Origin of the sequence: Streptomyces sp. NPDC051364, from assembly GCF_040682115.1 — a bacterium.
Taxonomy (GTDB): Bacteria; Actinomycetota; Actinomycetes; order Streptomycetales; family Streptomycetaceae; genus Streptomyces.
Window position 1 is genome coordinate 1 of the sequence record NZ_JBFBAH010000009.1, and the last position, 226,471, is coordinate 226,471.

Consider the following 226,471-nt stretch of genomic DNA (forward strand, 5'->3'; position numbering starts at 1 on the left):
GGTGCGTGCTCTCGGCGTGCCGGCCGCAAGCGCTCGTACTGGACGTACGTGAGCTTTCGGCCGGTGCGGCGAGAGTACGCACCGGGCGCCGCGACGGGGCGAACGTTGCCTGACGCGGTACTAGGAACCCCGTCCGTCAGGCACCTCGTCCCTCGGCCCGTGTTCCGGAGGGCCGGACGCACCGTCCCGTCCGGTCCTCCCCTCCCCGGAGGAGACCCACCATGTCCACCCATGCACCGACCCGCACCGTCCAGGTCCACGGAACGCCGGGAGAGCGCCACGAGGAGATCCTCACCCCCGCGGCACTGGACTTCATCGGCCGCCTCGACGCCGCCTTCGCCCCGCGACGGCTCGAGCTCTTCAAGGAGCGGCAGCGCCGGTACACCAACCTGGCCGCGGGCTCGCCGCTGGACTTCTCCCGCGCCACCTCGGCCGTCCGCGCCGACCCCGGCTGGCGGGTGGCCCCGCCCGCGCCCGGCCTGACCGACCGCCGCGTCGAGATCACCGGCCCGCCGGACCGCAGGATGACCGTCAACGCCCTCAACTCCGGTGCCCGGGTGTGGATGGCGGACTTCGAGGACGCCACCGCGCCCACCTGGGACAACGTCATCGGCGGTCAGCTCAACCTGCTGGATGCTTGTCAGCGGCGCATCGACTTCACCACCCCCGAGGGCAAGGAGTACCGCCTCGGCACGGACCTCGCGACCATGGTGGTCCGCCCCCGCGGCTGGCACCTCACCGAGGAGCACCTCACGGTCGACGGCCGACCCGTCCCGGCCTCGCTGGTCGACTTCGGCCTGTACTTCTTCCACTGCGCGCAGCGGCAGATCGATGCCGGGTACGGCCCGTACTTCTACCTCCCCAAGCTGGAGAACCGGTACGAGGCCCGCCTCTGGAACGACATCTTCCTGCTCGCCCAGGAACTCCTCGGCATCCCCCGCGGCACCGTCCGGGCCACCGTCCTCATCGAGACGATCACAGCCGCGTTCGAGATGGAGGAGATCCTCTACGAGCTGCGCGAGCACAGCTCCGGTCTCAACGCAGGCCGCTGGGACTACCTGTTCAGCCTCATCAAGAACTTCGGGCACCGCACCGATTTCCTGCTGCCCGACCGGGCCAAGGTCACCATGACCGCCCCGTTCATGCGGGCGTACGCCGAACTGCTCGTCCGTACGTGCCACAAGCGCGGCGCCCACGCCATCGGCGGCATGGCCGCGCACGTACCGGGCAAGGACGCGGCCGCGAACGAAGCGGCCCTGGCCAAGGTGCGGCTCGACAAGGAGCGCGAGGCCGAGGACGGCTTCGACGGCTCCTGGGTCGCCCACCCGGCTCTGGTCCCCGTCTGCCGGGAGGTCTTCGACGGCGTCCTGAGCGAGCGCCCGCACCAGATCGACCGCACCCGCGAGGACGTGAGCGTCCACGCCTCGGACCTGCTGTCGGTCCGCCGCATCAGCGGAGCGCCCACGACGGAGGGGGTGCGCGCCAATGTGGCCGTGTCCCTGCGGTACTTCGACGCCTGGCTGCGCGGCAGCGGGGCCGTGGCCCTCTACGGGTTGATGGAGGACGCGGCCACCGCCGAGATCGCCCGTGTCCAGCTCTGGCAGTGGCTGCGCCACCGCCTCATCACGCGGGACGAGGTGCTGCGGCTGGTCGACACCGAATGCGCGGCGCTCGCCGCGGAGCGGCCCGACGCCCTGGTCGGCGAAGCGCGCGGCATCCTGGAACGGGCCGCCCTCGGCCGCGAGCTGCCCGCCTTCTTCACCCCCGACGCCTACACCCGCCACCTCGTCCGCCGTACGGAGGCCCGCTCATGAGCACGCTCAGCTCCGAGGTCCGCCGCATCGGCATCGTCGGCGGCGGCCAGATGGGCGCAGGCATCGCCGAAGTCTGCGCCCGAGCCGGCCTCGACACGGTCGTCTGCGAGGCCGACGCCACGGCGGCCCGCGCTGCCCGGGCGCGGGTCACCGTATCGCTGGAACGCGCCGTGCAGCGCGGCCGGCTCGACCGGATCTCCGCCGAGGACGCGCTGGCCCGCCTGCTGTTCACGGGGGACCTCGAGGATCTCGCGGACCGGCAGCTGGTCATCGAAGCCGCCGTCGAGAACGCCGACGTGAAGGCGGAGATCTTCACCGCTCTCGACAAGATCGTGGAGGACCCGGAGGCGATCCTCGCCTCCAACACCTCCGCCATCCCGATCATGACCCTGGGCATGGCCACCCGCCGTGCCGACCGTGTGCTGGGCCTGCACTTCTTCAACCCCGTGCCGGTCCTGCCCCTGGTGGAGATCGTCTCCTCCCTGCACACCACGGCGGACACCGCCGAGACGATGGAGTCCTTCGTACGCGAGACGCTCGGCAAGACCGCGATCCGCTCGCAGGACCGGTCCGGGTTCGTGGTCAACGCGCTCCTGGTCCCCTACCTGCTGTCGGCGATCCGGATGTCCGAGTCCGGCTTCGCGACGGCCGCCGACATCGACACCGGCATGGTGCTCGGCTGCGCCCATCCCATGGGACCGCTGAAGCTCGCCGACCTCATCGGCCTCGACACCGTCGCCGCGATCGCGGAGTCTCTCTACGACGAGTTCAAGGAACCCCTCTACGCCCCGCCGCCGCTCCTCCAGCGGATGGTCCAGGCAGGGCTGCTGGGCCGCAAGACGGGCCGCGGGTTCCACACGTACGACCGGGGCTGAGGGCCCCGGTTCGCGGCCCGGGCCGAGGGTGCCCCGGGTGCTGAGGGAACGGCGGGGCGTGACGAGTGGTGTCGTCCCGCCCCGCCTTGCCCGGCCCCCACGGCCTGTGTCAGCCGGCGGGCACGGCTCGGGACGCGAACGGCAGGAACATGGGCGCCAGAGTGACATACGGGGCAACAGGTTGATAAGGGTCCACGTCTGTGACCTCCCGCGACTCGAGGACCACGTGAGGGCCGGCGCGCTCACACGCCCGGAGGGCCGGCCGGGGCGGCGGCTTCCAGGTCGTCGATGCTGCCGGACATGACGGTGCGTACGTGCCGGGTCAGGTGCTCGGCCGGCCAGTCCCACCAGGCCAGGGCGAGAAGGCGGGCGACGTCCGCCTCGCTGTACCGGGTTCGGATCAGCTCGGCCGGGTTGCCGCCGACGATGCCGTAGTCGGGGACGTCGTCGACGACGACGGCTCCGGAGGCGATGATCGCGCCGTGGCCGATGCGAACTCCGGGCATGACCGTGGCACCGTGGCCGAACCAGACGTCGTTTCCGACGACGGTGTCCCCGCGGCCGGGGAGGCCGGTGATGAGATCGAAGTGCTCGGCCCAGCCTCCGCCCATGATGGGGAACGGGAAGGTGGAAGGGCCGTCCATGCGGTGGTTGGCACCGTTCATGATGAACCGGACGCCGGTGCCCAGCGCGCAGAACCTCCCGATGATCAGCTTCTCGGGCCCGTAGTGGTAGAGCACGTTGCGGGTCTCGAAGGCGGTGGGCTCGTCCGGATCGTCGTAGTAGGAGTACTCGCCGACCTCGATCAACGGAGACGTCACCAGCGGCTTCAGGAGCACGACGCGCGGCTGTCCGGGCATCGGATGGAGAACCGAGGAGTCGGGCGGAACAGGATTCACGGTGGAACCACTCCAGACGGTCTATGCATGCGTGGACAGTACGTCCATGATCCCGGACGTCGCGTCCGGCACGTCGGCGACGGGGACTCCGGGGCCGTGGCAGGGGCGATGGTCAGCGGCGGCAGCCGGGTCGGGTTCCGGCCGCGAGGCGGTGGACCGCCTCGGGTAGCCCGCCTTCATCATCTGGCCCCTGGGCCGAGTTGACTTGAACCCCGATCATTCCTGCTGGTCAGCGGAGCCTGATTGGACTATCCGCTGAGGGAATTCAGCATCCATGGTCCGGAAAGCACATTGCTCGCGGCCAGAGGAAAGACCAAGAGTGATCAGCAGCTCGGGAGTCGCGAACGGAGGCGGGGGCCGCGGTCGTCGCGATCACCGCCGCCACACCCCCGCGCGGCGAAACACGATCCGCAGGGCTTCCGGGTTCGGAAACCGGCACAGAAGGAAACGAATGGCATCCATGCTCGCCGGCTGCACGCCCTGGCCCCAGGAGTTCGTCGACCGCTACTGGGCGGCCGGACACTGGCGTGGCAACACGCTGGACAACCTGCTGCGCGGCATGGCCCTGCAGTACGGACCCCGGACCGCGCTCGTGCAGGGCGGCACCCGCATCACGTACGCGAACCTGAACCGGCGCGTGGACCGCATGGCCGCCGGATTCAGGCTGCGCGGCCTCCGGCCCGGACAACGGGTCGTCGTCCAGCTGCCGAACGTTCCCGAGTTCGTCATCACCGTGTTCGCGCTGATGCGCGTCGGCGTGATCCCCGTGTTCTGCCCGCTCTCGCACCGCGCGTCCGAGGTGCCCGAGCTCGTGCGGGTCACCCAGGCCGTAGGCTACGTGGCTCCCTCGACGTACCAGGGCTTCGACCACACGGCGATGGCCGCGGACATCGCGGCCCGATGGCCTTTCCTGCGGCGGGTGTTCACCCTTGAGGCGCCGGGCGAGTCATCCCCGTACGGCGGCCTCACGACCGACCCGTCGGGCTGCCAGTACTCCCCGCTGGGCTCCATCGACGCCGCGCCCGAGCCGGCGCCTGCGCAGAGCGCCGCCCAGGTGGCGTTCTTCCTGCTCTCCGGCGGTACCGCTGCGGCGCCCAGGCTCGTTCCGCGTACCCACAACGACTACGCCTACCAGGTGCGGGCCGCCGCCGAGCTGGCTTCGCTCACCGAGAACGACGTGTATCTCGCCGCGCAGCCCGCCGAGTCCAACTTCACCTTCGGCTGCCCCGGCATCGTCGGCACCCTCTCCGTCGGAGGCACCGTCGTCCTGGCCGAGAACCCGGAACCCGCCGAATGCCTTGCGGTCATCGAACGGGAGCGGGTCACCATCACGTCGCTGGCGCCCGCCGCCGCGCAGCTCTGGCTCGACGTACTCCCCACGGTCCGGGCCGACTTGAGCAGTCTGCGTCTCCTGCAGATCGGCGGCGCGCCCTTGCACCGGTCGACCGCCGAGCGGATAGGCCCCGAACTGGGTGGTCGCCTTCAGCAGGTCTTCGGCATGCCTGAGGGTCTGCTCATGCTCACCCAGCCCGCCGACCGGGACAAGACCGTGCTCACCACGCAGGGCCGGCCGCTCTCGCCCGACGATGAGATCCGCATCGTCGACGTCGACGGCCAGGACGTGCCCGACGGGGAGCCCGGCGAACTCCTCGCACGCGGTCCGTACACCCTGCGCGGCTACTACCGGGCGCCCGACCACAACGCACGCTCCTTCACCCCCGACGGGTACTTCCGCACCGGCGAACTCGCGCGGCGCACTCCGGACGGCAACCTGGTGGTGACCGGTCGCCTCGAGGTCTGATCCGGCCCACAGGGACCGACCCCCTACGGGAACAGGCGTCCGAGTCCCCGCACACGACGGACCAGTGGACGGCGGTGGCGTAGTCACTGGGGGCCGCCGCCGGTCCCGCCGCCGCGGCGTTCGGCTCGGAGGCGTTCGGCTCGGAGGTGGGGGCGCCTCCTTGGGCATCCTCGCGTTCAGGTCCATGGGCCGCGCAGCGACCGGCCTCACCCTACGGAGTGCTTGCGCGCGGGCGGGCCGCGTCGACTGGTCTTGCGGGTGGCCGGAAGACGCCGGCCGATGAGCCTACTCGCCCACTCTCCACGGCAACTATCCATGTTTTCAACGCAGTTGTTAACTCAGGATTAGCGGAACCGTGCATGAATGGTCAGCCGGGCGGTACATACTGCCGCTCGACCGTGACGCGAGCGTGCTGGGGGGCATGGGTGGCCGTCGGGGAGAGAGCTTCAGGGGAGAGACCGTTCATCGAGGAGCCCCGCCTGGCCATCCGGCGCCGGTCGTCCGGCTCGTGGTCGCGGCGGGGCCTGCTGCTGTTCTTCCTGCCCGCGCTGGCCACCGTCCTGACGGGGCTCGCCGCGCTGGCCGTGTCGGGCAACCTGCTGCTGCCCTTCGAGAACGCCGTCGTCCTCGAGGGCAAGATGGCCTCCAAGCGTGACTCCCCGACGGGCAGCTGTCGTGGGTTGCTGGTCGCCGCCGTCGTGGTGAGCGTACGGAGACGGCGGGGTGGGCGGGACCCGCTGGCTGGTGGCTAGGTCGTGTCGTCGAAGTCCCGTCTGGCCGACGGCTGAATGCCTTCGGGCGGGGAACCCGGTCAGCCTTCCTCGCACAGATCGCAGAGCGTGGCGACCAGGGTGTCGCACACCAGCGGAATCCTGTACGCGTTGGCGCGGACGGTGCGGGCGGTGGCGAGTTCCTCGAGCGCGGCTGCCGCGAACCGGTCCGCGGTGGCCGGTGCGCCCCGCAGGACGGCCTCCGCCCGACGCGCGCGCCACGGCGTGGTCGCAAGGCCGCCGAACGCGATGCGCGCGTCCCTGGCCCTGTCGCCGTCGAGATCCACCGCCACGGCGACCGACACCAGCGCGAAGGTGAAAGAGGCCCGGTCCCCGACCTTGCGGTAGCGGGAGCGGGCCGCCATCGGCAGCGCGGGCAGCTCCACCGCCGTGATGAGTTCACCGTGTTCGAGGACGGTATCGAGCTCAGGTCGGTGCCCGGGCAGTCGGTACAGGGAAGTGACGGGAATGCGGCGGGTGCCCGTGCCGTCCTGTACGCAGACCGTCGCATCCACGGCGCACAGGGCGACCGCCAGGTCGGAGGGGTGCACGGCCGCGCAGCTCTCCGACGCACCGAGTACGGCGGTGTGCTCGCTGTGTTCCTCCACGGCCGCACAGCCGGATCCGGGTCGCCTCTTGTTGCACCGGGTGTCCGGGTTCAGGAAGTAGGGGCACCGCGTGCGCTGCAGCAGATTCCCCGCCAGGGTGGCCATGTTGCGCAACTGAGGTGACGCACCGGCCAGCAGCGCCTGCGACACGACCGGATAGCGCTCGCGCACCTCGGGATGGGCGGCGAGATCGGCATTGCGGACGGTGGCCCCGATGCGGATACCGCCGTCGGGGAGCACTTCGACCCCGCTCAGGGGCAGGCCGGTGACGTCCACCAGCAGACACGGACGGACGATTCCCAGCTTGAGGTGGTCGAACAGGTTCGTGCCGCCGGCCACGAACACGGCCCCGGGATCCCCCGCGACCAGCGCGACGGCCTCCCGCACGGTGGCGGGGCGCTCATAGCGGAAGGGTTTCATGTCCCGATTCCCGGTGCCGCCGCATCCCTCACACGGCGCACGCTGAGCGGCAGGCTGCGGATGCGGCGACCGGTCGCGTGATGGACGGCATTGGCGATGGCCGCCGCCGTCCCGACGATGCCGATCTCGCCGACGCCCTTGGCCCCCATGGGGCTCGTGTGGAAGTCCTCCTCGTCGATGCAGACGGCCTCGATCTCGGGAGCGTCGGCGAAGGTCGCCACGTGGTAGGCGGACAGGTCGCGGGTGTGGAAATGCCCGTACGTCCGGTCGATGAACCCCTCCTCGCACAGGGCCATGGAAAGACCCATGACCATACCCCCGACCAACTGCGATCGCACGGTGACCGGATTGATCACACGGCCCACGGCGAAGACGCCGAGCATGCGCGGCACCCGGATCTCCCCGGTCGACGTATCCACGGTCACCCGGGCGAACTGCGCGCCGAACGCGTGCTGGGAGTGGGCGCGCGGCACGGCGAGCTCCTCGAGGGTGTCGACGCCGGCTTCGAGGCCACTGGCCGGCACCAGGCCGCCGCGTCGCCCGATGTCGGTCCGCAATGCCTCGCAGGCGCGCACCACCGCCGTCCCCCACGAGGTCGTTCCGCTGGACCGGCCGGCCCAACTGGCCGACGGGTAGGCACTGTCGCCGATCTCCACCATGACGTGATCCACGCCGACGTGCAGGGCGTCGGCAGCGATCTGGGCCAGTGCCGTGCGCGCCCCGGTGCCGATGTCCACGGCCGCGATGCGCACGGTGTAGCGGCCGTGGCCATCGGTGTGCACGCTCGCCCGGGAGGGGAACCGGTACTGCGGAATGGTCGACGCGGCGACGCCCATGCCCACGAGCCGGCGCCCGTCGCTGTGCTCCGCGCGGAGGCGGTCGCGTTCGGCCCAGCCGAACCGCTCCGCGCCCAGCCGCAGGCAGGTGGCGAGGTTCCGTGTGCTGAAGGGCCGGCCGCTGTGCGGATCGTTCGCGGTGTCGTTGCGCAGGCGCAGCTCGACCGGGTCGAGCGAACACGCGACGGCGAGCTCGTCCATGGCCGATTCGAGCGCGAACATCCCCGGGCATTCACCAGGTGCGCGCATCCAGGTCGGCGACGGAACGTGCAGCCTCACCCTCCAGTGCCTCGTCTCGCGGTTCGGCGCCGCGTACATGGTGCGCGTGGGCGCGGCCGAGTACTCGCAGTGGTCACCCGTCAGGGACGCCTGCTCGAACGACACATGGGACACGGCCAGCAGGTGGCCGTCGGTCTCGGCCCCCAGCCGGATCCGCTGAATGGTCGGCGTCCGGTATCCGGCGACGACGCTGAGCTGCTCCCGGGTGAGAGCGGTCCTGACCGGCCGGCCGACGGCGAGTGCAGCCACGGCGGCGACGACCAGCTGGGCTCTTGGCGCGGCCTTGGAACCGAACCCTCCCCCCACGTGCCGGGCGATGACGCGCACCCGGTCGGGGCCGATGCCGAAGAGGTGCCCGAGGATGTCGCGCGTCCCCGACGGGCCTTGCGTGGTGTCGTAGACGGTCAGCGCACCGTCGTGCCAGTACGCAACCGTCCCGTGCGGTTCGAGGGCATGGTGGTGGTACGGAGGAGTGGTGTATGTGGCCTCGATCCGTACCGGAGCGTGCGACAGGGCCGACTCCACATCGCCGTGCGAGCAGTCGGTCGGAAAGAAGGGCCCGTGGTCCGGCGGCTGGTGGAATCCGTCGCACGCGATGTCGAGGCTGACCCTGTGCGGGGCTGCGGCGTACTCGATGCCCACCATCCGCGCTGCCTCGTGGGCGATCTGCGGGGACTCGGCGACGACCGCGGCGACGAACTGGCCTCGATAGGAGACCGAAGGGGACTGGAAGACGGCGAGGTCGGCATCGCCGGTCCGGTTCAGGCGGGGGCAGTTGCCGCCGTGAATCACGGCCAGCACTCCGGAACGGGCGAGGGCCTCCTCGGGATGGACCGCCGTGACCCGCCCGTGCGCGACCGCCGCTGGAACCACTGCCGCGTACGCGAGGTGCGGCAGGGTCACGTCGCCGGTGTAGCGAGCGCTGCCCGTGACCTTCTCCCGGGCCTCCCGCCGGGGAATGGCGGAGCCGACGGACGGGTGTGTCACGGCGCCACATCCATGATCGCAGCCACGATGTTCTGGTACGCACCGCAACGGCACAGGTTCCCGCTCATGCGCTCACGGATTTCCGCCTGCGTCAGAACCGGAACGACCGGGGGCCGTCCGGTCGCGGAACCGGGCCATCCGCGGGCGAACTCGTCGAGCATTCCGATCGCGGAGCACAATTGCCCGGGGGTGCAGAATCCGCATTGGAAGGCGTCACGCGCGACGAACGCCGCCTGCAGCGGATGGAGATCCGCCCCGCCCAGGCCCTCCACCGTCATGACGCGCGCGTTGCCGCACGCCACGGCGAGTGTCAGACAGCTGTAGACACGCCTGCCGTCGACGAGCACGGTGCAGCAACCACAATGGCCCCGATCGCAGCCGGCCTTCGCTCCGGTCAGACCGAGGGAGTCACGCAGTACGTCGAGGAGAGACATCCTGGTATCGATGGTCAGACGGCATTCCTGGCCGTTGACGTTCAGTGCGATATCAGCACGGACGGCTGGGCTGTCCTCGACGACCTCGGATGGCTGTGAACTGCGCATGGGGCATGACCCCCGTTCTGGCGAGCTGCGGGGCCCGGCCCGCACCCGAGCGCAGACTCCGCACGTCTCCGCTTCACTCTACGCCTCTACTGGATCTTGCGCCTGAGGGGGATCGGTACGACCAGCGGTCCCGTACCACCATGCGTTTCGACAGCGTCACCACGGCCGTCTCACATCTCGCACCGCAGGCCGAAGGGCCCTAGACGAGCGGGCCGCCTATGGGCTGTTCCGTCCAGATCGTCTTCCCGGTCCGTGTGAACCGGCTGCCCCAGCGGTCGGTGAGCTGGGCGACGAGGAAGAGGCCACGCCCTCCTTCGTCCGTCTCCCGTGCGCGCCGCAGGCGCGGCTGGGTACTGCTGGGGTCGGACACCTCACAGACGAGCACTCCCCGGTCGCGGATCAGTCGGAGCCCGACCGGGCCGCCTGCGTAGCGGATCGCGTTCGTGACGAGCTCGCTGGCGACGAGTTCGGTCACGAAGCCCAGTTCCTCCAACTGCCAGTCGGACAGCCGGCCCACCACCAGCTCACGGGCGTGCGCGACGAGCGACAGGTCGGGTTCGAGTTCCCACTCGGCGACCTGATCGGGCGACAGCGGGCGGATGCGGGCGAGTAGCAAGGCGGCGTCATCGAGGGGCGCTTGAGGTCGCACCTCGTCGAAAACGCTCTGGCTGATCCCGCCCAGGGGCCGGCTCGGGCCGGCGCCGGCGCCGGCCTCGGCGAGCGAGACCTTCAATCTCTCCATCCCCTCCTCGATGTCGCCGCCGCGGCTCTCCACGAGTCCGTCGGTGAAGAACGCGAGCATGCTGCCGGGCCGTACACCGAACTCCGTTACCTCGAAAGGCACTCCGCCCACCCCCAGCGGCGGTCCCGGCACCATGCCGAGAGAGACCGGTTCCTCACCCGGAGGCAGCAGGATCGGGGGCGGATGTCCCGCAGTGGCGGCGGCGCACCGCCTCGTCACCGGGTCGTAGACGGCATACAGGCACGTCGCTCCGAGCACCGCGGGCTCTGACCGCTCGGAGGGCTCGGAGCGCTCGGAACCGGACTCGCCGGCCGTCTGCTCGTCGGAGAAGCCGAGCACCAGATCGTCGAGATGCGTGAGGAGCTCACCTGGATCCAGGTCGAGGTCGGCGAGGGTCTGCACCGCGGTCCGCAGCCGTGCCATGGCCGCGGTCGCCTCGAGTCCGTGTCCGACGACATCCCCCACAACGAAGGCCACGCGCAACGACGACAAGGCGATCACGTCGAACCAGTCCCCGCCGACCCCCACACCGCCGCCCGCCGGCTGATACACCCCCGCGGTGTCCGCGGCCGCCACGTTCAGGGCGGAGTGCGGCAGCAGGCTGCGCTGCAGGGCCACCGCCGACCGGTGTTCCCTGGTGTAGCGGCGTGCGTTGTCCACGCCGAGCGCGGCTCTGGAAGCGAGGTCGTGCAGGAGCGCAGCGTCCTCCTCGCTGAATACGGAAGGCAACTGACTGCGCCAGACCGTGACGCAGCCGAGGATCAGGCCCCGCGCGTAGAGCGGCACCGCCACGGAGGAGTGCGCCCCGCTCGGGACGAACAGGCGCAGGCTCTCGGGATCCACCCCGAGCGACGCACGGAGTACGGCGACGTCGGACACCAGGACGGGCCGTCCCTCCATGAGCGGACGCATCACCTCGCTGTCCGGTACGGGAGGAAGCGCCTCTCCCACCGGCAGGAGCTCCTCCGCGGATATCCCCGGGCTCTGTGCGGCAGCGGTCCGGCGCAAGCGGACATCGCCGCTGGCTTCGAGGTGGGGCGGTTCGTCGCCCACCAGTACCGGCTCCGCGAGGTCCACGGTCGCCAGGTCGGCGAAATCGGGGACCAGGAGGTTCACGAGGGCCTGGGCCGTCTCCGTCACGTCCAGAGAGGCCCCGATGCTTTCGGCGGCGGCGCGGGACAGCCCCCTTCGGCGTCGCTCCGAGTCACGCTCGGCCACTTCCACCAGGGCTTCGGCCGGACTGACCAGGACAAGCCACTGAGCACGGGCATCACGGTCGCCTGAAGTCCGAGCCGCAAGCCGGACAACCTTGCAAACGAGAGAGGCCGTCCGGCCCCCATGACCGCTTCCGGGAACCGTCACGAGTCGCCCGGTCGATCCCGCCTCCGTTCCACCGCGCGGCAGTAGCCCCGACAAGGGGGCACACGGCTCCCCCGGCGAGCATTCCAGGAGCGTCGCGGCCCACTCCGAACGGGCGATGACCACGCCTTCGCCGTCCAGGACGACCGCTGCCGTGTCGCCGAAGGGCGCCGAGGCCGGCCTCGGACCGCGCTGCTCCGGTTCACGCATGTCGCCTCCACGCACCGTGACCTTCAGTATCTTCCCCGAAGGACCACCCGGCGACCTGCTGCTATCGCGACAGCCACCGACAGGCCGCACCACCGGCGCGAGGAGCCCGTTCATTGCAGAAACCGCCCTGCACCCCTCGGCCCGACCGCCCCTGCCCCCGCCGCAGGCGTACTGGGCCGGCCCCGGAAGTGGGCGTGCCGGCCGGAGGTCGAAGACGGCATCCCCTGGCCCGCGCCTCCCGCGGCGTCCCCGCGCGTCGGCCGGGGCGAACTCGTCCGACGCGGCCACGGCGCTCCGGGCCGGCGGCCGAGCTCACCCCCGTGAAGCTCGACCTCGACCCGGCCGGCACCGCCGCCCCCTCGACACTTCAGTGGCGACGAAGCATTGGTAACGTACACCAGAGTGACTGTCCGGCGTCAACCAAAGTGTTGCCGGGGCCGGCCCGAGGGGCTTCGAGAAACACTGTGGTGGGCAAGGACTCGGCATCACACCAAGGAGGTCGTGTACGTGGAGGATGACCAGTCGCCCACCTTCGCCCAACTCCTGGACCACCTCTTCCGTGAGGTGCACCCCCCTTCCCGGGGGCCCTACACCTACGCGGAGGTCGCCGAGGGAATCCGCAGGGCTGCGACCGGAGAGGGGCGCGGTGTGACGGCAAGTGCCATCCAGCAACTGCGCACCGGCGCCAAGCGGAACCCGACGCGGCACACCATCAAGGCCCTGGCCGACTTCTTCGGCGTACCGGCGGGCTACTTCGTCGACAGCGCGGCGGCCGAACGCACCAAGGCCGAGATCGGCCTCCTCGCCGCCATGCGCGATCAGGACGTCCGCAAGGTGGCCCTGCGCGCCAACGGCCTGAGCGTCGACAGCCTGAAGATGCTGTCCACCGTGATCGAACAGGCCCGGAAGCTCGAAGGGCTCACCACCGACGACCCCGCGCAGGACCTCGACCTGGATGACTGAACCGCGCACCGGGCGGCGACAACGCGGTCCCCGCGCCCCGACACGGCACCCCCTTGTGGTCGCTCAACGACAGGGGGGCATCGGGCGTTTCCCGGCACAAGCCCGGCATCCCGGGCCGCACGGCCCGACCGCGGCGGCACCCCGCCCTCGAAGCGGAGTCGCGAACATGCCAACATTGGGGCGCGCGTACCGGGCTTCCAGGGAGAGTTGCACCCCGGCCGGCCGCCCCCGACCGGCGTCACCAGAGTGAGGACATGGACCTTGAGCAGCTTCGCGCCACGTGTGAGGCGCGCATCGAGGCGCTTCGACTCCCGCACCGCTTCAGCACCCGCGACCTCCGTGACGCCGTGGCCGAACAACGCGGACGCCCCATCATCCTGCGCCCCCTGAGCACCCTGGGCGCCATGGACGCTCCGTGCGGCATCCGCCTGGAGACCCCGGACGCCGACCTGTTGTTCTACGAGGAGGCCACCTCCCCTCTCCACCAGAACCACATCCTCGCCCACGAGATCAGCCACATCATCTGCGACCACCCCGGCAGCCTGGAACTGGACCAGGACGCCCTGCGCGCGATCGGGTTCAACCCCACCCTCGTGCAGCGCATGTCCGGCCGGACCAGCTACGCCGGCGAGGACGAACGCGAGGCCGAGGTGATGGCCAGCGTGATCCGGCAACTCATGTACCGGGGACGCGAGAGCCCGTCGAGCCGGCCCGCCAGCGGCGCCGAGAGCTGGGACGCGCTGTTCGCCAAGCCACACAGGAAGAAACGCCACCGGAAATGATCGACATCCTGTTCACGGGCACGGCCGTCGTGCTGCTGTGCTTCGCCGCCTACTGGGTGCGAGGACGCGGCGGGCACCGCCCCACGGGCACCTGGGCGATGGCGGCACTGCTGACCTCGTTCGCTCTCGCCTTCGCCTCCTACGCCCCCGCCGTGGAGCGCGCGGTCGAATCGGTGGTCCCCGACGTCGCCCGACTCCTGAGCAACACCTTCACCCTGACGGCGGCCACCTCGGTCCTCGCCTTCCTCTTCCAGCTCAATCTGGACCGCGAACGGGCCCGCCGGCAGATCCGACTGCGCGTCATCGCCCTCGTGATCTCCGTCGCCGGCATGACCGCCTTCTTCGCCGCCGAACAACTCACCGGACGCAACCCGGCGTTGTACGCGTGCTACGTGCTCATCTACATCTCCTACCTGGGGTACACGGCCAAGGACTTCCTGCTGCAGACCTGGGCCCAGTCCAAGCGCTCGACCCGACGCAGTCAGCGCTGGGGCCTGCGCACGACCTCGGTGGGCTGTGGTTTCGCCCTCGCCTACGCCGCGTACAAGCTGTTCGCGCTGGTCTCCATCGGCCTCGGTCTGGGGCTCGTGCCCGACCACGCCCGGTGCTCGACGCCGCTGACCCCCTTGCGCTGCACGTTCAGCGTGACCGCGCCCGCCGTCGCCGTCCTCCTCATCACCGTCGGACTCACCCTCCCCGCCCTGCTGTGGCCGCTCAGCCAACTGCGCCGCCGTCGCTGGGAACGGAACTCGTTCACCGCGCTGGAACCCCTGTGGCGGGAGGTCACCTCGGCGGTCCCCGAGGTCGTGCTCGACCCGGGCAACACCGAGGCCGGCACCCACGACCTCGACTTCCACCTCCACCGCCGGGTCATCGAGATCAACGACTGCGTGCTGGCCCTGCGCCGGTACCGTCAAGCATCGGTACGGGACGCCGCGGCAGCCGAGGTCGCCCGCCGGGGCACGGCCGACACCCCCGAGGGCGACGCCGAGGTGGAGGCGGCGGTCATCGCCGCGGCCGTCGACGCGAAGCGCGCCGGACTCCCCCTCGACGGCGACGAGGCCCCGCCCGCCGCCGGCACCCGCTCCCGCAAGGGCGACCTCCCGGCGGAGACCGCGTGGCTGCTGCTCGTGGCGGACGCCCATGCACGCCGCCCGGCACCCGAGAACGCGGGCGCGGCCTCGTGACCGCCCCGCGGCAGGACCCGCTGCGCGACCCGCGCTTCTTCGCCGACCCCTACCCCACCTACGACCGGCTGCGCGAAGGCTGCCCGGTGCAACGGATCCCCACCGGCTCCGGCGGACACCATGCGTACCTGATCACCGGCCACCCCGAGGCCCGCGAGGCGTTCACCGACCCGCGCCTGTCCAAGGACACGGCCCGCTTCTTCGCGGACCGGCCCTCGAACCGCGACCTGCACCCGGCGATCTCCCGCAACATGCTGGCGAGCGACCCGCCCGCGCACACCCGCCACCGGCGGGTGGCGACGCCCCTGTTCACCACCGGACGCGTCCGGGAACTGCGCCCGTACATCACCCGGGTCGTCGACGACCTCATGACCGCGTGGCGGCCGGGCACGGAGGTCGACCTGGTGTCGGACCTGGCGGTACCCCTGCCCGTCACCGTCGTCTGTGAGCTGCTGGGGGTGCCGGAATCCGACCGCGCCACGCTCGCCGGCTGGTCCCACGACCTCTTCGACGCGACCGACACCGACCGCGTCGACGCCGCGTCGCACCGGATCGGCGACTACCTGACCCACCTCGTCGACACGGCTCGCGCCACCCCCGGCGACGGCCCGCTCCACTCCCTCCTGCGCGACTGCGACGAGGGCGGCCTCGACCGGGACGAGACCGTCTCCCTGGCCGCCCTCCTCCTGGTCGCCGGGCACGAGACCACCACCCACTTCATCGGCAACGCCGTCCTGGCCCTGCTCCGGCACTCTGAGGCGTTCGACCGGCTGCGCCGGGACCCGGACCTGATCCCCGGCGCCCTGGACGAACTGCTCCGCTTCGACTCCCCGGTGAGCGTGGCCACCTTCCGTCACAGCACCGAGGACCTGCGCGTCGGCGGGGTCGACATCCCGGCGGGCTTCCCGGTGCTCATCGCCCCCGGGGCCGCGAACCGCGACCCGGCGGCGTTCCCCGACCCACAGCGCCTCGACCTCGACCGCGACGCCGGCGGCCACCTCTCCTTCGGCCACGGCATCCACCGCTGCCCGGGCGCCCCCCTCGCCCGAGCCGAGGCGGAAATCGCCCTCCGCACCCTGGTGACCCGCTTCCCGAACACCCGCCTGGCCATCCCCGCAGAATCCCTGACCTGGCGCCGAACCCGCCTCACCCGCGGCTTGACCACCCTCCCCCTGGCGCTCTGACCCACACCTGAACGATCTCGCTGACACACTCGGCGGTCCCGCTGCCGCACCACCAACCGCCGAGACGGGCCAAGCCATCACGACGCACGGCCTCCGACTCACCGGGCCCGGGCGTGTGGGGCTCGCCGAGCGTGGAGGAGTGGGCGTAGCGCCTCCTCCATCAGGCCGCACACAGCGGACGACCCTCTGCCGACGTGCACCGGCGCGGCGATACTGAACCTAAGCAGACCGCTCAACCCTGGGTGTCTCAGCACCCTGGGTAGTCGCTGCGGGAATACCCGCTGAGCGTTCCGTTCGGCAGGTCGAAGGGTGGTAGCGATGGACGCACCAGCGCCGGGGTTGGGCGAGGGGCCCGAGGACCCGTTCGCGCTGCACCATTCGGCCTCGGCGGTACTGGACGACCACGGCAGGGTCGTCGGCTGGAGCGAGCGCGCACAGGAGCACCTCGGCTACCCGCCCGACGAGGTGCTGGGCCGGGCGGCGATCGAGTTCCTGTCTGACGCCCGCGACCGTGAGGCGGTCTTGGACGCAGTGGCCGCGTGCCGGCGCGACCGGGGCTGGTCCGGTGTCCTGCCCGTCCGGCACCGCAGCGGGCGACGGGTGGAGCTGGGCTTCCGCGCCCGCGCTGTCATCCGCGCCGGCTCGGCCCGCGAATGGTTCCTCGTCGTCGCCCCGGCGGAGGAGGTGCTCCGGTGGGAGACGGATCGGTCGGTCTTGGACGGTCTGTTCCGGCGCTCCCCGATCGGTCTGTCCGTCCACGCCCCCGACCTGGGCATCCTGCGGGTCAACCGGGCGCTGGCCCGCTTCGCGCAACTTCCCACGGCGGAGATGCGGGGCCGACGCATCGGCGACTTCCTTTTCGGTCCGGACGTGGAGCCCATCGAGACTCGGCTGCGACGGGTGCTGGAGACGGGCGAACCCCTGATCTTCACCGAGCAGTCCTGTCGCACGAGGAGTGACCCCGGCCGCGAGCGGGTGGTGTCGGTGTCGGCGTTCCGGATCGAGGACCCCGCCGGCGGGATCCTCGGAGTCACCCAATTGGTCGAGGACGTCACCGACCGCTACCGGGCCCGGCGACGGCTTGCCCTGCTCAACCGGACGAGTGCCCGCATCGGGACCACACTGGACCTCGGCCAGACCACCTGGGAGCTGGCCGACGTCGCAGTCCCCGACCTCGCCGACGCCGTCTCGGTGGATCTGCTGGAGCCGGTGGCCCGCGGCGAGGAGACCGCCGAGGAGGATAGCGGACTGGTCCGCAGGATGGCCGTCCATTCGGTCATGGCAGAGGCACTGCAGGTGATGTACTCCGCCGGAGAGGTCTTCCGCTTCGACCCTCGTACCCCGCAGGCCAGGTGCCTCGCCGAACAGCAGCCCATCCTCGAACCAGTGCTCCAGAGCAGTCCCGGCTGGTACTTCCAGGATCCAGAGCGCACACAGCGCGCCCTCGGCCTGGGCGCTCACTCACTGATCGTCGTACCGCTGACGGCCCGAGGTCTGCTCCTCGGCCTGCTCACCCTGTGGCGAGCCGAGCGGCCCGAACCGTTCGAGGAGGACGACCTCACTCTCGCAGAGGAATTCGCCTCGCGCGCCGCCCTGTGCATCGACAACGCCCGCCGCTACACCCAGCAGCATCAAGCTGCGCTGACATTGCAGCGCAGCCTGCTGCCGCGGGAGTTGCCCGAACACAGCGCGGTCGAGGTCGCGCACCGCTATCTGCCGGCCGATCCCGCCACCGGCGTCGGCGGCGACTGGTTCGATGTCATCCCCCTCTCCGGAGCCCGCGTCGCCCTCGTCGTCGGCGATGTTGTCGGCCATGGTCTGCACGCTGCGGCCACCATGGGCCGCCTGCGCACAGCCGTGCACACCCTGGCCAGCCTCGACTACGCTCCGGACGAGGTCCTCTCCCACCTGGATGACCTGGTCAACCGCCTGGCAGATGAGCAGGAACCTGCTGACGGACGCTCGCAGGGCCAGCAGATCGTCGGCGCGACGTGCCTCTACGCGGTCTACGATCCCACCTCCCAACGCTGCACCCTGGCCCGAGCGGGCCACCTGCCCCCCGCCGTGGTGACCTCCGACGGCACGGTGAGCCTGCCCGACCTTCCCCAGGGGCCGCCGCTGGGCCTTGGCGGACTCCCGTTCGAGTCCGCCGAACTGGAACTCGCTGAGGGAAGCCTGCTGGCGCTGTACACAAACGGCCTGGTCGAGGCCCGTGGCCACGACCTCGAAGAGGGACTTGAGCGGCTGCGAGAGGCCTTGTCCCGGCCGAGCCGCTCGCTGGAGGAGACCTGCACGGCGGTGCAGAACGCCCTGCTGCCAGATCACCCACGGGATGACGTCGCACTGCTCCTCGCCCGCACCCGCGTGTTGGCGCCGGAGCAGGTCGCCTCCTGGGAACTGCCCGCAGAGCCGACCGCCGCCGCCCAGGCACGGGACCTGACGGAGGCCACACTGACCAGGTGGGGCCTGGAAGAGATGGCCTTCACCGCCGAACTGGTCGTCAGCGAACTGGTCACCAACGCCTACCGATATGGCGGCGGTACGCCGGTGATCCTGCGGCTCATCCGCGACCGCAGCCTGATCTGCGAGGTCTCCGACAGCAGCAGCACCGCTCCGCACCTACGGCGTGCGCGCACCACCGATGAGGGCGGGCGCGGTCTCTTCCTGGTGGCCCAGCTCACCGAACGGTGGGGCACCCGCTACACCCGGGACGGCAAGACCGTCTGGACGGAGTTCCCCCTCGCCACAGCAACGGAGGGGCACTCCGCGGCTGCTGCGATCTTTGCGCTCAATCGGTGACACCAGGGTAGTTCGGGGACCATGGAGGCGGCGGCCAAGGCCGTGGAAACGAGGGGACTGACAGCTTGTCCACCGGCCGGTGGACAAGAGGCGGACTCCCCACGAGGCGCCCCCGGGTCTGGTGGGCCGACGCCGCCTCTACCGCGGTGGGCCGCCGGCGGTCCGTGAGCGGTCGATCGGGCCGTGCCCCTGGTGGAGAAGGGAGTCGGCGAGCTTGTCGGCGGGGATCGGGGGCGGGGTCTTGCCGCAGAACTCCGCTTCGATCACGTTGACGTAGAGCGAGCCGTCTTGGAGCCAGTCACCGTTGACGTTGAACGTCAGCTGGTGGTCCCCGTCCCGCGTTCCGACCATCGCGGACAGCGAGCCGTTGGTCCGTCCGCTCTTGCCCACCACCTTCACTCCGCAGGACAGTGTCGCGAACTCGACCCCGAGTCCGTAGCCGAACCCCTCCTCCGCCGGCACCTCGTCGAGCATCTGCTTCATCTGTGCCGGGGGGAGAAGTTCGCCCCGCATGAGGGCGCGGTGGAAGCGGTTGAGGTCACCGCTGGTGGAGATGACGTCGCCGGCGGCGCCCAGCCAGGTCATGTTCTGTTCCGTGGCATCGTGGATCTCGGCGTCGGGCTCACTCCGGTGGAGTCGGGAGTAGCCGACGGGGTGCGGGTTCGGCATCTGCGGCGCGGTGCCGGGGAACGAGGTTCCGCGCAGCTTCAACGGGCGGATGACACGGCGCGTGACCTCGTCGGCGTACGAACGGCCGGTCGCCCTCTCGATGACCATGCCGGCGATCACGAAGTTGGTGTTCGAGTACGACGGCGCCCTCTGCGGGTCGGGCCGCGGCGGGTACTTGAGGGCGATCGCGACGAGTTCCCCGGGCGTGTGGGAGTCGTATCGGTGCTGGGGGAATCCGGGCCCGGCGGCGCCGCGCACGAACGCGAGGTCGTCCGTGTAGTTCGCGATGCCGCTGGTGTGGTTCAGCAGTTGGCGCAGGGTGATCGTGGTGCCGTCGTAGCCGTTGCCCCGTAGCAGGCCGGGCAGCCACCTCTCGACCGTGTCGTCCATGCGCAGTCTTCCCTCGGCCTCCAGTTGGAGGAGGACGGTCGCGATGAACGTCTTGGTGATACTGGCCCCGCGGAAGTGGTCACCGGCCGAGCGCTCACGGCCCGTCGCCGTGTTGGCGTAGCCCGCCGCGTCGAACCACCTGGCCCCGCCGTCCTGGGCGTGTGCGGCCACTCCGGGCAATCTGCCCGCCTCGACGAGGGCCCGTAGGGCTGCTCGAGTCGCGTCGTGCCCGCGTCCCCCTTGCCCGGCGTTCGCGGCATTCGCGGCATTCGCGGCATTCGCGGTCGGAGTGAGCACGGCCGCGCTGACGACAGCGGCCAGCGTCAGCGCGAGCGAGGCGGTGCGTAAGGACCGCTGCTTCATGGGTGGAACCTCCGGAGCGCAGTGGGAGCGCCGGTGGTGCCCCCTGTGCTCGAAGAGACTCCCGACGGGCGCCCGGGGTTGAGCGTCCGGTCACCGCGGGACGCCGGACCGGCGTTTCGCGGGGTCCCGGACCGGAGGTGGCAGGTCGGGACCAAGCCCGTCTCAGAGGCGCGTCGCAGCACCCATGGCGCAGCGGAGCGAAGGGGTGACCGGCAGCTGGGGTGGCTCAGGAATCCGGTGACAACCATCCGGTGATCTCGTGTGCGGGATCGGCCGCGTGGGAGATCCTTCAGGAGGGCCCCGACCGCGACCGCCGGTCGACGATCGCGTCGCGCGTGGCACGCGTATGGGGATGACCGGGGCCCAGGATTCTCGTCCGGTCGGCCAGCAGCTCGGTGAGCAGGACCACGGCCCGGCCAGGTTCGCCGGCTTCCCCCCGCCAGTGGGCGAGGGCGTGGCGTGTCGCAAGCCTTTGGGGATCGTAGGGGTCGGGTAGCCACGCCTGATCGGCCGGCAGTTTTTCGAAGCCGTACCGATTCGCGCATGCTCCGCCCCGGTGTTGCAGTTGGCGAAGACGACGAGGACCGCCGGCCGGCCCGCTCCGGGAGGGCCTGCCTCTGATTGCCGCGGACGCGGAGCGGCCCCCTGTCCCGGGCGGGGCAGGGGGCCGGTGTCATACGCGGGCAGTTGCTCAGCGTTCCTGGACGAACGCGCTGCCCTTGCGGGATCCCTCGGAGCAGGAACGCTTCTCCGCGGCGGTCATCTTCCGGCTCTTCACCACGACCGCATTGCTCTTGCCATCGGTGCCGTTCTTGACCGGGCCGGTGATGACGTCCTGGAAGTACCAGTAGTAGTGACCCCACTTGGGGCTGTCGTAGTGGGTCTGCCAGGTGCCGGAAACCTTCTGCATCACCTGGGCGCGCGAGATCCAGCCCACCTCGCCGGGCTTCACCGTCATGTTGAGCGAGCTGCCCTCCGAGTGAGAGCTCGACCAACTATGACTGTAACTGGCCGTTATGCTCAGGTCCACGATGCCCGCGATCTTGCCACCGGCGGTGACGGAGACGCCCAAGGAGTCGGTGGATCCCACCGTGTCGTCCCACGTCATCGCCTGAGCGGCATCAGACGTGCTGCAGTTGAAGAGGGAGTTCGACACCTGCCGGAACTCGCCCAGGTACGCCTCTTCGAGCTTGGGCGAGTTGAACGTGCACTTGCCTTCGCCCGAAGCGCAGTCCGCCATGAGCTGCTGCCGTGACGGCTGGTCGGCGGCGGACGCCGGAAGGGTGGCCGCCGCTGCGACTGCGCAGGTCGCGATCGTCATGGTCAGCGCGCGGGCTGCGTAGCGCCTGACGCGGTTCGTTGTCATCGTGGTGCCTCTCACCGTGCTGGGGGGTCGGTGAAGCGCCGTACGACGGGGGTGAATTCAACCACCGCCGACCGAACGTTCCATCACCGCCTGTTGCTTCTGAGATTCTCCGGGCTGGTCTGAGGAGTACGGCGTTAATGAGTCAGCTTGCGGTATGCCCTTCCCGCGTGCGGCTGGCGGCTCCGGTGCCGCCGTCCCCGGCCGTTGCCAGTCCCCCGCGAGAGGCAGTCTCATGAAGACTCCTTCCGCCGATGAGGCTGTCCAGACGGTGCGACCCCGGACGGCGACGTCGCGCACACCACCCGCCCACTGAGCCTGGGCAACGTCTTCGACGCCGAGGGCCTGCCGGCCCGGGGTGCCTCCGTCCGGCGCGTCTCACGACCTCCTCGTCGGGCCGTTCGCCGCAAGGAGCATCCGCCCTGCGGTGGAGGGCCCCGCAAAGGGAAGTTCGGTGCGGAGTGCTGCTGGACAGCGCCACATCTGCATGCATCAGCCAGGGTTCCGAAGCGCCTCACGGGACGGAACAGTCCCGGTGCGAGGCCGTGGCGGTGCCTCGCCCACTGCGGTGCCGTTGCACAGGCGGGGCCACACGTTGCCCGACGGCTCCGACACCGGGCGACATGAGGTGCCCACCCCAGAGCGCATCGCCACGCTCGAACATGTCACGCCGAACCGACACGTTGGCGGATCCCAGCCTGCGCCTGACTCTGCGTAGTCAGCACCAAGTCAGCACGGGAGGGGTGGCGAGGTGCACCACTGCGGATGCCTTCCCCGGTCGGTCCGCCGACGTCATTCCCGGGTAAGCGCGCCCCGGGCGACGACCTGCCTCGCGCGGGCGTGCGGCCATCTCGGCCGCCTGGTCCGGTGGCAGCGACAGGACACCGTTCTCCGTCATCAGAGCGTGGAACTGCTGCCGAGGGTAGGGGGTGCCGGACGGCAGGGCGGCGACGTGTCGGCGTCGGCCACGCCCGGCGGCCAGGCGGACTTGGCGTGCCGCAGGACGATCAGACGCCGGGCGGCGCGCGACGTCATGGCGTCACCGGCTGGTGGTGGCCGACCTCACGCGCGAGGTCCAGCCCGAGGACGCGGTCGAGAAAGGCGAACGTCTCGAACTTGGCACCGGCCGGAACGTCGGCGCTCGTCGCCACTCCGGCCAGCATGTCCAGGACGGAGGGGACCCCGAGATCATCGGCCAGCGCGGCATGAGCCCGTCGCAACACATCGGCGGGGATCGGCCTGGACGGCTCCTGCGCCCATGCGGACACCTGCTGCCGCCACTGCCCCAGTGACCGTCGGGCCTCGGCGAGCGCGGCACTGGTGACCGTGACGGGTGTGCGGTGGGCGTGGTGGAGCAACAACATCCTCACAGCCAGCGGATCGGTCCCCTCCGGGGCGAGGAGTGGGCCTGGGTCGGGGGCGCCCTCGTCGAGGAGTGCCGGGCTGACCTGGCCCACGTCGAGCCAGACCCCGCCTACGGCGTCCTGTCCGGGGGTGCCGTACTCGGCGAGGTGCACATCGGCAACGGCGCACAGTGCACCGGTCAGCCCGTGAACACCGACGGTGGCAGGCGGGTGGATGCCGAGTGCGGACATGGCCCGATCGAGCGCTCGGGCTTGCTCGGGAGGCAGGTCCGGCGTGGTGAGGACGGTGAGGGACTCCAGGCCATGCAGCTCCGCGGTGCGCGCCAGTACGTCACCGACCAGCGGCGCCCTCAGGTGCACCGTGCCGACTCCGGCGCCGATAACCGGCAGGTGGACGCAGATGCGCAGCAGGTGGCGGTGGGGGGTAGGAACGTCCACGAGGTGTCCGGTGCGGGTGTCGGTGATACGCAGCATGATGCGGAGGCTAGTCCGGGAAACGTCCGGAACGGCGGAGAACCCGACCATGAGGCCGACGTTGCGCAATACCCAGGGCCGCGCGGTCGCGTCGTCCACAGCTCGCCGCGCCGCGACAGTAGCGGCGTAGCCACCCACCGACGGGCGGGGGCCCACCCCGTTGAGTCTCCCGCGGGGGGAGACACCAGGGCATGGGCCCAGCAGACGGCGCCGGGCGCTCCCGTACGGAGCGGCCCCCTCGGCCTCCAGCCGGTCTTCAACTCCGGGGTGGCGTTCTCCATCGGCGACGACGCCCCCGCCTGGATGGTCATCGCCGCCACTGGGCTGGTTACCGTCGCGGTGGCGGTCGCATTGTGGCGCACCGCACCGACGGCCTCCCGCCTGCGGGGCACGGCCCTGTCCCTCGTCCTCGGGGGTGCGGCCGCCAATCTGATCGACCGGGCGGCGGACGGGTACGTCACCGACTACCTGCACACCGGCTGGTGGCCCACCTTCAACCTCGCCGACGTCTTCGTCATGGGCGGCGGCCTGCTGCTCCTCGCCACCTCCTGGCGCGCCGACACGGCCACCGAGAACGCGGGGACGCGGCACCGCAGCCGCCCGCACGGCGGCAGGTCGTTCAGCGGCGCCCGCGGACCGCGATCACGGCCAGGGGGAACGAGATGCGAGCCGGGTCGCGCAGTTCCGCGATTCCGGCTTCGACCTCCTCCTCACTGAGCAGGCCGCGTTCGACCAACGCGGGGGTGAGGGTGGTCAGGGACAGCCGCGAGACCTCCGCGACCGGGGCGCCCGGGTGGGAAGCCGGCGTCGGCCAGGACGGCGGTCTGAGGTCCCCCGATGCGGTCCGGGTCGCGGTGGTAGTCACTGTGCGCCAGGGCCGGCAGCCGGCGGTCGCCGTGCGCGCCGAGGAGGGTGGCGTCCCAGGAGGCCAGGGACACCTCGTCGTCGGGGGTCCAGGTACGTTCCACACCTTCACAGCGTCGGCCTCACCGAAGCCGAACTTCCAGGCGCAGCCGATGCACGTGGCATGCGGGTGGGCGGGTACGACGAGGCCGCCCGCCTGCCGGACGGCGCGGGCGAAGCGACCGAAGCGGCCGTCACGGGCCCGGTAGCGCCAGTTGATGAAGGTGCCCGGGTCGGTGCCCACGGCCAGGACGTGGCCGGTGCGCGTGGTGACCTCCTCGCCGGTGAGGACGAGCAGACGGTCGGCGGCGGCGCCCGCGGAAGCCGCGGCCGCCGAGCGCGGTGCCGCGCTGGTCGAACAGGCCGATGTCGAGGGCGTTGCCCGGGGTGCCCGGCGGGGTCGGCGGCCTGTCGTAGCGGTAGGAGACGCGTAACTCGCCCACGCCCGGCGGGACGTCGAGCGGGACGTACCCGAAGTCCGGTGCGCCGGGCGGGATCGTGCCGCGCAAGGTCGTGGTGGTGGTGGTGGTCGGCTCGGCTTCCGCGGCCGCGGCCGTGACGGAGGAGGAATTGGCTGCGACGGCGGTGGACGAAGCGGCTGCCTGTGCCAGCAGTGCTCGTCCACTGAGGGCCATGGCACCCAGGATCGCGGGGAAAGGTGAATCCGGCGTGAACGCGCCTCCGCCGAAGGCGACCTCTCAGGTCCTCCCGTACTCGTCGTGGCGGCGCAGCCAGAAGGCCTCCTCGCCCTCCTCGTGGCGACCCATCGGCGTGCGGTCGAGGAGGCCGTAGTAGGCCATGGCAGGCTCAAGGCCGCGCGCGGTGGTGACGTAGGTCCGGTAGACGGTGCCGTCCCACAGCGCATAGGAACTCAGCCCCGGCCCCTCGGTGACGTACTGGAGCACGTCAGTGCCGGTCGCCTGCGCCATCCGACTCACGATCGGCGGAATCTCTCCCCCGAGGAACGGCCCCAGCTCCTCCTCGGTGTACAGGAAGCCGAGGTCGCGGTGGAAGTCGCCGCCGACGGTGGAGACCCAGTCGAAGCTCCAGCCCATCCGCTCCCTGTAGGCAAGGAGCTTGTCGCGGGGCGCCCGCGAGGAGCAGATCAGCGTGACGTCGCGGGCCTTGAGGTGGACCACGTTGGGGTCGAGGGTGTCCGCGATCGAGGAGCAGACCGGGCATCCTGCCGCGTAGGGCGGGCCGAACATGAAGTGGTAGACGAGCAGCTGCGAACGCCCGTCGAAGAGGTCCGCGAGCGACTTGGTTCCGTCTTCGGTCTCGAAGCGGTAGTCCTTCTCGACCGGCACCCAGGGAAGCTCCCGCCGCTTCCGCGCGAGCTCGTCGCTGCGTCGGGTGAGCTGCTTCTCCTCCACGAGCAGCTCCTGTCGGGCTGCCTGGAATTCCTCTTGTGTGCCGACCCTGTGCTCGGGCATTGCCTTTCCCTCCTGTGTGGGAGCAGAAGACCGCATCGCGGCGGGTCGTCACCCGCAGCGGCTGTCAGCATTGCCTGCACCGGCGTGCCCGTCCCGGCCTGTCTCCACCGTACGCGCGCGGGGGCGGCAGGACCCAGCCGAGGTCCCTCGGCGCCCAGACCGAGCTCAGTCCTCAGTCCTACCGGGGCGCTCGCCGGGGAGCCAGTGGAGGGCGAACCAGAGTTCCATCCGGACGTCAGGGTCGTGGAGGTCGGTGCCGAGCAACTCGGCTACGCGGCCGATGCGGTGGCGCACGGTGTTGCGGTGGACCTGGAGTGCGGTGGCCGTCTGGTCCCAGCTGCAGTGCAGGGCGAGCCAGCTGCGCAGCGTTTCCAGCAGGGCGGCGGGTCCGGGCGGGGCGGCGGTGTCCAATGGGGCGAAGCGGGTGCGGGCCAGCGCGGTGGCGTCGGCGGGGTTGACGATGCTGTGGACGCTCTGCTCTTCGGCGCGGTGGTGTGCGACGGGCTCACTGGTGGCGAGGGCGCGCCGCAGGGCCCGTTCGGCCTGCGTGTGGGCGACGGGCAGGTCGGTGGTGGCCACTGGCGCGCTGAAGCCCAGTGTCCAGCCGAGCCGTGAGGCGGCCTCGGCCTCGTTGGCGTGTCCGCCGGGGATCAGGGCGCGCAGGGCGTCGCCGTCGAGGTCGACCCTGCGGGCGTGTGCGGCACCATCGTGCCGCGCGGAGGGGCACAGGGGTGTGAAGCGCGCACGCGGGCCGACGGCTACGGGCTGTCCTCCCGCAGGCGGAATCCGGTGACCAGGTCGGGCCGGATCCGGATGGTTCCCGATGCGGTACCCGCGGCCCACGGCCGGAGCAGGTGTGCGTAACGCTCGATCTCGGCGGGGTCGCTGACGGCAGTGGCGTAGCCGGTCACGACCACGCTCCATCCCAGGTGTGACCGCGGATCGATAGCGTCCGCTTCGTACGCGACGACGATACCTGCGCCTTCCTGGGTCGCGAGAAGGGCTGCCAGCGTCGAGCCGTCCTGAACGCGGACGATGATGTCCCCCGCGTCGAGAAGGTGGTTGACAGGACGGACGGCGGGCAGCGCATGCCTGCTGAAGACGATGCGCCCCAGCTCAACGGAACCCAGCAGCTTCAGCGCCTCGTCGGTAGGCAGATCCTCCACGCGTCGCTGCGCCGTCCGGAGGGCAGCCGGAGTGGGGGCCGTACCGACTCGATGGCTCTTCATCGTGGGCACCTCGGTCGAGCAGGAGGACGTCGGTCGCGCATCCGTTGTGAGCTCGGCGGCAGCGGCCGCAGAGGGATGTCTCCTGCCAGGGTCTCCGGGATGCACTCGTTCGGACATGGGCCGGTCGGACCCCAGAGGGGGCCACAGGGCCCATGCCCGGGATGGGCCGTACCCCCAAGACTGGAGGCACACTCGAACCAAGGAGGCTGTTCATGAGCACCACCTCCTCCACCCGCTTCGCCACGGCGCTGCCCACCGATCGCCGTTCCCAACTGATGGAACTGGCCCACGAGGTCAATTTCGACGAGGGGACGCATCTCTTCCGCGAGGGCGGTCACGCCGACCGGTTCTGGATCGTCCGGTCCGGCACCGTGACCCTGGACGTCCACGTGCCCGGGCGGCGCGCCGCCGTCATCGAGAGCCTCGGCGCCGGCCAGCTGGTCGGCTGCTCGTGGCTCTTCAAGCCCTACTCCTGGCGTCTGGGCGCCGAGGCGATGACGCCAGTCCGCGCATACGAATTCGACGCGGCACGCGTACGGATGCTGATGGAGGCCGACGCCGCATTCGGCTCGGCCCTGGGCCACTGGGTCGGGGAGGTTCTCGCCCACCGGCTGCAGGCGGCCCGAGTCCGGCTCCTCGATCTGTACGCGCCCTACGGCAGCGGCAGCTTCCTCTGACCATCCGTACGGCGAAGGAGCCGGCCATGCCCGCATCCCGCTACACCGTCAGTGACGTCATGACGCACACCGCGATCGCCATCGGCCGTGAGGCGTCCTACAAGGAGATCGTCGAGCTGATGCATCAGTGGAAGGTCAGCGCGGTTCCCGTCCTGGAAGGGGAGGGCCGGGTCGTCGGTGTCGTCTCCGAGGCGGACCTCCTGCCGAAGGAGGAGTTCCGGTGGACGGATCCCTCTCTGCCCGATCAGCTGGAGCAGGCGTCGAAGGCCGCCGGGGTGCTGGCCGAGGAGCTCATGTCGAGCCCGGCGATCACCGTGCATCCCGACGCTCCCGTCGCCGAGGCCGCGCGGATCATGGCCCGCAAGGGCGTCATGCGCCTGCCGGTCGTCAACGCGCTGGACATGCTGGAGGGCGTCGTGAGTCGCAGCGACCTCCTGAAGGTGTTCCTACGGCCCGACGAGGAGCTTGAAGAGGAGATCCGCCAAGCCGTGCTTGCCGAATTGGCGCCCGGTACGACCTTGAATTTCGTCGTGCAGGAAGGCGTCGTCACCTTGTACGGCCCGCTGCGGGACCGCGCCCTGGTGTCGCTTCTCGCACGAGCAATCCGTACGGTCGAAGGTGTTGTGGACGTCAGGATGGACCTGGACAGCACGCTCGGTGCGGCCGCCTAGTCCTCGCCTAGTCCCCACCGTCGGCAAGTAGCTGGCCGCGCCATGGGGTGCACTGCATTCCCTACTGAGACAATCCGACTGAAGACGCGCATTTCGGACCAAACCTGGGGCGATCATGGCCGACGATTCGAACGCCTCCGCCGAGGCTCCGATCAAGGTATTCCTCCTCGACGACCACGAGGTGGTCCGGCGAGGACTGCATGACCTCCTGGACGCCGAACCGGACATCACTGTCGTGGGTGAGGCGGGCACGGCTGAGCAGGCGCTGGCCCGCGGACCGGCACTGCGCCCGGACGTCGCCGTGCTCGATGTGCGTCTCCCCGACAGCGACGGGATCACCGTGTGCCGCGAGCTGCGCTCGAGGATGCCGGACCTGGCCTGTCTGATGCTGACCTCGTTCGACGACGAGGACGCCCTGCTGGACGCCATCATGGCGGGTGCCGCCGGATACGTGCTGAAGCAGATCAAGGGCTCGGACCTCGTCTCAGCGGTGCGGACGGTCGCAACCGGCCAGTCCATGCTGGACCCGGCCACCACCGCCCGCCTGATGCACTCGCTCCGCGATCCGGACGTGGCCAAGGAGCCCGAGGACGCCCGGCTTGCCGGCCTGTCCGAGCGGGAGCGGGCCGTGCTGGAACTCATCGGCGAGGGCCTGACCAACCGGCAGATCGCCAAACAGCTCTACCTGTCGGAGAAGACGGTCAAGAACCACATCTCGCGGCTCCTGGGTAAGCTGGGCGTCGAACGGCGGGTCCAAGCGGCCGTGATCGCGGCCCAGGTCCACGAGCACGAGCACGACATCGGCGATCCGAAGCACTAGGCAGCCGACAGGCACAGGTCACGGCGATGGTGGTGTCAGCGGTACCCACCACTCCAGATGGGTCCCCCGTTCCCCTGCACCCCGCGCAGCGACCGCCATGCTCCCACCGAGCTTCTCGGCACGCTCGGCGAGGTTGCGCAGTCCGCTGCGCCGGCCGCCGCCGGGCAGGCCGATGCCGTCATCGGTCACCGTGACCGTCAGCGTGCCGTTTGCCGCGACGACGGAGACCTCCGCACGGGTGGCCCGCGCATGCCGGGCGACGTTGGTCAAGGCCTCTCCGATGACGGCGAGGACCTCTTCGGCCACGGCCGCGGGAACGTCGGTGTCGATCAGCCCTTCCATGCGCAGTGCCGGGGTGAACCCGAGGATGGCGGCAGCCCCGTCGATGGCCTGGACGGTTCGGGAGCGCAGTTTCGGAGGCATCCCGGGCGCTTCGTGTTCGCGAAGCCCGAAGATGGTGGATCTGATGATCTTGATGGTGGCGTCGAGGTCGTCGACGGCCCGCGCGAGCCGTTCGGAGGCTTCGGGGTGGTCGACGAAGCGCTGGGCGCTCTGGAGGGTCATGCCGGTGGCGAAGAGTCGCTGGATGGCGAGGTCGTGGAGGTCACGGGCGATGCGGTCGTGGTCTTCGAGCAGGCTCATCTGCTCGGCGTCGTGGCGCCGGTCAGCCAGCTCCAGGGCGAGGGCTGCCTGGCCGGCGAAGCCGGGCAGGGGGGCGACCTCCGCGGGAGCGAACACGGGGCGGCCGTGGTGCCTGGCCAGCATCATGACGCCGCTGAGTTTCTCCTTGGTGCCGACGGTGACGGCGACGGCCGGGCCGAAGCCCCTCCAGCGTTCGGGCTGCGCGGTGACCCGTTCGTCGGTCGCCACGTCCGCGACCGTGATCAGGCCGTCGTTGGCGAGGGCGGCTTCGGCGAGGGTGCTCTCGGTGCTGGGCAGGATGATGTCGCGGTGTGCCTCGGCGCCTTCTCCGAGGGCGAGGGAGCCGTGTAGCTCTCCCGTGGGGCCGAGGAGGTAGAAGACGCCCATGTCCGCGCCGGCGATGTCCTTGGCGCGCTCCATCATTCCCTCGAGGACCTCGTCCCGGGGCGTGCCGGAGAGCAGGGCGCTGGTGATGTCGGAGCTGGCCGCCAGCCAGCGCTCGCGCAGCCGGACCTCCTCGAAGAGGCGGGCGTTCTCGATGGCGATGCCGGCCGCGCCGGCGAGGGTGGACAGGACCGCTTCGTCCTCCTCGTCGAAGTCGGTGCCGCCGCGCTTCTCGGTGAGGTAGAGGTTGCCGAACACCTCCTCACGGACCCGGATGGGGACGCCGAGAAAGGAGTGCATCGGCGGGTGGTGGGCCGGGAAGCCGTACGAGGCGGGGTGCTCGGAGAGCTCGGAGAGCCTCAGCACTTCCGGGTGACGGATCAGCTCGCCGAGGATGCCGTGGCCGGAGGGCAGGTCGCCGATCTGCGCGCGGAGCTCGTCGCTGATGCCGACGGGGAGGAACTGGGCGAGCTTCTGCTCGTCGCCGATGACGCCGAGGGCCCCGTATTCCGCGTCGACGAGGACGACCGCGGCCTCGACGATGCCGCGCAGTACCTGGGGCAGGTCCAGTTCACGCCCGACCGACATGACGGCTTCGAGCAGACCGTTCAGCCGATCCCGGGTGCCCCTGACCTCGTCCATCCGCACCTGGAGCTCGTCGAGCAGTTCGTCCAGCCGCAGCCGTGGCACGCCGCTTCCCTGGGCGGACCGACCGCCTGCGCTCATGTCGCACCTCCGGGCGGCAGCAGCCGTGGCACGCCGCTTCCTTCACGGTAGTCCCGGCCGGGTGGGCGTGCCGTTCAGCCGGTGCGGCCAGCTTCGTGCCGGCGGATGGCTCGGGTGGCGGCGTGGGAGCCTCGTGCAGGTGCCGGACGTGCGCGTCGGGGCCGGGGAAGAACACCGTGGTTCGGCCTGTGTCGGACCAGCACACGTCGTAGGGCGGGGTGCCGTCCGCGTGGTGCAGGGATACGACCTCGCCGTCGCGTCCCGGCGTTCCGACGGCGGGGCCGCCGACGACGATCTGGTCGCCCACTTCGGCGTGGATCCCGTTCCCGGGGGTGTACACGTTCATGATCATGACCTTCTTCGGAATGCGGCCCGCAGGAGCCGGGCGGCGAGGAACGCGGAGATGGCGGCTGCTGCCGCGAGCCAGATGCCGGACCAGCCCACGGGCCGGGTCTCCAGCAGCGACTGGAGCGCAGGAACGTACAGGGCGGCCATCGCCAGCAGGGCGGAAGCGGCCACAGCGGCCGGGAGGAAGAGGTTTTCCCTGGTCAGCAGCCGGGTCCGTAGTCCCAGGGCCACACCCAGCTGGGCCCCGAGGAGGGCGAGGAAGAGCACGCTCTGCCAGGGGAGGTCCATGGATCGTGCGGCGACGCCGGCCAGCAGGCTGGCAGCCGTCACGGCCGCGGCCAGGACGAGGAGGCGTTGCCACACGCCCGCGGCGAGGATGTGCTGGCCCGGGGGCCGGGGCGGGCGTCGCATGGCTTCCGGGGCGACGGGTTCGGCGCCCATGGCCACGCCCGTCAGACCGTGGGTGAGGAGGTTGATCCACAGGATCTGGCCGGCCCGCAGGGGCAAGGGCAGGCCGAGCAGCGGTCCACTGAGCATCACCAGGATCTCGGCGGTCCCGCCCGCCATGGCGTAGACGAGGAAGCGCCGGATGTTGTCGTAGACGCGGCGGCCTTCCTCCACGGCCACGACCACGGTGGCGAGCTCGTCGTCGGTGAGGACGAGGTCGGCGGCCTGGCGGGCCACCTCGGTGCCGCGGGCACCCATGGCGACGCCGATGTCGGCCTGGTGGAGGGCAGGGCCGTCGTTGACTCCGTCGCCGGTCATCGCGGTCACGGCGCCTCGGGCCCGCCAGGCGTGGACGATGTCCAGTTTCTGCTGCGGGTCGGTACGGGCGAAGACGCGGATCGCGGTGAGGTCGGTGTCCGGGGCTGCGGCCAGCTCCGGACCCGTGAGGACCTCGCTGCCCGGGCCGTCCTTGACGAGGCCGGTGCGTACGGCGATGGCGTGGGCTGTCGCCGGGTGGTCGCCGGTGATCAGGATCGGGGTGATGCCTGCCGCACGGCAGGCCGCCAGGGTGGCGGCGGCTGCTGCTTTCGGCGGGTCGCTGATCGCGAGCAGGCCGAGCAGGCGCAGTCCGTGCTCCGCCTCGGCAGCAGACGGGGACCGGGTCCGTTCGGCGGTGGCGACGGCCAGGACGCGAAAGCCTTCGGTGGCCATCTCGGCGGCCTGACGGCGGGTGGTGGCAAGAACCTCGGACGGATCGTCGAGCAGCTCCGGGGTGAGGACGGCTTCTGGGGCCCCTTTGAGGCAGATGAGGGTAGTCCCGTCAGGGGTCCGGTGCACGGTGGTCATGCGCTTGCGCCCGCTGTCGAAGGGCACTTCCCCGGTACGGGGGTGGGTCTGGCGCAGCTCGGCCGGGCCCGGGCAGCCGGCTTTGGCAGCGGCTGCCAGCAGTGCGGCCTCCATGGGGTCTCCGACGGCTGTCCAGACGTCCGACCTCTCCGCCGGCGGCCTCAGGCCTGCGTCATTGCACAGGGACACCGTAGTGAGCAGTTCCCGCACCGGTCGCAGCTGCTCGGCCGTGAGAAAGTGCCCTTCGATGTCCAGGTCCCCGTAGGGCTCGTATCCGGTGCCGGACAGGGCGATCGCGCCGGAGGGAAGCCATACCTGCTGGACGACCATGCGGCCCTCGGTGAGGGTGCCGGTCTTGTCCGTGGCCAGCACGCTCACCGAGCCCAGCGTCTCGACGGCGGGCAGGCGCCGGACCAGCGCCCCGCGGGCCGCCATGCGGCGGGCGCCCAATGCGAGGGCGAGGGTGACCACGGCGGGTAGGGACTCGGGCACGGCAGCGACGGCGAGGCTGATCGCTGTGACGGCCATCGTGCCCAGCGCGAACCCGCGCACGAGGCCCAGGGCGAAGAACAGCACGCACAGGGCCAGGGTCACGGCGGCCAGGATGCGGCCGAGGGAGGCGAGGCGGCGCTGGAGCGGTGTCGGCTCGTGGCCGCCGTCGACGAGCGCCGCGATCCGGCCGAGCGCGCTGGCTTCACCGGTGGCCGTGGCGGTGGCGATACCCCGGCCGCGGACGACGACGGTGCCGGCGCTCACCGTCTCGCCCGAGGTCTTGTCGACGGGTTCGGATTCGCCGGTGAGCATGGATTCGTCCATCAGGAGCGAGGACGCCTCGGTGATGTCCGCATCCGCCGCGACGATGTCACCCTCGCCCAGCAGCAGGCTGTCGCCGGGCACCACGAGGGCTGCGGGCACCTCGCGACCGGCTCCGTCGCGCAGCACCCGGGCATGTGGGGCCGAGAGTGCCGAGAGTGCGGCGACCGCGTGGTCCGCCCGGACCTCTTGGGCAACCCCGACGGTGGTGTTGAAGACGACCACCAGGCCGATGATGACGGCGTCCGGGTGGTCACCGATCGCGATGGTCAGCAGGGCGGCACCGAGCAGCACCATGATCAGTGGATCGCGGAGCTGTGCCAGCGCCCGCTGGTGGATCGGTGTCGGTGGGGGCGGTGCCACCTCGTTGCGGCCGTACCGGACCAGTCGGCGTTCGGCCTCGGCCTGTGTCAGTCCCGTCGGGGCGGAGGAGCCGACAGAGGCCGTGTCGATCGCTCGGCTGGTCATCGCGGGCTCAACCGGTGGGGACGGTGATCACCGGGCAGTGCGCACGGTGCAGGAGGCCATGGACGACGGATCCGATCCGCATGCCCGTGTATCCGCCGCGTCCGCGGCGGCCCACGATAACGGCCAGGGCGTGCTTGGCGGCCTGGGCCAGCTCCTCGACCGGGTGGCCTGTGAGGACCTCGTGGGTGACGTGCACGTCCGGATACTTCTCGGACAGTCCGGCGGTGGCCTCGGAGAGCAGGGTGCGCTGTGCCCTCAGCGCCACCTCCTCTTCGTCCAGCATGATCAGCGGGCGCTGCCAGACGAAGACGACCCGCAGCGCCGCGCCCCGGAGGTCGGCCTCGTCGAAGGCGAAGGCCAGTGCGGCCGTGGCGGACGCGCTGCCGTCGATACCGGCGACGACGTAGGGCGGCTGCTGGCTGATGTGCTCCGCGTCGCCCACCACGACGACCGGGCATTCGGCCTGGGCGGTGATGGGGACCACGAGTGAGCCGGCGCTGAAGAACTCCGCGGTGCGGCTCAGATGGCGGGAGCCGAGTACGACCATGCGGGCGTCCCGCGCCACGCCACCGAGGACGGGTGCGGGGAAACCGCCCAGCAGATCCGCGGTGACGGCCACCTCGGGGTGGCGGTTGTGCACCCAGTCCTCGGCCTGTGCCAGTCTTTCGGCCCCTGCCTGCCGCATGGACATCTGGCCGGGGGCGTCGTCTACGTGATGGATGTCGTGCTGCGGCGGCACCGCGAGCACCAGGCGCAGCGGCAGCCTGCGCCGCTGTGCCTCGTCGGCGGCCCAGGCCAGGGACAGGTGCCAGTCCCTGACCGGGTCGATGCCCACGACGATGTCCCGGGTTCCTGCCTGGTGGCTGGTCATGACGGGCTCCCGAAGTCGCTGCCTGTCCGGGGGATGAGGAGGACCGGGCAGTGGGCGTGGTGGACCAGGCTGTGCGTGGTCTTGCCCAGGTTCGGGGCGAGTCCGAGGGGTCCGGGGACCCGGCGGCCGCCCATGACGAGCAGGTCGGCATGGCGGGACGCCTCGACGAGGACGCCGGCCACGGAGATGCTCTTCTCCGCACCGGCATCCACATCCACTTCGGGGAACTCCTCACGGATCACGTCCGTGACGGCCCGCAGGGTCTCTGCGTGCCCGCCCGCGATCTCGTCGATGCCGTCGAGCATGCTGACCACCTCGCCGACGGACTGGAGCACGTTCCACACGTGCAGCAGCCGCAGCGAAGCCTTGTGCAGTTCGGCTTCCCGGGCGGCGTACCGGGCGATCAGGAGATCGTGCTCGTCGCGCACGGCCGCGAGGACGCTGCCGGTCTCCTCGGCCCCGTCGATGCCTCGGACGACGATGACGGGCGTCGAGGCGACGGCTGCTGTATCCAAGCCTACAGAGCCGAGCATGAGGGAGTTGAAACCGCCCAGGCCGCGGTTGCCCACCACGATCGTGCCGTGCAGCCCGCCGGCCCGGTGCAGGCTGTCGACGGCGTCCGCGCGGCTGAATTCCGTGGTCACGGGCAGGCCGGGGTACTCGGCCGACACGGCCTTCGCCGTGTCGTCGAGGAGCTCCCGACCGTTGACGCGGACCCGTTCGATGGTCTCCGCCGACAGGTACAGGGCCCGGCCGTCGGTGTCGGCGCCGAAGACGATGTGCAGGGGGCGGTCGCGCCGTACGGCCTCCTTGGCCGCCCAGAGAGCGGCAGTGCGTGCCGACTGCGAGCCGTCCACGCCGACGACGACCGAGCTGGTGTCCGGGGTACGGAATGCGCTTTCCACGATTCCTCCCAACCGAGAAGCCGATGAGGGACACCACTCACGCTGGCACCGTCGGTGCTCCTGGGCGAGGGCCGCCCGGGACCACCGCTGGGGCCAAAGGTCCCCATCAACCGGCCGGGGCCCTTACGGGCCCCAGGACGGGACCGTTCGGCCCTCGATCACCGGAAGGCCCCGACGGATGGTGGGGGCAGACCCCACACCGGACATCGGTCTCGCGTGACACGGCGGAGCAGGAGGACCTCATGAAGCACCTGAAAGTGGCGGACCTGATGACCGACGAGGTCGCCTCCGTAACACCAGGCACCCCATTCAAGGACGTCGCGAAGCTCCTCGCCCAGTACGACATCACGGGAGTCCCGGTCCTGGACGACCAGGACCGTGTGGTGGGTGTCGTTTCGCAGACGGACCTGCTGGCGCACACGGCCCGGCACAACAGCGCAGTGGCCGTGCCGCCCAGCGCGGGCGACGTCATGTCCGCGCCCGCGGTCACGGTCCACCCCGAAGAAACAGTGGCCGACGCCGCCCGGCTGATGACCCGCCGGAGCATCGAACGCCTCCCCGTCGTGGACGTGGAGGACCGGCTCGTCGGCATCGTCACCCGCAGGGACCTGCTGCGCACGTTCCTGCGCCCGGACTCCGAGATCCGTCGGCGAGTGACCGACGAGGTCCTCGCGGAGGTACTCGGTGTGCCGACCGGTGACGTAGACGTGCACGTGGTGGACGGCATCGTCACTCTCGGCGGCGAGGTCGAGCTCCGAAGTCAGCTCCCCGTACTGCGCAACCTCGTCGAGCACCTCGACGGGGTCGTCGCCGTGGCATCGCGTGTCACCGCCCGCACCGACGACACGGCAACCGCTCAAGCCGACCGCGCTCGCCATGCGATGCCGTGGTGACGGGGCGCCGACCGCGCGAAGGAAGTAACTGCCATGAAGGACCATGTGAGTGTCGGAGTCGATGGCTCCAAGGAGAGCCGGGCAGCAGCACACTGGGCCGCGCAGGAGGCCGTCGTGCGGCAGGTGCCTCTGCGACTGGTGCACGCGGTCGACTGGCTCTTGGACCCCGTTGTCCCCGGTCTGGACCGGCAGGACGCAGAGCAGTGGGCGGACAAGGCCCTGACAGAGACCTCAGAGGAACTGCACCGGCGCCATCCGCAGCTGGAGATCACCACGCGCAGCCTCAAAGGCCGACCGGCGGCCGCCCTCGCCGCGGAGGCCGCCGACGCAGGGCTGCTGGTACTGGGCTCCCGAGGCCTGGGCGGGCTGGTGGGCTTCATCATCGGCTCGGTGGCGATGTCCACCCTGGTCGCAACCGACACTCCGGTCGTTCTCGTGCGCGTCGCCGACGACCCGGACGGCCCGGGCACCGGTTCGAACGCCGAGGTCGTCGTGGGTGTCGACATCCACGAAACCTTCGACCACGTACTCGACTTCGCCTTCGAAGAAGCCGCCCGGCGCAACTGTCCGCTGCGGGCCGTGCACGGGTGGAAGATGCCCTCTGCCTACAACTACGTCCCCTTCTTCGACCCGGACAACGAACAGGACATCGGCAGGAGCGTCACACACTTGGTGGACGACATGCTGCTGCCCTGGCAGCACAAGTTCCCCGACGTGGAAGTCAGCCAGAGTGTGTTCATGGGATCCGCGGGCGAGCACCTCGTCCGGGCTTCGCAGGGCGCCGGACTCGTCGTCGTAGGACGCCATGTGCGCCGCTCTCCCCTTGGCGCGCACCTGGGTTCGGTCGCCCACGCGGTCCTGCACCACGCAGCGGCACCGGTGGCCGTCATCGCCCACCGGTGAAGGGGCGATCTGCCTCGGCCCCGAACGGTGCACCCTCCTCACCATCTCAAGTCCAGAAAGCGGCTGCCGGTCGTCGACTCGGAAGGCCGTGTGGTCGGCGTACTCAGCCGCAGCGATCTGATCCAGCTGTTCCTCCGCCGCGACCACTCGATACAGGAAGAGATCCTCGAGGACGTCCTCACCCGGACGCTCCACCTCGCTCCTTCGGCCATCACCGTCGATGTCGAAGACGGCATGGTGACCCTCAGTGGCACCCTGCCGCAGCCCGGACTGCTGCCCGTGGTGGTGCGCCTCTGCCAGAGCGTCGACGGGGTCGTCGACGTCGACAGCAGACTCACCTGGACCGAGACCAAACAGAGCTGACCGGGGAGGAGGGCCGATCGGTCCCCGGTTGGACCGCTCGGACCTTCCCAGGGGCAGGGCAAGCGGAACAGCCTGGAAGTAGCCGTCCATCCGACTCCAGGAGGAACACACCATGTCGAACTGCATCAGCGTAGGGCTGGACGGATCGAGCGCCGGCCTCGCCGCCGCCGACCGGGCCGCGGCGCGGCACTCACCGTGGTCGGCCGGCGTATCCGCCGCTCGGCACTCGGCACCCGCATCGGGCCCATCACCCACGCGGTGATGCACCACGCCCCTCACCGGTCGCCGTCGTGGCGCACGGCTGAGGCCGCACAGACAGGACCAATCCCGTGACCGCAACACACTTCGACCTCGACCCCGACACCGCGGCCCGGCTCGTCGGCGACGCCGTCACCGCCCCGTCCATGCACAACGCCCAGCCATGGAAGTTCGTGTTCCGCCCGGGCAGCAGCGTCCTCGCCCTGTACGGCGATCCGGAACGTGCCATGACGCGAACCGACCCGAATCACCGCGCTCTCCACCTCGGTTGCGCCGCGGCGCTGTTCAACTTGCGCGTGTCCGCGGCCTGGAACGGTCGCCCGGTCAGCGTACGACTCCTGCCCGACGACTCCGATCCATGGCTCCTCGCCACGGTGACCCACGACGAAGCTGCGGGTGGGGATCACGATCTGGCCGCCCTGCACGACGCCGTCCGACGTCGGCACACCAGCCGGTACCCCTTCAGCGACGAGCCGGTACCGACCGCACTGCTGGACGGTCTGGGGGCCGCAGCCCGCTTGGAGGGCTGTCGGCTGACCGTCCCGAGCACGTGGCACATCGAAACCGTGCTCGGGCTGGTGCGGGATGCGGAGCACCACGAGGAGATGGATCCGCTCGCCCAGGCGGAGACCGCCGCCTGGACCTCCCAGGCGCAGGGCGCAGGGGGCACGCGCAGCGACGGCATTCCCGCCGCCGCATTCGGCCCGAAGAGTTCCGGCGGCCCGGCCCCCGTACGCGACTTCGGCCGGGCCCAGCCGGTACCGGACCGCGGCTGGGCCGTGTTCGAGAAGCGGCCGCAGCTGGCCCTGCTCAGCACCACGGGAGACACGAAAGGCGACTGGCTGCGGGCCGGCCAGGCGTTGCAGCGCATCCTGCTCCAGGCCACTACCGACGGCCTTGCCACCTCGATGACGTCCCAGCCCCTGGAATGGCCGGAGCTGCGGTGGACGGTCCGCGACCCGGTCGCGGCCATGGGCCACGTGCAGATGGTCCTCCGTCTCGGCTACGGCCCCGCAGGCCCCGCCACGCCCCGCCGCCCCGTCTCCGAGGTTCTGGAAATCCGAGAGTAGACGCCACCGGCGTCTGCCGCGGTTCAGTCCTTCCCGAGCGTGGCCGCGTGGTCGGGTACGGCGGTCTGCAGGTCCTTGGACGGACGCTCGTAGCCCGTGGACCGGGGCCTCGGCGGCAAGGTCAGCGAGGGTACGGCCACGTCCGCGTAGGGAACCGAGGACAGCAGATGGGCCATCATGTTGATCCGCGCGCTGCGCTTGTCGTCGCTCTCGACCACGTACCATCGGGCATCCGCCGTGTCCGTGTGGACGAGCATCTCGTCCTTGGCCCTCGAGTACGCCTCCCAGCGCGTGAGGGACTCCAGATCCATCGGGGAGAGCTTCCACCGGCGCAACGGGTCCTCCGCACGGGCGCGGAACCGCTCCTCCTGCACTGCATCGCTGACGGAGAACCAGTACTTGCGGAGCAGGATCCCGTCCTCCACCAGCATCCGCTCGAAGACCGGACACTGCCGCAGGAAGAGCTGGTGTTCCGCAGGCGTGCAGAAGCCCATGACGTGCTCGACCCCGGCCCGGTTGTACCAGCTGCGGTCGAACAGGACGATCTCGCCGGCGGCGGGCAGATGCTCGACGTAACGCTGGAAGTACCACTGGGTACGCTCCCGCTCCGTCGGCGTGGGCAGCGCCGCGATGCGTGCGACACGGGGGTTGAGGTGTTCGGCGACGCGCTTGATCGTGCCCCCCTTGCCCGCGGCGTCACGCCCCTCGAAGACGACGACCAGGCGGGCGCCCTCCGCGCGCGTCCACTCCTGGAGCTTGACCAGCTCCGTCTGGAGCCGCAGCAGTTCTCTCTCGTAGACCGCCTTCTTGAGGCCCATCGCCGTCTCCGCCCCTCTGCCGTCCGGTTCTGCGATCAAGTCAGTCACGGCCAACGGCCGTACGCAACGACGCCCCTCACGCCTCGGCGTGTCGCGACACCCTCGTCCTGCCGGCGTTCCCGCTCGCCGCATCCGGCCCGGCAGCGGCGACCCCTGGCCTGCCGTTCCCCGCCCCTGCAATGCCGGGCTGTCGATACGCTGAACCCGCACGGGGCGGGCAGTGAAGGGGAATCACGTGGGTGTGGGGGATCCGTTGACGCAGGTGCCTCGGATGCGGCTGGACGAGCTGCTCGACGAGCTCCAAGTGCGTATCGATGCCGTACGCGGGACCCGCGACCGGGTGCACAGCCTGCTGGAGGCCGTCGTCTCGGTGGGCCGCGAGCTGGATCTGGCCCAGGTGCTGCGGCGGATCGTCCAGGCAGCGGCTGTGCTCGTGGACGCCGACTACGGGGCGCTCGGGGTCATCGGCCCCGACGGCCGCACCCTGTCGCAGTTCCTGACCGTGGGACTCACCGAGGAGGCGATCGCCGAAATCGGTCCCCTGCCTGCTGGTCACGGTCTGCTCGGGGAGGTCATCCGCCACCCGGAGCCCTTGCGCCTGCAAGATCTCGGCGCCCACTCCTCGTCCTACGGTTTCCCGCCGCACCACCCGCCGATGCGCACGTTCCTCGGTGTGCCGATCCGGGTGCGGGACGAGGTGTTCGGGAATCTCTATCTGACCGACAAGCGGGGCGGGGTCGATTTCGACACCGAGGACGAGACGGTGATCTCCACCCTCTCGGTAGCGGCGGGCGTGGCGATCGACAACGCGCGGCTGTACGAGGGGTCGCAGCGCCAGCAGCGGTGGCTCAAGGCCAATGCGGAGATCACCGAGAGCCTGCTGTCGGGCAGTTCCCGTCCGGCGGTGCTGGAGCTCATCGCCCTCCGGGCCCAGGAGATCACGGGCACCCGGATCTCGGACATCTCCATGCCGGTTCCCGGCGCAGAGGGGTTGTTCGTGGAGTTCGCGGCCGGTGCGGACAGCAAGGCCCGGCAGGGACTCGTCGTCCCCTTCGCGGGATCCCTCTCGGGAACCGCTCACCGGACCGGGCAACCCGTCACGGTCGTTCACGCCTCGGACGACGACCGCTATCCGGCCGATGTCCAGAGACAGGGCGGGCTGGGTCCCGCCGTCGCGGTCCCGCTGGGCACCGCCGGCGGAGAGAGCAGGGGCGTACTCCTGCTCGCGCGCGCAGCCGGCGAGCCCGTCTTCGGCGAGAACGAGTTGGAGCCGCTCGTCGCCTTCGCGGGTCAGGCGGCAATCGCCTTGGAGCTGGCGGAGCGGCGGCGCGACGCCGAGCAGATAGCACTGCTGGAGGAGCGCGACCGGAGCGCGAGGGACCTGCACGACCTGTCCATCCAGCGGCTCTTCGCCACGGGCATGACCCTCCAGAGCGCAGCACGGCTCGTCGAGCACGAAAGGGCCGCCGAGCGCGTCAGCCGTGCGGTCGACGACCTGGACGAGACCATCAAGATCATCCGATCGACGATCTTCGGTCTGCGCACCAAGGACCGCGAGAGCGGACCGGGTCTGCGGGCCCGCGCTGCCCGGGCCGTGGGCGACACGGCCACCACCCTCGGCCATCCTCTCGATCACCACGAGAACCAGGGCCCAACGGTCCCGAACCGGGCACCGGTTTCGGACACCGCCATGGTCAGGCCACCACGAGCCGCAGCATTCGGTCGGCGCCGAGCACCCGCATCGACTTGGCCACCAGAGGCGGCACGTCAATCAGCCGGAGCCGGGTTCCGGCCGAGTGGCAGCGGTGGTGCACGCGCAGGAAGAGGTCGATGCCCGCGCTGTCGCAGAAGGAGATCCCGGACAGGTCGAGGACGAGGCTGCGGTGACCGGATGCGGCAAGGGCGGTGAGTCGGGGTTCCACCTGCCCGGCCGTGTGGAAGTCGAGTTCTCCTGCCAAGGTGACGCGCACCTCGCCGTCGTTCCTCACCGCAGCCCTCAGTTCGATCAAGGTGGTCGTCATGGAACCTCCACGCTGCGTGCGGCTCTGCGGTCGAGCCGCCCCTTTCCCCGTGCGGCACCAGCTCACCGCACACAGACCGACCCCGGGAAGGTCCACATGCCCCCCGCGCAGGGCCGAAGGTCCCTTTTCCCCGGGTGCCCCATCGCGCGGAAAAGGGGCCGGATGAGGGCCGATCGGCCCTGTCCGTTCGGCTCCTTCGGCAGGCAGGATGCGGGAGTTCGTGCTCCCAGGACGAACCCAGGCGAAGGAGTTGCGTCATGACCGACAGCGGTGGCCCCTCCCCCACCAGGACGCCGATCACGGTCTTCCTCCTCGACGACCACGAAGTCGTGCGCCGAGGGGTGCACGACCTGCTGGACGCAGAGCCCGACCTGAACGTGGTCGGTGAGGCGGGCACGGCGGAACAGGCGCTGATCCGCATCCCCGCGCTGCGCCCCCAGGTGGCGATCCTCGACGTACGGCTCCAGGACGGCGACGGCGTGAGCGTCTGCCGTGAGCTGCGCTCGCGGATGCCCGAGCTGGGCTGCCTGATGCTCACCTCGTTCGACGACAAAGAGGCCCTGCTGGACGCCGTGATGGCGGGCGCCTCCGGATACGTGCTGAAGCAGATCACCGGAACCGACCTGGTCACCGCCGTCCGCACGGTCGCGGCCGGCCAGTCCATGCTCGATCCCGGGGCCACGACCCGGCTGATGGCCCGCATGCGCGGCGACGTGCCCAAGGAGGAGCAGGTCCCCGGTCTCCCCGGCTTGACCGACCGGGAGAAGGAGATCCTCGTCCTGGTCAGCGAGGGGCTCACCAACCGGGAGATCGGCAAACGGATGTACCTCGCAGAGAAGACCGTCAAGAACATCATCTCGCGCCTGTTCACCAAGCTGGGTGTGGAGCGCCGCGTCCAAGCCGCCGTGATCGCCAGTCATACGCTGATCCCGCCGAGTCAGCACCCCGTCCCGACCACGGCATAGCCGACGGCCGGGCACGCCGTACCGTCACGTGCCCGGCCCTCCCGCCTGGCCCGGGCCGGGTCAGGAGTGCAGAACCACCGCGACAGGACAGCAGGTCACGTCGCACGGCTTCCCGTGCGGCCCAGTCCGCCGCGGCCCGGCTCTGAGGGGATCCGTCCACTCCGGCAACCAGGGTGCGCTTCACGAGTCTGTCCTCCGTACCGATGCCGGGGCATCGAGGTCGGTCGCGGCGCCGGCCGGGGGGACCCGCACCGCTGACCCCACCCTCGCGGCTGGGCGTCATGGCACACAGGGGCCAACGGTCCCTCCCCGGGGCCGGTCCTCCCCTCGCGGCAGCGGCTCGGGGAGGGCAGTGTGGAGGCATCGGCTCAGTCGACGAACGTCCCGGACCGTCGCACGCAGGAGCGGGCATGACCGCGTACCCCATCCCGGAGCTCGACGCGCACTGGCGCGCCGCCAACTACCTGGCAGCCGGCCAGATCTACCTCATGGACAACCCCCTGCTCACCGAGCCGCTGCGGCCGGAGCACATCAAGCCGCGGCTGCTCGGCCACTGGGGCACCTCTCCCGGTCTGAACCTCGTGCACACCCATCTCAACCGCGTGATCAAGGACCGCTCGCTGGACGCCCTGTGCGTCTGGGGCCCGGGCCACGGCGGTCCCGCCGTCCTCGCCAACTCCTGGCTGGAGGGCACGTACACCGAGACCTACCCGGACGTCACGCGGGACGCGACCGGGATGGCGAAGCTGTTCCGGCAGTTCTCCTTCCCCGGCGGCGTGCCGAGCCACGTGGCCCCCGAGACGCCCGGCTCCATCCATGAAGGCGGCGAGCTCGGCTACTCCCTCACCCACGCCTACGGAGCCGCCTTTGACCACCCCGGCCTGCTGGTCGCCTGCGTCATCGGAGACGGCGAGGCCGAGACGGGGCCGCTGGCGGCGTCCTGGCACTCGAACAAGTTCCTCGACCCGGTCCACGACGGCGCGGTCCTGCCGATCCTGCACCTGAACGGGTACAAGATCGCCAACCCGACGGTGCTGTCCCGTATCCCTGAGGACGAGCTCGATGCCCTGCTGCGCGGTTACGGGCACGACCCGTTGTACGTGACCGGCAGCGACCCGGTCCTGGTGCACCAGGCCATGGCCCGCGCCATGGACCACGCCGTGGACCGCATCGCGCTCATCCAGCAGGAAGCCCGGACAGCGGGCACCGGCCCGCAGCGCGAGCGCGCATGCTGGCCGGTGATCGTTCTGCGCACCCCCAAGGGCTGGACCGGCCCCGCGACCGTCGACGGCGACCCGGTCGAGGGCACGTGGCGGGCGCACCAGGTCCCGCTCGCCGAGGTGCGCGAGAACCCCGCGCACCTCCAGCAGTTGGAGGACTGGCTGCGCTCGTACCGGCCGCAGGAGCTCTTCGACGCCGACGGGCGACCCTCCGAGCAGGTCCTCGCTTGCGTCCCGCAGGGCGAGCGCCGCCTGGGCGCCATCCCGTACGCGAACGGTGGCCGGCTGCTGCGACCGCTCCCGCTGCCCCCGCTCAACGCGCACGCCGTCCCCGTCGACAAGCCGGGCAGCACCCTCCACGAACCGACGCGCGTCCTGGGGCGCTTCCTCACCCGGATCATGCACGACACCGCCGGGCGGCGGGACTTCAGGGTCGTCGGTCCGGACGAGACCGCCTCGAACCGGCTGGACGACCTGTACGAGGCCACGGGCAAGGCCTGGCAGGGCAGCACGGAGGCCACGGACCGGAACCTGTCCCGCGACGGCCGGGTCATGGAGATCCTGTCCGAACACGTCTGCCAGGGCTGGCTGGAGGGCTACCTCCTCACCGGCCGCCACGGACTCTTCTCCACCTACGAAGCCTTCGCGCACATCGTCGACTCCATGGTCGGCCAGCACATCAAGTGGCTGAAGACCTCGCGCGAGCTGTCCTGGCGGGCGCCGATCGCCTCCCTCAACTATCTCCTCACCTCGCACGTCTGGCGCCAGGACAACAACGGCTTCTCCCACCAGGACCCCGGCTTCGTCGACCACGTCCTCAACAAGAGCCCCGAGGTCGTACGGGTCTACCTGCCGCCGGACGCCAACACCCTGCTCGCCGTGGCCGATCACGCCCTGCGCAGCCGCGATCAGGTCAACGTGATCGTCGCCGGCAAACAGCCCTGCTTCGACTGGCTGCCCATCGACGAGGCCCGCACCCACGTGACGCGCGGCGCCGGCGTCTGGGACTGGGCCGGCACCGACCACGGCTCCCGCGAACCGGACGTCGTACTCGCCTGCGCCGGTGACGTACCCACCATGGAAGTGCTGGCCGCGGCGGCCCTGCTCCGCGAGCACCTCCCCTCACTGGCCGTCCGCGTCGTCAACGTCGTCGACATCGCCCGGCTCATGCCCCACGAGGAACACCCCCACGGCATGACGGACACCGAGTACGACGCCCTCTTCACCACCGACAGGCCCGTGATCTTCGCCTACCACGGCTACCCGTGGCTCATCCACCGCCTCGCCTACCGCCGCACCGGCCACCCCCAGCTGCACGTCCGCGGCTACAAGGAGTCCGGCACCACGACCACCCCCTTCGACATGGTCGTGCGCAACGACATGGACCGCTACCGGCTCGTCATGGACGTCATCGACCGCGTCCCGGGCCTCGCCGGCCGCACCGAGGGGCTGCGCCAGGCGATGGTCGATCAGCGCATCCGCCACCACAGCTGGATCCGCGAGCACGGCACCGACCTCCCGGAGGTCGCGGACTGGTCCTGGCCGTACTGAGCCCCACACCGGACCGCGACGCCCCGTGGCCTCGCCCGGAAATCGACCGATGCTGCGGCCGACGGCGCGAACACGTACGCCCGTCGGCCCCGCACCCAGTACCGCCTGAACTCTCAGTGCCGCGGTGCGGTCCCCGCTGCCGCCATGTCGTGGTAGGCGGTGCGCTTCAGCTGTTCCGCCAGGTTCTCCAGTGCTCGGGCGGTCGCGAGTTCGTCGCCGATCTCGGGCACGTCCTTGTCCGTCGGGTTGCAGCGCGCGGTTCCGTGGCCGGTGAGGCGGGTGGTTCCGGTGTCGAGGTCGACGCGGACCTTGGTCGTGTGCTCTTCCTCGAAGAGGTAGACGTGGGTCTTCCATTCGGCCGTGTGCGACATGGTGTTCCTCCGGTGGATTCAGGAGCGGTGGTGTCGGCGCCGGGCCCAGCGTCGGATCTCGTCGCTTCCCCAGACGAGCGGCGGGAAGGCAGCGATGAGGAGGACGGCGTCGAGCGGGAGGGCGGCGGTACCGAAGAGGTGCGCGCCTCGACAGGGGCTGAAGCGGCGGCGCGTACACGAGCGCCGCGGTGAAGACGAGTTCGAAAGCGATGCCGGCCAGCAGCAACGGGTTGCTGAAGAAGCCGATGTCGCGCAGGGCGGCGTGGTCGGTTCGGGCGGCGATGGCCGTACCGACCTGGCAGGTGACGATGCCCGCGAACGTGGCGGTGGTCGCGGTCAGGTAGGCGTGGTGGAGCGGGGTACCGGGTCCAGTGGGATCACCGGGGTGCCAGCCCGCCCGCCACAGGACGTAGAAGAAGGCGGTCATGACGAGGGCGGCGGAAATGGTGCCGAGCCAGCCCCAGCTGCGAATGAGCATGTCTTTGTTGATCACGCTTTGGGAACTGGGCCGGGGCGGTCGGGACATGATTCCCGGCTCGGCGCGCTCGCGGCCGAGGGCAAGGGCCGGAAGGGTCTCGGTTCCCAGGTCGATGGCGAGGATCTGCAGGACGGTCAGCGGCAGCGGTACGGCTCCGCCGGAGAGGGCGAATACGAGGAAGGGCACGACCTCGGGGGTGAGGTGGGCGAAGATGTAGACGATGAACTTCCGGACGTTGTCGTAGACGCGGCGGCCGGACTCGATGGCCGTGACGATGGTGGCGAAGTTGTCGTCGGTCAGGACCATGGTCGACGCCTCACGGGCGACGTCGGTGCCCGAGAGTCCCATGGCCACGCCGATGTGGGCACGGTGCAGGGCCGGAGCGTCGTTCACGCCGTCGCCGGTCATGGCCACGATCTGCCCGTGGGCCCGGAGGGCATCGGCCACCTTCAGCTTGGTCTCGGGCGAGGAGCGGGCGAAGACGATCTCCGTGCCGTCCAGGCGGAGGAGATGGTCGAGCTCGTGGTCGTCGATCGCCTCGGACTGGGCGACCACGTGCAGGTTCGGCGTACCGATACCGACAGCACGGGCCACGGCGGCGGCGGTGGCGCCGTTGTCGCCGGTGACGATGTGGACGGTGAGGCCCGCCTCGTGGCAGCGCCCGACCGCTTCGGCGACCTCGGGGCGCGGCGGGTCGTACAGGCCGACCAGCCCGAGTAGGTGCAGGTCCCGCTCGACGTCCTGCCGCTGCGGCGGTGCCGCCGTGCCGGGCGGCAGTTCGCGCACCGCGACGGCCAGCACGCGCATGCCGTCCGCAGCCAGGGTGTCGGCGGCAGCCTGAGCCTCCGCACTCGGCTCTCCTTCGGCCAGTAGCTCCAGGACGCTCTCCGGGGCGCCCTTGACGATCACGCAGAGGCTGTCGTGGTCGTCAGTGCGGACCACCACCGACATGCGGCGCAGGCGCGGGTCGAAGCGGAAGCAGGCGCGGCGGTGGGTGTCCCGGTCGGCCGGGACGAGAGGCGCAGCCTGCTGTGCGGCTCGCTCCACCAGTGCGATCTCGGTCGGGTCACCGTGCAGCTGCCCGTCGCTCTCGCGGGTGACGGTAGTGCACCGGGCGGCGGCGCGGACCAGTTCGGCGGTCTCCGAACCGCTTGGCGTCTCGTGCGGCGGGGTCCAGGTGGAGTGCAGGCGCATCTGGTTGCGGGTGAGGGTGCCGGTCTTGTCGGTACAGATGACATTGGTGGAGCCGAGGGTCTCCACGGCGCTCAGCCGCTTGATCACCGCGCCTTGGCGGGCGAGGACACGTACGCCGACGGCGAGGGCGAGGGTGATGGTGGGCAGCAGCCCTTCCGGCACGTTGGCCACGAGCAGGCCGATCGCGAACATCAGCGAGTCGGTGAGAGGCAGCCCCACCGCGACGCCCAGCACGAGGAAGACGGCTCCCATGGCGACCGCGACTGCGGCGATCAGCCAGGCGACCTTCTTGACCTGCGTTTCCAGTGGGCTCGGTTCGCGGCGGGTGCGCTGGCTGAGGGCGGCTATCCGGCCGAGTTCGGTGTGGTCTCCGGTGGCGAACACGACCGCCCGCGCCTGCCCCTCGGTGGCGGTGGTGCCGCTGAAGACGAGGTTGGGCTCCTGCAACAGCGAGAGACCTTCCAGACCCGGGCCGGCAACACGCTCAACGGGGGTGGACTCGCCCGTCAGCATGGAAAGGTCGGCCTCGATTCCGCCCTCGGTCAGGCGCGCGTCCGCAGGTACCCGGTCGCCCTCGTCCAGGGCGATGAGGTCGCCCGGGACCAGGTCCCGGGCGGGGACGTGCTGTGGCTGTCCGTCGCGGATCACCTGGGCCTGGGCGGGAAGGTAACTGGCCAGGGTCTCGACGGCCCTCTCGGCCTGCCGCTCCTGGACGAGGGCGAATCCGGCGTTGACGAGGACGACGGCGACGATCGCCCAGCCGAGCACCTCGATGGCGGCGATGAAGGCGAGGGCCGCCGCAGCCCACAGCAGCAGAGCCAGCGGGTGGACCAGCTGCCTCAGGAGTTCCCGCAGGACGCTTGTGCGCGCGGTGCGGCGGACCTCGTTCGGCCCGTAGACGGCCAGCCTGCGCTCCGCCTCGCGGCTCGACAGGCCCAGGAGGCCGGTGTGCAGTTCACGGCGGAGCAGGGGAAGGGGTTCCAGGGGGTTCGGCTCGGTGTCTGGTGAGGGGTCCGGGCCGGCGGCGGTCTCAGTCATCGCCGGCTCCCTGGCCGGGTCGCAGGCGCCCGGACCAGACGGGTTCGAGGCTCGCCCACTCGGTTTCCCAGGCCCGGGCGCTTCGCGCGTCCACGATTCGGAGGCGCACGACGACGAGGGCGCCGCCGACGAGCACGATCCCGGCCAGCGCTCCGGCCCCGACCCCCACCGCGTTCAGAGCGATGTAGGTCTGGTCGGGCGGCGCAGTGGCCACGTTGCCGTTGCCGTCGACCCACACTCGGACGGGGTCGCCCTTCCGAGTCCCTGCCGGGACGGGGATGGTTTGCGTGTGCGGACGTTGGGAGGGGTAGTGCCAGGTGGCCGTTGCCACGGTGACCGGCGCAGTGCTCGGCCGTTCGCCCGATCGGTAGGTGGTTTCGCTGACCGCGGTGGCCGTCACAGTGTGCCGATGACGTCCCATGTCCTCGGCAGCGCGGTTTCCATCCGTCCAAGCGACTCGCCCGAGGACGAAACCGGCGATCACGGCCAGCAAGCAGGTCAGCGCGAAGGCGGCATGCATGCGGGTCCGGGTGCGGTCGGATCCGCGCTTGAGCGGGTTGGCCCCCGTCGTCCGGTGGTCCATGGTGCGCCTCCGTGCCGCTCTGTACCGAGCCGGGCCGTCCTTTCAGGCGGCGACGAGCTCGGCGCTGATGTGGTGGGCCCAGTTCTGGATCCGCTCGGGGTTGCGGAAGTCGCCGCCCTTGCCTTGGCGGACCAGTGCCTTGGCGAGGAACCCCGGGGTCCTGGCCGTGATGCTGCCGCCGAAGGTCATGTGCTCGCGCGCCCCGACGAGCTGCATCTGCCGGGCGACAGCGGCGACCGGAGGGACGTCCTGCTCCTCTGCGGAACGGTCGAGGGGGCCACTGCTGAACATCCACACCGGTCGGTGCCTGAGGGAGTCCGCGTTGCGCTCGGCGCAGTGCTTGGCCTTGCTGCTCCAGTGCCCGGCGTACAGGGATCCGCCGAGGACGACGGCGTCATAGGCACGGACGTCCCGGACATCGTCGGCCGGCAGCACGACGGCGTCCAAGCCGTCCTCGCGGAGGGTCTTGCAGATCTGTTCGGCGATGCCTGCGGTGGCACCGTGCTTGGTGCCGTAGGCAACCAGGACTCGCTTGGTGCTCATGACGAGTGCTCCTTGATTCCATGGTGCGGGGCTGATGCCACTGTCACGCGACCGAATGCTCGTCCGCTTGGGCCGGACGGATCCCGAGAAGGGCCATTCGGTCCTCCCCGTAGCGCTCCTCCTCGGCAGCGGCGACGTACTGCTGGACAGCGGCGAAGCCGTCAAGGGCAACGGAGATCGAGTCGATGCCGGCCCGGACGAGGAAGGCGGCGTATGCCGGGTCGTCGCTGGGACGCTGTCCGCACAGGCCCACGGGACGCCCCAGGGCCTGGACCCGCGGCAGGAGGATCCGGGTGAGGGCGGGTCTCCTGCCGGTCGGCGAAACTGACCTCCGGGAGGTCCTCAGCGGTGGCGCTGTTGCGCACCGCGATTTCCGGTTCGGAGCGCCCGAGCGCCTGGCCGAGGGCCTCGTACGCTGCGATGATCTCGGTCTTCAGGGGTTCGGGCAGGGCTCGCCCGTGATCATCGAGCGGATGCCCGCCCCGACGTCTTCGAGAGACACCGTCGTGCAGCCGGTACAGCTCTCCGAGGGAGGCGTTCTTCCCGCCGACCCGGCCGACGTCTCCTCGGCCGAGTTCGGTGAACGGTACGACGCGTCGCATGGGTCCCATGAGATCCTCCGGTGCTGCGTGTCGGCGGGGCTCAGTACGGCAGGGGACGGCCGGAGGGCGTGCGCAGATCCAGCGGGGCGGGCTTGTGAGGCTGCTTGAGCCGGGACTGGACTCGAATGCGCTGCATCGTGGTCACCCTCCTCGGAAGGTGGCGCCGGGATGGCGTCCGGCTTCCACGATCACTCCGTGGGCCAGGGTGGCCGCAGTGCCGAGGGGACTATTCACGCAGGGCCGAGTGGGCCTCTGCGGTGCGGGGCCGATTGGGCCAGGGTCCGGTCCTGAGTGACCGCCCGGACCGAGGCATGCCCGGTCGCCCGCGCGGCTCGGGCTCAGGAGCCCGCTGTTCACTCACGCACACCGGCCCCCGCGCGCACGGTCGGCAAGGCGCGTGCCGGGGCGAGGGGGGCCCGAGACGGGGTTACCCGACGGGCACGTCCGGACGGACGATGGTGACCGGGCACGGGGCATGAAGCGCCACCTGCTGGCTCACGGAACCGAGCAGGGCCCGGCTGAAGCCGCCGCGCCCACGACTGCCCACGACCAGCATGTCCGCGCCCTCTGCCGACTCCACCAGGACATCGGCCGGATTGCCGCGCACCAGGCGCTCGTGCACCGAGGAGGCACCGCCCTCACCCAGGACCGTGCGGACTTCTTCGACCAGACGCCGCTCGGCGTCCTCCTCGTCGAACGTGGCGTCCACGGCCGGAGCTGACCATGATCCGGCACCGGGCAGGTCCCACGCGGTGACCGCTTCTACTCGCCCGCCCACGAGGCCTGCGTACCGGACCGCCCAGCGCAGCGCGGCCTGGGACGAGGGCGATCCGTCGGCGCCCACCACGATCCGAGGAGCCTCTTGCTGCCTGTCCATCCCGCTCACCTTCCAATGGCCGATACATCCACAGTGTGCGCATCACGAACGCGCCGCCACGCGAGGCGGTCTCAGCCTCTACTCCCCCTTGGGTAGCCGGAACCACCGCTCCTGACCTGCGGCAACACGTTCGTGTCGGTCGCCGGGCAGAACCAACGGCACCGAGCCCAGAGGCGACGACGGGACGCTGATGCCGAGCCGGCCGGGCCGGAACCGGATACGGATGTTCGGGTGCCCGAGGTAGGAGATCGAGAACGACGATCCGGGCACTTCGGAGAGGGGCACCGGGTCGACGTGCAGGCCGTCGATCTTGGGGTCGAGTCCGACGAAGCCGCGCTGGACGAGGTCGATGGTCCCGCCCATGGCACCGAGGTGGACCCCTTCGCCCGTCGTGCCGCCCTGGACATCGGTGATGTCGCTGAGCAGGGCTTCCTGACAGTAGCGCCAGGCGTCCGGGCCCTGCTCCCGGGCGAGGACCCAGCCGTGGACGAGACTGCTGAGCGTGGAGCCGTGGCATGTGCGTCGCAGGTAGTAGGTCACCGTCCTGCGCCAAAGGTCGTCGTCTAGGTGGTGTCCGAGCCGGGTGAACAGTTCTTCAAGTTCCGCGGGGCGGAAGAGATAGCCGAGCATCAGTGTGTCGGCCTGCTTGGACGCCTGGTAGCGGTTGGGTGTGTCGCCTTCCGCTTCCAGGATGCGGTCCAGGCGGCGGATGTCGTGGTAGCGGGCCCGGTAGCCGTCCCAGTCGAGCTCGGCGAGATCTCCGTACCCGTGGAACTGGCTGATCACGTCCTTGTGGAACGGCACGTACAGGCGGCGCGAGACGTCCTCCCAAGCACCGAGGTCTTCGGGCTCGATGCCGAGTTGCGTGAGGAGCTCGGCGCGTCGGCTTGCCGGCAGTTCTCCGTACAGGTCGAGTGCGCGGGCGAGCACCCAGGCGGCGGTGACGTTGGTGTAGGCGTTGTCGTCGATGCCGGGGGCGGCCCCGTCCGGGTAGGCGTCGTGGTATTCGTCCGGACCGACGACGCCGCGTATCCGGTAGCGGCCGAGGCTGGTGTCCCAGGTAGCGGCGTCGACCCAGAACCGGGCGATGTGTAGGAGGAGTTCGGCGCCGGGGCCGTGCATGAAACCGGCGTCGCCGGTGGCCTGACCGTACTGCCACACGTTCCAGGCGATGGCCGAACCCACATGGTGCTGGAGGTGGGAATGGTCCGGCAGCCAGCGGCCGGAGTGCGGGTTGAGGTGCAGCCGCTGCGTCTCCTCTGCTCCGGAACCACCGCTCTGCCAGGGGAACATCGCGCCACGCTTCCTGGCACGGCGGGCTGCCTCCCGGGCCTCGGGGAGTCGGCGGTGCCGGTACATCAGCAGGGCGCGAGCGGTCTCCGGGAAGTGGAGGGCGAGGTACGGCAGGACGAACAGTTCATCCCAGAAGACGTGGCCCCGGTACGCCTCGCCGTGGAGGCCACGGGCCGGGACGCCAGCGTCGGTCTCCGCGGTGTGTGGCGACAGGGTCTGCAGGACATGAAAGGCGTGCAGACGCAGAACCCTGCCCGTCTCACCGGGCACCTTCAACTCTCCTTCGCTCCAGAGGCGTTGCCAGGACGCCCGGTGGGAGGCCAGCAGGGAGGGAAAGTCCGGGGCGTGTACGGCGCACTCGATACTCCGCCGCACGGGATCGGCCAAGGGACGGTCGAGTGAGCTGCACAGGGCAGCGGTCTTCACGACGACGACCTGGGCGGCCCGCTCGATGGGCAGGACGGACGTCTGCGTGGTGGTGGCAGCTGTGCATGCGCTGCCGACCGGTACCAGAGGGCGTGCCGATGTCCGGACCGCGAGCCCGATCCCTACTCGGGAGGTTGTGGTGGTGCAGCCCAGCCAAGCGATGCCCTCCGCCTCCACACCCGCCCGGTGCTCGACGAGATGCCGCCCTGCCAGGGCGCGGTAGCGGTCGACGCCCGAGTTGGTGATGTCGCCGTCGAGCACGGATTCGATCTCGATCTCGCCGTTCCAGCCGTACGCCCGGAAGACGGTCCGCTGGGCGGCCAGGTTCGGGTCTCCCATGTGGACGAGGCGGGTGTGGGTGACGCCCAGGCGGCGGCCTTCGGCGTCGTGGAACAGCATCCGGCGGGTGAGTGTGCCGGCTCGCCGGTCCAGGGAGACGTGGCAGTGCCGCAGGCTGGGGTGGTCCGGGGTGAGCCAGTCGCCGTGCTCGGCATCGTCCGGCAGGCAGCGGTACCGCAGGGCGGCCCAGTCCGGAAGCCGGACCATGTCCTCGTTGGCGACCGTGCGTCCGGCGACCTGAGAGGTGAGCCGGTCGTAGCAGCCGGCGAGGTAGGTGCCCGGGTAGTGGATGTCATCGGCAACGCATTCGGGGGCAGACCCGCGCGTGGCGAAACGGCCGTTGCCCAGGGTGCACAGGGACTCGACCAGCCGCTCGGTCTTGGGGTCGTAGCGGTGGTACTCCCAGCGCCAGGGCGTGGTCACGGCCGAGGACCTTCGAGTGCGGCGGGCAGTCCGCCGAGGTCGGGGAGAACGAGGTGGGCGCCGTGCGCGCGCAGCGCGTCCGTCATCTGCGGGTCGTCGTCACGGTTGAGGCCCACGACCAGGTGGAAGCGGCCTCGGCGACCTGCGTCGACCCCGGCGAGCGCGTCCTCCACCACGGCCGCTCGGGCGGGGACGGTGCCGAGCCGGTCGGCGGCTTCGAGGAAGAGGGCCGGATCGGGTTTGCCCGGCAAGGCCAATGCCGCCGGGTCCTGGCCGTCCACGACGGCATCGAACAAGCCGATCAGGTCTGCTGAGTCCAAGAGAGAGCGGGCGTGCCGTGACGCCGAGACGTCCGCGCACCGGATCGCCTGTTCCCGCATTCGCATGAGCACGGGCCGGACCTCGTCGAACACCCTCACGCCATCGGCCCGCAGCATCTCGGAGAAGACTTCCTCCTTGCGGGCGGCGACGGCGTGGACGGTGGCGCACCCAGGTGGATCCTCGGGCGTCCCAGGCAGAAGGTCGATGTCGCGGGCCGTGAGGAAGGCCCGTACGCCGTCGAGGCGGGATCTGCCGTCCACCAGCTCCCGGTACTCACGGACGGCGTCGAACGGGTGCGGACGTTCACGGGCGTGCGGCTCCCACTCGGCGAGGCATCCGTCGAAGGTCTCCTTCCAGGCGGCCGCGTGGCGGGCCGCCGTGGCGAGGAGCACCCCGTCCGTGTCGAAGACGACCGCGCCCACCTCGTCCATCACTCGTGCACCACACGGCGGCCGGTGAGTCGGACCGGGGTGAGCTTCATCCAGTGGGCCCGGGCGCCGCCGGCCCACGGGTGGGATCGGGCCGTGGCATTCAGGCGGTGGAGGTCTTCCGCGTCGGTCACAGGCGCCAGTTCGCCCACGGCCAGGACGCTCCACCCGCTTGCGGTCACGTCGTCGATGTTGTCGATCTCGAAGGCGGCCTCGGTCCCCGCTGCTCTGGCAGCCGTCGCTCCCTCAGCAGTGCGGAAGGCGATGTCGGATCCTGCGACCAGATAGTTGACCGGGAGCACAGCCGGGCCATCCGGGAGGAAGACCGCGATGCGGCCCACACCGTGAGTGGCAAGAAGCCGTCGGCATTCGGTCTCGTCCAGCGGTACGAGCGAGCTGTCGCGCCGGGCGGTGGACCGGCCGGGTGCGCGCTCGGCGCTCGCGCCGGTCAGGTCTTCGACGGTGACGCCGAGCGCGTCGGCGACGCGGAGGAGGGTGCTGATGGCCGGGGATGCGGCGTGGTCCTCCAGATAAGCGATGTAGTTCGCGTCGGCTCCGCACTTCTGGCCGAGTTGCTCGCGGCTCAGGCCGAGTGCGTTCCGGCGGGCTGCAAGGCGGCGGCCGAGGTCGGTGCGTCCGGCCGTCTCGCCGGACGGTTGCGGCTGGGTGCTCGGAATGCTCTTCATGGCACTCACGCTTCCTGGGGCGGCACGGTGACCGCGTTGTGCTGCGGTCCGCCGAGCACGACCTTGAGGGCACCGGTTTCGCCGGCGCGGGAGAAGACGTCGTACGCCTCTTCCATCTGGTCCAGCTCGAAGCGGTGGGTGACCATCGCGGCCCCGGGGAGGCGGCCTGCGGCCATCATGCGCAGCAGCATGGGGGTGGAGTGGGTGTCGACGAGGCCCGTGGTGATGGTGACGTCCTTGATCCACAGGTCTTCGAGGTGGAGGACGGCCGGCTTGCCGTGCACGCCGATGTTGGCGACGCGTCCGCCGGGGCGGACCATGCGGGTGCACATCTCGAACGACTCCGGGACGCCGACCGCCTCGATGACCACGTCGGCGCCCAGCCCCTCGGTCAGGTCCTCGACCAGCCGCTCGGGCTCCTCCTGCGCGCTTGCAGTTGCGTCGGCACCGAGGTCACGCGCTGCGGCGAGCCGGGAGGCGGCGAGGTCGACGGCGACGATCCGCCCGGGGCTGTAGAGCTGGGCAGTGGCGATGGCGGCCAGGCCGATGGGGCCTGCTCCGACCACGACGACGGTGTCTCCGGGGCGCACGTTGCCGTTGAGGACGCCCACCTCGTAGGAGGTCGGGAAGATGTCGGCGAGCAGGACCGCGTCGTGGCTGGCCAGGGCACTGGGCAGCGGGTATACGGAGAGGTCGGCGAAGGGGACGCGTACGTATTGGGCCTGGGTGCCGTCGATGGTGTGGCCCAGGACCCAGCCGCCGCCTCCGCGGCACTGGCCGTAGTGGCCTTCGCGGCAGAAGCGGCAGCGGCCGCAGGCGGAGATGCAGGAGATCAGCACACGGTCGCCGGGACGTACGGTGCGGACGTCGCCGCCGGTCTCGACCACGGTGCCGACGGCCTCGTGGCCCAGGATGCGGCCGGGGGTCACTTCGGGGACGTCGCCCTTGATGATGTGCAGGTCGGTGCCGCAGATGGCGACGGCGTCGACCCTGATGATCGCGTCGGCGGCGTCTTTGATCGCGGGGTCCGGGACGTCCTGCCAGGAGGTCTGCCCGGGGCCTTGGAAGACGAGTGCCTTCATGACTGCGGCCTCTCTGTGCGGCGCGGGAAGGGGTCACCGCCAGGCTGTGCCCACAGGCCTCCGTCCCGCATGGGCCGGTCGGCCCCTCCAAGGGGCCCAGTGGGGTCTCTCTGCCGCGGCGTGGTGGGTGCGACGGTGGTATCCGGCACCCGTCCCGAAAGGAGGGCCGCCGCCATGTCCCAGTCGGCCCCGCCTCCCGCCTCCCGTCCGGCGCTGCTGAGATTCCTCGGCGGTGTCCGGACGGTCACCGGCAGCAAGTTCCTCATCGAGAGCGACCACGCCCGGATCCTCGTCGACTGCGGGCTCTTCCAGGGTGTCGCTGACCTGCGCCGCCGCAACTGGGACAAGCTCGCCTGCGATGCCCGCGACATCCACGCGGTCGTCGTCACACATGCCCATCTGGACCACTGCGGCTACCTGCCCCGGCTGGTCCGGCACGGCTTCCGCGGTCCGATCCTGGCCACCACCGCCACGGCCCGACTCGCCGAGATCGTCCTCCGTGACAGCGCCCGCCTTCAGATGGAGGCTGCCGAGCACGCCAACCAGCACGGCTGGTCCAAGCACCGGCCCGCCAAGGCCGGACGGCCCTGCGGAATGCACCGCGCGGCCCTCCCGGCCCCCATGGCCCGCGGAGCACGGTGAGGACGAAGGGTTGGAGGCGCTCCATGAGCACCATGCACAGCATCCTCGAAGCGATGGCACCGGAAGCCCGCGAGGCCCTGCTCGCCCACTCCCACCAGCTGACGTTCCCGGCCGGCACCCGCATCTTCAAGGAACACCAACGGGCCGAGAAGTTCTGGCGTGGCCTGGGATTCGACGCGCCGGCCGTACGGGAGTCGTGCAAGGAGGACTCGGACGTGGGCCGCTCCGTCGCCGTCGCCGTCGCCGCTGTCATCGCCGACCGGCTCGACTCCGCCCGGCCCCGGCTCCTCGACCTGTTCGCCCCCTACGGCAGCGGCCAGCCGCTCGCCTACGCCCGCTGAGGAGCGTGCCATGACCTCCACCCCGTACACCGTCCACGACGTGATGACGACGCCCGTCGTCACGGTCACCCCCGCCACCGAGTTCAAGGAAATCGTGGCTGCCATGGAACGGTGGAAGGTCAGCGCCGTCGCAGTCATCGAGGGCGAAGCCCGTGTCGTCGGCGTGGTCTCCGAAGCCGACCTGCTCCCCAAGGAGGAATTCCACGAGCACCGGCCCGGCATGATCGAGCAGTTGCGACGCCTCGCCGACACCGCCAAGGCCGGCTCGGTCCGCGCGGAGCAACTGATGACCACCCCCGCCGTCACCGTCCACCCCGACGCCACGCTCCCCCAGGCCGCCCGCCTCATGGCCGACCGGCACATCAAGCGGCTCCCGGTGGTCGACGCCAACGGAACCCTCAAGGGCATCGTCAGCCGCTCCGACCTCCTGAAGGTCTTCCTCCGATCCGACGACGAGCTGACCGCCGAGATCCGCCAGAGCGTCGTCAAGCGCCTCTTCCCGCTCTCCCACAAGGCCGTCAAGGTCACCGTGTCCCGAGGGATTGCCACCCTGACCGGGGAGGTCAGGGACGGCACCCTGATCCCTCTGGCCGAACGCCTCACCCACTCCGTCGAAGGCATCGTCGACGTCCACTGCCGACTCGTAGGCCCCGCATCAAGCTGAGCGTCGCAGGCCCGGCATGTTCCGGCACTGTGCCGTCTGTCTCACGTCCATGAACCGAGCTGTCACCGACACTCCTTGGACCGTCCCTCGACTACGCCGTCAACGACCTGGCACCGGACACCGCGTCCGCTCCAGAGCGCACAAGTTGACGCACACGACGAAGGCGGAAAGAGCCCGCCCGCTTCTCGCGGATCCCGATTGCGCGGTGCACGGCCGTTAGCCGCTTCTCCGCATCCTCGAGGACTCTTTCCGTCGATTCCATGGAAGCACCGGATTCCGCCTCGGCGACAGGGCCGGTCAGTCCCCACCGGCCCCCTGATGGTCCTATCCCCGGCAGACGTCGGTGCCGACGCTCGGACGTGGGGGGACGCCGCTCTGGAGGAATCATGAAGCACCTGCGCACCGTCAACGACGTGATGACCCACGCCGTGATCTCCGTCGACCGCGGAGCACCGATCAAGGAGATCGTGGAGGCCATGCGGCAATGGCGGATCAGTGCCCTGCCCGTCCTGTCGGACGAGGGACGCGTCGTCGGTGTGGTGTCCGAAGCCGATCTGCTGCTGAAGGCCCAAGGCGCGGACGAATCCCGCGCCGTGACCGCCGGCCAGCTGATGACCTTCCCGGCCGTCACCGTGACCGAGGAGACCGGCATCGCGGGCGCCGCCCGCCTGATGGCCCACAGGCACCTGAAGCGACTCCCCGTCGTCGACAGCGACGGCCGCCTCGTGGGCGTGGTCAGCCGAGGCGACCTGCTCAAGATCTACCTCCGCCCCGACGCGGACATCGCGGAAGAGCTCCGCGAACTGATCATGGCCGAACTCATCCCCGCCGGCTCAGCCGTGGTGCAGGTCCACGTCACCGATGGCCTCGTCCACCTGGACGGCACCATCCCCGACCCGGCCCTGAGGAACGTGCTGATCCGCGTCGCACGCACCGTGCCGGGGGTCGTTGACGTCACGGCCGCGCGCCTCGGCACCGAAGTACACAGGTAGAAGGGGGCGGCCATGAGTCACCGCATCGGCATCCCGGCACCGTGAGTCGGCGCAGCCTGGTTCCCGTCCCGCTGCACCTGTGCCAGAACGTCGACGGTCCCGTGAGCGTGGTCAACCGGCTCGACTACGAACAGGACGGGGTGTCGGTCGGCGCTCGCACCGCTGCCGAAAGGTAGGAGAAGAGCATGAGGCATCGAGAAATCCGCGAGTTGATGACCCGCGAGGTCGTCACTGTCCCCGACGACGCCCCGTTCAAGACGATTGCCCGAACCCTGACGGACCACCAGGTGTCGGCAGTCCCGGTCGTCGACCGGGCCGGCCATCCGCTCGGCGTGATCTCGGAACGGGATCTGCTGCCGAAGTCCGCAGGCCAAGGAGACTACTTCCAGTCACTGCCCGAACGAGAAGCGTGGCAGGAGGACAAGGCCGCGGGGACACGCGCCGACGAGCTGATGTCCTCGCCCCCCGTGTGCGCCAGACCCGACTGGACCGTCGCCGAAGCAGCGAGACTGATGGAAGCACAAGGGGTCAAGCGGCTCCTGGTCGTAGACGACTCGGACATGCTGATCGGCATCGTCAGCAGAAGGGACCTGCTGCGGATCTTCCTGCGGGACGACGAGGACATCCGTCACGAGATCATGGGTGACGTACTCGACCTCAGTCTGCGTCAGAGCCCCGAGGCCGTCACCGTGGAAGTGGTCCAAGGCCGGGTCGAACTGCACGGAACCGTCGACTTCAAGAGCCTCGTCCCGCTGATCGAACGGCTCTGCCGCACTGTGGACGGCGTGGTCTCCGTCACCCAGCATCTCGGGTACGCCATCGACGACACGAACCCGGCCTGAAGGGTCTGATGAGCGTGACCATCGCGAGGGAAGCCTCATGAACGATCCCATCATCGTCGGCCTCGACGGATCCGCCGAAAGCGTCGCGGCAGCCCACTGGGCGGCTCGTGAGGCCCTGCTGCGCGGAGTGCGGCTCCACCTCGTCCACGCCGAGGAGTGGTCGTCCCCCCGCGCCGTCCCCGTCCCGACAGCCGATGTGCGCCGTCAATGGTCCCAGGCACTGCTGACCGAGGCCGCCGAAGTGCTGCGCACGACGCACCCCCAACTGGACGTCGACATCCGGTCACTCGACGGCCGCACGGCCGCCATGCTGGCCCACGTCGCGGCAAACGCGGGCATGATCGTCATCGGGTCTCGGGGACTGGGCACGCTCATGGGCTTCGTACTCGGTGAAAGCTGCTCTGGAGGACGTCGTGGGGCCCTGGCAGGCGAGGTACCCGGCCGTTGAGGTCACTTCGCGGGCGAGCGTCGGGCATGCCGCCACGGAGCTACGCCGATGTCCGTCGGAGGCGGCGAGCATCGGCCCTGCACACGTCCTCCTGACACGATTCGGCGAGACCGGCCGCTTCGAACAGGGGCCACTCGGTCCCTTTCCGCCGGCCGTTCGGCCCCTTGCCGGGCGGGGTGACCGCAGACGCGGGCCCGTGTCATCGACGTCGGGAGGGCGTCGAGCGTCGCAGGGGTCTGATCGGGCCATCTGTGGGACCGGTCGGCCCATGCCCGCCGAGGGAGCGCGGGGCGAGACTGGACACGGAATCGAACGGAGGCCGCCATGAGCACCCCTTCCCCCCTGCGGATCTCGGCCGCACTCTCGGCGGAGTACCGGGCACGGCTGATGAGCGTCGCCCACGAGGTGAACTTCGAGGAGGGAGCACGGATCTTCACCGAAGGAGGCCGTGCCGACCGCTTCTGGATCGTGCGGACCGGCACCGTCACCCTCGACGTCCACGTGCCCGGCAGCAAGCCGGCGCTGATCGAGAGTCTCGGTCCCGGTGAGCTGGTCGGCTGGTCCTGGCTGTTCCGCCCGTACACCTGGCAATTCGGCGCCGAGGCGACGACCCCGGTACGCACCGACGAGTTCGACGCCGTGGCCGTGCGGATGATGACGGACGCCGACCCGGCCTTCGGGTCCGCGATCGGCCACTGGGTGGGCCAGGTACTCGCCCACCGACTTCTCGCCGCCCGGATCCGTCTGCTCGACCGCTACGCCCCCCACGGGAGCGGCAGCAGGCTGTGAGCCGCCCTGGACCCAGAGCATCCAAGGAACCGGTCCTGCCCGCAATCCGCTACACCGTCGCCGACGTGATGGCGCATACGGCCGTCGCAGTCGGCCGTGAGGCCTCGTACAACGAGATCGTCGAGCTGATGAACCAGTGGCAGGTCAGCGCCCTGCCAGTCCTGGAGGGCGAAGGACGCGTCGTGGGCGTGGTCTCCGAGGCCGATCTGCTGCCCAAGGAGGAATTCCGGCAGGACGACCCGCGGCTGCCCGAGCAGCTCGACGAGGCGTCGAAGGCCGGCGGCGTACTCGCCGAGGAGCTCATGTCCAGCCCTGCGGTCACCGTCCACCCGGATGCCACGATCGCCGAGGCCGCCCGCATCATGGCCACCAAGAACGTCAAACGGCTGCCCGTGGTGAACGGCATCGGCCTGTTGGAAGGCGTCGTCAGTCGCAGCGACCTGCTGAAGGTGTTCCTGCGGCCCGACGAGGAGATCGAGGAAGAGGTTCGCGGCGACGTGCTGGCGGAACTGGCGCCACCGGTACACATCGACTGCTCGGTCGAGGAGGGTGCGGGGCGGGCATCGTCATCGTTGGCCGACGCATACGCCGCTCCGTTTTCGGCGCCCACATCGGCCCCGTGGCCCATGCCCTGATCCACCACGCCCTCGCCCCGGTCGCCGTCATCGCGCACGACTGACGCGTCGCGACCCGGCGTCAGCGAGCCGCGCAGATGGATTCGACGAAGTGACCCACCTGGTCGTCGGAAAGGTGCCGGGCCAGGTCGGCTTCGCTGATCATGCCGACCAGCCGGTGTTCCTCGATGACGGGCAGTCGCCTGATCCGGTGGTCCTGCATCATCTGCAACACCTGCTCGGTGTCCGCGTCCGCCCCGATGGTGATGGGCTTGCCCTGGGCCAGCTGCCCCGCCGTCATACGGTGCGGGTCCTTGCCCTTGGCAAGGCACTTCAACACGATGTCGCGATCGGTGATGATGCCGTGAAGACGGTCGTCCGGGCCGCAGATAGGCAAAGGCGAGGGTGAAGATCACACCCGCGCCCGCGAGATCCGAGCGGACCATCACCTGGATGGGGCGGCGGAGGTCCTCGACGAGCGGGCGGCCGAGCCGCAGTTGGGTGTGGGCGGTGATGACCAGCCATGTCCAGCGGTCTGCCGCCTCGGGGGTACGGATCTTCGGGCGAGTCCAGCCCAGCGTCTGCTTCGCCATCCGGAAGGTGTGTTCCAGGTCGAACCTGCGCAGGAACGCCTGCCATCGCAGATCGACGTCCTCGCCGGTTATCCCGGTATTCGAGGACCACAGCCAGACCGGCAGCGGGTCCCGGTCGCCGGGCAGGCGGTCGACCTCCAGCCGGATCAACGTGCCCTCGATGACGGGGAGTTCACCGTCGTGGCCGATCCAGGCCGAGCGAGTGGTGAGCCGGGGATGGATACGGTCCCAGGCCATCGTCTGCGCGGTGCCGTAGCGGTCGGTGGCCTGCGCGGTCGCAGTGTCCGGCTCGCCCCAGGTGTCCGGCTTGGCGAAGCGGAACTCCTTGCCGTGCTTCGGGGGCCGTCCGCCCTGCGGGGGCGAGATCCAGGGGCGGGGCACGGGCTTGCGCATCACCCGGTCCGAACGCATCCGCCCCAGCACCTCCACCGGCAGACCGTGAAGGAGGTGTGCCATGCGCGGGGCGTCGTAGCCGGCGTCGAAGACGACGAGGATGTCCGCGTCGCCCTCGCGCCACTGCCCGCCCGCGATCAGATCCTCCACCACACGGCGGACCTGGGCGGCGGTGACCTCGGCGGCGTCGTCGGCGGGCCCGAGACGGACCGCGTCCAGCAGCTGGCACCACGAAGTGCGGCCCGATTCGAGAGCGGCGACGAACGAGTACGGCCAGCCGGGGATCATCAGGTGCTGGTCGCGGCTGCGGCCGTAGGTGTGGCAGAACAGCCTGTCCGCGCTGCACGGCGCGTCCGGCCGCAGCCAGTTGCTCACGTCCACGGCCAGGACGAGCCGGCCGTCGGCGGCCTTGGGCTGCGGCAGTGCGGCCAAGGTCCGCCGCAGGCGCCCGGCGTCGATCCGGCCACGATTGAGGGCGTCGTAGAGCGCGCCGTGCCCACGGCGGTGCTCGGCCAGCAGCGTCAGGTCCACTGGCGTCGTCACCGGCCCGTCGGCGCAGAGCAAGGCATCGGTCAGCTCGAACAGTTCGTCACGGCGGGCGGTCAGACACGCGTAGAAGTCGTCCCGGAAGCGTGACGCCACAGCGAACGGCTCCCGCTGGTCATCGTGATGCAGCAGACTCATTCCCCCACGGCCTTCGAGCTGGTCAGGTGCCTCTTTGGTCGGAGCACAGGATCAGACGAAGGCCGTGTTCACGTCCCCGGAATCACCGTACGGGTAATCATGTTCGGGGCATCGTTCGAGGCCGGACCACAAGAACAAGCTCAGCTCACACCTCATTCGTGACACTCCCGGAGCCCTTTCTTAGTCCATTTACCCTATTCACCCTTTTGCAGTGCTTTTGCGTCTGTTAAGTGTTCGCAGCGAAACAGTTCGTCAGTCGGCAAGAGGCAGTGAGGAGTTCTGGAGTGGTGTGGCGAGAGTGGGTCAAGAGAGGGCCGCGGAGACTGGCTACCGTCTCCGCGCTGGTGGCCGCGGCGCTGGTCGGGCTTCCGTCCGCAGCGCCGTCCGCGGCCGTGCCCGTGCAGGAGGCTGCTGCGATGGGCGCGTATGTCGTGGTGCTTCATGACTCGGCGCGGGGACAGGTCGACGCGATCGTGAAAGAACACCGCACGCGCTACGGGGAGGAGCCGGGGTTCGTTTACCGGCATGCCCTGGTCGGCTATTCGGCCCGGATCCCGAACTCGCAGGTGTCGCGCCTGCGGAACGACCCCAGCGTGGAGATGGTGGCGCCTGACAGGCCGGTCCACGCCACCGAGCAGATTCTGTCGCACGGTGTGGACCGCGTGGACGGCGACAGAAGCAGCACGCGGTCCGGGAACGGGTCCGGGTCGGTGCATGCCGGTGCGGCGATCCTCGACAGTGGGATTGACCTCAACCACCCCGATCTGAACGTGGCCGGCGGGGTCAACTGCGTGAATCGTGGCCGGCCCCCTCAGGACGACGAGGGACATGGCACCTACGTCGCCGGCATCGTCGGGGCCAAGGACAACGACGCGGATACCGTGGGTGTCGCGCCTGGCGCCCGGCTGTATGCGGTCAAGGTGCTCGACGCCGCCTTGAACGGGGAGGACTCCACCATTGTGTGCGGGCTCGACTGGGTGGCCCAGCACGCCAAGAAGAGCAAGATCAAGGTGGTGAACATGAGCCTCGCTGGAGAAGGTCCCGACGACGGAAACTGCGGGCGCAGCAACAACGATGTGCTGCACCTGGCGGTCTGCAGGGTGGTCAACAAAGCTGGTGTGACGGTCGTGGTCTCGGCCGGCAACGACAGCACCGACTTCGCCAACACCTCGCCGGCCAACTACGACGAGGTCCTCACCGTTACCGCCATGCAGGATGCCGACGGCCAGCCCGGCGGCCTCGGCACGATCCCGCCCGGATGCCAGGTGACCGGTCAGATCGGTCCGGACGACGACGCGGCGGCGGACTTCTCCAACTTCACCACCATCGGCTCCCCGGATGCCGCCCACACCATCGCTGCTCCGGGGGTGTGCCTGCGGTCCACCGCCCTCACCAACGGCCCCGGCGGGGGCACCGTGATTATGCTTGGCGGGACCTCGTTCTCCTCCCCCCACGTAGCCGGCACCGCCGCCCTGTGCATCACCACGCGCTGCGCCGGAATGACCCCCGCCCAGGTCATCGCCAAGCTCCGCGCCGACGCCGCAGCCCGGCCCGCCAGCTACGGCTTCACCGGCGACCCCCACACCCCGATCGACAACCGCTACTACGGCTACCTCGACTACGCAGGAAAGTACTGACCTGGGCAACCGCCAGCGCGAAGAAGGGGCTAGTGCCGCATCAGGCAACGTTCGCCCTGTTGTGAAGCATCGCTCGATTTGCTGCGCCGGAGGGCACTGGACGGTCAGAATGATCACGTGGCTGAGCGTGTGCGGGTCCGGGAAGTTGACGATGACGAGGGCAGACGGTTGCTGCGAATTGTCCGCAGAGGAACTGGGTCAGTTGTGACCTGGCGACGGGCCCAGATGGTGCTGTTATCAGCGCAGAACATGTCCGTGGCAAAGATCGCCGACGTGACCTTCACCAGTGCGGACCGGGTTCGGGACGTGATCCACAACTTCAACGCGGACGGCTTCGCCTCGCTCTACCCGAAGTACAAAGGTGGCCGACCGAGAACCTTCACCCTCCCGGAACGCCGGGAGATCAAGAAGATCGCCAAGTCCAAGCCGGCCGAGCACGGCCTGCCGTTCTCGACGTGGAGCCTGGCCAAGCTGGCCGACTTCCTGGTCGCCGAGGGGGTGATCGACGACATCAGCCACGAAGGTCTTCGCCTCCTGCTCCGCGAGGAGGGCGTCTCCTTTCAACGCATAAAGACGTGGAAGACCTCCCGCGACCCCGACTACGCGGCCAAGAAGGCCCGCGTCGAGCACCTCTACGCGATCGCCGACGGCGAGGTCATACCCGAGGACGGCGAGCCTGACGTCGTCTTCTGCATGGATGAGTTCGGCCCGCTCAACCTCCAGCCACATCCCGGCCGGCAGTGGGCCGAACGCGGCGGGAGACACAAGGCCCCCGGCCGGGATCCCCGGCCCCGCCGACGGGCGACCTACACCCGACCACACGGGGTCCGGCACCTGTTCGCCGCCTACGACCTCGGCAAGGACCAGCTCTACGGGCACGTCAGGAACACCAAGAACCGGTCCAAGTTCCTGGAGTTCTGCCGCTACCTGCGCTCACTGCACCCGACCGGTGTCCGTATCGCGATCGTCTGCGACAACTACTCCCCACACCTGACGACGAAGCGGTGCCAGCGGGTCGGGACATGGGCGGCGGCGAACAACGTGGAGATCGCCTACACCCCGACCAACAGCTCCTGGCTCAACCGCATCGAGGCCCAGTTCACCGCCCTGCGCTACTTCGCCCTCGACGGCACCGACCACCCTTCCCACAAAGTCCAGGGCAGCATGATCCGCCGCTACATCATCTGGCGGAACAAGCACGCCGCCGACGAACGTCTCCGTGAGGTCGTGAAGAGGGCAAACGTTGCCTGACGCGGCACTAGGTCGGCTGTGTGGCCGACCTAGCCCCTGCCGACGCTTATGGGCCCGCTGGTGCGACCTGCGCCTCTCGCAGACCAAGACCGGATCACTACGCTCCCGGCAGTACCGCCGACCCACCCCGCCAGACGCCACAACCTAGATCGCCCAGCCGAACAGACCTCACGACCAGGAAGCAAACGACCACTCAGCTTGAGTTCTGACCCTTAAAACTCAAGCTCAGACGGCGCGTGGTGCAGGCAGCCGCCTGATCGAAGGGGCCACGTGATCAAATTGCGGCGAAGTTCGAGTCACTCGGCATCCTGCACGCACACCAGATTGTCGCTCCGGGTGTAAAGCGGTCGCGAGGGGTGCTGACGTGGGGTTTCGGGTCAGCACCGAACCAGCACGGGAGTCAGCACCGGCCCTCCAAAACGGGCGCAACTCTGCTATTCCGGCAGGGGCCGTCGCCATCGCGTCCGGGGCCGCGGGAGGCACCCCGCGCCGGTGGTGTGGCGGTCGGATACATAGGAACGCGTCTGATTGTGATGGCCCACCACATATGCCGCTGACCTGGGGACTTCTACGTTGTGGCGACACCGATCGTCCCCGCAGACCCCCTGGAAGTGGTGTTCATGGCCTCCCCCGAGACCGCTCCCCCGACCGCCGGATCCATCAAGAGAATCGTCGCCGCCAGTCTGATCGGGACCACCATCGAGTGGTACGACTTCTTTCTCTACGGCACCGCTGCCGCGCTGGTGTTCAACAAGCTGTTCTTTCCCACCAGCGATCCGCTGACCGGGACTCTGATCGCCTTCATCACCTACGCCATCGGGTTCCTGGCCCGGCCGCTCGGCGGGGTGGTCTTCGGGCACTTCGGGGACAAGGTCGGACGCAAGAAACTGCTGGTGCTGAGCCTGCTCATGATGGGCGGGGCCACCTTCGCGATGGGGCTGCTGCCCACCTACGCGAGCATCGGCGTCGGGGCACCCGTGCTGCTCACCGTCCTGCGGCTGGTGCAGGGCTTCGCCCTCGGTGGTGAGTGGGGCGGGGCGGTGCTGATCGTGTCCGAGCACGGCGGGGCCGAGCACCGCGGGTTCTGGGCCTCGTGGCCGCAGTCCGGTGCGCCGGGCGGGAACCTGCTGGCCACCGGGGTGCTCGCGCTGCTCGCCGGTGTGCAGTCCGATGCCGCGTTCCTGGCGTGGGGCTGGCGCGTCCCCTTCCTGCTCTCCGGTGTCCTGGTGATGGTCGGACTGTGGATCCGGCTGTCCGTCTCCGAGTCGCCCGTGTTCCTCGCCGCGCAGGCCGCCCGGCAGGGGCGCAAGGACGAGGCGCCCGTCGTCCAGGTGTTCCGCCGCAGCCTGCGCCAGGTGCTGACCGCCATCGGCACCCGGTTCGGCGAGAACATTTCCTACTACGTGCTGACCTCCTTCCTGCTTGTGTACGTCACCGTGCACTTGGGGCTGGCCAAGAGCACCGCGCTGAACGCCGTACTGATCGGCTCGGCCGTCCACTTCGTCACCATCCCGGCCTGGGGCGCGCTCTCGGACCGGATCGGCCGGCGCCCGGTGACCCTGATCGGCTCGGTCGGCATGGCCCTGTGGGCCTTCGCGTTCTTCGCGCTCGTCGACTCGAAGTCCTTCGCCGTCATCACCCTGGCCGTCACCGCCGGGCTGCTCCTGCACGGCGCCATGTACGGGCCCCAAGCGGCCTTCATCTCCGAGATGTTCGACACCGATGTGCGTTACTCCGGTGCCTCGATGGGCTCTCAGCTCGCCTCGATCGTCGCCGGAGCGCTGGCCCCGCTCATCGCCGTCGAACTCCTCAAGGACTACGGCTCCTCCGTTCCCGTCTCCCTCTATCTCTGTGGGGCCGCCGTGGTGACCACCCTCACCGTCGCCTTCGCCCGGGAGACCCGCGGCCGTGATCTGGCCCAGACAGGTGCCGGGCCCGCCGCTGCCTCCGGCGGGCGGGCTGCTCCGCTTCCGGCCGCCGTCGACCCCGCCTGATACGGTCCGGCCGGCCACGGAAGAATGCCCCCATGACCTCCGGACACGAATCCGCCCTGCTCGAGCTGCTCGGTCTGCTGCGCCGCGGCGCGCCGGCCGAGCAGTTCGACCGCCCCGCGGCGGACGCACGTACCGCCGGGGCGGGCCCTGACGAGCAGGCCCTCGTGGACGAGGCCACGCGGGTGGCGCTGGACATCCGGCGTACGCTCGACCAGCACCGGCGGCGTGAGGCCGAGCTCACGGCCCTGTTCGACACGGCTGGCGACCTCGCCGCCCTGCGCGATCTCGACGCGGTGCTCCGGGCCATCGTCCACCGCGCCCGCATGCTGCTGGGCACCGACATCGCGTACATGACCCTCAACGACCCGTTCCTCGGCGACACGTTCATGCGCGTCACCGACGGCTCGGTGTCGGCCGCCTTCCAGCAGCTGCGGCTCGGCATGGGCGAGGGGCTCGGCGGTCTGGTCGCCCAGACCGCCCGCCCGTACGCCAGCGCCGACTACCGCGCCGACGACCGCTTCCGGCACACGGACACCATCGACAACGGGGTCCGCGAGGAGGGCCTGCGCGGCATCCTCGGCGTCCCGCTGCGCGTCGGCACCCGCGTGATCGGGGTGCTGTACGCGGCCGACCGGGCGGTCCGCGACTTCGCGCCCGACGCGGTCGCGCTGCTCTCCTCCCTCGCCGACCATGCCGCCGTGGCCATCGACAGCGCCCGGCTGCTCGAAGAGACCCGCGCCGCCCTCGTCGAACTCGGGGTCGCCACCGAGACCGCCCGCGCCCAGAGCGAGGCGATGCGGCTCGCCGCCGAGACCCATGACCGCCTCACCCGCCTCGTCCTGCGCGGCGGCGACGTGGCCGACGTCGCCCAGGAGGTCGCCGCCCTGCTGGGCGGGAGCCTGGTCGTGCACGATGCCGATGGCGCCGAGCTCGCGCGGGTCGGCACGGACCCGGTCGGCCCGCCGGCCCGCGGCCTGGCCGCGTCGCGCTCCGGCGGCCGGGCCGTCGCGGTGGACGGGATATGGGTCTGCGCGGTCCTGGCCGGGCCGGAGCTGCTGGGCAGCATCACCCTCGGCGGACGCGGCGACCTGCCCGACACCGAGCGGCGGCTGTTCGAGCGGGCCGGCCTGGTGACGGCGCTCCTGCTCCTGCTGCGCCGTACCGTCGCCCACGCCGAGGACCGGGTCCGCGGCGAACTGCTCGGCGACCTGCTGGCTCCGGCGGCGCCCGGCCGTGTCCGCGACACCGCCAGCCAGACCCTGCGAGCCCGCAAGCTCGGGGTCGACCTCGCCCGCCCGCACGCCCTCGTGGTGCTGCACTGCGACGCCGCGCTGCGGCCCCGGCTGGCGGCGGAGGCCGCGCGCCGCGCACGCGCCCGCGACGGCCTGGCCGGGCTGCACCAGGGCCGCGTCGTCCTCCTCGCCCCGACCGAGAGCCCGGGCCCGCTCGCCCGCTCGCTCGCCGCCGAGCTGGGCCAGGCCCTGGGCACCCCGGTCACCGCGGGCTCCGCCGGGCCCGCCGCCGGACCGGAGGGGCTGCCCGGCGTGTACGCCGAGGCGCTGCGCTGCCTCGAGGCCCTGCACGCCCTCGGCCACACCGGCGACGGAGCCGGCCTGCCCGACCTCGGGTTCCTCGGGGTGCTCCTGGGCGACCGGGCGGACGTGGGCGCGTACGTCGAGCAGGTACTGGGGCCGGTCATCGCGTACGACACGCAGCGCGGGACGGAACTGGTCCGCACGCTGGAGGCGTACTTCGCCCACGGGGCCAGCCTCGCCCGGACCAAGGACGCGCTCCACGTGCACGTCAACACCGTGGTGCAGCGCCTCGACCGGGTCCGGCAGATCCTGGGCGAGGACTGGAACACCCCGGCCGGGGCGCTGGAGATCCAGCTCGCCCTGCGGATCCTGCGGGTGACGGCGGCCCGGCCCCGCCCGGTCCCGAAGTCGCCGCTTCCCCCCTCTCCTTACCCGACCTCGACGTAACCCGCCCACTCGCCGAGGGCGAAGTTCTGCCCCTGGCGGCGGACTTCGACCGCTCCCGTCCCGCCGAAGTGGGCGGGTACGAGCAACTCACCCTCATCCGCGGCGCGTTCGAGGATCCGGCGACGGCTGGCGGCGGCCTGCCCGGCATCCAGGCAGAAGCAGCTGTTGCAGGCGGGCTCCAGGATCTGCACGGGGCTGTGCAGCAGGTCGCCGACGAAGACGGCCCGGTCGGTCCCGGAGGTGAGCCGCAGGACGGCGGATCCGGGGGTGTGTCCGGGCGCGGACTCGAGGGTGAGGTGCTCGTCGATACGGTGGGCGCCGTCCCAGAGCACGGCCTGCCCGGCATGGTGGACGGGCGCGATGCTGTCCTCGTATATCAGCCGGTCGTCCTCCCGGAGGCCGCCGCCGTACGCGTTGCCGGGCCCGAAGTGGTGGTCGTCGGCCGCCGGGACGAGGTACTGGGCGTCGGGGAAGGTCGGCACCCAACCACCGTCCGCGGCCACGGTGTTCCAGCCGACGTGGTCGCCGTGCACGTGGGTGTTGACGACGATGTCGACATCCTCCGGCCGGACTCCGGCCCGTGCCAGCTCCCCGAGGAAATCGCCTTGCCGGTGGTGGAAATGCGGCGACCCGGGCCGCTCCCGCCCGTTGCCCACGCCCGTGTCGACCAGGACGGTCTTCCCGGCGCTGCGCAGCACCCAGGTCTGCAGGGCGACCACGGCACGGTCGCTGTCCGCCTCCCAGTGGTCCGGCGACAGCCAGTCCTCGTTCTCCTTCCACACCTCTGCCCCGACCCCCGGCACGAGGTTGCGCGCCGGTCCGAGCGGACCTGCCCATTCGATGACACGGGTGATCTCGACGTCGCCCAGCATGATGCTCTGCCTGCTCTCGTTCTTCATACCGTCGAGTCTAGAAAGCGCAGTTGAGCCTCTCAATGCCTGAACTGCTCATGTGAATACGTGGTCGTCTCATACCTGAGGCCTACCGCTACCCTTGCCCCATGGATGTGGTGAGCGACGCCATCGCGGCCGTACGGATCGGACGGCCCTCCTCCAACCGGGTCCGGGTGAGCGGGAGTTGGTGCACGCGCTTCGCCCCGTACGAGGGCGCGGGCTTCCACGTGGTGCTGGAGGGCAGCTGCTGGCTGCTGCCCGACGGCGGCGGCCCGCCGGTCTCCCTCGGCCCCGGCGACGCGGTACTGCTGCCGCACGGCACGGGGCACGTGATCGCCGACTCTCCCGCCGATGCCGCGGCTGTGGCGCGGGCGGCGCCGTTCGAGCTGCGGCCCGACGGGACGCTGCCGGGCTGCGACCCGTCGGCCGCCTCAGGCGCGGTGGAGATGCTGTGCGGCAAGTACCGGCTCGACCGCAGCCGCGTCCACCCGCTCATGCTGGAGTTGCCGAAGGTGGTCCACCTGCCGAACCGGGTCGGAGTGCACCCCGAACTGCGGGCGGCGATCTCCCTGCTGGGCGGCGAGCTCGGCGGCGAGCAGCGGCCGGGGGCCTGCATGGCGGTGCCCAGCCTGCTCGACCTCCTGCTCGTCTACATGATCCGCTCCTGGATGGCCGAAGGCCCGGGCGGAGCCTGGTCGGCCGTACTCGGCGACCCGGTCGCGGCCGCCGCCCTGCGGGCGCTGCACTCGGATCCGGCCGCGCCCTGGACCAACGACCGGCTGGCGGCCGAGGCGGGCGTCTCCCGCCCCACGCTGGCGCGCCGGTTCACCGCGCTGGTCGGCCGCCCGCCGATGGCGTACCTGACGTGGTGGCGGCTGACCTACGCCGCCACCCTGCTCCGGGACACCCCGGACCCGCTGGCCGCGATCGCGCGCCGGGTCGGGTACGGCACGCCGTACGCCTTCTCGCACGCCTTCTGCAGGGAATTCGGGACCACACCGGGCCGCTATCGGGACGCGGCGGCGAAGGCTTCGTAGGCGACCGGGCAGCCGGACACCCGTGAGCGGCGGGGACGGATCGCCGCCGCCGCTCGGGGTTTGCGGAGAACCGGCCGGCTCAGCGCCGGACCGGACACTGCTTCCAGGAGAAGTGGTACACGCTGTTGATGCTGCCGTCCGTGGAGTCGACGGTCATGTAGCTGGTCTTGTTCTTGTCGGAGGTCCCGACGTCCGCTCGCAGCTCGGTGTTGATGTTGAAGTTGCGCTGCTCGCCGCAGGGGGCGAAAACGAGGGCCTCGATGCCGGTGGTGTCGGTCACCTGCCAGTTGTCGTCGAGCTCGCCATGGAACTGGTGGGTCCGGTTGGCGGTCTGACTCATGCCCTGGAAGTAGTAGCTGGCCTTCTGGGTACCGGTCGCGCCCGGCTCCAGCTTGCCGTAGCCCCGGTAGTCGACGTGGGACACCGCGTACGTGTAGCCCTGCGGGACGTGCACGAGGAGGGAGAGGAGGCAGTTCTTGCGGCCTTCGGTGGCGGCGACGCCGCCACCGGCCGAGGCCAGGTACTCGCTGTAGGTGACGGTGAAGGCCGAGTTGTCGGGGGCCACGGCGACGGTGGCACTGCCGGGGCGGCAGCCCGAGCCGTTGACCGAGGCGACGTCGACGGCCACCCGGCCGGGGGGTGCGGCGGCGGTGGCGTTCGCCCCGGCCGGAAGGGTGAGCGTGACGAGGCATCCGGTCACGGCGGCGGCGGTCAGTGCGGTGCGAGCGATGCGAAGTGACTTGATCACGTCGCCATGGATAGCCGCCGCACGTGGTCGCCGAGCCCGACCGGGTACGCAGCATCACCCGGTCGGACGGCCCGGTTCACCGGAGAAACGATTCAGCAATCCGGATCGTGCGGCCGGATGGCCCATGTGGCACACCTTCACCCGCCTCACCCGCGCCGCTCCATGCCAAAGCCGACATTTTTCATATGCTGGACATCCCGTCGACGGAGGAGAGTCCATGCCCGGTCCGCTCGTACGGCGGTCCGCCGCGCTGTCCGCATGCGTGGCCGTGGCCGCCGCTCTCGCGTCCCTGACCGCGCCCGCACCGCCCGCCTCCGCCGCGGCAGTCGGGCATGAATCCCCTCCGGGGCAGCACCGGGCCGACGACGGCGCCGCCCGGGGCGAGGCGGACACCGACGAGGCCGCCGTACTCGGCGAGGAGCACGCCCGGGCGCACGCGCAGCGGCGGAGCGACGCCAAGGGCCCCAAGGAGTACCCGCAGGCGAAGCGAACCAAGAGCCTCGCCTCCCTCAAGGCCTCCCAGCAGAAGGCCAACGCCGTCTTCTCCGCCGCGCAGTTCGGCCGGTTCACGGAGTTCTTCCCCTCCCCCGACTTCGGTGTGCACACCGCTCTGCTGCCCACCGGGAAGGTGCTGCTCTTCTCCTTCGAGCGCGTGGAGGTCAACCCCACCAAGGAGACGGGGCCCACCGACCGCATCGGCCGGACCAACGCGGGCCGCGCCTTCCTGTGGGACCCGGCCCGGGGCACCGGGGCCCGGGCGTTCAAGAAGGTGGAGCCCCCGACCGTCCTGATGCCCGACGGTACGCACACACCGCGCCCGGCACCGTTCTTCTGCGCGGGGCACGCGTTCCTGCCCAACGGCATGGTCGGGGTCTTCGGCGGCAACACCGGCGGCAAGGGCGGCAGCGGCGCCAAGCTGTCGTTCGTGTTCGACCCGTGGACCGAGAAGTGGTTCCGCAACCAGGACATGTCCGTCGGCCGCTGGTACCCCTCGGTCGTGACGGGGGCGGACGGGCGCCAGATCATCATGTCCGGCCAGTCCGAACGGGGTACGGGCACGCCCACCCCGGTCGTGGAGCGCTTCCCCGCGCTGCGCCATCCCGTGCCCTGGGGGCCGTACGACATCCCCATCGACCTGGCCTCCGAGCGGCTGCGGGCGGACGCCCCGTTCCGCAACGACTATCCGCACCTGTTCTCGCTGCGCGACGGCATGATCTACGGCCTCGGCCGGGACGCCGACCAGCAGTGGCTGTTCGACCCGGTGAAGGAGACCCGGACCGATCTGCCGCGGCGGCCCGCCGACTTCCGCGGCTACGGCTCGGCGGTGCCGCTGCCGGCCGGATTCCGCGGCCCCGACTCCGTACTGGTGCTCGGCGGCGATCCGCACGACCCGAACACGTACCGGCTGTCCGGCGGCCGGTGGACCACCGAGGAGCCGCGGGCCTTCGGCCGAACCCAGGACGACACGCTGATCCTGCCGGACGGGACGCTGCTCACGGTCAACGGCGCGCTGGACACCCGGAATTACGGGCACGGGCCGTTCAATCCGCAGGCCGACCTCTCGTACCGGCAGATCGAACTGCGCGATACGCAGGGCCGTTGGCGGCTCGGACCGGCGCAGCGGCTGCCCCGCGGCTACCACTCCAACGCCCTCGTGCTGCCGGACGGCCGGATGATGGTCACCGGCGACGAGCTCCAGCAGATCGCCAACGACCCCGATATCAAAGACAAGATGGACGGCAGTATCGAGCTCTACGAGCCCGCGTACCTGCACCGGGGCAGCCGGCCGGCCCTCGACCGGGCGCCCGCCGGCGAGCTGGGCTACGGGGCGGGCTTCGAGGTACGCAGTTCCACCGCCGCCCAGGCCACCCGGGCCGTGCTCCTGGCGCCGACCACCGTCACCCATGCGGTGAACACCAGCCAGCGCCATCTGGAACTCCCGATCACCGGCAAACACGGCACCGCGATCGGGCTGCGGACACCGCCGAGTGCGGCCGACGCCCCGCCGGGGTACTACATGCTGTTCCTGCTCGACGCGAAAGGGGTGCCGAGCACGGCGAAGTGGGTCAAGCTCGGCAGCCGCCGATAACGAGGGCGAACCCCGGCCTCAGCGCCCGGGCGGCGGCTCGACCCGGGCCAGCCAGGCAGTGAGGAGCGACTCGAGCTGTGCGGCCTGCTGCGGGGTGAGGCCCTCGAGCAGGGTCCGTTCGTTCTCCATGTGCTCGGTAAACGCCCGGTCGATCAGCTCGCGCCCCCCGGGCTGCTGCTCCTGGCCGCCTGCCGGAAGCTGCCCGCCGGATCCTGGTGGTGGAAGTCCCTGCTGCTCGGCTTCCTGAACACGGGCGGGTTCTTCGCGCTGGTCTACATCGCCGCGCAGCGGCTGCCGACGAGCGCGGCCTCGACCGTCATGGCGACCGCGCCGCTGGTGATGATGCTCTTCGCCTGGGCGCTGATCTCCGAACGGCCGGGGCTGCGCCAGCTGGCGGGCGCCGGCCTCGGCGTGGCCGGGGTGTCGCTGATGCTGCTGACCGGGTCCGTACCCATGGACGCCCTCGGCGTGGTGGCCTCCGTGGCCGCCATGACGATGTCCTCGTTCGGCTACATCCTCGCCAAGCGGTGGAGCACAGAGATCGGGGTGCTCGCGTCGACGGCGTGGCAGCTGTTGGGCGGCGGGCTCCTGTTGCTGCCGTTCGCCGCCGCGGTGGAGGGATCCCCGCCGACCCTCGACGGTTCCGAGCTGCTCGGATTCGGGTATGTCACGGTCGTCGCGACGGCGCTGGCGTTCGCGGCCTGGTTCGCCGGCCTGCGACGGCTGCCGGCCGCGACGGTCGGTCTGCTGGGACTGCTGAACCCGGTCACGGGCGTCCTGTTGGGCACGGCGATCGCCGGGGAAACGCTCACCTTCCGACAGATCTGTGGGCTCCTGCTGACCCTGGCGGGCATCCTGCTCGGGCGGAGGGGAGGATTCCTCACCGCTCGTAACGGGAGGAATTCAGTAGGTAGCGATAACATAAATTCGCAGCTGAATTACCGTCAATAAGGATTTGAGTCATATCTCGATTTGGTAACGAGATCCTTAAAATGGCCTGGACCATTAACGGCCTACGCGCGTAACTCCCCTAATTTTTAAGCGAACTGACTGTTCATCAAATCAGGCGAGCAGGTAACAGTCTGATATCTCGGACCCCATTCCCGTTTGTCCGAATTCTCCACCGCGCCCATCTGGCAGGCTTCCGCGCACCCACTCCTCCGACCAAGGATTTGAGGTGCGCATGACTAGACATCGCAGGAAGCAGCGCGAACACCGGCGCAAACCGCGCCGGTTGATACTCCTCACCGCCGCCATGGCCACGGCGGCGGTGATAGCGGGCGGTCTCGCCTACTCCGGGCTCGGGGACAACGCCCAGGCAGGGACGTCCGCAGAGGCCGAAGCGGCCGCGGACACCTTCGTGCAGGCCGCCGCACCGGCCCATGACGCGGAGCCGGCGCCCATCGTGGGCGAGCCCGCCAACGAGACCACCAAGGGCATGGTCTTCGACGGCCTCAAGGCTGCGCCGAAGGGCGACCGTTGCGTCGGCGTCTACCGCACGGAGGCCGGGCTCTGCACGCACGGCCCCGACGCCCCGCCGAAGGACGTCGACATCAAGGCCGACGTCGCCCCCGTCGTGAAGACGAAGGCCCCGGCCGCCGACCCGGCGAAGCCGGAGGCCGGCGAAGCGGCCGCCGCGGAAGGCAGCGGGCGTCCTCAGGACGCGCCCGCCGCCGACGCCGGCTCCGCCAAGGGGGCTCCCTCCGCCGCGCCCGCGCCCGCCGCGTCCGGCGGCAGCCAGGCCGTCGCCGCCGGTCCCGCCGGCCAGACCGTCCAGTGCGACGGTGACGGCAGCACCGGCAACCGCGTCCAGGTCGTGTACGTCCACGGCTCCGACCGCGACCGCTACTCCGAGTACCTCGCCTCGTTCCGCAAGTGGGCGGCCGACGCCGACCTCATCTACTCGACGAGCGCACAGGAGACCGGCGGCGTCCGCCACATCCGCTTCGTCACGGCCGCGGACTGCACGCCGACGGTGCTCAACATCGAGCTCCCGGCGAACGCCCTCTCCGAGTTCAGCGCGACCAACAACGCGCTCGCCGGCAAGGGCCTCGACCGCCGCGACCGCAAGTACATGATCTTCTCGGACACCCAGGTCTACTGCGGCATCGGCACCTTCGCGGGCGACGAGCGGCCCGGCCAGGACAACCAGAGCAACTTCGGCCCCTCCTACGGCCGTACGGACTCCGGCTGCTGGGGCGGCCACACCGCGGCGCACGAACTCGGCCACAACCTCGGCGCGGTGAACAACAGCGCCCCCAACACCAGCCGCGGCGCCCACTGCACGGACGAGTGGGACGTCATGTGCTACTCGGACACCCCGTACTACCCGCAGATGCGCAACGTGTGCACCAACCAGGCCGCCGAGAACATCCTGGACTGCAACCACGACGACTACTTCCACACCAACCCCAAGGCCGGAAGCTACCTGGCCACGCACTGGAACATCGCCGACAACCAGTTCCTGATGAAGGGCAAGGGCGGCAACCCGAACCCCGACCCGAACCCGAAGCCCACGCCGAGCCCCACGAAGAAGCCGACCCCGACGCCGACCAAGAAGCCCACGGGCGGCCCGAAGGTGACGGCGGCGCAGATCCAGTCGAACTCCGTCGTGGTGAGCTGGCCGAAGGTCGACGGTGCCGCCTGGTACCAGGTCCTGCTGAACGGCAAGCACCTGACCTGGGTCCAGTCGCAGGCCCTGCGCATCTACAACCTCCAGCCCGGTACGGAGTACAAGGTCGCCGTCTCGGTCCGCGACGGCTCCGGCCGTGACAGCGGAGCCGGCCCGACCACGGCCTTCCGTACCACCGGCGCGGGCGGCGGCACCACCACCCCCGGTGCCCGCTACACGCTCGGCAACGGCAGCACCGGCATGGCCGCCGAGCTGTGGGGCGGCCGCAGCGCCGACGGCACGGTACTCGTCGGAGGCCGCTCCAACGGCTACGCCCAGCAGCAGTGGCTCTTCGAGGACGCGGGCGGCGGGCTCGTCCGCATCAAGTCCGCCGTCTCCGGCAAGTGCCTGCAGACGGGCGGCGCTCCGGCCGCCGGCATGTGGATCGCGCAGCAGCCCTGCGGCGGCAACTCCGCGCAGCAGTGGAAGCTGGCGTCCCGCGGCGGCGGTGTGACCGTCACCGACGCGAGCGGCGGCTACGCCCTGACCGTGAGCAGCCGCCCGTACTACGGCGCCTGGCTGCTCGACCTCCAGCGCGCGGACGGCCGCGCGTCCCAGGTGTGGACGGTCCAGAAGGTCGGCTGACCTGCCGGATCGAACGCCTTCCGCCGGTGGACGGCCGCCCTGCGCGGCCGTCCACCGGCCCCCTCATCTCCGCACCACAGCTCATCGCATCCCACCGCACCAGGAGCACCCAACGATGCGTACACGCCCCGCCTTCCCGGTCCGTACCGGACTCGGCTTCCTGTTCCTGTTCCTCGCCCAGGCCCTGGCCGTGCCCACCGCCGCCCACGCCCACGGCGACACCGTCAAGGTCGTGGTCACCGGGCAGCGGGAGGGCCATGTCACCACCGAGATCACCTGGGAGAACGACGGGGACGCCATCGAGGAGGCGGTCGCCGCCACGGTGAACTCGGCCAGCCCCGACGGCTCCCGCACGATGGGCCCCTGGCGGCTGGTCCGCGACCCCGGCACGCGCACCGGCTGGAGCACGGCCGAGGTACTGCCGCCCGGCAACTGGAAGGTCACCGTCGACGTGGGGTTCCCGTCCCTCGGCCACGGGGAGAAGGAGATCGCCGTACCGGTGGTCGACCCGGCGCCGTCCGCGGGCACGCCGAGCGCAGCCGCGCCGTCCGCGCCCTCCACTGCGTCGGTCCCGCCCGTGTCGTCCGCGTCGCCGGCCACCGGGCAGGCGCAGAGCCCGTCGCCTGCGAGCGACGTGTCCGCGGCCCCGGCCGGCGAAGGCGAGGACAGCACCGTCTGGTGGACCACGGCGGGTGTGGCCGTGATCGCCCTGGCCGGCGCCGCCGCCGGTGTGCTGCTGCGGCGCGCCCGGGCCCGCAGGCGCTGAGGTCCACGGAAAAGGGGCGACGAGCGAGGGGGACGGGAGACGGGTGGCCGAAGCCGTCGGTGCGACCTGACAACCAAACAGGTCCGCGTTGACAGTGGAATTCGCCGTGCCGTTCATTCGGTACATGGACATCACCACCGCCGCCGTGCGCTCCACCACCCGCGTCGTCCGCCCCTTCCACACCTTCGAGGGCGAGGGCTTCCCGGTCCGCCGCCCGTTCCCGCAGCCGGAACTGCCGCTGGTCGACCCCTTCCTGATGGTCGACCAGGTCGGCCCGCACGTGCTCGGCCCGGGCGAGGCCAAGGGCGCGCCGCCGCACCCGCACCGCGGCTTCGAGACGATCCAGTACGTCATTGAAGGCGCGATGGAGGACATCGACTCCGAGGGGCACAAGCGCGTCATGAACCCCGGCGAGGTGCAGTGGCTCACCGCCGGGTCGGGGCTCGTCCACCTCGCCCGCCCCACCCCCGAACTGCTCGCCGAGGGCGGCCCGCAGCACCTGCTGCAGATCTGGGTGAACCTGCCGGCCCGGCTCAAGGCGACGCCCCCGCGGGTCCAGTACGGCTCCGCCCCCGGCGACATCCCCACGGTCGCCACCGAGGACGGCGGCGCCGAGCTCACCGTGATCACCGGCACCACGCACGGAGTCAGCGGTCCGTTCGAGACCCACACCCCGGTGCTCGTCGTACACGCCCGCCTCAGGGCCGGCGGCCGCGCCGAGTTCACCGTCCCGGCCGGGCACAACGCCATGCTGTACGTGCTGTCCGGGACCGCCGCGACCCCCGACGCCCGGCTCCCCGACGGCCATCTCGCGATCCTCGGCCGGGACGCGGAGCGCTTCACGGTCGAGGCTCCCGGCGATGCGGCCGAGGTGCTGGTCCTGGCCGGCGAGCCGATCGGCGAGCCCGTCGCCCGCAGCGGCCCTTTCGTCATGAACACCGCCGCCGAGATCCGCCAGGCGCAGCTGGACTACCAGCACGGCCTGATGGGGCACATCGACATCTGAGACGGGACAGGGCCGCCCCGACCGGGGCGGCCCTGTCCTGCCGTGGTCAGCGGCTCACGGCTGTCGGCACTGGCCGGAGCGCGGGCCCTCCACCGTGTTGTCGCCCTGCTGCGGGGCCGGGACGTTGGCGTCGCAGCGCAGCGGGCCGACGACCGTGTTGGCAGAGAATTCGACACCTCCGGTGTTGCCGTTCAGGCTCACCGGGCCCCGGACCGTGTTGCCCGCGCAGCCTGCGGCGGCATCGTCCGAGCCGATCAGCACGGAGCCGGTGGTCCGGCCGACGGTGACGGGGCCGGTGAGCTTCGACCCGCAGAACGCTACGGCCAGGGCGCCGTCGGCGGAGACGGGCCCGGTGAGCTCGGCGTCCGTCACGGCCAGCGCCCCGCCGGAGCGGATCGTGACCGGGCCGGTCTGGCTGCCGCCGGGCGCGATGCAGAGCGACTCGCCGGTGGCCACGGTCAGCGGGCCGCCGTGGGCCGCCGTGATGCACGGCCGGCTGAATCCGACCGTGCCGTCCGTGGCTCCCGCCGTGGCGCTCGCTGCGTTCGCCTGGTCACCGCTGTAGGTGGCGGTGACCGGTTGGGCGCCGGGGCGCAGGGCGCTGGTCCGGAACTCGGCCCGGCCGCCCGTCAGCGGCACCGTCGCCAGCTGCTTCGTCCCTTCGGAGAAGGTGACCGTCCCGCCCGGGGTTCCCGCGGTGGGGTTCGCCGGGTCGACGGCCGCAGTGAGCGTGACCGCATGCCCGAACAACGGGGTGTTCGTGTCCGCGGTGAGTGAGAGCGTCGTCCCGTACCGGAAGGAGACGACCGCCTTGCCGTTGCCGCGGTTCACGCCCTGGAGGAGGGAGACGTCGGTCGCGGACGGCGCCGCGAAGCTGCTGCCCCCGCCGCCGCCGGCGCCGTAGAGGTCGCCGATGTTGCCGCCGCCGGAGCCGCCCGAGCCGGCGAAGTAGCCGCCGCCCCCGCCGCCGCCGCCGTTGCCGCCCTGCCCGCCGTTGCCGCCGGGGCCGCCGCTTCCGGGGTTGGGCTGCCCGGTGTTGGGGTCGATGTCGCCGCCGGCCACTCCCGGGCCGCCCTGGGCGGAGTTCGGGTTGCGGGCGCCGTGGGCGGTCTGTGTGCCGCCACGGCCGGCGGCACCGGAGCCGGCCGGGCCGCCGCCCTCGCCGCCGTCCTGCGCTTCGGGGCCGCCGCCGTTGCCGCCGTGCAGCAGCGGGCCGCCGTTGCCCGCGCCCCCGCCACCGCCCGCGACCAGGATCCGGTCGGTGGGGCCGAAGGAGCCGGCCCGTACGTCGGAACCGCCGCCGCCGGAGCCTCCGCCGCCGTGCGCGCCACCGCCGCCGGCTCCGTGGCCGGTGCCACCGGGCCGGGCGTACTCGCCGTGCCGGGAGGTGCCGGAGCTGCCGAGCGAGCCGACGGTGATCTGGAGGCTCTGCCCGGCGCTCACGGCCAGGGTCGCGCGGGTCTCGCCGCCGAGTCCGCCCGGAGCTCCGGTGTTCGGCGGGTTCGGGGAGACGAAGCCGGCCGCGCTGCCGCCCTCGGCGCCGAACAGGTCGACGCTGATCGCGCCGACCCCGTCCGGCACCGTGAAGGTGTCCGTCCCCGCGGTGGCGTACGTACAGGTGGGCGGCGAGGCGGTGAAGACCCCGCCGGAGCCGCAGGGCGAGGGCGCGGCCGCCGGGTCTGCGGCGGCGAAGGGTACGAGGACGGCGGCGAGCAGGCCGGTCGCGCTGAGCACGATCGCCGTCTTCGATGTGGATATGCGCGTACGAGGGGTCGCGCGCGGGGTGGAGCCTGGGGTCAAACGGCGGTTCATGGGAAGTGACGCTGCCTCTCCGGGCCTGCTGACGGGTGACCGAGGTGGGATGGGGTGACCGGCGGGCGGGCAGGGTGCATGCCGTGCCCAGCCCGCCGATCGGGGTCGATGCCGTACCGGACGCCGTATCGGACGCGCCGTATCGGACGCGCCGTATCGGACGCGCCGTATCGGACGCCGTGTCAGGCGATCTGTCAGACGCCGTCGTTGGCGCAGAGGGCCCAGACGTCGGAGTACGTGCTCGGCGAGCTGCCGCCCCCGGTGTGGGTGAACGCCGTCCAGTACGAGGCGGTGGTGGTCCCGTCACCGACGGGGGTGCCGCCGGAGTCGCTGGGGTAGCTGCCGTTGAGGTGGTCGCCGACGGAGCCCGGGCCCGTGAAGTTGGTGGTCGTCACGCTGCCGCCGCTGATGGCGGCGCCCCCGCTGACCAGCTTCCCGTCGTTCTGGCCGCAGCCGACCGTCAGGGTCTGGCCGGTGGTCGCCGAGGTCGGGCCGCTCGCCTCGCTGAAGCGGACCTTCACGGTGGTGCCGCTGATGTCGATGTTGTTGCCGCTGCAGATGGCGTAGGCGTACGTCGTGTTGCTGCTGTCGCCTCCGCCGCCGTTCCAGCCGACCGCGGCCCAGGAGTCGGGGTTGGTCTCACCGTCGGCCGCGGCCTTCTGGCCGAAGGCGTGTCCGGAGTCGTTGAAGGTGGGGTGGCTGGCGATCGGCTTCAGGCTGCCGACGCCGGCCGGGGTGATCCGGGCGCCGCCGCCGATCAGGCGCGTGTTGGCCGGACAGGTCGCGACGACCAGGCCCACCGTTCCGCTGGTGGTGGGTCCGGCGATCTTGTTCATGACACCGCCGACCAGCACGCCGAGCTGCTCGCTGCCGCGCCGGAGCACGAGGTCCTGCACGCGGCCTACACCGCCGAGGGCCACCTCGGGTACGACCTGGCCTTCGGCCCGTTCTTCACCTTCCGCTTCCTCGACTCGGGGGAGGCCGAGGAGGACATCCTCGACGCGACGGCCCGCGCCGAGCCGGCGGCCGAGAGCCGGCTCAGCGAGCGCGGCTACGCCTTCAAGCGCCTCCCTCCCGGGCCCAGGACCTCTCGCTGGCCCCGCTGAGCAAGCGCCGGCGCCAGGCGGCCGCCCGCGGCAACGCCTGAACCGTCAGGGGATGTTCTTCTCCAGCGCGCCGACGTAGCGAAGGATCGAGTGGTCCTTCACCCCGTCGCTCGCGGGGGCGAGCAGATCGGCGGTCATCCCCTTGGCCCGGTCGCCCAGCGACTGCAGCATCGGCATTGCCTCGCGCAGCCTGCCGTCCGCATCGATGTAGCGCAGGGCGTCGACGTGGTGGAAGACCGGCTCCGGCGGGAGCTGCGGCACGATGTCGTTGTTGTTGACGAAGCGGTACATGCGCTTGCTGAACGCGGTGTTGTACGCCTTGACCAGCAGCCGGTCGCAGGTGCGGGGCTGGCCGTACGTGTAGACGCCGTCGGCGCGCAGCCTCGGGTCCTCGAGGTGGAGGCGGGCTCCGGTGAGCATCGCCAGCGCGCCGCCGAGGCTGTGGCCGCAGAGGAGGACGGTCTGTCCGCGGTCCCGGAGCTCGGTGATCCCCTTCGCGACCTCGGGGAAGACGGACTGAAGGGCCTGGGCGAAGCCGTAGTGGACGTATCCCGTCCCGGCCGGGCCCGGCCACGGCGGCGTGGTGACGTCGGAGAGCCAGTCCTTCAGCTGCGCGGGTTCGGTGCCGCGGAACGCGACGACGATCATGTGGTCGCCGGCCATCGTGAAGGCCTGGGTGTCCTCCAGCGGGAACGGCGGGGTGAACCGGGTGTGGTGGTGGCGTACCTGGTCGAAGCCCCACGCGCGAGCCTCGACCTCGATCCGGGCCTCGTCCTGGTAGGCCAGCGCGGCCGACCGCGCCATCCAGTACGCGAGCTGCGGGCTGTAGTCGCGGGCTTGGTGATCGAACGCCTTCGGAGCCGGCACCGTTCTCCCCTTCGCGCAGCGGCCGACGGCCCTGCGCCGATCAACCGGGACTCCGTCGTACCGCCTACGCCCCGGCCCGGCCTCCTGACGCGCGCGGGGTTCACCCGTACGGCGGCCTTGGGCATGGCCCCGGAGGCGTCCGACCCGCCCGGGACACCGCTGCAGCCTGCGATAATCGCGTTTTCTACATGACCTCGGGGGACGGCAGCACATGTACAGGGTGGGGAACAAGCAGCGGTTCCGGCGCGCGGCAGGGGCCGTCATCGGCGCCGCCGCACTGCTGGCGGGTACGGCCGGATGCAGCGGCCCCACGACCGGACAAGCCGCGGCCGGTGCGCCGGCCGGCAGCGCCGCCGCGAGCCCGAGCGGTACGCCGGGGCCGGGCGTGGAGCGGCTCAAGGAGCTCGTCGTCGCGGAGGGCGAGAAGTTCGGCCCGTACGAGGTCAGGGAGCCGCTGCTCGACGAGCCGATGAGCGAGCTCTACGAGGCCCGGCCGGCGGCCTGCCAGCCGCTGACCAGTCTTGGCAAGGCGGGCCACACGGCCCAGGCCTACGCCAAGGTGAGCGTCCCGGGGCAGTTCCAGGCGGTGGGCACCGAGATCCTGCTGCGCTCGTACCGCGACGCCGGCGCCGCGGCCGCCGCCGTGAAGTCGCTGGCGGACGCGGGCGGCCGGTGCGCCGGCGGCTATACGGAGGACCGTGCGCTCGCCGAGGCGAAGGTGCTCAAGGTGGAGCCGGTCCAGGCTCCGGCGCTGGGCGACGAGGCGCGCGCTTACCGCATCGTGACGCAGGACGTGAAGGACCCGGGCATCTCGCTGTACAAGTACCTCACGCTGGTCCGCTCCGGGTCGGTCACGCTCGCGTTCCGGTCCGACGTCATCGACACCAAGGACTTCGGCGGGGTGCCGCAGGAGATCGTCGCCGGGCAGTGGGAGAAGTTCGCCAAGGGGAACGCCGCTTCGGCTTCCTAGTGCGGCGTCAGGCCCCTCCCCGCCGCCCGGTGGCGGCCCCTGTCCACGGGGACAGGACAGCACGCAGACGAGGGGACGGCATCCGCAAGCGGCGCCGTCCCCTCGAGGGGTGCCGGGTCAGACGGTTTCGGCCGGCTCCGGCTGGGACTCCTTCTCCGTCGCCTTCGCGGCGGCGGGCGTGCTCACCTCGACGGTGCGCGGTCCGTGCGCTCCGCGCAGGCCGGTCCAGCTGATGACCGCGACCAGGGCGAAGGCGACGGCCCCGATCCAGAAGGTGAGGGTGAAGCCGGACTCGGCGGGCAGGGCCGGGACCCCGGCGGGCAGGTGCTCGATGGTCTTCGACGCCAGGATCGTGGTGACGATGGCGCTGCCGATCGCGCTGCCGGTGGAGCGGGAGATCGAGTTGATGCCGTTGGCGATGCCGCTCTGGTGGTGCGGGACGCTCGCCATGATGACGGCGGGCATGGCCGCGTAGCCGAAGCTGACGGCAGCGCCGACGACCAGGCCTGCACCGATCACCGAGAAGCTGTGCTGGTGGTCGAGCGCGAGCCAGCCGAAGCCCACGGCGCCGAGTGCGGCGGCCAGGCCGAGGGCCACGCGCGGACCGCGGTGGCGGACCAGCTGGCCGCCGACGGGCGAGGCGAGCAGCGAGACGATCGCGCCGGGCAGCAGGAACTGCACGGAGGCACGCAGGATGGACGCGTCGAACCCGTAGCCGGTGAGCTTCTCCGGCATCTGGACGAGGTAGGAGACGCCCAGGAAGTTCGCGAACATGCCGAAGCCGACGAGGATGCCGGCCAGGTTGGCCATGAGCACCGGGCGGTGGACGAACATCCGCATGTCCACGAGCGGCTCGCTGACCTTGAGCTCCGTGAAGACCCAGACGGCGGTCATGACGACGGCGCCGGCGAAGCTGCCCAGCGTACGGCCGGAGGTCCAGCCCCACTCGTGGCCCTGCGAGATGGGCAGCAGGAGCAGCAGGAGGGTGATGCCGAGGGTCAGCGCGCCGAGGAAGTCGGTGCGGCCGCCGGTCTTGTGCCGGGTCGCGGGGACCAGGAAGGCGACGGCGAGCAGGGCGAGGGTCGCGAAGCCCGTCGCCATCCAGAAGGCGTTGCGGTAGTCGGCGTCGGAGCCGGACGTGAGCAGGCCGGTGGCGACGAGCGCCAGGCCGCTGCCGAAGGCGAGGGTGCCGCTGACCAGGGCCATCGCGCCGGGGAGCTTCTGCGGGCGGACTTCCTCGCGCAGTACCGACAGGGCGAGCGGGAAGATCGCGGTGGCGGCGCCCTGGAGGACGCGGCCCAGGATCAGCAGCGGGAGCGAGGTCGCGACGGCGGCGACGACGGAGCCGACGACCATGACGCCGAGCACGGCCACCAGCGTGGGCTTCTTGCCGTGCTGGTCGCCGAAGCGGCCGAGCAGCGGGGTGAAGACGGCGGCGGACAGCAGCGTGGCGGTGGTCACCCAGCTCACGTTGGCGGTCGAGGTGCCCAGGTCGGTGCGGATGAGGCCCAGGATCGGGACCGGCAGGGTCTGCATCATCGACACGACCATGGCGGCAAGGCTCAGGGCGAAGACGATGACCGTCTCGTTCCTGGTCTTGGCCTCGGCGGGGATGGGGGCGGCGGTGCTCATGTCTGGCAGGACCTTCTTAGTGCTTCAGATCGCAGATGTTTGATGTCATCAAGTAACTCTGCAGACGGTAAACGTCGATAGTTAAGGAGGTCAAGTAAACAATTGACAATGTCAACCACCCGGGTACGCTCGACGGCATGAGCGCCACCACCCCCCGCACCCCCACCAAGCTCCAGCTCCTGGAACTGCTCGCCGCCATCGGAACCGCCCAGTGGCGCGATTTCGCGGCCGCGGCGGCCCACTACGGCCTGACCTCCACGCAGGCCCGCGTCCTCGCCCAGCTCGACGGCCCGCTGCCGATGCGCGGCCTCGCCACCCTCCTCGTCTGTGACGCATCGAACGTCACCGGGATCGTGGACCGGCTGGAGGCCCGTGAGCTCGTGCGCCGCGAACCCGACCCCGCCGACCGCCGCGTCAAGAACGTCGTGGCGACGGACGCGGGCCGCGAGATCATCCGGCGCGTCCGCGAGGAGATGCAGGCCACGCACGGCGCGCTCGACACCCTCGACGCGACCGAGAGCGCGACGCTCTACGCCCTGCTGGAACGCCTGCGCCCGACCATGGAGAAGGACGCCTGACACATAGGGTGCATGCTCCGCCGGCGTCAGGCCTCGCGCAGTGTCGCGGCCGCGCGTTCGGGGGCGATGTCGTTGATGAACTGGCCCATCCCGGACTCGGTCCCGGCCAGGTGCTTGAGCTTGTCGGCGGCCCGCCGGGTGGTGAACAGCTCCAGGTGGAGTGCGTACAGGTCCCGGCCGGTGCGTACGGGGGCCTGGTGCCAGGCCGAGATGTACGGGGCCGGCGTGGGGAAGAGCCGGTCGAAACGGCCCAGCAGATCCAGCTGGAGGCCGACGAGCTCGGCCTGCTCGGCCTCGGTCAGGGCGGGCAGGTCGGGGACGCGCCGGTGCGGGTAGAGGTGCACCTCGTACGGCCAGCGCGCGGCCTCCGGTACGAACGCGCTCCAGTGCTCCCCCGCGACCACCACCCGGCGGCCGTCGGCCAGCGCCTCGTCGCGGACCTCGTCGAAGAGGTTGCGCCCGGTGGCCGCGCGGTGGCGGGAGACGGCGTCCAGCATGCGCCGGGTGCGCGGGGTGAGGACGGGCAGTGCGTAGACCTGGCCGTGCGGGTGGGCGAGGGTGACACCGATCTCGGGGCCCCGGTTCTCGAAGCAGTACACCTGTTCCACGCCGGGGAGTCCGGCGAGCTCGGCGGTGCGGTCGGACAGCGCCGCGAGGACCGTACGGACCTGGGCCGGCCCGAGGTCGGCGTACGAGGCCTCGTGGTCGGGGCTGAAGCAGACGACCTCGCAGCGGCCGCCGCCCGGTCCGGACAGGGCGGGGAAACGGTTCTCGAAGACCGCGACCTGGTAGTCGGGAGCCGGTATCTCGGTGGGCCGGCCGGGGGCCGACGGGCAGAGCGGGCACTGGTCCGCGGGCGGCAGGTGGATACGGCCCTGGCGGTGTGAGGCGATCACCACCCACTCGTCGAGGAGCCGGTCGTGGCGCCGCTCGGAGAGCGTCGCGGTGGGCGGCAGGCCGCGGGCGTCGGCGTGGTCGCGTACAGGTCCCCCGGCAGCAGTCTCGGCAGCGGCCTCGGCAGCATCCTCGGCGTCGTAGTAGATCAGCTCGCGCCCGTCGGACAGGGTCGTACGGGTCTTCCTCACCACGGGCGCTCCTGCGCGGGACCGGCGGCCGGCAGCACTTCGCCGACCCGCTCGGTGACCGCCGCGGCCTCCTCCTGCGGAAGGGAGTCGGTGACCAGTACGTCGACCTCCTCCAGGGCGGCGAAGGTGGTGAGCCCCACGGTCGACCACTTGGTGTGGTCGGCGAGGAGCACGGTGCGCCGCGCGGAGCGGAGGAAGGCCCGGTTGGTCTCCGCCTCGGCGAGGTTGGGCGTGGTCAGCCCGGTGTCGGTGCCCAGGCCGTGGCAGCCGAGGAAGAGCAGGTCGACGTGCAGCGACCGGATGGCCTGGTCGGCGATGGGCCCGACGAGGGCGTCCGACGGGGTGCGGATGCCGCCGGTGAGGATCACGGTGGTGGTGCTCGCGGCGCTGCCGGTCCGGCGGGCGGCCTCGAAGACCTCGGCCGTGCGGACCGAGTTGGTGACCACCGTCAGGTCGGTGACCTCGGTGAGCTCCCGGGCCAGCGCGTGGGTCGTGGTCCCGGCGGACAGGGCGATGGCCGACCCCGGTGCCACGAGGGCGGCCGCCGCCTTGGCGATGGCGTGCTTCGCCGCCGTCTCCCATTCCGACTTGGCCTCGAACCCGGGCTCGTGGCTGCTGGCTTCGTCGCCGAGCACCGCTCCGCCGTGCACCTTGCGCAGCAGGCCCTCGCGCTCGAGGACGTCCAGGTCGCGGCGGACGGTCATGTCGGAGACGTTCAGGGAGCGGGTCAGCTCGTTCACGCGCACCCCGCCGCGCCGGCGGACCTCGTCGAGGATGAGGGCGCGGCGCTGATGGGCCAGCAGACTGCCGGGATCGGCCATGCGGCGGTTCCTCTCCTGGGGCACTGGGGCACTGGGGTACCCGTGTCCCCGGACGACAGAAGCATCCTGACCGATCCAACAGAAGTCAACAGACCCCGACAAACGTGCAGTTGGGGCCCGATGGCCGCTGATACGGCGGCGGATCGGCGCAGTCCGCCATCTTGACATGTCCCTGCGGCGGCAGTGTGATGTGGGCCTTCCCGTTGGAGTCCGTTCGTTCCTGAGGACTTCTGCGGGGCCGACGCACCGTCAGGGCGCATTTCCGCACACGCTCTCCCGGATTCCCCGGGCCCCACTCCCCCCAGGAGCCGTCTGTGCACACGTTACGAAGCGCCGTCGCCCGCCGCCTGACCGCGGCGCTCGCGGCCCTGCCCTTACTGGCCCCGGCGGCGGGGGCCGCCGCGCTGGCCGGTACCGCCGTGGTCGCGGCCGCCTCCCCCGCCGCCGCCGTCCCCGACGGCCAGGCGCTGACCCCGCCCATGGGCTTCAACAACTGGAACTCCACCCACTGCAGGGCCGAGTTCAACGAGGCGATGGTCAAGGGCATCGCCGACCTCTTCGTCGCCACGGGCCTCAAGGCCGCCGGCTACCAGTACGTCAACCTCGACGACTGCTGGGCCCTGCCGAACCGCGACGCCTCGGGCAACCTCGTCGCCGACCCGGTCCGTTTCCCCGACGGGATCAAGGCCCTCGCGGACTACGTGCACTCCAAGGGCCTGAAGTTCGGCATCTACACCAGCGCTGGCACCAAGACCTGCGACACCGCGGGCTTCCCCGGCGGCCTCGGCCACGAGCAGCAGGACGCCAACCTGTTCGCCGCGTTCGGCGTCGACTACCTCAAGTACGACAACTGCAACAACCAGGGCGTGGACGCGAAGAAGCGGTACACGGACATGGCCGACGCGCTGAAGAGGACGGGCCGTCCGATCGTCTTCTCGCTGTGCGAGTGGGGCGAGAACCAGCCGTGGACCTGGGCGTCGAGTCTCGGCCATCTGTGGCGCACCACCGGGGACATCGGCGACAGCTGGTCCTCGATGATCGGGATCGCGCACAAGAACCAGCCGCTCGCCCCGTACGCGGGCCCCGGCCGGTGGAACGACCCGGACATGCTCGAGGTCGGCAACGGCGGGATGACCGCCACCGAGTACCGCACGCACTTCACCCTCTGGTCGATGATGTCGGCGCCGCTGCTGATCGGCAGCGACCTGCGCAAGGCGACGGCCGAGACCTTCGACATCCTCTCCAACCCCGATGTCATCGCCCTGGACCAGGACGCCCTGGGCAAGCAGGGCACGGTGGTCTCCAGCTCGGGCGGCCTGGTGGTGATGGCCAAGGAGCTGGCGAACGGCGACCGGGCGCTCTCCCTGACGAACGAGACCGGTTCCACCGCCACGATCTCCGCCAGGACCGACGCCCTCGGCATCGGCAACCGCGCCCCCTACACCCTCAAGGAGCTGTGGACCAAAGCCGCCTCGACCAACACCAGCGGCACCATCAGCGCGTCGGTCGCCCCGCACGCCACCGTCGTCTACCGGATCACCCCGGGACCGGCGCCGCTCCCGCCGGCCGGCACCTCCCACCTGTCCGACCTGCCCTGGACGGGTGCGAGCAGCGGCTGGGGCCCGGTGGAGAAGGACCGGAGCAACGGCGAGCAGGCCGGCGGCGACGGCAGGACACTGACCGTGGGCGGCGCCACGTACGCCAAGGGCCTGGGCGTCCATGCAGCCGGCACCGTGACCTACCACCTCGGCGGCAGGTGCACCGCTCTGACAGTGGACGTCGGCGTCGACGACGAGAGTTCTCGTACCGGTGCAGTCGCCTTCCACATCTACCGGGACACCACCAAGGTCGCGGACAGCGGTGTCGTCACCACGGCGGACGCGGCCAGGAAACTCACCGCCGACCTGACCGGCGGCCAGACGCTGAGGCTCGTCGTCACCGACGGCGGCAACGGCATCGACTACGACCACGCGGACTGGGCAGCGCCCCGGCTCACCTGCAACTGACCTGTCGGCCTGCCGACTTGCCGTTCCGCCGATCCGCCGACCCGGCCCGATGAGGGAGCACACGTACATGTCCAAGATCCGGTATCGCCGCGGAGCCGCCCTGACCGGCGCCCTCGCGCTGGCGCTCACCCTGGGGGCCTGCTCCTCCGGCAAGCCCGCCCCCGCCCAGGGAGCAGGAACGGGAACGGGAACGGGCAAGAAGACGGACGGCCCGATATCCATCGCCTACCTCCAGAAGCAGGGCGACCAGGAGTACTTCGTCTCCGAGGCCGCGGGCGCCAAGAAGAAGGCCGACGAGCTGGGCATCAAGCTCACCGTGGTCAACCTCGGCAACGACGCTTCGAAGACCATCACCGAGGTCAAGTCGGCGATCGCACAGAAGAACTCGGGCATCATCATCGTCGTGCCGGAGTCGGCGGTCGGCCCACAGGTCGCCGCCGAGGCCAAGAAGGCGGGCATCCCGCTGCTCACCTCCGACGACCAGGTGTGCGTCAGCGGGCCCAAGCCCGCGGCCTGCGGAAAGGCCGATCTCGTGGCGCGCGTGGGCTTCTCGGGGACCCAGATGGGCGGCGAAGTCGGCAAGCGGGCCGCGGCCGAGTTCGCGAAGACGGGCTGGACCCCGGCGGACACCCGGATCGTCTACGCCTGGAAGCAGGACACCACCGTCTGCACCGACCGGATCAACGGCGCCAAGGCCGCATGGAAGGAGGCCGGCGGCCCCGAGGTCCAGACGATCGAGCTCGGTACGGACAACACCCCGGCGGGCGCGCAGGCCAAGGTCGAGGCGACGGTGACGGCCAACCAGGGGGTCAAACACTGGGTGGTCATGGGCTGCAACGACGAGAACGTCTCCGGCGGGGTCAAGGGCCTGAACAATGCGGGCGTCAAGGGCGCGGACATCGTCGGTGTCGGCCTGGGCGCCTATCTGGCCTGCAAGGACTGGCAGGCGGGCGCCGACAACGGGATGAAGGCCGCGCTCTACATCCCCGGCGACGAGGTCGGCAAGCTGGCCGTCCAGGCCATGTACGACCGGCTCAAGAACGGTACGGAGTTCGCCCCCGAGGCCTTCGCCCCGACCAGGATGGTCGACGCGGGCACCTGGCGGGACGCCGGATTCGGCTGCAAGTGATGGCCCCCGCCCCCGCCCCCGTGATGGCCGCCGGACTGCGCGTGGCCGGGGTCGCCAAGAGCTTCGCCGGGGTCCCGGCGCTGCGCGACATCAGCCTGGACTTCCCGGCCGGCTCGGTCACCGCGCTGATGGGCGAGAACGGCGCGGGCAAGTCCACCCTGCTGAAGATCGTCTGCGGTGACCACCCGGCCGACTCCGGCACGGTCCACGTCGACGGCGCCGAGGTGCGGCTGCGCTCCCCGGCCGACGCCCGGGCGGCCGGCATCCGGCTCATCCCCCAGGAGCCGGAGATCGTCCCGCACCTCACGGTCGCCGAGAACGTCTACCTCGGCGCCCTGCCCACCCGCGCCGGCCGCCGCTTCGACCGGGCGGCCCTGCGCGGCCGGCTCCGGGAGGACCTGGTCCGGATCGGCTTCGGACACGTCCTCGACGCGGACGCCCCCGGCATCGCCCTCACCCCGGCTCAGCGCCAACTGGTCGAGATCCTTAGAGCGTTGACCGGCGAGGCGAAGGTGGTGGCCTTCGATGAACCCACCTCCTCGCTCTCCGAGCACGAGGTGGAGGCCCTGTTCACGCTGATCCGCAGACTGCGCGCACAGGGCCTCGCCGTCGTCTACGTGTCCCACCGCATGCAGGAGATCTTCCGGCTGGCCGACCGGGTGGCCGTCCTGCGCGACGGGGCGCTGGTCGGCGTCAAGGCCGCCGACGCCACGGACGAGGGGGACATCGTACGGATGATGGTCGGCCGGGACCTCTCCACGGTGTTCGCCCGCCCGCACGTGGCCACCGACCGGGTCGTCCTGGACGTACGCGAGGTCACGACCGACGACGTGCGCGGGATCAGCCTCCAGGTCCGGGCGGGTGAGGTGGTGGCCCTGGCCGGGCTGGTCGGCGCCGGGCGCTCCGAGCTGGCCCGCGCCCTGATCGGCGACCTCCCGCTGCGCGGTGGGACGGTCTCGGTGCAGGGCGCGGAACTGCGGCTGCGCCGGCCGTCCGACGCGATACGCGCGGGCATCGGCCTCGCGCCGGAGGAGCGCAAGGCGCAGGCGCTGTTCCTCGACCGGTCGGTCCGCGACAACATCGCACTGGTCGTGCTGGACCGGCTGCGCCGACTGCGCTTCGTACGCCGGGCGGCAGAGCAGGAGCTCGCCCGCGAGTACACCGGCCGGCTGCGCGTACGCACACCCTCCGTGGAACGGGAGGTGCGCACGCTCTCGGGCGGCAACCAGCAGAAGGTGGTGCTCGCCCGCTGGCTGGCCCGCCGGCCGGCCGTACTGATCCTCGACGAGCCCACCCGCGGCATCGACGTCGGCGCGAAGGCCGAGATCTACCGGATCATCGCGGACCTCGCGGAAGCCGGGGTGGCGCTCCTGGTCATCTCCTCGGAGCTGCCGGAGGTGTTGGGGCTGGCCGACCGGGTGCTGGTGATGCAGGGCGGCCGGATCACCGGCGAGCTCGACCGGTCCGAGGCCACCGAGGAGGCCGTCCTCGCCCTGGCGATGGCCGACGACCTCACCACCACAGCGACGGGCAACGGAGGAGCGGAGTGAACGCGGACACAGCGAACACGGCGACCGCAGGAGGCGGCATGTCCGAGGGGACGGCCGACAAGACGGGCGGCACTCCGGCCGCCACCGACCAGGGCGGCGGGCCGGCAGCGGGCCGCCGACAGCGGATCGGCTCGATTCTCGGCTCCGTCGGCGGCCAGAACCTCAGCCTGATCGGTGCCTTGGTGCTGGTGCTGGCCCTCTTCGGCTGGCTCAACCCCGCCTATCTCACCTGGGCCAACATCAAGGTCATCGGCGACGCGGTGACCATCTCCGGGCTGCTCGCCCTCGTCCAGACCGTGGTGATCATCTGCGGCGCGCTGGACATCTCCGTCGGCTCGCAGGTCGGCGTGGCCTCCGTGGTCTCCGCCATGGTCTTCACCTCCACCGGCGGGAGTGCCCTGCTCGGCATCGCCGCCGCGCTCGGTGCGGGCCTGCTGGCCGGGCTCCTCAACGGCGCCGTCATCGTCTTCGGCCGGGTCAACCCGGTCATCGCGACACTGGCCACCCTCGCCGCGTACAAGGGGGTCGCGCAGCTGCTGTCCAAGGGCGCGGCGCAGGGGTACGTCAGCAACGACGACGTGTTCGTCTTCCTCGCGAACGGTTCGATCGCCGGAATCCCCGTGCTGCTGTGGGTGCTTGCCGTGGTCACCCTCGCCATCCACCTGTTGCTCAAGTCGACCGACATCGGCCGCAACATCTACGCGATCGGCGGGAACGACACCGCCGCCCGGCTGGCCGGGATCAACATCAACAAGTACCTGATCGCCGTCTACGGCCTGGCGGGGGTGGTCGCCGCGGTCGCCGGCGTCCTGCTCACCGCCCGGACCGGATTCGGCCACCCCGTCTCCGGCAGCGAGGGCCTCGAGCTGAAGGCGATCACGGCCGCCGCCCTCGGCGGCTGCCTCCTGGCGGGCGGAAAGGGCGGGGTCGGCGGGACCCTGCTCGCCATCACGCTGCTCGGGGCGCTGGACAACGGCCTGACCGTACAGGGCGTCAACCCCTTCTGGCAGAACGTCGCCCAGGGCGCCCTGCTGGTGGTGGCCGTCGTGATCCAGAAGCGGCGCGCCGGGGAGCGGGCGGTGGGCCTGCCCACCTGACGGGGCCCGCACGCACGGGGGCGCCGGCGCTCGCGCGGCCCGTCCCCACACCACCTTTCAAGCATTGAACTCCACCTGCCCATATGGGCGTTGGCGGTTCGAAGTCTTGACGCCGGTGGACACCGGGAGCACAGTGGCCAGCGGCTCCACGTGAGAGCGCTCTCAGCCAGCGGGCCACTCCCCCGAGAGAGGGCACACCCATGCGTCACACATCCGGTAGAAAACGGTCGACCGTCCGCCGGGCCGTCGTCGCCGCGCTCAGCGCGATGGCCGTGGCCGCGGCGGCCGCCGCCGTGGTCACCCTGCCCGCCAGCGCCGCCGCTCCCCCGCCCCCGGCGGGCTGGTCCCAGGTGTTCCTGGACGATTTCAACGGGGCCGCGGGCTCCGGCGTGAACACCGCCGACTGGCAGTACACCACCGGGACCAGCTACCCCGGCGGGCCCGCCAACTTCGGTACGGGCGAGGTCGAGACGATGACCTCGAGCACCGCGAACGTCTCCCTCGACGGCGCCGGGAACCTGCGGATCACCCCGCGCCGGGACGCCGCCGGCAACTGGACCTCCGGCCGCATCGAGACCCGGCGCACCGATTTCCAGCCCCCGGCGGGCGGAAAGCTGCGCACCGAGGCCCGGATACAGATGCCGAACGTCACGGGAGCGGCGGCGAAGGGCTACTGGCCGGCGTTCTGGATGCTGGGCGCGCCCTACCGCGGCAACTGGTGGAACTGGCCCGGCATCGGTGAGATCGACATCATGGAGAACGTCCAGGGCATCGACAACGTCTGGGCCACGCTGCACTGCGGCACCAGCCCCGGCGGCCCGTGCAACGAGACCTCCGGCATCGGCGGCCAGCGCGTCTGCCCGGGCACCAGCTGCCAGGACGGCTTCCACACGTACGCCGCGGAGTGGGACCGGTCCACCGCTGTCGAGGAGATACGTTTCTCCGTCGACGGGAACACCTTCCACACCGTGCGGGCGAACCAGGTCGACGCCGCCACCTGGACCAACGCCACGAACCACGGCTACTTCATCATCCTGAACGTCGCCATGGGCGGCGGCTTCCCGGACGCCTTCGGCGGCGGACCCGACGCGGGCACCCAGCCCGGCTACTCGATGGGCGTCGACTACGTGTCCGTACTGCAGTCGACGGGCGGCACGACCCCGCCGACCACGCCCCCCACCACACCCCCCACGACGCCGCCCACCACACCCCCGTCCGGCCACCGCGACGCGTACGGCACCATCGAGGCCGAGTCGTACGACGGCCAGGCCGGGCTGGCCAAGGAGACCACCACCGACACCGGCGGCGGCCAGAACCTGAGCACGATCGCCAACGGCGACTGGGCCCTGTACAGGGGCGTCGACTTCGGCTCCACCGCGGCAAAGCAGTTCTACGGACGGGTCGCCGGCGGGGCGGCCGGCGGGGTCAGCGGGCTCGTCGAGGTCCGGCTGGACAGCCGTACCGGCCCGCCGATCGGCAGCTTCTCGGTCGCGAACACCGGCGGCTGGCAGAGCTGGAGGACCGTCCCGGCGAACATCAGCGCCGTCACCGGCACGCACGACGTCTACCTGACCTTCACCAGTGGCCAGGGCGCCGACTACGTGAACGTCAACTGGTTCGGCTTCGGCCACTGACCGGCCCGAGCGGACCGAGGAGACACCCATGAACACCCGACAACGGCTCCCGCTGACCCTGCTGGCCGCGCTGATCGCCCTGCTCGGGTTCGTCCTGCCGGCCCCGACCCGAGCCGCGGCGAACCTCGTGCAGAGCGGGACCGGGAGCTTCCCCATCACCTTCCAGAACAACACCCGTGGCTCGTACGCCGATTCACAGATCTTCGTCACCGTGCTCGGCCAGGTGATCCCGGGCCAGTGGTCGTACATGAAGCCCGACGGCTCCATGGCCCACATCAACCACCTCGACGCCACCGCGCCAGGCCATCTGGTGAAGAGGGGCGTCAACTACCCCAACATGTCCTTCACGCTCGCCCAGGTGGGCGGGACGGTGCCCTCCCCGGCATCGATCCGCGGGGGCCGGATCTACGTCTCCCTCGGCTCGCCCCTCTACCTCCCGGTCTCCCCCGACGACCAGGGCTGGGGCGGCCCCGACCTGCGCAATCCCAATGACCCGAACAGCGACGTGTACTACGACTGGTACGAGTACACGTACGTGCAGGGCCAGGTCGCCTTCGGCGGGAACACCACCCAGGTCGACCAGTTCGGCTTCCCGATGACCTCGCGGCTGCGCCAGACCTCCAGCGGCTACGACACCACCCGGGGCATCACCCGGACCCGCGCCGAGGTCATGCAGCAGTACGCGGCCTCCGTCGGGGCCGCCTTCAATCCGCTGCAGAACGGCTACCGCATCGTGGCGCCGCGCTCCTCGAACCTGTTCCTCGCGGGCGGCGCGCAGCAGAACCACCTCACCTCCGCCATCGACCAGGCCTGGTCCCACTACACCGCCCACCCGTTCACCCTGACCCGGCTCGGCGAGACCTTCTCGGGGCGGGTCTCCGGCTCCGTCCTGACCTTCAGCAAGAACGGCGCGGGCCCCTTCACCCTCCGCAAGCCGACCTCGCCGGACGTCATGGCCTGCGCGGGAGCGCTCGCCTCGGGCAACGACACCGAGAAGCAGCTCGGCGCGGAGTTCTGCGCCGCGTTCAACCGGGGTGTCGCCCTCGACACCACCGCCTGGTACGCCCCGGCCGCGTACTACGGCGGGACGGCGAAGAACGACTACGCCGGCTTCTTCCACACCGTCAGCCTGAACAATCGGGCCTACGGGTTCCCCTACGACGACGTCAACGACCAGTCCTCCGTCCAGATCCTCGGCAACGCCCAGCCACCGACCGGCCTGACCCTGGGCATCGGCTGGTGACTTGAGGGGGGGGTGTCCTGCCCGTGCCACCGGGAGCGCTCTCAGGCTCCCGGCGGTACGGGTTACCCTGCTGTTCGGCGAGCCAACAGCCCCCGGACATGCAGGAGGAGCGCCCGTGCCCGAACAGCTTCCCGGCCACCGGCCCACCCTGGAGGCCGTGGCGGAGCGCGCCGGGGTGTCCCGGGCCACCGCGTCCCGCGTCGTCAACGGCGGCGAGGGGGTCCGCGCGCATCTGGTGGAGAAGGTCCGCGAGGCCGTACGGGAGCTCGGGTACGTGCCGAATCCCGCGGCCCGCACCCTCGTCACGCGGCGTACCGGGGCCGTCGCGGTGATCATCGCCGAGCCGGAGATCCGGATCTTCTCCGATCCCTTCTTCTCCCGGCAGATCCGCGGCATCAGCAAGGAACTGACCGCTCACGACACGCAGTTGGTTCTGCTGCTCGTGGAGGACCGGGGGGACTACGACCGCATCGAGCGCTACCTGGCCGGCGGTCACGTCGACGGGGCGCTCGCCTTCTCGCTGCACACCGACGACCCGCTGCCCGCGATCACCCGCCGCATCGGCATGCCCACGGTCTACGGCGGCCGGCCGGGCTGGACCGCCGGGTCCGGGGAGCACGGCGGTGTCGCGTACGTCGACGCGGACAACCGCGGGGGCGCCCGCGAGGCCGTACGGTACCTGCTGGAGCAGGGCAGGCAGCGGATCGCACACATCGCGGGCCCGCTGGACCAGACCTCGGCGGTGGACCGGCTCGACGGCTACCGGGACGTGCTGCTCGATGCCGATCCGGCGCTGATCTCGGAGGGCGACTTCACCGCGGAGGGCGGGGCCCACGCGATGGCCGGCCTGCTGGAGCGCTGCCCGGACCTCGACGCGGTGTTCGCAGCGAACGACCTGATGGCGACGGGCGCCCTGCGGGTGCTGCGGGAGCGCGGCCTCGCCGTGCCCGGGGACGTGGCACTGGTCGGCTTCGACGATGCCGAACTGGTGGCGGAGACCGCCGATCCGCCGCTGACGACCGTGCGCCAGGACATCGAGGGCATGGGGCGTCTGATGGCCCGGTTGCTGCTGCGCACCCTGAACAAGGTCCAGGGCGAGCGCAGCGTACCCGCCTCGGTGGTCACTCCGACGGCGCTGGTACGGCGCACCTCCGCGTGATCCGCGTGATCCTCCCTGGCAGCCCGGATCCGCCGGGCCGGTACGGCGTGAACTCGTCGTGCTGCAGGGGTGATTGTGGACGAAGACGGGTTGTTGTGCGTACAACTCTTGACGGGGCCGGGGCTGCGGGTGCACGCTCCAGTCGCGCTCTGAGAGCGCTCTCAACGCTGGCGCACTCCCACCCCCGCACCCTGCCCGTCCAGGCCAAGGAGGCCGCCCCATGTACATCCCCCGAACCGCCACCAGAGCCGTGACCCGACTCGGCGCCGTCGCGCTCACGGGAGTGCTCCTGGCCGCCTGCGGATCCGGGTCGGGCGGTGCGTCCTCCGGCGACGCCGCAGGCGGCGACGTCACGCTCACCGTCGACCTGTTCGGCGCGTTCGGCTACCAGGAGTCCGGGCTCTACACCGAGTACGAGCAGCTCCACCCCGGCGTCAAGATCAAGCAGACCGACACCGAGGACGAGCAGGACTACTGGAAGTCGCTCCAGACCCGCCTCGCGGGCGGCGGCGGTCTGGCCGACGTCCAGGCCATCGAGGTCGGCCGCATCGCCTCGGTCGCCCAGCAGCAGGCCGGCAAGTTCGTGGACCTGAACCAGTACGGGGCCGGGGCGCTCAAGGGGGAGTTCGCCCCCGCCAAGTGGTCCGCCGCGGCCACCAAGGACGGCAAGGTGCTGGGCCTGGGCACCGATGTCGGCCCCGAGGCCATGTGTTATCGCCGCGACCTGTTCCAGGCCGCCGGACTGCCCACCGACCGCACCGAACTGGCGGCGCGGTGGGCCACCTGGGACGCATACCTCGAACTCGGCCGCCAGTACAAGGAGAAGGCGCCGGCCGGCAGCACCTGGCTCGACAGCGTGGGCAGCCTGAACGCCATCATGGTCGGGCAGCAGAAGGAGCGCTACTACGACGCCTCGGGCGCTCTGGTCTACGAGGACAGCCCCGCCGTGAAGGCCGCCTGGGACGCCTCGGTCAAGGCCGCCGGCGACGGGCTCAGCGCCAAGCTGGACCAGTGGTCGCCGCCGTGGAACCAGGCGTTCGCCTCCGGCTCCTTCGCCACCCTGCCCTGCCCCGCCTGGATGCTCGGCTACATCAAGGGCCAGGCCGGGGACGCGGGCCAGGGCAAGTGGGACGTCGCGAAGCTGCCCGGCGGCGCGGGCAACTGGGGCGGCTCCTACCTGGCGGTCCCGAGCGCCGCCAAGCACAAGAAGGAGGCGTACGAGCTGATCAAATGGCTCACCGCGCCCGAGCAGCAGACCAAGGTCTTCCGCAAGCAGGGCAACTTCCCCTCCGCCACCAAGTCCATCAGCCAGATAGCCGACGCCAAGGACCCGTACTTCTCCGACGCGCCGATCGGCCGGATCTTCGGTGACGCCGCCGAACAGGCCCCCGTCCAGGTGCTCGGCCTGCACGACAAGGACATCGCCGACCAGATCAACAACGCGCTGAGCGAGGTCGAACGGAAGGGCACGGCTCCCGAGACGGCCTGGTCGAACGCGAAGAAGGCCGTCAAGAATGCCCTCGGCTGAGCCGCTCGCACCACCGGCGCCCCTGACCGCCCCCAAGTCGCCGGAGCCGCCGCCCGGGCGGCGCGGGCGGCCGGCCGCGCTGTCCCCGTACGCCTTCCTCGCCCCCTTCTTCACCCTGTTCGCGGCGTTCGGGATCTTCCCGCTGCTCTACACGGCGTACGTCTCCCTCTACCGCGCCGAACTCCAGACCCCCGGCGAGCTGGAGTGGCGCGGCCTCGGCAACTACACGGCGCTGTTCACCGACCCGTTCTTCTGGACGGCGCTGCGCAACACGTTCACCATCGGCGTCCTGTCCACGGTGCCCCAGCTGCTGATGGCGCTGGTCCTGGCCCATCTGCTCAACTACCGGCTCCGCGCCCGCACGTTCTTCCGTACCGCGCTGCTGCTGCCGTACGCGACCTCGGTCGCCGCAGCGTCGCTGATCTTCGCGCAGCTCTTCGGGCACGATTTCGGGCTCGTGAACCGCCTGTTGGACCTGGTGGGCATCCACCCGGTCGACTGGCAGAACGGTACGGCGGCCTCCCAGATCGCCGTCTCGTCCATCGTGGTCTGGCGCTGGACCGGCTACAACGCGCTGATCTACCTGGCCGGCATGCAGACGATCCCGACCGAGCTGTACGAGGCGGCGGAGGTCGACGGGGCCTCCCGCCAACGGCAGTTCCTGCACGTGACGCTGCCGGGGCTGCGCCCCACGATCGTCTTCACCTCGATCGTCTCGACGATCGGCGCCACCCAGCTGTTCGGCGAGCCGCTGCTGTTCGAGGGATCGATTTCCGGCGGCATCTCGCACCAGTACCAGACCCTCGGCCTGTACATGTACGAGCAGGGCTGGGGCTTCTTCCACCTGGGCCGGGCGGCGGCCATCGCCTGGGTGATGTTCCTGCTGATCGTGCTGCTGGTCGGGGCCAACGCCTGGGCCGTGCACCGCCGTTCCCGTAAGGAGGCCGGCCGATGAGCGTGCACGTCTCCGCGCGGCGCGGCGGAAGGCTGACGTACGCGGTTCTGATCTGCGCGGTGCTGGTCTCGGCCTTCCCGCTGTACTGGACCCTCGTCGCCGCGAGCCGCTCCAACGCCGAACTGGCGCGCCCGGTACCGGCGTTGCTGCCGGGTCCGCGGCTCCTGGACAACCTGCAGGCCGTCCTGGACGAGGCGGCGATCGGCACGGCGCTGCTCAACTCGCTCATCGTCTCGGCGGCCATCACCGTCGGCACGGTGCTGTGCTCCACGCTGGCCGGGTTCGCCTTCGCCAAACTGCGGTTCCGGGGCCGCGGGGCGCTGCTCGGCGCCGTCGTCGCCTCGATGATGATCCCGCCGCAGCTCGGGGTGATCCCGCTGTTCATGCTGATCGTCAAGCTGCACTGGGTGAACCAGCTGCAGGCCGTCGTGCTGCCCGGGCTGGTCTCGGCGTTCGGCGTGTTCTTCATGCGCCAGTTCCTGGTGCAGTCGCTGCCGGACGAGCTGATCGAGGCGGCCCGGGTGGACGGGGCCTCGCACGCCCGGATCTTCTGGTCGATCGTCGTGCCGATCGCCCGCCCGGCGATGGCGGTCCTGGGCCTGCTCACCTTCATGACGGCCTGGAACGACTTCTTCTGGCCGATCGTCGCGCTGTCCTCGCAGGAGCCGACCGTCCAGGTGGCGCTGCGCCAGCTGGGCGGCGGATACGTCCACGACCAGTCCGTGATCATGGCGGGCACCCTGCTCGGCACGCTGCCCGTGCTGCTGGTCTTCGGACTGCTCGGCCGTCAGATCGTCGGCGGCATCATGCAGGGCGCGGTCAAGGGCTGACGCGGCCGCCGCGGCCTTCCCCTCACCTTCCTGGAGTCTTCCCATGACCACGCTCGACGCGTCTCCCGTCACGAAGACGGGCCTCTCCTTCCCGGCCGGCTTCCGCTGGGGCACGGCCACCGCCTCCTACCAGATCGAGGGCGCGGCCGCCCTGCACGGCCGGACACCCTCCATCTGGGACACCTTCAGCCGCACGCCCGGCAAGGTCCTCAACGGCGACACCGGGGACACGGCCGCCGACCACTACCACCGCATGACCGAGGACGTGGCCCTGCTCCGACGGCTCGGCGTGAGCGACTACCGCTTCTCGGTGGCCTGGCCGCGGGTCCAGCCCACCGGCCGGGGGCCCGCCGTCCAGCAGGGCCTGGACTTCTACCGGCGGCTCGTCGACGAGCTGCTGGCCGCCGGGATCCGGCCGGTCGCCACCCTCTACCACTGGGACCTGCCGCAGGAGCTCGAGGACCTGGGGGGCTGGCCGCGGCGGGAGACCGCCGAGCGGTTCGCCGAGTACGCGGGGCTGGTGGCCGGGGCGCTCGGCGACCGGGTGGCCGCCTGGACCACGTTCAACGAGCCCTGGTGCGCGGCCTTCCTCGGCTACGCGTCCGGGGTGCACGCCCCGGGCCGCACCGAGCCGGCGTCCGCGCTGCGGGCCGCGCACCACTTCAACCTGGCCCACGGGCTGGGTGTGGCGGCGCTGCGCGCGGTCCTCCCCCGGTCGGCAGAGGTCTCGCTGACGCTGAACCTTCATGCGCTGCGGCCGCTGACGTGTTCCGCCGCCGATCTGGACGCGGTGCGCCGGATCGATGCGGTGGGCAACAGGATCTTCCTCGACCCGGTCTTCCACGGGCGCCTCCCGCAGGACCTGGTCCGCGACACCGCCGGGGTGACGGACTGGTCCTTCGTCCGGGACGGCGATCTGGCGGCCGCCGCAGCGCCGATCGACTGGCTGGGCCTCAACTACTACTCCCCGACGGTGGTCGCGGCCGCCGAGCCGGGGGACCCGGAGCCCTCCGCCGGGCCCTCGCCGTGGGTGGGCGCCGAACGACACGTGCGCTTCCTGCCCGCGCCGGGGCCGCGGACGGCCATGGACTGGCCCGTGGACGCGGGCGGCCTGCACGAGCTGCTGATCCGGCTGCGCGACGACCTGCCCGGCGTACCGCTGCTGATCACGGAGAACGGTGCGGCGTACGGGGACTACGCCGACCCGGAGGGCGATGTGCACGACCCGGAGCGGATCGACTACCTGCACGGCCATCTGGCCGCGGTACACCGGGCGATCGCGGACGGGGCCGATGTGCGCGGGTACTTCGTGTGGTCGCTGCTGGACAACTTCGAGTGGGCGTACGGCTACAGCAAGCGGTTCGGCCTCGTCCACGTCGATTTCGCGACGCAGCGGCGCACGCTGAAGGACAGCGCCCGCTGGTACGCCGACGTCATCGCCCGGGGCGGTCTGCCAGCCTGACCACCGCCGTGCGCCCCGCGGTACGCAGGCGGCAGGTGCCGGCGCCGGTGATCCGGACCGCGTCGTACGGGCCGAGGGCGACGGGGCCGGCTGCGACTCCGGCTCCGGTTCCGCCCTTGAGTTCGAGTTCGAGTTCCGCAGGGCCCTGGAGCGCGACCACCAGCAGGGTCTCCCCCGGCCCGGCGGTGAGCGCGAGGGCGCCCCGTACGACCGCGGTCTCCGCGTGCACGCGGTCGCGGCGGTACATCACGTTGAAGTTCACGACGGGCCCGTCGAGGAGCCGGCATTCGGTGGGTTCGTCGCCGGGGAAGTCCTGCGGCGCGTAGCGCTCGTCGACGAGGCGGCGGGCGCCGCCCACCGTGAGGTCCATGCCCGCCCCCTCGGCCAGGGTCAGGGTGCGGTCGACGCCGGGGAAGGCCGAGAAGGGCCCGTCCGCGGCCACCTCGGCGAGGCTGACCCGCCACCCGAAGTCGGCCATGCCCGCGCCCTCGGGCCAGGCCGCGATCTCCCGGGTCACGCCGCCGCCGTTCTTCCACGCGACGGCCGCGCGGTCGCCCGCACGCAGGATCCGGACCTCGTCGCCGCCGGTCATGGCGCTGCTCCTTCCGTCGGGTACGCGCCGCCCCTGCGGCCCGCCCGAGCCTATCCACCCCGACCGGGAGGGCAGCCCGCAGGCGGACGGCGACCGTCCCGGAGGCGGCGGACTCAAACCGGATAGTCCATCCGCATGTGTGTTACGGTCACCATCAAGCGGATGAGCTATCCGGATACGTAGTGGGGATGGAAGCCATGAAGAGGACTGCTGTGGTCACGGCCGGAACCGGCGGGATCGGCCTGGAGACGGCGCTGGGGCTGGCTGCTGCCGGGTACTCCGTCACCGTGATCGGCCGCAACGCCGAGCGGGGCGCCCGGGCGGTCGAGCGGATCAACGCGACGGACCCGGCGCACCCAGCCCGGTTCCTGTCCGCCGACCTCGCCTCGCTCGAGGAGGTGCGCGGGCTCGCCGGCCGGATCGCCTCGGAGCATGCCGCCTCGGGGGAACCGCTGACCGTGCTGGTCAACAACGTCGGCGCGATGTTCGCGGACCGCCGGGATCTGGGCGGTGTCGAGGCCTCGTTCGTCGTCAACCACCTCTCGCCCTACCTGCTGACCGAGCTGCTGCTGCCCACACTGACGGCCGGTGCGCCGAGCAGGATCGTGAACGTGACCTCGGGTGCGGTAGGGGTCGCGAAGCGGGTGTTCGACGCCGTCGAGCCCCCCGGCGGCTACTACGGCTTCCACTGGTACGGCCGCGCGAAGCTCGCCAACCTCGCCTACACGCTCGACCTGGCCAAGCGGCTGGACGGCACGGGCGTATCGGTGTTCGCCGCGGACCCCGGAGGCGCCGCGACCGACATGACCGACGGCACCATGACCGACCCGAAGATCGTCTCGCCCGCGCTGCGGCTGATGTGGCCTCTGGTGCGCCGCAAGTTCGCACAGTCGACGTCCGGTCCGGCCTCCGTGGCGGCCAGGCCCTCGATCGTCGCCGCCACCGACGACGCCCTGACGGGGCGGACCGGCCTCGTCATCGGCGCCCAGGCGAGCCCGGTGGCGCCGTTCCGCGCGGCGACGGACCCGCGCGTCGCCGAGGCCGTACGCCGCCTCAGCGAACGGCACGCGCCGGCGGCGGCCGTCTGACCTGCCGGCCGGTACCGGCACGGGCGGCGGGACCATCCGGATAGGCCATCCCATTAACATGACCCCATGACGACGACGCCACTGCGCAAGGACGCGGCCCGCAACTGGGACCGGATCGTCGACGTCGCCCGTGCCCTGGTCGACCAGGGCACGCCGTTGCAGCTCAACGACGTCGCCCGCCGCGCCGGCCTCGGCGTCGGCACCGTCTACCGGCACTTCGCCACGCCCGAGGCACTGCTGGAGACCATCGCCACCCCCTGCCTGGAAGCCCTGGCCGCCCACGGCGAGCAGGCGCTGGCCGACACCGACCCGTGGCGCGCGCTCGAGGGCTTCCTGACCCGCACGGTCGAGGCACAGGTCACCGACGCCTCCCTGGCCCCCGTCACCGCCGCAGCCGAAGACACCCTGCCGCGCACCACGGAACTCAAGCGGTCGCTGCGGTCGGCCGGCACCACACTCCTCGACCGGGCCCGCGAGGCCGGGGTGGTACGCCCCGACCTGGCCTCGGCGGACCTCGTCCCGCTCATGTGCGGCATCGCCTACGCCGTGCAGGTCCACGGCAGCACTGCCGATGACCGGATCGACACCGCTCACCGCTACCTGGCCACCCTGCTCGGGGGTCTGCGGGCCACTCCACCGAACGCGTGACAGGGCCCTTACCGCTCCGGTCGCCGCGGTGCGTACGGGAGTGGGAAGGGGAGTTACAGGATGCGCCGGGTGGTGTGGGGCAGAGAGAAGTACCCCGGGCGTCCCGAGTCGAGCGGGGCGCCCTCGGCGGCGTCCGTGTCGAGCGCGTACACCATGAGCGGGCTGCTGCCGCTGGGGCCCGTGGCGGTGGCGCGCAGCCGGTAGCGCTCGGTGCGGACGGCGTCGCGGGCGAGAGGGGCGCCGCCCTCGTAGAGGTGGGCCGGCTTGGCGTCGGTGGCCATCCGCAGGTCCACGGCGCGCCAGGTGCCGGTGGCCGGGTCGCGCCGTTCCAGTACGTACGGGGACGCGGGACCGGGCAGGTCGCCGGGCTCGCCGGTCAGGGGCTCCATCTGGAAGGCGATCAGCAGGTGCCCGTAGGCCCGGGAGTTGCCGTTGCGGACGGTGACCGTGAACTCCTGCGCGGGGCCGCCGCGGACCAGGTTCAGCCTGCCGCCCGCGGCGGCCGCGGTCAGGGACAGCCGGGTCGCGGGGGCGGGGGCCGCCGACACGGTCTGCGTCCTCGCGGGCGTCGCCGAGGACGTGGGGGTGGAGGTGGGCGTGGGCGCCGGTGAGGACACGGCCGGGGTCCCCGACCCGGTCGCCGTCGGGGACGCCGAGCCCGAGGGCGGGGCGCCCGACGACCGGGTGGGAGCCGCCGGGGTGTCCGGGTGACCGGTGCAGGCCGTCAGAACGGCCGACAGCGCCGCCAGTACCGCCGAGGCGATCAGCAGACGGGGTCTGACGTGCATGGGTGCCCTCCTACGGCTCCTGTGACGGCAGGACGGTAGCAAGGGCGGCCCGCCGGTACAGGGGCGCGGCGCATGACACTTCGGTCACGGTTGCCGACCGGGCCCGGGGCGGCCCGGAGCCGGCGCCCGAGCCCTGGCCCGGCGCCGGAGTCCCCGTGCTCCCGCGCCCGGCCGTGGGCCGTCAGCCCTTGAACTCCGCCGTCCGGACCGGGGAGGCCTCGGCGAGGGCCTTCACCACGGCGTCGGTCCCCGCCCGCAGCCCGTACACGGGCGTGCCGGGCTGCTGGCGCCAGGAGTCGTCGGGGCCGCCCGCGTCGACAGAGTCGAAGCCGAGTGCGTCGATGAGCGCCCGGACGGCCTGCTTCGCCGCCTCGTCGTCGCCGGCGACCGGGAGGGCCATCCGGTCCGGGGCGCCGGCCGGGCGGTGCCGGTCGAGGATGTCCTCGGCGTACGTCCCGTTGAAGGCCTTGACCACCCGGTGCCCGATGTGGCGCTCGCTCCAGCGGCTCTCGGTCAGGCCCTCGTCCTCGATCTCGGCGATACGGCCGTCGCGCTGCTTCGGGTAGTAGTTCCCGGTCTCGATGACGACGAAGTCCTTCGCCGCCCCGTCGAAGAGCCCGGCGGGCAGCTTGGGCACGTTCTTCAGGGGGATGGTGACCACGACGACCTCGGCCCCGCGGGCCGCCTCCGCCACCGTGACCGGCGTGGCTCCCGTCTCCTTCGCGAGGTCGGACAGGGTCTCGGGGCCACGGGAGTTCGCCACGGACACCTCGTGTCCGAGCGCGGTCAGGCGGCGCGTCAGGTTGCCGCCGATGTTGCCTGCGCCGATGATGCCGATCTTCATGAGCTCTCCAGTGCGTGCAGGGTGGTCGGGTTCTGCGTGGAGTCCGAACCACCGGAAGCCGCCGTGCATTCCGGGTACGGCCTCCCGTCTGCGGATCCCCCGTTCGAGTGGCCGGTTCCAAGCCACACGGAATCGGCCATGGATTTCGGCCACGCCGACCTGAAATCACCTTCGGTTGCCGCCTGGTGACATCCGGACAGGGGAATTCGTTTACACGTGAACATTTCCAAAGCCGACGGCGACTCGACTTTCACAAGATCCCTTATGTAGGGTTTCATTCATTCGCCGCCCACGAGGGACGGCGAGCAGACGCGGCCGACCACCGCCCCTGTCCTGCTCGTTCGCGAAATATGTGACCCGACAACGAGGGACCATCATGCGGTTCCAGCTTTTGGGGCCGTTGAGTATTGCGCACGGCCCGGAAACCGTAGTTCTCAAACCGTCCAAACCCACCAGTCTTCTGGCGGCTCTTCTGTTGCACCCCGGAGTCGTGGTTTCGACCGCCTATCTGCTGCGTGCGGTGTGGGACGAGGAACCGCCCGCCACCGCACGCGCCGCGTTGCAGACGTGCGCACTTCGGCTGCGCAGGCTATTCACGAAGTACGGCATATCCACGACCACCATCGAGGCCGTGCCCGGCGGATACCGGATGCACAACGGCACCGAGACCCTCGACCTCGTACTCTTCCGCGCCCTGACGGCGCAGGCACCGGCCGCCACGGGCCCGGGCGAGGAGCTGTACCGCCTGCGCGAGGCACTGTGCCTGTGGCACGGGCCACCGCTGGCCAACGTGGCCTCGCGCATGCTCCAGCGCGACGCGGCGCCGGCGCTCGAACAGGAGCGGCTGCGCGTGCTGGAGCGGGTCCGCGATCTCGAACTCGCCGCCGGGAACTGCCATCAGGTACTGGTCGACCTGTACGAGAGCGCCCGCCGGCATCCGGTGCGCGAACGGTTCACCGAGCAGCTCATCGAGGCCCTCTACCGCACCGGTCGCCAGGCGGAGGCCCTCGCCGAGTACCGCACCGTACGGGACCGGCTGCGCGACGAGCTCAGCGTCGACCCGGGTGCCGGGCTGCGCCGCCTGGAGCCGGCGATCCTGCGCTCCGAGGAGACCGGACAGCCCGAACCGGCCGGCGCACGGCCGGCCCTGCCGCGGGCCGCCGCCCCCGGGGCACTGCCGGCCGCGCCGGAAGTCCCCGGCGCGCCGGCGCCGTCGGCCGAGCCCGCGTCGGACAGCGGCTGGCGCGGGGTGCCCAGAACCCGCCCCGGACGCCCGGGCTCATCCCCCGTTCGGCGACGCGGGCCGGGCGCTGCACGGGGTGGAGGGCGTGCGCCTCGCCTACTGGATGCTGGGCGTGATCGGCCGGGCGGCCTGGTCGGCGGCCCCCGGCACGACGGCGGCGGAGAAGCCGGCCGTCCTGCCGGCCAACCACGCTCCGGATTTCGCGCCGGACGTGCGCACGGCGCTCCTGGCGGGCGTGCGGGCCCTGCGGGCGGCGTCGTCGGCCTGCCTGGGTTCGCCCCGATAGGCGGCTGTACGCCATCTGCGTCGTATTCAGGCCATTTCGTACGTTCCGAGAACCGTCCGCCGGGGTGGCGGCGTCGGTGGGTTCAGCTACTCGGCAACCCAGCACGGCGAAAGGTCCGAACGATGTTCAAGTCTCCGGCCAAGGCCAAGCGCACCGCTTCCCTCGCCCTCGCGGTCACCGCCGCGACGGCCGCACTCACCCTCGCCTTCGTCACCAGCGCCTCCGCGACCGGCGCCGCCGGCGCGCCGCAGGACGACCGGGCGGTCGCAGCGGCCCCGTCCGAGTCCGGCAGCCCGGAGAGCGCGTTCTCCCGGATCGCCACCTTCTACGGCGCGTACATCGACGCGGTGTACGACGAGGACGGCACGCGCGCGAAGCAGCTGCGGGCGGCCTACCTCTCCGCGCCGCTCCAGCGCGAGCTGGCGAAGTGGGAGGAGACCAACCACGCGGACGGCGTCCTGCGCGCCCAGAACGTGCCGCTGGAGTGGAAGGTCACCTACATCGACAGCGGCATGGGCAAGACGAATGCCACCGTCATCCTGACCTGGAGCGGCAGTGACACCACCCAGATCCACGTCCAGGCCGATCTGAAGACCCGGAAGATCCTCTCGATCAAAGACTGAGCGCAGGCCGGAGGCCGGACACACGGGTGGGGGCCACCGCCGGCGGCCCCCACCCGTGCACGCGATGCGTGGCGGTTACGCGCCGCTCGCCTTCAGCATGTCCTCGCGCTCGACGAGCTTCACGCGCTCGCGGCCCTGCGGCTCGCCCAGCGCCTTCTCTGCCGCGTCGAGCTTGTACCAGCCCTCCCACGTCGTGAAACGGACGTTCCGCTCGGCCAGGAAGGCCTCGACGGCCTCCGGCGCAGGTGCGGCGGGCGTCTGCAGGCGGCCGCCCGCGTGGTCCTCCAGGAGGTTCGCGACCGTCTCGTTCGCGTCGCCCTTGGTGTGGCCGATGAGGCCGATCGGTCCGCGCCGGATCCAGCCGGTGACGTATGTCGACTGCAGGTGCGCGCCGGCTTCGATCACGCGGCCGCCCTCGTCCGGGACCGTGCCGCTGTCGATGTCCCACGGCAGCTTGGGCAGTTCGTCGGAGAGGTAGCCCACGGCGCGGTAGACGGACCGGACGTCCCAGTCGGTGAACTGGCCGGTGCCCTTGACGTTGCCCGTGCCGTCGAGCTCGGTGCGCTCGGTGCGCAGGCCGACGACCTTGCCGTCCTCGCCGAGGATCTCGGCGGGCGACTCGAAGAAGTGCAGGAAGAGCTTGTGCGGGCGCTCGCCGATGTCGCGGATCGCCCAGTTCTCCAGGGTCTTCGCGACCATGTCCGCCTGCTTGTTGGAGCGGCGGGTGGCGATCGAGCCCTCGTCGTAGTCGATGTCCTCGGGGTTGACGATGACCTCGATGTTGGGCGAGTGGTCGAGCTCGCGCAGCTCCATCGGGCTGAACTTGGCCTGCGCCGGGCCGCGGCGGCCGAAGACGTGCACCTCGAGCGCCTTGTTGGCCTTGAGGCCGTCGTAGACGTTCGCCGGGATCTCGGTCGGCAGCAGCTCGTCCGCGGTCTTCGCCAGGATGCGCGCGACGTCGAGGGCGACGTTGCCGACGCCGAGCACGGCGACCTTCTCGGCCTCCAGCGGCCAGGTGCGCGGGACGTCGGGGTGGCCGTCGTACCAGGAGACGAAGTCGGCGGCGCCGTAGGAGCCGTCGAGCTCGACGCCCGGTATGGCGAGCGCGCGGTCGGCCGTCGCGCCGGTGGAGAAGATCACAGCGTCGTAGAACGAGTGCAGTTCGTCGAGGCTGATGTCGTTCGGGTAGTCCACGTTGCCGAACAGCCGGACCTGCGGCTTGTCGAGCACCTGGTGGAGGGCGGTGATGATGCCCTTGATCCGGGGGTGGTCGGGGGCGACGCCGTACCGGATCAGGCCGAAGGGGGCGGGCATCCGCTCGAACAGGTCGATGGAGACACCCGGCTCGGCGGCCGCCTCGGACTTCAGCAGCGCATCGGCGGCGTAGATTCCGGCGGGGCCGGCACCGACGATTGCTACCCGCAGGGGGCGAGGCATGACAGGTTCCCTTCGACCGACAAAAGACTGGATCAAGAGAACCCTAAACTAAGGCGACCCTAACCCGGCACCCGCCCCCTGGTTATGACCCTATAAACAAGACTTATGACCTTCCCAAGACATCCTTGGGGTTGCCCGTCACACTGGAACCAGGAGGTACGCCCATGGATCCGGTTGCGGCGCTGGAGCGGATCGCCTTCCTGCTGGAGCGCGGGCAGGCACCGACCTACCGGGTGCAGGCCTTCCGGACGGCGGCCGCCACACTCACCCGTATGGGTGAGGGCGAGGTGCTGGAGCGGGTCGAGGCCGGAACCCTCGAAGCGGTCAAGGGCATCGGGCCGAAAACCGCCCAGGTGGTGCGCGAGGCGGTCGGCGGGGCGATCCCCGCGTACCTGCGGAACCTCGAGGACGAGGTCGCGGCGCACCCCGAAGGCCCCCCGGCGAGCCCTGCCGCCCTCGCGCTGCGCGCGGCCCTGCGCGGGGACTGCCATCTGCACTCCGAGTGGTCCGACGGCGGCAGCCCGATCGAGGCCATGGGGCGGACGGCGGTCGAGCTGGGCCACGAGTGGGCCGTACTCACCGACCACTCGCCGAGCCTGGCCGTCGCGCGGGGCCTCTCGCCGGAGCGGCTGCGCGAGCAGCTGGAGGTGGTGGCGGAGCTGAACGAGACGTGGGCACCGTTCCGGCTGCTCACCGGCATCGAATGCGACATCCTGCTCGACGGCTCGCTGGACCAGGAGCCGGAGCTGCTGGATCGGCTGGACGTCGTCGTCGGGTCCGTCCACTCCAAGCTGCGGATGGAGTCGCCCGCGATGACGCGGCGGCTGCTGGCGGCCGTGCGCAACCCCCTGATGGACGTCCTGGGCCACTGCACGGGACGGCTGGTGACGGGCCGGACCCGCCCCGAGTCGCAGTTCGACGCCGAGGCGGTCTTCGCCGCCTGCGCGGAGTCCGGGACCGCCGTGGAGATCAACAGCAGGCCCGAGCGGCTGGACCCGCCGCGCCGGCTGCTGCGGCTGGCCGTGGAGGCCGGCTCGCTCTTCGCGATCGACACGGACGCCCACGCCCCCGGGCAGCTGGACTGGCAGCTGCTCGGCTGCGAACGGGCCGTGGAATGCGGGGTGCCGACCGAGCGCGTCGTGAACACCTGGCCGCGGGAGCAGCTGCTGGAGTGGACACGGACCCGCCGACCCCCGACGGCGGCAGCCGCGGCCTGAGCCGAGGGCCGGCGCCCGGAGGGCGCGTCGGCGAGGGCCGCGTCAGCGGAGCCCGGCCAGGTCCGCCCCGCGCACGAGCAGCAGCACGACATCGGCCCCCGCGATCGCCATCGTGACCAGGAACGGTATCCGGCTCCGGCCGGTCGGCAGGCCGGCCCCGAGGAGTACCGCCGCAGCCGTCGCCGCGAGCAGCCCCCAGCCGTACGGGGGCACCCTCCCGGGCGGTCCGGCGACCAGGGCCACGGCCGAGCAGAGGACCAGGAGCCCCCCGACGGCCGCCGAGCGCCGGGCGCCGAGCCGGTGCGGCAGACCCACCACGCCCGTGGCCAGGTCGTCGTCGATGTCGGGCAGCACGTTGGCGAAATGCGCGCCCGCACCCAGCAGGGCCGCTGCGGCCGTCAGCCACCACGGCGGCCAGGGCGCACCGGGCAGGCCCAGGGTGACGAAGGCGGGCAGCAGCCCGAAGGCGAGGGCGTACGGGAGCCAGGAGACGGCCGTGCCCTTCAGCCGCAGGTTGTACGCCCAGGCGGCGGCCACCCCGCACAGGTGCGCGCAGCCGGCGAGCCATCCGCCGGCCAGCGACAGCGGGACGCAGAGCAGCAGGGCCGTGAGCGCCGCGGCCGTCACCGCGGCGGGCCGTACCGCCCCGGAGACCAGGGGTTTGTCGCGGCGGCCCGTCGCCAGGTCCCGGCCGAGGTCCACCCGGTCGTTGCACCAGCCCACCGAAAGCTGGCCCGCGGCCACTGCCGCCACGGTGAGCGCCGCCCCCGGGAGGCTGCGCCCCACGGCCGCGGCGAGGGCTGCGGCGAAGAGCGTCACGGCGGCCGCGGGCACCGGGTGACCGGCGCCCAGCAGCCCGAACAGGCTGCTTGGACCGGACGCGGCGGGCGGCGACGGGCCGATGGCAGGCGCGGACTGTCCTGTCTGCCGGGACACGGAGGGCGTCGGCGGAGGTCCGTCGGCGGCTCGGGCGGGGGGCACGGGATCACGCTATGCCGCGCCGCGCCCGGTATGCGGGATTCATCGCGAAGTGTCAGTTATTCCCTATGTTGAATCAATGACGCGTGTCCTGGCAGTGAGCAGCGTGTTCCCGCCCCACCGCTATCGCCAGTCCGAGATCGCGGCGGCCCTCGCCCGCTTCCTGCCTCCGGGGGCCGACACCGCCCTGCTCCACCGGCTGCACGCCTCGGTGGGCGTCGAGTCCCGCCACCTCGCGCTCCCGCTGGAGCGCTACGGTCCGTCGAACGACTTCGGCGGTACGAACGCCCTCTTCGTGGAGACGGCCGAGGAGCTCGGCGCCCGCGCCGTCGAAGCCGCCCTGGCCGCCGGCCACCTGACGGCGCGCGAGGTCGACCTGGTCATGTCGACCACGGTGACCGGGCTCGCGACGCCCTCGCTCGAGGCCCGCCTCGCGACCCGTACCGGTCTGCGCCCCGACGTGAAGCGGCTGCCGCTCTTCGGCCTCGGCTGCGCGGCCGGCGCCGCCGGACTGGGCCACCTCCACGACTACCTCGCGGGGCGCCCGGACCACGCGGCCCTGCTGCTGTCCACCGAGCTCTGCTCCCTCACCCTGCAGCCCTCGGACACCTCGATGGCGAACCTGGTGGCCGGCGCCCTCTTCGGCGACGGGGCCGGGGCGCTGCTCGCCGTGGGCCGCGGCCATCCGCTGCACGGCACGAGGCCGGGGCCTTCGGTGGTGGCGGCGCGCAGCCGCCTGTACCCCGGCACCGAGGGGCTGCTCGGCTGGGACATCGGCCACTGGGGTTTCCGGATGGTGCTGGGCCGTGAACTGCCCGCCCTGGTCAGGCTGCACGTGGCCGAGGAGATCGAGACGTTCCTCGCCGGGCACGACCTCAAGCCGCCGGACGTCGACGCGTGGATCGTCCATCCCGGCGGGCCGAAGGTCCTCGACGTGCTGGCCGACGCGCTGGCGCTGCCGGACTCCGCCTTCGCGGCGAGCCGGCGCTCGCTGGCGGAGGCGGGCAACCTCTCCTCGGCCTCGGTCCTGCACGTCCTGAACGCGGTCCAGGCCGCCGGTCCGCCCGCACCGGGCTCGGTCGGGCTGATGATCGCCTTCGGACCGGGCTTCGCCTCCGAACTCGTCCTGCTGCGCTGGTGACCTCATGCCGATGAACCCGATCAACCCCATGGACCTGTACCTGCTGCTCATGGCTCTCGTCGTGGCCGAGCGGCTCGCCGAACTCGCCGTCGCCCGCCGCAACACGCGCTGGAGCCTGTCCCGCGGCGCCATCGAGTACGGCCGCCGCCACTATCCCGCCATGGTCGCCCTGCACACCGCGCTGCTGCTGGGCTGTGTGGTGGAACCGCTCGTCGCCGGCCGCCCGTTCCTGCCCGCACTGGGCTGGCCCGCACTCGCCCTCGTACTGGCGGCCCAGGGCCTGCGCTGGTGGTGCATCAGCACCCTCGGCCCGCGCTGGAACACCCGGGTGCTGGTGGTCCCGGGACTGCCGCTGGTGGCGGCGGGGCCGTACCGGCTGCTGCGCCATCCGAACTACGTCGCGGTCGTCGTGGAGGGTGCGGCGCTGCCGCTGGTGCACACCGCCTGGATGACGGCGGCCGGCTTCACCGTGCTGAACCTCCTGCTGCTCGGCGTACGCGTCCGCTGCGAGGAGGACGCACTGGCCCATGCCGCGCCGATCTACCGCAGTGCCGTACCGGCGGAGGGCAGGGCCCGGTGATCGACCTGCTCGTCGCGGGCGGCGGCCCGGCCGGGCTGGCCACGGCCATCCACGGGGCGCTGGCCGGGATGGAGGTCGTGGTCCTGGAGCCGCGCCCCACCCCGATCGACAAGGCCTGCGGCGAGGGCCTGATGCCGGGGGCCGTCCGCCGGCTCCGGGAGCTCGGCGTCTGCGTACCGGGCAGCCCGTTCCGCGGCATCCGCTACCTGGACGGGGTGAGCGGCCTGCACGCCGAGGGACTGTTCCGCACCGGGCCAGGTCTCGGCACCCGCCGCACCGTCCTCCAGGCGGCGCTGGCCGAACGCGCCGACCGGCTGGGCGTACGGGTACTCGCGCGGCGCGTCGGCGAGGTCCGCCAGGACGCGGACCGGGTCGGCGCGGCCGGCCTGACGGCCCGCCACCTCGTGGCGGCGGACGGACTGCACTCCCCCGTCCGGCGCGGCCTGGGCCTGGCGGCGCCGCCCGCCCCCGGCCGGCCGCCCCGCTACGGGCTGCGCCGCCACTACGCCGTCGAGCCCTGGAGCGACCTGGTCGAGGTCCACTGGTCGGCGCACTGCGAGGCGTACGTGACCCCGCTGGGGCCCGGCCGGGTCGGAGTGGCGGTCCTCACCACCGAACGCGCCCCCTTCGACGTACAACTGGCCCGGTTCCCGCTGCTGTGCGAGCGGCTGGCCGGGTGCTCCGGTTCGGCGGTGCGCGGCGCCGGGCCGCTGCGCCAGCAGGCCCGGGTGCGGGTCGCGGGGCGGGTGCTGTTCGTCGGTGACGCCGCGGGGTACGTGGACGCGCTGACCGGCGAGGGGCTCACCCTGGCCGTGACCGCCGCGGGTGCACTCGTCCGCTGCGTACGGGAGGGCCGACCGCAGGCGTACGAACGGGCCTGGCGGGAGCTGTCGCGCAGCTACCGCACGCTCACCGCGTCCTTGCTCTGGGCACGCCAACAGCCCCGGCTCGCGGGGCGGATCGTCCCGTTGGCGGCCCGGCTGCCCAGGGTGTTCACGCACGGGGTCAACCTGCTCGCGTAGGACAGCGGGACCGGCCGTAGTACGCATGCCACGGGGGCGGGACCGGCACGAACCGCCGGTCCCGCCCCCGTCGCGCGGTCAGCCGCCGGCGCCCGCCCGGGCCTGCGGTGACCGGTTCAGGAGCGCCAGGCCGGCCAGGACGGCGGCGGCCGCGGCGCAGAGCACCGCCGTGACGCCCGCCCAGGACAGGGAGGCGCTCGCCGCGCCCTCCAGCGGGTCGAACCCCGCGACTCCGCCGACCACGTGCAGACGCAGGGGTCTACACATCGCGCGGCGGTCAACGTGCGTCATGGGCAGCGCACGCTCAGTCACATTCAGCGGCACCCCGCTCCGCTGCGCCATTCGGGGCGGGCAAACGGGGGAGCAGCCCGCCGGGCGGTCACCGGAGCAGACGGTTCGAGATGCGCCCGCGCGGCGCTGCTGGTTCGCTGAATCCGGCCTCCTTACCCCCCCACACCCGAGGAGTGATCATGAGCGCTGGCGAAACCCAAGGCCGGGTCCGGCAACTGCGAGAGAAGGCGCAGGAGCTGAGCAAGGCGGCGGAACGCTCCACCGATCCGGAAGAGCGCCGAAGGCTCCAGGAGAAGGCCCGCCGACTCCAGGAGCAGAGCGAGAAGGAAGGCAAGATCGACGACCGGGGCATGGATCCCATGTAGCCCCGCGTCACCTCACACGTCGGCCGGTGGCCACGGGCACCGGCCGATGCCGTACTTCACGTCACGTCACGTCATATCGGTGGTTTCGCGGACACGTCTGGGGACGGTGCATGAAGGCTACGGAGGTACTGGCCGATGCGTACGGGCGTATCCGGGAGGTGGTGCACGACGTGGTCGAGGGGCTCTCGGCCGAGGAGTTGAACGCGCGGATCGACCCGAAGGCGAACTCGATCACCTGGCTGGTGTGGCATCTGGCCCGGGTACAGGACGACCACGTGGCGGACGCGTCGGGCCTGGAGCAGGTCTGGACGGCACAGGACTGGTTCACCCGCTTCGCCCTGCCGGTGCCTGCCGAGGCCACCGGCTTCGGGCAGACCGCGACGCAGGTCGGGAAGGTCGTGGTCGAGTCGGGCGACCTGCTGCTGGGGTACTACGACGCCGTCCACGAGCAGAGCACCGCGTTCATCCGCGGACTCGCCGCCGCCGATCTGGAACGGGTGGTCGACGAGCGCTGGGACCCGCCGGTCACCCTGGGGGTGCGGCTGGTCAGCGTCATCGCCGACGACCTCCAGCACGCCGGCCAGGCGGCCTACGTACGGGGCGCGCTGCAGCGGCGGTAGCGTCCGGCGCCGAACGCCCCTGCACAGCTTGGATGTTGACCGGATTTCCGGCCGACTTCGGGGAAAGCATGGCAGAGACGAAAGGCGGTCGCCCGTGTCCCGTGCCCGTTACCCACGACGCCGGAGCGCCCGGTGGTGCGCCGTGTGGTGTGCCTTCCTCCTGCTCGCCGCCGCGGCCGGGCCGGCGTCCGCCGTGGCGGGCGCGCCCGCCACGGACCGGCCCGTCGTGGACACCGACCGGGGGCCGGTACGCGGCACCGCGCACGGCGCGTACCACTCCTTCGAGGGGATCCCGTTCGCGGCGCCGCCGACCGGGCCGCTGCGCTGGCGGCTCCCGCAGCCCGCGGCGCGCTGGACCGGCGTACGCGACGCCGGGGCCCCGGGCGCGCGCTGTGTACAGCTGCCGCCGGTGGGGCCCGGCGGGCCGAGCGGCTCCGAGGACTGCCTGTACCTCAATGTCACCTCGCCGAACGCATCGGCCTCGTCGGCCTCGGGCGGGCAGCGGCGGCGGCCCGTCATGGTCTGGTTCCACGGCGGCGGCTTCGTCAACGGGGCCGGGGACCTCTACCAGCCCGAGCAGCTGGCCGTCCAGGGCGACGCAGTGGTCGTCACCGTCAACTACCGGCTCGGAATCTTCGGCTTCTTCGGGCATCCGGCGCTCGGCGGGGCCCCCGACTTCGCCATCGCCGACCAGCAGGCGGCGCTGCGCTGGGTGCGGGCCAACGCCGGGCGCTTCGGCGGCGACCCGTCCAACGTGACGCTGTTCGGGGAGTCTGCGGGCGGCCTCAGCGTCTGCGCCCACCTCACCTCACCGGCCTCGGGCGGCCTGTTCCAGCGGGCGATCCTGCAGAGCGGCTCCTGCTCCATCACCATGCCGCCCCGCTCACTGCTGCCCACCCTGGGCCGGTACGAGCCCTTCGTGCCCGAGCAACGCACCCTCGCGGCAGGGGTGTCGGCGGCTGCCGGGCTCGGCTGCGACCGGCCGGAGCCGGGCGCCGTACTGGACTGCCTGCGCGGGATCGACGCGGCGACGCTCACGACCCCGGAGCTGATGATGCGGTTCTCCCTCGTCTCCTACGGCAACCGCCTCCTGCCCGAGGAACCCCGGCGGGCCCTGGAGGCCGGCCGCTTCCACCGGGTGCCGGTGATCGAGGGCAGCACCCGGGACGAGATGCGGATCTTCCTGGCGCAGAGCCTGGCGGCGTTCCCCATCCCCGACGCGGGCGCCTACCGGGCCCGGGTGGAGCAGTCGTTCGGCGCGGCGGCCGTCCCGGCCGTCGAGGCGCAGTACCCGGTGGCGGCGTACCCGACGCCGGCGCTGGCCTGGGCCGCCGTCCTGTCCGACGCCTCGTTCACCTGCCCGGCGCTGCGGGACAGCAGGGCGGTGGCCCGGCACGTGCCGACGTACGTGTACCGGTTCGGCGACCGGGACGCGCCGAATTTCACCGGCCTGCCGGAGGTGGACGGGTTCCCGTACGGTGCTTCGCACGGCTTCGAACTGCCCTACCTGTTCACGATGGATGCCGCCCTGGCCGCGCCGCAGCGCGAGCTGTCGAAGCGGATGACCGGCGACTGGACGGCGTTCGCCCGCACGGGCAGGCAGCCCGCCGCATGGCCGCGGTTCGGCCCCGCCGGATCCGTACTGTCCTTCGCGCCGGGGCCGGGCGGCATCCACGTGGTCGACGGGCCTGCGGAGCACCACTGCGCGTTCTGGGACGTGCAGTGGCCCTGAGCTCCACTCACCAGGGATCGGTGGTGACCACGTCCCCGTCCGGGGTCCGGACGGACACCGTGCCGTGGTCCCCGTACACCTGCTGCCGCCACGACACGAACATCTGCGCGATCCGGCGGCCGTCCTCCGCGAGGCCCTTGCCGACGGATCCGGTGGTGAAGGTGACGAGCGCCTCGCCGGCGTCCCGCCCCTTGCGGACCCGGGCCTCCCTGACGGCTCGCTCGGGCAGGAAGAGGTCTGCCCTGGTGCGCCGCTCGGCGTAGTAGGCGTTGAAGTCCCGGGTCATGTCGAACCACCCCGCACCGCCGCAGGGGCCCGCGCCGTTGGTGATGTCGCCGTCGGTGGGCGGATTCGGCGCCCCGGTGTCCTGGTCGGTGGGCGGACCGGCATACCCACCGGTCTCCTGATCCGTGGGCGGCCCCGCGTACCCACCGGACTCCTGATCCGTGGGCGGACCGGCGTAACTCCCCGTCTCCTGATCCGTCGGCGGCCCGGCGTAGCTACCCGTCTCCTGGTCGGTGGGCGGCCCGGCGTAACCACCTGTCTCCTGATCCGTCGGCGGCCCGGCGTAGCCGCCGCCTTGCTCCTCCGTCGGCGGATCCGGCAGACCCGTGCCGCCGCCCGTCGTCCGGTCGAGGCCGCAGGTCTCCTTCGCCGGCGCGGGCGGCGCGGCGGCTTCCCCGGCATGTCTCGTGCCACAGGCCGCGAGCGCGGCGCACAGGAGCCCCGCCACCGCCGCTCTCCCGGCCATGGACACAGCTGTCCTCGTCATGGTCCTCCCCCTTTGCCCAGGGAGAGGGGATCACGCCGCCCGCGGTTCCCCGTCCCGGCGGCGGCTATCGTGCCGCCATGACCGGCCCCGGGCAGCGCCCTCTCCTCTTCCTCGACGTCGACGGACCGCTCATCCCGTTCGGGGCCACGCCTGAAGAGCTCCCGGACGGCTATCCGACGTACGGGACACGGCCGGACGCGAACCCCCTCCTCGCCAGGATCGATCCCGAGCTCGGACCCCGCCTGCTGGCGCTGCCGTGCCAACTGGTGTGGGCCACGACCTGGATGGACGACGCGAACGAGTGGGTCGCGCCGCGCATCGGACTGCCGGATCTGCCGGTGGTGGCGTGGCCGGACCCGTACGAGGAGGAGGGCCCCCGGGAGCGGATCCACTGGAAGACCCGTGCCCTCGTGGACTGCGCCGCAGGCCGGCCGTTCGCCTGGGTCGACGACGAGATCACCGCCGCCGACCGGACCTGGGTGACCGCACACCACCCGGGCCGGTCCCTGCTCCACCGTGTGGACCCCCACTTCGGCCTCACACCCGCGGACTTCGCCACGCTCGCCGCATGGCTGCGCGGGCCCGCCCACGACAGACCGTGAGCATGGACCGGGGCGGCGAAAGGCCGCAGGATGGGGCGCCGTGCCTCGACGTCGCTACACATCGGCCCCAGGAGGTCCGGGCATGAAGCCTGTCCCCGCCCTGCCCGCTCGGTTCACCTGGCACGACACGGACACCCGCGTCTTCCTCTGGGCGGCCCGGGCCGAAGGGCGCTGGTGGGTCCTGCGGCTCAACGACTTTCCCGAGCATCCCCTCTACACCTTGTTCATCGATGGGCAGGTCATCGGTGACCTGGAAGACGACCCGGACACCTGGCGGTTGTGGCCCGGCTCCGCGCTTCCCCCTCTGACCGCGTCGGAACGTGCCGAGGTACTCGCCCTCATGACCGGCCTCGGTCCCTACGGAGCCGAGGCCGGCACCCCGTGCGCAGGCGACTGGTGCACCTGCACCATCCTCACCGACGCATACGCCGCCCAGCTCAACAGTCCTCCGCGAACCTCCACGGAGTAGTACCTAGGACCAGGACGCGGCCACCAGGGAGCGTTCCGCCGCGGCCAGGTGGGTGGATGCGGCCAGCCAGGCCCAGGCGTAGGCGTCGGGTGAGGGGTCCGTCAGGCGGCCGAAGGAGTCGCGGGGGCGGCGGTCCGCCTCCGCGGCGAGAGCCGTGGCGAGCTCCGCCGCCGCGGTGAAGCCGGCCCGGCGCAGCGGCCCGTACGAGGTGAGCGGCTCGGCGGTGCGTGCCGCCTCGGCGACGGCGCGTCGGCCGCCCGCGACCCCGGTTTCCAGCAGTCGGCGTACCCGCCACAGCGGTGAGTCGGCCAGCAGGTCCGGACCCTCGGCAGCAGAAGCGGGGGCGGGGGTCTCGGCCGTACCGGGCGGGAAGTGGCTGCCCTGGAGCAGGTCGTAGCCGAGGTCGGCGCGGCCCAGCCACTCCTCGGGCAGGCGCAGGGTGTACTCCGCGCCGGGCACCGGCCCGACGGCGAGCGGCCGCAGGGTGGCGGCGCGGTCCAGGTCGGGCCGGCCCAGCACGCGGAGCACCAGCCCCGGATGGGCGGCGATACGGCGGAGGTTGGCCGTGTGCGGCAGTTCCGGGTGGGGGTGGGCGGCGCGCAGCCGCAGCAGGGGCGCGTCCGCTCGTACCTCTCGGACCAGGAGGTCCTCGCCGGCCGCCCCGACGACGGTGACCTCGCAGCCGAGGAGGGCGGGCGCGGCTCCGTCCGGGTCGGTGTCCCGGTCGGCGAGCCGGGCGGCCACGGCCTCGGCCGCCGGGCGGGCGAAGAGCGCGGCGGCCGGCTCCTCGGTCCACGGGACTCCGCGCAGCGGGGTCGCCTGGACCCCGCGTCCGGCGCCGAGGCGGCCGTCGGCGGAGACCGTGGCCCCGGCGATACGCAGTCCCCCGCGCGCGAGGCCCGCATGGTCGAGGGCGGCTCCGCCGAGGGCCACGGAGGCGGAACCGGCGCCGCGGGCGCGGGCCAGGCCGCCGGGGCGGACGTCGGAGACCGAGTAGCGGGCGCCGTCGGGGGCGAGCAGGTGGGTGACCACTCCCCCGTAGCCGGTGGCCGACAGGACGGGCTCCCGGCACAGGCCGTACACCCGCAGGCTGCCGCCCGGCTGGTAGGCGCGGCGTACCGTGCCGGTGAGCGCCGGGCCGGTCGTGCCGGAGGCCAGAAGTCCGGCGGTGTGCAGGAGTGCGCGGAAGGCTCCGGTGAGGTCGCCGAGCCGGTGGGCGCCGCTGCGCTCCCGGGCGGCGCGCAGGCCTCGTACGACGCGCAGAGTGGCGGCCTCGGCCCGGGGCAGCCCGGCGAGGCGCGCGGTGTGGGCGGCCCGCAGCAGCTCGGCCTGGACCACGGCGCCGCCGGCCGTGACGCCGGCCGCGAGGGCCTCGGCGGCGGCCTGCCAGAGCGCGGCGGCAGCGCCGAGCTGGGCGGCGGTGAGGGCAACCGGGACGGGTTCGGGCGTGCTCGGAGCAGCAGCGGGCGCAGACCCCGAGGCGGCTTCGGCCGCTCCGGGAACGACGGTGGGCGCAGCCCCCGCCACCGAGCCGGCCTCGGGATCGGGCTCCGGCGGCAGCTGCCCCGCGTCCGCGAGCGGCGCCGCGCCGAGTACCGCGGCCCGGTGCAGGCAGCGCGGCGCCAGCAGGCAGGTGCAGACGGCCTGTTCGGCCGCGGTGACCGTACCGGCGGGGCCCGGCCGCAGGGTGACGAGCGCGTCCTCGCCGAAGCGGACGGTGACGCTCCCGTCGTCCGCCCGGGCGGCGCCCGCGGCGCAGCCCTCGATGGCGGCGTCGAGCTTCTTGCGCAGCCGGGCGGTGAGGTTCTCGACGGCCTCGGCGAGGACCTCGGGGGCGACGGGCGGAAAGAGCCCTGTATTCACATCAGCACTCAGCTCGGTATCGGTGTTCGTCTCGGTACTCAACGGGGTTCTCCACGGAGGCGGTCGCCGACCCAGCGGGCGAGGGCGAGCGGGCTGAGGGCGGCCACCGGCATGCCGGCCGCGACGAGCTGCCGGGCGACGGGGACCGAGTACCGGGGGGCTCCGGCGTCGTCGAGCGCGGCGCAGCCCAGCAGATGGGCTCCGGACGCGGCCAGCGCGCGGACCTCCCCGAGGAGTCCGCCGATCGGCGCGCCCTCCTCGAAGTCGCTGACCACGACGACGAGGGTGCGGCTCGGCACGGTGATCAGGGACCGTGCGTGGGCCAGGCCCGCCGCGATGTGCGTACCGCCGCCGACGCGGACCTCCAGGAGCAGCGAGAGCGGGTCCTCGACGCGGTCGGTGAGGTCCACGACCTGGGTGGAGAAGGCCAGGAAGTGGGTGGACAGGGTCGGTACACCGCCGAGGACGGCGGCGGTGAGGGCCGACCAGATGACCGAGGCCTCCATGGAGCCGGAGACGTCGACCACGAGGATCAGCCGCCAGTCGGCCTCGCGGCTCGCCCGGGTGCTGAACACGGGCCGTTCCGGGACGACGACCACCCGGCCGTCGTCGAGGCGGCGGGTGTGCGCGAGGTTGGCCCGCAGGGTCCGGGCCAGGTCGAGCCTGCCGCCGGGGCGGCGGGTGGGGCGCGGGGTGGCCAGGCCGGAGAGCGCCGGGCGCAGCCGGGTGGCGAGCTCCTTGGCGAGTTCGTCGACCAGCCGCCTCACCAGGGGCCGCAGTCGGGCGAGTTGGGTCTCGGGCATGCCGCCGGCCAGCGACAGGACCGAGCTGAGCAGTTCCACGGAGGGGCGGACGGCCGCCGGGTCGAGCTGGCTCAGCACGTCGGAGCGGCCCGCGTCGGCCGCGTCGGCGAGCACCTCCTCGCGTACGTCGGCGCCGAAGAGCGATTCGAGCTCCTGCGACCATTCGCGGGCCGTGGGGAACGAGGGCTCCTGTCCCCCGCCGTTGCCGCCGTTGCCCCGGCCGCCTTCGAGGTCGGCGGCGCCTTCGCCGCGGCCGTTGCCGTACAGCTCGTCGAGGGCGTGGGCGTAGCGGCGGGCGCCTGCGGGGAGCCGGTCGCGCTGGCGGCCGAGCAGCAGGCGCCAGCGGTCTGCGGGGGCCAGCCGGTGATCTGCGCGCAGGGGCGCGGGTACGGGCGGTACGGGTACCTCCGGATCGGGGCCGGGTTCGGGAGCCGGGGTGTCCCCGGCCGGCAGCGGAAGGGCCTTGAGGGCCGCGGCGCCGGCGGCGTCCGCGGCGGCCCAGAGGGCGAGCAGGGCGGGCGGCGCGTCGAGGGACAGGTCGATGCGGTCGCCGAGGCGCTCGGTGACGGTGTCCAGCAGCCGGTCGCGGGCGGCGGGGGCGAGTACGTCGAAGCCGCCGCGCAGGGCCGGGAGCCGGTCCAGGAACTCCTGGTCGGCGAGGCCGTCGATCCGGTCGAGGACCGGGGTGAGGGCGGCCGCGGAGGAGTCGAGCAGCGGTCCGGCGGCGGCCAGGACTCCGCCGAGGCGGCGGGCCAGGCTGCGCCGGCCTTCGGGGGCGCCGGCGCCGTCGATCCATCCGGCGGCCCGGTCGCCGAGACCGGCGGCCGGATCGAGATCGAGGAGGACCCGTACGGCCAGTGCCGCGCCCTGCATCAACGGGGATGCGGTGGCGGTCAGTTCCGCCAGGGCGGTGTCCATCCGCAGGCCCAGGTGCAGGGTGGCGGCCCGGTCGGCGAGGGCCACGAGGGCGCGCGCGTCGCCGTGGTCCTCGCTGCCGGCGAGTCCGGGCAGGGACCGTACGGCGGCTTCGAGCAGCCGGCCGGTGAGCGCGGCCGCGGCGGTGCGGGAGCCGTCGGAGGTATCGGGGAAGTGCCCGCGGGCGAGCCCCTCCAAGAGATCCAGCGACTCGAGGAGTTCGGGCAGGGTCGCGGTCTGCGGAAGGACCTCGGCAGCCTCGTCCAGCCGTACGTCGACCAGCTCGGGCAGATCGCACCGCGCGGCGGCGGCCAGGCCGGTGAGGATCTGGGCCGGGGTCGGACCGCCGTCGGCGGCGGCCCGGCGGGCGGTCTCGCGCAGGGTCCCGGCAGCGGCCTGGGCGGCGGTGACGCCGCGGACGCCGGCCAGGTCGAGGCGGGCCGGGACGGAAGGCATCCAGGTCAGCCGCCACTTGGTGCCGAGGGCGGGGCCGTCGCCGGTCGCGGCCACGTCGAGGGGCTCCCCGTACGAGGCCCCGCAGACGGCCAGCCGCCGGAGCAGGACCTCGCGGCGCCGGTCGAGCGGGGAGCGGAGCGGGTCGAGGCGGACCTCGCGGGAGGCGGGCTCCTCGGGGCCCGGCAGCCGCAGCTCCGCCAGCTCGGCCTCGACGGAGGGGCCGAGTCCGGAGCGCGGGGCGTGCGGGGTGATCCGGCCGCGGCCGGTGCCGACGAAAACGGCCTCCAGCGCGCGGGCCAGCGCCCGGCCCCGGCCCAGGGGTTCGCCCTGGCCGAGCACGGTGGTGACGGCCTCGAGGAGTTCGCCCCGGCCGGGGGCGGGGAGCCCGCGCAGGACGGCCAGGTCGCAGGCGAGCCGCAGCGTCTCGGCGGCCTCGCCGGTCCCGGCGGTGTGCCCGGCGCGGCGCAGCTCCCGGCAGATGCCGGTGAGGGCGACGGACGCGGCGTCCCGCACCCGCACCGGATCCCCACCGGCCTCGAGCACGGCCTGCTGCCAGAGCGGATCCCGGATCCCGGCGGGGTACCCGGAGCGGGAGTCGAGCAGATCGAAGGAGTAGGGCACGAACGAGGTGACGGCCCCCTCGCCGGCATCCGCCCCGGGCACGAGAGCCGGCCCCGCGGCCACTTCGCGGACGGCCGTGCCCGAGCCACTCCCCGGGCCGGTGACGGAGCCTGCCCCGCGCCCACCACCGGGCGCCGGCGTTTCCGGGGCGGAAGCGTCCGCCCCGGAACCAGGCACCGGCTCCTCGTCCGCTGCCGGGGCGCTGTTCCCCGGCCCGGGAGCGGGTTCCGCCACCACGACGGCCGCGGGCTCCATGCCCGACGCGCGGTCCGCATCGGCGGTCCGGGACGGGGTCGCAGGAGCGCCCTGGCCGGCCCGTACGTCTGCATCCGTCGGGGCGGAGGCGACACCCGCCGGTGCCGGTTCGGCGACGAGGAGGGCCGGGGCGTGGAAGGCGCCGATCAGGGCGGCGACCTTCCGGCCCCCCGAGGCGGCGGCGTTGATGACGCTGCGCATGTGGGCCTCGCGGGCCAGGTCGGTCGCGGGGACGGGGCCGTCCTGGCGCAGGGCCCAGCCGACGCCGAGGGCGGCCCGCCGGACGGCTTCCGGGGCGCAGCCGGGGGCCAGCACCTCCACGGCCCGGTCCCACAGGTCGTCACCGTCGCGCCCGGTCCCGGACGCGGTCAGCGCCTCCGCGAACAACCGCCGACGGCCGTGCGCCGCGTCCTCGGACGCGTCCTGGTCCGAGGAGCGCAGGGTCCAGCCGGGGTCGGTCAGGGGGAGGTCGCAGCAGCGGACCTCCGCGCCGCGCGCACGCGCCCAGCGGATGGCGGCCAGCTCCGGGGAGAAGTCCGCGAACGGGTAGAACGCCAGCCCGCCGTCCCGGCCTGTACCGGCCAGGGCAACGGGAGCCTTGGTCTCCGGGTCCGCCAAGTGCTCCAGCCACGGCTGGAAGTCGGCCGGCAGCTCGACGCACACCACCTCCGCCTCCGAGGCGTCCAGCAGCGCCGGAACCACCGCCGCCAGCGCGGGGCTGTGGTGGCGCACACCCAGCAGGTACGGCGCACGGGACGCCGCGAGCGCGCCCACGGCGTCCCGCGGATCGGCATGCGCGGAGGCGGACGCGGCGGTCCGCACGTCAGCCGCCGACCCGGGCCCACCGCTGTGCAGCCCGGCCACGGTGTCCGGGTCCGGCGGCAGATCGGCGTGCACCGCCGGCGCAGCCGAACCGGCAACCGGGTTCGCGGCGGCGACACGGCGCGTATCCGCGGACTCCCCGGGCCGAGCGCCCGGCATCGGCTCGGTCATCGGAGGTTTCCGCGGAGGTCCCAGAGGCGGCGCCACATCGCCGAGCCGTCTTCCGCGCGGCGGCGGACCGGGCCGTCCCAGTAGCCCAGCAGGCGGCCGTGGTCGGCCGGGTCGTCCTTGCGGACCACGCCCAGCAGGTGACCCGGCAGCAGATCCAGTACGTCGCCGCCCGGCAGGTAGGCCGCGGCGACGCCCAGCGAGGCCGCCACCTGGACCGCCTCGGCGGTGGACATGACCGTACCGGGGCGTTCCACGTCCCAGCCCTCCGCCGAGCGCCCGGAGCGCAGGTCCCGGAAGACCGTGACCAGCGCGTCCAGGACCGCGTCGTCCACTCCGAACGCCGCGCCGGCCCGCTGCACCGCGGCCACCGCCTGGCGGCGGATCAGCGTGGCCTCCGCGTCCGCGTCCGCGATCGGCGCGACCGTCTCGAAGTTGAAGCGCCGCTTGAGCGCGGCGGACATCTCGGAGACCCCGCGGTCGCGCAGGTTGGCGGTGGCGATGACTGTGAACCCGGGGGCCGCGGAGACCACCGCGTCCTCGGTGGCGGTCAGTTCGGGCACGCTCACCCGCCGGTCGGACAGGATCGACACCAGCGCGTCCTGCACCTCGGGCAGGCAGCGGGTGATCTCCTCGACGCGCACCACCCGCCCGGTCCGCATCGCGGAGAGCACCGGGGAGTCGACGAGCGCCTGGGAGGTGGGGCCCTGGGCGAGCAGCAGGGCGTAGTTCCAGCCGTACCGGAAGGCATCCTCCGTCGTGCCGGCGGTGCCCTGCACGGTCAGCGCACTGGTACCGCAGACGGCGGCTGCCAGGAGCTCGGACAGCATCGACTTCGCGGTGCCGGGCTCGCCGGTGAGGAGCAGGCCGCGTTCGCCGGCGAGGGTGACGACGCAGCGCTCCACCAGGGCCCGTTCGCCGACGAACTTCGGGGCGATGGCCAGTTTGGCCGGGAGCCCGGCACGGCGGCGCCCCGGCAGGGCCAGTTCCACGCCCTCGCTGCCGCACACGAAGGTGACGACGGCGCGCGGGGTGAGCGCCCAGCCGGGCGGGCGGGGGCCGGTGTCCTGGGCGGCGAGGAAGGCGAGTTCGGCGGAGTACCGCTCTTCGGCGGGCAAGGCCTGTCGGGTGGCGGCCGGGGCAGCTGTTTCGGTCACGGTCATGAGGTGTGTCGTGTCCTTCTGAGTATGCGCGAAGTCAGTGGGATGTGGGGGGGGGAGGGGCCGGGCGGCGCACTGCGCCGCCCGGCCGGCTCACCGGTCGGCCGTCAGCGGCGTCGCGTCCGCGTGCGCTTGACCTTCAGGGCCTCGAAGCGCGGTACGTCGCCCTCGCGGACCCGCTGCCAGGCCCGCCGGTAGAGGTCCGCGGCCGGCTCGTCCGGGACCAGCACGCCCAGCACCGGCCGCCCGGCCGCGGCCAGACCGTACATCGGGAGCTTCCACCGCTCCACCGGCAGCACCGGCGAGGACATCTCCGCCCAGCCGCCGGGCAGGAACAGCGAGCGCCCCGCCCGGGTCCGGGAGGCCGTCACCACCAGTTCGGTGGCGGCCAGTTCGGCGCGGGCGGCCTTCAGCCGGGCCGGCTTCCAGCCCGTCCAGCGAGCCACGTTGCGGTCGGTGGGGTCGGGCATCGCGAGCAACGCCAGGTACACGGCGGCCGCGTCCGCGCCCAGGCCGTGGGCCTCGGAGACCTCTGCCACCAGCTCGGGCACCGAGCGGCTCGGGTCCTGCGGCCACCACGTGCCGTCCTTGTCGACGGCGCCGGCGCCGGCCGCCGGCGCGCCCGGGTCGGCGAGCAGCGCAGCGAAGCGCGGGTCGTGGGCGGCCCGCAGCGCCGTCTCCACCGACGACGGCTGCTGGTCGTCGCCGCGCAGCGCCGGCAGGTAGGGGTCGGAACCGGTGGAGTCGAGCAGGGCCGTCCGCAGTGCGGGCTTGGGCCGGTCGTCCTGGGTGGCCATGACCACCGCGCCGTACCGCTCGTAGCCCTCGCCCGTCTCGGTCGGCGTGCCCGCCGCCTTCCGGAAGTCCGGGAGGCTGGCGTAGTGCCCGATGGTGAGAAGCAGTCCGGGCGCGGCGAGCCGCTGCCGGACGGCCGTGAGCGCGGGCGGCAGGGCAGCACGTACGGGATCGCCGGCGGGCAGCCGGTGGGCCAGCCAGGCCGTCAGGGTCAGCGCGCCGGTCAGGACGGACGCGGTGAAGGGCTGGCCGGCCGGTTCGCTGGGCTCGGCGTGGTCGCCCTTCACCTCCCAGGCCACGTCGACGCCGAGCGACGGGGACGCTGCGGGGTCGAGGATCGCGGCCAGAGCCCGGTGCAGGGGCCAGGACGTGTTCGCGGCCCGTGTGGCTTCGGTGAGCAGCCACTCGGGCACGGGCTTGCGGCGGCCCACGCGCCGGTTCCACAGCTCCGCGACGGCGGCCACGTCCGGGCCCTCGGTCCACAGCCGTGCCGGGTCGGCGGGCAGCAGCGTGGCCACGAGCTCGCGCCGCAGCTCGATGTCGAGGCTCTTGAGTTCGGTGCGGGCGTTCTTCGCGTCGGCGACCTTGACGCCCAGGGCGGTGCGCAGTTCGGCCGGCAGGAAGTCGTGCTCGTAGCTGTCGACGTTCGGCAGGCCGGCCAGCAGCAGCCGCGCCAGGGCGGCGGACACGCCGGTGAGGCGGGCGAACTCCTCGGCGGCTTCGGGGAAGAACGGCGCCGGGCCGCGGTCTGCGGCCTCGGTCAGGAAGGCGGCCAGCCAGCCGGCGCCGCGCTCCCGGTCGCCGAGCGGGGCCTCGCCGCGCAGGGTGTACGGGCCGGGCACCGCGAAGCGGCCGGCGGGGTCGTACAGCAGCGCCCCGAACTCGTGGCCGTACGGTACGGACGCGCAGTGCTCGGTGAGGCCGAGGACGGCTCCGCCGCCGAGCGGGAGCAGGCTGCGGTGCGAGGTGTTCCGCTCGATGCCGTCGGGGGTGCGCAGATGGCGCCGGTCGAGGTGGACCAGGACCCGGCGCCAGCGGTCGGCGGAGCCCTCGGCCGAGTCCAGCCCGAGGGCGTCCACCCGGCCGAGCAGGGTGCACAGGGCGGTCCGCTGCTCGTCGGTGGTGCCGACGGCGACGGCCCGGTAGGCGATCGCCGCGGGCTGGTCCAGCAGCTGCGTGAACGGAAGGGCGGAGTGGGGCAGTTCGGGCAGGTCGAAGTGGAGCCGGCCCGGCACCTCTTCGGCACCGGTGTCGGCGGCAGCCCGGACCATCCCGTCGAGGTAGCGGTAGGCGACGTCGCTCTGGGCGCCCCAGCGGTAGTACCCGGTGCCTACGAGCCCGTACAGCGCGTCGGCGATCAGTTCGTCGGTCGGGCCTTCCGGCTCCCGGTCGGCCGCCGCACCCGTGTCGGGGTCCAGCCGGGCGGCGACGCCGTCCAGCGCCTTCTGCTGGACGAGGGCGAAGCGGAGGACCTCGATGATGCCGCCGATCAGCTTCGGGGCGGTGACCTGCGGCAGCGCGGCGCGCACCACGTCGGGCAGGTCGGTGAGCGCCTCGGCTGCGGCGGCCGCCTCGAGCAGGGCGCCGATCGTGGCCCGGTCCGCCGCGCGCAGGGCGGCCGAGGCTTCGGGGTCGCGCGGGCGCAGCGCGTACCAGAAGGGCAGCGGCGGGAGGTCCACGCTGCCGGTGGCGAAGGCCGTGTTGCGGTAGTCGCTGCGCGACTGGGCGGTGACCACGCCGTCCGGGTCGCTGATGCTCAGCTCGCGCCAGCGGTGCGTCAGGGCGCGGGGCCGCTCGTCGCCGGGGAAGGCGAGCGCGGCGACGGGCATCTCGCTGCCCTCGGGCACGCTGACGGTGCGTCCGGCGGTGTCGGAGCCCTCCCAGCCCCGGCCGGGGAGGCGTACGGTGCGCCAGCCGAGCAGGCCGTCCACGGGTGCGCCGAGGACCGAGCCCTCGACGGTGGGCGCGGGCCGCAGCCATGCGGCGTGGGCGGGCACGGTGGCGTTTCCGGGGTGCGCGCTCAGGGCGTCGGCGAGGAAGCCGGGCTGCGAGAGCCGCCCGAGGGCGCCGTCCGAGGGGTCGTACTCGCGCCAGCCGCCGTCGTTGTCCTGGTCGCGGCGCTGCCACCGCCAGTACGAGGTCCCGTCGTGCAGCAGGGGCTGCTCGCTCGGCAGCCTGGTGTCTCCCGCGTGCAGGACGCCGCCGCCGGTGGTGCGGCCGCCGCCGGGCAGGGGCAGGCTGATGTCGTCGGAGCGCAGGTTCCAGTGGTTGCCGGAGTGGTCCAGGGTGAACACGGTGCCGGGCGCGGTGTGCCAGTAGCCCTCGATGCCCCCGCCGCCCCGGTGGGAGGACCAGAAGACGAGCAGTTCGCCGTCGACGTAGTGGAATCCGTACCGGTGCGAGTTGCCGCTCGGCGCGCGCAGGTCGTGGGTGAGCACGGTGGAGTCGGCGTCGATGACGCGGACCTGGGTGGAGTTGGCGACGATCAGGTACGGCCAGGCCTCGACGACCGTCAGCGCGTGCCCGCCCTGGGCGGGCGTCAGCTCGGCGATCGCGGACTCCCAGGCGGGCCAGGACAGTTCCTCGAAGAGGCCGGCGCGCAGGGTGCGGGCGAGGGTCTCGCCGAGGTCGGCGGCGGCCGCGGCGGCCACCTCGTCGCGGGCGAGTTCGAGGGCCTCGGCGGGCAGCCAGGTCAGCCGGCGGATGGACTCGGGCAGGCCGGGCAGACCGGCGGCGGTGGAGGCGCCGGCCACGTCGTGCATCCACTCGGTGAGCATGGGGCGGCCGCCGGGCGAGGCGGCGAGCAGCCGCATGACGTTCACCGAGTCGGCGTCACCGCCGAGGCCGTACGCGGCGCGCCGGAAGGCGGGCCGGAAGCGCGGGTCGGCGGCGATGGCGAGGAGGTCCCGGCGCCGGTCGGAGCCGGCCCAGTCGGTCAGGTTCAGCTGGTTGTGGCGCCGGTGGGACCTGGAGTCGGTCTCGGGGTCGGTGACCGGGATGTCCAGGGAGAGCAGCAGGTCCAGCAGGTCGGCGTCCTCGACGCCCACCTTCAGGCCTGCTTCGCGGCCGGGCTCGGCGAGTTCGGTGCGCAGCCGGTCGGCCGCCCGGGTGACGAGATCGAGCAGGTCGGGCAGCGTGGGGCGCGAGCCCCAGCCGGTGTGGCGGGCGGCGTGGAAGCGTTCGAGCCAGCCGGCGGCGCCGTCGGAGCAGCGCTGTTCGGCGGGCAGTTCGGCCGCGATCAGACCGGCGGTGGCGCCGGATTCCTCGAGCAGGCCCAGCCAGAGGGCGGAGAGTTCGCCGTCGCCGCCGCCGGGCGGCATCAGACCGAGCAGGGTGCCCCGTACGGCCGGCGCCCGGCGGGCGAGCGCGACCAGGGCCGTGCGGTGCGCCTTCCACCAGCCGAACGCGGCGCGCAGGGTCGCGGGCAGCGGCAGCAGTTCGGCGAGGTAGTCCTGCTCGGCCTCGGTGCCGGTCAGGCCGGCGGCCCGGGCGAGGCGGCGCAGCTCGGTCGCGGCCTGCGCGGAGGGCGGCAGTCCGCCCGCGGTGCGGCGTACGCACAGGCGGCGGAAGCGCTCGTGGGCCTCGGCGGGGCTGACGCGGCCGGACAGCTCCTTGCCGTAGCCGGTGAGCACCTTCACCGGGAGGGCGCCGACCAGGGCGAATTCGAGGAACACGCCGTCGAGGCGGTCCTCGTCGACGGCGAGGCCGTGCTGGGCCTCGCTGGTCCGGGCGCGGCCGAACAGCTGGGCGGCGTACGTGGTGTTCTCGACGGCGAGGAACACGCGGGCGGCCTGCTCGTAGAAGACGGGCAGGAAGTGCGGGACGGCGGCGGCGAGCCGGCCGGCCAGTTCGTGGCAGGCGTCGAGGGCGGCCTTGGGCTTGGTCTTGGCCTGACGGGCGAGCCGGTCGAGTTCGGGGACGACGGCGAGGGCGTGGTGGCCGTCCTCCGGGTGGTGCACGAGGACCCATTCGGGGAAGCCGAGGGCCTGGCGCTGGCCGAGGCCGACCACGGGCGGCTCGCCCTCGTCGAGTACGAGTCCGAGGAAGCCGGCGGCCAGGTCCTCGGCCGGACCCAGTTCGGCGGCGGCCAGCCGGACGACGACACGGTCGTCGGCGAGGGCGGGATGGCGGTAGGTGCGTGCGGTCAGGTCGACGGCCGCGGGGCCTGCACCCTCGGTGCCGGTCGGCAGCACGGCGCCGGCCTTGAGCAGCAGTTCGGCGTCGGCCGCGGTGCCGGTTGCCCTCGTGGTGCTGGTGGTGGTGCTCATCGCGCGTCCCCGCCCTCTTCGATCTTGCGCCCGGCGTACAGCGCCGCGGCCATCCGCATTCCCTCGGACCAGGCGACCGGTCCGACCTCCGTCAGGCGCACCGCCCGGCCGTTCTCGTCGTGCCAGCTCAGGGCGCCGGTGCTCGTCTCGTCCTCGTAGTACGGCTCGCCGATCCAGACCGCCGCTTCCGTACCCCCGCCCGTGTCGCGGACCTTGCAGGTCGCGTAGCCGCCGGAGACCCGGTAGCCGAGGCCCGTCGCCCGGGCGGCCAGGCCGAACCTGCTCGCGAAGACCCCGCCCGCGTAGTCCCGTACCTCGGTGGCGGTGGCCGCCGGCCCCTCCGGCTTCTCCCACGTCGGCCGGTGGATCTGCTCGACGCGCTGCACGATGCCGAGTTCGGCCGCGAAGTCCCGTACGTCGTCCAGGTCGGGCAGCAGCACCGGGTGCGGCAGCGTCACCGTGCGCGGGGAGAGCCGTACGGTCTCGCCGTCGAGGTTGACCACCTTCAGCTCGCCGGAGGCGGTGGCGTCCCGCAGGAAGCCCACCTCGTCCGGGTCCTCGCCGACGACGGCCATGTCGCGCAGCGCGTTCTGCCAGGCCTCGTCCGGCCAGACCTGCGCGAGCAGCGCCGTCGGCACGGGCAGCGAGGACACCATCCAGGTGTCCACCTGGGCGATGCAGGCGGCCTCGTGCCGATCCAGCCATTCGGCGAGCCGGCGCAGCCGGTCCACCTCGGGGTGGTCGCGCAGCGCCTTGGGCAGCGTCTTCAACTGCCGTCCCGCCGTCCGGCCGGTGGCGGACCGCGCCGCCACCTTCCCCTCCACCAGGGCGATCTCGTACCCCTCGCCCGCCGCCAGCCATGCCATCAGTACGTGCCCCTCCGCCTGCCCGATCCGGATGCGCGCAGCGTCGACCAGGGGGAAAAGACCCCCTGAGCTGCGGTATGCGGGGAGACTAGCGAGAGCCACTGACAACGCCCCACGAGGGGGGCCCTGCTCGACGTCGGTGCGGGCGCGGCCGGTTGGGCGTCCGGTTGAATGTCCGGTTCTGGGTACTCTTTCCCGGACAGGGTGCGGAGCCGGCTCGGGGTGGGGTTCATGGGACGTCAGATACGTGTACGCGGTGCGGCCCTGGCGGTGTCGGTGCTGCTGGCCGTGGCCGGTTGCTCGGGAACGGGCACGACGGACAAGGACTCGAAGCCCTCGGCGCCGCCGCCCTCGGCCGGCACGTCGCCCTCCGCTCCGGGTGCGGGCGACGCCAAACCGGCCGCCGGGGACGTGCTGCCCGGCCTGGTCACCGCCCAGGTGGCCCGGACCCGGCTGGCCGCGCTGAAGGTCGCGCCGCCCGGCACCATGGCCGGCTACAGCCGGGCCAAGTTCACACACTGGGCCGAGCAGGGCAACAAGTGCGACACCCGCGAGGTGGTCCTCAAGCGCGACGGCAAGGACGTCACCCAGGACTCCGAGTGCAAGGCGGTCTCCGGCACCTGGAAGAGCCTGTACGACGGGGTGGTGGTCACCGAGGCGTCGAAGATGGACATCGACCACATCGTGCCGCTCGCCGAGGGCTGGCGCTCGGGTGCGGCGGGCTGGGACGCCGCACAGCGCAAGGCCTTCGCGAACGACCTGACCCACCCTCAGCTGCTGTCGGTGACCGCGGCCACGAACCGGTCGAAGGGCGACCAGAGCCCGGACCTGTGGCAGCCGCCGGACAAGTCGAGCTGGTGCCAGTACGGGCGGGCCTGGACCACCGTGAAATCGACGTACGGCCTGACGGTTACGGAACCGGAGAAGAAGATGCTCGGGACGATGCTGGACAGCTGCGCGGCATGACCGGACGGCAGCAGTGGTACGACGGGGTCCTGGCCGGGCCCGGCGGGGCGATGACCGACGAGGTCGGCGTCATCACGGGCCCGCTGACCGTGCGGACGACGGCGGTGGCGGGCGGCCGGGTCCGGATCGAGATCCAGTACACGGACGCGGAGGAGTGGTACACCCTGACCGGCAGCCCGGTCCCCCACCACGGCGACCCGGCCGCCGTCCACGCCGCCGTGCTCGCCGCGGTCCGGGCGGGCCATGCGGCCGAGGCCCCGGGCACGGCCCCCGCCTGACCGGGCCCGGGCCCGGGCCCGGGACGGAGCCGGTGGTCAGCCCTCGTACTCCGACAGGTCGATGCTGTGGACCTGGAGCAGGTGTCCGTGCTCCGGGTCCGTCGTGTCGAGGTCCAGCACCATGCCGAGCTTGCGGATCACGTTCTCGGACTCCTCGTGGCCCGACCGGCTCACCGCGATCACCCGGTCGAGGCCGCGGTCCTGGAGAGCGAACTCCAGGGTGGCCTGCGCGGCCTCGGAGGCGTAGCCCTGGCCCCAGTACTGCCGGCCGAGCCGCCAGCTGACCGCCACGAAGTCCCGCGCCTCCGCCGGGGACTGCGCCACGGACAGGCCGACCGCCCCGATCAGCTCCCCCGAAGCCAGCAGTTCGACGGCGAAGAGGCCGAAGCCCTCCTCGTCCCACTCGTCCTCCCAGCGCTCGATCTCCTCGGCGGTCTGCTCGAGGTCGAGGGTGGAGCCGTCGCCGATCCAGCGCATCACGTCCGGGTCGGCATTGATCTCCGACAGGGGGACGAGGTCGTCGTCGGTCCAGCGGCGGAGAAGGAGTCGGGGGGTACGGATCTCGGTCATGCCCCCATCCTGCCGAACACCGCCGACCAGCGGTAATCGGGCCGGCCCGGGTGAGCAGCACGTACCTGATCACCACCCCGCGTGCCGCGGATCACGGATGGTGGAAGCGGACCTCCGGCGCCTCGGGGCTCGGGCCGTCGAGCAGCGGCTGCGGCACGCCCTTCAGGTGCTGGTCGAAGAAAGCGCCGACGTAGCGCCGGGTCAGGTCGACCGAACGGGCGCCGGGCAGCGGCGACAGCGGGGGCAGCCCCAGCTGGTCGCTCATGGTCGGCCAGTCCGTGAAGGTGAAGTGGTTCGAGTCGTCGAGCGTGATCCAGCGCTTCCAGCCGTCGAGACGCTGCCAGTTGGGGTCCCAGCTCGCCTCTCCGGTCCCCGTCTGGCCCGGGCGGGATTCCTGCGCGCCGAGCAGCATGAAGGGCCGGCCGCCGAGCCCGCCCGCAGGCACCGGCGAGAACACCCCGCCGTCCATGTCGATCCCGGCACGGATCCGCGGGTCGGTCGCCATGGCGGCGACCGCGGCGGAGCCGCCGATGGAGTGCCCGGCCATCGCGATCCGGCTCTGGTCGATCAGGCCGGCGTTGCGCCAGGCCGGGTGGCGGCCGGTGAGCCGGTCCAGCAGGAAGGACACGTCACGGGCGGTGATGGCGAACCTATGCGGATGCCCGCGCTTGATCGTCACCTCGCAGGAGGACGGGAACCTCCGCCGGACGGAGGGTGCCGCCTCCCCCTCCGGTAGGAGGTGTCAGGACACGGTGATCGCGTCCAGCTTGCCCCGCAGGTACGTGTGGGAGTCCACGGGGTCGTGCACCACCCGGCCGACCGGCGCCGGGAGGGACTCCACCCGGGTGTGCGGGTCGCATTCGTAGAAGTAGACCAGCGAGATGAGCTCCTCGGCCGGTGCGTCGGCGGGCGGCGGCAGCACCCGGTGGCGGCCCGCGCGCCAGCGGTCCCCTGTCCAGCGGGCCATCAGGTCGCCGATGTTCACGGTGAGCGCGGCCGGGTCGTACGGGGCGTCCTGCCAGCCGTCGGCGTCGGTGTGGATCTGGAGCCCGCCCGAGCCCGGCTCGCGGTCGAGGACCGTGACCGTCCCGAAGTCCGTGTGCGCCCCGATGCGGAACTGGCCGGGCAGGGGCTCGCCGAGCACCTCGGTGCCCGGGTACCAGTTGAGGTTGAACCCCCAGGTGGGGTGCCCGGTGTGGCGGGTGAAATGGTTCGCGGCGAGGCCGAGCGCGGTGGCGAGGAGCTCCAGCAGCTCGTCGGACAGGGCCCGCATCCGGGTGATGTACTCGACGGCCGCCGGCTGCAGCGCGGGCACCTCGGCCGGCCAGGCGTTCGGCCGGAACCACTCGGCGTCCACGGACGGGTGCCCGGTGGGCTCGTCCGCCGCGCACGACCAGGACTCCTTGAGGTCGGGCGGCGAGGCGGCCCCCTCCGCATAGCTGTTGGCCTCGGCGCCGGGGCCGAGCCAGCCGCGGCCGCCGACCGCGACCGCGTACGGCTCCTTCGCCTTCGCCGGCAGCCGGAAGAACTCCTTGGCGGCCTCCCGGATCCGCGCGGGCAGCTCCGGGTCCACGCCGTGCCCGGTGATCAGCAGGAACCCGGCGGCCTGGAGGGCCTCGTCGACGCGGGCGGCGATCCGCTCCCGCGCCCCGGGCTCGCCGGACCGCCACGGCCCGAGGTCGATCACGGGGACCTGGGAACGAGCGGAGGCGGCGGAAATCGGAGAACTCGCCATCGGAACCTGCCTTCCGAGCCGGTGTCGGGCGTCCACCTCCGAGGCTATCGCCCCGCGCCGCCACCCGGCCTCAAGGACGCTGCTCCAAGCCGCTGCACGGCGGCGAGTACTCGACGTACGGCAGGTGGGCGGACCACTGGGCGCGTGTGATCCGGGGCCCGGTGTGCGCGCACGCCCCGGCGATCATGCGCGGTCCCAACTGCGGCTACCGAGCAGCGGCTACCGAGCTGCGGCCCGCAGGGTGTAGCGGGCTTCGCCTTCCTCGGTGGAGCCCGTCCGCTCGAACCCCGCCCGGACGACCACCCCGTGGGAGGGGGCGTTGTCCGCGTCGACGCGGGCGTGCAGCGCGGTCACACCGGGCTGCCCGAAGGCCCAGCCGACCAGGCCCTTCAGCGCCTCGGTGACGTACCCGTTGCCGCGGGCGGACGGTACGAGGTCGTAGCCGATCTCCGCGTTCCCCTCGGCGTCGGGGGCTCCGTGGAAGCCGATCCCGCCGATGGCGCGCCGGTCCCGCGTACGGACGATGGCGTACGCGCCCCACCCCGGGCGGTGCGTACCCTCCTCCCGCGCCTTGGCCACCATCCCGGAGGCGACCCGGGTGCCCTCGCCCGGGCCGTCCTCGGCCCAGGCGAAGCCGCCGGTGCCGCCCTCGTGGAGATCGCCGGCGACGTGCGGGGAGATCTCGCAGAGCACGACGCGCTCCCTGGCGATGGGTTCGGCGTACCAGCGCCAGGCCCGGCGGCGGGGCAGGCCCGGGAGTCCGGCCCGGCCGGTCACCCACAGGAGGGTCGGCCAGGGAGCGGCGATGTCCCGCGGAGCCTGCGGGAAGAGCCGGACGAGGACCTGCTCGCAGAGGTCCGCGTCGGGCTCCCAGTCGCGGACGCCGAGGCCGACCAGGATGTCGTGGGTGTGCAGCAGCGTCTCGACGACGCCCATCGCGGCGAATCCGTCCGGGCCCGCCATGCCGTACGGGTGCCAGGCCCGGACCTCGGGGTCGGTCACGGCCACGGCGGCGGACAGCAGGCCTCCGGTGGCCTCGATGACCTGGATCAGGCCGGTGGGGGTGGTGCCGGGGTCCGCGCTGATGTCGAAGGGGGCGTATCCGCTGGTCGAGCGCCCGGTCAGCTGCGTGGCGTACCCGGTGAAATCGCCCGCCACGTGGACGGCGGTGTCGTAACAGCTCCACTCGAGGTCGGCGGCCGGAGCGGACCAGTCGAGGTGCGCCACCCGTCGGAGCGCCTGTGCGGTGAGGGACACGGATCGGTCTACGGCGTCGGAGCCCATGATCGTCATGGGCGGAACCCTAGGTCGGCCGCCCGCGCCCGGGCCAGCGGATATCCGGCACGGCCGCGGAGCCGTCAGGGGCCGGGGTCCGGGAGCGGGCCGCCGCAGCGGGAGCAGGTCTGGACGCCCCGCTCGGTGGCGAGCCGTCCGCAGTCGGGGCAGACCAGGTGGAGCAGGCAGGCCGGCTCACCGCCCTCGGCGGGGGCGGGCGCGGACAGCTGGCCGGAGTCGCTCGACCCCTCGGGACCGTGCACCTCCGGGCCGTGGGCGTGCGTCGTCATGTTCCGTCCTTCCCGTATCCGTATCCCTCCCCCGAGACGGCCCTCGCACACCTGGCGGATAAGGTCGTAGCCGGTCTGCGTCGGCCGTACCAGGGACAGGCGCGAGGCCGAGGCGGCGGTTGATCACCCTGCCTCCGTGCCGCCTCGACCGCATTCGCCCTGTCGTCCTGCCCCGGAAACCACGCATGAGCACCGCCCTGCCGTCCCCGTCCGCCACCACCCCCGCCCCCGAATCCGCCGGCGAGCCGGCCCGCTCCCGGACCGCCTTCGGCCGGGCTCCCGCTCGCCCCACCCCCGCAGCCGCGTTCCACAGCATCAGCGCCGTGACGGCGGTCCTGCTGGGGCTCGTCGGGATCGGCGCGATGCTCCACGAGCCGGTGCTGATACCGCCGCTGGCCGCGAGCGCCGCCCTCGTGCACAGCGCCCCCACCCTGCCCCTGGCCCAGCCGCGCGGTGTGGTCGTCGGCCATCTGCTGGGCATGGCCGTCGGCTACGGCGTCCTCGCCGCCGCCGGCAGCAGCGCCTGGGCCGCGGCCGTCGCGGCCGGCGTCACGCTCGCGCTGCTGATGGCCGCCCGCACCCCGCACTCGCCCGCCTGCGCCACCTCCGTCGTGATCGTGCTCCAGAACCCGGCTCCGGCCCGGTTCGTCCCCCTGCTGTTCGGCGCGACGGTGCTGCTCGTCCTGACCGGGTACGCCGCTTCGCGCATCCGGCGCAAGGCGCCGCGGTATCCCGCCTACTGGTGGTGACCCGTCCGGTCGTGCGCCGCGCGTCCGGCCGATGAATCCACGCCGCTGCGGGAGTCTTTGTCTGCGAGGGCCGGCCCGCTCGGCCGGCCCCCGCCTCGGGAGAGGCATCGGGAGAGGTGGAGTGATGACCGGCCTGCGCGACATCCTGGAACGGCACGTGAGCAGCGGATCGCTGCCCGGGGCGGTGGGCCTGGTGGCCCGTGGCGACCGGGTGGAGGTCGAGGCCGTCGGCTCGGCCGACATCGAGGGCACGGCACCGATGGTCCGGGATTCGATCTTCCGTATCGCCTCGCTCACCAAACCGGTCACGGCCGCGGCGGTCATGATGCTGGTCGAGGAGGGCCGGTTCGCGCTGGAGGACCCGGTCGATCCGTGGCTGCCGGAGCTGGCCTCGCGCGTCGTCGTCCGCACGCCCGCGAGCCCGGTCGACGACGTGGTGCCCGCGGCGCGCCCGATCACCGTGTTCGACCTGCTCACGTTCCGCGCCGGGTACGGGTTCCCGTCCGACTTCTCGCTGCCCGCGGTCGGTCTGCTGTTCAGCGAGCTGAAGCAGGGGCCGCCGCAGCCGCAGCAGATCCCGGGGCCGGACCCGTGGATGAAGGCTCTGTCGGGCATTCCACTGCTGTACCAGCCGGGCGAGGCCTGGCTGTACAACACCTGCTCGGACATCCTGGGCGTGCTGATCGCCCGGGTGTCGGGGCAGTCTCTGCCCGAGTTCCTGGCCGAGCGGATCTTCGAGCCGCTGGGCATGGCGGACACCGGGTTCGCCGTCCTGCCCGCGAACCTGGGCCGGTTCACGAGCTACTACCGCGGGGGCGACGGCGGCCTCGAACTGGCCGACGCCCCCCACGGGCAGTGGAGCAGTGTCCCGGCCTTCCCCTCCGGCACCGGCGGCCTGGTCGGGACCGCCGACGACTGGTACGCGTTCGGCCGGATGATGCTCGCGCAGGGGGCACTGGACGGGGACCGGGGCCGGCTCCTGTCGGCCCAGTCGGTGCGGCAGATGACCACCGACTGGCTGACCGTGGCCCAGCGGTCCGGCGGCGAACTGTTCCTGGAGGGCCAGGGCTGGGGGTTCGGCGGCTCGGTGGACGTCACGGCCCGCGATCCGTGGAACGTGCCGGGGCGGTACGGCTGGGTCGGCGGCACCGGGACCGCGGCCCACATCACCCCGGCCACCGGCGCCGTCTCCGTCCTGCTCACCCAGCGGGAGATGACCGGCCCGACGCCGCCCGCCGTGATGCGGGACTTCTGGACGTACGCGGCCGGCGCCTGAATCTCCCGGGTACCGCGTGGCTACAGGCGGACGTTCCAGTCGACCGTGGACTTGAGGCTGCGGGCGATCTTCGGGTCGCGGACCGAGGGCGTGCGGTCCTCGGCCGTGACCGACAGCTTGTGCGTGCGCAGGTCGAAGAGCCACAGCTCGGACACCGCGACCTCGGTCCGGCCGGCGAACCGCTTCAGCTCCCGCCCGTCGAGGTACCAGCGGACGTCGAGCTGCCGGCCGTCCGCGCCGGCCAGCCGGGGTACGGAGACCTTGGCCGTGTTGCGCAGCCGCAGGGTGCGGCCGGTCGGGGTGAGCGCGGCGGCGGGCTTCGCGTGCTGGTAGAAGCCGGCGATCATTGCCTCGGTGCCGGGCAGGTTGAAGGGTTTGCCGAGCACGCGCATGATCGAGTTGTCGGTGGGCCGGTACAGGCCGGTGACGTAGTATCCGCCGCCCTCGTACGCGCCGACCGTGCCGCCGTCGGGCGACGGGGCGCCGAGCCAGCGGTACCACTTGGCCTGCTCGGCGGCCATCCGGTCGGCGGGCAGCGTGGAGGTGTTGGAGTCGGCGGGTTCGGGGCCCTCGTACTTCTCGTAGCCCGGGGTGCCGGGGTAGAAATACTCGTCGGCGAGCTTGCCCAGGGAGTGGCCGGTCTCGTGGATGGCGACCTGGCCGGACTTCGCGTTGCCCGCCGACGCGGTCGATATCCCCTCGTAGCCAAGGGTGGCGCTGGGCTCGTTGTAGCCGGCCCCGCCGTACTTGGCGCTGTTGGCGAGGACGAGGACCAGGTCGGCCTCGGGCGCCTTCGCCACGTACGCGTCCACCTTCGGCTGGTCGATGCAGAGCAGCCGTTCGATGTCCTCGCACCAGAAGTACGAGCCGAGGGCGGTGTCGCGGACGGTGGCCGGCGTGGGGTCGCCGGATACGCCGGAGTCGTGGGAGACGGCGTCGACCGTCCAGACGTTGAAGAGGTTGCGGTACGTGGAGTACGGCTCGACGGCGGCGATCTCGGCCCATTTGGCCTGAGCGTCGGCGTGGAACCGGTCCTGCTCGGCGGCGGTGTAGCCGTCGCCGATGACGACGATGTCGAGGCGGTCCGCGGTCGGGCCGTTGTCGACCATCTTGGCGACCTCGCCGTCGGCCGCCCGCTCGGCCTCGGACAGCTGCGGGGCCTTCTTCGCCTTCCCCGCGACGGGGACACGGGTGTGGCCGGATCCGGCGGCCGTGCCGTCCTCCGGCCCCGGTATCTCCACCTCGGTCCCGGTCTTCGCCGGTGTCGGCGAAGGTATCGGCGGCGGGGCTGCGGCCGCCGTGCCGAGGGGGCCCGCGGCCAGCAGCAGGGCCGTCGTACAGACCGCGGCGAGGGCGGCGCGCAGGGTCAGGCGAAGGGACGGATCCATGGAGTTCTCCCCCGGGAGGCCGGAAATTGCCGCAAGTTAAGCGGCTTGATAAGTGGGCTGAACCGGTTGCTTAAACTAGGGGGCGCACGGGACGTGCGCAATGGCCTGCCACCCCTGCACCATGGGGAGTTGGAGCAACCAGGGGGTCTTCATGGACGAACCGGCCGAGATCGGCCGCAGGGTTCAGCGCATGCGCGCGGAACTCGGCCTGACACAACGGGCGTTGGCGGAGCCCTCGTACACCCCCGCCTACATCTCGACTCTGGAGTCGGGCAAGGTCCGGCCCTCCGAGACGGCGCTGCGCTTCCTCGCCGGGCGGCTCGGCACCTCGTACGAGGAGCTGGCCACCGGGCGGCCCGCCCACCTGGCCACCGAGGTGCGCCTCGCCCTCACCGACGCCCAGCAGACGCTGGCCACCGGCGACGCCGCCGAGGCCGCCGTCCGCTACCGGCAGCTCCTCGCGGACGCGGAACGGCTCGGCCTCGACGCCGAGCGGGCGGAAGCGCTGCTCGGCCTCGGCGACTGCGCCATCGAATCGGGGGAACTGCCGGACGCCATCGCCCACTTCGAGGCGGCCGAGCGGCTGCTGGCCGACGAGCCGCTCCCCCGCCGTGCCCGCCCGATCCGCGGCCGGGCCGTCGCGCATCTGCTCGCCGGGGAACTCCGCTACGCCTGCTACCTGCTGGAATCCGCCATCGACGAGCTGGGCGCGAGCGGGCTGGCCGATCCGGAGGCGCTGGTGCTGCTCTACGCCGCCGTGATCGGCCCGTACATCGACATGGGCGCCCACGCCCGGGCCGCGCACGCTGCCGAACTGGCCCTGGCGCTGGCTCCGCAGGTGGCCGACCCGGCACTGGTGGCGGGGATGCACCGGCAGGTCGCACGTACCTTCCTCACCGCGGGGCGGCCGGCCGACGCCGATGCCTCGCTCGCCAAGGCACAGGCGATCTACCGGCAGCTGCGGCTGCGGACCGATCTGGCGCACTGCCACTGGATGCGCGGCTACGTACAGGCGCAGAACGGTGATCTCGTGGCGGCGGAGGCCGAGTTGCGCACGGCCCGGGACATGCTCTCCGCCCGGCGGGCCGCCCTGTTCACAGCGCAGGTCGAGGTGGAGCTCGCCGACGTACTGCGCCGGCTCGGCCGCTGCGAGGAGGCGACCGGGCTGCTCTCCGCACTGCTGGAGCTGGGCAACAGCCACGGCGCCGTGCATGCGGGCGGCGCGCACCGGCTGCTCGGCCTGATGGCCGAGGGGCGCGGGGAGACCGAAGCCGCCGAGGAGCACTACGTGCAGGCGCTGACCCTGCTGGAGCGCAGCGGGGCGAGCGGGGATCTGGCGGACCTGTGCCGGCTGCTGGGCGACCTGCTGCGGCGTACGGGTCGGATCGAGGCCGCGCTGGACGCCTACCGCACGGGCCTGGGCCATCGCGCGGCGCCGGGGACCACCACACTGGGCCCGGCGCCCGCATCACCGCTGCGGCGGTGATGCGGGCCGCTGAAAGCGGGGCCGGCCTCGTCAGTGGTTCTCGGTGGGCCGGAGGTCGCGCGGGATCATCGTCCAGGTGGTTGCCGCCGCGGCGACCACGAGGAGTCCCGCGATGAGGAACGCCGGTGTGATGGCGAGGGTGTAGGCCTGGGAGGCCGCCTCGATCAGGTCCTTGCCGACCGTGCCGCCCAGCTGTTCGGCGATGTGGGCGGCTTCGCCGACGGATTCGCGGACCGCCGCGACGGTTGAGCCGTCAGGCCGGACAGGGCGATGACGGCGGCGAGGGGGAGGTTCAGAAGGAACGCGGAGTGCCAGCCGTAGTCCTGGACGAGGAGCCCGCCGACGACCGGGCCGAAGGCCATGCCGCCGCCGAAGACGGCCGCCCAGACGGCGAGCGCGAAGGCCCGCTCCTTGGCGTCGGTGAACACGCTGCGCAGGATCGACAGGGTCGAGGGCATGATCGCCGCGCCGCCGATGCCGAGGAGGGCGCGGGCCGCGATCACGTGCCAGGGCTCGGTGGAGAAGACGGCGATGAGGGAGGCGACGGAGAAGATCCCGAAGCCCGCCATCAGCAGGCGCTTGCGGCCCCAGCGGTCACCGAGGGCGCCGGCCGTGACCAGCAGGCCGGACAGGGCGAGCGCGTAGACGTCGATGATCCAGAGCTGCTGCACGGCGCCCGGCTGGAGGTCGCCGACGAGGGAGGGGAAGGCCACGTTCAGGATCGTGGCGTCCATCGAGATCAGCAGAAGGCTGCCGGAAAGGATGGCGAGGACGATCCACCGACGCGGGTCGAGTGGAGCGGCGGTGCGGCGGGCGTGCATGGGGTTCCGTTCGGGGTTGCGCGGCGAGGAGGCGGTCGCATCGCATCACAGTGAGCCTCCCTCGCCTCGAATGATACAAATTTGTCTCATTCGATGCAAAGGAAGCTCATACTCGGGGATCCGCGTACGCTGTTTCTTCGACCCGCCCCGCCCTCGCCCCGCCCGCCCCGCCCGCCCCCGAACGGAGATCCGCTGTGCCGGACGACAAGACCGAGGATCACGCCTCCGCGGCGGCGAAGCACGAGAAGTGGAAGGAGAAGGGCGTCGCGCTGCGCGCGTTCTTCTACATCTTCGGGACGCACGTGTTCGCCGGGTTCGTCTGGCTGCTGTTCTACCTGGGCGAGCACGCCAAGAAGTAAGGCCCCCAGGCTCCTCAGGCCTCGCAGGCCCTCAGGCCCTCACGCCTCGCCGCTCCGGGCGCGCGCGCCCGACCGGGTCCGCCCCGGCGTCTGGGCACGCTGCGGGTGCCGTCGTACGTACTCGTGCTCCAGCTCGTTCATCCGCTGCGTATGGGTGACCAGCGCCTCGTCCGACCCGTACAGCAGGGTCTCGTGGCGGGTCCGGTGGATGGCCTCCAGCTCCTTGAGCAGCTTGCCTTCCTCCAGCTTCCCTGCCGACGGACCGCCGTCATGCTCGGCCATGGCCTTGCACCTCCTCCACTCCATCATCCCCTGCACCGCCGCGTTCGTCCCGGCCGCGGCCTTCCGCCGCGGCCTCCCGGCTACCCTTGGCCCCATGACGCTGCGCACGACCGTCGACGTGAGTGTTGACGCGATGATCGAGGACCTCAGGACACTCGTCGAAACCGAGTCTCCCTCGCGTGATCTCGAGGCCCTGGCCGCGTCGGCCAAAACCGTCGCCGGCGTCATCGAGAGCCGCCTCGGCGGACAGGCCGTCCTCATCGACAGCGAAGCCGGACCGCACGTCCACTGGTCGGCCGGCGGCGATCCCAAGGTGCTGATCCTCGGTCACCACGACACCGTGTTCCCGCTCGGCACCCTCGCACGCCGCCCGTTCGCGGTCGAGGACGGGCACGCGACCGGCCCCGGGGTCTTCGACATGCTCGGCGGCTTGGTGCAGGCGATCCACGGTCTGGCGGCGCTCGAGGACCGGTCGGGCGTCGAGATCCTGGTCACCGCCGACGAGGAGGTCGGCTCCCACTCCTCCCGCGCCCTCATCGAGGAACGGGCTCTCGCCTGCGGCGCCGTCCTGGTCTTCGAAGGCGCCGCCGACGGCGGAGCCCTGAAGACCGGCCGCAAGGGCTGCGGCACCTTCCGGGTCTCCGTCGCGGGCCGGGCCTCGCACGCGGGCCTGGAACCCGAAGCCGGGGTCAACGCCCTGATCGAGGCAGCACACCAGGTACTGGACATCGCCGCGCTCGGTCGCCCCGAGATCGGCACGACCGTCACCCCGACCGTCGCGTCCGCGGGAACCCTGGACAACGTCGTTCCGGCAGAGGCGACGGTCATCGTGGACGTCCGGGTCGAATCGGCCGACGAGAAGGAACGCATCGAATCCGCGTTCGCAGCGCTCGCTCCGCATCTCGAAGACGCGCAGATCACCGTCCACGGATCCATCGGCCGGCCCCCGATGCCGGAGTCGGCGTCGGCCGGTCTCTTCGCGGTGGCCCGGCAGCTGCTTCCCGGCCTCGAAGGGAGGTCGGTCGGCGGCGGAAGCGACGGCAACTTCACGGCCGCGCTGGGGGTACCGACCCTTGACGGCCTGGGAGCCGTCGGAGGCGGCGCCCACGCCGACCACGAGTACGTGGTGATCGAGGCCATGGCGGAACGGGCGAACCTCGTTGCCGGGCTGGTGCGCGCGATCCAGAACGCGCAGGAGAGCGGGAGCGAGACCGCGTAGCGCCTGCCCCTCAGCGGGGAGCCGAGGGCGGGGCCCGCCGACCCGCGGGCCGGCTCCCGGACCCCGGTGGTGCTCGTGCCGCGTCAGGCAACGTTCGCCCCGTCGCGACGCCCGGCACGCACTCTCGCCACGCCGGCCGAAAGCTCAAGTACGTCCAGTACGAGCGCTTGCGGCCGGCACGCCGAGACCACGCACCGGACGCCGCTCCATGACGGGCAAACGCTGCCTGACGCGGCACTCGTGCACGGCGCCGGGTCCAACTCCTCGATGTGGCAGCCGAATCTCGCCGCCCTCAGCCGCAAGCGGCCGGTGTTCGCCGTCGACACCCTCGGCGATCCGGCGACGCATGGCGGCTTGGCTGGACGAACCGGTGCTCACCGTCCCGGAGTTGCGCGCGATGATCATGCCCGGCATTGAGTAGACAGTGTCTACGCCGACTGGTAGACACGGTCCATGGAACAGCACAGCCCGCTCCGGGAGCGACTGATCGACGTCGGCGTCGACCTCGTACTGACCGAGGGCACCGCCGCCCTCGGCCTGCGCGAGATCGCCCGCCGCGCCGGGGTGTCACACGGCGCACCCCGGCGCTACTTCCCCACCCACCACTCCCTGCTCTCGGCGATCGCCCGGCGCGGATTCGCCGACCTCGGGGGCCGGTTCGTGGCCGCGACCGCCGGCGCGTCCTCGCCGCGCGAGCAGGTGCGGGCGCTCGGGTGCGCGTACGTCGGCTACGCACTCGAGCACCGCGGGATGTTCGAGCTGATGTTCCGCCACGACCTGCTCGACAGCGAGGGACAGGAGGGCGCCGGACAGGGGGAGTCGGGGCAGGAGGAATCCGGGCAGGAGGAATCCGGGCAGCAGCCGAGGCTGCGCGAGTCCACCATTCCCCTGTTCCGCCTGCTCGTCGGGCTCGTCTCCCGCTGCCGGGCCGGCGGGGACGCCGAGGTCAGCGCCGCCGCCCTGTGGGCCAACCTGCACGGCGTGGCCCAGTTGTGGGCCTGGGGCAGCCTGCCCCTGGTCCTCGGCGACGCGGCTGACCACCGGGTCGGCGTCGAACGGCTCGTCGACGCCGCCCTCGACGCCCACCTCGGGGCGGTCCCCGTATGACCGGCCCCAGGCAGCGGATCGCGCTCCTCGTCAGCGTCGGCGGCGCGATGCTCGTCGCCCTCGACGGCACCGTCCTCAGCGTGGCGCAGCCCAGCCTGCGCCACGATCTCGGGGCGAGCGTGGCCCAGGTCCAGTGGACGAGCACCGCCTATCTCCTCACCGTGGCCGCGTTCCTCGTCATCGCCGGCCGCCTCGGCGACCGGTACGGGCATCCGCGGCTGCTCCTCATCGGTGTACTCGGCTTCGCCGCGACCTCCGCCGGGATCGCGCTCGCGCCCGGGGTCGGCTGGGTCATCGCCCTGCGCGCCGCCCAGGGGGTGTTCGGGGCCCTGCTGCAACCGGCGACCCTCGCACTGCTGCGCCTCGCCTACCCGCCCGACCGGCTCTCCACCCCGGTGGCGGTCCGGACCAGTGCCATCGGCGTGGCCGCCGCGGCCGGTCCGCTGCTCGGGGGCGTGCTGGTCGCGCAGTCGGGCTGGCGTTCCGTGTTCGTGCTGAACGTGCCGATCGCCCTCGCGATCGCCGCGCTCGCCCTCGCCGTACGGGTGCCCGCGCCGCCCCGGCCCGGATCGGAGGGGCCCGGATCGGACCGGCCCGCGCTGACGGGCGCGGCGCTGCTGGCCGCGGCCCTCGCCGTACTCGTCCATGCGCTGGCCGGCGTACCGGCCCACGGCTGGACCGCGCCGCCGACGCTGCTCGGGCTCGGCGGGGCCGCCGCCCTCGCGGTGGTGCTCGCACGGTACGAACGGCGGGCCGCGCAGCCCCTCGTACCGGCCGCCGTGGCACGGTCGCGGCCGGTCGCGGCCTCGATGGCGCTGCTGCTGGCCGTCTCCGCCGGCATGTTCGGGGCGCTGTTCACGGCGACCTTCCTGCTCCAGGACGTACGGGGCCTCGACCCGCTCGCCACCGGCCTGCTGGTGCTCCCGCTGACCGGCAGCATGGTCGCGGGCGCGCCGCTGGCCGGGATGGCGCTGCGCCGGTACGGGCCGCGGCGGACGGCGCTCACCGGTACGGGCCTGGTCGTCCTCGGGGTCGGCGGGCTGGGCGCGTGGTCCGGCCCGGCGGTCATGGCGGCCTTCGCGGTGCTCGGCGCCGGGTTCGCCGCGGTCATGGTGACCGCCACCGGCACGGTGGTCGGGGACGCCCCGGCCGGGTACGCGGGGGTCGTCGGCGGGCTCAAGCAGACGGCGATGAACGTCGGTCCGACCCTGGGCATCGCCGTCGCCGCGGGCGCGGGGGCCGCGCCGACGGCCCTGTTCGTACTGGCAGCGCTGGCCGGCGTGGGACTGCTGCCGGCCTCACTGCTGCCGCGCGGCGCGCACCGTACAGCTGCGGGCCACGTCGTCGGCGAAGACCCGGGCCAGCGGGGACAGGGCCGACCAGCGGCGGACGGCCCAGCCGACCGCGAGCGGCGGCAGGGCCGGGACCGGGACGAGGCGCAGCGGGCCGTCTGATCCGGGGACCCGCCAGCCGGGCAGGGCGGGCACGACGGCGTGGCCGAGGCCCAGTTCGGCCAGCAGCAGGGCGGTGTCCCAGTCGGCCACGCTGGTGTCGGACCGTATCCGGATGCCCGATTCCGCGAAGGCGGCGTCGAGGTGGGCGCGGGACGCGGAGTTCTCCGGGAGCCTGATGTGGCGGATGCCGGCGAGGTCGGCCGGCTCGATCCGGGGCCGGGCGGCGAGGGGGTCGTCGACGCAGACCGCGAGCACCCAGGGCAGCTCCAACACCGGGCGCTGTTCGATGCCGCGCACGGGCCTGCCGATGGTGATCCAGGCGAGGTCCAGGTCGTCGGCGGCGAGCGCGTCGAAGCAGCTGCGGCTGGAGTTCTCGGTCTGGAACTCCAGGCTGACCTGGGGGTGGCGGCGCCGGAAGTCGACGACGGCCTCGGACATGAAGTGGCGTACGGTCGTCGCGCCCGTGGTGATGCGGACCGAGCCCGTGTCCCCGCGGACGAGGTCGTCGAGGCGGCGCAGGGCGCCGTCGAGCCCGGCGATGCCGTCGGCGGCGGCCGCCTGGAGGATGCGCCCGGCCTCGGTGGGCACGACGCCGCGGGCGTGCCGCTCCAGCAGATCGGTGCCGGTCTGCTTCTCGAGGCGGCGGACGTGCTGGCTGACGGCCGACTGGGTGCAGCCGAGGTCGCGGGCGACGGCGCTGAGGCTGCCGGCCCGGCAGACGGCCACGAAGACGCGGAGATCGTCGAGAGTCATGGGGTCCAAGCTACAGCTTGGGTCTTGATAGGAATTCAGAGGATTGACTTGGGTTTAAGGCTGGACCATGATCAATACAGGGCCCAGGGCGGCAACCCGTCCCCGCCTGCGCCACGGTCCGGACCCGGCGCAGGCGGGGACGGGTGTCGACCCGCACTTCTCTTTCAGATCCTTCGGACGCGCGAGGAAGGACCAGCACATGCCGGTACCGGCACAGCCCGACGGGCCGGAGGCGCGCGCCCTCGCGTTGCTGCGCGAGCTCGGCGCCGGGCGCCTCGACCACCCCGGCGGCACCCTGCTCGCCCATCTGGAACGCGTACAGGCGCAGCTCGGGGCGTGGGGTGCACGGCCCGCGCTCCGACTCGCGGGCCTGTGCCACGCGTTCTACGGAACGGACGGCTTCGCCACCGCCCTGCTGCCGGTCGACCGGCGGGCCGCGCTCGCGGCGGTGATCGGGGCGGAGGCCGAGGAGATCGTCTATTTCTACGCCAGTTGCGACCGCGCAGCCTCCTCTCCGACGCTCGCCGCCGACGAGGAGGGCGCGGCCGCATTCCGCGACCGGTTCACCGGCCAGGTGTACTCCCCCGACCGCCGGTCGCGGCGGGATTTCGCCGAGCTGTCCGCCGCGAACGAACTGGACCTCGCGCGGATCGACACCTCGTTCCGCGCGGCCCACGGGCCCGGTCTCCTCGCGCTGTTCACCCGGCTGCGGGGCCTGCTGACCGAGCCGGCCTGGCGGGACTGCCAGGCCGTGCTCGGCGGTGCCACGCCCTGAGCCGTGACCGGCGTCAGGGTGTGAAGGTCCAGCGCTGGGCCGGGCTGTTGTCGCAGGCAGCGCGGGTGAGTGCGGTGCCGTTCGCGGTGCCGGAGCCGACCGGTGCCAGGCACTGACCGAGCGTACGGAGGCTGCCGTCCGGCCCCGGCTGCCAGGTCTGGCCGGCGGCTGCGCTGCACGTCTGGACGGTGACCCGGGAGGCGCTCGTACCGTCGAGGCACACCCCGCCCAAGCCGGTGACGTGGCCGTCGGCCTTCAGGCTCCAGCGCTGGTTGGGGCCGCCGTGACAGGTGTACAGGGTGGGTTCGGTGCCCGGCGCGGTCGCGCTGTGCGGCAGGTCCGCGCACCGGGCGGAGGCCGCGTTCACGAGGGTGGCGTCGGCCGGGAGCGGGGCTGCGCGCCCGGTGAGGCTGATCTCGGCGGCGCTGGTCCAGGGGCCGCGGCCGCCGGCTTCGGTCAGCGCCCTGAGGCGGAGGTAGCGGCCCGTCTTCGCCGACAGGGACACGGACTTGGCGGCGGCGGTGTCGGCGAAGGTGCCGGTCGCCACCGGGGAGCCCCAGTCTGTGGTGGTGTCGGAGACGTACACCTCGTAGCCGCCGATCCGGCCGTTGACGCCGCCGTCCTGGCGCGGCAGGTAGCCGAGGCCGTCGACCGCGTAGCGGGCTCCGAGGTCGATGCGGATCTCGTGCGGGAGCGCGGCCGGCGTGCCCGCGGACCAGGCGGTGTGCCAGATCGTGGCGGGCTTGCCGTCGAAGGCGTTCGCGGCCGCGCCGTTCTCGGCGGCGGACTCCTGGCTGTCGGCGGAGACCAGGGTCCACGCCGACTGCGGGATCGGGGCGGAGCCGGCCGGGATCGGGTCGGCCGCCGGGACGGAGGTGCCCGTGGCCGTGACGGCGAACGCGCCCGACTTTGTGCCGGTCTTGACCCACAGGATGCCGCCGCGGTCGGCGGGGTCGAAGTACCAGCCGGACGCGGCAGCGTCGTAGGCCGCCTTGGACGTCTGGCGGGCCAGGGCGCTGCCGTCAGCCGTCACCGTGCCCGGCGCGGAGGCCACGTGCAGGGTGAACTCGTAGCCGCGCGCGGCCGGTTTGCCGGTGTAGCTGCCGGTGGGGGCGCCGACGGAGACGCTGACCGTGCCGGAGCCGGCGGCCGGGGCGGTGACGTCCACCTGCTGGCGGGCGTACGCGCCGGACTGGTGGGCGCGGGTGAGCCCGTCGTCCTCGTAGAGGCTGAAGGAGGAGTTGCCGCGCGGGTGGATGTCGTAGGTCAGGGTGGAGACGGGCTTCTCGCCCGTGTGGTTCATCTGCGGCCACATCGGCACGATCGCCCCGCCCTTGACGAAGAGCGGCAGGGTGTCGAGCGGAGCCTGGTAGTTGTTCAGCCAGCCGGGGCCTGCGTACGTCTTCCCGGTCCAGTAGTCCGTCCAGGTCCCGGCGGGGAGGTAGATGCCGTCGCGGACGGAGGTGTCGGAGACGACGGGCGCGACGAGGAAGGAGTCGCCGGCCATGAACTGGCCGCTGGTGAGGTTTCCGCGGGCCACCGGGTCGTCCGGGTACTCCAGGACCAGGGCGCGGGTGCTCGGCACACCGCTCTCGTGCGCGGTGCGGCTCATGGTGTACAGGTACGGCATCAGCCGCATCTTGAGCTGGAGGTACTTGCGGTTGATGGAGAGGTACGGCTCGGCGAAGCGCCAGGGCTGCTTGTCCTGGTAGCCGGCGGACGGGTTGGTCGCGCCCCAGCCGGACATGGTCATGAAGGCGGGGGTGAAGGCCTTCCACTGGAGGTCGCGGGTGTACGTCTTGGGGCTGCCGCCGAAGATGCCGTCGACGTCGCCGGAGGCGTAGTTGAGGGCGGACAGGCCGGCGCCGGCGATGGCGGGGACGTGCCAGCGCATGTCGTCCCAGGTGCCGTTGGTGTCGCCGGTCCAGACGACGGCATTGCGCTGGGTGCCGGCCCAGCCGTCGACGGTCCAGACATAGCGGCGGGCGTCGGAGTTCTTCTCGATGCCGTCGACGGCCTGCTGCACGCCGGTGAAGGCGGTCTTGTAGCCGCCGCCGATCCAGGCGACGTCCGTCTTCACGCCGCGGGTTCCGGCTGTGCCGACCTCGTCGGCGATGGAGCCGAGGCCGGTGGAGGTCCACAGTCCGGTCTGGAAGCCCTTCGCCTTCAGGGCGTCGACGGTGGATTTGAGCGGGGCGGTGTAGCCGCAGCCGTAGCCGTCGTTGGGCAGGAACCAGCCCGAGGGCATGTCGGCGGCGCGGGCGTCGGATGCGTACCCGACCACATCGGGGGTGGTCTGGTGGCGCAGGCGGTTGTGGTCGCCCTGGTAGTCGGGGTTGGAGGCGTTGAAACAGTCGGCGTTGCCCAGTTCCAGGCCCCACATCGGCGCCATGAACGGCTTGCCGCTCACATCGGTGTACGCATCGAGTACGGACTTGAGCGAATCGCCGGTGAAGTACCAGGCGTCGAAGCGCTTCTCGTCGTGGGTGAGGGTGGTGGGGGCGTTGAAACCGTACGAGCCCGGGGCCCAGGTGTTGCGCATGACGCCGTAGCCGTTGGTGGACATGTAGAAGGGGGCGGGGCTGGCGTTGTTGTTCTCGCGCCATTTGTTGTCGACGGCGACGGGGACGGTCTTGCCGCGCAGCGCCCATTCGCCGAGGCGCAGGCCGGTGCCGTAGAACTGCTCCTCGGCGCCGCGGGCCAGGTACTGGGTGGTCTGGGTACCGGTCCAGGAGGTGGGCTGGGTCTCCTGCCAGACCAGGGTGGAGTTGTCGGCGCGGAAGACGGAGAACTGCAGGGGCGTCTTGTTGACGCGGATGTTCAGGGCTCCGGTGGTGATCCGGTAGTACGCGCCCGCATCGGTGAAGGTGGTGTCGACGGAGCCGAAGTCGGTGGTCGGGGCGAGGTCGGAGCCGGCCGGGTCGTTGGTGAACGCACCGTCGGGTGACAGCCAGAGCCGGAAGATGTCGGCGCGGGCGACGACCACGCGGGCCTTCGCGCCGGCGGTCGTGGTGACGGTGAAGGTGTTCCCGGACTGGGTGAGCCCGGTGGCATTGCCTGCCGTGGCGGGCGCGGGAGCCGCGGCGGCCGGCGAGATCATCGGCCCGGCGGCGGCCAAGCCCGCGACAGCGAGGGCCCCGGCGAGCAGCGCGGCGAGGGGCGCGCGCTGCCGCTTGGCCTTCTTGCGTATGCGGGTGGGGATACGGCTGTGCGTGCGCCTGGGGATGCGGATGAGTCTCATGGGGCAGCTCCTCGTGCGGTCCGGTTTGCGGACACACCGCTTTGGCATGCGCCTGGCAAGATAGCGGCCCACAGAGATCACTTGAAGAATGCTGCTCGAAATCGTCTCCAATCAAGCACCTTCGAGCATCCATCAGACAGACTTAAACACGTTCAGGATTGCTGGCAGGGGTGCGCGCCGGAGGTGGTGGCCGTGAGGCGTGGGGGTGGACGCTGCCGGTCACGGCGACGTTCCCAACGGAGGGCAGGGTGTCGGCCGCCTGCGTCGAGCATCGGGGACCCGGACTCCGGGGACCTGTACGAGATGGGCAAAGTTCCCGCCACCACCCTCTGATCAGCTGTCGCGGTCGAAGCGGACGGGGAGGTGTTTGATGCCGTTGATGAAGTCCGAGCAGAGGGGGCGGACCTCGCCCGCGAGGCCGAAGCCGGGGTGGCGGGCCAGGAGTTCGCGGATCAGGGCCTTGATCTGGGTGCGGGCCGGGCCGGCACGGACGAAGTCCATGTCCCGGCCGGGTACGACGGCGCTGTCCACCAGTACGGCGGCCCGCTCGGCGATCCGGGCGGCCAGCCGGCGTACGACGCGGGGCGCGAAGCCCGCGCCGACCCGGATCGCCGCCCAGCACGACGAGGTTCGCCGCCTACGAAGCGCACGTGCCAACGCGGGCAACGTGCGGGCCCCACGGTGACGACGGCCTGTATGCCTCCCCGCTCTCGGCGGCGAGGCACACAGGCCCTCAACTCCCGGCCTGGCTGGCGGATGCCTCTGACGCGACAAACTCGATAAGCCGGCCGAGATGGACAGATGCCAAATTCGGCATCGCCACAAATGCCTGTCACCTGGCGGGTTCGTGGGACCAGGAGCGCGGCCAGGGGGCGGCCTCGACGCAGAACCGCCGGCTCGCTGGATACGGAGAGCGAGCCGGTCGGCGGTTGCCCGGCTGTCGATGTACTCGTCTCTGATCGTGCGGAGGTCGTGAGTTCGAGCTCTGACCAGGTAGACGGTCGGCTTGGTGACGCCCCGAGGCCGCCTCGCGGGTTTGAGCCCGGTGTCGCGACTGACGAACCTGGCGGAGAGTCGTGTCTTACCGGCTCGAGGCGCGGCCAACCGCCCCCGCTACGTCCTACTTCTCCTCCGGCTCCCAGGCGCGGAGCAGGTCGAGCAGCCCTGCGTCTCCGTCAACGTGCAAGGAGTCGGCCTGGATCCGGTCGTACAGGTAGAGGACCAGCTCGCTGGCCGTGCCATGGACGGAGGCGCCGGCTGCGTCCGAGTCCTCGCCGGTCGCGGCGGTGGGCGCGGGGATGCGGGTGGTGCGTGCGCCGTCGCCGTCGACGGTGAGGCGCCAGGAGCGGGCCTCGGCGGCGTGGAAGTCGAAGGCCGTGGGCTTGTGCGGCCAGGCACTCGGCGTTGCGCAGACGGTGAACAGGAACTCCTCCACACCGTCGAGTGCCAGCTCGACCGGCAGCGGCTGCGCGGCGCCCCCGGCGAGCTGGGCGTCGTAGGTGTGTACCGCGGTCTCCTGGACCCGGTGCCGGGCGGTGCCGCCGGCGGTCTGCGGTGACTGCGACGCGGGCCACCACGTCCAGCAACCGCTCTCCGGTCCCGCCGCGCGCAGGGCGCCCAGCAGAAGCTGCGTCGACGCGTCCAGCCAGGCCAGCAGGGCCTCACGCTCCTGCGGCACTTCCAGCGCGGCGCGCGCGGCGACGGCCTCGGCCGGGGGAGCGTCGGCAGGCCCCGCGCCGACGATGGCGGCCCAGAAACGGTCTCCCCCACCCAGATGCTTCACCAGATCGAACAGCGTCCACCCGGGGCAGGTCGGCACCTGTGCGTCGAGACTGGGCGCAGCGGCGACCGCGGCGCGGAAGGCGGTCGACCGTTCATCGATCAGTCGCAGCAGGTCAGGGAACTCAAGATTCTTTTCCACGCCGAATGTCTATCACCGTGCTCCGGTGATCGGACAGCGATTTTCACAGTCGCCGCCGGTTGGCCATTGCGGACGTCGTCCTCGCCTCCCACCGCTCGGGTGACAAGCTGCGCAGTACTGCGAGGACGCTGGTGGTGGCGGTACGCCCGGCGTCGTGCCTGTGAGTGCTCTGGCCTCGCCGCGCGGCCGGGCACCTCGGCGACCACTCAATGAGACCCGAGCGCTGCGAGACACGGCGTGTGCCGCGATACCGGGCGACATCATCCCGCGGATCGAGGCCCCGGTGCTGGAGCTGCGCACCGGCGAGGAGCGGGCCATCGAGCCGCCGGCCGTCTGCCCCGGCTGCCAGGGGGAGATCGACCGGAGCCAGGAGCGGTGGCGGTGCGCACAGCCGGCCGACTGCGGGCGGATCGCCGCGGTCCTGTACGCCGCCGGGCGCGACCAGCTGGACATCGACGGCCTGGGTGAGACGTACGTACGGGCGCTGGTCGAGGCCGGTCGGGTCAGGGACGTGGCCGACCTGTTCGGGCTGGACCACGCGGCGCTCGTGGCGGGCGCCAAGGCCGGCAGCAAGGTGGCCAAGGCCGAGGCGGCGGGCATCGAGATCGTCGGCGAGGAGGCGTTCGCCGAGCGGATCGCCGCGTTCCTCACCTGCTGAGCGGTGCGTGCCCTTCGTACGCTTCGGCCGGCGGCGGGGTGACGGCCAGGATCGGCGGGGCCGGCGAGGTGTACCGGTGGCCGCAGGGGTCGAAGACCAGCACCACCGGCCGGCCCGGGCGCTGGCGCCAGGAGATGCGCTCCGGTGCGCTCGCGCACTCGGGGCAGCGCGGCAGCGGGCTCGGCTCCGCCGGGCCTGCGGGGGCGGACGCGAGCCGGGGCATGGGGTGCGGTTCGCGCATGGGGGCTCCCTGGTCCGGCGGTTGTGCTCCTGGCACTGTGCCATGGACCACCCTCCGGGCGCACGGGCCGATCCTCCAGAGTTCCGGCTGGTCAGAGTCGCGTCCCCGGCGGCGTCCGACCAGGGCCGATGCCCACTAGCCGGGACGGGCGAAGGCGCCGGGGCGCGGAGGGCGTACTCCTCCTCCGCGCCCCGGCGCCCGGCGCCTTCACGGCCTCGCGGCGGTCACGCGGCCTTCGCGATCTCCGGGTGCTCCGTCAGCCAGGCGCGGACCGCCTGCTGCTCCTTGCCCTTGCCGGCCTCCTGGATCTTCGCCTCCAGGCCGGTCAGCTGGGCTTCGGTCAGCTTGAACGAGCGCAGCCAGGAGGCCACTTCCGGCTCGTCCGCCGCGAAGCCCTTCCGGGCCAGGGTGTGGATGCCGTCGCCCTTGCCCCAGGCCCCCTTGGGGTCCTCGAGCTTCTTCAGGTCGTACGAGGCGTACGCCCAGTGCGGCGACCAGAGCACGACCGCCACCGGCTCCTGCTTCTCGTAGGCCCGCTTGAGCTCGGCGAGCATGCCGGGGGTCGATCCGTCGACGACCTCGTACTCGCCGTCGAGGCCGTACTCCTTGAGCAGTTTGCCCTTCAGGATCCCCATCGCGCCCGCGCTGGGCTCGATGCCGATGATCCGGCCCTTGAACTCGCTGCCCTTGCCCTTGAGGTCGGCGAGGGAGGTGACGTCCTTCATGTAGGAGGGGACGGACAGTTCGATGGAGGTCGGTCCGTACCAGGAGCCGAGGTCGTCCAGCTTGTTCCCGTACTTCTCCCAGTACTGGGCCTGCGTGACCGGCAGCCAGGCGTCGGTCTGGAAGTCGACCTGCCCGCCCGCGAGCCCGGTGAACAGGGCGCCGAGCTCCAGCTGCTTCGCCTCCACCTGGAAGCCGCGGCGCTCCAGGAGCTCCTTCCACAGGTAGGTCGAGGCGATGCCCTCGTCCCAGGGGATGTAGCCGATGCTGATCTTGCGGCCCTTGCCGACGCCGCCGGCCCCGGCCGCAGCCGGCTGCCCGGAGCCGCCGAAGGTGTTCAGGCCGCCCGCGACGAGGGCGAGGACCACGGCGCCCGTGACGGCGTAGGCCGGCTGGGGGCGGTGGTTCCACAGCTTGGCGGCGCCGCTCGTGGCCGCCTGCGCCTTGGCGAGCGCGCGCCGGCCGAGCGGGGACACCTGGCGGCCGAGCGCCCCGGTCATCCGGTCCAGGTACATGGCGAGGATGACGATGGAGATGCCCGCCTCGAAGCCGAGGCCGATGTCGACGTTGCCGATGGCCCGGTAGACGGCGCCGCCGAGCCCGCCGCCGCCGACCATGCCGGCGATGACGACCATGGACAGGCCGAGCATGATGACCTGGTTGATGCCCGCCATGATGGTGGGCAGGGCCAGCGGCAGCTGCACGCGTACGAGGGTGTCGCGCGGGGTGGTCCCGAAGGCGTCGGCGGCCTCGACGAGTTCCGTGTCGACCTGGCGGATGCCGAGCTCGGTCATCCGGACGCCGGGCGGCAGCGAGAAGATGATGGTCGCGATGATGCCGGGCACCACGCCCACCCCGAAGAAGATGATGCCGGGGATCAGGTAGACCATGGCCGGCATGGTCTGCATGAAGTCCAGGACGGGTCGCAGGACGGCGCTGACCCGGTCGGACCGGGAGGCCCAGATCCCGAGCGGGACCGCGAACACGAGTGTGACGAGGGTCGCGACCAGAACCAGGGAGAGCGTGGACATCGCGTCGGCCCACAGGCCGACGGAGTCGACGAGTGCGAAGCCGGCCAAGGCGAGGAGCGCGGCGAGCAGCCCGCGCAGCCACCAGGCGGCGACGGCGAGGATGCCGGCGAACAGCAGCGGGGCGGGTGCGTCGAGCACGGCGTGGATGCCGTCGTACAGGCCGGTGACGAGCATGCTGACCGCGTCGAACAGCCAGGAGAGGTGGCGCTGGAGGAAGTCGACTCCGCTGTCGACCCAGGCGCCGAGGTGCAGGCGGGGCATCAGGCGGCCACCTCCACGCAGGCCATCGGGGGCCGCTGTTCGTCGCCTATGAAGGCGATGAGGCGGTCCTGCGGCACGGAGCCGACGAGGGTGCCGTCCGCGTCGGTGACGGCGACGGCGTGCGGGACGCGGGCGCTGACCGCGCACAGGTCGGCGAGCGGGGTGTCCGCGGTGACGCTGGGGCAGCCGCAGGCGCAGCTGCCTGCGACGGGGTCGGTCATCACGGCGTCGGCCGTGAGCACCCGTGAGCGGTCGACGTCCTGGATGAAGGAGGCGACGTAGTCGTCGGCGGGGCGGGTCAGGATGTCCTCGGCGGTGCCCTGCTGGACGATGCGGCCGTCGCGCATGACGGCGATGCCGTCGCCGAGGCGCATGGCCTCGTTGAGGTCGTGCGTGATGAACACGATGGTCTTCTTGAGCCGCTGCTGGAGCTCGAGCAGCTGGTCCTGCATGTCGCGGCGGATCAGCGGGTCCAGCGCGCTGAAGGACTCGTCCATCAGGAGCAGGTCCGCGTCGGTGGCCAGGGCGCGGGCGAGGCCGACGCGCTGCTGCATGCCGCCGGACAGCTCGTCCGGCCAGGACGCCTCCCAGCCTGCGAGCCCGCACAGCTCCAGTGCCTCGGCGGCGCGGCGCTCACGGTCGGCGCGGGGGACGCCCTGCACCTCCAGCCCGTAGGCGGCGTTCTCGAGCACGCTGCGGTGCGGGAAGAGCGCGAAGTGCTGGAAGACCATGCTGATCTTGGTGGAGCGGACGTGGCGCAGCTCACGCCGGGAGAGCGAGGTGAGGTCCTGGCCGTCGAAGAGGATGCGCCCCTGGGTGGGTTCGAGCAGTCCGTTCAGCATGCGCAGCAGCGTGGACTTGCCGGATCCCGACAGACCCATGATGACGAAGATCTCGCCGGGCTCGACGCGGAATGAGGCGTCGATCACAGCGGCCGTCGTACCGTCGGCGCGCAGCTCGTCGCGGCCGGCGCCGGCTCGGAGCGCGCGGACCGCGGCAGCGGCGTCGCCGGGTCGCCTTCCGAACACCTTGTAGACGTGCTCGGCCTGGAGCGTGGACACATACACCTCGCGGGTCGTACCGGGAACGGCGCGCGCCCGGCCGGTGGGGCCGGGCGCAGCCGTGGAGCGGTACGGGATCCGCCCGTCCCCGCGCCGGCCGTGTCACGGCCGGCGGAAGGGTCCGCTCCGGATCCGCGGGTACCCAGGGCGTTCGGGGGTAAACGCCGAGGTGATCCACCTCACGCCGGGCCGGGGTCCTCCAGCATGGAGGTGCGCAGGTGCGCGAGGAGGCGGGTCAGCAGGCGCGAGACCTGCATCTGCGAGATGCCGAGCGCGGCGCCGATCTGCGCCTGGGTCAGTTCTTCGCCGAAGCGCATCTGCAGCATGCGGCGCTCGCGGCCGGTGAGCTGTTCCAGCAGCGGCGCGAGGGTCTGGATGTCCTCGACGCGCTCCAGGGCCGGCTCCTCCTCGCCCATGACCTCGGCGAGGGTGTGGCCGTCGGCCGAGCCGTCGCCGCGCTCCGCGTGCGCGGTGTGCGGGGCGTCCAGGGAGCCGCTGGTGTGGCCGTTGGCGGCGACGAGACCCTCTATGACCTCCTCCTCCGAGAGGCTGAGGTGGTCGGCGAGGTCCGCGACGGTGGGCGAGCGGTCGAGCGTGGTGGTCAGCTGCTCCTTCGCCTTGGCGATGTCGATGCGCAGCTCCTGGAGCCGGCGCGGGACGCGGACGGCCCAGGACGTGTCGCGGAAGTGGCGCTTGATCTCACCTGTGATGTACGGCATGGCGAGGGTCGCGAACTCGTTCTCGCGGGCCGGGTCGAACCGGTCGATCGCCTTGATCAGGCCGATGGTGCCGACCTGGACGATGTCCTCGATGTCGCCTCCGTCACCCCGGCCGCGGAAGCGGCGGACGGCGTACTGGACGAGTGAGGCGTTCATCTCTATGAGCGCGTTGCGGACGTACTGGTGTTCCGGGGTGCCCTCAGGCAGTTCTTGCAGCCGCCGGAAGAACACCCGTGAGAGCTCCCTCGCATCGGCGGGAGCCACCTCCCTAGGCTCCTCGATCCGCGGCAGGTCCGCGATCCGGGCGGCCTGGATGCCGCGGCGCGGACGGGGAACGACTGTGACGGTTTCGGAAGTGGAGGACGGGGCAGGGGCGGGCATGGGGTTCGCTCCTTGGGCTTGTCGGCTTGCGGCGCGGGACCTTGACTGCCGTAGATGGTGGTCCCTTTCAGCTTATACGTCAAGAATTGCCGGAAATGCGGCCGTCCGCTTACTCGCGCGCGCACGCGAGGCGCATCCGCGTGCGCGCGACCGGCGGGTCGGATTCCGGCTGCGTGCACTCCCTTGTGCGGGGCCCCGGGGCGCCCCGGTCCGAGCGGACGACGCCAGGGTGGATCGAGCCGGAACGGACTACCCGGTCGAGGACCTGGAGACGGTCGAATCCCCGGTCGCGGTCAGCGGGATGACCGGGCACGCGCCCGCGCAGCTGGACGTGGAGCTCGACATCAGGCACCCGGACTCCGGCACCCTCCAGGTCGACGTGATCGCGCCCGCCGGCACGGTGTACCCGATCAAGGACAGCTACACCGGCTGGGGCAACGCCGACCTCAGAGGGGTGATCGCGATCGACTCCTCGTCGGAGACCGCCAACGGCGTGTGGAAGCTGCGGGTGTACGACGCCTTTGCGGGCTACACCGGCTGCATCGGCGCACGGGCCCTGCGTTTCCGAGGGGTCCGCTTTCAGGTGACGCGGAATCCGGCCGCCTCGTGGTCCCGGTGGAAGGTCAGCCGGTCCCAGGTGGGGAAGGCGAGGTCGGTGACGGCGAGCAGCCGGCCGGTGCCGTCGTGCAGGGTGCGGCGCACGGTCAGCCCGCAGACCGCGGCGGCGGCCGGCGGGTGGCTGCTGCGGGTCATGGTGAGGGTCTCGGCGACCCGGCCCTGCCTGGCGGCCCGCTCGAGCCACCGGTGCAGCGGCCCGAGGTCCTCGTCGCGGACGGCCGAGCGGTCGCGGTAGCGGGCGAGTTCGGGACTCTCTGCGATCGCGCGCGGGCACAGGTACGTGACGGCGTGCCGGAGCGTCTCCCCCGACGGGCCGCGCTCGCGGCGGTGGTGGACCAGCGTGTGGTCCCCGCCGTGCATGCCGAGCAGCGCGGCGAGCGAGGGCGGCACGGTGACCAGGGTGAGCCGGCTCTGGTCGTGCACGACCACCGTGCGCCCGGCCGCCGCACCCTCGACGGCGGCCGGCCGGGTGCCGCGCCGCTCGGTGACGATCAGGCCGTCCTCGCGCAGGTGCTGGAGGGCGGCCCGGACGGTCTGCCGGTTGACCTGGTAGCGGGCGGCCAGGGTGCGCTCGGAGGGCAGTCTGCCGCCGGGGGTGCGCTCGGCGCGCTCGAGCTCGCGCCGCAGCGCTGCGGCGATCCGCTGATACTTGGGCATGGCGGCGGCCGAGCCGCCGCCCCGCGTAAGGGAGGGCATGGCTTCTCCTCTGACGGGTGGTCAAGGACTGCGCGGTACGCAACCTAGCATTGGTCTATACCTTTGAATGAGGGGAGCCCCCGATCCCACCCCACCTTGGCCGGATCCCACCGCCCCACCGCCCCGTCCGACGCGGTTGACCGCGCAGCCGCTGAAAGCGGCTGAACCCGCAGCGGGTTCGGGAGCGGGATGTAGCGTGCGTCCGCGCCGTCGGCGCGGGTCCAGCGCAGCAGCAGGTTCGTCTTGGCCGGGAGGGCCGGGGCCGAGAGCAGCTCCGCGATCTCCGGAAGGCCGCGTTCGGCGTCGTAGCGCAGGAACTCCTCGCGCGCCGCCGGCCACACCGCGGCGGCCGCGTCCGGGTGCTCCTCGGCGAGGGCCCCCGCCACCTCGGTCAGGTGGTTGACCACCAGGCAGTAGACCAGCCGCTGCCAGGCGGCTTCGCGCTCCACGTCCGGCAGGAGCTTGACCCCCTCCGCATCCCGGAACAGGGCCTGTACCGGCATGCCCTGGGCGTCGACGGCTACGAGGGTGTTCTGCAGGTGCGCCTCCAGTACGACGCCGTGCCGGGCGAACAAGTCGAGCACGGGCGGCACGACATGGCGCAGATAGGCCCGCCACCAGCCGACCGGATCGCTCGTCGCGGCCAGCGGGCTGCCCGCGAAGCCCTCGGCGAGCGCGGCGGACGCCAATGGCGTGGCCCCCGGCTCCACTTGCGCGTGCAGGCCGTCGCGGACCAGGACGGCGAGTTCCTCGAAGGCGAAGGCCGCCGTCCGGTAGCCGCGGTCGGCGAGCCAGACCGCGTTCGACCCGGAGCTGCGCAGATCGGCGAACCCGGCCTCGACCGCGGCGTCCGTACGGCGCAGCTTCAGCAGGTCGTGCCGCCACAGCCGGCGCACGTCGTTGGTGATCCGGACGTCGAGGCTGAACTTCACGAAGAGGTCCCGCTCCCCGTTCCTCTCGCCGGGTACGTACAGGGTCCGGATCGAGGCGGTCGGCCAGACCGGGAGCCGCCCCGGGCCGAGCCGCAGCAGCCGCCCGTCGGCGAAGGCCTCGCGTACGGCCGCCGAGCAGCCCGCCAGGTCCAGCTGCCACGGATGCGCGGGCAGCAGCCGGTACCCGGCCGGCGGGCGCGGTCCGTCGAGCAGCCCGGCCAGCGAGTCGATCGCGCCGGCCGCGGCCGGCCCGCCCTCCTCGGCCACCTGGTCCTCGCGCAGCCCCAGGAAGACCAGCGGGAACCGGGCGTACGCCTCCGGCGCGTACGGCAGCCAGCTCCCGGCGGGCGCGCCGCCCCGGGCCTTGGGGGCGGGGTGGTAGGGGTGTCCCATGACCAGGGACTGCTCGGAGAGCACGTACGGGTCCTGCGGAGGCGCGGCCGCGGCGCGGGCGGCCAGCAAAGCGGCGACGGCCTCGCGGCTGTCGGCGATCTCGACCGGGAGCTCGTCGTTCGCCGCGCCCGTGTACCGGTGCAGCTCGTCGGCGGTCAGTTTGACCAGCTCGGTGTGGCTGAGCGGACGCCAGCCCTCCGCCGTGCGCAGTTCGGGGCGTACCGGCCGGCGCCCGCCCCGCACCCGCAGCAGCCGCCCGCTGCCGCGCAGCCGGTGGACGCGCCCCGCGTGGGCATCATCCGTCGTGACTGCGCACTCCTCGGCGGGATCGGCGGCTTCCCGCAGCAGACAGTTCAGCAGAGGGGTGCCGGCGTACGCGTCGGCGGCGGCGTTGAGGTCCACGGATTCCATTCGGTCCATCCAATGCGCCGGGAGTTCGCGGGGCGTACCACCGGCCGTGATCTTCAGTATCCGCGATGATGAAGTGATCATCACGTCACCCGTGAGAGGAACAGGGCCCTGGACCCCAGCATGAACCTTCCCGCCTCCCCGGCCGAAGAGGCCGTGTCCGCCGAACTGGCCGAGGTGCGCCCTGCGCTCGGTGCTGCCTACGGCGCCTCGCTCGGCGGCGCCCGGGCCGCCGTACTGACCCGGCTGTGGCGGGCGCTGGCCTTCGAACCGCTGCCATGGGTGGAACGCCGGGAGCGCGGGCCCGGCGGGCTGACGCTCCTGCTGTCCGGGGGCGGACGGCTGGAGGGCGCGTTGCCGGACCCGTACGCGACCGGCCCGTACGTGTCCGAGGTGCTGCTCGACGGCACCCCGTACCGGCAGGCCGGGCGGCTGGTGGCGGCGCTGGGGGTGCCGCACGGGGACGCCTTCGCCGCCGAGCTGGACGACAGCACGGCCTCGCTCGCGCTGTCCCGGGCCGGACGGCCGACGGCGCAGGACGAGGCCCCGCAGGCCTGCTGGGAGTGGGAGCAGCGGGTGGTAGACGGGCATCCGTACCACCCCAACTGCCGCTCCCGGCCCGGATTCTCGGTGGCCGAGCAGCTGGCGTACGCGCCGGAGCACCGGCCTGTGGTCGAGCTCGGGCTGGTGGCCGTACGGGCCGAGGAATGCCTGGTCACGGGTGCTTGGCCGGCCGAGCTGCGGGAGGGCGGCCGGCTCCTGCTGCCGGTGCACCCGTGGCAGGCGGAACACGTCCTGAAACAGACGGGCCGGGGGCCGGGGGCGCTGCGCCCCGGCTTCGCGGCGCATCCTCTGATGGCCCTGCGCACGCTCGCCCCGGTGGCGGGCGGTGCACACGTCAAGACGGCGCTGAGCACCCGGCTGACCTCCTCCGTACGCGACATCTCGGAGTACTCCATCGAGACGGCGGCCGCGGTGTCCGCGTTCGCGCAGGCCCTGTCCGAGCGGCTCGACGGTCGGCTGCACATCACCCGGACCCTCGGCGCCGCGACCGCGCACAGCCCGGACCTGGCCGCGGTGCTCCGCGAGCCCCCCGAGGTGTACGCGGACGCCGCGGCGGGCGAGTGGGTCGCCCCGGTGGCGGCCCTGGCCCTGTCGCCGTTCGCGCGCTCGGCGGCCTGGCGGGCCGAGTTCGCCCGGCTCGCGCTCTCGGTGTGCCTGCGGGTACTGGACCTCGGGGTGGCGCTGGAGGCCCACGGCCAGAACCTCCTCGTCGTCCTGTCCCCGGCCGGGGCCCCGCTGAGGCTGGTCTACCGCGATCTCGCCGACATCCGGATCAGCCCGGAGCGGCTCGTCCGGCACGGCCTGCCGGTGCCGCCGCTGTCGGGCCGGCTGATCACCGACGACGTGACCCTGCTGCGGCGCAAACTGTTCGGTTCCCTGCTGACCGGAACCCTGGGGGCCACGACGGGCTCGGCGGCGGCCTTCGCCGAGGCGCTGGCCCAGGCCGCCGGCCTCCCGGCCACCGCCGACACCGAGGCCCTGCTGACCGCGCCGCTGCCGACCAAGGCCCTGACGCTGATGCGGCTGAGCCCCGGAATCCCGGGCGACCAGTGGGCGGAGCTGGACAATCCGCTGGCCGGGGCCGACGGGCGCGGGCAGCGGGGCTAGTGTCACAGAGCATGAAGGAGACTTCGGACCTGAACTCCGTACGGGCGTCCTACGACGCCGCCGCCGTCGACTACGCCCGGCTCCTCGGCGCGGAGCTGGCGAACAAGCCGCTGGACCGGGCCATGCTGGCGGCCTTCGCCGAGTGCGTGCGCGGCGACGAGGGCGGCGCGGCCCGAGCGGTCGCGGACCTGGGCTGCGGTCCGGGGCGGGTGACGGCCCACCTGGACGGGCTCGGCGTACGGACGTTCGGCGTCGACCTCTCCCCGGCGATGGTGGCGGTGGCCCGGCGGACGTATCCGGGCCTGCGCTTCGAGGTGGGCTCGATGGCGGCGCTGGACGTGGCCGACGGGGTGCTCGGCGGGGTCCTGGCCTGGTACTCGACGGTGCACACCCCACCGGGGGAACTTCCCTCGCTGTTCGCGGAGTTCGCCCGGGTGCTCGCGCCGGGCGGCCACCTGCTGATCGCCTTCAAAGCGGGCGACGAGAAGATCCGGCTGGAGCATGCGTACGGGCACCCCGTCGAGCTGGACGTGTACTGGACCCCGCCGGAGCTGATCGCCGGCCTGCTCAGCGGGGCGGGCCTGGAGGAGGTGGCCCGCCTGGTCCGGCAGCCCGCGGACCACGAGAAATCCCCCCAGGCCTTCCTCCTGGCCCGCAAGCAGCGCTAGGACCGGCTTCCCTCCAGCACCTCCAGCCGCTGCTGCGTGAGCCGCAGGAGCCGCGGTTCGAGGCTCGGCAGGGCGCGCAGCAGGCGGACGAGTTCGGGGCCGGAGTCCCGGGCCTCCGCCTGGTCCTTGAGCTGGGTCCAGCAGTACAGGGCGCCCGCCGCGGCCGCGAGGACCTCGGGGGCGTCCGGCGGCTGGTGCTCCAGGCGGGTGCGCCCGGCGTTGATCCAGAGCTGGGTCGCCGAGCGGTAGTTTCCGGCCATCCGGGCGAGGTCGGCCCGGATCTCGGCCCAGTGGGTGGCCTCGGGCGAGGTGTACCCGTGGGTCTGCAGGACGTGCTGCTCCCAGGCCTGGGCGAGCGTCGCGGCCTCCTGGTGCCGTCCGCCGGAGGCGAGGGCGTGGATGTGCGGCCTCGGGTCGGGGACCTCATCCTGCGGCACCTGCTGGGCGGCGGCGGACGCGCTGAGCTCGCGCGTCGCCGGCAGGACGAGGGTGCCGGGCGGCAGGGCGGCGGCTCCGACGGCGAACGCGTGCAGCTGGAGGTTGGCGGGGCGGGTGGGGCTGCGGCGCAGCTGGTCGATCCAGTGGTGGGTGTACGAGCTCACGCGGTCCGCTCCGCCGACGAAGGCGGGCGGGACGACGACCCCGTACACATCGGCGGTGGGCGGGGCGGGCAGGCTCCCGTACTCCTGGAGCACCGGCCAGGCGGACTTGTCGGCGACGAGGTCGAGCACCACCGCGGTCGGCCCGGCGGACCGGGCCCCGAGCTCGGTGCCCAGCCAGTCCCAAGGCAGCGCCGTGTAGCGGACGGTGGAGGCCGTGGTCCCCGCCAGCGCGAGGTGGAGGCGGCGCCCGCGGCGGTCGAGGGTCAGCCGCCCCGACAGGTAGACCAGCAGCGGCCCCGGCGTCGCGGCGGCGGTGCGCAGCCGCATCAGCACGGTGTTCGGATCCCGGGCGCCGTCGAGGTACGTGGTGTCACTGGGGACGTGGCTGTTCAGCAGCGCGGATGCGGGCAGCACTCCGAGCGCGGCCAGATTCGCACTGGGCGCGACCTGAACGGCCCGCCGCCGTACGGCGGCGTCGCCCGCTATGAGAAGAACATGCCCCCGCTGCTGCCTGCCGGCTCCGTCGATCTGCATGGGCAGACCGTACTCACCTCACGAGCCCCTCGCAGCCCGGGGTGTCCAACCATTCCCTTACGGACCCCCCTCGGCCCTGCCGGCACACGGGACACCTCGGCGAAGCGGGTGAGGCTGCTGTTCCGTCCGTACAGCTCCCAAGAGCCGTCGGAGCCGCGGCGGTACTCGTGTCGACCTCGTCCGGCCAACGGTCCCAACGGCACTCGATGAACCCGTGTATGTCAGTCCCCGTGCCCGAGATGATTCACGGCCGCGCAGCCGCACGGGAGGAGATTTCCGCGGGGCGGGCGGCGCGGCTTCGCCGACCGGGCCGTGAAGCGCAAGTGCGCCTGCACGAGGGCGCGCACGCTGGTACGGGCGGCTGTCCGCGGGCGAAGGGCCGTGGGCCGTTCGGGGGGCAACGTGGCCGCCGTGGGCCCGCCTTCGCTGCGATCGGGCCGGGCGGTGGCAGGAAGGAGGGATGAGCCTCCATCGCCGCCAGTTGCTGGGCAGTGCGCCCGCAGCCGTGCTGGCCGCCTTCGCCGTCACGGCGGCGCCGGCCCGCGGCCCCGACTGGGCGGCGCTCGCCCGCGGGGTCGACGGGCGGGTGGTGCTGCCGGGCGACCCCGACTACCCCGAAGCCCGGCAGCTGTTCCAGCCCCGGTACGACACGGTCGCGCCGGGCGCGGTGGCCTACCCCGCGCACGCCGCCGACGTGGCCGTCTGCCTGGACTTCGCCCGCCGGTCCGCCGTCCCCGTCGTGCCGCGCGGCGGCGGCCACAGCTACGCCGGCTGGTCCACCTGCGCCGGCGGGCTCGTCGTCGATGTCGGCGCCATGGCCGGGCTGACCGTCGACGGGGCGGAAGGTGTGCGGATCGGCGCCGGGGCCCGGCTCGGCGACGTCAACCGGAGCCTCGCCGCACAGCGCCTCGGCATCCCGACCGGGCTGTGCCCCACCGTCGGGATCGCGGGGCTCACCCTGGGCGGCGGGCTGGGCCTGGCCTCCCGGGCGTACGGGACCACTTCCGACGCCCTCACCGGCGCCACCGTGGTCACCCCCGACGGCATCGTGCGCGAGGTCGACGCCACCCATGACCCGGGGCTGTTCTGGGCCCTGCGCGGCGGCGGGGGCGGCAACTTCGGCGTGGTCACCGAGTTCCGCTTCCGCACCCACCCGGCCACCGGCTGCGCCTACGCCGAACTCCACTGGGCCGAAGCCGACTCCGCCGCCGTACTGCGCGCCTGGCAGCGCTGGCTGGCCGCCCTGCCCGACCCCTTCTGGAGCCAGGTCGAGTTCCTGATCGAAGGCGGGCCGGCCCCGGCCCCCGCCGTACGCGTCCTGTGCTTCGGCGGGCGCGCCGAGCTGGAGCGGCAGCTGACCCGGCTGTCCGACCTGGTCGGCAGGCCGCTCCGGGACAGCTGGATCGCCGTACGCACGTACGAGGAGACGCTGCGGGCCATGTCGGGCTGCCAGGACCGGAGCGCCGCCCAGTGCCATCTGCCGGGCGCCCTGCCCGGCCGGACCCCCGAGGGGCGGATCGGCCGGGACTCGTACGGCGGACGCTCCGACTTCTGGGGCGGCGCCGGGCTGCCCGACGTGGGCATCGCCGCGGTGCTGGCCGCCGTACGCCGCTACGGGCAGTCCGTGCCGGCCGGCGGGCTCGGGGTCGTGCAGTTCAGCGGTGAATGCGGCGGGGCGGTGAACCGGACGGCGGTCTCCGACACCGCGTTCGCGCACCGGGACAGCGCCTTCCTGACCCAGTACCTCGCCTACTGGCCCGCGTCCGCGACGCCCGCGGAGGTGGCCGGGCACCAGGGCTGGCTCGACGGGCTGTGGCAGGACCTGCGCCCCTGGGCGAGCGGCCGCGCGTACCAGAACTACATCGACCCGAAACTGCCCTCCTGGCGCGAGGCCTACTACGGGCCGAACCTCGCCCGCCTCGAGGAGGTCCGGCGCACCTACGACCCGGACCGGCTGTTCCGCTTCCCGCAGGCCATCTAGAGGAGCTCGACATGCGACGTACGTTGACCGTGGCAGCGGCGACGGCCGCCCTGCTGCTGCCCGCCGGGCCGCTGCCGGTGGCCGAGGCCGGGAGCGCCCTGCCGCCGCCCGGCAGGTGGTCCGCCCGCGAGGCGGAGACGTTCTGGACGGCCGACCGGATGGCGGCCGCGGCCCCCATGACCCTGGCGTCGGCGGCTCCGGCCACCGACCCCGGCACCGGGCAGGACTTCGACGGGATCCCGGTCGTCGGCCGGATGTTCGTGATGAAGGACGGCGGCGCGTACTTCTGCACCGCGAGCGTGGTCGCCTCCCCCGGCCGCAACCTGGTGCTGAGCGCGGCCCACTGCCTGCTCGGCACCGACGCCCGCCAGGTGGCCTTCGTACCGCTGTACACGGCGGACAACCCGCAGCCGTACGGGATGTTCCCGGTGCAGCGCGCCGCCGACGGGCGTTCCAAGGTGTGGATCGACCCGCGCTACAAGAGCCTGGGCGCCGACAAGGGGGCCACCCTCGACGTGGCCTTCGCGCAGGTCGGGCCGGATGCCGACGGGTTCCCCGTCGAGGACGTGGTCGGCGGGAACCGCCTGGTCACCGGCGCCGGTTACGAGCACGCGAAGGTGTCGCTGATCGGCTATCCGGCATCGGCCGCACGCCCGCGGCTGTGCGTGAACAGTACGACCAAGTTCACGAGCAAGGATGCGGGGATCCCCGGATCCTTCCTGCGCATCGACTGCACCGGGTACCCCGGCGGGACCAGCGGCGGCCCCTTCCTGAAGAACTACGACAAGGTGACCGAGACCGGGGACGTCGTCGGGGTCATCGGCGGCTGGAAGACGGGCGGGGACACCGCCGACACCTCGTACAGCTCCTACTTCGGCCCGGAGATCAAGAAGTTGTACGAACAGGCGGTTGCCGGGGCAACGGCGGCGTGAGCACCCGCACCCAGCGGGTGCGCCGCGGGTTCCCCACCGTGCGCGGGGTCGCCGGGAGCCCGTCGGCGGTCAGCTGGTCGGAGGGCGGGAGCCCGAGCTGGCGCCGCAGATCGGCGAGGGCGGCGTGCACCGGCGCGAGGATGACCTCGGCGCGCGGATGGGCGTACGCGAGTGCGTGCGCGGTGGTCTCGATGGTCTCGGCGGCGTCCTCGGCCGCCGTACGGCTCCACCCGCCGGGCTCGGCGGAGCTCCAGGGGGCGACGGCGTCGTAGAGGTGGCAGGCGGCATCGGCCGCGGCATCGGCCCGTTCACCGACGCCCGGCGCCGCGATGGTCGGCAGCAGCTCCATGCCGGGTCAACGACCGAAGCCCCCGCGGGGAACGACCGGCCGCCCGCCGGTTCGCAGCTCGCGGGTCACCCGAGCCTCCGGGCCACGGCGTGCGCCCCCGCGGTGGCCACCGCGGCCAGGGCCAGTCCCTGAACCGCGTCGCGCGCCCGCGCGGGCCGCAGCACCCCGGCGCGCCGCAGCCGGCCCCGCGCCCAGAGGGTGAAGGGGACCACCACGAGCGGCGAGGTGGCCGCGCCCGGGGTGTAGCCGCGGGTGGCGGCCGCCTGCGCGAGGTGGACGAGGCCGTGCAGACCGAAGGCGTTCAGGCTCGTCTGGTAGAAGGCGGACCGGCCACCGGTGCGGTACCCGTCCGCGGCCGCCGCGGCCACCACGAGGCCCATGACCCCGACGGCGCGCGCGAACTCCCGGCCGTCCGTGCTGCCCAGCCGGTCCCAGATCCGGTCGGGTACCCGGGGGTGGCGCTCGCGCAGTACGGGGACCCGGGTACGGGACCAACGCCCCATCGTCGCCACCTCCTCCAGGTCGTGCACGGCCCAGGCGGCCAGGAGCCCGAAGCCCGTGACGGCGACGGTGGCAGTGGCAGTGGCAGTGGCAGTGGCAGTGGCAGTGGCAGTGACGGTTCGCGTCGGTGCAGTCATGAGGCCACAGTCTGCAACCAGACGGGGAGCAGCAGCAGGGAAACCACCGAGCTCTTGATCACCAGCGAGGCGGAGAGGTCCACGCCGACGTCGTAGCGCTGGGCGAAGACGAACAGGTTCTGCGGGGTCGGCATCGCGGCGATCAGGACGAGGTACGTCAGCCACTCCCCCCGTACGCCGAACAGCAGCCCGCACACCGCCCAGGCCAGCAGCGGGAAGCCGAGGCACTTGAAGGCGATGAGCGCCAGTTCCTCACGGCCGGTGCCCCGGATGTCCAGCCCGAGGCCGCCGAGGTGCAGCCCGAGGGCGAACAGGGCGATCGGCGAGGCGCTGTCGCCGACGAAGGCGGCCCCGTCCAGGACCACCTTCGGGACATGCACCGAGAGCAGGTTGAGCAGGATCCCGGCATTGCAGGCCAGCACCAGCGGGGTCGAGAGCGACGCGCCGACGGCCCGGAGGAGCCGCCGTCCGGGACCGCCCGAGGCCGGGCCGGCGCGGCCCAGCTCCATGATGGAGATGACGACGAGGGACAGCACGCAGACCTGGAACAGCAGGACGGGGAAGATCGGCGCGGCGGTCCCGAAGAGGGTGATGAACACCGGGACGGCGAAGTAGGCCGTGTTCACCTGGACTCCGGCCATCACGCGCAGCGCCACGTCGCGGGGCTCCCGTATGCCGTGGGCGCCCGCGGCGAAGGCGATGGCGAGCACCGCGAGGGCGGCAGCCGCGGCGTAGGCGCCGATGGCCCGCCAGTTGAAGAGGGCCCCGAGGTCGCTGGCGTAGATGTTGCCGAAGAGGTAGCAGGGGACGGCGAAGAGGAAGGCGTAGTCGGCGAAGGCCTTGGAGGCCTCGGCCGGGACGATCTTGCGGCGGGCGAGCAGTACGCCGCCGCCGAAGGCCAGCAGTACCGGCACGAGCTTCTCGAGTGCGGCTGCCGTGCCCATGCGTACCGGCTCCCCCTGTGATCGACCGCGAGCAGCCTACCCGTGCCCGCCCGGACAGCCCCTAGGCTGGTCCGATCATGAGCGATCGCGACGAAGCCCGCCCCCGTACGCCGGCCCCCGCGAAGGCGGCCCGGGCGCCGATGCGGTTCACGGTGGTGCTGCGCACGCCCGCCCGGGCGGCGGAACCCCTGTTCGCGCAGGCGCCGAAGGCCTGGCAGCGGATGCTGCCGTACATCGTCGTCGGCGTCTTCGTGGTGTCGCTGCTGCCGACGACCATCGCCGTGCTGACCGACGACTACAAGGCGGGCGGCGGCTGGGCAGGGGCGCTGGGCGTGGCCCAGACCGTGCCGCTGCTGCTGGCGGTGACGCGGCCGCTGCCCGCGTGGGTCCTGATCCTGGTCGCGGACACGGTCGGGGCGATGGTGCTGGCCTCCGCCGACAACGTGGCCGGGCACCCCTGGCCGTGGACTCCGATGAGCATCGTCGGCTACCTGCTGCTGATGGTCTGCCTGGGGCTGCGCGAGTCCGTCCGGACGCTGGTCGGGGTGTGGCTGGTGACGGGCGCCGTCGGGGTGGCGCTGGGGTTCTACGAGCTCGAGGTGACCACGACGGCCGCCCTCCTCTTCGTGCTGAGCGGAGCCTTCCTCGCCGTGACCGGGGCGCTGCGCGGGATCGGCGACGCCCAGCAGCGGATCGCCGAGCAGGAGAGCATCAGCGAGGCCGAGCGGGCCCGGCGGACCCTGCTCGAGGAGCGGGCGCGGATCGCCCGGGAGCTGCACGACGTGGTGGCGCACCACATGTCGGTGATCACCGTGCAGGCGGATTCCGCGCCGTACCGGCTGCCCGGCATGCCGGAGCCGGTGCAGGAGGAGTTCGCGGCGATCGCGGCGAGTGCGCGCGAGTCGCTGGGCGAGATGCGGCGGCTGCTGACGGTGCTGCGCAGCGACCGGGCGAACGGCGGGAACGGCGGGAACGGGACGTCCGGCGGCGGGGGCGTACTGGCCCCGCAGCCGGGGATCGGCAGGATCCAGCAGCTGGTGGAGGCGACCGTACGGGCCGGGCAGCCGGTGGAGTTGTCGCTCGCCGCCGGAGCGGCGCAGGCGGCGCCGCCTGCCGTGGACCTGTCGGCGTACCGGATCGTGCAGGAGGCCCTGGCGAACGTGGTGCGGCACGCGCCGGGGGCCGGGACCCGGGTGTCGGTGACGCACGACGCCGAGGAGGTCCTCGTGCTCGTGGTGAACGGCCCGGCGGCCCGGGATGCCGTGGAGGCGCTGGAGAGTTCGGGCACCGGGCACGGTCTGGTCGGCATGCGGGAACGCGTACGGTTGACGGGCGGGACGCTGGACACCGGTCCGCTGCCCGACGGCGGTTTCCGGGTCGCGGCCCGCCTGCCCCTGAACGACCCGACGGACGACCCGCCGGACGAACCGCCGGACGAACCGACGAACGACCCGACCGAGGACGCCAGTTGACCATCCGTGTGATCATCGTCGACGACCAGGCCATGGTGCGGGCGGGGTTCGCCGCCCTGCTGTCGGCGCAGGCCGACATCGACGTGGTGGGCGAGGCCCCCGACGGGCGGCAGGGGGTGCAGGTCTCCCGCACCGTGCATCCCGACGTGGTGCTGATGGACGTACGCATGCCGGAGATGGACGGGCTGACGGCGGCCCGGGAGCTGCTCAGCCCGCCGCCGGGGGTCGTCCACCGGCCGAAGGTGCTGATGCTGACCACCTTCGACATCGACGACTACGTGTACGAGGCGCTGCGCGCGGGCGCCTCCGGGTTCCTGCTGAAGGACGCGCCGCCGGCCGATCTGATCGCGGCGGTGCGGGTGGTCGCGTCGGGCGAGGCGCTGCTGGCGCCCTCGGTGACGCGGCGGCTGATCGCGGACTTCGTCCAGCGGCGGCCGGCCCCGCGCAAGGACCCGGCGCTGCGGCTGAACGGGCTGACCCCGCGGGAGACCGAGGTACTGGAGCTCATCGCGCGCGGACTGTCGAACCAGGAGATCGCCGGGCACCTGGTGCTGGCGGAGCAGACGGTGAAGACGCACATCGGGCGGGTGCTGGCCAAGCTGGACCTGCGGGACCGGGCGCAGGCCGTGATCTTCGCGTACGAGGCCGGGCTGGTCCGGCCGGGCGACTCCGACTGACGCCTGCCCCGGACTGGCGCGGCGCATCTCCTCCACCCCCTACCGGGGTATGACATCCGACTTGGCTCCACGGTCCGACGTCCGCTGCGACACCTTCTCCCTACTTTCTCCTCGTCACGAGGAGAGGAGAAGGGGCATGCGCCGCTTCGGAAGGACCCTGGTCACGGCCGCACTGGCCGTGGCCGTGGTCGGGGGGACCGCGGGATGGGCCTCCGGCGACAGCCAGCACGCAGTCACCGGACCGCCGCCCGGCACCGCCGCCTGGCGGGCCGACACCGCGTCCGGCCGCTCGCTCCCCGATCCCGCGAGCGCCTCGCCGCAGGACGTGGCCCGGTTCTTCGCCGGGCTGGACGACGCCGAGCGCCGGGAGCTCGTACGGCACCACCCGCTGGTGGTGGGCAACCTCGACGGCGCACCGGTCACCCTCAGGTACGAGGCCAACCGGCTGGCCGTCCTCGCCACCGGCGAGGCCCGCTACGCCTCGCTCGCCTCGCCGGGGCGGCAGATCCTCGCGTTCGACCCGCGTGGGCGCGGCCAGGTCGTCGAGGTGTTCGGGGATATGGGGCGGGCCGCGCACGTATCGGTGATCGTGCCGGGTTCCGACAGCGACGCCACCACGTACGACGCGAAGCGCGCGCCGAACACCGGTCCGGCCGGGATGGCCCGGTCGCTGCGCGCCGCGGCCGGCGAGAACACCGCGGTGGTGGCCTGGACCGGATACACCACCCCCGTCGGGGTCGGCCTGGACGCGGCCTCGGGGCGGCTCGCGAAGGCGGGCGCGGACCGGCTGGCCCGGTTCACGGCAGGGCTCGACGCGGTCGGCGCGCCCGACCCGGTGCTGTTCTGCCACAGCTACGGATCGGTGGTGGGGGGCCTTGCCGCCCGGCACACGGACGCCACCGACATCGTCGTGTTCGGCTCCCCGGGCATGCGCGCCGACAACGCGGCCGGCCTGCACACCGGGGCCCGCGTCTGGGCGGCCCGGGGGCCCTCCGACTGGATCGCCGACGTGCCGAACGTGCAGCTCGCCGGGATCGGCCACGGCGCCGATCCGGCCTCCGCCGCCTTCGGCGCCCGCATGGTGCCCGCCTCCGACGTACAGGGCCACACCGGCTATCTCGCACCCGGCACCCAGTCCCTGGCGGCCTTCGCCGCGATCGCGAGGGGAGAGGCCCGATGAGCACCCTGACCCTGCTCAAGGGGACGGCCGACCGGATCGAGCGGCGGACCCCCGCCCACCGCGACCGGGCCGTCGACGGGCTGCGCGCCCTCGCTCTGCTGGCCGTGCCGACCGGGCACTGGCTGCTCGGCGGATTCACCCTCGACACGGAGGGCGGTCTGCACAATGCCAGCCCGCTGTCCGCGTTCGGCGGGCTCGCACCGGCCGGCTGGGTGCTGCAGATGCTGGGCATCTTCTTCCTGGTCGGCGGCTATGCATCGGTGCTCTCGTACCACCGCCGCACGGGGTCCGCCGGGGCCTGGCTGAAGGGCCGGATCGCCCGCCTGGGACGGCCGGTGCTCGGGGTCACGGCGGTGTGGGCGCTGGCCGCGCCGGTGCTGTACGCGGCGGGGGTGCCGGAGGCCACGCTGCGGACGGGCGCCACCCTGGTGATCCAGCCGCTGTGGTTCGTCGGGGTGTACGTGGTGGTCACCGCGCTGACCCCGTACTGCGTACGGGCGGCGCACCGGCTCGGCGGCTGGGCGGCGGCCCCGCTGCTCGCCTCGGTCGCGGTGGTGGACTTCCTGCGCTACGGGCCGCTCGCCGGCTCCGTGCCGTCGTGGCTGGCGCTGGTGAACATCCTGCCGGGCTGGCTGTTCGCGTACCAGCTGGGCGTGTCCTGGGGTGAGCGGCGGATCGGGCGGCGCGGGGCCTGGCTGCTGCTGGCGGGCGGGACCGTGCTGTTCGCGGCTCTGCTGACGGTGTTCCACTACCCGGCGTCGATGGTCGGCGTACCGGGCGAGGCGCGGACCAACTCGCATCCGCCGTCGCTGCTCGTGCCGGCCCTGGCCGCGGCCCAGTCGGGGGCGGCCATGCTGCTGCGGGACCGGCTGGCGAAGCTGCTCGCCCGGCCGGCTCTGTGGGCGCCCGTGGTCGTGATCAACCTGTGCGCGATGACGATCCTGTGCTGGCACCAGACGGCCATGCTGGCGGCGGCCGTGCCCGGTTCCTTCGTGGGGGAGCTGGCGGGTCTGACGACGGCGCCGGACAGCCTGGGGTGGATCGTGGCGCGGGTGGCGTGGATGCCGGTGTTCGCGGCGCTGCTGGTGGGCATCGCCTGGTACGCGCGCCGGTTCGAGGAGCCGTGGGAGCGGGCCACGGCGGTGCGGCGGACGCTCGCGGGACTGCTGGCGGCCGGGTTCGCGGTGTTCGCGCTGGGTCTGGCCTGACACTCGGGCGCGGGGCTGCGTGAGTACGGGGAATTACCAGGACCGTTGCCGTCCGTCAAGCCACGGGATGCAGGGGCATGACGCGACGCGAGGGCGGGGCCTTACTGGACATGGGCTCACGTAGCGAAGTGGCCCATTCGCATCGGCCTACTCACTCAAGGAGAATTCCCATGACGTACCCCTTTCGGATGCGACGTTTGTTCGTATTCGCCGCCTCGACCGCCGCGGCTGCAGGCGCCGTGCTGATGCCCACCGGGGCCTTCGCCGCCACTCCGGCGACGCCGCACACCGTCGTGAGCGACGGCGACATCGGCTCCACGGACACACCCCTTCCAAACGACGAGCCCCACGTCTCCAACCTCCTCCTGGTCGTTCCCGAGGACAGTGACGAGGGCAGGATCGTCGTCAAGCCCGACGCCCAGGACGGGCAGGGCAAGGGTGGCGTGGTCAAGCCGGACCTGGGCAAGCAACGCCCCGGCAAGACCGACCGCCATGAGAACACCGGAGTGACGAACCCGCACAGGGAACCCGTATGGATCTGCGTCGCCGCTCCGTGCGGGCCCCCGTCGCAGGCCCCGACCGTGGCCACGTAGGCGACCCGGTGGCCCGTGCCGAGAGCGCCGCTCCCCCCAGGGAGCGGCGCTCTCGGCGTGGACGGGAAGCAGGTCAGGCGATCGAGGCCGCGACGATGGCGGCCACCGCCAGGTTGCAGCAGGCCGTGACCCAGACCGCCGGGTGCGGCTCCGGGTCGACGACTATGGCGCCGAGCTTGCCGGGGGTCACCCAGTCCAGCACCAGGAAGGCCACACCCATCAGGACCAGGCCGAGCAGGCCGAAGGCCGCGGTGGACAGCAGGCCCTTGCCGAAGTCGTCGTACGTGGTCCAGATCGAGGTGAACACGATCCCGCCGACGCCGATGAGCGCGGAGCTCAGCATGACGGCCGCGTTCCGGTTGCGCTCCTCCCAGATCTGCTTGGGCAGCTTCCCGGGCGTCAGCACGTCCACCAGGACGATGCCGAGGATCAGCAGCACCAGGCCGAGGGCACCGAAGGCGCTGGTACGGCCAAGTCCGTTGATGATGTCGCTCATTGAGAAGCCGTTCTCCGTGGGGGTAGGAAGGTCCTGCCGTACCTGACGCGCACCTGCCGTCAGGGTGGCCGAATCTATCGCACGGTCTTGCGGCAGACCATGGGGAGGTCAGGGAATGGTAAAGCTCAGAGCGGCGGGGGCCGGTGAGGCGGAGGCGCTCACCGCGCTGGTGCTGCGTTCCAAGGCGTACTGGGGGTACGACGCGGAGTTCCTGGCCTCCTGCGCGCACGAACTGCGGATCCGGGCCGGGGAGGTGGCGGACCGCCGGATCGTGGTGGCCGAAGACACCTCCGGCGGGCGGGTGCTGGGTCTCGCCTCCCTGGAGGGTGCGGCGCCGGTGGCCCGGCTGGGGCTGCTGTTCGTGGAGCCGGACGCCATCGGGCGGGGCGTGGGACGGCAGCTGTACCGGGATGCGCTGCGCCGGGCTGCCGCACTGGGGTTCCGCAGGCTGCTGATCGACGCCGATCCGCATGCGGCGGGGTTCTACCGGGCGATGGGCGCGCTGACTTCGCCGACGTCCTGCCGGCCGGGCGACGACGACGTGCCCGCCGGCCTGGTGCGGTTCGAGGCGGCGCCCGCGCCGCTCGCCGACTGGGCGCAGGCCTGGACCGGTGGCGGACCGGCCGTGCACGTGGGCAATGTCGCCGAGTACAACGCCCAGTTCGCCGATGCCTCCCTGGACCGCGAACAGCGGGCCGCACACCACTACGCCTGCCTGGCCGCGTTCTACAGCCCGTGGCCGGGGGCGCTGGTGCTGCCCGCGGCGGTGCCGCGGGGCTGGATCGAGCGGGTCGGACGCCTCCTGGAGTGGGAGGGGGTGGAAGTCTACGACGGCCTGGCGGACGGGGGTCCCGGGCTGCCGACTGCTGCCGGGCTGTCGGATGCCGTACGGGCCCGCCCTGCGCTGGCCGGGCGGCTGACCGCGGCCGGGCTGCCCCTCGTACCGTGGGGCCGGACGGAGGCGTTCGCGCGGCTGACCGGACGGCCGTGGCGGCCGCGCGAGCTGCGGTACGAGTCGAAGTCGGCGGCGCACGGCCTGTTCGCGCGGATCCTGGCGGGCGGCGGGCATCCCCGAATCGTGCTCCCCGCCCAGTGGCGGGCCGACAACCGGCGGGCGGCGGCCCGGCGGCTGGCCGCCCGGGCCGAGGCGGGCGAGAGCACCGTTCTCAAATCGGAGCACGGTGTCGGCGGCTCGGGCACCACCGTGGTGACACCCGGCCGGGTCCGGGCGGCGGGCGGCGCCCGCGCGGTGCTGCGCGCTCTGCCGCGCGGGCCGCTGCTGGTGGAGGAGTACGTGGCCGGCCCGACGGAGCCCGGCGCACCGCGCGACCTGACGTACGACGGGTTCGTGGACGGGTCGGGCCGGGTGCACGAGGTCGGCGGCGCGGTGATGGACGTGGCGGGCACGGGGTACCGCGGCGCCACGGTGGGCCCCGGGGTGGTGCCCGCATGGGCGGAGAAACCGCTGCTCGCCTTCGGGGAGGCGGTGGGCCGGGAGCTGGCGGCGGCCGGCTACCGGGGCTGGTTCGACGTGGACTTCGTCGCCGACGGGGCGGGGCGGCTGGCGCCGACCGAGACGAACCTGCGCCTCACCGGGCCGTCCGTGGCCTTCATGGTGGCGGCCAGGCTCGACGCGCTGCGGGGCGCGGGCCATCTCGTACGGATCGTGGACCGGGTGGAGCTGGGGGCCAGGCTGCCCGAGGCCCCGCTCGACGAGCTGTGCGAGACGCTGGCCCGCCGCTGCGCGGAGCTCGGGGCGGTGTTCCTCCCGGCGATCCCGACCGGCGCCTTCGACCCGGCGCCCTGGCTGGGCGTGTTCGTGGCCGCGCACAGCAGGGAGGTGCTGGACGCGGCCGGGGCAGTGGTACGGGCGGAGGCGCTCGCCGTCGGGGCGGCCTTCACCGAAGGGCAGCGGTCCGAGGCTTCAGATCCGTCGGAGCCGCCGGAGCCGCCGACGACGTCGGAGCCGGCTCAGTCGTCCTCGTCGTCGAAGTCGAAGGGCGACGGCGGCTTCAGGGTGACATAGGCGGCGACGATGCCGGCCGCGATCATCAGGGGGATGTTGAAGGCGTAGACCAGGGCGGCCTGGAGCGGCCAGTCCTGCTTGGCCGCGAGCCGGTAGAAGTTGTCCTGCGGCCACCAGGCGACGAGCAGGTAGACCACCGCCAGGTGCGCCGCCGTGGTGAGCCCGCTGCCCTGGCCTCGGCCGTGGCGCACCATCCACGCCCGTCCCTTGAACAGGAACAGCAGCCCGGCGGCGAAGGCGGCTCCCTCGAACAGGTAGAGCACGAAGAAGAGGAACGCCCACGGGCTGGGCACACCGCCCAGGTCGGTCGAGCCCGGCCAGAAGATCTTCGAGAGGACGAAGAAGAGCAGGCCGGCGGCGACCAGCAGCGGGAGGCCGCAGCCGATGAGGCCGAGCGGTGTCGGGAGGGTGCCGCGGCCGGCGGCCGCGTACTTTCCAGTGCCCGGCGCGGCGCTCCCCTGGCCCGGCTTCACCGGGAGCACGGGCTGCGCCACGGCCTCCCGGTTCTCCTGGCCCGCGCGGTTGCGGGGCAGGGTGCGCAGCCGGACCACGGCGCTCGGGGGCCACGTCGGGAGCACCTTCCCGGCGAGGTGGGAACGGAGCTGACCGCTGTCCGGCAGGTCGGCGCCCGGGGGCCAGGAGTGCGCGTCGGCGGGCGGGGCCACGTAGGCGACCAGCCGGCCCGTCCCGTCGCCGTCCGGGACCTGGGCCACGAGCGCGGCGCCGACGTCCGGGTGGCTCCGGATGACGGATTCGACGGCGTGCGGGTGGAGCACCGCGCCGGCCACGGTGATCCGGTCCCGGATGCGGCCGCGGAACTCCAGCAGCCCGTCCGGGCGGATTTCCGCACGGTCGCCGGTGGGGATCGCATCGCCGCCGTCGGGCGGGGTGAGGCGGATCTCCCCGTCGCGGAGGTCCACGCGGCAGCCGGGGAAGGGGGTGCCGATCAGGGCGATCTGCTCGGGGTCGTCCAACGGGCGGGACAGCTGTGGCAGTTCGAACCAGGCACCGACGCCCGCGGCCTCGGTGGGTCCGTAGACGTTGAGCAGCCGGGCGCCGGCCCGGAGCCTGGCTTGCAAGGCGGCCTGCTCGTCGAGGAAGAGCCGGTCCCCGGTGACGGTGACCAGCCGCAGCGACCGCAGGGCCGGGTCGGGGTCGCGGCGGCGGCGCGGGGCGCCGGCGGTGGAGCCGGATCCGGCGGCGGTCGCGTCGTGCAGGAGCAGCCGGGTCGCACCCGCCGGGTCGGTGTGCACCACGCCGACCTGCTCGGTCTTGACCGCCCGGCGGATCCCCTCGGGCGTCCAGGGCCCGCGCTCGGGCACGACGAGGGCGCCGCCCGAGCACAGGGCCCGGGTCCAGCCGGCGGCGAAGGCGGTGATGTCCGGTCCGTGGGTGATCAGGTGGCGGTCCTCGGGGACGGGCCGGATGACCTCGGCCCAGCCCTCATGGGCGGCGAGCAGCCGGACGTGGCCGACGGGCACGGCGCGCGGCACCGTCGCTCCGGTGAACAGGACGGCGGCCGTCGCGCCGGGCTCGGGCCGCTCCGGTGCTTCGGTGGGGCGGCCGGTGATCGCGGACGCCTCTGCGCCGAGGCGGATCACCCGCAGCCCGCTGCCGTCGTCGAGCCGGGCGTGGTGTGCGGCGTCGGTGAGCAGGACGTACGGAGTGAGGGCGGCGAGTTGCCGCTGCCCGGTGAGCGGAACCTCTACGTCGATGACGGCGTAGGCACCGCCGGCCTTGAGGACGGCGAGGAGGGCGACGACGATCTCGGTCCGGCGGGCGGTCCCGATGGCCACGACGGCGCCGGGCGGCAGTCCGTCGGCTATGAGGTGGTGCGCCAACTGGTTGGCCCGGACGTCCAGTTGCCCGTACGTGAGGCTGTGCACGCCGGCGATGACGGCGTATGCCTGCGGGGTGTCCCGCGCCTGTAGCTCGAACAGGCGCAGGACGGTGCCGGCGGTCATCCGACCGGAGCGGTCGGACCCTGGTTCCTGCGTCGATCCCTGGGTCATTCCCCGATGATGGCACCCCCCACCGACAGCCCACAGGATGCGTGAACATCCCTCGTACGAGCGGGGGTTCGGTACCGATCCGGCCAATGCATTGACCTCAAGTTTGGTTTAGGTCTTAACGTTCCCACCATGGACATGGAAGTCACCGCCTGGACATCGCTGCACAGCGCGATGAACGCCCAGCAGGACCGGCGCCCGCTCTCCCGGGCGAGCCTGCGCCGGGTCGCCGCATTCGCCCGCCCGCACCGCCGCGGGCTCACCCTGTTCCTGCTGCTCAGCGTGGTGACCGCGCTGCTCGCGGTGGCCACCCCGGTCCTCGCGAGCCGGGTGGTCACCGCCATCGTGGACGGCCGGGACAGCGGTGCGGTCACCCGGCTCGCCCTGCTCATCGCGGTGATCGCGGTCGTGGAGGCGGGGCTCGGGCTGCTCACCCGCAAGCTGTCGGCCACGCTCGGGGAGGGGCTGATCCTGGACCTGCGGACGGCCGTCTTCGACCACGTGCAGCGGATGCCGGTGGCCTTCTTCACCCGGACCCGGACCGGGGCGCTGGTCAGCCGGCTCAACAACGATGTGATCGGCGCCCAGCGGGCGTTCAGCAACACCCTGTCCGGGGTGGTGGCCAACACGGTGACCCTGCTGCTGACGCTGGCCGTGATGCTGAGCATCTCCTGGCAGATCACCCTGCTGGCCCTCGTCCTGCTGCCCGTGTTCGTGCTGCCGGCGCGCCGGATGGGGACGCGGATGGCCGCCATGCAGCGGGAGGCGTCGACGCTGAACGCGGCAATGGGCACCCAGATGACCGAGCGCTTCTCCGCGCCGGGCGCCACCCTCGTCAAACTCTTCGGGCGGCCCGCCGACGAGTCCGCGGAGTTCGCGGCGCGGGCGGCGCGCGTACGGGACATCGGGATCCGTACGGCGATGGCCCAGTCGGCGTTCATCACCGCGCTCACCCTGGTCTCGGCCCTCGCGCTCGCGCTCGTCTACGGGCTCGGCGGGTACTACGCCCTGCGCGGGACCCTGGACGCCGGGAACGTCGTCGCCCTCGCCCTGCTCCTGACCCGGCTGTACGCCCCGCTGACCTCGCTCGCCGGGGCCCGCGTCGAGGTGATGAGCGCCCTGGTGAGCTTCGAGCGGGTCTTCGAGATCCTCGACCTGAAGCCGCTGATCGCCCAGAAGCCGGACGCCCGTCGGGTGCCGGACGGGCCGGTGGCCGTGGAGTTCGACCGGGTCTCCTTCGGCTACCCCTCCCCCGACAAGGTCTCGCTCGCCTCGCTGGAGGAGGTCGCGGTCCTCGACGCCCGCGGCGGTACGCAGGTCCTGCACGAGGTGTCGTTCCGCGCCGAGCCCGGGCAGATGATCGCCCTGGTCGGCTCGTCCGGCGCCGGCAAGTCGACCATCGCGCAGTTGCTGCCGCGGCTGTACGACGCCGATGCGGGCGCCGTCCGCCTGGGCGGGGTCGACGTACGGGACCTCACGGCCGACTCCATCAGGGAGACGCTCGGCATGGTCACCCAGGACGGGCACCTGTTCCACGAGTCGGTGCGGGCCAACCTGCTGCTGGCCCGGCCGGGTGCGGGCGAGGAGGAGATCTGGGAGGCCCTGCGGCGCTCGCGGCTCGACGGGCTGGTCGCCTCGCTCCCGGACGGCCTGGACACCGTGGTCGGCGAGCGCGGCTACCGCCTCTCGGGCGGTGAGCGCCAGCGGCTGACCATCGCGCGGCTGCTGCTGGCCCGGCAGCGGGTGGTGATCCTGGACGAGGCCACGGCGCACCTGGACTCCACCTCGGAGGCGGCGGTGCAGGAGGCCCTGGGCGAGGCCCTGGCGGGCCGGACCGCGGTGGTCATCGCGCACCGGCTGTCGACCGTACAGGCGGCCGACCTGATCCTGGTGGTCGAGGACGGCCGGATCGTGGAGCGCGGGACGCACCCGGAGCTGTTGGCCGCGGGCGGGCGGTACGAGGAGCTGTACCGGACCCAGTTCGCGGCGGCGGATGCCGCGCCGGGCGGCGCCGTACCGGCTGCTGGAGCATGATGCCGGGAGGCCCTCATGCGGCGAGCCGCCGCCGACCACCGACCGTGGAGCACGTGGAGCACCGATGGACATCAAGCTGGAGCTGGTCGCCGTCCCCGTCACCGACGTCGACCGGGCCAAGGCCTTCTACGAGCGGGTCGGCTTCCATGCCGATCACGACGTCACCGTGAGCGAGGACATCCGCTTCGTGCAGCTGACCCCGCCGGGGTCGGCCTGCTCGATCGCCCTGGGCAAGGGCCTCACCCGGATGGCCCCGGGCTCGCTGGACAATATGCAGGTCGTCGTCACCGACATCGAGGAGGCGTACGAGGACCTGTGCGGCCGGGGCATCGAGGTGACGGAGATCCAGGACATGCCGTGGGGCTCGTTCGTCTACTTCTCCGACCCCGACGGCAATGGCTGGGCGGTGCAGCAGACGACGCCGCGCACGACGGCGGCAGCCGAAAGCCAGGGAGTGTCGTCAACGTAGCGTCGCCGGCCCGACGGGACGTTGACGACACGACCCAGGGGCTCTGCAGGCCGGGCGGCAGGCCGCTGCGGCGGCGGTGAGTTGACCTTCAAGCGGGATGAAAGTCGACAATCGCCGTCATGGACGATACCGGCGACACCTCGCCCGACCTGATGACCATCAGCGCGTTCGCCCGCAGGGTCGGACTCGCACCCAGCGCCCTCCGCTTCTACGATGACTGCCGCGTGCTGCTGCCCGCCCATGTGGACCCCGCGACCGGCTACCGCCACTACACCGCCGCGCAGGAGCCGCGGGCCGCGCTGCTGCGCGATCTGCGCGCCGCCGGGCTGGCGCTGGCCGACGTGGTCGCCGTACTCGACGGGCCGCCCGAGGGGGCCCGGGAGGTGCTGGAGCGGCACCGGGCGGCCGTCCGGGAGCGTGGGCGGGCCGCCGACGCGGCGATCGGGGCGGTGCTGGGCGGGCTGCCCGGCGGCCCGGCGGTCACCGAGTTCACGCTCGGCGGAGCCGAGTTGGCGAGCGCGGCCCGGCAGGTGGCGCCGGCCGCCGGGCGGGATCCCGGACATCCGGTCCTGGGCTGTGTGCTGGTGGAGTTCGAGGAGGACGAGGTCCGCTTCGTGGCCACCGACCGCTACCGGTTCGCCCTGCGTACGCTGCGGCCCTCGGCCCTGAGCGGGCCGCCGGGCCGGTTCCTGATCGAGGCGGACGCCCTGGTCGCGCTGGGGGCTTGGGCGGCCCGGGCCGCCGAGGTGACGGTGACCGCCGGCCCCGAGGCGGCCCGGATCCCGCTCACGGTCCGGCATCCGGGCGGCTCCCGCGAGGTGGCGCTGTCCGACGGCCCGTTCCCCGCGTACCGGGAGATGCTGGCGGCCCTCGACGGTCCCGCCCACCGGGTGGTCGTGGACCGGGCCGCGCTGATCGCCGCCCTCGACACGTGCGGCGACGGCGTCCCGGCCGTCGCGGTCGAACTGGGCCGCGACCGGCTGCTCGTGTCCCGGCCGGACACCGGCGCCTGCGCCGCCCGGCTGGCCGCCGTACGCGAGGAGGCCGAGCCGGTGCGGATCGGCTTCGACCCGGCGGTGCTGGCACCGGCCCTGGAGGCCGCCGTCGGGCCGGACGTCCTGCTGGAGATCTCCTTGGCGCCCGCCCGCCCGGTCCTGGTCCGCTCCGCCGACCAGGGCAGCTTCACGACGCTGGTCATGCCCGTAGCCCTGCCCGCCCTACCGGCCGACGGAGATCAGGTCTCGTGAATCCGGAATCGGAAGCCGTCCGCCTATGCAGGGCATGGCGCCGGGCGTGGGGTGACCCGCCGGTGGCGCGCGGCGTCCAGACTGGGCGGGCAACTGGACACATCCGGAAGGGAAGTGACGCCGTGGAGACTGTCGCACTGCTGGGCACCGGGATCATGGGCTCGGGGATGGCCCGGAACCTGCTGCGGGCCGGGCTCGGGCTGCGGGTGTGGAACCGGACCCGGGAGAAGGCCGAGCCGCTGGCCGCGGAGGGCGCGGTCGTCGCGGACAGCCCGGCCGAGGCGGTCGCCGGGGCCGATGTGGTGCTGACCATGCTGACGGACGGCACGGCGGTGGCGCAGGCGATGGCCGCGGCCGTGCCGGGGCTGCGCGCCGGGCAGGTGTGGGCGCAGATGAGCACGGTCGGCGTGGTCGCGCTCGAGGAGCTGGCCGGCTTCGCCCGGGAGCACGGCCTGGTGTTCGTGGACGCCCCGGTGCAGGGGACCCGGCAGCCCGCGGAGGCCGGGACGCTGGTGGTACTGGCCTCCGGACCGGCGGATCCGCGGCTGGAGCCGGTGTTCGCCGCGGTGGGCGCCAAGACGCTCCGGGCCGGGGAGGAGGCGGGGGCGGCGACCCGCCTGAAGCTGACGACGGTCGGGTACGCGATCACGTTGACGGCGGCGGTCGGCGAGGCCCTCGCGCTGGCGGAGGGGCTGGGGGTGGACCCGGGCCTGTTCGCGCAGGCGGTGACCGGCGGCCCGATGGACAACCCGTACCTCCAGGCGAAGATGAAGGCCGTCCTGGAACGGGACTTCGCCCCGAGCTTCACGGTGCACGGCGCCGAGAAGGACACCGGCCTGATCGCGGAGGCGGCGGACCGGGCGGGCGTGGCCGTCGACCTGGCCCGGGCCACCGCCGCCCGCCTCCACCGCGCGGCGGCCCGCGGCCACGCCGAACAGGACATGGCCGCCGCCTACTTCGCCGGCTTCGCCGATACGCCTTAGGGAGTGTGCAGGCGGCGCATGACAGCCATCAGTTCGTCGGGCGGGACCACCGAGAAGGACCGGGTCGCGTCGTCGATCTGCGTCAGGCTCGTCACGGCGCCCCGGTGCCACCAGTACAGCCGCGGTGAGAGGGGGCCCGGGTTGTTGTCCTGGTAGGCGCCGAGGCCGAAGGCGGCCAGGTCGTTGACGGCGCCGACCACGTGGTGGTCCGCCAGCGGGTGGAAGACCAGGTGGTGCCGGCTGGGCACGGTGAACAGGGCGCCGTCGGCAGGCAGATGGCTTCCCGTCACGGAGCGGACGAGCTCGTCGAGGACCAGCGCCTTGCTCGCGACGAACATCGACTCGCCCGAGACGATGTGCAGCAGCCCGCCGCTCTGCGTGCGCGTCGTCTCGTACTCGACGGGCTCGGCGACCAGGTTGGCGCGGCCGGCCGTACGCAGCGCTTCGAGGCCGATGCTCGCGACATCCTGGTCGTCGAGGATCCGTACGGCGTCGGGGAGGTCGAGCGCGAGCGTCTCCAGCAGTCCGGGCGCGATGCGGCGGGTGTAGCTGAAGGAGGGGGCGGCCTGCGGCGGGATGGCGTCCTCGGGCACGAGCCGCAGGTACGCGCTGCGCAGCGTCCGGTCGGGGGTGTCCGCCGTCGACCGGGAGGCGTTGTCGAGGGCGGTGAAGTGCTGATCCACGATGCGGGGCCAGTCCCGCGGGTCGGCGCGGCGGACGAACTCGGCGAGGTTGTGCAGGGCCCGGGTGCCCTGGGGTGCGTGGACGGAGTCGCCGGCGACGGTGACCTGTAGGCCCTGGTCGGCGTGATGACGGTGCACCAGTTCCCGGAGGTGCTCGGCCTGGGGGGCCGTCAGGGCGGGCAGGTGGGGATCGTACGAGGTGGCGGACTTGGACCTGAAGAACTTCATGGCCCGACTCTATTGAATGACTTGTTCCGCTCTGTCGGCCGGGAGGCCCGTCACGGGGAGGCGGGCGCCGGCGCGAGGACGTCGAGTTCCTCCAGGGCGCCCACCGCGATCTGCCGGGTCAGGGCCTCGGCGCGGGCCGCGTCGCCCTCCCGTACGGCCTCGGCGACCTGGACGTGCAGGGTGACGGCGGCCGGGTCGGGATCGTGGAACATCACCGCGTGCTGCGTACGGCCGGTCAGGACCTCGGCGACGACATCGCCGAGCCGGGCGAACATCTCGTTGCCGGAGGCGTTCAGCACGATCCGGTGGAACGCGATGTCGTGGCGCAGGTAGCCGTCGAGCTGGTGGCCGCGCGAGGTGCGGACCATGCCGAGGGCCGCCTCCGTGAGGGCGGCGCACTGGTCGGGGGTGGCCCGGGCGGCGGCGAGACCGGCCGCGACGGGCTCGACCGCGGAACGCAGCACGGTCAGGGAGCGCAGCTGGCGGGGGCGGTCGGTGCCGGCGAGGCGCCAGCGGATGACGCGCGGGTCGTAGACGTTCCACTCCTCGGTCGGGCGCACCGTGACGCCGACCCGGCGGCGGGACTCGACCAGTTGCATGGACTCCAGCACGCGGACGACCTCGCGGACCACCGTGCGCGAGGCGTCGAAGCGCTCGGCGATCTCGTCGGTGCGCAGGACACTGCCCGGCGGGTGCTCCCCCGCGGTGATCGCCAGGCCGAGGGTGTCCAGCACGTGGGAGTGGAGTCCCTGGCCTTCAGTGGTCATGGCGCAAGCGTACGGTGACCTCTCGGCGAACCAAAGATGTGATGTTTACCGCCGGACTCTTGAATACGTACTACTTAATAGGCTTCAGTGAGGGCGCACGAACCGATGTCGACGAAGACAGCGAGGTACGACGTGAGCGGCACCCAGCGCGTGCTGGTGGTGATGGGCGTGGCCGGCACGGGCAAGACGACCGTGGGCGGGATGCTCGCGGACGCGCTCGGCGTCCCGTACGTGGAGGGCGATGCGTTCCACCCGGCGGCCAACGTCGCCAAGATGTCCGCCGGGATTCCGCTGGGCGACGCCGACCGGTGGCCCTGGCTGGACGCCATCGGCGAGTGGATCCGCGCCCGGCCCGCGGGCCGGGGCGCGGTGGTGGCCTCGTCGGCGCTCAAGCGCGCCTACCGCGACCGGCTGCGCAGCGCCGCGCCCGACGCGGTGTTCGTGCACCTCACCGGCGAGCGCCCGCTGATCGAGCGGCGGATGACGGCGCGCACGGGCCATTTCATGCCGGCCGCCCTGCTGGATTCGCAGTTCGCCACGCTGGAGCCGCTCCAGCAGGACGAACTCGGCGTCGTCGTCGACGTGTCCGGATCACCCGCGGAGATCACCGAACGGGCCCTGGCCGCGCTGTCCGCGCTCCCTGGCGTGTGCCCGCCCGCCGCTCCCTCCCGAGAAAGCTGAAGGACCCAACGTGACAGGTCTCAACGTCGAGATACTGGGAGCGGCCGCGCCCGCCCCGATCACCTCGGCCGGGGACGCCCAGCTGGGCGTGGCCGTCCTCGCGGGCATCGCCGTCATCGTGCTGCTCATCACCCGCCTCAAGCTGCACGCCTTCCTGGCGCTGACGGTCGGCTCGCTCGCCCTCGGGGTGTTCGCGGGCGCCCCGCCGGACAAGACGATCGCCAGCTTCACCGCCGGGCTCGGCGCCACCGTCGCGGGGGTCGGCGTACTGATCGCGCTCGGCGCGATCCTGGGCCGGCTGCTCGCGGACTCGGGCGGCGCGGACGAGATCGTCGACACCATCCTCGCCAAGGCCAGGGGCCGGGCGATGCCCTGGGCCATGGTGCTGATCGCCTCGGTGATCGGGCTGCCGCTCTTCTTCGAGGTCGGCATCGTGCTGCTGATCCCGGTGGTGCTGCTGGTGGCCAAGCGCGGCAACTACTCGCTGATGCGGATCGGCATCCCTGCGCTGGCCGGCCTCTCCGTGATGCACGGGCTGATCCCGCCGCACCCCGGCCCGCTCGTCGCCATCGACGCGCTCCACGCGAACCTCGGCGTCACGCTCGCCCTCGGCGTGCTGGTGGCGATCCCGACGGTGATCATCGCCGGGCCGCTGTTCTCCAAGTACGCGGCCCGCTGGGTGGACATCCCGGCGCCCGAGCACATGATCCCGCAGCGGCCGTCGGCGGAGCTCGAGCACCGCCCCCGGTTCGGGGCGACGGTGTTCACCGTGCTGCTGCCGGTGGCGCTGATGCTCGTGAAGGCACTGGTGGACATCGTTGTCGACGACCCGGAGAACGGCCTGCAGCGGGTCACGGACGTCGCGGGATCCCCGCTGATCGCCCTGCTCACGGCGGTGCTGGTGGGCATGTTCACCCTCGGCCGGGCGGCCGGGTTCACCAAGGCACGGATCTCCACGACCGTGGAGAAGTCGCTGGCCCCGATCGCGGGCATCCTGCTGATCGTGGGCGCGGGCGGGGGCTTCAAGCAGACCCTGATCGACGTGGGCGTCGGCCGGATGATCCTGGAGCTGTCGCAGGGCTGGTCCATCCCGGCCCTGCTGCTGGCCTGGCTGATCGCGGTGGCCATCCGCCTGGCCACGGGCTCGGCGACGGTCGCCACGATCTCGGCGGCCGGCCTGGTGGCCCCGCTCGCCGCGGGCATGTCGACCACGGAGACGGCGCTGCTGGTGCTGGCGATCGGGTCGGGCTCGCTGTTCTTCAGCCACGTCAACGACGCCGGGTTCTGGCTGGTCAAGGAGTACTTCGGCATGGCGGTCGGACAGACGATCAAGACCTGGTCGGTGATGGAGACCATCATCTCGGTCGTCGGGCTGGGCTTCGTCCTGCTGCTGTCACTCGTCCTGTAGTGCCGCTGCCGTCCTCCAACTGCGCGGCGGCCACGGCGAGGCCGTTCGCGGCGGTGGCGCAGCGGTCGGCCAGGGCGGCGACCTCGGCGCGGAACGCGTCGGCCTGCGGGCCCTGCCAGTCCAGCGCTTCGGCGGCGGCGCGCAGCCGGCGCGCATGGCCGCGCAGGACGACGGAGTGGCTGCGCAGGCCGTCGGCCGGGTCCGGCGGACCGGAGTGCAGCCGGGTGGCGGGGCTCACCGGCTGCGCCAGGGCTGGACGAGGAGGATGCCGCCGGTGCCGATGAGGCCGATGGTGTGGACGCAGCCTTTGTGCGGACCGGCCGGGGCGGTCGTGGTGGGCCGGTGGCGCGACTCGCGGTCCCGGTCGAAGAACGCCCGTACGGCGGCGCCGAGTCCGAGCAGTGGTTCGGCGGGCACGGCCCGGCCGGTGGCCACCTGCCAGCCTGCGTGGTCGTTGAACGGATTCACGTCGGTCAGGGCGTTCCAGGCGAACAGGTCGGCGAAGGACGGCGACAGCAGCGCGAACGCCCGCTCGGCGCCCCGGTCCCGCACGAGCCGGCGGAACACACGGACGGCCGCCGCCTGCCGGTCCTCGTCCACGGCGCGCAGGATCGCCGCGCAGTCGGGGTCGTCCAGCAGATCGGGACGGCCGGCGCTCGCCACCCGGATCCGGGCCTTGAGACCGCAGACGGCGAGGCTGACGGCGAGGCTCTCGCGGCCGGTGAGGATCCCGGCGAACCAGCCGGCCCGCGCGACTCCCCGGCCGCGCGGGGCCCAGCCCAGGCCCGCCGGATCGGTGAGGGTGCGCAGCAGGGTGCGCCAGCCGAGCCGCGAGCGGGCGCGGGCACGGGCCCGGCGGCGGCTCAGGGCGGCGGCCGGGAGACGGGGGCCGAGGGCCAGTTCGGAGGCGTGCCGGGCGGCTTCGCCGACGGCGTCGGCGGCCTCGGCGAGCTCGCGGCACAGCGCGTCGAGCAGTTCGACGTCCGGGTCGGTGGGCGCGGAGGTCGCGGCGTCGGACATGGAATCCTCGCGGGATGTCGGTGGGGAGGGTGGCGTCAGCGGCGGGTGAGGGTGAGCCGGATGCCGCGCGGATCGAGCGCCATGGGCAGCGGTCCGGGCGGGTCGAGCACCGGCCGGGTGCCCGTGATGCGGCGACGGCGCAGGACCTCGGCGCACAGCGCGGTGGTGATCAGCAGGCCCAGCCGGTCGCCCGGGCAGCGTCCCGGGCCGTGCCCGAACGGGGCCATCCGGACGTCCTCGTCCGCGCCGGGGGTCTTCCAGCGGCCCGGTACGAAGACGTGCGCGGCGGGCACGTGTTCCGGGTCGCGCTGGTGGAAGTGGGCGGGCAGCAGGACGGAGGTGCCTGCCGGGTGGCGCACGCCCCGCCACTCGGTCTCGGTGCGGGTGACCCGGATCAGGTCGGGCACCGCCGGGTACAGGCGCAGGCACTCCCGTACGCAGGCGCGCAACCGGGGCAGTTCCCCCGGGGCCGCCGATCCGGCGGCTTCGGCGGCCGCCGAAGCCTGCTCGGCGGGATGGGCGGCGAGCAGGAGCAGGGTGCGCAGCAGGGTCGCGGGGATGCAGTCCATGGCCCGCAGGGCCCGCTCCTCCCGGTCGGCGTACGCGCCGGCCCCGCCGAGCCGGGTGTGCCCGTCGGCCGCCCCGGCACGCTCCCGGCCGCGGCGGCGCAGCCGGCCGAGCAGGCCGGTGAGTTGCTCGTCCCCCGCGGCAGCGGCGTCGCCGAGCACGATCCGCCGGGCGGCGCGGGCCACGGTGTGCCGGGCGCGGGCCAGGTCGAGGGTGGCGGCGGCGGTCAGGTGCCGGGCCTCCTCGGCGATGATGCTGCGGACGGCCCCGCACGGGCGGATTTCGCCGGCTCCGGGCGACAAGACGGCGGCTTCGGCTTCGGCCTCGGCCTCGGCCTCGTAGAACTGACGCAGTTCCTGCCGGTCCAGCAGGACGAGCACGGCCCCCGACAGCCCGCGGACGAGGACGGGCGCCCCGCCGTGGCGGGCCCGCAGCGCGCGCAGCGTGTCGGCGGAGAAGACGGGGCGGGCACCGCCGGAGCCGCGGACGAAGAGCGGGAGGGCGCGGCCGGCGGCGAACCGGACGGACCCGGCGCGCCCGGCCCGCGCCTGCTGTCCGCGTGAGACGGCCGACTGGGTCGTACCGGGACCGGTCATGGCTGCACCGCCTCCCTGGGATCGGGCCGCCCGAGGCCGCGCGCGGCGGCCGGTCCGGGCGGCGGGGTCCTCCGGCGGGCGCCGACGCCGTACGCGCAGCACGTCGAGGGCGGCCTCGTGAAGCGTGCGCATCCGTGTACCTCCGCGCGCAGCGGGAAACCAACGGTCGGTGACATCGAGCTCACCGTACGTCGGCCTCGCGGCGACCGCGCCCCGAGCACTACCCGAGCGGGTCCAGCCCCACGAGCAGCGCGGCGACATCGAGCCCGGCGGAGAGGTAGGAGGTGAAGGCGTCGTTGCTCAGCGCCCAGGGCGACCGCCGGCGCCGCACCGGCGCCACGGCCTCGTCGACCGGCGTCCCCCGTTCGACGAGCACCTGCGCAACGACGAGCCCCGACCGGTTGTACCCGGAATGGCACCGCACGAGGGTGGTGCGCCCCCGGTCGAGCGCCGCCACCCCCGAACGGGCGAGCCCCTGCACTTCCTACAACTCCGCGGCGGTGAGCGGCCCGTCGGGTATCTCCGCGACGAGGTGTTCCACGTGGGGGCCGGGGCCGTGCCCGGAGCGCGCGTAGAGGCTGATCACCAGGTCGAACTCGGAGCCGACCACGACGGGACGCAGTTCCCCGGCGGGATCGGTCCAGTAGTGCCCGCCCATCCAGAGGCCGGGCACGACCTCGTCCCACGGGGACTGCGGGCCGGGCCGGTCACGGTCCTTCTGTCGCGTTCTCCGCATTCCGGCCCACTCCCCCTGTCACGTCAATGTGCGCTCAAGGATGGGGAGTTGGGGCGAAGGCCGTGTCGCGGAAGGTGTGGCGGAGGGGGCCTGGGGGGTGGGTGGGGAGGAGGATCGCCCAGCGGTGTCGGCGGGGGGAGACCCAGACCGTCGGGGTTTCGCCGTACGACCAGGTGCCGTGCGGGGCCGGGTGCCAGAGGAGGCCCCGGGCGGGGGTCAGCTCGCCCGTCCGGATGCGGAGGGACTCGGTGATCCAGGCGCGGGTGACGGGGTGGTCCGCCGGGGAGAGGAGGTGACTCAGGAAGCGGACGAGGTCGGCCAGGGGGGCGCGCAGCGTGCCGTCGGCGAAGCACGTGCCGGCCATGCCGAGAGGGTGCCAGATGCGGGTGGCGGCGAGCTCCGCGAGGGGGCTGCCGGTGAGGTGCTCGGCGAGACGGGTGAGGGTGGCATGGGCCGCGGGGCCGGTGGAGTGGCTGAGCAGGTGGTGTGCGGTGGTCCCGGCGGGGGCTTCGGTCCCGTACCCCGTGAGGGGGGTGTGCAGCCGCAGGGCCTCTTCGGCGACGAGGCTCCCGATCACTGGCCAAACGGCGAGCACGGGGCTCAGGCCCCCGACATCGAGGGCCGAGCCGTCGTCCTGCGATCCGGCATGGAACCCGTCCGGCCCCCCGACCGCCCACGCCGCGCCGGGATCCGCGGCTTGCAGTACGGCCCGAACCCGCTCGGCCACGTCGGCAGGGTCGACCCCATCTGCCGCGTCGGCCACCCCGCCCACGTCGGCCGCCTGGCCCACACCGGTCGGCTCGCCCCGGTGGGCTGTCTTGACCGCGTCGGGCACGTCGACTCCCTCGGCTGTGTCGGCCGGCTCGGCCGCTTCGGCATGGTCGCTCTGGAGCGTCATGGGTCCCCACGCTAGCCACCGGCCGACCGCCCCCGCGGGCGCGTCGCCACGAAGTCGGCGCGGATTCGCCCCGGCGCCACCCGAATGCCAGCCGCGAGCCACCCACCGGCCTGCGCCCGGACCTGGCGGGCCCGCGGGCCGGAAAACCATGTGCTGTCCGGCAGTACGGCTGGCAGGGTCGCTCCGTGACCTTGATCCTGCCGCCCCGCATCACCGACTCCGCCGCCCGGCTCCGGGACGCCGCCCGCGCGCGCGGGCTGGACACCGTGCAGCTGGACACCTTCGCCGTGCCCGAAGGGCTGCGGGCCCGGCATCTGCATGCCGGGCCGGGATTCGCCGACGCCGTGGCGCCCCGGCTCGGGATCGGGCTACTGGAGGCCCCGGCGGACTGGCTGGCGCGGCTGCCGCGGGAGTTCACCGGCCGGGAGGTCCGCCTGGTCCCGATCCGTGAGGCCTGTGCACTGCGCCGGCCCGTCTTCGTGAAGTCGCCCAACGACAAGTCGATCCCGGCCCTGGTCTACGCCGACGGCTCCCGTCTCCCCGGCCCGGACGCCGTGGATCCCGAGACGGAGGTGCTGGTCAGCGATGTCGCAAGCTTCACGGCCGAGTACCGGACGTACCTCCTCGACGGCGCCGTGCACACCGCGAGCCGGTACGCGGAGGACGGCCGCCTGAGCCTCGGCCCTGCTGCCGACGAGGCGGTGGCCTTCGCGGAACGGCTCCCCTTCACCACCCTCCCGTCCGCGATCGTCGTCGACGTCGGTGTCGCGGACGGCCGCTGGTCGGTGATCGAGGCCAACGCCGCCTGGGCGAGCGGCACGTACGCGTGCGATCCGCAGCGCGCCCTCGACGTCGTCCTGCGCGCCGCCGCCCCGGTGCACTGCGTCGCCGACCGCGACCGGGCGTTCCTGCGCTGACGGACCGGAAGGGGCGGGGCGCCCCACGGCGCCCCGCCCCCGAAAGATCCGCCCGACCGCGTCAGCTCTTGTCGGGGCGGTCCGTCACCCGCAGGGAGTTCAGCAACGGCTTGCCGTAGCCCCCGTGCGCGACGAAGCGGACGTTGAGCACCCCGTCCGTGACCGTGACCGTGTACGTCCGGGTCAGGGCCGTGTACGTACCCGCCTCCAGCGAGATGTCCAGCGAGGGCAGAACCTGCGTGCCCTCGGCCAGGACGTCGAAGACGCGCTTGTTCGGCTTCGTCGAGGACAGCTCCGCGAAGCCGAGCTCCACGGTGTACGTGCCGTTCGGGACGTTGTCGAAGCGGTATTCGTACATGCCCTCACGGGCGTTGCGGAACAGCTTCTGCTCGGCCGTGCCGGCGATCGTGCGGCCGGTGGCGTGCACCGAGGAGTTGCCCTGGTAGCCGTACGAGCCGGCCGTGTACTTGCGGTCCGGGGACCAGCTGTCCCCCAGGGTGTCCGTGGCCGTGTAGTCGGAGCCCGCGTCCAGGGCGACCTGGTAGCGCGGGACCACGACCTTGACCGGCACGGTGAGCACCGGCGCGCGCCCACTGGCCGAGGTGATCTTCAGGTCGGCTGTCAGGACCGTCCCGGCGGTCAGGCCCTTGGTGTCCACGGCCAGGGTGACCGCGGCCTTGCCTCCCGTCGGCAGGTTCCCCGTCCCCGGGGTGGCCGTCAGCCAGGCCGCGTCCTCGGTCACCGTGAAGTCCGTGCCGAGGCCCGGGTTGGTGAGGTCGAGGGTGCGGGTCCGCTTCTGGTCGGCGGGGAGGACGACCTCCACCGCCGGCTGGGCGGCGGTGACCCGGCCCGTGCGCAGCGACTGCGTCACCGTCGTGACGTCGGCCGCCTTGACGTCCACGGTCGCCGCCGCGGATTCGTACGAGGGGGCCGCGAGGGACACCGCCCGCGAACCGGACGGGCTCTGGACGACGTATCCGCCGTCCGCCGCCGTGGTCGCCGACACCGCCGTGTCGCCGGTGCCGACGGTCACCGTGGCTCCCGCGACGCCGTTGCCGTCGTTCGCGTCGAGCACCCGGCCCGCGACCACGCCGCTCTTGGTGGTCCTGAAGGCGATGGCCAGGCCGTCGGTGACGACCGCCTGGTTGAAGGAGTACTTGAAGGCGTCCGTGCCCGCCGCGTTCTCCACGCCGACCGTGGCCGTGGAGCCGCCCTTGATGCCGGTGCCGCCCGTCCCCTTGTACGTGTACGCGACGGTGCCGTCCTCGCCGATCGCCGCCGAGAACGAGAACTTGTCGGTCTGCGCCGACCAGTGGGACACCTCGCGCCACTCGATCACGTACGTCCGGTGCGGGGCGGTGCCGGTGACGCCGGTGAAGACGCCCGAGCCGCTGCCGGCCGCGCCGACGACCAGGTCGTCCCAGAACGGGTACAGCGCCGCGTTGGGCGTGGCCGTGCTCGGGATGTCCCCGTTGATGTCACCGGTGTTGTTGCCGCCGAAGCTGACGGTGCCGTTCGTCCCGATCCAGGCCTGGCCGTACGTCTTGCCGTACAGCGGGACGGAGAACGGCAGGTCGACGCGCTCGGTGGTGTTGTCGCCGGTCAGCGCGAGCTGCCGGTCCCCCGCCGCGTACGGGCGGCTGGCCGCGGTGGAGCAGGCGTAGCCGTAGCCGTCGGTGCGCTCCGGCAGGTTGACCGCCACCGTGGTGTCGCCGGCGACGGTGGTCTGGGCACTGCCGCCGGTGACGCACCGGGAGGAGTGCGTGGCCCGTACCTCGTACGTGCCGTGCGGCAAGGTGACCTCGAAGCGGCCCTGCGCGTCGGCGGTCGCGGTCACCGGGGTGTCCGTGACGGTGACGGTGGCGCCCGCAGCGGGTCCGGCGGCCGAGGTGACGGTGCCGGTGAGCTTGCCGGAGGGGGCCTGGGTGAGGCTGAAGTCGCCGGTGGCGGTGGCGTTCTCGGTCACCGTCGCCGTGGCGGTCGCCTGGCCGTAGCCGAACTTGGCGGCCGTCAGGGTGTAGGCGCCGACCGACAGGGAGCGGAAGGTGTAGGTGCCGTCGGCCGCGGTGGTCGTCGTACGGCCGATCGGTCCGGTGGCGGTGACCTTGACGCCCGCGACGGGCTCGCCGCCGGAGCGGACGGTGCCGGAGACGGCGCCGATGGCGCCGCGCGGGGCGCCCGAGACGGCGGCGAGCGCGTCGAGCTTGCCCTCGCCGAAGACGTTGTTGTCTGCGGCGTTGCCGCCGCACTGGCCGTTGTCGGTGTCCTGGGCGGTGCCGTTCAGCAGCTGCTCGGTCTGCGCGATGTCGCCTTCGAGGGCGGGTGCGGCGGACCAGAGCAGGGCCACGGTGGCCGCGGTGTGCGGTGAGGCCATGGAGGTGCCGGAGAAGGCCTCGTACCCGCCGCCGGGGACGGAGGAGCGGACGTTCACGCCGGGGGCCGCGATGTTCGGCTTGATGATGCCGCCGGGGCCCGCACCGCGCGAGGAGAACGGTGCGATCGCGCCGTTGATGTCGAAGGCGCCGGAGCTGTAGGAGCTCGCGTAGTCGCCGGGCGATCCGCTGGTGGCGCAGCCGGGGCCGGAGTTCCCGTTGGAGAACGCGGGGAAGATGCCGGCAGCGCGCCAGGCGTCGACGATCTGCTGGTACCAGTCGTCGTGCGTCGCGCTGCCCCAGGAGTTGTTGACGATGTGCGGGGCGAGGTCGGGGCGCGGGTTCTGGCCGTTCAGGTCGGTCGGGGCGACGACCCACTGGCCGGCGGCGAGGAGGGAGGCCTCGGAGCAGGAGTTGGTCTCACAGCCCTTCGCGGCGATCCATTTGGCGCCGGGGGCCACGCCGATCTTGTTGGCGCCGCCGTCGTCGCCGACCATCGTGCCCATGGTGTGGGTGCCGTGGTCGTTGTTGTCGCAGGGGGCCGCGGTGGGACAGACGCCGGCCGGATCGAACCAGTTGTAGTTGTGGTCGTACGAACCGTCGGCGCTCTTGCCGCGGTACTGGCCGTTCACGGCCGGGTGCGTGTAGTCGACGCCGCTGTCGATGTTGGCGACGACGATGCCCTCGCCGCGCACGCCGAGCTGGTCCCAGACCTGCGGGGCCTTGATGCGGTCGATGTTCCACTCGACGGCGTCGGCGGCGGCCTTCTCCCGCTTGCCCTCGGCGGGCTTGGGGAGGGTGACCTTGTCGTCTGCGTCGATCCGGGAGACCTCGGGGCGCTGCGCGAGGGTCCCGGCGAGTTTCTGGCTGCCGACGACGCGGACGGCGTTCACGATCCAGTACGAGGTGTACTCGGCCTTCGCGCCGTCCAGGGCCTTGATCACCTCGGCCTGGCTGCGCGCGGCGTGCTGCTGTTTGGCGTGCAGAACCGTTTCTGCCTTGGCGGCCCGGGTCTTCTGCTTGCCCGCCGCCGTGAGGTCGGCGGCGCTGTCCAGGTAGACCCAGAAGGCGGCTTTGGCGGAGTCGTCGAGCTGGGCGCGGAGCTTCGGCTCGATCTTGCGCTCGGCCGCTCCGGGGGTGGGCCCGGGTTCCGGCGCGGCCGCTGCAACGCCCGCGCCGACGGGTAACAGCAGGACTGCCGTGAGAGCGGCGAGCGCCGCGCGCAAGGATCGTCGTCTGTTGCGTTGGGCCACGTGTGGTCCTCCTCGGACGCCGTGTGCAGGTTGTGCGGGAAGGGCGTGCGTGACGTGCGCGGTCATGGTGAAGGAGGGGTCATGCTCATTACAAGAGGGCCTAATGAGCCGTATGCTGCGCGCCTGGGTGGCCCTTCCGCGCCGGGCGGGCCAGCCTGAAGACATGACCGATCCAGTGCCGGGCGCCGCACCGAACGCTCCGGCCGGGCCCGGTGTCGTGCTCGCCTCGGCCCGGGGCCGGTGGATCGTGCTCGCCACCGTGCTCGGGTCGACCATGGCCCTGCTCGACTCCACCGTCGTCAACGTCGCCCTCCCCACCATCGGGGTGGACCTGGGCGCCGACCTGGCCGTCCTCCAGTGGACGGTCAACGCGTACATGCTCACCCTGGCCGGGCTGATCCTGGTCGGCGGGGCGCTGGGCGACCGGTTCGGGCGGCGCCGGATCTTCGTCCTCGGCGTGGTGTGGTTCGCGGCCGCCTCGCTGCTGTGCGGGATCGCACCCAACGCCGGGGTCCTGGTGGCCGCGCGGGCCCTCCAGGGCGTGGGCGGCGCACTGCTGACCCCCGGTTCGCTCGCGCTGATCCAGGGCTCGATCGCCGCCGAGGACCGGGCCCGGGCCGTCGGGCTGTGGTCGGGGTTCGGCGGGGTGGGCGCGGCCGTGGGGCCGTTCCTCGGCGGCTGGCTGGTGGACGGGCCGGGCTGGCGCTGGGTGTTCCTGCTGAACGTGCCGGTGGCCGCGGTGTGTGTGCCGATCGCCCTGCGGCACGTACCGGAATCGCGTGATCCGCAGGCGCACGGGCGGTTCGACGTGCTCGGCGCCGTCCTGGGGGCCGCGGCCCTCGCCCTGGTGACGTACGCGCTGATCGAGGCCCGTTCCGGGTCCCCGCTGGTGATCGTCTCGGCCGTCGGGGGCGTGCTGCTGTCCGCCGTGTTCGTGTACGTCGAGCGGCACCGGGCCGATCCGATGCTGCCGCCCGACATCTTCGCCTCCCGGCAGTTCACCGCCGTCAACGTGGTCACCCTGTTCGTGTACGCGGCCTTCAGCGGGTTCTTCTTCCTCGTCGTCCTCCAGCTCCAGGTGGTCTCCGGCTACTCGGCGCTGGCCGCGGGGGCGGCGCTGCTGCCGACGACCGCGCTGATGCTGCTGCTTTCGGCCCGGTCGGGGGCGCTCGGAGAGAAGATCGGGCCGCGGATCCCGCTCACGGTGGGGCCGCTGCTGTGCGCGGCCGCACTGCTGCTGATGCTGCGGGTGGGGCCGGACGCCTCGTACGTACGGGACGTGCTGCCGGCGCTGATCGTGATGGGCATGGGCATGGTGGCCCTGGTGGCTCCGCTGACGGCGACCGTGCTGTCCTCGGTGGACCCCGGCCGGGCGGGCCTGGCCAGCGGCATCAACAACGCGGCCGCGCGGGCGGCCGGGCTGCTGGCGGTGGCGGCGCTGCCGCTGCTGGCCGGCATGGGGCCGGACGCGTACCGCTCGGCGTCCGAGTTCGACGCCGCGTTCGGGCGGTCCATGCTGTGGTGCGCGGGGCTGCTGGTGGCGGGCGCCGCCGTGGCCTGGACCACCGTGCGCAAGCCCGTGCCGGGAGCGGGGTGCCACCCGGAGTGCCACACCTTCTGCGCGACGACATCCCCGCCGCTCGAACCCCCGAGGGCGGCGAAGCCCTGACCGGCGCGCCATGTGCTGGAGCGCCACGGCCGACCTGACGGCGGGTGCGGTCATCACCGCCGTCGGGATCGTGTGCGTGGCGCGCGTACGGCGGGCCCGCGACCTGCCCGTCGCCGCGCTGCCCCTGCTGCTGGGCGTCCACCAGCTGGTCGAGGCCGCGGTGTGGCACGCGGGCGGCGGCTGCGGCCCGGCCACCACGGCCTGGGTGGTGATCGCCCTCCCGGTGCTGCCCGTGTGGGTGCCGCTCGGGGTGCTGCTCGCGGCCGCTCCGGAGGACCGCCGCCGCCTGTGGGGGCCGGCTGCCGCCGGTCTCGCCACCGCCGCGGTGCTCTCGTACTGCCTCGCGACCCGGCCGGCGACCGCCGAGATCCGGGGGCACACCCTCGGCTACGGCGTGAATGTTCCGTGGATGCCGCTCGTCCTCGCGGGCTACCTGTTCGCCACGCTGGGCGCCCTGCTGCTGTCGGGCGACCGGCGGCTACGGCTTCTCGGTGCGGTGCTCGGCGCCGGGGCATTGGCCTGCTCAGCGCTGTGGCGGCTGGAATTCGCCTCCACCTGGTGCGCCTTCGCGGCGGTCGCGTCCCTGCTGGTCCTGGGGTGGGTACGGCGCCCGCGGCCCGGCGCCCCTGTGACATGACAGGCCGAAAGTTACCTAGACGTATGTAGTGACTTCCCATGCGACCGGCAGTAGAACTCGTTCCCATTCCGCCGAAAGTGAGGAGCGTCACATGAGTGACAAAGCCCTGCACAAATCCGGCTCCAACGGGATCTCGCGTCGTGGATTCATAGCTAGAACAAGTTCTATTCTCGGGGCGGCGGCCCTGGCCGGTCAGATCACCCCGGCGCACGCGCGGACCGTCGCCTCAGTGGCAGCGGCCGGCGGCCCCATCGACAACGGCGCGCACGTACCGGCTCTGGTGATCGGCACCGGCTACGGAGGGTCCGTAGCCGCCCTGCGACTCGCCCAGGCCGGCGTCGACGTCCACATGATCGAGATGGGCATGGCCTGGGACACCCCGGGCCCGGACGGCAAGATCTTCTGCAACACGACCAGTCCGGACCAGCGCTCCTACTGGCTGCGGACCAAGACCAAGCAGCCGCTGAGCAACTTCCTCGGCTTCCCGATCGACAAGGACATCCCCCGCTACACCGGGATCCTGGACGCCGAGGAGATGGGCGGCATCATCGTCTACCAGGGCCGCGGCGTCGGCGGCGGTTCCCTGGTCAACGGCGGTATGGCGGTCACGCCGAAGCGTGCGAACTTCGCCGCCATCCTCCCGTCGGTGAACGCCGACGAGATGTACACCACCTACTACCCGCGGGCCAATGCCGGTCTCGGGGTCGGCCTGGTCGACCCTGCCTGGTTCGACACCGTCGACTGCTACCAGTTCGCCCGCGTCGGCCGCAAGCACGCCCAGCGCTCCGGCTTCCCGTTCGTCTTCGTCCCGGACGTCTACGACTGGGACTACATGAAGCAGGAGGCCGCCGGGACCGCCCCCAAGTCCGCGGTCGCCGGGGAGATCCTCTACGGCAACAACTACGGCAAGAAATCGCTGCAGAAGACCTATCTCGCCCAGGCCAGGTCCACGGGCAAGGTCACCATCTCCCCGCTGCACAAGGTCACTTCCGTCTCCCCCGCGGCCGACGGCGGCTACACGGTCGTCATCGACCAGATCAACACCACCGGCGCCACCACCGCCACCAAGACCGTGGTCGCCGACAAGGTGTTCTTCGCGGCCGGCAGCGTCGGCACCAGCAAGCTGCTCGTCAAGCTCAAGGCCACCGGCGCACTGCCCGCCCTGAACGGTGAGATCGGCAAGGGCTGGGGCGACAACGGCAACGTCATGTGCGGGCGGGCCAACCACCTGTGGGACCCGACCGGCAAGGTCCAGGCCTCCATCCCCTGCGGCGGCATCGACAACTGGGACGCGGGCGGGGCGTTCGCCGAGGTGGCGCCGCTGCCGACCGGGATCGAGACGTACGCCTCCTTCTACCTGTCGATCACCAAGAACCCGCACCGCGCCGAGTTCACGTACAACGCGGCCTCGGGCAACGTCGAGCTGAACTGGCAGACGGCGTGGAAGCAGCCGTCCATCGACATGGCCAAGAGCATCTTCGACAAGATCAACTCCAAGGAGGGGACGATCTACCGGACGGATCTGTTCGGCACCAACAAGATCTGGGGCGACCACCTCACCTACCACCCGCTCGGCGGCGCGGTCCTGGACAAGGCCACCGACAACTACGGCCGCCTGCACGGCTACACCGGCCTGTACGTGATCGACGGCGCGCTGATCCCCGGCAACACCAGCGTCAACCCGTTCGTCACCATCACGGCGCTCGCCGAGCGCAACATCGAGAAGATCATCGCCACCGACCTGTAGGCGATCCGTACGCAGACCCGGGGCCGTCGGCGGTACCGACCGGCCCCGGACCCGTTGCCGCAACCGGCCTCAGTGCCCCGGCAGTACGCACACGCTGTCAAGGCCGAGCACGTGGTTGAGCCGGCCGAAGGCCAGCCAGGACCCGATGCTCATCGTCAGCTCCACGATCTCGAGCTGGTTGTAGTGCGCGGTCATCCGCTCCCAGAACTCCTCATCGAGGTTGTGGTGGTCGAGCGTGTACCGCTCCGCGTACTCGGCGGCCAGCCGGGTCCGTTCGTCGAACCGGTCCGTGGTGCGCCAGTCGGTGACGGCGTCGGAGAACTCCTCCTCGACCTTTTCCCCGTCCCGCTCGGTCCGCCAGTCCAGGCAGAACACGCACCCGTTGATCTGCGCGACGCGCAGTCGTGCGGCCTCGAACTCGCGCAGCCCCAGGGTGGTGTGGGCGTACACGGACAGGGAGAAGTTCGCGGCGGCCATCCCGATCCCGGGGACCATGTCGCCCCACACGTACTCGATCGGGTGCTGGCCCTCGGGTATGTCGATCCTCATGGCTTCTTCCTTCCGAGCTTGCCGATGGCGGGGCGCAGGGGGACGTCGAGGGCGTCGTAGAGGCCCGGTTCGGCCTCCACCAGCCAGTCGATGGCGCCGACCAGACGGCCGACGGCGGTGGCGTTGCCGCCTGCCGAGCGGTTCTCGCCCTCGTCGGTGGCCTCGATGGTGACCTCGATGTGCGGGCGGCCCTCGATGATCACCCGGTGGGCGCCGTCGCCGCCGTCGGGCGGTGTGGGCCAGTCGGGGGCGCAGGAGGTGTGGATGCGGGTGACGTGCTCGATGACGATGCGGGGTTCGCCCTCGACGATGCCCTGCACTTCGAAGCGGATGGCGCCCTGGGTGCCGGCCTCGAACTCGCCCATCGTGCGGGTCGTCACGGTGGTGTCGAGGGCCCGGCGGTCCACGGTCTCGCGGATCTCGTCGAGTTCGACGCCCAGGGCCCGGGCCATCATGCGGATCTGCCCGCCCCACACCATGGTCGGGACGGACGGCATCAGCATCATCGGCTCGAAGTCCATGGGCTGTCCCATGCCGACGAGGTAGCGGACGGAGTCCGGCTGGTCGTAGGTGGAGTAGTCGAATATCTCCTGGCAGCGGATGGCGTCGATGGTGCTGCCGAGTCCGCTGAGCAGGAGCGGGAGTACGTCGTTGCCCCAGCCGGGGTCGACGCCGGAGGCGAACAGCGAGCCGCCGCCCTCCGCGACGGCGGCGGCCACCGGATCGCGGAACTCGGGCGGGGCGTTGCGGTGGTCGTAGAGCGGGTAGAGGGCGGGGCTGACGACGACCGCGCCGGCCCGGACGGCCCGGGTGATGTCGGCGAGCGCGTCGTCGGGGCGGGTGTCGCCGGAGGCCGCGTAGACGACGGCCTGCGGCCCGGCGGCGAGGACCGCCTCGATGTCGTCGGTGGCCAGGACCCCGGTGTCGTGGTCGAGTTCGCCGAGCCGGCCCGCGTCGCGGCCGATTTTGTCGGGATGGTGGACGATGACGGCGGCCAGTTTCAGCGCCGGATGGGCCTCTACGGCACGGATGGCCAAACGGCCGACGTTGCCGGTACCCCAGACAACCGTGGAAATCATGCGCGGAGGGTAGCGACAGGACCTGCACGTTTCCAGAGTCGCGGGCCCCGGCCTTCGGTTACTGGTTCTGGCCGCCCAGGACGAAGAGGAGGTAGACGAAGAAGGCGAAGAGGTGGCCGACGAACAAGTAGGCGATCAGCCGAATCACCAGACCGCGCGGGAACTTGGACTGGATGTTCATGGTGGGGCTCCTGGGCTAGAGGTGGTGCGCAGTGCCGCTGCCGGCACCGCCGCCGAGGCACAGCCCGGCGAGGCTGCTCTGCAGCAGGGTGTGGACGAACAGCAGATCGGCGCCGCCCGCGGTGGCCGCGCCGATCCGGTGCGGGGTCAGCGAGTCGAAGTGCGCGCTGTCCCCCGGCTCCAGCAGGTACTCGGCCTCCGCCAGGTGCAGCCGCAGCCGCCCGTTGAGGACGTACAGCCATTCCTCGCCGGGATGGACGCGGACCAGCTCGCCCTGGCTTCGGCCGTGGGGGACGTGCACGCGCAGCGCCTGCATCCCGCGGCTTGAGCCGCCGGCCTGCCAGTACGTCCACCCGTCGGCCTCGCGGGCGCCCGGACCGCCCGCCCGTACGATGGGATCGGCGACGGCGGGGGTCTCGCCGAGCAGTTCCGAGACCGTCGTACCGTAGGTGCGGGCGAGTCCGAGAAGCAGCGGCAGCGAGGGCTGGCGCCGCCCGGTCTCCAGCCGGGACAGGTGCGCGGGCGAGAGCCGGGCCCGCGCGGCGGCGGCCTCCAGCGTGAGCCCGGCGCGGCGCCGCAGCTCACGCAGCTGGGGAGCCACGGAGGGCAGCTCGTCGGCGCCGGCGCCGAGGTCGGGGCCGACCGCTTCGTCGGGACGCTCGGGGCCTTCGGGGCCGGGGGCAGGACCGGATGTCATACCCCGATTGAGCCAGAATCCTGCCTGCCTGGCAATTTCTCTTGCCTCTGAGGCAAAAGCGGGGCCGTCCCCGTCATCCTCCGCCGAGCACCGTCTCCACCGTGTCCGCCTGTGCCGCGGTCTTGTCCGGGCGGTGCCGCAGGACCCGCGCGAAGCGCAGGGCGACCCCGGCCGGGTAGCGCGGGGAGCGCTGGAGGCCGTCGTACGCGATCTCCACGACCAGTTCGGGCCGCACCCGCACGGTGAAGCCGTCGTCCTCCACCGCCAGCTCCCGCAGCCGGCCGGTCTGCCAGCGCAGCATCTCGTCGGTGAGCCCCTTGAAGGTCTTGCCGAGCATGGCGTACGTGCCGTCGGCGGCCCGGGCCCCGAGGTGCAGGTTCGACAGCAGTCCGGTGCGCCGGCCGTGCCCCCATTCGACGGCGAGCACCACGAGGTCGAGGGTGTGCACCGGTTTCACCTTGAGCCAGTGTTTGCCGCGCCGCCCGGCCGCGTAGGTCGAGTCGAGGGCCTTGACCATGACCCCCTCGTGGCCCCGGCGCAGGGTCTCCGCCCAGAACTCCTCGGCGGCGGCCCCCTGCTCCTGCGGGTCCTCGACGACGAGCCGGCGGACCCGGGAGTCCTGCGGCACGAGGGCGGCGAGCGCCGCGTACCGCTCGCGCACCGGGAGGTCGAGGAGCACCTGGTCCCCCGCCGCCAGCACGTCGAAGAAGTACGGGACGACGGGCAGCGTCCGCCGCGCGGTCTCGACGTCGACGCGCGATCCGACCCGGCTCGCGACCTCCTGGAAGGGCACCGGCCGGCCGTCCGGCGTCTGCCCGATCACCTCGCCGTCGAGGATGAACCGCTCGCCCGGCAGCGCCCGTGCCCGCTGTGCCACCTCCGGCAGCCGGTCGGTGATCTCGTCCAGGGAGCGCGTGTACACCCGTACGTCGTCCCCGTCCCGGTGCACTTGCACGCGGATCCCGTCGAGTTTCTCCTCCACCGCGCACGGTCCGAGCGCGGCCAGGGCCTCGGCCACCGACGTGGCGGTGTTCGCCAGCATCGGCTGTACGGGCTGCCCGACGCGCAGGGTGACCCCGCGCAGGGCCGCCGCACCGTCGGCCAGCGCCGCCGCGGCCACCCGGGGCAGCGAGCCGTCGAGCATCACGGCCCGGCGCAGCTCGGCGGCCGGCACTCCGGCGGCCGCGGCGACCCCTTCCAGCGCGATCGCGTCGAGGGCGCCCTGGCGGACCTCGCCGGAGAGCAGGCTGCGCAGGAACCGCTGCTCGGGCCCGGTGGCCGCGCCGAGCAGGGCTTCGAGGATCCGGCGCCGCTCGGCCTGCGAGCCCGCGCCCGCCACGCCGGCGAACTCGGTCACCGCCGCGTCGACGGCGGTGACGGTCAGGGTGGGCTCGGCGGCGGGTTCGACCTCCCGGCCGAGCGCGCGCCAGCCGATCCCGGGCCGGCCCTGCGGAAGCCGCCCGGCGAGGTACGAGATGACCAGGCCGGCCTCCTCGGGCGGCGCCGCGGCGAAGAGCTCCGCGAGCAGGGCGGTCTTCCGGGACCGGGCGGAGGTCTCGGCGACCTCCCGGGACACGCGCGCGACCTCGGCGAGCAGCATGCCGTCATCCTCCCGCCGCCCGGCGTACGGCGCAGGTCGGGTCCGGGTACCGCAGGTGCGGTATGCCGGGCTGCCCGTGTACTCCTCGAGGAGGTGGGAGGTTCCGCCTGGGGGCGCTCAGGGCTCGACGGCCCGGCGTCTAGGGTTCCCGTATGAAGCTCCGATCGCCGAAGCTCCGGCTGCCACGGCGCCGCCGAAGCCGCCTGCTCGCGGGTGCCGCCGCGCTCGCCGTCGTCGCGGGGGCCGGTACGTGGACCGCCGCCGCGTCCGGCGGGGCGCCCCCCGTGCACCGCCAGGACCGGACGGTGGAGATGCCCGGCGCCGGGATCGACACCTCGTACTTCACGGCCGGCGGCGGGGGCAAGCGCCCCGCCGTGCTGCTCGGGCACGGTTTCGGCGGCAGCAAGGACGACGTCCGCGCGCAGGCCGAGCAGCTGGCCCGGGACGGGTACGCCGTCCTGACCTGGTCGGCCCGCGGCTTCGGCCGCACCGGCGGGCAGATCGGGCTGAACGACCCCGAGCACGAGGTCAAGGACGTGTCGCGGCTCGTCGACTGGCTCGCGCAGCAGCCCGAGGTGCGGCTCGACGGGAACGGCGATCCGCGCGTCGGCGTCGCCGGAGCCTCGTACGGCGGGGCGATCTCGCTGCTCGCCGCCGGATACGACCGGCGGATCGACGCGATCGCCCCGCAGATCACGTACTGGAACCTCGCGGACTCGCTCTTCCCGCAGGGCGTGTTCAAGAAGCTGTGGGCGGGGCTGTTCTTCACCACCGGTTCGGCCGACGGGATGCAGCCCGGGGCGCTGCCGACGGGCAGTCCCGGGGCGGCGGCCGCCCCCGGCTCCTCCGAGGCCGCCACCGCCTGCGGGCGGTTCCGGCCCGAGCTGTGCGCCATGTACGAGCGGGTCGCGGTGGCCGGTAAGCCCGACGCCGAGGCCCGCGCCCTGCTGGAGCGGCGCAGCCCGTCGGCGGTCGGCGACCGGATCAAGGTGCCGACCCTGATCGTGCAGGGCCAGGAGGACTCCCTCTTCCCGCTGGATCAGGCCGACGCCATGGCGAAGGCGATCGCGGCGAACGGTGCGCCCGTCTCCGTGGACTGGGCGGCCGGCGGGCACGACGGCGGCATGCGCGAGTCCGGCCGGGTCGAGGCCCGGGTGGCCGCCTGGTTCGACCGCTACCTGAAGGACGACGGGGGCGCGGACACCGGCCCGGCCTTCCGGGTCTCGCGCTCCGGCGGCATCTCCTCCACCGACGGGGCGGTCCAGTTGCGCGGCGCGAGCGGCGAGCGCTACCCGGGGCTGACGTCCGGTCCCCGGGAGTTCGCCCTGAGCGGCCGGGAGCAGAGCTTCGCCAATCCGGCGGGCGGCGCTCCGCCCGCGCTGTCCTCCCTGCCGGGGATCGGCGGGCAGCTCGCCGCGTTCGGGGCCGGGCTCTCGCTGGACTTCCCCGGGCAGAACGCCCGGTTCGAGTCGCAGCCGCTGACCGAGGAGGTACGGATCACCGGGACGCCGACCGTCACCCTCAGCGTGAGGTCGACGGCTGCGGACGGTTCGGCCGTCCTGTTCGGCAAGCTGTACGACGTCGGGCCCGACGGGCGCCAGGCGGTGCTGCCGAGCCAGCTGGTCGCCCCGGTGCGGGTGGAGAACGCGCAGCAGGGGGCGACGGTGGAGCTGCGGCTCCCCGCCGTCGACCACGCCGTGGAGGCCGGGCACCGGCTGCGGCTCGTCGTCGCCGCCACCGACCTCGGCTACGCGTCCCCGGCCGCGCCGGCCACCTATACGGTCACGGCGCAGGGCGCCCTGGCCGTTCCGGTGGCCGACGGGGTACGGACGGCCTCGGCGGGGCTGCCCGCGTGGACCTGGGGGCTGCCGCTGAGTGCTGCGCTGCTGGCCGCGGCGCTGCTGGGGATCCGGAGGACCGGCCGGGAGGGTGCGGGGGCGCGGGGCGGGGGACCGCAGCCCGACCCCGCGCTGGCCGGCGTACCGCTTGAAATCACCGGTCTGACGAAGCGGTACGGAGGCGCACAGGGCCGGTACGCGGTGCGGGACCTGTCGTTCCGGGTGGAGAAGGGGCAGGTCCTGGGCCTGCTCGGGCCCAACGGCGCCGGCAAGACGACCACACTGCGGATGCTGATGGGGCTGATCTCGCCGGACGCCGGGGAGATCCGGGTGTTCGGACACGCAGTACGGGCCGGGGCTCCGGTGCTGTCGCGGGTCGGGGCGTTCGTCGAGGGGGCCGGTTTCCTGCCGCACCTGTCGGGGCGGGCCAACCTGGAGCTGTACTGGCAGGCCACCGGCCGCCCGGCCGGGGACGCGCACATGGCGGAGGCCCTGGAGATCGCCGGCCTGGGCGATGCGCTGGAGCGCGCGGTGCGCACGTACTCGCAGGGCATGCGGCAGCGGCTCGCGATCGCGCAGGCCATGCTCGGGATGCCGGACCTGCTGATCCTCGACGAGCCGACGAACGGTCTGGACCCGCCGCAGATCCGGGAGATGCGGGACGTGATGATCCGGTACGCGGCGGGCGGGCGGACGGTCATCGTCTCCAGCCATCTGTTGTCGGAGGTCGAGCAGTCGTGCACCCACCTGGTGGTCATGGACCGCGGACGGCTCGTACAGGCAGGCGAGGTCGCGGAGATCACGGGTGGCGGGGACGTGCTGCTGGTGACGCTGGCCGAGCCGGTGGACGAAGTGGTCGTGGGGAAGGTGGCCGCGCTGGAGGGAGTGGGTTCCGTGGCGGCGGCCGACGACGGGCTGCTGGTACGGCTTGAGGGAGCGACGGCCGCCGGGCTGATCGCCGAGCTGGTACGGCTGGAGGTGCCGGTGTCCGCAGTGGGGCCGCACCGCCGGCTCGAGGACGTGTTCCTCACCCTGATCGGAGGTGCGGCGTGAGCGCCGTGACGGAGACCGTGACAGAGGTGGCCCCCGGCTACCGGGCAAGCCGTACGCTGCCCCTGCGCGTGGAGGCGCTGCGCCAGTGGCGCCGGCGGCGGACGCTGGTGATGGCCGGGGTACTGGCCGCCCTCCCGTTCGTCATGATCATCGCGTTCGCGGTGGGCGGCGGGCAGGACGGCGGCCGGGGCGGCGGAGACGGCCGGATCACGCTCATCGACACGGCCACGGCCTCGGGCGCGAACTTCGCGGCCACCTGCCTGTTCGTGTCGGCCGGCTTCCTGCTGGTGGTGCCGGTGGCGCTGTTCTGCGGGGACACGGTCGCCTCGGAGGCCAGCTGGTCCTCGCTGCGCTACCTGCTGGCCTCGCCGGTGCCGAGGGCCCGGCTGCTGTGGAGCAAGCTGGTGGTGGCGCTGGGCTTCAGCCTGGCGGCGATGGTCCTGCTGCCGGTGGTGGCGCTGGCGGCGGGCACGGCCGCGTACGGGTGGGGGCCGCTGAAGCTGCCCACGGGTGGCTCGTTGGCGGCCGCGGACACCGTGCCGCGCCTCGCCCTGGTGGTGGCCTTCGTCTTCGTGTCGCAGCTGGTCACGGCCGGGCTGGCGTTCTGGCTGTCGACCCGGACGGACGCGCCTCTGGGCGCGGTGGGCGGGGCGGTCGGCCTGACGATCGTCGGTAACGTGCTGGACGCGGTGACGGCGCTCGGATCGTGGCGGGAGTTCCTGCCCGCGCACTGGCAGTTCGCGTGGGCGGACGCGCTACAGCCGCAGCTGGAGTGGGGCGGGATGGTCAAGGGGACGGCGGTGTCGGTGGCGTACGCGCTGGTGCTGTTCGCGCTCGCGTTCCGCGGGTTCGCCCGCAAGGACATCGTGTCCTGAGCCGTCGCCCCGTGTGTGGGCCGTCCGTGGCAATGGGGTGCGCGCCCGCGTGCGCCTGCCGTCCGGGCGCCCCCGGCGCGCTGAACAATCGCGGTCGTCACGACGTACGGACGCGTCTGCGCGGCACCAAGGGGTACCACCGATGCACACACCAGGACTTCCGGCTCGCAGGGCCCTGCTGACCGGTGGCCTCGCGGCTGCGGCCGCCGTGCTCTCGGGATGCTCGTCCCCGAGGGCGCCGCGGGTGGCGACCGCAGCCCCGCCGCCGCGGCCGGCCACACCCGAGGCTGCGTTCGCGCGCCTGATGGAAGGCAACAGGCGCTGGGTGAGCGGAAACCTCGAACACCCCGACCGCGATCCCGAGCGGCGCGAGCTCGTCGCCGAGGCACAGGACCCCTTCGGCGTGGTCCTGTCGTGCATCGACTCCCGGGTGGCGCCCGAGCTGATCTTCGACACCGGGCTCGGCGACCTGTACGTCCTGCGTACGGGCGGGCAGGCGGTCGGCCCGGTCGTGACCGGTTCCGTCGAGTACGGGCCCATGACGGGCAGCACTCCGCTGGTCGTCGTGCTCGGGCATCAGCGCTGCGGCGCGATCGAGGCCGCGTACAAGTCGCTGAAGGGCGGCACGCCGCTGCCCGGCAATCTGCAGGCCATCGCCAAGGCCATGGTGCCCGCGTACGAGCTGACGGCGAAGAACCCCGGCGCCGACCCCGTCGACACCATGACCCACCACCAGATCAAGGTGACCGCGGACGATCTGCGGGCCAACGCCGACCTGGGGCCCCTCGTGAAGAAGGGCGCCCTGGCCGTCGTAGGCGCCTACTACTCGCTGGACACGGGCAAGGTGGAGGTCCTGACGGGTGCGCCTGCCTGAGCCCGCCCCGCCGAAACGCCGCGCCGCGCCGCGGCTCACGCCCCCGCGATCGCGTCGATCTCCGCCAGCAGTTCGGGCTCCAGCGGGCGGTCGGCGACGGCCGCGTTGGCCCGTACCTGCTCGGGGGAGGTGGCGCCCGCGATGACGGAGGAGCAGCCCGGCTGGGCGGAGAGCCAGCCGATGGCGAGCTCGAGGACGCTGCGGCCGTGCTTGTCGGCGACGGCGGCCAGCGCCTCGACCGTGTCGAGCCGCCCTTCGGTGAGGTACGCGTCGCGCCCCTCCAGGCGTGAGCCGGCCGGCACCGGGGCACCCCGGCGGATCTTGCCGGTCAGCAGGCCGTTGGCGAGCGGGAAGTACGGGAGCACGCCGAGGCCGTAGTGCACGGCGGCCGGGACCAGCTCGGCCTCCGCGTTCCGCTGGAGCAGCGACCATTCGTTCTGTGCCGACACGAACGGGGCCGCGCCCGTCTCGCGGGCGACGTGGGCGGCTTCGGCGAGCTGCCAGCCGCTGAAGTTGGAGTGGCCGATGTAGCGGATCTTGCCCTCGGCGACCAGCTCGGTGAGCGCGGCCAGGGTTTCGGCGACGGGGGTGGCCGGGTCGGGGCTGTGCAGCTGGTAGAGGTCGATGTGGTCGGTGTCCAGGCGGCGCAGGGACTCCTCGACGGCCCGCCGGATGTACGCGCGGCCGCCGCGGGATCCGGCGGCGGGCCCGTACTCCATGTCCATGCCCGCGTAGCCGAACTTGGTGGCGAGGACGACCTGGTCGCGGCGGCCCTTGAGGGCCTGTCCGAGGTGGCGCTCGGAGCCGCCTCGGCCGCCGTAGATGTCGGCGGTGTCGAGGAGGGTGATCCCCGCGTCGAGCGCGGCGTCGACGACGGCGCGGGTCGCCTGGGCGTCGAGGCGGCCGCCGAAGTTGTTGCAGCCGAGCCCGACGGCGGAGACCTGAAGACCTGAACTGCCCAGCGGGATGTAGCGCATGCGTTTCGTTCCTCCGCGTTCGTACGGCACCTGATCGACGAAGTGATCAGTCTAGGCACGCCGGTTCGGCGGAAGCTGCCCTTCCTCCCTCGTCACACCGTCCGGCCCGCCCCTGCGGACGGCTCTGCCGCCGTGATGCGCGGCGGCTTGAACCCGGCCGCGACGAAGGCCTCCGTGACCGCCCGGGTCACGGCCGGCTCGGCGTCCGCGTCGATCAGGGCCAGGGCCGAGCCGCCGAAGCCGCCGCCGGTCATCCGGGCCCCGTACGCGCCCGCCGCGTCGGCGGTGGCGACCGCCAGGTCGAGCTCGGCGCAGGACACCTCGTAGTCGTCCCGCAGCGAGGCGTGGCCCTCGGTCAGCAGCGGGCCCGCCTCCCGCAGCCGTCCGGCGCGCAGCAGTTCCTCCACCCGTACGACCCGTTCGTTCTCGGTGACGACGTGCCGGACCCGTTTGCGCCGGACCGGGTCGCCGAGGCGGGCCAGGGCCTGCTCCAGCTCCTCGTACGGGAGGTCGCGCAGGGCGGGCAGCCCGAGCTCGGCGGCCGCCCCGTGGCAGGAGGCGAGGCGCTCGGCGTAGGCCCCGTCGGCCAGGTCGTGCTTGACCCGGGTGTCGATGACCAGGAGGCGGAGGCCCGCCGCCGCGCAGTCGAAGGGGATGTGCCGCTGTTCGAGGGTGCGGGTGTCCAGGTGGAGGGCGTGGCCCTCGGTGGCGCAGGCCGAGGCCGTCTGGTCCATCACCCCGCAGGGCACGCCGACGTAGGCGTTCTCGGCACGGCGGGCGAGCGCGGCCAGTTCGGTGCCGGTGAGCGGGATCCCGTACAGGTCGGTGAGTGCCAGGGCGGTGGCCACCTCCAGGGCGGCAGAGGAGGACAGCCCGGCGCCGGTGGGCACGTCGGAGCGGATGTGCAGCTCCGCGCCGCCGACCGGAAGGCCGGCGTCCAGCAGGGCCCACAGCACCCCGGCCGGGTACGCGGCCCAGCCTGCGGCGCCGGTGGGCGGGCGGGCCGGGTCGAGGTCGGCGGGGCGGACGGTGACCACGCCGGAGGGGACGTCGGCGGAGTGGAGCCGGAGGATCCCGTCGGCGCGCCGGGCGGCGGCGACCTGCGTGCGCTGCGGGAGCGCGAAGGGCAGGGCGAAGCCGTCGTTGTAGTCGGTGTGTTCGCCGATGAGGTTGACCCGGCCCGGAGCCGCCCAGACTCCCTCGGGCGGGGACCCGTACAGCCGGCGGAACCCGTCCGCGGCGGCCTGGTTCACCGGCTCGCCACCGTTCATCGGCTCGCCGCCCTTCATCGGCTCGCCACCTCGCGCAGCCGCGCGGCCGCGTCCTCGGGCCGGACGTCGTTCATGTAGGCCTCCATCCCGGATTCGGTTCCCGCCAGGTACTTGAGCTTGTCAGCGGTGCGGCGGACCGTGAAGAGCTCCAGGTGGAGCGCGAAGTCGGCCCGGCCCTCACCGGAGGTCGGCGCCTGGTGCCAGGCGGAGATGTACGGGGTGGGCCCGGGTGTCCCGAACAGCCGGTCGAAGCGGCGCAGCAGCTCCAGGTAGAGGCGGGGGAACTCGGCGCGGGCCGCGTCGTCCAGCGTGGTCAGGTCGGCGGTGCGGCGGTGCGGATAGAGGTGGACCTCGTACGGCCAGCGCGCGGCGTAGGGCACGAAGGCGGTCCAGTGCTCCCCTTCGAGGACCACTCGGGTGCCCTCGGCGCGTTCGGCGGCGAGCACCTCCTCGAAGAGGTTGCCGCCGGTGCGGGCGCGGTGGGCGGCGACGGTGGCGAGCATGCGGGTGGTGCGCGGGGTGATGAAGGGGAAGGCGTAGATCTGGCCGTGCGGGTGCGCGAGGGTCACGCCGATCTCGGTGCCGCGGTTCTCGAAGCAGTAGATCTGCCGGACCCCGTGGTGGGCGGAGAGCTCGGCGGTGCGGTCGGTCCAGGCGGCCAGGACCAGCGCGGCGCGCTCCTCGTCGAGCTCGGCGAAGGAGGTCAGGTGGTCGGGGGTGAAGCAGATGACCTCGCAGCGGCCGGTGTCGCCGGCGAGGGAGGGGAAGCGGTTCTCGAAGACGACCACGTCGTAGTCGGGGGCCGGGATCTCGCTCGCGCGTCCCTCGGTGGAGGGGCACAGCGGGCAGGCGTCGGCGGGCGGGAGGTAGGTGCGTCCCTGGCGGTGGGAGGCGATGACGACGGCGTCGCCGAGCAGCGGGTCGCGGCGCACCTCGGAGGAGGTGGCGGACGCGTCGAGGGGGCGGGTGTCGGGGACGGCGCGGGCCGCGCCGTCGTCGGCGTCGTAGTACAGGATCTCGCGGCCGTCGGCCAGGCGGGTGCTCGTTCGCTTCACGGGAAGAGCTTCTCTCAAGGGATGGTCACCGGAGTTCGCCGGGGTCCTCGCGGTTCGCGGGGTTCGCCGGGGTTCATTCGAGGGTGACGACGGTGGGGCGGCCGAGGTCGGGGCGGTCGCGCAGCGGCAGATCGGCGCCGGGGCGCTCCAGCTCGAGGAGGACGATCTCGTTCCGGCCGCTCCGCCACAGGGGCGCGGGGGCGTACAGGGTGCGCTGCGGTCCGCGCGGGGTGTCGTAGTGGCCGAGGAGGAAGCCGTTCAGCCAGACGAGGCCGGTGCCCCAGCCGGAGAGGTCGACGAATCCGTCGGCGGGGGCGTCCGGGAGGGCGTGGGTGAAGCGGTGGAAGGCCGGGCGGCCCGCTTCGGGGGTGTCGGGTGTGTCGGGCGACCAGTCCAGGCCGGTCGGGTCGGTGAGCGGGAGCGTCCGGATCTCCCACTCGAACAGCTGCTGGTGGCCATGGCGGACACCGCGCCAGATGCCCTTGCGGTCGTCGAGGAGCGGGCCGTAGTTGACCCGGCCCTGGGCGCGGACGAGGACGTCGAGGACGACCCCCGCCTCGCCGACGGGCAGGTCGAGGCCCTCGTCCGGCCGGTTGCGATCGAGGACGCCGAGGGGCTCCCCGTCGGCGAACACGTACGCCCGGTCGCCGAGGCCGTCGATCCGGACGGGCATGGCGGGGCGCGGGCCGGTGACGGTGGTGCGGTAGTGGATCATGCCGTGGGCCTGGCCGAGCTTCTCCATGGACTCGGGCGCGGGGCGCAGCACGGGCTCCCCGCCCAGCAGGTCGAGGTGGTCCAGGAGCGGAGCGGTGCCGGCGGGGACCGCAAGGGCGGGAGTGATACGGGGCGGCGGTTCGGGCAACGGCCCGTCGGGCAGCGGCACGTACTTGCCGATGACCTCGCGGAACGCGTGGAACTTGGGGGTGAGTTCGCCGGCCTCGCCGATCGGGGCGTCGTAGTCGTAGCTGGTGACGGTGGGCTCGTAGCCGGGGTCGCCGGGCCGCGACCCGGTGTGGTTGGCGCCCGCCCAGAAGCCGAAGTTGGTGCCGCCGTGGGCCATGTAGAGGTTGACGGAGGCGCCGGTGGCGAGGAGTTCGTCGAGGGACTGCGCCGCGTCCTCGACGGCACGGACGTGGTGGTCCTCGCCCCAGTGGTCGAACCAGCCGATCCAGAACTCCATGGCGGCGAGCGGGCCGGTCCGCTGGTAGCGGCGCAGGTGGGCGAGGCGTTCGGCGGGCCGGGCACCGAAGGTGGCGGTGGCGAGCCGGCCCGGGAGCATGCCGCCCTGGAGCATGGCGTCCTCGGGGCCGTCGGCGGTGAACAGGAGGCAGTCCACTCCGCGTTCGACCAGGGCCTGTTCCACATGGGCGCGGTAGCGGGTGTCGTTGCCGTACGAGCCGTACTCGTTCTCGATCTGTACGGCGACGACCGGACCGCCGCGGCTCGCGAGCAGCGGCAGCAGCTCGGCGGCGACGAGGTCGAACCAGCCGTCGGCCTCGGCCTCGAAGCGGGGGTCGGAGCAGCGCAGGTGGAGGCCGTCGACGGCGAGGAGCCGGGCGGGCAGGCCGCCGAAGTCCCATTCTGCGCAGATGTACGGGCCGGGGCGGACGACGGCGTCGAGGCCGAGGTCCTGGGCGGTGCGCAGGAAGCGGCCGAGGTCGCGCGGCCCGGTGAAGTCTGCCTTGCCGGGGGCGGTCTCGTGGAAGTTCCAGGGGACGTACGTGTCCACGGTGTTGGCACCCAGGGCGCGCAGCCGCCGCAACCGGTCCTCCCACAGGTCGGGATGGACACGGAAGTAGTGCAGGGCCCCCGAGACGATGCGGTGGGGGCGGCCTGCGCGCCGGAATCCGTCCTGGTCGTACGTGAGCATGCGCTGACTCCCGAGAGAGGTCGTGATGCCGTGAGGTGCCGGACGCCGCCGAATATATGAACGCACCGTCCACGCCGTCAATGACCGGTTGAGCGGAAACGATCGAAACGATCGGTTCGGTTCTCTATGATGGCGATGCAGACACGGATACGGATACCGAGACGGACACCGTCGGAAGACTGCAGGGGGCAGGGAAACCTTGAGACCACATGTGGACCAGCGCCAGGCGCAGGTGCTCGCGCTGGTGCGGGCCCGGGGCAGCGTGCGCGTGGCGGATCTGGCACAGGAGCTGGGCGTCTCGCCGGTCACCTTGCGGCGCGACATCGAGGCGATGGCGGCCCGGGGCGAGATCCACCGGATGCACGGGGTGATCAGCCGGGTGGAGGCCGGGCGGCCGGGCGCTTCGGCGGGCCCGGTGCCGGTCCCCGGGCCGGGCGGGAGCCGGTCGCCGGCCCCGGCGGAGGCCGAGGGCCTGGTGATCGGGATGGTGGTGCCGACCACCGAGTACTACTACGCGGAGGTCGTACGCGGAGCCCGCGAGGTGGTGGAGGCGCGGGGCGCGCGGCTGACCGTGGGCCTGACCCGGTACCTGCCCGGCGAGGACCGGACGCAGGCCGACCGGCTGCTGTCCACCGGGGCGGACGGGCTGCTGCTCACCCCGAACTGGGATGCCGGTTCGCCCGGCCCCGGGGAGGGGGCGTGGACGGCGGAGCTGCCGGTTCCGACGGTGCTGGTGGAGCGGTGGGCCCCGCCCGGACATCCGGCCGCGGCCCTGGACCGGGTGGCCTCCGACCATGCGTACGGCGCTGCGACGGCGGTGCAGCACCTGGTGGAACGGGGCCACCGGCGGATCGCGCTGGCCAGCCGTGCGACGCCGACGACGCCGCGGCTGCGGGCCGGGTACGAGGCGGCGGTGGCCGCGCTCGGACTGGAGCCGGCGCCGCCGTGGCCGGCGGCAGGGCCGGGCCCGCTCTCGGACGCGGACCTGTTCGCGCGGACGCTGGACTACCTCTGTGAGGCGGTGACGGCGGGCGGGGTGACCGCGGCCCTGATCCACAGCGACACCGACGCGATCATGCTGATCCCGAGACTCCAGGCGCGTGGGGTCCGGGTGCCGGAGGACCTCGCGATGATCACGTACGACGACGAGGTGGCGGGGCTGGCCGACGTACCGCTCTCGGCGGTGGCGCCGGCCAAGCACGAGGTGGGGGCGCGGGCCGCGGGGTTGCTGCTGGACCGGCTGACGGCGGCGGGCGAGGGGCAGGGGGCGGGGCAGCAGGCGGGGTCGCGGCAGCATCTGGAGCTGCTCCCCCGGCTGACGATCCGCTCATAAGGAACAGGATGGGGACTCTCGGAGCGATCGTTTCGATCGAGTTGCGCATTCGCTCTTGACGGTGTGCTTGTTCGCACAAAAGATGGGCCTCGTTCTCCCATCCGCCGCCGTCTGCGGTCGTCCGTAGGAGTCACACCATGTCGCGCAGCTTCCGTTCCTTCCGCATGCCCCGATTCGTCCTGACCGCCTCGGTCGCCTCGCTCGCCCTGCTCGCCACCGCGTGCGGCGGGGAGGCGGAGCCGGGCGCGGCCGGGGCGGCCGGCGGCTCGCCGGAGCAGCCGGTCACCGTCACGTACTGGTCCTCGTCCGCGGGTGCGCAGCAGACGGCGGACGCCTTCAACAAGACGCACCCGAACATCCAGGTGCAGTTCTCGGCGGTGCCGGGCGGGCCCGACGGGGCGGCCAAGCTGGCCAATGCGGTCAAGGGCGGCAACGCGCCGGACATCGCGACGATGGACTACTCGGCGCTCCCGGAGTTCGCGAGCGGCGGCAATCTGGAGGACCTGAGCGCGACGTCCGGGAAGCTGGTCTCCGAGAAGTTCCCCGAGGCGGTGCAATCATTGGTGAAGCTGGGCGGCAAGACGTGGGCCGTGCCGTTCGACGTCACCCCGCTCGAACTCTTCTACCGGAAGGACATCTTCGAGAAGCACGGGGTGGCCGTGCCGAAGACGTGGGACGAGTACAAGGCGGCCGCGGAGAAGATCAACCAGGCCGACTCTTCGGTGAAGATCACCAACTTCGGCGGCGGCGACCCGGCGGTGCTGGCGGGCCTCTCCTGGCAGGCGGGCGCCCGGTGGTACGGCACCGAGGGCGACAAGTGGAAGATAGCGATCAACGACCCCGCCTCGAAGAAGGTGGCGGAGTACTGGAACGGCCTGATGGCATCGGGGGTGGCCTCGAAGACCCCGCTGTGGGGCGAGGGCGAGGCGAAGGAACGTTCGTCCGGGCAGGTCGCGACCGTCATCGGTGCAGCCTGGACCGCGGGCACCTTCCTCGCGAACTACCCGGACCTCAAGGGGAAGTGGGGCATCGCCCCGCTCCCGACCTGGGACGGCAAGCCCGCCACCGGCATGTACGGCGGCACCTCTTACATCGTGCCGAAGGGCAGCAAGCAGACCAAGGCGGCGGCGGAGTTCATCAAGTGGGTCACCACCGACCCGGAGGCGATCAAAGCCCGGCTCAGCTCGCTCAAGTCGCCGAGCAGCGCCCTGCCGGCCAACGCCGAGATGCGGGCCGAGGCGGCGAAGCTGTTCGACACGACGTACTTCGAGGGGCAGGATCCGTACGGCCTGGCCGGCGCCGCAGCGGCCACCATCGTGCCGGGCTGGACGTGGGGCCCGGTCCACCTCCAGGTCAACTCGGCGCAGAACGCGGCCGGCCCGGACCTGGTCAAGGCCCTCGGCGAGGGCCAGTCGGCCGCCGAGAAGGCCATCAAGGACCGCGGCCTGGGCCTGGCCGGCTGATGCCGCGCACCAACTCCGCCGACGCCGCCGGCCCCACTGGCCCTACTGGCCCCGCGGGCCTGAGTGATTCGACTGGTTCGACCGGCGACTCGGCAGCCGGACAGCGCTCCGCGCAGCCGGCCGACGTCGGCCGCACCGCAGGAGGCCGCGGCGTCGGCCTGCGCTCACAGGCGCCCCGACCGGCAGGCGCATCCCGCCCGGCGCGGTCACCCGACCCGGGTCGAACCGCCGGAGGTGCCGGCGCTGGTGCCGGCGCTGGTGCGGCCGCCTGGTTCATGGCCCCCTTCTTCCTCCTCTTCGCCGTCGTGACCCTCGCCCCCATCGGGTACGCCGCCTGGCTCAGCCTCTTCCGCGAGGAGCAGTCCGGCCTCGGATTCGGCGGAGCCCGGCAGGTCTTCAGTGGAATCGGGAACTACACCGAGGCTCTGTCCGATCCCCTCTTCCTGGCCTCCTTCCGCCACGTCGCCGTCTACTGCCTTCTCTACATCCCCGTCATGGTCGGCGGTGCCCTGGTCCTCGCCCTGCTCCTGGACTCCGCCCTCGCCCGTGCCCGGCGGTTCTTCCAGATCGCCTTCTACCTGCCGCACGCCGTCCCCGGCCTGATCGCCGCGATGATCTGGCTCTACCTCTACACGCCCGGCCTCAGTCCCGTCCTCGACGTCCTCGACTCGGCCGGGATCTCCTGGAACTTCTTCGGCCGTGACGAGGCCCTGCTGTCGGTGGTCAACGTCTCGGCCTGGCAGTGGACGGGCTACAACATGATCATCTTCTACGCCGGGCTCCAGGCCATCCCCCGCGAGACCCTCGAGGCCGCCACCATGGACGGCGCCGGAGCCATCCGCACCGCCTTCCAGGTGAAGGTGCCGGGCATCCGGCCGACCCTCGTGCTGACCGTCCTGTTCACCTGCGTCGGCGCCGTCCAGCTCTTCGACGCCCCGCAGTTGCTCCAGCTCCGGACCACCGAGATGGGCGAGTCCTGGTCCCCCACCATGTACATCTTCAGCGCCGCGTTCAAGGGCCACGACTACGGGCTGGCGGCCGCGAGCGCGCTGCTCCTCGCCCTGGTCGCCGGCGCCGCCTCCTACGTCGTCACGAAGCTCGGCAACCGCTGGAGGTCTGCATGACCGCCTCGCTCGCCCCGGCCGAGGCCGCGCGCCCGGCCCGCGGCCCTGCCCCCGCCGCTGCCCCCGGCCCGGCCCCGACCCGCCTCGCGCCGAGGAGCGCCCTGCTCTCCCGTACCGCCGTGAACGCGGCGCTCCTCCTCGTCGCGGCCTACACCCTGATGCCCCTCGCCTGGCTGGTCCTGGCCGCCACCAAGAACCGCCGCGACCTCTTCGCCACCGCCCCCTACGCCCCGGGGGACTTCAGCCTCCTCACCAACCTCGGCGAGGTCTTCACGTACGACGACGGCATCTTCGGCCGCTGGCTCGCCAACAGCCTGCTCTACACCGTCGTCGGCTCCACCCTCTCGGCCCTCGTCAGCGTGGCCTGCGGCTACGCCTTCCACGCCTACGAGTTCCGGCACAAGGAGAAGCTCTTCGGTGTCGTCCTCGCCGGGATCCTGGTCCCCGCCACCGTGCTCCAGCTGCCGCTGTACCTGATGGCCTCGGCCCGCGGCGCCGTGAACACGTACTGGGCCTACCTGGTGCCCGCCCTGGTCAACCCCTTCGGGGTGTACCTGGCCCGGGTGTTCGCCGAGGGCTACGTCCCCGACGAGGTGCTGGCGGCCGCCCGCGTCGACGGCGCGGGTGAACTGCGGCTGTTCGCGCACGTGTCGTTCCCGATGCTGTGGCCGGGGTTTGTGACCATCTTCCTGTTCACCTTCACGGCCATCTGGAACAACTTCTACGGCGCGCTGACCATGCTGAACGACGAGCGGCTCTACCCCGTCAGTCTGGGCCTGTTCATGTGGAACCGCAGCGTCTACCAGCAGCCCGAGCTCTATCCCCTGGTGATCACCGGTTCACTCGTCGCCGTCGTCCCGCTCGTACTGGCCTTCCTCGGGCTGCAGCGGTTCTGGCGCTCGGGTCTCACCGCAGGAGCCGTCAAGTGACCCACCGCCTCCTCCCCCGGCGGCGCCCCGCCACGGTGCTCGCCATGAGCCCCGGCACCCGGGCCGCCGTCCTCAGCGGCCGGATGCTGCCCGCGCTCGTCCGGGTCGCCGATGTGGACGCCGATCTGCTGCTGACCGGCTTCGACCACGACGAGCCCGAGCTCCACCGCCGCCTCGCAGAGGCCGAGGTGCTGTTCACCGGCTGGGGCTGTCCGCCGCTCGACGCCGAGGCGCTGGACCGGATGCCGCGGCTGCGCGCCGTGGTGCATGCCGCCGGCAGCGTCAAACAGCATGTCACGGAGGCCTGCTGGGAGCGCGGGCTGCTGGTCTCCAGCGCCGCCGCCGCCAATGCCGTGCCGGTCGCCGAGTACACGCTCGCCGCGATCCTGTTCGCCAACAAGCGGGTCCTGGAATCCGCCCACGCCTACCGGGCGGCGCGCGGCCCGATCGACCTGCTGCGCCGCTACCCGGCCGTCGGCAACTACCACCGCACCGTCGGCATCGTCGGCGCCTCGCTCATCGGCCGGCGCGTCATGGGGCTGCTGCGCCCCTTCGACCTGCGGGTGCTCGTCCACGATCCGTACGCCGACCCGGCCGAGCTCGCCGCTCTGGGCGGCGAGTGTTGCGCGCTCGACGAACTGCTGCGCCGCAGCGACGTGGTGAGCCTGCACGCTCCCGCGCTCCCCCAGACCCGCCATCTGCTGGACGCCGCCCGGCTGGCGCTGATGCCGGACGGCGCGACGCTCGTCAACACCGCGCGGGGCTCGCTCGTCGACACCGTGGCGCTGACCGAGGAACTGGTCGCGGGACGGCTGCACGCCGTACTCGACCACACCGAGCCCGAGGTGCTGCCCACCGGCTCCCCGCTGTACAACCTCCCGAACGTGCTGCTCACCCCGCATGTGGCGGGCTCGCTGGGCGGGGAGCTGGACCGGCTGGCCGCAATGGCGGTCGAGGAGCTGGAGCGGTACGCCATGGGCCTGGGCTTCCGCTACGCCGTCGACCGCGGGCGGCTCGTCTACTCGGCCTGAGGCGCAGTCGCCGTCGCGGTCGCCGTCGCCGTCGCCACCAGGCTCTCCAGGTACTCCCGGCCCCGCGCCAGCTGCCCCGGCAGCTCGGCGGCGCCGGGATACCAGCGCTTCTCGTACTCCCAGCAGAGCCAGCTGTCCGGCGGTACGGCGGCCACCGCCTCGGCGAGCGGCAGCGCTCCGGCGCCGAGCCCGAGGGGGGTGAGCTCCTGCGCCGACGCCACATCCTTCACCTGTACGTAGCCGAGGTGCCGGGCCAGGGCCCGCCGCGTCTCGGCCGGGGACTCGCCCCCGAGCCAGGTGTGCAGTACGTCCCACAGCGCGCCCGCGCTGGAATGCGCGACCCGGTCCAGCACCCGCCCGGCGGCCGCTCCGGTCCGGTGCGAGTCGTGTGTCTCGAGCAGGATCCGCACTTCGTGCCGCTCGGCGAACGGTGCGGCGGCGGCCAGCCGGCGTACCGCGTGCGCATCGGCGACGGCCGCGGGCTGCTCGGCTCCGCCGGGGAACACCCGGACGTAGGGGGCTTCGAGGTCGGCGGCGAGCCGGACCAGGCCGTGCAGTTCGGCGAGGACCGGCTCGTCCGCGCCGGGGGCGGCCACCCGGGTGTAGCCCGCGACCCCGAGGACGCCGACTCCGGCGGCGATGAGGGTGCGCAGACCCGCCGCACGGTCGGCGGGCGGGCTGCCGGGGTGCAGGGGCTCCTCGGGGTGGGCGCGCAGTTCGAGGCCGTCGTAGCCGTGGGCGGCGGCGAGGGCGGCGCTCCGGTCGAGCGGCGTGCCGGGCAGGCCGAGCGTCGAGAAGGCGTACCTCACGGAAGGCTCCCGTCGGCCGGGGGCGGCGCGGTGGATCCGCGCACCATGAGCTCGGTGGGCAGGGTGGTGATGCCGCCCGGAGGCAGCGGTCTGCGGCCGGTGACCAGCTGGGCGGCGAGTATGCCCGCCTCGCGCAGCGGCACCCGGACGGTGGTGAGCGCGGGGGCGGTGTCCACGCAGAAGGGGAGGTCGTCGAAGCCGGCGACGGAGACGTCCTCGGGGATGCGCAGTCCGGCCTCGCGCAGGGCCGCGGCCACGCCGGTGGCGACGGTGTCGTTGGCCGCGGCGACGGCCGTGAAGGCTTCTCCGCGGCGCAGCAGTTCGCGGGTGGCGTCGTAGCCGGCGGAGCGCTCGAAGCCGGCGTGCACGGTGAGCGGGTCGCAGGCTGCGGGGAGACCCGGATCGTGGCGCCGCAGTGCCTCGCGGTGTCCGCCGAGCCGCTCCCGGGTGGTGCTCAGCCCCGGCGGGCCGGCCACGTACGCGATGCGCCGGTGGCCGAGTGTCAGCAGGTGCCCGGCGAGGCGGAAGGCGCCTCCTCGGTCGTCGAACATGACGGTGGCCACAGGCAGTGCGGCGGGTACGGGCAGCGGGGGCCGACCGCACAGGACGACGGGAGCGCCGGTGCCCGCCATCCGGGTGATGCGGGAGGTGAGCGCGGCGGTGTGCCCGGGCTCCTCCACGGCGCCGCCGGTCAGGACGAGCCCGCCGGCCCGCTGGCCTTCCAGCAGGGTGAGGTAGGCGAGTTCGGCCGCGGGGGCGCCCTCGGTGTTGCAGACGACGGCGAGCCGGCGGGCGTCCGCCCGGCCGGTCGGCGCGAGGGCGCTCTGCAGGGATCCGGCGAGGATGCCGAAGAAACTGTCCGCGACGTCGTGGACGAGGACGCCGACCAGGTCGGAGGTGGCGGCCGCGAGGGCGCGGGCGGGGCCGTTGGCCACGTAGCCGAGATCTTCGACGGCTTGTTCCACGCGGGTCCGGGTGCCCCCGGCCACCGGGTATCCGCCGTTGAGCACCCGCGAGACCGTCGCGGGCGATACACCTGCGTGCGCCGCCACCTCGGCGAGAGTCACCGCCATCCTGCACCCCCTCCTGCTCGTCCCGGGTCATCGTCTCATCCGGTGTGTGCCCCTCCTATACTCCCCGATTCAGAAAGCGCTTTCCATCACCCGAATGAGTGTTGCGCGCCCAGGATTCCCGACCCTAGCCTAATGGGAGTGAAAGCGCTTTCTATCGGGCTTTCCAGCATGACGCACGAGCGAACGCGAAGAAGACCAAGAGCCGGCACGAAGGAGAGGACACCGTGGAGCGCAGGACGATCAAGATCGCCATGAACGGCGTGACCGGGCGGATGGGATACCGCCAGCATCTGGTCCGCTCGCTGCTCGCCCTGCGCGAGCAGGGCGGGCTGGATCTGGGCGACGGCAGGGTGCTGTGGCCCGAGCCGGTACTGGTCGGGCGCCGGGACCCGGCTCTGCGGGCCATCGCCGAGGAGCACGGACTGGAGCACGTCAGCACGGACCTGGCGGCCGTGCTGGCCGATCCCGAGGTCGAGATCTACTTCGACGCCCAGGTCACCGGCGCCCGCGAGGCCGCGGTCCGCCAGGCCGTGGCGGCGGGCAAGCACGTGTACTGCGAGAAGCCGACCGCCCTGACCTTCGCGTCCTCGCTGGAGCTGGCCCGCCTGGCCTCGGCGGCCGGGGTCAAGCACGGCGTGGTCCAGGACAAGCTGTTCCTGCCGGGGCTGCTGAAACTGAAGCGGCTGATCGAGGGCGGTTTCTTCGGTGAGATCCTGTCCGTGCGCGGGGAGTTCGGGTACTGGGTCTTCGAGGGTGACTGGCAGCCGGCCCAGCGTCCGTCCTGGAACTACCGGGCGCAGGACGGCGGGGGCATCGTCGCCGACATGTTCCCGCACTGGGAGTACCTGCTGCACGAGCTGTTCGGCCGGGTCCGCACGGTGCAGGCCCTGGCCCGTACGCACATCGGCCGCCGCTGGGACGAGGAGGGCAAACCGTACGAGGCGACGGCGGACGACGCCGCGTACGGCGTCTTCGAGCTCGACGGCGGTGCCGTCGCGCAGATCAACTCCTCCTGGGCGGTACGGGTCCACCGTGACGAGCTGGTGGAGTTCCAGGTGGACGGGACGCACGGGTCGGCGGTCGCCGGGCTGCGCGGCTGCCGCATCCAGCACCGCGGGGCGACGCCCAAGCCGCTGTGGAATCCCGATCTTCCGCAGACGGAGGCGTTCCGCGCCCAGTGGCAGGAGGTCCCGGACAACGCCCCCTTCGACAACGGCTTCAAGGCGCAGTGGGAGCTGTTCCTGCGCCATGTCGTACTCGACGAGCCCTGGCAGTGGGACCTGCTGGCCGGTGCGCGTGGGGTGCAGCTCGCCGAGCTGGGGCTGCGGTCCTCGGCGGAGGGCCGGCGGCTGCCGGTGCCGGAGGTGGTCCTGTGAGCATCCGGCTGCCCTCGGCGGAAGGCGGGTACCGCCTGCACCGGCCGCGTACCGATCCGCTCGCGCCGCTGGTCTGCGGTCCGGCGCGCAGCCGCAGGTTCTATGCGGCCGCGCATGTGGTCGCGGATCCCCTCGCCGCCTCGGCGCAGGCCGGTCCGGTGGTGGACTGGGAGGCGACGCTGGCCTTCCGGCACCGGCTGTGGGCGCAGGGCCTCGGGGTCGCGGAGGCCATGGACACGGCGCAGCGCGGGATGGGCCTGGACTGGCCGGCCGCGGCGGAGCTGATCCGCCGGTCGGCCGCCGAGGCCCGGGCGGTGGGCGGCCGGATCGTCTGCGGCGCGGGCACCGACCAGCTCCCCCCGGGCGGCGGGCACTCGCCGGCCGCGATCACC

Annotated in this window: 191 protein-coding genes and 16 pseudogenes (1 of these 207 cut by a window edge); 109 read left to right on the forward strand and 98 right to left on the reverse strand. The window is 72.4% G+C overall.

Features of this window, described 5'->3' with window-relative positions:
• The first annotated feature begins 221 nt into the window (after positions 1-221).
• Both aceB and AB0M76_RS20290 read left to right on the forward strand, forming a co-directional pair.
• Positions 222-1,814 (forward strand): malate synthase A, encoded by a 1,593-nt coding sequence (aceB, locus tag AB0M76_RS20285; protein ID WP_365954165.1) that lies wholly within the window; start codon positions 222-224, stop codon positions 1,812-1,814.
• Positions 1,811-2,689 (forward strand): 3-hydroxybutyryl-CoA dehydrogenase, encoded by an 879-nt coding sequence (locus AB0M76_RS20290; protein ID WP_365954166.1) that lies wholly within the window; start codon positions 1,811-1,813, stop codon positions 2,687-2,689. Before aceB ends, AB0M76_RS20290 begins: the two co-directional genes overlap by 4 nt.
• A 242-nt stretch (positions 2,690-2,931) precedes the next feature.
• Here the strand turns inward: AB0M76_RS20290 and AB0M76_RS20295 are convergent, their stop codons facing one another.
• On the reverse strand, positions 2,932-3,549 hold the full coding sequence (locus AB0M76_RS20295; protein ID WP_365954167.1) for a CatB-related O-acetyltransferase: 618 nt from the start codon (positions 3,547-3,549) through the stop codon (positions 2,932-2,934).
• Between the two features lie 490 nt (positions 3,550-4,039).
• Here AB0M76_RS20295 and AB0M76_RS20300 point away from each other — a divergent pair, with 490 nt between their 5' ends.
• Both AB0M76_RS20300 and AB0M76_RS20305 read left to right on the forward strand, forming a co-directional pair.
• Positions 4,040-5,389 carry an AMP-binding protein gene (locus AB0M76_RS20300; protein ID WP_365954168.1) on the forward strand — a complete coding sequence of 450 codons (1,350 nt, stop codon included), beginning with the start codon at positions 4,040-4,042 and terminating at the stop codon, positions 5,387-5,389.
• 425 nt (positions 5,390-5,814) lie between these two features.
• On the forward strand, positions 5,815-6,141 hold the full coding sequence (locus AB0M76_RS20305) for a hypothetical protein (RefSeq protein ID WP_365954169.1): 327 nt from the start codon (positions 5,815-5,817) through the stop codon (positions 6,139-6,141).
• 59 nt (positions 6,142-6,200) lie between these two features.
• Here AB0M76_RS20305 and AB0M76_RS20310 read toward each other — a convergent pair whose 3' ends face one another.
• The 4 genes from AB0M76_RS20310 to AB0M76_RS20325 form a co-directional block, all read right to left on the reverse strand.
• On the reverse strand, positions 6,201-7,187 hold the full coding sequence (locus tag AB0M76_RS20310) for a xanthine dehydrogenase family protein subunit M (protein ID WP_365954170.1): 987 nt from the start codon (positions 7,185-7,187) through the stop codon (positions 6,201-6,203).
• The gene (locus AB0M76_RS20315) at positions 7,184-9,289 is read right to left on the reverse strand and encodes a xanthine dehydrogenase family protein molybdopterin-binding subunit (protein WP_365954171.1); all 2,106 of its coding nucleotides are present in this window, start codon (positions 9,287-9,289) and stop codon (positions 7,184-7,186) included. Before AB0M76_RS20315 ends, AB0M76_RS20310 begins: the two co-directional genes overlap by 4 nt.
• Positions 9,286-9,831, reverse strand: a complete 546-nt coding sequence (locus AB0M76_RS20320; protein WP_365954172.1) for a 2Fe-2S iron-sulfur cluster-binding protein — start codon at positions 9,829-9,831, stop codon at positions 9,286-9,288. Before AB0M76_RS20320 ends, AB0M76_RS20315 begins: the two co-directional genes overlap by 4 nt.
• Before the next feature lie 199 nt (positions 9,832-10,030).
• Positions 10,031-11,713 (reverse strand): SpoIIE family protein phosphatase, encoded by a 1,683-nt coding sequence (locus AB0M76_RS20325; RefSeq protein WP_365954173.1) that lies wholly within the window; start codon positions 11,711-11,713, stop codon positions 10,031-10,033.
• Positions 11,714-12,649: 936 nt separating this feature from the next.
• Between AB0M76_RS20325 and AB0M76_RS20330 the strand changes: the two genes are divergently transcribed.
• The 5 genes from AB0M76_RS20330 to AB0M76_RS20350 all read left to right on the forward strand — a co-directional run bounded on the left by AB0M76_RS20330 (position 12,650) and on the right by AB0M76_RS20350 (position 19,057).
• On the forward strand, positions 12,650-13,105 hold the full coding sequence (locus AB0M76_RS20330; protein WP_365954174.1) for a helix-turn-helix transcriptional regulator: 456 nt from the start codon (positions 12,650-12,652) through the stop codon (positions 13,103-13,105).
• Positions 13,106-13,359: 254 nt separating this feature from the next.
• Entirely contained in the window at positions 13,360-13,887 is a 528-nt protein-coding gene (locus tag AB0M76_RS20335) for a regulator component (RefSeq protein ID WP_365954175.1), read from the forward strand.
• Positions 13,884-15,074: an MAB_1171c family putative transporter gene (locus tag AB0M76_RS20340; protein ID WP_365954176.1), complete on the forward strand. Its 1,191-nt coding sequence runs from the start codon at positions 13,884-13,886 to the stop codon at positions 15,072-15,074. Before AB0M76_RS20335 ends, AB0M76_RS20340 begins: the two co-directional genes overlap by 4 nt.
• Positions 15,071-16,258 carry a cytochrome P450 gene (locus AB0M76_RS20345; RefSeq protein ID WP_365954177.1) on the forward strand — a complete coding sequence of 396 codons (1,188 nt, stop codon included), beginning with the start codon at positions 15,071-15,073 and terminating at the stop codon, positions 16,256-16,258. The genes AB0M76_RS20340 and AB0M76_RS20345 overlap by 4 nt, the downstream gene beginning before the upstream one ends.
• A 318-nt stretch (positions 16,259-16,576) precedes the next feature.
• Complete coding sequence (locus AB0M76_RS20350; protein ID WP_365954178.1) at positions 16,577-19,057, forward strand: SpoIIE family protein phosphatase; 2,481 nt, start codon at positions 16,577-16,579, stop codon at positions 19,055-19,057.
• Between the two features lie 138 nt (positions 19,058-19,195).
• Here AB0M76_RS20350 and AB0M76_RS20355 read toward each other — a convergent pair whose 3' ends face one another.
• The 3 genes from AB0M76_RS20355 to AB0M76_RS20365 all read right to left on the reverse strand — a co-directional run bounded on the left by AB0M76_RS20355 (position 19,196) and on the right by AB0M76_RS20365 (position 23,680).
• Complete coding sequence (locus tag AB0M76_RS20355; RefSeq protein ID WP_365954179.1) at positions 19,196-20,479, reverse strand: serine hydrolase domain-containing protein; 1,284 nt, start codon at positions 20,477-20,479, stop codon at positions 19,196-19,198.
• Positions 20,480-21,170: 691 nt separating this feature from the next.
• A complete protein-coding gene (locus tag AB0M76_RS20360; RefSeq protein ID WP_365954180.1) occupies positions 21,171-21,845 on the reverse strand; it encodes a hypothetical protein in 675 nt (224 codons plus the stop codon).
• A 1,028-nt stretch (positions 21,846-22,873) separates the two neighbouring features.
• On the reverse strand, positions 22,874-23,680 hold the full coding sequence (locus tag AB0M76_RS20365) for a hypothetical protein (protein ID WP_365954181.1): 807 nt from the start codon (positions 23,678-23,680) through the stop codon (positions 22,874-22,876).
• On the opposite strand from AB0M76_RS20365, the gene AB0M76_RS20370 reads away from it, so the two are divergent.
• A complete protein-coding gene (locus AB0M76_RS20370) occupies positions 23,648-24,397 on the forward strand; it encodes a signal peptidase II (RefSeq protein ID WP_365954182.1) in 750 nt (249 codons plus the stop codon). The two genes, AB0M76_RS20365 and AB0M76_RS20370, sit on opposite strands and share 33 nt — an antisense overlap.
• An 89-nt stretch (positions 24,398-24,486) precedes the next feature.
• Here AB0M76_RS20370 and AB0M76_RS20375 read toward each other — a convergent pair.
• The 4 genes and pseudogenes from AB0M76_RS20375 to AB0M76_RS20390 all read right to left on the reverse strand — a co-directional run.
• Positions 24,487-25,218: pseudogene (locus AB0M76_RS20375) on the reverse strand (CehA/McbA family metallohydrolase); the annotation flags it as partial.
• Positions 25,219-25,281: 63 nt separating this feature from the next.
• On the reverse strand, positions 25,282-26,016 hold the full coding sequence (locus AB0M76_RS20380; RefSeq protein ID WP_365954183.1) for a DUF899 domain-containing protein: 735 nt from the start codon (positions 26,014-26,016) through the stop codon (positions 25,282-25,284).
• A 165-nt stretch (positions 26,017-26,181) separates the two neighbouring features.
• Positions 26,182-26,595, reverse strand: coding sequence for a helix-turn-helix domain-containing protein (locus AB0M76_RS20385; RefSeq protein ID WP_365954184.1), 414 nt, complete (start codon positions 26,593-26,595; stop codon positions 26,182-26,184).
• A gap of 179 nt (positions 26,596-26,774) precedes the next feature.
• Positions 26,775-27,245: a pyridoxamine 5'-phosphate oxidase family protein gene (locus AB0M76_RS20390; protein WP_365954416.1), complete on the reverse strand. Its 471-nt coding sequence runs from the start codon at positions 27,243-27,245 to the stop codon at positions 26,775-26,777.
• Positions 27,246-27,457: 212 nt separating this feature from the next.
• Here AB0M76_RS20390 and AB0M76_RS20395 point away from each other — a divergent pair, with 212 nt between their 5' ends.
• From AB0M76_RS20395 to AB0M76_RS20405, 3 genes are all read left to right on the forward strand, one after another.
• Entirely contained in the window at positions 27,458-27,922 is a 465-nt protein-coding gene (locus AB0M76_RS20395) for a cyclic nucleotide-binding domain-containing protein (protein ID WP_365954185.1), read from the forward strand.
• A 26-nt stretch (positions 27,923-27,948) separates the two neighbouring features.
• Entirely contained in the window at positions 27,949-28,593 is a 645-nt protein-coding gene (locus AB0M76_RS20400; protein WP_365954186.1) for a CBS domain-containing protein, read from the forward strand.
• Positions 28,594-28,708: 115 nt separating this feature from the next.
• Positions 28,709-29,413, forward strand: coding sequence for a response regulator transcription factor (locus AB0M76_RS20405; protein ID WP_365954187.1), 705 nt, complete (start codon positions 28,709-28,711; stop codon positions 29,411-29,413).
• Positions 29,414-29,431: 18 nt separating this feature from the next.
• On the opposite strand, the gene AB0M76_RS20410 is transcribed toward AB0M76_RS20405, so the two are convergent.
• The 5 genes and pseudogenes from AB0M76_RS20410 to AB0M76_RS20430 all read right to left on the reverse strand — a co-directional run bounded on the left by AB0M76_RS20410 (position 29,432) and on the right by AB0M76_RS20430 (position 35,863).
• Positions 29,432-31,165, reverse strand: coding sequence for a GAF domain-containing protein (locus AB0M76_RS20410; RefSeq protein ID WP_365954188.1), 1,734 nt, complete (start codon positions 31,163-31,165; stop codon positions 29,432-29,434).
• Between the two features lie 136 nt (positions 31,166-31,301).
• Positions 31,302-31,484 (reverse strand): annotated as a pseudogene (locus AB0M76_RS20415) (DUF1918 domain-containing protein); the annotation flags it as partial.
• A 29-nt stretch (positions 31,485-31,513) separates the two neighbouring features.
• On the reverse strand, positions 31,514-34,087 hold the full coding sequence (locus tag AB0M76_RS20420; RefSeq protein ID WP_365954189.1) for a cation-translocating P-type ATPase: 2,574 nt from the start codon (positions 34,085-34,087) through the stop codon (positions 31,514-31,516).
• A 7-nt stretch (positions 34,088-34,094) separates the two neighbouring features.
• Positions 34,095-34,958 carry a universal stress protein gene (locus tag AB0M76_RS20425; protein ID WP_365954190.1) on the reverse strand — a complete coding sequence of 288 codons (864 nt, stop codon included), beginning with the start codon at positions 34,956-34,958 and terminating at the stop codon, positions 34,095-34,097.
• Positions 34,955-35,863 carry a universal stress protein gene (locus AB0M76_RS20430; protein WP_365954191.1) on the reverse strand — a complete coding sequence of 303 codons (909 nt, stop codon included), beginning with the start codon at positions 35,861-35,863 and terminating at the stop codon, positions 34,955-34,957. Before AB0M76_RS20430 ends, AB0M76_RS20425 begins: the two co-directional genes overlap by 4 nt.
• 242 nt (positions 35,864-36,105) lie before the next feature.
• On the opposite strand from AB0M76_RS20430, the gene AB0M76_RS20435 reads away from it, so the two are divergent.
• The 5 genes and pseudogenes from AB0M76_RS20435 (at position 36,106) to AB0M76_RS20455 (ending at position 39,350) form a co-directional block, all read left to right on the forward strand.
• Entirely contained in the window at positions 36,106-36,756 is a 651-nt protein-coding gene (locus AB0M76_RS20435) for a CBS domain-containing protein (protein ID WP_365954192.1), read from the forward strand.
• A gap of 33 nt (positions 36,757-36,789) precedes the next feature.
• On the forward strand, positions 36,790-37,659 hold the full coding sequence (locus AB0M76_RS20440; protein WP_365954193.1) for a universal stress protein: 870 nt from the start codon (positions 36,790-36,792) through the stop codon (positions 37,657-37,659).
• Between the two features lie 57 nt (positions 37,660-37,716).
• A pseudogene (locus AB0M76_RS20445) lies at positions 37,717-38,022 on the forward strand (BON domain-containing protein); the annotation flags it as partial.
• A gap of 180 nt (positions 38,023-38,202) precedes the next feature.
• Positions 38,203-38,327: pseudogene (locus AB0M76_RS20450) on the forward strand (universal stress protein); the annotation flags it as partial.
• Positions 38,328-38,351: 24 nt separating this feature from the next.
• A complete protein-coding gene (locus AB0M76_RS20455) occupies positions 38,352-39,350 on the forward strand; it encodes a nitroreductase family protein (protein WP_365954194.1) in 999 nt (332 codons plus the stop codon).
• Between the two features lie 23 nt (positions 39,351-39,373).
• Here the strand turns inward: AB0M76_RS20455 and ppk2 are convergent, their stop codons facing one another.
• Positions 39,374-40,168, reverse strand: a complete 795-nt coding sequence (gene ppk2, locus AB0M76_RS20460) for a polyphosphate kinase 2 (RefSeq protein WP_365954417.1) — start codon at positions 40,166-40,168, stop codon at positions 39,374-39,376.
• Between the two features lie 271 nt (positions 40,169-40,439).
• Here ppk2 and AB0M76_RS20465 point away from each other — a divergent pair.
• Positions 40,440-41,795 (forward strand): annotated as a pseudogene (locus AB0M76_RS20465) (GAF domain-containing protein); the annotation flags it as partial.
• Between the two features lie 67 nt (positions 41,796-41,862).
• Here AB0M76_RS20465 and AB0M76_RS20470 read toward each other — a convergent pair.
• Entirely contained in the window at positions 41,863-42,189 is a 327-nt protein-coding gene (locus AB0M76_RS20470) for an STAS domain-containing protein (RefSeq protein ID WP_365954195.1), read from the reverse strand.
• Between the two features lie 257 nt (positions 42,190-42,446).
• Here AB0M76_RS20470 and AB0M76_RS20475 point away from each other — a divergent pair, with 257 nt between their 5' ends.
• Positions 42,447-43,154, forward strand: coding sequence for a response regulator transcription factor (locus AB0M76_RS20475; protein WP_365954196.1), 708 nt, complete (start codon positions 42,447-42,449; stop codon positions 43,152-43,154).
• 94 nt (positions 43,155-43,248) lie between these two features.
• Here the strand turns inward: AB0M76_RS20475 and AB0M76_RS20480 are convergent.
• A pseudogene (locus tag AB0M76_RS20480) lies at positions 43,249-43,338 on the reverse strand (universal stress protein); the annotation flags it as partial.
• Positions 43,339-43,564: 226 nt separating this feature from the next.
• Here AB0M76_RS20480 and AB0M76_RS20485 point away from each other — a divergent pair.
• A complete protein-coding gene (locus tag AB0M76_RS20485; RefSeq protein ID WP_365954197.1) occupies positions 43,565-45,925 on the forward strand; it encodes a phosphoketolase family protein in 2,361 nt (786 codons plus the stop codon).
• A 113-nt stretch (positions 45,926-46,038) separates the two neighbouring features.
• Here the strand turns inward: AB0M76_RS20485 and AB0M76_RS20490 are convergent, their stop codons facing one another.
• The 11 genes and pseudogenes from AB0M76_RS20490 to AB0M76_RS20540 form a co-directional block, all read right to left on the reverse strand.
• Positions 46,039-46,296: a dsRBD fold-containing protein gene (locus AB0M76_RS20490; protein WP_365954418.1), complete on the reverse strand. Its 258-nt coding sequence runs from the start codon at positions 46,294-46,296 to the stop codon at positions 46,039-46,041.
• Positions 46,297-46,486: 190 nt separating this feature from the next.
• Positions 46,487-49,006 (reverse strand): annotated as a pseudogene (locus AB0M76_RS20495) (cation-transporting P-type ATPase); the annotation flags it as partial.
• Entirely contained in the window at positions 48,999-49,589 is a 591-nt protein-coding gene (locus tag AB0M76_RS20500) for a hypothetical protein (protein ID WP_365954198.1), read from the reverse strand. The pseudogene AB0M76_RS20495 and the gene AB0M76_RS20500, both read right to left, overlap by 8 nt.
• Before the next feature lie 42 nt (positions 49,590-49,631).
• On the reverse strand, positions 49,632-50,132 hold the full coding sequence (locus AB0M76_RS20505; protein ID WP_365954199.1) for a flavodoxin domain-containing protein: 501 nt from the start codon (positions 50,130-50,132) through the stop codon (positions 49,632-49,634).
• A 43-nt stretch (positions 50,133-50,175) separates the two neighbouring features.
• Complete coding sequence (locus tag AB0M76_RS20510) at positions 50,176-50,397, reverse strand: putative PEP-binding protein (RefSeq protein ID WP_365954419.1); 222 nt, start codon at positions 50,395-50,397, stop codon at positions 50,176-50,178.
• Positions 50,294-50,743 (reverse strand): PEP/pyruvate-binding domain-containing protein, encoded by a 450-nt coding sequence (locus AB0M76_RS20515; protein WP_365954200.1) that lies wholly within the window; start codon positions 50,741-50,743, stop codon positions 50,294-50,296. Before AB0M76_RS20515 ends, AB0M76_RS20510 begins: the two co-directional genes overlap by 104 nt.
• A gap of 418 nt (positions 50,744-51,161) precedes the next feature.
• A complete protein-coding gene (locus AB0M76_RS20520; RefSeq protein ID WP_365954201.1) occupies positions 51,162-51,611 on the reverse strand; it encodes a universal stress protein in 450 nt (149 codons plus the stop codon).
• A 78-nt stretch (positions 51,612-51,689) separates the two neighbouring features.
• Positions 51,690-54,092 carry a glycoside hydrolase family 65 protein gene (locus AB0M76_RS20525; protein WP_365954202.1) on the reverse strand — a complete coding sequence of 801 codons (2,403 nt, stop codon included), beginning with the start codon at positions 54,090-54,092 and terminating at the stop codon, positions 51,690-51,692.
• Positions 54,089-54,844 (reverse strand): HAD-IA family hydrolase, encoded by a 756-nt coding sequence (locus AB0M76_RS20530; RefSeq protein ID WP_365954203.1) that lies wholly within the window; start codon positions 54,842-54,844, stop codon positions 54,089-54,091. The genes AB0M76_RS20525 and AB0M76_RS20530 overlap by 4 nt, the downstream gene beginning before the upstream one ends.
• Complete coding sequence (locus AB0M76_RS20535; RefSeq protein WP_365954204.1) at positions 54,844-55,527, reverse strand: pyridoxamine 5'-phosphate oxidase family protein; 684 nt, start codon at positions 55,525-55,527, stop codon at positions 54,844-54,846. The genes AB0M76_RS20530 and AB0M76_RS20535 overlap by 1 nt, the downstream gene beginning before the upstream one ends.
• A gap of 5 nt (positions 55,528-55,532) precedes the next feature.
• A complete protein-coding gene (locus tag AB0M76_RS20540; protein ID WP_365954205.1) occupies positions 55,533-56,609 on the reverse strand; it encodes an alcohol dehydrogenase catalytic domain-containing protein in 1,077 nt (358 codons plus the stop codon).
• A 174-nt stretch (positions 56,610-56,783) separates the two neighbouring features.
• On the opposite strand from AB0M76_RS20540, the pseudogene AB0M76_RS20545 reads away from it, so the two are divergent.
• From AB0M76_RS20545 to AB0M76_RS20585, 9 genes and pseudogenes are all read left to right on the forward strand, one after another.
• Positions 56,784-57,182, forward strand: a pseudogene (locus AB0M76_RS20545) (MBL fold metallo-hydrolase); the annotation flags it as partial.
• Positions 57,183-57,274: 92 nt separating this feature from the next.
• Positions 57,275-57,592 (forward strand): hypothetical protein, encoded by a 318-nt coding sequence (locus tag AB0M76_RS20550; protein WP_365954206.1) that lies wholly within the window; start codon positions 57,275-57,277, stop codon positions 57,590-57,592.
• 10 nt (positions 57,593-57,602) lie between these two features.
• Positions 57,603-58,256: a CBS domain-containing protein gene (locus AB0M76_RS20555; RefSeq protein WP_365954207.1), complete on the forward strand. Its 654-nt coding sequence runs from the start codon at positions 57,603-57,605 to the stop codon at positions 58,254-58,256.
• Positions 58,257-58,642: 386 nt separating this feature from the next.
• Positions 58,643-59,248: a CBS domain-containing protein gene (locus AB0M76_RS20560; protein WP_365954208.1), complete on the forward strand. Its 606-nt coding sequence runs from the start codon at positions 58,643-58,645 to the stop codon at positions 59,246-59,248.
• A 41-nt stretch (positions 59,249-59,289) separates the two neighbouring features.
• Entirely contained in the window at positions 59,290-59,424 is a 135-nt protein-coding gene (locus AB0M76_RS20565) for a hypothetical protein (RefSeq protein ID WP_365954209.1), read from the forward strand.
• 9 nt (positions 59,425-59,433) lie between these two features.
• The gene (locus AB0M76_RS20570; protein WP_365954210.1) at positions 59,434-60,090 is read left to right on the forward strand and encodes a CBS domain-containing protein; all 657 of its coding nucleotides are present in this window, start codon (positions 59,434-59,436) and stop codon (positions 60,088-60,090) included.
• Between the two features lie 37 nt (positions 60,091-60,127).
• Positions 60,128-60,538, forward strand: coding sequence for a universal stress protein (locus AB0M76_RS20575; protein ID WP_365954211.1), 411 nt, complete (start codon positions 60,128-60,130; stop codon positions 60,536-60,538).
• Between the two features lie 324 nt (positions 60,539-60,862).
• Entirely contained in the window at positions 60,863-61,327 is a 465-nt protein-coding gene (locus tag AB0M76_RS20580; protein ID WP_365954212.1) for a cyclic nucleotide-binding domain-containing protein, read from the forward strand.
• Positions 61,328-61,377: 50 nt separating this feature from the next.
• Positions 61,378-62,006, forward strand: a pseudogene (locus tag AB0M76_RS20585) (CBS domain-containing protein); the annotation flags it as partial.
• A 17-nt stretch (positions 62,007-62,023) separates the two neighbouring features.
• Here AB0M76_RS20585 and AB0M76_RS20590 read toward each other — a convergent pair.
• Positions 62,024-62,338 (reverse strand): annotated as a pseudogene (locus tag AB0M76_RS20590) (CBS domain-containing protein); the annotation flags it as partial.
• Between the two features lie 58 nt (positions 62,339-62,396).
• Positions 62,397-63,611 (reverse strand): annotated as a pseudogene (locus tag AB0M76_RS20595) (NF041680 family putative transposase); the annotation flags it as partial.
• Positions 63,612-63,955: 344 nt separating this feature from the next.
• Here AB0M76_RS20595 and AB0M76_RS20600 point away from each other — a divergent pair.
• From AB0M76_RS20600 to AB0M76_RS20615, 4 genes are all read left to right on the forward strand, one after another.
• Positions 63,956-65,248 (forward strand): S8 family serine peptidase, encoded by a 1,293-nt coding sequence (locus AB0M76_RS20600; protein WP_365954213.1) that lies wholly within the window; start codon positions 63,956-63,958, stop codon positions 65,246-65,248.
• A gap of 117 nt (positions 65,249-65,365) precedes the next feature.
• A complete protein-coding gene (locus AB0M76_RS20605; RefSeq protein ID WP_365954214.1) occupies positions 65,366-66,499 on the forward strand; it encodes an IS630 family transposase in 1,134 nt (377 codons plus the stop codon).
• Between the two features lie 620 nt (positions 66,500-67,119).
• Positions 67,120-68,493: an MFS transporter gene (locus AB0M76_RS20610; RefSeq protein WP_365954420.1), complete on the forward strand. Its 1,374-nt coding sequence runs from the start codon at positions 67,120-67,122 to the stop codon at positions 68,491-68,493.
• A 32-nt stretch (positions 68,494-68,525) separates the two neighbouring features.
• Entirely contained in the window at positions 68,526-70,475 is a 1,950-nt protein-coding gene (locus AB0M76_RS20615) for a helix-turn-helix domain-containing protein (RefSeq protein WP_365954215.1), read from the forward strand.
• Here AB0M76_RS20615 and AB0M76_RS20620 read toward each other — a convergent pair.
• Complete coding sequence (locus AB0M76_RS20620; protein WP_365954216.1) at positions 70,457-71,374, reverse strand: MBL fold metallo-hydrolase; 918 nt, start codon at positions 71,372-71,374, stop codon at positions 70,457-70,459. The genes AB0M76_RS20615 and AB0M76_RS20620 overlap by 19 nt on opposite strands.
• Before the next feature lie 101 nt (positions 71,375-71,475).
• Here AB0M76_RS20620 and AB0M76_RS20625 point away from each other — a divergent pair, with 101 nt between their 5' ends.
• Positions 71,476-72,405 (forward strand): AraC family transcriptional regulator, encoded by a 930-nt coding sequence (locus AB0M76_RS20625; protein ID WP_365954217.1) that lies wholly within the window; start codon positions 71,476-71,478, stop codon positions 72,403-72,405.
• A 79-nt stretch (positions 72,406-72,484) separates the two neighbouring features.
• Here AB0M76_RS20625 and AB0M76_RS20630 read toward each other — a convergent pair whose 3' ends face one another.
• On the reverse strand, positions 72,485-73,105 hold the full coding sequence (locus AB0M76_RS20630) for a DUF4360 domain-containing protein (RefSeq protein ID WP_266999797.1): 621 nt from the start codon (positions 73,103-73,105) through the stop codon (positions 72,485-72,487).
• Positions 73,106-73,370: 265 nt separating this feature from the next.
• Between AB0M76_RS20630 and AB0M76_RS20635 the strand changes: the two genes are divergently transcribed.
• On the forward strand, positions 73,371-75,242 hold the full coding sequence (locus AB0M76_RS20635; protein ID WP_365954218.1) for a galactose oxidase-like domain-containing protein: 1,872 nt from the start codon (positions 73,371-73,373) through the stop codon (positions 75,240-75,242).
• 18 nt (positions 75,243-75,260) lie between these two features.
• Here AB0M76_RS20635 and AB0M76_RS20640 read toward each other — a convergent pair.
• Positions 75,261-75,407: pseudogene (locus AB0M76_RS20640) on the reverse strand (MarR family transcriptional regulator); the annotation flags it as partial.
• Here AB0M76_RS20640 and AB0M76_RS20645 point away from each other — a divergent pair.
• The 4 genes from AB0M76_RS20645 to AB0M76_RS20660 all read left to right on the forward strand — a co-directional run bounded on the left by AB0M76_RS20645 (position 75,372) and on the right by AB0M76_RS20660 (position 80,270).
• Positions 75,372-76,193 carry an EamA family transporter gene (locus AB0M76_RS20645; RefSeq protein WP_365954220.1) on the forward strand — a complete coding sequence of 274 codons (822 nt, stop codon included), beginning with the start codon at positions 75,372-75,374 and terminating at the stop codon, positions 76,191-76,193. The pseudogene AB0M76_RS20640 and the gene AB0M76_RS20645 sit on opposite strands and share 36 nt — an antisense overlap.
• A 232-nt stretch (positions 76,194-76,425) precedes the next feature.
• Positions 76,426-78,498, forward strand: a complete 2,073-nt coding sequence (locus tag AB0M76_RS20650; RefSeq protein WP_365954221.1) for an RICIN domain-containing protein — start codon at positions 76,426-76,428, stop codon at positions 78,496-78,498.
• A gap of 115 nt (positions 78,499-78,613) precedes the next feature.
• Complete coding sequence (locus tag AB0M76_RS20655; protein ID WP_266660731.1) at positions 78,614-79,264, forward strand: hypothetical protein; 651 nt, start codon at positions 78,614-78,616, stop codon at positions 79,262-79,264.
• Between the two features lie 106 nt (positions 79,265-79,370).
• Complete coding sequence (locus AB0M76_RS20660) at positions 79,371-80,270, forward strand: pirin family protein (RefSeq protein WP_365954222.1); 900 nt, start codon at positions 79,371-79,373, stop codon at positions 80,268-80,270.
• Positions 80,271-80,324: 54 nt separating this feature from the next.
• Here AB0M76_RS20660 and AB0M76_RS20665 read toward each other — a convergent pair whose 3' ends face one another.
• Together AB0M76_RS20665 and AB0M76_RS20670 are read right to left on the reverse strand one after the other, a co-directional pair.
• Positions 80,325-82,082, reverse strand: a complete 1,758-nt coding sequence (locus AB0M76_RS20665) for an Ig-like domain-containing protein (RefSeq protein WP_365954223.1) — start codon at positions 82,080-82,082, stop codon at positions 80,325-80,327.
• Positions 82,083-82,276: 194 nt separating this feature from the next.
• Complete coding sequence (locus tag AB0M76_RS20670; protein WP_365954436.1) at positions 82,277-82,978, reverse strand: hypothetical protein; 702 nt, start codon at positions 82,976-82,978, stop codon at positions 82,277-82,279.
• Here AB0M76_RS20670 and AB0M76_RS20675 point away from each other — a divergent pair.
• Positions 82,973-83,188, forward strand: coding sequence for a DUF6204 family protein (locus AB0M76_RS20675; RefSeq protein ID WP_365954421.1), 216 nt, complete (start codon positions 82,973-82,975; stop codon positions 83,186-83,188). The two genes, AB0M76_RS20670 and AB0M76_RS20675, sit on opposite strands and share 6 nt — an antisense overlap.
• A gap of 45 nt (positions 83,189-83,233) precedes the next feature.
• Here the strand turns inward: AB0M76_RS20675 and AB0M76_RS20680 are convergent, their stop codons facing one another.
• On the reverse strand, positions 83,234-84,055 hold the full coding sequence (locus tag AB0M76_RS20680) for a lipase family protein (protein ID WP_365954224.1): 822 nt from the start codon (positions 84,053-84,055) through the stop codon (positions 83,234-83,236).
• A gap of 211 nt (positions 84,056-84,266) precedes the next feature.
• On the opposite strand from AB0M76_RS20680, the gene AB0M76_RS20685 reads away from it, so the two are divergent.
• Positions 84,267-85,025: a hypothetical protein gene (locus AB0M76_RS20685; RefSeq protein WP_365954225.1), complete on the forward strand. Its 759-nt coding sequence runs from the start codon at positions 84,267-84,269 to the stop codon at positions 85,023-85,025.
• A 117-nt stretch (positions 85,026-85,142) separates the two neighbouring features.
• Here the strand turns inward: AB0M76_RS20685 and AB0M76_RS20690 are convergent, their stop codons facing one another.
• The gene (locus AB0M76_RS20690) at positions 85,143-86,657 is read right to left on the reverse strand and encodes an MFS transporter (protein ID WP_365954226.1); all 1,515 of its coding nucleotides are present in this window, start codon (positions 86,655-86,657) and stop codon (positions 85,143-85,145) included.
• Positions 86,658-86,794: 137 nt separating this feature from the next.
• Here AB0M76_RS20690 and AB0M76_RS20695 point away from each other — a divergent pair, with 137 nt between their 5' ends.
• On the forward strand, positions 86,795-87,235 hold the full coding sequence (locus AB0M76_RS20695; protein ID WP_365954227.1) for a MarR family transcriptional regulator: 441 nt from the start codon (positions 86,795-86,797) through the stop codon (positions 87,233-87,235).
• Between the two features lie 26 nt (positions 87,236-87,261).
• On the opposite strand, the gene galT (AB0M76_RS20700) is transcribed toward AB0M76_RS20695, so the two are convergent.
• A complete protein-coding gene (gene galT / locus AB0M76_RS20700) occupies positions 87,262-88,320 on the reverse strand; it encodes a galactose-1-phosphate uridylyltransferase (RefSeq protein WP_365954422.1) in 1,059 nt (352 codons plus the stop codon).
• A complete protein-coding gene (locus AB0M76_RS20705; RefSeq protein ID WP_365954228.1) occupies positions 88,317-89,141 on the reverse strand; it encodes a DeoR/GlpR family DNA-binding transcription regulator in 825 nt (274 codons plus the stop codon). Before AB0M76_RS20705 ends, galT (AB0M76_RS20700) begins: the two co-directional genes overlap by 4 nt.
• Positions 89,142-89,620: 479 nt before the next feature.
• Here AB0M76_RS20705 and AB0M76_RS20710 point away from each other — a divergent pair, with 479 nt between their 5' ends.
• From AB0M76_RS20710 to AB0M76_RS20760, 11 genes are all read left to right on the forward strand, one after another.
• Entirely contained in the window at positions 89,621-91,147 is a 1,527-nt protein-coding gene (locus tag AB0M76_RS20710) for an NPCBM/NEW2 domain-containing protein (protein WP_365954423.1), read from the forward strand.
• 67 nt (positions 91,148-91,214) lie between these two features.
• Positions 91,215-92,276, forward strand: a complete 1,062-nt coding sequence (locus tag AB0M76_RS20715; RefSeq protein ID WP_365954229.1) for a substrate-binding domain-containing protein — start codon at positions 91,215-91,217, stop codon at positions 92,274-92,276.
• Complete coding sequence (locus AB0M76_RS20720) at positions 92,276-93,826, forward strand: sugar ABC transporter ATP-binding protein (RefSeq protein ID WP_365954230.1); 1,551 nt, start codon at positions 92,276-92,278, stop codon at positions 93,824-93,826. Before AB0M76_RS20715 ends, AB0M76_RS20720 begins: the two co-directional genes overlap by 1 nt.
• A 38-nt stretch (positions 93,827-93,864) precedes the next feature.
• Complete coding sequence (locus AB0M76_RS20725; RefSeq protein WP_365954231.1) at positions 93,865-94,923, forward strand: ABC transporter permease; 1,059 nt, start codon at positions 93,865-93,867, stop codon at positions 94,921-94,923.
• 200 nt (positions 94,924-95,123) lie between these two features.
• A complete protein-coding gene (locus AB0M76_RS20730; protein WP_365954232.1) occupies positions 95,124-96,557 on the forward strand; it encodes a glycoside hydrolase family 16 protein in 1,434 nt (477 codons plus the stop codon).
• A gap of 28 nt (positions 96,558-96,585) precedes the next feature.
• Positions 96,586-97,800, forward strand: a complete 1,215-nt coding sequence (locus tag AB0M76_RS20735; RefSeq protein ID WP_365954233.1) for a glycoside hydrolase family 64 protein — start codon at positions 96,586-96,588, stop codon at positions 97,798-97,800.
• A gap of 115 nt (positions 97,801-97,915) precedes the next feature.
• Positions 97,916-98,959, forward strand: coding sequence for a LacI family DNA-binding transcriptional regulator (locus AB0M76_RS20740; RefSeq protein ID WP_365954234.1), 1,044 nt, complete (start codon positions 97,916-97,918; stop codon positions 98,957-98,959).
• 220 nt (positions 98,960-99,179) lie between these two features.
• The gene (locus AB0M76_RS20745) at positions 99,180-100,487 is read left to right on the forward strand and encodes an extracellular solute-binding protein (protein WP_365954235.1); all 1,308 of its coding nucleotides are present in this window, start codon (positions 99,180-99,182) and stop codon (positions 100,485-100,487) included.
• Entirely contained in the window at positions 100,474-101,442 is a 969-nt protein-coding gene (locus AB0M76_RS20750; protein WP_365954236.1) for a sugar ABC transporter permease, read from the forward strand. Before AB0M76_RS20745 ends, AB0M76_RS20750 begins: the two co-directional genes overlap by 14 nt.
• Positions 101,439-102,272, forward strand: a complete 834-nt coding sequence (locus tag AB0M76_RS20755) for a carbohydrate ABC transporter permease (RefSeq protein WP_365954237.1) — start codon at positions 101,439-101,441, stop codon at positions 102,270-102,272. Before AB0M76_RS20750 ends, AB0M76_RS20755 begins: the two co-directional genes overlap by 4 nt.
• 43 nt (positions 102,273-102,315) lie before the next feature.
• Positions 102,316-103,734, forward strand: coding sequence for a GH1 family beta-glucosidase (locus tag AB0M76_RS20760; protein WP_365954238.1), 1,419 nt, complete (start codon positions 102,316-102,318; stop codon positions 103,732-103,734).
• Here AB0M76_RS20760 and AB0M76_RS20765 read toward each other — a convergent pair.
• Complete coding sequence (locus AB0M76_RS20765; RefSeq protein WP_365954239.1) at positions 103,706-104,326, reverse strand: HutD family protein; 621 nt, start codon at positions 104,324-104,326, stop codon at positions 103,706-103,708. The genes AB0M76_RS20760 and AB0M76_RS20765 overlap by 29 nt on opposite strands.
• Before the next feature lie 197 nt (positions 104,327-104,523).
• Between AB0M76_RS20765 and AB0M76_RS20770 the strand changes: the two genes are divergently transcribed.
• Entirely contained in the window at positions 104,524-105,414 is an 891-nt protein-coding gene (locus AB0M76_RS20770) for an SDR family NAD(P)-dependent oxidoreductase (protein ID WP_365954241.1), read from the forward strand.
• Between the two features lie 66 nt (positions 105,415-105,480).
• Positions 105,481-106,062: a TetR/AcrR family transcriptional regulator gene (locus AB0M76_RS20775; protein WP_365954242.1), complete on the forward strand. Its 582-nt coding sequence runs from the start codon at positions 105,481-105,483 to the stop codon at positions 106,060-106,062.
• 53 nt (positions 106,063-106,115) lie between these two features.
• Here the strand turns inward: AB0M76_RS20775 and AB0M76_RS20780 are convergent, their stop codons facing one another.
• Positions 106,116-106,850 carry a hypothetical protein gene (locus tag AB0M76_RS20780; RefSeq protein ID WP_365954243.1) on the reverse strand — a complete coding sequence of 245 codons (735 nt, stop codon included), beginning with the start codon at positions 106,848-106,850 and terminating at the stop codon, positions 106,116-106,118.
• Between the two features lie 181 nt (positions 106,851-107,031).
• A complete protein-coding gene (locus AB0M76_RS20785) occupies positions 107,032-107,763 on the reverse strand; it encodes an NAD(P)-binding domain-containing protein (RefSeq protein WP_365954244.1) in 732 nt (243 codons plus the stop codon).
• Positions 107,764-108,070: 307 nt separating this feature from the next.
• On the opposite strand from AB0M76_RS20785, the gene AB0M76_RS20790 reads away from it, so the two are divergent.
• Positions 108,071-109,846, forward strand: a complete 1,776-nt coding sequence (locus AB0M76_RS20790) for an AfsR/SARP family transcriptional regulator (RefSeq protein ID WP_365954245.1) — start codon at positions 108,071-108,073, stop codon at positions 109,844-109,846.
• A 75-nt stretch (positions 109,847-109,921) separates the two neighbouring features.
• Here the strand turns inward: AB0M76_RS20790 and AB0M76_RS20795 are convergent, their stop codons facing one another.
• Complete coding sequence (locus tag AB0M76_RS20795; RefSeq protein ID WP_365954246.1) at positions 109,922-111,283, reverse strand: FAD-dependent oxidoreductase; 1,362 nt, start codon at positions 111,281-111,283, stop codon at positions 109,922-109,924.
• A gap of 164 nt (positions 111,284-111,447) precedes the next feature.
• Between AB0M76_RS20795 and AB0M76_RS20800 the strand changes: the two genes are divergently transcribed.
• The gene (locus tag AB0M76_RS20800) at positions 111,448-112,500 is read left to right on the forward strand and encodes a PHP domain-containing protein (RefSeq protein WP_365954247.1); all 1,053 of its coding nucleotides are present in this window, start codon (positions 111,448-111,450) and stop codon (positions 112,498-112,500) included.
• 42 nt (positions 112,501-112,542) lie between these two features.
• On the opposite strand, the gene AB0M76_RS20805 is transcribed toward AB0M76_RS20800, so the two are convergent.
• Complete coding sequence (locus AB0M76_RS20805) at positions 112,543-113,481, reverse strand: UbiA family prenyltransferase (RefSeq protein WP_365954248.1); 939 nt, start codon at positions 113,479-113,481, stop codon at positions 112,543-112,545.
• 76 nt (positions 113,482-113,557) lie between these two features.
• On the opposite strand from AB0M76_RS20805, the gene AB0M76_RS20810 reads away from it, so the two are divergent.
• The 3 genes from AB0M76_RS20810 to AB0M76_RS20820 are packed head-to-tail and all read left to right on the forward strand — an operon-like array spanning position 113,558 to position 116,221.
• Positions 113,558-114,619 carry a 3-oxoacyl-[acyl-carrier-protein] synthase III C-terminal domain-containing protein gene (locus AB0M76_RS20810; RefSeq protein ID WP_365954249.1) on the forward strand — a complete coding sequence of 354 codons (1,062 nt, stop codon included), beginning with the start codon at positions 113,558-113,560 and terminating at the stop codon, positions 114,617-114,619.
• Between the two features lie 28 nt (positions 114,620-114,647).
• Entirely contained in the window at positions 114,648-115,199 is a 552-nt protein-coding gene (locus AB0M76_RS20815) for an isoprenylcysteine carboxyl methyltransferase family protein (protein ID WP_365954424.1), read from the forward strand.
• Positions 115,196-116,221 carry an NAD(P)/FAD-dependent oxidoreductase gene (locus AB0M76_RS20820; RefSeq protein ID WP_328619412.1) on the forward strand — a complete coding sequence of 342 codons (1,026 nt, stop codon included), beginning with the start codon at positions 115,196-115,198 and terminating at the stop codon, positions 116,219-116,221. The genes AB0M76_RS20815 and AB0M76_RS20820 overlap by 4 nt, the downstream gene beginning before the upstream one ends.
• 78 nt (positions 116,222-116,299) lie before the next feature.
• On the opposite strand, the gene AB0M76_RS20825 is transcribed toward AB0M76_RS20820, so the two are convergent.
• The gene (locus tag AB0M76_RS20825; RefSeq protein WP_365954251.1) at positions 116,300-116,488 is read right to left on the reverse strand and encodes a hypothetical protein; all 189 of its coding nucleotides are present in this window, start codon (positions 116,486-116,488) and stop codon (positions 116,300-116,302) included.
• Positions 116,489-116,691: 203 nt separating this feature from the next.
• Between AB0M76_RS20825 and AB0M76_RS20830 the strand changes: the two genes are divergently transcribed.
• From AB0M76_RS20830 to AB0M76_RS20840, 3 genes are all read left to right on the forward strand, one after another.
• Positions 116,692-116,877, forward strand: a complete 186-nt coding sequence (locus tag AB0M76_RS20830) for a DUF6381 family protein (protein ID WP_266637337.1) — start codon at positions 116,692-116,694, stop codon at positions 116,875-116,877.
• Between the two features lie 110 nt (positions 116,878-116,987).
• Complete coding sequence (locus tag AB0M76_RS20835; RefSeq protein ID WP_365954252.1) at positions 116,988-117,497, forward strand: DUF664 domain-containing protein; 510 nt, start codon at positions 116,988-116,990, stop codon at positions 117,495-117,497.
• Positions 117,498-117,591: 94 nt separating this feature from the next.
• Positions 117,592-119,229: a carboxylesterase family protein gene (locus AB0M76_RS20840; RefSeq protein ID WP_365954253.1), complete on the forward strand. Its 1,638-nt coding sequence runs from the start codon at positions 117,592-117,594 to the stop codon at positions 119,227-119,229.
• Positions 119,230-119,236: 7 nt separating this feature from the next.
• On the opposite strand, the gene AB0M76_RS20845 is transcribed toward AB0M76_RS20840, so the two are convergent.
• Entirely contained in the window at positions 119,237-120,001 is a 765-nt protein-coding gene (locus AB0M76_RS20845; protein ID WP_365954254.1) for a hypothetical protein, read from the reverse strand.
• Positions 120,002-120,078: 77 nt separating this feature from the next.
• Between AB0M76_RS20845 and AB0M76_RS20850 the strand changes: the two genes are divergently transcribed.
• Together AB0M76_RS20850 and AB0M76_RS20855 are read left to right on the forward strand one after the other, a co-directional pair.
• Positions 120,079-120,603 carry a hypothetical protein gene (locus AB0M76_RS20850; RefSeq protein WP_365954255.1) on the forward strand — a complete coding sequence of 175 codons (525 nt, stop codon included), beginning with the start codon at positions 120,079-120,081 and terminating at the stop codon, positions 120,601-120,603.
• A gap of 82 nt (positions 120,604-120,685) precedes the next feature.
• The gene (locus AB0M76_RS20855; protein ID WP_365954256.1) at positions 120,686-121,072 is read left to right on the forward strand and encodes a hypothetical protein; all 387 of its coding nucleotides are present in this window, start codon (positions 120,686-120,688) and stop codon (positions 121,070-121,072) included.
• Between the two features lie 3 nt (positions 121,073-121,075).
• Here the strand turns inward: AB0M76_RS20855 and AB0M76_RS20860 are convergent, their stop codons facing one another.
• The 5 genes from AB0M76_RS20860 to AB0M76_RS20880 all read right to left on the reverse strand — a co-directional run bounded on the left by AB0M76_RS20860 (position 121,076) and on the right by AB0M76_RS20880 (position 134,064).
• Complete coding sequence (locus tag AB0M76_RS20860) at positions 121,076-122,935, reverse strand: hypothetical protein (protein WP_365954425.1); 1,860 nt, start codon at positions 122,933-122,935, stop codon at positions 121,076-121,078.
• Between the two features lie 38 nt (positions 122,936-122,973).
• Positions 122,974-126,978 (reverse strand): DUF5682 family protein, encoded by a 4,005-nt coding sequence (locus AB0M76_RS20865; RefSeq protein WP_365954257.1) that lies wholly within the window; start codon positions 126,976-126,978, stop codon positions 122,974-122,976.
• Positions 126,975-128,138: an AAA family ATPase gene (locus AB0M76_RS20870; RefSeq protein ID WP_266660817.1), complete on the reverse strand. Its 1,164-nt coding sequence runs from the start codon at positions 128,136-128,138 to the stop codon at positions 126,975-126,977. The genes AB0M76_RS20865 and AB0M76_RS20870 overlap by 4 nt, the downstream gene beginning before the upstream one ends.
• Positions 128,139-128,242: 104 nt before the next feature.
• A complete protein-coding gene (locus tag AB0M76_RS20875) occupies positions 128,243-133,198 on the reverse strand; it encodes a DNA-binding protein (RefSeq protein ID WP_365954258.1) in 4,956 nt (1,651 codons plus the stop codon).
• A complete protein-coding gene (locus AB0M76_RS20880; RefSeq protein ID WP_365954259.1) occupies positions 133,195-134,064 on the reverse strand; it encodes a DUF4132 domain-containing protein in 870 nt (289 codons plus the stop codon). The genes AB0M76_RS20875 and AB0M76_RS20880 overlap by 4 nt, the downstream gene beginning before the upstream one ends.
• 231 nt (positions 134,065-134,295) lie before the next feature.
• On the opposite strand from AB0M76_RS20880, the gene AB0M76_RS20885 reads away from it, so the two are divergent.
• Positions 134,296-135,030, forward strand: coding sequence for an HNH endonuclease family protein (locus AB0M76_RS20885; protein WP_365954260.1), 735 nt, complete (start codon positions 134,296-134,298; stop codon positions 135,028-135,030).
• A complete protein-coding gene (locus AB0M76_RS20890) occupies positions 135,027-135,308 on the forward strand; it encodes a hypothetical protein (RefSeq protein ID WP_365954261.1) in 282 nt (93 codons plus the stop codon). The genes AB0M76_RS20885 and AB0M76_RS20890 overlap by 4 nt, the downstream gene beginning before the upstream one ends.
• Before the next feature lie 36 nt (positions 135,309-135,344).
• On the opposite strand, the gene AB0M76_RS20895 is transcribed toward AB0M76_RS20890, so the two are convergent.
• From AB0M76_RS20895 to AB0M76_RS20915, 5 genes are all read right to left on the reverse strand, one after another.
• A complete protein-coding gene (locus AB0M76_RS20895; RefSeq protein WP_365954262.1) occupies positions 135,345-135,878 on the reverse strand; it encodes a GNAT family N-acetyltransferase in 534 nt (177 codons plus the stop codon).
• A gap of 91 nt (positions 135,879-135,969) precedes the next feature.
• Positions 135,970-136,557: a lipase gene (locus tag AB0M76_RS20900; RefSeq protein ID WP_365954263.1), complete on the reverse strand. Its 588-nt coding sequence runs from the start codon at positions 136,555-136,557 to the stop codon at positions 135,970-135,972.
• Positions 136,558-136,620: 63 nt separating this feature from the next.
• The gene (locus AB0M76_RS20905; RefSeq protein ID WP_365954264.1) at positions 136,621-137,613 is read right to left on the reverse strand and encodes a 2-oxoglutarate and iron-dependent oxygenase domain-containing protein; all 993 of its coding nucleotides are present in this window, start codon (positions 137,611-137,613) and stop codon (positions 136,621-136,623) included.
• Positions 137,614-137,832: 219 nt separating this feature from the next.
• Positions 137,833-138,906 carry a GNAT family N-acetyltransferase gene (locus tag AB0M76_RS20910; RefSeq protein WP_365954265.1) on the reverse strand — a complete coding sequence of 358 codons (1,074 nt, stop codon included), beginning with the start codon at positions 138,904-138,906 and terminating at the stop codon, positions 137,833-137,835.
• A 65-nt stretch (positions 138,907-138,971) separates the two neighbouring features.
• Entirely contained in the window at positions 138,972-139,178 is a 207-nt protein-coding gene (locus AB0M76_RS20915) for a hypothetical protein (RefSeq protein WP_365954266.1), read from the reverse strand.
• Between the two features lie 185 nt (positions 139,179-139,363).
• Between AB0M76_RS20915 and AB0M76_RS20920 the strand changes: the two genes are divergently transcribed.
• Both AB0M76_RS20920 and AB0M76_RS20925 read left to right on the forward strand, forming a co-directional pair.
• Positions 139,364-139,927 carry an HPP family protein gene (locus AB0M76_RS20920; RefSeq protein ID WP_328619426.1) on the forward strand — a complete coding sequence of 188 codons (564 nt, stop codon included), beginning with the start codon at positions 139,364-139,366 and terminating at the stop codon, positions 139,925-139,927.
• 124 nt (positions 139,928-140,051) lie between these two features.
• Positions 140,052-141,203 (forward strand): serine hydrolase domain-containing protein, encoded by a 1,152-nt coding sequence (locus AB0M76_RS20925; protein WP_365954267.1) that lies wholly within the window; start codon positions 140,052-140,054, stop codon positions 141,201-141,203.
• A gap of 20 nt (positions 141,204-141,223) precedes the next feature.
• Here the strand turns inward: AB0M76_RS20925 and AB0M76_RS20930 are convergent, their stop codons facing one another.
• Entirely contained in the window at positions 141,224-142,591 is a 1,368-nt protein-coding gene (locus tag AB0M76_RS20930) for a M64 family metallopeptidase (protein WP_365954268.1), read from the reverse strand.
• A gap of 151 nt (positions 142,592-142,742) precedes the next feature.
• On the opposite strand from AB0M76_RS20930, the gene AB0M76_RS20935 reads away from it, so the two are divergent.
• Positions 142,743-144,077 carry a tetratricopeptide repeat protein gene (locus AB0M76_RS20935; protein WP_365954269.1) on the forward strand — a complete coding sequence of 445 codons (1,335 nt, stop codon included), beginning with the start codon at positions 142,743-142,745 and terminating at the stop codon, positions 144,075-144,077.
• A 164-nt stretch (positions 144,078-144,241) separates the two neighbouring features.
• Here the strand turns inward: AB0M76_RS20935 and AB0M76_RS20940 are convergent, their stop codons facing one another.
• On the reverse strand, positions 144,242-144,898 hold the full coding sequence (locus tag AB0M76_RS20940) for an MFS transporter (RefSeq protein ID WP_365954270.1): 657 nt from the start codon (positions 144,896-144,898) through the stop codon (positions 144,242-144,244).
• A 194-nt stretch (positions 144,899-145,092) separates the two neighbouring features.
• Here AB0M76_RS20940 and AB0M76_RS20945 point away from each other — a divergent pair, with 194 nt between their 5' ends.
• Entirely contained in the window at positions 145,093-145,257 is a 165-nt protein-coding gene (locus AB0M76_RS20945) for a DUF6126 family protein (protein ID WP_266660843.1), read from the forward strand.
• Positions 145,258-145,296: 39 nt separating this feature from the next.
• On the opposite strand, the gene AB0M76_RS20950 is transcribed toward AB0M76_RS20945, so the two are convergent.
• A complete protein-coding gene (locus AB0M76_RS20950) occupies positions 145,297-145,539 on the reverse strand; it encodes a DUF6158 family protein (protein ID WP_266660845.1) in 243 nt (80 codons plus the stop codon).
• A gap of 94 nt (positions 145,540-145,633) precedes the next feature.
• Here AB0M76_RS20950 and AB0M76_RS20955 point away from each other — a divergent pair, with 94 nt between their 5' ends.
• The 4 genes and pseudogenes from AB0M76_RS20955 to AB0M76_RS20970 form a co-directional block, all read left to right on the forward strand.
• A complete protein-coding gene (locus AB0M76_RS20955) occupies positions 145,634-146,758 on the forward strand; it encodes a M20 family metallopeptidase (protein WP_365954271.1) in 1,125 nt (374 codons plus the stop codon).
• 66 nt (positions 146,759-146,824) lie between these two features.
• Positions 146,825-147,097 (forward strand): annotated as a pseudogene (locus tag AB0M76_RS20960) (hypothetical protein); the annotation flags it as partial.
• Positions 147,098-147,211: 114 nt separating this feature from the next.
• Complete coding sequence (locus tag AB0M76_RS20965) at positions 147,212-147,865, forward strand: TetR/AcrR family transcriptional regulator (RefSeq protein ID WP_365954272.1); 654 nt, start codon at positions 147,212-147,214, stop codon at positions 147,863-147,865.
• Positions 147,862-149,178 (forward strand): annotated as a pseudogene (locus AB0M76_RS20970) (MFS transporter); the annotation flags it as partial. The gene AB0M76_RS20965 and the pseudogene AB0M76_RS20970, both read left to right, overlap by 4 nt.
• On the opposite strand, the gene AB0M76_RS20975 reads toward AB0M76_RS20970, so the two are convergent.
• Positions 149,164-150,072 (reverse strand): LysR family transcriptional regulator, encoded by a 909-nt coding sequence (locus AB0M76_RS20975; RefSeq protein ID WP_365954273.1) that lies wholly within the window; start codon positions 150,070-150,072, stop codon positions 149,164-149,166. The pseudogene AB0M76_RS20970 and the gene AB0M76_RS20975 sit on opposite strands and share 15 nt — an antisense overlap.
• A gap of 199 nt (positions 150,073-150,271) precedes the next feature.
• Here AB0M76_RS20975 and AB0M76_RS20980 point away from each other — a divergent pair, with 199 nt between their 5' ends.
• On the forward strand, positions 150,272-150,847 hold the full coding sequence (locus AB0M76_RS20980; protein ID WP_365954274.1) for a DUF6817 domain-containing protein: 576 nt from the start codon (positions 150,272-150,274) through the stop codon (positions 150,845-150,847).
• 13 nt (positions 150,848-150,860) lie between these two features.
• Here AB0M76_RS20980 and AB0M76_RS20985 read toward each other — a convergent pair whose 3' ends face one another.
• The 3 genes from AB0M76_RS20985 to AB0M76_RS20995 all read right to left on the reverse strand — a co-directional run bounded on the left by AB0M76_RS20985 (position 150,861) and on the right by AB0M76_RS20995 (position 156,009).
• Positions 150,861-154,088, reverse strand: a complete 3,228-nt coding sequence (locus AB0M76_RS20985) for a TIM-barrel domain-containing protein (protein ID WP_365954275.1) — start codon at positions 154,086-154,088, stop codon at positions 150,861-150,863.
• A gap of 333 nt (positions 154,089-154,421) precedes the next feature.
• Positions 154,422-154,745, reverse strand: coding sequence for a hypothetical protein (locus AB0M76_RS20990; protein ID WP_365954276.1), 324 nt, complete (start codon positions 154,743-154,745; stop codon positions 154,422-154,424).
• 463 nt (positions 154,746-155,208) lie between these two features.
• Positions 155,209-156,009 (reverse strand): maleylpyruvate isomerase family mycothiol-dependent enzyme, encoded by an 801-nt coding sequence (locus tag AB0M76_RS20995; protein ID WP_365954277.1) that lies wholly within the window; start codon positions 156,007-156,009, stop codon positions 155,209-155,211.
• A 253-nt stretch (positions 156,010-156,262) separates the two neighbouring features.
• Here AB0M76_RS20995 and AB0M76_RS21000 point away from each other — a divergent pair.
• A pseudogene (locus AB0M76_RS21000) lies at positions 156,263-156,541 on the forward strand (NAD-dependent DNA ligase LigA); the annotation flags it as partial.
• 115 nt (positions 156,542-156,656) lie between these two features.
• On the opposite strand, the gene AB0M76_RS21005 reads toward AB0M76_RS21000, so the two are convergent.
• From AB0M76_RS21005 to AB0M76_RS21020, 4 genes are all read right to left on the reverse strand, one after another.
• A complete protein-coding gene (locus tag AB0M76_RS21005; protein WP_365954278.1) occupies positions 156,657-156,908 on the reverse strand; it encodes a hypothetical protein in 252 nt (83 codons plus the stop codon).
• Between the two features lie 224 nt (positions 156,909-157,132).
• Positions 157,133-158,923: an ABC transporter permease/substrate binding protein gene (locus AB0M76_RS21010; protein ID WP_365954279.1), complete on the reverse strand. Its 1,791-nt coding sequence runs from the start codon at positions 158,921-158,923 to the stop codon at positions 157,133-157,135.
• Complete coding sequence (locus AB0M76_RS21015) at positions 158,923-159,984, reverse strand: betaine/proline/choline family ABC transporter ATP-binding protein (protein WP_365954280.1); 1,062 nt, start codon at positions 159,982-159,984, stop codon at positions 158,923-158,925. Before AB0M76_RS21015 ends, AB0M76_RS21010 begins: the two co-directional genes overlap by 1 nt.
• Before the next feature lie 179 nt (positions 159,985-160,163).
• Positions 160,164-161,084, reverse strand: a complete 921-nt coding sequence (locus AB0M76_RS21020) for a SigB/SigF/SigG family RNA polymerase sigma factor (RefSeq protein WP_365954281.1) — start codon at positions 161,082-161,084, stop codon at positions 160,164-160,166.
• A 301-nt stretch (positions 161,085-161,385) separates the two neighbouring features.
• On the opposite strand from AB0M76_RS21020, the pseudogene AB0M76_RS21025 reads away from it, so the two are divergent.
• A pseudogene (locus AB0M76_RS21025) lies at positions 161,386-161,616 on the forward strand (proprotein convertase P-domain-containing protein); the annotation flags it as partial.
• A gap of 47 nt (positions 161,617-161,663) precedes the next feature.
• Here the strand turns inward: AB0M76_RS21025 and AB0M76_RS21030 are convergent.
• The gene (locus tag AB0M76_RS21030; protein WP_365954282.1) at positions 161,664-162,398 is read right to left on the reverse strand and encodes a GntR family transcriptional regulator; all 735 of its coding nucleotides are present in this window, start codon (positions 162,396-162,398) and stop codon (positions 161,664-161,666) included.
• 44 nt (positions 162,399-162,442) lie between these two features.
• Positions 162,443-164,143, reverse strand: coding sequence for an IucA/IucC family protein (locus AB0M76_RS21035; RefSeq protein ID WP_365954283.1), 1,701 nt, complete (start codon positions 164,141-164,143; stop codon positions 162,443-162,445).
• Positions 164,144-164,254: 111 nt separating this feature from the next.
• Between AB0M76_RS21035 and AB0M76_RS21040 the strand changes: the two genes are divergently transcribed.
• Both AB0M76_RS21040 and AB0M76_RS21045 read left to right on the forward strand, forming a co-directional pair.
• On the forward strand, positions 164,255-165,802 hold the full coding sequence (locus AB0M76_RS21040; RefSeq protein WP_365954284.1) for an IucA/IucC family siderophore biosynthesis protein: 1,548 nt from the start codon (positions 164,255-164,257) through the stop codon (positions 165,800-165,802).
• An 11-nt stretch (positions 165,803-165,813) separates the two neighbouring features.
• Positions 165,814-166,470: a class I SAM-dependent methyltransferase gene (locus tag AB0M76_RS21045; protein ID WP_365954285.1), complete on the forward strand. Its 657-nt coding sequence runs from the start codon at positions 165,814-165,816 to the stop codon at positions 166,468-166,470.
• Here AB0M76_RS21045 and AB0M76_RS21050 read toward each other — a convergent pair.
• Positions 166,467-167,606, reverse strand: coding sequence for a hypothetical protein (locus tag AB0M76_RS21050; RefSeq protein ID WP_365954286.1), 1,140 nt, complete (start codon positions 167,604-167,606; stop codon positions 166,467-166,469). The genes AB0M76_RS21045 and AB0M76_RS21050 overlap by 4 nt on opposite strands.
• Positions 167,607-168,066: 460 nt before the next feature.
• On the opposite strand from AB0M76_RS21050, the gene AB0M76_RS21055 reads away from it, so the two are divergent.
• Together AB0M76_RS21055 and AB0M76_RS21060 are read left to right on the forward strand one after the other, a co-directional pair.
• Positions 168,067-169,587, forward strand: a complete 1,521-nt coding sequence (locus AB0M76_RS21055) for an FAD-binding oxidoreductase (RefSeq protein ID WP_365954288.1) — start codon at positions 168,067-168,069, stop codon at positions 169,585-169,587.
• Positions 169,588-169,598: 11 nt separating this feature from the next.
• Positions 169,599-170,519, forward strand: coding sequence for a serine protease (locus AB0M76_RS21060; protein WP_365954289.1), 921 nt, complete (start codon positions 169,599-169,601; stop codon positions 170,517-170,519).
• Here AB0M76_RS21060 and AB0M76_RS21065 read toward each other — a convergent pair.
• From AB0M76_RS21065 to AB0M76_RS21075, 3 genes are all read right to left on the reverse strand, one after another.
• On the reverse strand, positions 170,473-170,868 hold the full coding sequence (locus tag AB0M76_RS21065; RefSeq protein ID WP_365954290.1) for a hypothetical protein: 396 nt from the start codon (positions 170,866-170,868) through the stop codon (positions 170,473-170,475). The genes AB0M76_RS21060 and AB0M76_RS21065 overlap by 47 nt on opposite strands.
• Before the next feature lie 65 nt (positions 170,869-170,933).
• Positions 170,934-171,506, reverse strand: a complete 573-nt coding sequence (locus AB0M76_RS21070) for an HXXEE domain-containing protein (protein ID WP_365954291.1) — start codon at positions 171,504-171,506, stop codon at positions 170,934-170,936.
• Positions 171,503-172,450 carry an AEC family transporter gene (locus AB0M76_RS21075; RefSeq protein WP_365954292.1) on the reverse strand — a complete coding sequence of 316 codons (948 nt, stop codon included), beginning with the start codon at positions 172,448-172,450 and terminating at the stop codon, positions 171,503-171,505. The genes AB0M76_RS21070 and AB0M76_RS21075 overlap by 4 nt, the downstream gene beginning before the upstream one ends.
• 140 nt (positions 172,451-172,590) lie before the next feature.
• Between AB0M76_RS21075 and AB0M76_RS21080 the strand changes: the two genes are divergently transcribed.
• The 5 genes from AB0M76_RS21080 (at position 172,591) to AB0M76_RS21100 (ending at position 177,580) form a co-directional block, all read left to right on the forward strand.
• Positions 172,591-173,922, forward strand: coding sequence for a histidine kinase (locus AB0M76_RS21080; protein ID WP_365954426.1), 1,332 nt, complete (start codon positions 172,591-172,593; stop codon positions 173,920-173,922).
• A complete protein-coding gene (locus tag AB0M76_RS21085; protein ID WP_365954293.1) occupies positions 173,919-174,599 on the forward strand; it encodes a response regulator transcription factor in 681 nt (226 codons plus the stop codon). The genes AB0M76_RS21080 and AB0M76_RS21085 overlap by 4 nt, the downstream gene beginning before the upstream one ends.
• Before the next feature lie 136 nt (positions 174,600-174,735).
• On the forward strand, positions 174,736-175,779 hold the full coding sequence (locus tag AB0M76_RS21090) for an alpha/beta hydrolase (protein WP_365954294.1): 1,044 nt from the start codon (positions 174,736-174,738) through the stop codon (positions 175,777-175,779).
• Entirely contained in the window at positions 175,776-176,987 is a 1,212-nt protein-coding gene (locus tag AB0M76_RS21095) for an acyltransferase (RefSeq protein ID WP_365954295.1), read from the forward strand. Before AB0M76_RS21090 ends, AB0M76_RS21095 begins: the two co-directional genes overlap by 4 nt.
• A 170-nt stretch (positions 176,988-177,157) precedes the next feature.
• Positions 177,158-177,580 (forward strand): hypothetical protein, encoded by a 423-nt coding sequence (locus AB0M76_RS21100; RefSeq protein ID WP_365954297.1) that lies wholly within the window; start codon positions 177,158-177,160, stop codon positions 177,578-177,580.
• 73 nt (positions 177,581-177,653) lie between these two features.
• Here AB0M76_RS21100 and AB0M76_RS21105 read toward each other — a convergent pair whose 3' ends face one another.
• Positions 177,654-178,076 carry a DUF350 domain-containing protein gene (locus AB0M76_RS21105; RefSeq protein ID WP_266637178.1) on the reverse strand — a complete coding sequence of 141 codons (423 nt, stop codon included), beginning with the start codon at positions 178,074-178,076 and terminating at the stop codon, positions 177,654-177,656.
• A 115-nt stretch (positions 178,077-178,191) separates the two neighbouring features.
• On the opposite strand from AB0M76_RS21105, the gene AB0M76_RS21110 reads away from it, so the two are divergent.
• Positions 178,192-180,102 carry a GNAT family N-acetyltransferase gene (locus AB0M76_RS21110; protein ID WP_365954298.1) on the forward strand — a complete coding sequence of 637 codons (1,911 nt, stop codon included), beginning with the start codon at positions 178,192-178,194 and terminating at the stop codon, positions 180,100-180,102.
• Here the strand turns inward: AB0M76_RS21110 and AB0M76_RS21115 are convergent.
• Positions 180,048-182,114 (reverse strand): AMP-binding protein, encoded by a 2,067-nt coding sequence (locus AB0M76_RS21115; RefSeq protein WP_365954299.1) that lies wholly within the window; start codon positions 182,112-182,114, stop codon positions 180,048-180,050. The two genes, AB0M76_RS21110 and AB0M76_RS21115, sit on opposite strands and share 55 nt — an antisense overlap.
• Before the next feature lie 129 nt (positions 182,115-182,243).
• Here AB0M76_RS21115 and AB0M76_RS21120 point away from each other — a divergent pair, with 129 nt between their 5' ends.
• The 4 genes from AB0M76_RS21120 (at position 182,244) to AB0M76_RS21135 (ending at position 186,844) form a co-directional block, all read left to right on the forward strand.
• Complete coding sequence (locus AB0M76_RS21120) at positions 182,244-184,145, forward strand: ABC transporter ATP-binding protein (RefSeq protein WP_365954300.1); 1,902 nt, start codon at positions 182,244-182,246, stop codon at positions 184,143-184,145.
• A gap of 64 nt (positions 184,146-184,209) precedes the next feature.
• Complete coding sequence (locus AB0M76_RS21125) at positions 184,210-184,614, forward strand: VOC family protein (RefSeq protein ID WP_365954301.1); 405 nt, start codon at positions 184,210-184,212, stop codon at positions 184,612-184,614.
• Between the two features lie 119 nt (positions 184,615-184,733).
• The gene (locus AB0M76_RS21130) at positions 184,734-185,861 is read left to right on the forward strand and encodes a MerR family transcriptional regulator (protein WP_365954302.1); all 1,128 of its coding nucleotides are present in this window, start codon (positions 184,734-184,736) and stop codon (positions 185,859-185,861) included.
• A gap of 122 nt (positions 185,862-185,983) precedes the next feature.
• Entirely contained in the window at positions 185,984-186,844 is an 861-nt protein-coding gene (locus AB0M76_RS21135) for an NAD(P)-dependent oxidoreductase (protein WP_365954303.1), read from the forward strand.
• On the opposite strand, the gene AB0M76_RS21140 is transcribed toward AB0M76_RS21135, so the two are convergent.
• Both AB0M76_RS21140 and AB0M76_RS21145 read right to left on the reverse strand, forming a co-directional pair.
• Entirely contained in the window at positions 186,841-187,755 is a 915-nt protein-coding gene (locus AB0M76_RS21140) for a hypothetical protein (protein WP_365954304.1), read from the reverse strand. The genes AB0M76_RS21135 and AB0M76_RS21140 overlap by 4 nt on opposite strands.
• 50 nt (positions 187,756-187,805) lie before the next feature.
• The gene (locus AB0M76_RS21145; RefSeq protein ID WP_365954305.1) at positions 187,806-188,522 is read right to left on the reverse strand and encodes an FCD domain-containing protein; all 717 of its coding nucleotides are present in this window, start codon (positions 188,520-188,522) and stop codon (positions 187,806-187,808) included.
• 105 nt (positions 188,523-188,627) lie between these two features.
• Between AB0M76_RS21145 and AB0M76_RS21150 the strand changes: the two genes are divergently transcribed.
• Together AB0M76_RS21150 and AB0M76_RS21155 are read left to right on the forward strand one after the other, a co-directional pair.
• Positions 188,628-189,203 (forward strand): gluconokinase, encoded by a 576-nt coding sequence (locus AB0M76_RS21150; protein ID WP_365954306.1) that lies wholly within the window; start codon positions 188,628-188,630, stop codon positions 189,201-189,203.
• A gap of 10 nt (positions 189,204-189,213) precedes the next feature.
• A complete protein-coding gene (locus AB0M76_RS21155) occupies positions 189,214-190,611 on the forward strand; it encodes a gluconate:H+ symporter (RefSeq protein ID WP_365954307.1) in 1,398 nt (465 codons plus the stop codon).
• Here the strand turns inward: AB0M76_RS21155 and AB0M76_RS21160 are convergent.
• The 6 genes from AB0M76_RS21160 to AB0M76_RS21185 all read right to left on the reverse strand — a co-directional run bounded on the left by AB0M76_RS21160 (position 190,559) and on the right by AB0M76_RS21185 (position 194,428).
• Positions 190,559-190,849 carry a hypothetical protein gene (locus AB0M76_RS21160; protein ID WP_365954308.1) on the reverse strand — a complete coding sequence of 97 codons (291 nt, stop codon included), beginning with the start codon at positions 190,847-190,849 and terminating at the stop codon, positions 190,559-190,561. The genes AB0M76_RS21155 and AB0M76_RS21160 overlap by 53 nt on opposite strands.
• Entirely contained in the window at positions 190,846-191,631 is a 786-nt protein-coding gene (locus AB0M76_RS21165) for a hypothetical protein (protein ID WP_365954309.1), read from the reverse strand. The genes AB0M76_RS21160 and AB0M76_RS21165 overlap by 4 nt, the downstream gene beginning before the upstream one ends.
• Before the next feature lie 35 nt (positions 191,632-191,666).
• A complete protein-coding gene (locus AB0M76_RS21170) occupies positions 191,667-192,926 on the reverse strand; it encodes a cytochrome P450 (protein ID WP_365954310.1) in 1,260 nt (419 codons plus the stop codon).
• Between the two features lie 88 nt (positions 192,927-193,014).
• Positions 193,015-193,275, reverse strand: coding sequence for a hypothetical protein (locus tag AB0M76_RS21175; protein ID WP_365954311.1), 261 nt, complete (start codon positions 193,273-193,275; stop codon positions 193,015-193,017).
• Between the two features lie 3 nt (positions 193,276-193,278).
• A complete protein-coding gene (locus AB0M76_RS21180; protein ID WP_365954312.1) occupies positions 193,279-193,530 on the reverse strand; it encodes a hypothetical protein in 252 nt (83 codons plus the stop codon).
• A 34-nt stretch (positions 193,531-193,564) separates the two neighbouring features.
• The gene (locus AB0M76_RS21185; RefSeq protein WP_365954313.1) at positions 193,565-194,428 is read right to left on the reverse strand and encodes a hypothetical protein; all 864 of its coding nucleotides are present in this window, start codon (positions 194,426-194,428) and stop codon (positions 193,565-193,567) included.
• Between the two features lie 185 nt (positions 194,429-194,613).
• Between AB0M76_RS21185 and AB0M76_RS21190 the strand changes: the two genes are divergently transcribed.
• Positions 194,614-195,345, forward strand: coding sequence for an ATP-grasp domain-containing protein (locus AB0M76_RS21190; RefSeq protein WP_365954314.1), 732 nt, complete (start codon positions 194,614-194,616; stop codon positions 195,343-195,345).
• A 61-nt stretch (positions 195,346-195,406) separates the two neighbouring features.
• Here the strand turns inward: AB0M76_RS21190 and AB0M76_RS21195 are convergent, their stop codons facing one another.
• Complete coding sequence (locus tag AB0M76_RS21195; protein WP_365954315.1) at positions 195,407-198,970, reverse strand: S8 family serine peptidase; 3,564 nt, start codon at positions 198,968-198,970, stop codon at positions 195,407-195,409.
• A 163-nt stretch (positions 198,971-199,133) separates the two neighbouring features.
• On the opposite strand from AB0M76_RS21195, the gene AB0M76_RS21200 reads away from it, so the two are divergent.
• From AB0M76_RS21200 to AB0M76_RS21210, 3 genes are all read left to right on the forward strand, one after another.
• Positions 199,134-200,639 carry an MFS transporter gene (locus AB0M76_RS21200; RefSeq protein ID WP_365954316.1) on the forward strand — a complete coding sequence of 502 codons (1,506 nt, stop codon included), beginning with the start codon at positions 199,134-199,136 and terminating at the stop codon, positions 200,637-200,639.
• Positions 200,640-200,649: 10 nt separating this feature from the next.
• A complete protein-coding gene (locus AB0M76_RS21205) occupies positions 200,650-201,276 on the forward strand; it encodes a DUF6629 family protein (RefSeq protein WP_365954317.1) in 627 nt (208 codons plus the stop codon).
• A 91-nt stretch (positions 201,277-201,367) separates the two neighbouring features.
• Entirely contained in the window at positions 201,368-203,023 is a 1,656-nt protein-coding gene (locus tag AB0M76_RS21210; RefSeq protein WP_365954318.1) for a GMC oxidoreductase, read from the forward strand.
• A 69-nt stretch (positions 203,024-203,092) separates the two neighbouring features.
• Here AB0M76_RS21210 and AB0M76_RS21215 read toward each other — a convergent pair whose 3' ends face one another.
• The 5 genes from AB0M76_RS21215 to AB0M76_RS21235 all read right to left on the reverse strand — a co-directional run bounded on the left by AB0M76_RS21215 (position 203,093) and on the right by AB0M76_RS21235 (position 207,128).
• Entirely contained in the window at positions 203,093-203,572 is a 480-nt protein-coding gene (locus AB0M76_RS21215) for a carboxymuconolactone decarboxylase family protein (RefSeq protein ID WP_365954319.1), read from the reverse strand.
• Positions 203,569-204,651 carry a dihydrodipicolinate reductase gene (locus AB0M76_RS21220; RefSeq protein WP_365954320.1) on the reverse strand — a complete coding sequence of 361 codons (1,083 nt, stop codon included), beginning with the start codon at positions 204,649-204,651 and terminating at the stop codon, positions 203,569-203,571. The genes AB0M76_RS21215 and AB0M76_RS21220 overlap by 4 nt, the downstream gene beginning before the upstream one ends.
• Positions 204,652-204,709: 58 nt before the next feature.
• Positions 204,710-204,832 carry a DUF6126 family protein gene (locus AB0M76_RS21225; RefSeq protein ID WP_037635127.1) on the reverse strand — a complete coding sequence of 41 codons (123 nt, stop codon included), beginning with the start codon at positions 204,830-204,832 and terminating at the stop codon, positions 204,710-204,712.
• A gap of 15 nt (positions 204,833-204,847) precedes the next feature.
• Positions 204,848-205,528, reverse strand: coding sequence for an XRE family transcriptional regulator (locus tag AB0M76_RS21230; RefSeq protein ID WP_365954321.1), 681 nt, complete (start codon positions 205,526-205,528; stop codon positions 204,848-204,850).
• 73 nt (positions 205,529-205,601) lie between these two features.
• Complete coding sequence (locus AB0M76_RS21235; RefSeq protein ID WP_365954322.1) at positions 205,602-207,128, reverse strand: ATP-dependent DNA ligase; 1,527 nt, start codon at positions 207,126-207,128, stop codon at positions 205,602-205,604.
• Between the two features lie 152 nt (positions 207,129-207,280).
• On the opposite strand from AB0M76_RS21235, the gene AB0M76_RS21240 reads away from it, so the two are divergent.
• From AB0M76_RS21240 to AB0M76_RS21250, 3 genes are all read left to right on the forward strand, one after another.
• On the forward strand, positions 207,281-210,019 hold the full coding sequence (locus AB0M76_RS21240) for an alpha/beta fold hydrolase (RefSeq protein WP_365954323.1): 2,739 nt from the start codon (positions 207,281-207,283) through the stop codon (positions 210,017-210,019).
• The gene (locus AB0M76_RS21245) at positions 210,016-210,894 is read left to right on the forward strand and encodes an ABC transporter permease (protein ID WP_266660946.1); all 879 of its coding nucleotides are present in this window, start codon (positions 210,016-210,018) and stop codon (positions 210,892-210,894) included. The genes AB0M76_RS21240 and AB0M76_RS21245 overlap by 4 nt, the downstream gene beginning before the upstream one ends.
• A 304-nt stretch (positions 210,895-211,198) precedes the next feature.
• Entirely contained in the window at positions 211,199-211,768 is a 570-nt protein-coding gene (locus tag AB0M76_RS21250) for a carbonic anhydrase (RefSeq protein WP_365954324.1), read from the forward strand.
• Positions 211,769-211,803: 35 nt separating this feature from the next.
• Here the strand turns inward: AB0M76_RS21250 and AB0M76_RS21255 are convergent, their stop codons facing one another.
• The 4 genes from AB0M76_RS21255 to AB0M76_RS21270 form a co-directional block, all read right to left on the reverse strand.
• A complete protein-coding gene (locus AB0M76_RS21255) occupies positions 211,804-212,745 on the reverse strand; it encodes an aldo/keto reductase (RefSeq protein WP_365954325.1) in 942 nt (313 codons plus the stop codon).
• Between the two features lie 92 nt (positions 212,746-212,837).
• Positions 212,838-214,016, reverse strand: a complete 1,179-nt coding sequence (galK, locus tag AB0M76_RS21260; protein ID WP_365954427.1) for a galactokinase — start codon at positions 214,014-214,016, stop codon at positions 212,838-212,840.
• A 14-nt stretch (positions 214,017-214,030) separates the two neighbouring features.
• Positions 214,031-215,071, reverse strand: a complete 1,041-nt coding sequence (gene galT / locus AB0M76_RS21265; RefSeq protein WP_365954326.1) for a galactose-1-phosphate uridylyltransferase — start codon at positions 215,069-215,071, stop codon at positions 214,031-214,033.
• A gap of 73 nt (positions 215,072-215,144) precedes the next feature.
• The gene (locus AB0M76_RS21270; RefSeq protein WP_365954327.1) at positions 215,145-216,941 is read right to left on the reverse strand and encodes a beta-galactosidase family protein; all 1,797 of its coding nucleotides are present in this window, start codon (positions 216,939-216,941) and stop codon (positions 215,145-215,147) included.
• 199 nt (positions 216,942-217,140) lie between these two features.
• Here AB0M76_RS21270 and AB0M76_RS21275 point away from each other — a divergent pair, with 199 nt between their 5' ends.
• From AB0M76_RS21275 to AB0M76_RS21295, 5 genes are all read left to right on the forward strand, one after another.
• Positions 217,141-218,274, forward strand: coding sequence for a substrate-binding domain-containing protein (locus AB0M76_RS21275; RefSeq protein ID WP_365954328.1), 1,134 nt, complete (start codon positions 217,141-217,143; stop codon positions 218,272-218,274).
• 137 nt (positions 218,275-218,411) lie between these two features.
• Positions 218,412-219,737: a sugar ABC transporter substrate-binding protein gene (locus AB0M76_RS21280; protein ID WP_365954329.1), complete on the forward strand. Its 1,326-nt coding sequence runs from the start codon at positions 218,412-218,414 to the stop codon at positions 219,735-219,737.
• 275 nt (positions 219,738-220,012) lie between these two features.
• A complete protein-coding gene (locus AB0M76_RS21285) occupies positions 220,013-220,861 on the forward strand; it encodes a sugar ABC transporter permease (protein WP_365954330.1) in 849 nt (282 codons plus the stop codon).
• Positions 220,858-221,790, forward strand: coding sequence for a carbohydrate ABC transporter permease (locus tag AB0M76_RS21290; RefSeq protein WP_365954331.1), 933 nt, complete (start codon positions 220,858-220,860; stop codon positions 221,788-221,790). Before AB0M76_RS21285 ends, AB0M76_RS21290 begins: the two co-directional genes overlap by 4 nt.
• A gap of 44 nt (positions 221,791-221,834) precedes the next feature.
• Positions 221,835-222,821: a hydroxyacid dehydrogenase gene (locus AB0M76_RS21295; protein ID WP_365954428.1), complete on the forward strand. Its 987-nt coding sequence runs from the start codon at positions 221,835-221,837 to the stop codon at positions 222,819-222,821.
• Here AB0M76_RS21295 and AB0M76_RS21300 read toward each other — a convergent pair.
• Together AB0M76_RS21300 and AB0M76_RS21305 are read right to left on the reverse strand one after the other, a co-directional pair.
• The gene (locus AB0M76_RS21300) at positions 222,809-223,630 is read right to left on the reverse strand and encodes a sugar phosphate isomerase/epimerase family protein (protein WP_365954332.1); all 822 of its coding nucleotides are present in this window, start codon (positions 223,628-223,630) and stop codon (positions 222,809-222,811) included. The two genes, AB0M76_RS21295 and AB0M76_RS21300, sit on opposite strands and share 13 nt — an antisense overlap.
• Positions 223,627-224,703, reverse strand: coding sequence for a LacI family DNA-binding transcriptional regulator (locus tag AB0M76_RS21305; RefSeq protein ID WP_365954333.1), 1,077 nt, complete (start codon positions 224,701-224,703; stop codon positions 223,627-223,629). Before AB0M76_RS21305 ends, AB0M76_RS21300 begins: the two co-directional genes overlap by 4 nt.
• 224 nt (positions 224,704-224,927) lie before the next feature.
• On the opposite strand from AB0M76_RS21305, the gene AB0M76_RS21310 reads away from it, so the two are divergent.
• Entirely contained in the window at positions 224,928-226,079 is a 1,152-nt protein-coding gene (locus AB0M76_RS21310) for a Gfo/Idh/MocA family oxidoreductase (protein ID WP_365954334.1), read from the forward strand.
• On the forward strand, positions 226,076-226,471 hold the 5' portion of the coding sequence (locus AB0M76_RS21315; protein ID WP_365954336.1) for a dihydrodipicolinate synthase family protein. Its footprint extends 768 nt past the window's final position; 396 of the gene's 1,164 nt are visible here — the first part of the coding sequence; the start codon lies at positions 226,076-226,078; the stop codon falls past the right edge of the window. Before AB0M76_RS21310 ends, AB0M76_RS21315 begins: the two co-directional genes overlap by 4 nt.

Bases quoted from the DNA above. Each gene is read 5' to 3' on its own strand.
- aceB (WP_365954165.1), top strand. From the start codon at position 222: ATGTCCACCCATGCACCGACCCGCACCGTCCAGGTCCACGGAACGCCG.
- AB0M76_RS20290 (WP_365954166.1), top strand. From the start codon at position 1,811: ATGAGCACGCTCAGCTCCGAGGTCCGCCGCATCGGCATCGTCGGCGGC.
- AB0M76_RS20295 (WP_365954167.1), bottom strand. From the start codon at position 3,549: ATGCCCGGACAGCCGCGCGTCGTGCTCCTGAAGCCGCTGGTGACGTCT.
- AB0M76_RS20300 (WP_365954168.1), top strand. From the start codon at position 4,040: ATGGCATCCATGCTCGCCGGCTGCACGCCCTGGCCCCAGGAGTTCGTC.
- AB0M76_RS20310 (WP_365954170.1), bottom strand. From the start codon at position 7,187: ATGAAACCCTTCCGCTATGAGCGCCCCGCCACCGTGCGGGAGGCCGTC.
- AB0M76_RS20320 (WP_365954172.1), bottom strand. From the start codon at position 9,831: ATGCGCAGTTCACAGCCATCCGAGGTCGTCGAGGACAGCCCAGCCGTC.
- AB0M76_RS20335 (WP_365954175.1), top strand. From the start codon at position 13,360: ATGGACCTTGAGCAGCTTCGCGCCACGTGTGAGGCGCGCATCGAGGCG.
- AB0M76_RS20340 (WP_365954176.1), top strand. From the start codon at position 13,884: ATGATCGACATCCTGTTCACGGGCACGGCCGTCGTGCTGCTGTGCTTC.
- AB0M76_RS20350 (WP_365954178.1), top strand. From the start codon at position 16,577: ATGGACGCACCAGCGCCGGGGTTGGGCGAGGGGCCCGAGGACCCGTTC.
- AB0M76_RS20355 (WP_365954179.1), bottom strand. From the start codon at position 20,479: ATGAAGCAGCGGTCCTTACGCACCGCCTCGCTCGCGCTGACGCTGGCC.
- AB0M76_RS20360 (WP_365954180.1), bottom strand. From the start codon at position 21,845: ATGACAACGAACCGCGTCAGGCGCTACGCAGCCCGCGCGCTGACCATG.
- AB0M76_RS20365 (WP_365954181.1), bottom strand. From the start codon at position 23,680: ATGCTGCGTATCACCGACACCCGCACCGGACACCTCGTGGACGTTCCT.
- AB0M76_RS20380 (WP_365954183.1), bottom strand. From the start codon at position 26,016: ATGCCCGAGCACAGGGTCGGCACACAAGAGGAATTCCAGGCAGCCCGA.
- AB0M76_RS20390 (WP_365954416.1), bottom strand. From the start codon at position 27,245: ATGAAGAGCCATCGAGTCGGTACGGCCCCCACTCCGGCTGCCCTCCGG.
- AB0M76_RS20395 (WP_365954185.1), top strand. From the start codon at position 27,458: ATGAGCACCACCTCCTCCACCCGCTTCGCCACGGCGCTGCCCACCGAT.
- AB0M76_RS20400 (WP_365954186.1), top strand. From the start codon at position 27,949: ATGCCCGCATCCCGCTACACCGTCAGTGACGTCATGACGCACACCGCG.
- AB0M76_RS20405 (WP_365954187.1), top strand. From the start codon at position 28,709: ATGGCCGACGATTCGAACGCCTCCGCCGAGGCTCCGATCAAGGTATTC.
- AB0M76_RS20410 (WP_365954188.1), bottom strand. From the start codon at position 31,165: ATGAGCGCAGGCGGTCGGTCCGCCCAGGGAAGCGGCGTGCCACGGCTG.
- AB0M76_RS20420 (WP_365954189.1), bottom strand. From the start codon at position 34,087: ATGACCAGCCGAGCGATCGACACGGCCTCTGTCGGCTCCTCCGCCCCG.
- AB0M76_RS20425 (WP_365954190.1), bottom strand. From the start codon at position 34,958: ATGACCAGCCACCAGGCAGGAACCCGGGACATCGTCGTGGGCATCGAC.
- AB0M76_RS20435 (WP_365954192.1), top strand. From the start codon at position 36,106: ATGAAGCACCTGAAAGTGGCGGACCTGATGACCGACGAGGTCGCCTCC.
- AB0M76_RS20440 (WP_365954193.1), top strand. From the start codon at position 36,790: ATGAAGGACCATGTGAGTGTCGGAGTCGATGGCTCCAAGGAGAGCCGG.
- ppk2 (WP_365954417.1), bottom strand. From the start codon at position 40,168: ATGGGCCTCAAGAAGGCGGTCTACGAGAGAGAACTGCTGCGGCTCCAG.
- AB0M76_RS20470 (WP_365954195.1), bottom strand. From the start codon at position 42,189: ATGACGACCACCTTGATCGAACTGAGGGCTGCGGTGAGGAACGACGGC.
- AB0M76_RS20475 (WP_365954196.1), top strand. From the start codon at position 42,447: ATGACCGACAGCGGTGGCCCCTCCCCCACCAGGACGCCGATCACGGTC.
- AB0M76_RS20485 (WP_365954197.1), top strand. From the start codon at position 43,565: ATGACCGCGTACCCCATCCCGGAGCTCGACGCGCACTGGCGCGCCGCC.
- AB0M76_RS20490 (WP_365954418.1), bottom strand. From the start codon at position 46,296: ATGTCGCACACGGCCGAATGGAAGACCCACGTCTACCTCTTCGAGGAA.
- AB0M76_RS20500 (WP_365954198.1), bottom strand. From the start codon at position 49,589: ATGGACCACCGGACGACGGGGGCCAACCCGCTCAAGCGCGGATCCGAC.
- AB0M76_RS20505 (WP_365954199.1), bottom strand. From the start codon at position 50,132: ATGAGCACCAAGCGAGTCCTGGTTGCCTACGGCACCAAGCACGGTGCC.
- AB0M76_RS20515 (WP_365954200.1), bottom strand. From the start codon at position 50,743: ATGGGACCCATGCGACGCGTCGTACCGTTCACCGAACTCGGCCGAGGA.
- AB0M76_RS20520 (WP_365954201.1), bottom strand. From the start codon at position 51,611: ATGGACAGGCAGCAAGAGGCTCCTCGGATCGTGGTGGGCGCCGACGGA.
- AB0M76_RS20530 (WP_365954203.1), bottom strand. From the start codon at position 54,844: ATGGACGAGGTGGGCGCGGTCGTCTTCGACACGGACGGGGTGCTCCTC.
- AB0M76_RS20535 (WP_365954204.1), bottom strand. From the start codon at position 55,527: ATGAAGAGCATTCCGAGCACCCAGCCGCAACCGTCCGGCGAGACGGCC.
- AB0M76_RS20540 (WP_365954205.1), bottom strand. From the start codon at position 56,609: ATGAAGGCACTCGTCTTCCAAGGCCCCGGGCAGACCTCCTGGCAGGAC.
- AB0M76_RS20550 (WP_365954206.1), top strand. From the start codon at position 57,275: ATGAGCACCATGCACAGCATCCTCGAAGCGATGGCACCGGAAGCCCGC.
- AB0M76_RS20555 (WP_365954207.1), top strand. From the start codon at position 57,603: ATGACCTCCACCCCGTACACCGTCCACGACGTGATGACGACGCCCGTC.
- AB0M76_RS20560 (WP_365954208.1), top strand. From the start codon at position 58,643: ATGAAGCACCTGCGCACCGTCAACGACGTGATGACCCACGCCGTGATC.
- AB0M76_RS20570 (WP_365954210.1), top strand. From the start codon at position 59,434: ATGAGGCATCGAGAAATCCGCGAGTTGATGACCCGCGAGGTCGTCACT.
- AB0M76_RS20575 (WP_365954211.1), top strand. From the start codon at position 60,128: ATGAACGATCCCATCATCGTCGGCCTCGACGGATCCGCCGAAAGCGTC.
- AB0M76_RS20580 (WP_365954212.1), top strand. From the start codon at position 60,863: ATGAGCACCCCTTCCCCCCTGCGGATCTCGGCCGCACTCTCGGCGGAG.
- AB0M76_RS20610 (WP_365954420.1), top strand. From the start codon at position 67,120: ATGGCCTCCCCCGAGACCGCTCCCCCGACCGCCGGATCCATCAAGAGA.
- AB0M76_RS20615 (WP_365954215.1), top strand. From the start codon at position 68,526: ATGACCTCCGGACACGAATCCGCCCTGCTCGAGCTGCTCGGTCTGCTG.
- AB0M76_RS20620 (WP_365954216.1), bottom strand. From the start codon at position 71,374: ATGAAGAACGAGAGCAGGCAGAGCATCATGCTGGGCGACGTCGAGATC.
- AB0M76_RS20625 (WP_365954217.1), top strand. From the start codon at position 71,476: ATGGATGTGGTGAGCGACGCCATCGCGGCCGTACGGATCGGACGGCCC.
- AB0M76_RS20635 (WP_365954218.1), top strand. From the start codon at position 73,371: ATGCCCGGTCCGCTCGTACGGCGGTCCGCCGCGCTGTCCGCATGCGTG.
- AB0M76_RS20650 (WP_365954221.1), top strand. From the start codon at position 76,426: ATGACTAGACATCGCAGGAAGCAGCGCGAACACCGGCGCAAACCGCGC.
- AB0M76_RS20655 (WP_266660731.1), top strand. From the start codon at position 78,614: ATGCGTACACGCCCCGCCTTCCCGGTCCGTACCGGACTCGGCTTCCTG.
- AB0M76_RS20665 (WP_365954223.1), bottom strand. From the start codon at position 82,082: ATGAACCGCCGTTTGACCCCAGGCTCCACCCCGCGCGCGACCCCTCGT.
- AB0M76_RS20685 (WP_365954225.1), top strand. From the start codon at position 84,267: ATGTACAGGGTGGGGAACAAGCAGCGGTTCCGGCGCGCGGCAGGGGCC.
- AB0M76_RS20690 (WP_365954226.1), bottom strand. From the start codon at position 86,657: ATGAGCACCGCCGCCCCCATCCCCGCCGAGGCCAAGACCAGGAACGAG.
- AB0M76_RS20695 (WP_365954227.1), top strand. From the start codon at position 86,795: ATGAGCGCCACCACCCCCCGCACCCCCACCAAGCTCCAGCTCCTGGAA.
- AB0M76_RS20705 (WP_365954228.1), bottom strand. From the start codon at position 89,141: ATGGCCGATCCCGGCAGTCTGCTGGCCCATCAGCGCCGCGCCCTCATC.
- AB0M76_RS20710 (WP_365954423.1), top strand. From the start codon at position 89,621: ATGGGCTTCAACAACTGGAACTCCACCCACTGCAGGGCCGAGTTCAAC.
- AB0M76_RS20715 (WP_365954229.1), top strand. From the start codon at position 91,215: ATGTCCAAGATCCGGTATCGCCGCGGAGCCGCCCTGACCGGCGCCCTC.
- AB0M76_RS20720 (WP_365954230.1), top strand. From the start codon at position 92,276: ATGGCCCCCGCCCCCGCCCCCGTGATGGCCGCCGGACTGCGCGTGGCC.
- AB0M76_RS20725 (WP_365954231.1), top strand. From the start codon at position 93,865: ATGTCCGAGGGGACGGCCGACAAGACGGGCGGCACTCCGGCCGCCACC.
- AB0M76_RS20730 (WP_365954232.1), top strand. From the start codon at position 95,124: ATGCGTCACACATCCGGTAGAAAACGGTCGACCGTCCGCCGGGCCGTC.
- AB0M76_RS20735 (WP_365954233.1), top strand. From the start codon at position 96,586: ATGAACACCCGACAACGGCTCCCGCTGACCCTGCTGGCCGCGCTGATC.
- AB0M76_RS20745 (WP_365954235.1), top strand. From the start codon at position 99,180: ATGTACATCCCCCGAACCGCCACCAGAGCCGTGACCCGACTCGGCGCC.
- AB0M76_RS20750 (WP_365954236.1), top strand. From the start codon at position 100,474: ATGCCCTCGGCTGAGCCGCTCGCACCACCGGCGCCCCTGACCGCCCCC.
- AB0M76_RS20755 (WP_365954237.1), top strand. From the start codon at position 101,439: ATGAGCGTGCACGTCTCCGCGCGGCGCGGCGGAAGGCTGACGTACGCG.
- AB0M76_RS20760 (WP_365954238.1), top strand. From the start codon at position 102,316: ATGACCACGCTCGACGCGTCTCCCGTCACGAAGACGGGCCTCTCCTTC.
- AB0M76_RS20765 (WP_365954239.1), bottom strand. From the start codon at position 104,326: ATGACCGGCGGCGACGAGGTCCGGATCCTGCGTGCGGGCGACCGCGCG.
- AB0M76_RS20770 (WP_365954241.1), top strand. From the start codon at position 104,524: ATGAAGAGGACTGCTGTGGTCACGGCCGGAACCGGCGGGATCGGCCTG.
- AB0M76_RS20775 (WP_365954242.1), top strand. From the start codon at position 105,481: ATGACGACGACGCCACTGCGCAAGGACGCGGCCCGCAACTGGGACCGG.
- AB0M76_RS20780 (WP_365954243.1), bottom strand. From the start codon at position 106,850: ATGCACGTCAGACCCCGTCTGCTGATCGCCTCGGCGGTACTGGCGGCG.
- AB0M76_RS20785 (WP_365954244.1), bottom strand. From the start codon at position 107,763: ATGCACGGCGGCTTCCGGTGGTTCGGACTCCACGCAGAACCCGACCAC.
- AB0M76_RS20790 (WP_365954245.1), top strand. From the start codon at position 108,071: ATGCGGTTCCAGCTTTTGGGGCCGTTGAGTATTGCGCACGGCCCGGAA.
- AB0M76_RS20795 (WP_365954246.1), bottom strand. From the start codon at position 111,283: ATGCCTCGCCCCCTGCGGGTAGCAATCGTCGGTGCCGGCCCCGCCGGA.
- AB0M76_RS20800 (WP_365954247.1), top strand. From the start codon at position 111,448: ATGGATCCGGTTGCGGCGCTGGAGCGGATCGCCTTCCTGCTGGAGCGC.
- AB0M76_RS20810 (WP_365954249.1), top strand. From the start codon at position 113,558: ATGACGCGTGTCCTGGCAGTGAGCAGCGTGTTCCCGCCCCACCGCTAT.
- AB0M76_RS20815 (WP_365954424.1), top strand. From the start codon at position 114,648: ATGGACCTGTACCTGCTGCTCATGGCTCTCGTCGTGGCCGAGCGGCTC.
- AB0M76_RS20825 (WP_365954251.1), bottom strand. From the start codon at position 116,488: ATGTGTAGACCCCTGCGTCTGCACGTGGTCGGCGGAGTCGCGGGGTTC.
- AB0M76_RS20830 (WP_266637337.1), top strand. From the start codon at position 116,692: ATGAGCGCTGGCGAAACCCAAGGCCGGGTCCGGCAACTGCGAGAGAAG.
- AB0M76_RS20835 (WP_365954252.1), top strand. From the start codon at position 116,988: ATGAAGGCTACGGAGGTACTGGCCGATGCGTACGGGCGTATCCGGGAG.
- AB0M76_RS20845 (WP_365954254.1), bottom strand. From the start codon at position 120,001: ATGACGAGGACAGCTGTGTCCATGGCCGGGAGAGCGGCGGTGGCGGGG.
- AB0M76_RS20850 (WP_365954255.1), top strand. From the start codon at position 120,079: ATGACCGGCCCCGGGCAGCGCCCTCTCCTCTTCCTCGACGTCGACGGA.
- AB0M76_RS20855 (WP_365954256.1), top strand. From the start codon at position 120,686: ATGAAGCCTGTCCCCGCCCTGCCCGCTCGGTTCACCTGGCACGACACG.
- AB0M76_RS20865 (WP_365954257.1), bottom strand. From the start codon at position 126,978: ATGACCGAGCCGATGCCGGGCGCTCGGCCCGGGGAGTCCGCGGATACG.
- AB0M76_RS20870 (WP_266660817.1), bottom strand. From the start codon at position 128,138: ATGACCGTGACCGAAACAGCTGCCCCGGCCGCCACCCGACAGGCCTTG.
- AB0M76_RS20875 (WP_365954258.1), bottom strand. From the start codon at position 133,198: ATGAGCACCACCACCAGCACCACGAGGGCAACCGGCACCGCGGCCGAC.
- AB0M76_RS20880 (WP_365954259.1), bottom strand. From the start codon at position 134,064: ATGGCATGGCTGGCGGCGGGCGAGGGGTACGAGATCGCCCTGGTGGAG.
- AB0M76_RS20885 (WP_365954260.1), top strand. From the start codon at position 134,296: ATGGGACGTCAGATACGTGTACGCGGTGCGGCCCTGGCGGTGTCGGTG.
- AB0M76_RS20890 (WP_365954261.1), top strand. From the start codon at position 135,027: ATGACCGGACGGCAGCAGTGGTACGACGGGGTCCTGGCCGGGCCCGGC.
- AB0M76_RS20895 (WP_365954262.1), bottom strand. From the start codon at position 135,878: ATGACCGAGATCCGTACCCCCCGACTCCTTCTCCGCCGCTGGACCGAC.
- AB0M76_RS20905 (WP_365954264.1), bottom strand. From the start codon at position 137,613: ATGGCGAGTTCTCCGATTTCCGCCGCCTCCGCTCGTTCCCAGGTCCCC.
- AB0M76_RS20910 (WP_365954265.1), bottom strand. From the start codon at position 138,906: ATGACGATCATGGGCTCCGACGCCGTAGACCGATCCGTGTCCCTCACC.
- AB0M76_RS20915 (WP_365954266.1), bottom strand. From the start codon at position 139,178: ATGACGACGCACGCCCACGGCCCGGAGGTGCACGGTCCCGAGGGGTCG.
- AB0M76_RS20920 (WP_328619426.1), top strand. From the start codon at position 139,364: ATGAGCACCGCCCTGCCGTCCCCGTCCGCCACCACCCCCGCCCCCGAA.
- AB0M76_RS20925 (WP_365954267.1), top strand. From the start codon at position 140,052: ATGACCGGCCTGCGCGACATCCTGGAACGGCACGTGAGCAGCGGATCG.
- AB0M76_RS20930 (WP_365954268.1), bottom strand. From the start codon at position 142,591: ATGGATCCGTCCCTTCGCCTGACCCTGCGCGCCGCCCTCGCCGCGGTC.
- AB0M76_RS20935 (WP_365954269.1), top strand. From the start codon at position 142,743: ATGGACGAACCGGCCGAGATCGGCCGCAGGGTTCAGCGCATGCGCGCG.
- AB0M76_RS20940 (WP_365954270.1), bottom strand. From the start codon at position 144,898: ATGCACGCCCGCCGCACCGCCGCTCCACTCGACCCGCGTCGGTGGATC.
- AB0M76_RS20950 (WP_266660845.1), bottom strand. From the start codon at position 145,539: ATGGCCGAGCATGACGGCGGTCCGTCGGCAGGGAAGCTGGAGGAAGGC.
- AB0M76_RS20955 (WP_365954271.1), top strand. From the start codon at position 145,634: ATGACGCTGCGCACGACCGTCGACGTGAGTGTTGACGCGATGATCGAG.
- AB0M76_RS20965 (WP_365954272.1), top strand. From the start codon at position 147,212: ATGGAACAGCACAGCCCGCTCCGGGAGCGACTGATCGACGTCGGCGTC.
- AB0M76_RS20975 (WP_365954273.1), bottom strand. From the start codon at position 150,072: ATGACTCTCGACGATCTCCGCGTCTTCGTGGCCGTCTGCCGGGCCGGC.
- AB0M76_RS20980 (WP_365954274.1), top strand. From the start codon at position 150,272: ATGCCGGTACCGGCACAGCCCGACGGGCCGGAGGCGCGCGCCCTCGCG.
- AB0M76_RS20985 (WP_365954275.1), bottom strand. From the start codon at position 154,088: ATGAGACTCATCCGCATCCCCAGGCGCACGCACAGCCGTATCCCCACC.
- AB0M76_RS21005 (WP_365954278.1), bottom strand. From the start codon at position 156,908: ATGCGCGAACCGCACCCCATGCCCCGGCTCGCGTCCGCCCCCGCAGGC.
- AB0M76_RS21010 (WP_365954279.1), bottom strand. From the start codon at position 158,923: ATGCCCCGCCTGCACCTCGGCGCCTGGGTCGACAGCGGAGTCGACTTC.
- AB0M76_RS21020 (WP_365954281.1), bottom strand. From the start codon at position 161,084: ATGCCCGCCCCTGCCCCGTCCTCCACTTCCGAAACCGTCACAGTCGTT.
- AB0M76_RS21030 (WP_365954282.1), bottom strand. From the start codon at position 162,398: ATGCCCTCCCTTACGCGGGGCGGCGGCTCGGCCGCCGCCATGCCCAAG.
- AB0M76_RS21035 (WP_365954283.1), bottom strand. From the start codon at position 164,143: ATGGACCGAATGGAATCCGTGGACCTCAACGCCGCCGCCGACGCGTAC.
- AB0M76_RS21040 (WP_365954284.1), top strand. From the start codon at position 164,255: ATGAACCTTCCCGCCTCCCCGGCCGAAGAGGCCGTGTCCGCCGAACTG.
- AB0M76_RS21045 (WP_365954285.1), top strand. From the start codon at position 165,814: ATGAAGGAGACTTCGGACCTGAACTCCGTACGGGCGTCCTACGACGCC.
- AB0M76_RS21050 (WP_365954286.1), bottom strand. From the start codon at position 167,606: ATGCAGATCGACGGAGCCGGCAGGCAGCAGCGGGGGCATGTTCTTCTC.
- AB0M76_RS21055 (WP_365954288.1), top strand. From the start codon at position 168,067: ATGAGCCTCCATCGCCGCCAGTTGCTGGGCAGTGCGCCCGCAGCCGTG.
- AB0M76_RS21060 (WP_365954289.1), top strand. From the start codon at position 169,599: ATGCGACGTACGTTGACCGTGGCAGCGGCGACGGCCGCCCTGCTGCTG.
- AB0M76_RS21065 (WP_365954290.1), bottom strand. From the start codon at position 170,868: ATGGAGCTGCTGCCGACCATCGCGGCGCCGGGCGTCGGTGAACGGGCC.
- AB0M76_RS21070 (WP_365954291.1), bottom strand. From the start codon at position 171,506: ATGACTGCACCGACGCGAACCGTCACTGCCACTGCCACTGCCACTGCC.
- AB0M76_RS21075 (WP_365954292.1), bottom strand. From the start codon at position 172,450: ATGGGCACGGCAGCCGCACTCGAGAAGCTCGTGCCGGTACTGCTGGCC.
- AB0M76_RS21080 (WP_365954426.1), top strand. From the start codon at position 172,591: ATGCGGTTCACGGTGGTGCTGCGCACGCCCGCCCGGGCGGCGGAACCC.
- AB0M76_RS21090 (WP_365954294.1), top strand. From the start codon at position 174,736: ATGCGCCGCTTCGGAAGGACCCTGGTCACGGCCGCACTGGCCGTGGCC.
- AB0M76_RS21095 (WP_365954295.1), top strand. From the start codon at position 175,776: ATGAGCACCCTGACCCTGCTCAAGGGGACGGCCGACCGGATCGAGCGG.
- AB0M76_RS21100 (WP_365954297.1), top strand. From the start codon at position 177,158: ATGACGTACCCCTTTCGGATGCGACGTTTGTTCGTATTCGCCGCCTCG.
- AB0M76_RS21105 (WP_266637178.1), bottom strand. From the start codon at position 178,076: ATGAGCGACATCATCAACGGACTTGGCCGTACCAGCGCCTTCGGTGCC.
- AB0M76_RS21110 (WP_365954298.1), top strand. From the start codon at position 178,192: ATGGTAAAGCTCAGAGCGGCGGGGGCCGGTGAGGCGGAGGCGCTCACC.
- AB0M76_RS21115 (WP_365954299.1), bottom strand. From the start codon at position 182,114: ATGACCCAGGGATCGACGCAGGAACCAGGGTCCGACCGCTCCGGTCGG.
- AB0M76_RS21120 (WP_365954300.1), top strand. From the start codon at position 182,244: ATGGACATGGAAGTCACCGCCTGGACATCGCTGCACAGCGCGATGAAC.
- AB0M76_RS21125 (WP_365954301.1), top strand. From the start codon at position 184,210: ATGGACATCAAGCTGGAGCTGGTCGCCGTCCCCGTCACCGACGTCGAC.
- AB0M76_RS21130 (WP_365954302.1), top strand. From the start codon at position 184,734: ATGGACGATACCGGCGACACCTCGCCCGACCTGATGACCATCAGCGCG.
- AB0M76_RS21140 (WP_365954304.1), bottom strand. From the start codon at position 187,755: ATGAAGTTCTTCAGGTCCAAGTCCGCCACCTCGTACGATCCCCACCTG.
- AB0M76_RS21145 (WP_365954305.1), bottom strand. From the start codon at position 188,522: ATGACCACTGAAGGCCAGGGACTCCACTCCCACGTGCTGGACACCCTC.
- AB0M76_RS21150 (WP_365954306.1), top strand. From the start codon at position 188,628: ATGTCGACGAAGACAGCGAGGTACGACGTGAGCGGCACCCAGCGCGTG.
- AB0M76_RS21165 (WP_365954309.1), bottom strand. From the start codon at position 191,631: ATGTCCGACGCCGCGACCTCCGCGCCCACCGACCCGGACGTCGAACTG.
- AB0M76_RS21170 (WP_365954310.1), bottom strand. From the start codon at position 192,926: ATGCGCACGCTTCACGAGGCCGCCCTCGACGTGCTGCGCGTACGGCGT.
- AB0M76_RS21180 (WP_365954312.1), bottom strand. From the start codon at position 193,530: ATGCGGAGAACGCGACAGAAGGACCGTGACCGGCCCGGCCCGCAGTCC.
- AB0M76_RS21185 (WP_365954313.1), bottom strand. From the start codon at position 194,428: ATGACGCTCCAGAGCGACCATGCCGAAGCGGCCGAGCCGGCCGACACA.
- AB0M76_RS21200 (WP_365954316.1), top strand. From the start codon at position 199,134: ATGACCGATCCAGTGCCGGGCGCCGCACCGAACGCTCCGGCCGGGCCC.
- AB0M76_RS21205 (WP_365954317.1), top strand. From the start codon at position 200,650: ATGTGCTGGAGCGCCACGGCCGACCTGACGGCGGGTGCGGTCATCACC.
- AB0M76_RS21210 (WP_365954318.1), top strand. From the start codon at position 201,368: ATGAGTGACAAAGCCCTGCACAAATCCGGCTCCAACGGGATCTCGCGT.
- AB0M76_RS21215 (WP_365954319.1), bottom strand. From the start codon at position 203,572: ATGAGGATCGACATACCCGAGGGCCAGCACCCGATCGAGTACGTGTGG.
- AB0M76_RS21220 (WP_365954320.1), bottom strand. From the start codon at position 204,651: ATGATTTCCACGGTTGTCTGGGGTACCGGCAACGTCGGCCGTTTGGCC.
- AB0M76_RS21225 (WP_037635127.1), bottom strand. From the start codon at position 204,832: ATGAACATCCAGTCCAAGTTCCCGCGCGGTCTGGTGATTCGGCTGATC.
- AB0M76_RS21230 (WP_365954321.1), bottom strand. From the start codon at position 205,528: ATGACATCCGGTCCTGCCCCCGGCCCCGAAGGCCCCGAGCGTCCCGAC.
- AB0M76_RS21235 (WP_365954322.1), bottom strand. From the start codon at position 207,128: ATGCTGCTCGCCGAGGTCGCGCGCGTGTCCCGGGAGGTCGCCGAGACC.
- AB0M76_RS21240 (WP_365954323.1), top strand. From the start codon at position 207,281: ATGAAGCTCCGATCGCCGAAGCTCCGGCTGCCACGGCGCCGCCGAAGC.
- AB0M76_RS21250 (WP_365954324.1), top strand. From the start codon at position 211,199: ATGGAAGGCAACAGGCGCTGGGTGAGCGGAAACCTCGAACACCCCGAC.
- AB0M76_RS21255 (WP_365954325.1), bottom strand. From the start codon at position 212,745: ATGCGCTACATCCCGCTGGGCAGTTCAGGTCTTCAGGTCTCCGCCGTC.
- galK (WP_365954427.1), bottom strand. From the start codon at position 214,016: ATGAACGGTGGCGAGCCGGTGAACCAGGCCGCCGCGGACGGGTTCCGC.
- AB0M76_RS21270 (WP_365954327.1), bottom strand. From the start codon at position 216,941: ATGCTCACGTACGACCAGGACGGATTCCGGCGCGCAGGCCGCCCCCAC.
- AB0M76_RS21280 (WP_365954329.1), top strand. From the start codon at position 218,412: ATGTCGCGCAGCTTCCGTTCCTTCCGCATGCCCCGATTCGTCCTGACC.
- AB0M76_RS21285 (WP_365954330.1), top strand. From the start codon at position 220,013: ATGGCCCCCTTCTTCCTCCTCTTCGCCGTCGTGACCCTCGCCCCCATC.
- AB0M76_RS21290 (WP_365954331.1), top strand. From the start codon at position 220,858: ATGACCGCCTCGCTCGCCCCGGCCGAGGCCGCGCGCCCGGCCCGCGGC.
- AB0M76_RS21295 (WP_365954428.1), top strand. From the start codon at position 221,835: ATGAGCCCCGGCACCCGGGCCGCCGTCCTCAGCGGCCGGATGCTGCCC.
- AB0M76_RS21305 (WP_365954333.1), bottom strand. From the start codon at position 224,703: ATGGCGGTGACTCTCGCCGAGGTGGCGGCGCACGCAGGTGTATCGCCC.